This window comes from Dietzia lutea, from assembly GCF_003096075.1.
GTDB classification, from domain to species: Bacteria; Actinomycetota; Actinomycetes; order Mycobacteriales; family Mycobacteriaceae; genus Dietzia; species Dietzia lutea.
The window spans coordinates 113,809-344,494 of sequence record NZ_CP015449.1 but is presented as its reverse complement, the minus strand read 5'-3'; the positions used below and the strand labels follow the sequence as shown (position 1 = coordinate 344,494).

The 230,686-nt window shown below is 67.8% G+C and carries 200 protein-coding genes, 1 tRNA gene, 10 pseudogenes and 1 other annotated feature (1 of these 212 cut by a window edge); of the genes and pseudogenes, 111 read left to right on the top strand and 100 right to left on the bottom strand.

All coding sequences use genetic code 11. The features are described from left to right. Positions 1-670: the final stretch of a DUF4921 family protein gene (locus A6035_RS01550; RefSeq protein WP_108846335.1), read on the top strand. 671 nt of this gene lie to the left of the window's left edge; the window shows 670 of its 1,341 coding nt (coding positions 672-1,341); the start codon falls outside the window, past its left edge; its stop codon occupies positions 668-670. Positions 671-778: 108 nt separating this feature from the next. On the opposite strand, the gene A6035_RS01545 is transcribed toward A6035_RS01550, so the two are convergent. Next, positions 779-1,375, bottom strand: coding sequence for a thioredoxin domain-containing protein (locus tag A6035_RS01545; RefSeq protein WP_244192497.1), 597 nt, complete (start codon positions 1,373-1,375; stop codon positions 779-781). A 77-nt stretch (positions 1,376-1,452) separates the two neighbouring features. Beyond that, on the bottom strand, positions 1,453-2,982 hold the full coding sequence (locus tag A6035_RS01540; protein WP_108846333.1) for a bifunctional aminoglycoside phosphotransferase/ATP-binding protein: 1,530 nt from the start codon (positions 2,980-2,982) through the stop codon (positions 1,453-1,455). A 222-nt stretch (positions 2,983-3,204) separates the two neighbouring features. On the opposite strand from A6035_RS01540, the gene A6035_RS01535 reads away from it, so the two are divergent. Next, positions 3,205-3,927: a hypothetical protein gene (locus A6035_RS01535; RefSeq protein ID WP_108846332.1), complete on the top strand. Its 723-nt coding sequence runs from the start codon at positions 3,205-3,207 to the stop codon at positions 3,925-3,927. 120 nt (positions 3,928-4,047) lie between these two features. Then, on the top strand, positions 4,048-5,169 hold the full coding sequence (locus A6035_RS01530) for a glycerate kinase (RefSeq protein ID WP_108846331.1): 1,122 nt from the start codon (positions 4,048-4,050) through the stop codon (positions 5,167-5,169). On the opposite strand, the gene A6035_RS01525 is transcribed toward A6035_RS01530, so the two are convergent. Next, positions 5,147-5,806, bottom strand: coding sequence for a maleylpyruvate isomerase family mycothiol-dependent enzyme (locus A6035_RS01525; RefSeq protein WP_108846330.1), 660 nt, complete (start codon positions 5,804-5,806; stop codon positions 5,147-5,149). The two genes, A6035_RS01530 and A6035_RS01525, sit on opposite strands and share 23 nt — an antisense overlap. Positions 5,807-6,050: 244 nt before the next feature. On the opposite strand from A6035_RS01525, the gene A6035_RS01520 reads away from it, so the two are divergent. Next, positions 6,051-7,646 (top strand): FMN-binding glutamate synthase family protein, encoded by a 1,596-nt coding sequence (locus A6035_RS01520; protein ID WP_108846329.1) that lies wholly within the window; start codon positions 6,051-6,053, stop codon positions 7,644-7,646. Here the strand turns inward: A6035_RS01520 and A6035_RS01515 are convergent. The 4 genes from A6035_RS01515 to A6035_RS01500 form a co-directional block, all read right to left on the bottom strand. Beyond that, the gene (locus tag A6035_RS01515; RefSeq protein WP_108846328.1) at positions 7,597-8,232 is read right to left on the bottom strand and encodes an HD domain-containing protein; all 636 of its coding nucleotides are present in this window, start codon (positions 8,230-8,232) and stop codon (positions 7,597-7,599) included. The genes A6035_RS01520 and A6035_RS01515 overlap by 50 nt on opposite strands. A 178-nt stretch (positions 8,233-8,410) precedes the next feature. After that, on the bottom strand, positions 8,411-8,932 hold the full coding sequence (locus tag A6035_RS01510) for a DUF779 domain-containing protein (RefSeq protein ID WP_108846327.1): 522 nt from the start codon (positions 8,930-8,932) through the stop codon (positions 8,411-8,413). Between the two features lie 16 nt (positions 8,933-8,948). Further along, positions 8,949-10,472: an acetaldehyde dehydrogenase ExaC gene (exaC, locus tag A6035_RS01505; RefSeq protein WP_108846326.1), complete on the bottom strand. Its 1,524-nt coding sequence runs from the start codon at positions 10,470-10,472 to the stop codon at positions 8,949-8,951. Positions 10,473-10,607: 135 nt separating this feature from the next. Continuing rightward, positions 10,608-11,807 (bottom strand): GAF domain-containing protein, encoded by a 1,200-nt coding sequence (locus A6035_RS01500; protein WP_162533973.1) that lies wholly within the window; start codon positions 11,805-11,807, stop codon positions 10,608-10,610. Positions 11,808-11,944: 137 nt separating this feature from the next. Here A6035_RS01500 and A6035_RS01495 point away from each other — a divergent pair, with 137 nt between their 5' ends. From A6035_RS01495 to fdhD, 5 genes are all read left to right on the top strand, one after another. Beyond that, complete coding sequence (locus tag A6035_RS01495) at positions 11,945-13,735, top strand: AMP-dependent synthetase/ligase (protein ID WP_108846324.1); 1,791 nt, start codon at positions 11,945-11,947, stop codon at positions 13,733-13,735. Between the two features lie 174 nt (positions 13,736-13,909). Further along, positions 13,910-14,845, top strand: coding sequence for a cysteine synthase A (cysK, locus tag A6035_RS01490; protein ID WP_108846323.1), 936 nt, complete (start codon positions 13,910-13,912; stop codon positions 14,843-14,845). Beyond that, positions 14,845-15,453, top strand: coding sequence for a serine O-acetyltransferase EpsC (epsC, locus tag A6035_RS01485; RefSeq protein ID WP_108846322.1), 609 nt, complete (start codon positions 14,845-14,847; stop codon positions 15,451-15,453). Before cysK ends, epsC begins: the two co-directional genes overlap by 1 nt. Positions 15,454-15,671: 218 nt before the next feature. Then, a complete protein-coding gene (locus A6035_RS01480) occupies positions 15,672-17,015 on the top strand; it encodes a glycosyltransferase 87 family protein (protein WP_108846321.1) in 1,344 nt (447 codons plus the stop codon). Continuing rightward, the gene (gene fdhD / locus A6035_RS01475) at positions 16,963-17,784 is read left to right on the top strand and encodes a formate dehydrogenase accessory sulfurtransferase FdhD (protein WP_108846320.1); all 822 of its coding nucleotides are present in this window, start codon (positions 16,963-16,965) and stop codon (positions 17,782-17,784) included. The genes A6035_RS01480 and fdhD overlap by 53 nt, the downstream gene beginning before the upstream one ends. 18 nt (positions 17,785-17,802) lie before the next feature. Here fdhD and A6035_RS01470 read toward each other — a convergent pair whose 3' ends face one another. Then, entirely contained in the window at positions 17,803-18,315 is a 513-nt protein-coding gene (locus tag A6035_RS01470; protein ID WP_235026520.1) for a TetR/AcrR family transcriptional regulator, read from the bottom strand. Positions 18,316-18,374: 59 nt separating this feature from the next. On the opposite strand from A6035_RS01470, the pseudogene A6035_RS01465 reads away from it, so the two are divergent. Further along, positions 18,375-19,550 (top strand): annotated as a pseudogene (locus tag A6035_RS01465) (oxygenase MpaB family protein). Positions 19,551-19,634: 84 nt separating this feature from the next. Here the strand turns inward: A6035_RS01465 and A6035_RS01460 are convergent. Further along, positions 19,635-21,167, bottom strand: coding sequence for an MFS transporter (locus tag A6035_RS01460; protein WP_108846318.1), 1,533 nt, complete (start codon positions 21,165-21,167; stop codon positions 19,635-19,637). Between the two features lie 104 nt (positions 21,168-21,271). On the opposite strand from A6035_RS01460, the gene A6035_RS01455 reads away from it, so the two are divergent. Next, positions 21,272-21,859, top strand: a complete 588-nt coding sequence (locus tag A6035_RS01455) for a TetR/AcrR family transcriptional regulator (protein ID WP_108846317.1) — start codon at positions 21,272-21,274, stop codon at positions 21,857-21,859. Between the two features lie 17 nt (positions 21,860-21,876). Next, complete coding sequence (locus A6035_RS01450) at positions 21,877-23,787, top strand: NTP transferase domain-containing protein (RefSeq protein ID WP_244192496.1); 1,911 nt, start codon at positions 21,877-21,879, stop codon at positions 23,785-23,787. A 49-nt stretch (positions 23,788-23,836) separates the two neighbouring features. On the opposite strand, the gene A6035_RS18405 is transcribed toward A6035_RS01450, so the two are convergent. From A6035_RS18405 to A6035_RS01425, 6 genes are all read right to left on the bottom strand, one after another. Next, complete coding sequence (locus tag A6035_RS18405) at positions 23,837-23,974, bottom strand: hypothetical protein (protein ID WP_167400691.1); 138 nt, start codon at positions 23,972-23,974, stop codon at positions 23,837-23,839. A 291-nt stretch (positions 23,975-24,265) separates the two neighbouring features. Then, on the bottom strand, positions 24,266-25,183 hold the full coding sequence (locus A6035_RS01445) for a VOC family protein (protein ID WP_108846316.1): 918 nt from the start codon (positions 25,181-25,183) through the stop codon (positions 24,266-24,268). Positions 25,184-25,381: 198 nt separating this feature from the next. Beyond that, positions 25,382-26,164, bottom strand: a complete 783-nt coding sequence (locus tag A6035_RS01440; RefSeq protein WP_235026616.1) for a molybdate ABC transporter substrate-binding protein — start codon at positions 26,162-26,164, stop codon at positions 25,382-25,384. 27 nt (positions 26,165-26,191) lie between these two features. Beyond that, entirely contained in the window at positions 26,192-26,473 is a 282-nt protein-coding gene (locus tag A6035_RS01435) for a ubiquitin family protein (protein ID WP_235026617.1), read from the bottom strand. 31 nt (positions 26,474-26,504) lie between these two features. After that, positions 26,505-27,575, bottom strand: coding sequence for a GTP 3',8-cyclase MoaA (gene moaA, locus A6035_RS01430; RefSeq protein WP_108846313.1), 1,071 nt, complete (start codon positions 27,573-27,575; stop codon positions 26,505-26,507). Between the two features lie 54 nt (positions 27,576-27,629). After that, on the bottom strand, positions 27,630-29,066 hold the full coding sequence (locus A6035_RS01425; protein WP_108846312.1) for a uracil-xanthine permease family protein: 1,437 nt from the start codon (positions 29,064-29,066) through the stop codon (positions 27,630-27,632). Positions 29,067-29,142: 76 nt separating this feature from the next. Here A6035_RS01425 and A6035_RS01420 point away from each other — a divergent pair, with 76 nt between their 5' ends. Continuing rightward, positions 29,143-30,399: a molybdopterin molybdotransferase MoeA gene (locus tag A6035_RS01420; RefSeq protein WP_162533972.1), complete on the top strand. Its 1,257-nt coding sequence runs from the start codon at positions 29,143-29,145 to the stop codon at positions 30,397-30,399. A 42-nt stretch (positions 30,400-30,441) separates the two neighbouring features. Here A6035_RS01420 and A6035_RS01415 read toward each other — a convergent pair whose 3' ends face one another. Then, the gene (locus A6035_RS01415) at positions 30,442-31,761 is read right to left on the bottom strand and encodes an MFS transporter (protein ID WP_108846311.1); all 1,320 of its coding nucleotides are present in this window, start codon (positions 31,759-31,761) and stop codon (positions 30,442-30,444) included. A 102-nt stretch (positions 31,762-31,863) separates the two neighbouring features. Between A6035_RS01415 and A6035_RS18480 the strand changes: the two genes are divergently transcribed. Together A6035_RS18480 and A6035_RS01405 are read left to right on the top strand one after the other, a co-directional pair. Next, on the top strand, positions 31,864-32,487 hold the full coding sequence (locus tag A6035_RS18480; protein ID WP_235026645.1) for a TetR/AcrR family transcriptional regulator: 624 nt from the start codon (positions 31,864-31,866) through the stop codon (positions 32,485-32,487). A gap of 50 nt (positions 32,488-32,537) precedes the next feature. Next, positions 32,538-34,298: an MDR family MFS transporter gene (locus tag A6035_RS01405; protein ID WP_108846309.1), complete on the top strand. Its 1,761-nt coding sequence runs from the start codon at positions 32,538-32,540 to the stop codon at positions 34,296-34,298. Positions 34,299-34,409: 111 nt separating this feature from the next. On the opposite strand, the gene A6035_RS18395 is transcribed toward A6035_RS01405, so the two are convergent. From A6035_RS18395 to A6035_RS01390, 4 genes are all read right to left on the bottom strand, one after another. Then, entirely contained in the window at positions 34,410-34,565 is a 156-nt protein-coding gene (locus tag A6035_RS18395) for a DUF6131 family protein (RefSeq protein WP_167400690.1), read from the bottom strand. 111 nt (positions 34,566-34,676) lie between these two features. Then, the gene (locus A6035_RS01400; RefSeq protein ID WP_108846308.1) at positions 34,677-35,345 is read right to left on the bottom strand and encodes a TenA family protein; all 669 of its coding nucleotides are present in this window, start codon (positions 35,343-35,345) and stop codon (positions 34,677-34,679) included. Next, the gene (locus tag A6035_RS01395; protein ID WP_108846307.1) at positions 35,342-35,962 is read right to left on the bottom strand and encodes a class I SAM-dependent methyltransferase; all 621 of its coding nucleotides are present in this window, start codon (positions 35,960-35,962) and stop codon (positions 35,342-35,344) included. The genes A6035_RS01400 and A6035_RS01395 overlap by 4 nt, the downstream gene beginning before the upstream one ends. Then, complete coding sequence (locus A6035_RS01390; RefSeq protein WP_108846306.1) at positions 35,959-36,942, bottom strand: helix-turn-helix transcriptional regulator; 984 nt, start codon at positions 36,940-36,942, stop codon at positions 35,959-35,961. The genes A6035_RS01395 and A6035_RS01390 overlap by 4 nt, the downstream gene beginning before the upstream one ends. Positions 36,943-37,130: 188 nt before the next feature. Between A6035_RS01390 and A6035_RS01385 the strand changes: the two genes are divergently transcribed. Further along, positions 37,131-39,413, top strand: coding sequence for a fatty acid desaturase (locus A6035_RS01385; RefSeq protein WP_108846305.1), 2,283 nt, complete (start codon positions 37,131-37,133; stop codon positions 39,411-39,413). A gap of 19 nt (positions 39,414-39,432) precedes the next feature. On the opposite strand, the gene A6035_RS01380 is transcribed toward A6035_RS01385, so the two are convergent. Together A6035_RS01380 and A6035_RS01375 are read right to left on the bottom strand one after the other, a co-directional pair. Beyond that, positions 39,433-40,521 carry an NADH:flavin oxidoreductase/NADH oxidase gene (locus A6035_RS01380; RefSeq protein ID WP_108846304.1) on the bottom strand — a complete coding sequence of 363 codons (1,089 nt, stop codon included), beginning with the start codon at positions 40,519-40,521 and terminating at the stop codon, positions 39,433-39,435. A 70-nt stretch (positions 40,522-40,591) separates the two neighbouring features. Further along, positions 40,592-41,815 (bottom strand): NAD(P)/FAD-dependent oxidoreductase, encoded by a 1,224-nt coding sequence (locus tag A6035_RS01375; RefSeq protein ID WP_108846303.1) that lies wholly within the window; start codon positions 41,813-41,815, stop codon positions 40,592-40,594. Between the two features lie 108 nt (positions 41,816-41,923). Here A6035_RS01375 and moaCB point away from each other — a divergent pair, with 108 nt between their 5' ends. Then, positions 41,924-42,973: a bifunctional molybdenum cofactor biosynthesis protein MoaC/MoaB gene (moaCB, locus tag A6035_RS01370; protein ID WP_108849010.1), complete on the top strand. Its 1,050-nt coding sequence runs from the start codon at positions 41,924-41,926 to the stop codon at positions 42,971-42,973. Beyond that, positions 42,973-43,485 carry a molybdenum cofactor biosynthesis protein MoaE gene (locus tag A6035_RS01365; protein ID WP_108846302.1) on the top strand — a complete coding sequence of 171 codons (513 nt, stop codon included), beginning with the start codon at positions 42,973-42,975 and terminating at the stop codon, positions 43,483-43,485. Before moaCB ends, A6035_RS01365 begins: the two co-directional genes overlap by 1 nt. Before the next feature lie 27 nt (positions 43,486-43,512). On the opposite strand, the gene A6035_RS01360 is transcribed toward A6035_RS01365, so the two are convergent. Together A6035_RS01360 and A6035_RS01355 are read right to left on the bottom strand one after the other, a co-directional pair. Next, positions 43,513-45,066 (bottom strand): HNH endonuclease signature motif containing protein, encoded by a 1,554-nt coding sequence (locus A6035_RS01360; RefSeq protein ID WP_244192495.1) that lies wholly within the window; start codon positions 45,064-45,066, stop codon positions 43,513-43,515. 143 nt (positions 45,067-45,209) lie between these two features. After that, positions 45,210-45,836, bottom strand: coding sequence for a nucleosidase (locus A6035_RS01355; RefSeq protein WP_108846301.1), 627 nt, complete (start codon positions 45,834-45,836; stop codon positions 45,210-45,212). 123 nt (positions 45,837-45,959) lie between these two features. Between A6035_RS01355 and A6035_RS01350 the strand changes: the two genes are divergently transcribed. Beyond that, positions 45,960-46,634, top strand: a complete 675-nt coding sequence (locus A6035_RS01350) for a hypothetical protein (protein ID WP_244192494.1) — start codon at positions 45,960-45,962, stop codon at positions 46,632-46,634. Between the two features lie 39 nt (positions 46,635-46,673). On the opposite strand, the gene thpR is transcribed toward A6035_RS01350, so the two are convergent. Genes thpR through A6035_RS01320 form a run of 6 tightly spaced genes read right to left on the bottom strand, consistent with a single transcriptional unit; the run spans position 46,674 to position 50,525 of the window. Beyond that, a complete protein-coding gene (thpR, locus tag A6035_RS01345; RefSeq protein ID WP_108846300.1) occupies positions 46,674-47,264 on the bottom strand; it encodes an RNA 2',3'-cyclic phosphodiesterase in 591 nt (196 codons plus the stop codon). Further along, positions 47,264-47,674, bottom strand: coding sequence for a fluoride efflux transporter CrcB (gene crcB / locus A6035_RS01340; protein WP_208635552.1), 411 nt, complete (start codon positions 47,672-47,674; stop codon positions 47,264-47,266). Before crcB ends, thpR begins: the two co-directional genes overlap by 1 nt. Continuing rightward, the gene (locus tag A6035_RS01335; protein WP_108846299.1) at positions 47,671-48,090 is read right to left on the bottom strand and encodes a fluoride efflux transporter FluC; all 420 of its coding nucleotides are present in this window, start codon (positions 48,088-48,090) and stop codon (positions 47,671-47,673) included. The genes crcB and A6035_RS01335 overlap by 4 nt, the downstream gene beginning before the upstream one ends. A gap of 13 nt (positions 48,091-48,103) precedes the next feature. After that, complete coding sequence (locus tag A6035_RS01330) at positions 48,104-48,985, bottom strand: maleylpyruvate isomerase family mycothiol-dependent enzyme (RefSeq protein WP_108846298.1); 882 nt, start codon at positions 48,983-48,985, stop codon at positions 48,104-48,106. Next, entirely contained in the window at positions 48,982-49,854 is an 873-nt protein-coding gene (locus A6035_RS01325) for an acyl-CoA thioesterase domain-containing protein (protein WP_108849006.1), read from the bottom strand. The genes A6035_RS01330 and A6035_RS01325 overlap by 4 nt, the downstream gene beginning before the upstream one ends. Beyond that, complete coding sequence (locus A6035_RS01320) at positions 49,851-50,525, bottom strand: TetR/AcrR family transcriptional regulator (protein ID WP_244192493.1); 675 nt, start codon at positions 50,523-50,525, stop codon at positions 49,851-49,853. Before A6035_RS01320 ends, A6035_RS01325 begins: the two co-directional genes overlap by 4 nt. 161 nt (positions 50,526-50,686) lie before the next feature. Between A6035_RS01320 and A6035_RS01315 the strand changes: the two genes are divergently transcribed. After that, positions 50,687-51,391, top strand: coding sequence for an enoyl-CoA hydratase/isomerase family protein (locus tag A6035_RS01315; protein ID WP_108846296.1), 705 nt, complete (start codon positions 50,687-50,689; stop codon positions 51,389-51,391). A gap of 257 nt (positions 51,392-51,648) precedes the next feature. Here the strand turns inward: A6035_RS01315 and A6035_RS01310 are convergent, their stop codons facing one another. Together A6035_RS01310 and A6035_RS01305 are read right to left on the bottom strand one after the other, a co-directional pair. Then, on the bottom strand, positions 51,649-51,990 hold the full coding sequence (locus tag A6035_RS01310) for a histone-like nucleoid-structuring protein Lsr2 (RefSeq protein WP_108846295.1): 342 nt from the start codon (positions 51,988-51,990) through the stop codon (positions 51,649-51,651). 162 nt (positions 51,991-52,152) lie between these two features. Next, positions 52,153-52,866 (bottom strand): sirohydrochlorin chelatase, encoded by a 714-nt coding sequence (locus A6035_RS01305; RefSeq protein ID WP_244192492.1) that lies wholly within the window; start codon positions 52,864-52,866, stop codon positions 52,153-52,155. 93 nt (positions 52,867-52,959) lie between these two features. Between A6035_RS01305 and A6035_RS01300 the strand changes: the two genes are divergently transcribed. Continuing rightward, positions 52,960-53,733, top strand: coding sequence for a lysophospholipid acyltransferase family protein (locus tag A6035_RS01300; RefSeq protein WP_244192491.1), 774 nt, complete (start codon positions 52,960-52,962; stop codon positions 53,731-53,733). Between the two features lie 10 nt (positions 53,734-53,743). Here the strand turns inward: A6035_RS01300 and A6035_RS01295 are convergent, their stop codons facing one another. The 4 genes from A6035_RS01295 to A6035_RS01280 form a co-directional block, all read right to left on the bottom strand. Further along, positions 53,744-54,610, bottom strand: a complete 867-nt coding sequence (locus tag A6035_RS01295) for an NAD(P)-dependent oxidoreductase (RefSeq protein WP_167400689.1) — start codon at positions 54,608-54,610, stop codon at positions 53,744-53,746. Beyond that, positions 54,607-55,389: a phosphoadenylyl-sulfate reductase gene (locus A6035_RS01290; RefSeq protein WP_108846293.1), complete on the bottom strand. Its 783-nt coding sequence runs from the start codon at positions 55,387-55,389 to the stop codon at positions 54,607-54,609. Before A6035_RS01290 ends, A6035_RS01295 begins: the two co-directional genes overlap by 4 nt. Beyond that, complete coding sequence (locus tag A6035_RS01285; protein WP_108846292.1) at positions 55,386-57,080, bottom strand: nitrite/sulfite reductase; 1,695 nt, start codon at positions 57,078-57,080, stop codon at positions 55,386-55,388. Before A6035_RS01285 ends, A6035_RS01290 begins: the two co-directional genes overlap by 4 nt. Positions 57,081-57,210: 130 nt before the next feature. Then, positions 57,211-59,133, bottom strand: coding sequence for an HNH endonuclease (locus A6035_RS01280; protein ID WP_244192490.1), 1,923 nt, complete (start codon positions 59,131-59,133; stop codon positions 57,211-57,213). Between the two features lie 379 nt (positions 59,134-59,512). Here A6035_RS01280 and A6035_RS18390 point away from each other — a divergent pair, with 379 nt between their 5' ends. Next, on the top strand, positions 59,513-59,674 hold the full coding sequence (locus A6035_RS18390; protein WP_167400688.1) for a hypothetical protein: 162 nt from the start codon (positions 59,513-59,515) through the stop codon (positions 59,672-59,674). 96 nt (positions 59,675-59,770) lie between these two features. Here the strand turns inward: A6035_RS18390 and A6035_RS01275 are convergent, their stop codons facing one another. Next, complete coding sequence (locus tag A6035_RS01275) at positions 59,771-60,697, bottom strand: patatin-like phospholipase family protein (RefSeq protein ID WP_235026765.1); 927 nt, start codon at positions 60,695-60,697, stop codon at positions 59,771-59,773. A 53-nt stretch (positions 60,698-60,750) separates the two neighbouring features. Between A6035_RS01275 and A6035_RS01270 the strand changes: the two genes are divergently transcribed. Both A6035_RS01270 and add read left to right on the top strand, forming a co-directional pair. Continuing rightward, on the top strand, positions 60,751-62,220 hold the full coding sequence (locus tag A6035_RS01270; RefSeq protein ID WP_108846291.1) for an alanine/glycine:cation symporter family protein: 1,470 nt from the start codon (positions 60,751-60,753) through the stop codon (positions 62,218-62,220). Continuing rightward, positions 62,217-63,227, top strand: coding sequence for an adenosine deaminase (gene add, locus A6035_RS01265; RefSeq protein WP_108846290.1), 1,011 nt, complete (start codon positions 62,217-62,219; stop codon positions 63,225-63,227). The genes A6035_RS01270 and add overlap by 4 nt, the downstream gene beginning before the upstream one ends. 20 nt (positions 63,228-63,247) lie before the next feature. On the opposite strand, the gene A6035_RS01260 is transcribed toward add, so the two are convergent. Genes A6035_RS01260 through A6035_RS01250 form a run of 3 tightly spaced genes read right to left on the bottom strand, consistent with a single transcriptional unit; the run spans position 63,248 to position 66,326 of the window. Beyond that, the gene (locus tag A6035_RS01260; RefSeq protein WP_425267513.1) at positions 63,248-63,664 is read right to left on the bottom strand and encodes a DoxX family protein; all 417 of its coding nucleotides are present in this window, start codon (positions 63,662-63,664) and stop codon (positions 63,248-63,250) included. Positions 63,665-63,693: 29 nt separating this feature from the next. Beyond that, a complete protein-coding gene (locus tag A6035_RS01255) occupies positions 63,694-64,716 on the bottom strand; it encodes an LLM class flavin-dependent oxidoreductase (RefSeq protein ID WP_108846289.1) in 1,023 nt (340 codons plus the stop codon). Between the two features lie 5 nt (positions 64,717-64,721). Next, complete coding sequence (locus A6035_RS01250) at positions 64,722-66,326, bottom strand: AMP-binding protein (RefSeq protein ID WP_108846288.1); 1,605 nt, start codon at positions 66,324-66,326, stop codon at positions 64,722-64,724. A 375-nt stretch (positions 66,327-66,701) separates the two neighbouring features. On the opposite strand from A6035_RS01250, the gene A6035_RS01245 reads away from it, so the two are divergent. The 4 genes from A6035_RS01245 to A6035_RS01230 all read left to right on the top strand — a co-directional run bounded on the left by A6035_RS01245 (position 66,702) and on the right by A6035_RS01230 (position 70,470). After that, complete coding sequence (locus A6035_RS01245; protein WP_108846287.1) at positions 66,702-67,760, top strand: NAD(P)-dependent alcohol dehydrogenase; 1,059 nt, start codon at positions 66,702-66,704, stop codon at positions 67,758-67,760. 83 nt (positions 67,761-67,843) lie between these two features. Continuing rightward, positions 67,844-68,521 (top strand): HD domain-containing protein, encoded by a 678-nt coding sequence (locus A6035_RS01240; RefSeq protein ID WP_244192489.1) that lies wholly within the window; start codon positions 67,844-67,846, stop codon positions 68,519-68,521. Between the two features lie 4 nt (positions 68,522-68,525). After that, the gene (locus A6035_RS01235) at positions 68,526-69,392 is read left to right on the top strand and encodes a T3SS (YopN, CesT) and YbjN peptide-binding chaperone 1 (protein ID WP_108846285.1); all 867 of its coding nucleotides are present in this window, start codon (positions 68,526-68,528) and stop codon (positions 69,390-69,392) included. 196 nt (positions 69,393-69,588) lie between these two features. After that, complete coding sequence (locus A6035_RS01230) at positions 69,589-70,470, top strand: manganese catalase (protein ID WP_061916963.1); 882 nt, start codon at positions 69,589-69,591, stop codon at positions 70,468-70,470. Positions 70,471-70,563: 93 nt separating this feature from the next. Here the strand turns inward: A6035_RS01230 and A6035_RS01225 are convergent. From A6035_RS01225 to A6035_RS01200, 6 genes are all read right to left on the bottom strand, one after another. Then, positions 70,564-70,637: transfer RNA gene (locus tag A6035_RS01225), tRNA-Asp, on the bottom strand. Between the two features lie 235 nt (positions 70,638-70,872). Next, positions 70,873-72,642: an allophanate hydrolase gene (atzF, locus tag A6035_RS01220; protein ID WP_108846284.1), complete on the bottom strand. Its 1,770-nt coding sequence runs from the start codon at positions 72,640-72,642 to the stop codon at positions 70,873-70,875. After that, entirely contained in the window at positions 72,639-74,621 is a 1,983-nt protein-coding gene (locus A6035_RS01215) for a 5-oxoprolinase/urea amidolyase family protein (protein WP_108846283.1), read from the bottom strand. The genes atzF and A6035_RS01215 overlap by 4 nt, the downstream gene beginning before the upstream one ends. Before the next feature lie 80 nt (positions 74,622-74,701). Further along, entirely contained in the window at positions 74,702-75,310 is a 609-nt protein-coding gene (locus tag A6035_RS01210; protein ID WP_108846282.1) for an urea amidolyase associated protein UAAP2, read from the bottom strand. Between the two features lie 11 nt (positions 75,311-75,321). Beyond that, positions 75,322-76,230, bottom strand: a complete 909-nt coding sequence (locus A6035_RS01205; protein ID WP_108846281.1) for an urea amidolyase associated protein UAAP1 — start codon at positions 76,228-76,230, stop codon at positions 75,322-75,324. A gap of 7 nt (positions 76,231-76,237) precedes the next feature. Further along, complete coding sequence (locus tag A6035_RS01200; RefSeq protein ID WP_108846280.1) at positions 76,238-77,776, bottom strand: amino acid permease; 1,539 nt, start codon at positions 77,774-77,776, stop codon at positions 76,238-76,240. Between the two features lie 164 nt (positions 77,777-77,940). On the opposite strand from A6035_RS01200, the gene A6035_RS01195 reads away from it, so the two are divergent. Genes A6035_RS01195 through A6035_RS01175 form a run of 5 tightly spaced genes read left to right on the top strand, consistent with a single transcriptional unit; the run spans position 77,941 to position 86,660 of the window. Next, positions 77,941-78,843, top strand: a complete 903-nt coding sequence (locus A6035_RS01195; RefSeq protein ID WP_162533971.1) for a putative nucleotidyltransferase substrate binding domain-containing protein — start codon at positions 77,941-77,943, stop codon at positions 78,841-78,843. Further along, entirely contained in the window at positions 78,840-79,670 is an 831-nt protein-coding gene (locus A6035_RS01190; RefSeq protein WP_108846278.1) for a Fic/DOC family protein, read from the top strand. The genes A6035_RS01195 and A6035_RS01190 overlap by 4 nt, the downstream gene beginning before the upstream one ends. Then, positions 79,670-80,263 carry a TetR/AcrR family transcriptional regulator gene (locus A6035_RS01185; RefSeq protein WP_108846277.1) on the top strand — a complete coding sequence of 198 codons (594 nt, stop codon included), beginning with the start codon at positions 79,670-79,672 and terminating at the stop codon, positions 80,261-80,263. Before A6035_RS01190 ends, A6035_RS01185 begins: the two co-directional genes overlap by 1 nt. Before the next feature lie 35 nt (positions 80,264-80,298). Continuing rightward, the gene (locus tag A6035_RS01180) at positions 80,299-83,241 is read left to right on the top strand and encodes a PD-(D/E)XK nuclease family protein (protein WP_244192488.1); all 2,943 of its coding nucleotides are present in this window, start codon (positions 80,299-80,301) and stop codon (positions 83,239-83,241) included. Next, entirely contained in the window at positions 83,238-86,660 is a 3,423-nt protein-coding gene (locus A6035_RS01175; RefSeq protein WP_108846275.1) for a UvrD-helicase domain-containing protein, read from the top strand. The genes A6035_RS01180 and A6035_RS01175 overlap by 4 nt, the downstream gene beginning before the upstream one ends. Before the next feature lie 41 nt (positions 86,661-86,701). Here A6035_RS01175 and A6035_RS01170 read toward each other — a convergent pair whose 3' ends face one another. Further along, positions 86,702-87,931 carry a DNA gyrase subunit A gene (locus tag A6035_RS01170; protein ID WP_108846274.1) on the bottom strand — a complete coding sequence of 410 codons (1,230 nt, stop codon included), beginning with the start codon at positions 87,929-87,931 and terminating at the stop codon, positions 86,702-86,704. A gap of 255 nt (positions 87,932-88,186) precedes the next feature. Here A6035_RS01170 and A6035_RS01165 point away from each other — a divergent pair, with 255 nt between their 5' ends. Then, the gene (locus A6035_RS01165) at positions 88,187-88,612 is read left to right on the top strand and encodes a hypothetical protein (protein ID WP_244192487.1); all 426 of its coding nucleotides are present in this window, start codon (positions 88,187-88,189) and stop codon (positions 88,610-88,612) included. Between the two features lie 3 nt (positions 88,613-88,615). Here A6035_RS01165 and A6035_RS01160 read toward each other — a convergent pair whose 3' ends face one another. Next, positions 88,616-89,470, bottom strand: a complete 855-nt coding sequence (locus A6035_RS01160; RefSeq protein ID WP_108846273.1) for a tyrosine-protein phosphatase — start codon at positions 89,468-89,470, stop codon at positions 88,616-88,618. 185 nt (positions 89,471-89,655) lie between these two features. Here A6035_RS01160 and A6035_RS01155 point away from each other — a divergent pair, with 185 nt between their 5' ends. From A6035_RS01155 to A6035_RS01145, 4 genes are all read left to right on the top strand, one after another. Further along, on the top strand, positions 89,656-91,383 hold the full coding sequence (locus tag A6035_RS01155; RefSeq protein ID WP_235026591.1) for an AMP-binding protein: 1,728 nt from the start codon (positions 89,656-89,658) through the stop codon (positions 91,381-91,383). A 2-nt stretch (positions 91,384-91,385) separates the two neighbouring features. Next, the gene (locus tag A6035_RS01150) at positions 91,386-92,537 is read left to right on the top strand and encodes an SMP-30/gluconolactonase/LRE family protein (RefSeq protein WP_244192486.1); all 1,152 of its coding nucleotides are present in this window, start codon (positions 91,386-91,388) and stop codon (positions 92,535-92,537) included. A gap of 339 nt (positions 92,538-92,876) precedes the next feature. Next, a complete protein-coding gene (locus tag A6035_RS19390; RefSeq protein ID WP_425267512.1) occupies positions 92,877-93,368 on the top strand; it encodes a hypothetical protein in 492 nt (163 codons plus the stop codon). A gap of 84 nt (positions 93,369-93,452) precedes the next feature. Next, positions 93,453-94,511, top strand: coding sequence for an oxygenase MpaB family protein (locus A6035_RS01145; RefSeq protein WP_108846271.1), 1,059 nt, complete (start codon positions 93,453-93,455; stop codon positions 94,509-94,511). 315 nt (positions 94,512-94,826) lie between these two features. Here A6035_RS01145 and A6035_RS19380 read toward each other — a convergent pair. The 9 genes and pseudogenes from A6035_RS19380 to A6035_RS01105 all read right to left on the bottom strand — a co-directional run. Continuing rightward, a pseudogene (locus A6035_RS19380) lies at positions 94,827-95,111 on the bottom strand (DDE-type integrase/transposase/recombinase); the annotation flags it as partial. Between the two features lie 176 nt (positions 95,112-95,287). Then, the gene (locus A6035_RS01135; RefSeq protein ID WP_162533970.1) at positions 95,288-95,710 is read right to left on the bottom strand and encodes a transposase; all 423 of its coding nucleotides are present in this window, start codon (positions 95,708-95,710) and stop codon (positions 95,288-95,290) included. A 426-nt stretch (positions 95,711-96,136) separates the two neighbouring features. Then, positions 96,137-96,283: a hypothetical protein gene (locus tag A6035_RS19305; protein WP_327511786.1), complete on the bottom strand. Its 147-nt coding sequence runs from the start codon at positions 96,281-96,283 to the stop codon at positions 96,137-96,139. A gap of 75 nt (positions 96,284-96,358) precedes the next feature. Beyond that, entirely contained in the window at positions 96,359-96,568 is a 210-nt protein-coding gene (locus tag A6035_RS19300) for an SRPBCC family protein (protein WP_327511788.1), read from the bottom strand. 94 nt (positions 96,569-96,662) lie between these two features. Next, the gene (locus A6035_RS01125) at positions 96,663-97,400 is read right to left on the bottom strand and encodes a mycothiol-dependent nitroreductase Rv2466c family protein (protein WP_108846268.1); all 738 of its coding nucleotides are present in this window, start codon (positions 97,398-97,400) and stop codon (positions 96,663-96,665) included. 629 nt (positions 97,401-98,029) lie between these two features. Further along, complete coding sequence (locus A6035_RS01120; RefSeq protein ID WP_200836320.1) at positions 98,030-98,581, bottom strand: sigma factor-like helix-turn-helix DNA-binding protein; 552 nt, start codon at positions 98,579-98,581, stop codon at positions 98,030-98,032. Positions 98,582-98,854: 273 nt separating this feature from the next. Further along, on the bottom strand, positions 98,855-99,598 hold the full coding sequence (locus tag A6035_RS01115) for an ATP-binding protein (RefSeq protein ID WP_108846267.1): 744 nt from the start codon (positions 99,596-99,598) through the stop codon (positions 98,855-98,857). Beyond that, a pseudogene (istA, locus tag A6035_RS01110) lies at positions 99,595-101,155 on the bottom strand (IS21 family transposase). The gene A6035_RS01115 and the pseudogene istA (A6035_RS01110) overlap by 4 nt, the downstream one beginning before the upstream one ends. 327 nt (positions 101,156-101,482) lie before the next feature. Beyond that, positions 101,483-102,726 (bottom strand): IS3 family transposase gene (locus tag A6035_RS01105; RefSeq protein WP_108846266.1). Its coding sequence is split into 2 segments (ribosomal slippage): positions 101,483-102,444 and positions 102,444-102,726, totalling 1,245 coding nucleotides; the frame shifts between segments, so codons are not numbered across the junction. Next, positions 102,323-102,454, bottom strand: a sequence feature (AL1L pseudoknot). It overlaps the preceding gene by 132 nt. A 422-nt stretch (positions 102,727-103,148) precedes the next feature. Between A6035_RS01105 and A6035_RS19485 the strand changes: the two are divergent. Then, positions 103,149-103,338 (top strand): annotated as a pseudogene (locus A6035_RS19485) (transposase); the annotation flags it as partial. Between the two features lie 49 nt (positions 103,339-103,387). Here the strand turns inward: A6035_RS19485 and A6035_RS01095 are convergent. Then, a pseudogene (locus A6035_RS01095) lies at positions 103,388-103,813 on the bottom strand (FAD-binding protein); the annotation flags it as partial. Between the two features lie 47 nt (positions 103,814-103,860). Continuing rightward, positions 103,861-104,271, bottom strand: a complete 411-nt coding sequence (locus A6035_RS01090; RefSeq protein WP_108846264.1) for an FAD-binding protein — start codon at positions 104,269-104,271, stop codon at positions 103,861-103,863. A gap of 358 nt (positions 104,272-104,629) precedes the next feature. Between A6035_RS01090 and A6035_RS01080 the strand changes: the two genes are divergently transcribed. The 3 genes from A6035_RS01080 (at position 104,630) to A6035_RS18540 (ending at position 106,822) form a co-directional block, all read left to right on the top strand. Then, positions 104,630-104,908, top strand: a complete 279-nt coding sequence (locus A6035_RS01080) for a type II toxin-antitoxin system RelE family toxin (protein ID WP_108846263.1) — start codon at positions 104,630-104,632, stop codon at positions 104,906-104,908. Continuing rightward, positions 104,905-105,636: a sulfite exporter TauE/SafE family protein gene (locus A6035_RS01075; RefSeq protein WP_159149323.1), complete on the top strand. Its 732-nt coding sequence runs from the start codon at positions 104,905-104,907 to the stop codon at positions 105,634-105,636. The genes A6035_RS01080 and A6035_RS01075 overlap by 4 nt, the downstream gene beginning before the upstream one ends. A 949-nt stretch (positions 105,637-106,585) precedes the next feature. Next, on the top strand, positions 106,586-106,822 hold the full coding sequence (locus tag A6035_RS18540; RefSeq protein WP_108846261.1) for an SDR family oxidoreductase: 237 nt from the start codon (positions 106,586-106,588) through the stop codon (positions 106,820-106,822). Here A6035_RS18540 and A6035_RS01065 read toward each other — a convergent pair. Then, the gene (locus tag A6035_RS01065) at positions 106,819-107,865 is read right to left on the bottom strand and encodes a zinc-dependent alcohol dehydrogenase (protein ID WP_108846260.1); all 1,047 of its coding nucleotides are present in this window, start codon (positions 107,863-107,865) and stop codon (positions 106,819-106,821) included. The genes A6035_RS18540 and A6035_RS01065 overlap by 4 nt on opposite strands. Positions 107,866-108,460: 595 nt before the next feature. On the opposite strand from A6035_RS01065, the pseudogene A6035_RS01055 reads away from it, so the two are divergent. After that, positions 108,461-108,721, top strand: a pseudogene (locus tag A6035_RS01055) (biotin/lipoyl-containing protein); the annotation flags it as partial. Positions 108,722-109,073: 352 nt separating this feature from the next. Here the strand turns inward: A6035_RS01055 and A6035_RS18475 are convergent. Beyond that, the gene (locus tag A6035_RS18475) at positions 109,074-109,391 is read right to left on the bottom strand and encodes a GTP pyrophosphokinase (protein WP_200836332.1); all 318 of its coding nucleotides are present in this window, start codon (positions 109,389-109,391) and stop codon (positions 109,074-109,076) included. A gap of 227 nt (positions 109,392-109,618) precedes the next feature. Here A6035_RS18475 and A6035_RS01045 point away from each other — a divergent pair, with 227 nt between their 5' ends. From A6035_RS01045 to A6035_RS01035, 3 genes are all read left to right on the top strand, one after another. After that, a complete protein-coding gene (locus A6035_RS01045; RefSeq protein WP_159149376.1) occupies positions 109,619-110,635 on the top strand; it encodes an ABC transporter substrate-binding protein in 1,017 nt (338 codons plus the stop codon). A 5-nt stretch (positions 110,636-110,640) separates the two neighbouring features. Continuing rightward, a complete protein-coding gene (locus A6035_RS01040; protein WP_108848998.1) occupies positions 110,641-112,977 on the top strand; it encodes an arylsulfatase in 2,337 nt (778 codons plus the stop codon). Positions 112,978-113,431: 454 nt separating this feature from the next. Continuing rightward, positions 113,432-114,208, top strand: coding sequence for an SDR family NAD(P)-dependent oxidoreductase (locus A6035_RS01035; protein WP_108846257.1), 777 nt, complete (start codon positions 113,432-113,434; stop codon positions 114,206-114,208). Positions 114,209-114,632: 424 nt separating this feature from the next. On the opposite strand, the gene A6035_RS01030 is transcribed toward A6035_RS01035, so the two are convergent. The 4 genes from A6035_RS01030 to A6035_RS01015 form a co-directional block, all read right to left on the bottom strand. After that, positions 114,633-115,154 carry a DUF4365 domain-containing protein gene (locus A6035_RS01030; RefSeq protein ID WP_159149681.1) on the bottom strand — a complete coding sequence of 174 codons (522 nt, stop codon included), beginning with the start codon at positions 115,152-115,154 and terminating at the stop codon, positions 114,633-114,635. Positions 115,155-115,212: 58 nt separating this feature from the next. After that, positions 115,213-116,151: an IS3 family transposase gene (locus tag A6035_RS01025; RefSeq protein ID WP_108846255.1), complete on the bottom strand. Its 939-nt coding sequence runs from the start codon at positions 116,149-116,151 to the stop codon at positions 115,213-115,215. A 35-nt stretch (positions 116,152-116,186) separates the two neighbouring features. Further along, positions 116,187-117,287 carry an IS110 family RNA-guided transposase gene (locus tag A6035_RS01020; protein WP_235026836.1) on the bottom strand — a complete coding sequence of 367 codons (1,101 nt, stop codon included), beginning with the start codon at positions 117,285-117,287 and terminating at the stop codon, positions 116,187-116,189. Between the two features lie 196 nt (positions 117,288-117,483). Beyond that, positions 117,484-117,789 (bottom strand): transposase, encoded by a 306-nt coding sequence (locus tag A6035_RS01015; protein WP_165928558.1) that lies wholly within the window; start codon positions 117,787-117,789, stop codon positions 117,484-117,486. 173 nt (positions 117,790-117,962) lie between these two features. Between A6035_RS01015 and A6035_RS01010 the strand changes: the two genes are divergently transcribed. Next, positions 117,963-119,276 (top strand): ISL3 family transposase, encoded by a 1,314-nt coding sequence (locus A6035_RS01010; protein WP_108846253.1) that lies wholly within the window; start codon positions 117,963-117,965, stop codon positions 119,274-119,276. Between the two features lie 33 nt (positions 119,277-119,309). On the opposite strand, the pseudogene A6035_RS01005 reads toward A6035_RS01010, so the two are convergent. Then, positions 119,310-119,501, bottom strand: a pseudogene (locus A6035_RS01005) (ISL3 family transposase); the annotation flags it as partial. Positions 119,502-119,969: 468 nt separating this feature from the next. After that, positions 119,970-121,484: an IS1634 family transposase gene (locus A6035_RS01000; protein ID WP_244192484.1), complete on the bottom strand. Its 1,515-nt coding sequence runs from the start codon at positions 121,482-121,484 to the stop codon at positions 119,970-119,972. A 74-nt stretch (positions 121,485-121,558) separates the two neighbouring features. Here A6035_RS01000 and A6035_RS00995 point away from each other — a divergent pair, with 74 nt between their 5' ends. From A6035_RS00995 to A6035_RS00970, 6 genes are all read left to right on the top strand, one after another. Beyond that, on the top strand, positions 121,559-122,455 hold the full coding sequence (locus A6035_RS00995) for an SDR family NAD(P)-dependent oxidoreductase (RefSeq protein WP_108846251.1): 897 nt from the start codon (positions 121,559-121,561) through the stop codon (positions 122,453-122,455). Between the two features lie 2 nt (positions 122,456-122,457). Further along, positions 122,458-123,411 (top strand): alpha/beta hydrolase, encoded by a 954-nt coding sequence (locus tag A6035_RS00990; RefSeq protein ID WP_108846250.1) that lies wholly within the window; start codon positions 122,458-122,460, stop codon positions 123,409-123,411. Between the two features lie 149 nt (positions 123,412-123,560). Then, a complete protein-coding gene (locus tag A6035_RS00985; RefSeq protein ID WP_108846249.1) occupies positions 123,561-124,532 on the top strand; it encodes an alpha/beta hydrolase in 972 nt (323 codons plus the stop codon). A 40-nt stretch (positions 124,533-124,572) separates the two neighbouring features. Then, complete coding sequence (locus tag A6035_RS00980; protein WP_108846248.1) at positions 124,573-125,541, top strand: alpha/beta hydrolase; 969 nt, start codon at positions 124,573-124,575, stop codon at positions 125,539-125,541. A 59-nt stretch (positions 125,542-125,600) separates the two neighbouring features. Next, entirely contained in the window at positions 125,601-126,581 is a 981-nt protein-coding gene (locus A6035_RS00975; protein WP_108846247.1) for a hypothetical protein, read from the top strand. A gap of 665 nt (positions 126,582-127,246) precedes the next feature. Next, the gene (locus A6035_RS00970; RefSeq protein ID WP_108846246.1) at positions 127,247-127,777 is read left to right on the top strand and encodes a GIY-YIG nuclease family protein; all 531 of its coding nucleotides are present in this window, start codon (positions 127,247-127,249) and stop codon (positions 127,775-127,777) included. Between the two features lie 141 nt (positions 127,778-127,918). Here the strand turns inward: A6035_RS00970 and A6035_RS00965 are convergent, their stop codons facing one another. Next, the gene (locus A6035_RS00965) at positions 127,919-128,146 is read right to left on the bottom strand and encodes a DUF2188 domain-containing protein (RefSeq protein ID WP_108846245.1); all 228 of its coding nucleotides are present in this window, start codon (positions 128,144-128,146) and stop codon (positions 127,919-127,921) included. Positions 128,147-128,442: 296 nt separating this feature from the next. Here A6035_RS00965 and A6035_RS00960 point away from each other — a divergent pair, with 296 nt between their 5' ends. The 3 genes from A6035_RS00960 to A6035_RS00945 all read left to right on the top strand — a co-directional run bounded on the left by A6035_RS00960 (position 128,443) and on the right by A6035_RS00945 (position 130,751). Further along, entirely contained in the window at positions 128,443-128,721 is a 279-nt protein-coding gene (locus A6035_RS00960) for a WhiB family transcriptional regulator (RefSeq protein WP_108846244.1), read from the top strand. Positions 128,722-128,980: 259 nt separating this feature from the next. After that, positions 128,981-129,712: an enoyl-CoA hydratase/isomerase family protein gene (locus tag A6035_RS00955; RefSeq protein ID WP_108846243.1), complete on the top strand. Its 732-nt coding sequence runs from the start codon at positions 128,981-128,983 to the stop codon at positions 129,710-129,712. A 787-nt stretch (positions 129,713-130,499) separates the two neighbouring features. After that, a complete protein-coding gene (locus A6035_RS00945) occupies positions 130,500-130,751 on the top strand; it encodes an acyl carrier protein (protein ID WP_108848997.1) in 252 nt (83 codons plus the stop codon). A gap of 541 nt (positions 130,752-131,292) precedes the next feature. Here A6035_RS00945 and A6035_RS00940 read toward each other — a convergent pair. Then, positions 131,293-131,745, bottom strand: coding sequence for a DUF6098 family protein (locus A6035_RS00940; protein WP_200836287.1), 453 nt, complete (start codon positions 131,743-131,745; stop codon positions 131,293-131,295). 342 nt (positions 131,746-132,087) lie between these two features. On the opposite strand from A6035_RS00940, the gene A6035_RS00935 reads away from it, so the two are divergent. Further along, entirely contained in the window at positions 132,088-132,573 is a 486-nt protein-coding gene (locus tag A6035_RS00935; RefSeq protein WP_108846241.1) for a DUF4383 domain-containing protein, read from the top strand. Positions 132,574-132,890: 317 nt separating this feature from the next. On the opposite strand, the gene A6035_RS00930 is transcribed toward A6035_RS00935, so the two are convergent. Both A6035_RS00930 and A6035_RS00925 read right to left on the bottom strand, forming a co-directional pair. Further along, on the bottom strand, positions 132,891-134,912 hold the full coding sequence (locus A6035_RS00930) for a CocE/NonD family hydrolase (RefSeq protein ID WP_108846240.1): 2,022 nt from the start codon (positions 134,910-134,912) through the stop codon (positions 132,891-132,893). Next, on the bottom strand, positions 134,912-136,201 hold the full coding sequence (locus tag A6035_RS00925; RefSeq protein ID WP_108846239.1) for an ATP-grasp domain-containing protein: 1,290 nt from the start codon (positions 136,199-136,201) through the stop codon (positions 134,912-134,914). The genes A6035_RS00930 and A6035_RS00925 overlap by 1 nt, the downstream gene beginning before the upstream one ends. Before the next feature lie 305 nt (positions 136,202-136,506). On the opposite strand from A6035_RS00925, the gene A6035_RS00920 reads away from it, so the two are divergent. The 8 genes from A6035_RS00920 to A6035_RS00885 all read left to right on the top strand — a co-directional run bounded on the left by A6035_RS00920 (position 136,507) and on the right by A6035_RS00885 (position 143,600). After that, on the top strand, positions 136,507-137,424 hold the full coding sequence (locus A6035_RS00920; protein WP_108846238.1) for an alpha/beta hydrolase fold domain-containing protein: 918 nt from the start codon (positions 136,507-136,509) through the stop codon (positions 137,422-137,424). A 330-nt stretch (positions 137,425-137,754) separates the two neighbouring features. Further along, entirely contained in the window at positions 137,755-138,159 is a 405-nt protein-coding gene (locus tag A6035_RS00915) for a four-helix bundle copper-binding protein (RefSeq protein ID WP_108846237.1), read from the top strand. A 138-nt stretch (positions 138,160-138,297) separates the two neighbouring features. Next, positions 138,298-138,624, top strand: coding sequence for a YrhK family protein (locus A6035_RS00910; protein ID WP_108846236.1), 327 nt, complete (start codon positions 138,298-138,300; stop codon positions 138,622-138,624). 155 nt (positions 138,625-138,779) lie between these two features. Next, a complete protein-coding gene (locus tag A6035_RS00905; RefSeq protein ID WP_108846235.1) occupies positions 138,780-141,194 on the top strand; it encodes a molybdopterin oxidoreductase family protein in 2,415 nt (804 codons plus the stop codon). Next, positions 141,191-141,673 carry a hypothetical protein gene (locus tag A6035_RS00900; protein WP_108846234.1) on the top strand — a complete coding sequence of 161 codons (483 nt, stop codon included), beginning with the start codon at positions 141,191-141,193 and terminating at the stop codon, positions 141,671-141,673. Before A6035_RS00905 ends, A6035_RS00900 begins: the two co-directional genes overlap by 4 nt. Positions 141,674-141,691: 18 nt before the next feature. Further along, positions 141,692-142,123, top strand: coding sequence for a ChaB family protein (locus tag A6035_RS00895; RefSeq protein ID WP_108846233.1), 432 nt, complete (start codon positions 141,692-141,694; stop codon positions 142,121-142,123). Continuing rightward, positions 142,123-142,608, top strand: a complete 486-nt coding sequence (locus A6035_RS00890; RefSeq protein ID WP_108846232.1) for a transporter substrate-binding domain-containing protein — start codon at positions 142,123-142,125, stop codon at positions 142,606-142,608. Before A6035_RS00895 ends, A6035_RS00890 begins: the two co-directional genes overlap by 1 nt. After that, positions 142,608-143,600, top strand: a complete 993-nt coding sequence (locus A6035_RS00885; RefSeq protein WP_108846231.1) for a cation efflux transmembrane domain-containing protein — start codon at positions 142,608-142,610, stop codon at positions 143,598-143,600. Before A6035_RS00890 ends, A6035_RS00885 begins: the two co-directional genes overlap by 1 nt. A 24-nt stretch (positions 143,601-143,624) precedes the next feature. On the opposite strand, the gene A6035_RS00880 is transcribed toward A6035_RS00885, so the two are convergent. Next, on the bottom strand, positions 143,625-144,653 hold the full coding sequence (locus tag A6035_RS00880; RefSeq protein WP_244192483.1) for a tellurite resistance/C4-dicarboxylate transporter family protein: 1,029 nt from the start codon (positions 144,651-144,653) through the stop codon (positions 143,625-143,627). A gap of 792 nt (positions 144,654-145,445) precedes the next feature. Here A6035_RS00880 and A6035_RS00875 point away from each other — a divergent pair. Further along, on the top strand, positions 145,446-145,802 hold the full coding sequence (locus A6035_RS00875) for a hypothetical protein (protein WP_108846230.1): 357 nt from the start codon (positions 145,446-145,448) through the stop codon (positions 145,800-145,802). Positions 145,803-145,854: 52 nt separating this feature from the next. Beyond that, a pseudogene (locus tag A6035_RS19375) lies at positions 145,855-145,980 on the top strand (phage holin family protein); the annotation flags it as partial. Between the two features lie 499 nt (positions 145,981-146,479). Here the strand turns inward: A6035_RS19375 and cls are convergent. Then, positions 146,480-147,973: a cardiolipin synthase gene (gene cls, locus A6035_RS00865; RefSeq protein ID WP_200836288.1), complete on the bottom strand. Its 1,494-nt coding sequence runs from the start codon at positions 147,971-147,973 to the stop codon at positions 146,480-146,482. Positions 147,974-148,570: 597 nt separating this feature from the next. Here cls and A6035_RS00860 point away from each other — a divergent pair. The 4 genes from A6035_RS00860 (at position 148,571) to A6035_RS18535 (ending at position 150,603) form a co-directional block, all read left to right on the top strand. Further along, positions 148,571-148,897: an STAS domain-containing protein gene (locus tag A6035_RS00860; protein WP_108846228.1), complete on the top strand. Its 327-nt coding sequence runs from the start codon at positions 148,571-148,573 to the stop codon at positions 148,895-148,897. Beyond that, complete coding sequence (locus A6035_RS00855; protein ID WP_235026838.1) at positions 148,894-149,205, top strand: WhiB family transcriptional regulator; 312 nt, start codon at positions 148,894-148,896, stop codon at positions 149,203-149,205. The genes A6035_RS00860 and A6035_RS00855 overlap by 4 nt, the downstream gene beginning before the upstream one ends. Positions 149,206-149,355: 150 nt before the next feature. Then, complete coding sequence (locus A6035_RS00850) at positions 149,356-150,084, top strand: GAF and ANTAR domain-containing protein (RefSeq protein WP_108846227.1); 729 nt, start codon at positions 149,356-149,358, stop codon at positions 150,082-150,084. Between the two features lie 285 nt (positions 150,085-150,369). Beyond that, a complete protein-coding gene (locus A6035_RS18535) occupies positions 150,370-150,603 on the top strand; it encodes a hypothetical protein (protein ID WP_108846226.1) in 234 nt (77 codons plus the stop codon). Positions 150,604-150,903: 300 nt separating this feature from the next. Here A6035_RS18535 and A6035_RS00840 read toward each other — a convergent pair whose 3' ends face one another. After that, the gene (locus A6035_RS00840; RefSeq protein ID WP_108846225.1) at positions 150,904-151,695 is read right to left on the bottom strand and encodes an NAD(P)-dependent oxidoreductase; all 792 of its coding nucleotides are present in this window, start codon (positions 151,693-151,695) and stop codon (positions 150,904-150,906) included. After that, positions 151,692-152,045, bottom strand: a complete 354-nt coding sequence (locus A6035_RS00835) for an STAS domain-containing protein (RefSeq protein ID WP_108846224.1) — start codon at positions 152,043-152,045, stop codon at positions 151,692-151,694. The genes A6035_RS00840 and A6035_RS00835 overlap by 4 nt, the downstream gene beginning before the upstream one ends. A gap of 311 nt (positions 152,046-152,356) precedes the next feature. Here A6035_RS00835 and A6035_RS00830 point away from each other — a divergent pair, with 311 nt between their 5' ends. From A6035_RS00830 to A6035_RS00790, 9 genes and pseudogenes are all read left to right on the top strand, one after another. Further along, positions 152,357-152,608, top strand: coding sequence for an acyl carrier protein (locus tag A6035_RS00830; protein ID WP_108848992.1), 252 nt, complete (start codon positions 152,357-152,359; stop codon positions 152,606-152,608). Between the two features lie 355 nt (positions 152,609-152,963). After that, positions 152,964-153,382: pseudogene (locus tag A6035_RS00825) on the top strand (ChaB family protein). Positions 153,383-153,573: 191 nt separating this feature from the next. Then, positions 153,574-154,056 carry a substrate-binding periplasmic protein gene (locus A6035_RS00820; protein WP_108848991.1) on the top strand — a complete coding sequence of 161 codons (483 nt, stop codon included), beginning with the start codon at positions 153,574-153,576 and terminating at the stop codon, positions 154,054-154,056. 132 nt (positions 154,057-154,188) lie between these two features. Then, positions 154,189-155,169, top strand: a complete 981-nt coding sequence (locus A6035_RS00815; RefSeq protein WP_108846223.1) for a cation efflux transmembrane domain-containing protein — start codon at positions 154,189-154,191, stop codon at positions 155,167-155,169. Between the two features lie 172 nt (positions 155,170-155,341). Continuing rightward, the gene (relB, locus tag A6035_RS00810) at positions 155,342-155,569 is read left to right on the top strand and encodes a type II toxin-antitoxin system RelB family antitoxin (protein WP_108848990.1); all 228 of its coding nucleotides are present in this window, start codon (positions 155,342-155,344) and stop codon (positions 155,567-155,569) included. Further along, positions 155,553-155,816, top strand: a complete 264-nt coding sequence (locus A6035_RS00805; RefSeq protein WP_108846222.1) for a type II toxin-antitoxin system RelE family toxin — start codon at positions 155,553-155,555, stop codon at positions 155,814-155,816. Before relB ends, A6035_RS00805 begins: the two co-directional genes overlap by 17 nt. Positions 155,817-156,103: 287 nt before the next feature. Next, positions 156,104-157,258, top strand: coding sequence for a hypothetical protein (locus A6035_RS00800; RefSeq protein WP_108846221.1), 1,155 nt, complete (start codon positions 156,104-156,106; stop codon positions 157,256-157,258). 585 nt (positions 157,259-157,843) lie between these two features. After that, on the top strand, positions 157,844-158,122 hold the full coding sequence (locus tag A6035_RS00795; RefSeq protein WP_108846220.1) for a WhiB family transcriptional regulator: 279 nt from the start codon (positions 157,844-157,846) through the stop codon (positions 158,120-158,122). A 637-nt stretch (positions 158,123-158,759) separates the two neighbouring features. Further along, on the top strand, positions 158,760-159,791 hold the full coding sequence (locus tag A6035_RS00790) for a phosphotriesterase family protein (RefSeq protein WP_159149555.1): 1,032 nt from the start codon (positions 158,760-158,762) through the stop codon (positions 159,789-159,791). A gap of 547 nt (positions 159,792-160,338) precedes the next feature. On the opposite strand, the gene A6035_RS00780 is transcribed toward A6035_RS00790, so the two are convergent. Continuing rightward, complete coding sequence (locus A6035_RS00780; RefSeq protein ID WP_108846218.1) at positions 160,339-161,508, bottom strand: acyl-CoA dehydrogenase family protein; 1,170 nt, start codon at positions 161,506-161,508, stop codon at positions 160,339-160,341. Positions 161,509-161,720: 212 nt separating this feature from the next. Between A6035_RS00780 and A6035_RS00775 the strand changes: the two genes are divergently transcribed. Together A6035_RS00775 and A6035_RS00770 are read left to right on the top strand one after the other, a co-directional pair. Further along, positions 161,721-163,331 carry an AMP-binding protein gene (locus tag A6035_RS00775; RefSeq protein WP_108848989.1) on the top strand — a complete coding sequence of 537 codons (1,611 nt, stop codon included), beginning with the start codon at positions 161,721-161,723 and terminating at the stop codon, positions 163,329-163,331. 375 nt (positions 163,332-163,706) lie between these two features. Continuing rightward, positions 163,707-165,332 (top strand): potassium channel family protein, encoded by a 1,626-nt coding sequence (locus A6035_RS00770; RefSeq protein ID WP_200836450.1) that lies wholly within the window; start codon positions 163,707-163,709, stop codon positions 165,330-165,332. Positions 165,333-165,393: 61 nt separating this feature from the next. Here A6035_RS00770 and A6035_RS00765 read toward each other — a convergent pair whose 3' ends face one another. From A6035_RS00765 to A6035_RS00755, 3 genes are all read right to left on the bottom strand, one after another. Next, the gene (locus A6035_RS00765) at positions 165,394-165,762 is read right to left on the bottom strand and encodes a hypothetical protein (protein WP_162533968.1); all 369 of its coding nucleotides are present in this window, start codon (positions 165,760-165,762) and stop codon (positions 165,394-165,396) included. Between the two features lie 174 nt (positions 165,763-165,936). Next, positions 165,937-167,661, bottom strand: a complete 1,725-nt coding sequence (locus A6035_RS00760; protein WP_200836449.1) for an ABC transporter ATP-binding protein — start codon at positions 167,659-167,661, stop codon at positions 165,937-165,939. Further along, a complete protein-coding gene (locus A6035_RS00755; protein WP_108846214.1) occupies positions 167,658-169,250 on the bottom strand; it encodes an MFS transporter in 1,593 nt (530 codons plus the stop codon). Before A6035_RS00755 ends, A6035_RS00760 begins: the two co-directional genes overlap by 4 nt. Before the next feature lie 159 nt (positions 169,251-169,409). Here A6035_RS00755 and A6035_RS00750 point away from each other — a divergent pair, with 159 nt between their 5' ends. The 5 genes from A6035_RS00750 (at position 169,410) to A6035_RS19295 (ending at position 175,870) form a co-directional block, all read left to right on the top strand. Next, entirely contained in the window at positions 169,410-169,988 is a 579-nt protein-coding gene (locus A6035_RS00750; RefSeq protein ID WP_108846213.1) for a TetR/AcrR family transcriptional regulator, read from the top strand. Between the two features lie 474 nt (positions 169,989-170,462). Beyond that, positions 170,463-171,413, top strand: a complete 951-nt coding sequence (locus A6035_RS00745; RefSeq protein WP_162533967.1) for a phosphotriesterase family protein — start codon at positions 170,463-170,465, stop codon at positions 171,411-171,413. A gap of 114 nt (positions 171,414-171,527) precedes the next feature. Next, positions 171,528-172,571 (top strand): phosphotriesterase family protein, encoded by a 1,044-nt coding sequence (locus tag A6035_RS00740; protein ID WP_108846211.1) that lies wholly within the window; start codon positions 171,528-171,530, stop codon positions 172,569-172,571. Positions 172,572-172,586: 15 nt separating this feature from the next. Beyond that, positions 172,587-174,395, top strand: a complete 1,809-nt coding sequence (locus tag A6035_RS00735; protein WP_108846210.1) for a CocE/NonD family hydrolase — start codon at positions 172,587-172,589, stop codon at positions 174,393-174,395. Positions 174,396-174,841: 446 nt separating this feature from the next. Beyond that, positions 174,842-175,870, top strand: a complete 1,029-nt coding sequence (locus A6035_RS19295) for a LuxR C-terminal-related transcriptional regulator (protein WP_341867164.1) — start codon at positions 174,842-174,844, stop codon at positions 175,868-175,870. Positions 175,871-176,216: 346 nt separating this feature from the next. Here the strand turns inward: A6035_RS19295 and A6035_RS00725 are convergent, their stop codons facing one another. Genes A6035_RS00725 through acuR form a run of 3 tightly spaced genes read right to left on the bottom strand, consistent with a single transcriptional unit; the run spans position 176,217 to position 178,465 of the window. Further along, the gene (locus A6035_RS00725) at positions 176,217-176,792 is read right to left on the bottom strand and encodes a peroxidase-related enzyme (protein ID WP_108846209.1); all 576 of its coding nucleotides are present in this window, start codon (positions 176,790-176,792) and stop codon (positions 176,217-176,219) included. An 18-nt stretch (positions 176,793-176,810) separates the two neighbouring features. Further along, positions 176,811-177,806, bottom strand: coding sequence for an acrylyl-CoA reductase (NADPH) (gene acuI, locus A6035_RS00720; protein ID WP_108846208.1), 996 nt, complete (start codon positions 177,804-177,806; stop codon positions 176,811-176,813). Next, positions 177,803-178,465 (bottom strand): acrylate utilization transcriptional regulator AcuR, encoded by a 663-nt coding sequence (gene acuR, locus A6035_RS00715; protein WP_108846207.1) that lies wholly within the window; start codon positions 178,463-178,465, stop codon positions 177,803-177,805. The genes acuI and acuR overlap by 4 nt, the downstream gene beginning before the upstream one ends. A gap of 195 nt (positions 178,466-178,660) precedes the next feature. Here acuR and A6035_RS19370 point away from each other — a divergent pair. The 4 genes and pseudogenes from A6035_RS19370 to istB (A6035_RS00695) form a co-directional block, all read left to right on the top strand. Then, positions 178,661-179,164: pseudogene (locus A6035_RS19370) on the top strand (polyprenyl synthetase family protein); the annotation flags it as partial. Positions 179,165-179,229: 65 nt separating this feature from the next. After that, on the top strand, positions 179,230-179,643 hold the full coding sequence (locus tag A6035_RS19085; protein WP_108846206.1) for a polyprenyl synthetase family protein: 414 nt from the start codon (positions 179,230-179,232) through the stop codon (positions 179,641-179,643). Positions 179,644-179,768: 125 nt separating this feature from the next. Further along, positions 179,769-181,106, top strand: a complete 1,338-nt coding sequence (gene istA, locus A6035_RS00700) for an IS21 family transposase (protein ID WP_108846178.1) — start codon at positions 179,769-179,771, stop codon at positions 181,104-181,106. Beyond that, a complete protein-coding gene (gene istB / locus A6035_RS00695; protein WP_162533965.1) occupies positions 181,103-181,876 on the top strand; it encodes an IS21-like element helper ATPase IstB in 774 nt (257 codons plus the stop codon). Before istA (A6035_RS00700) ends, istB (A6035_RS00695) begins: the two co-directional genes overlap by 4 nt. A 243-nt stretch (positions 181,877-182,119) precedes the next feature. Here istB (A6035_RS00695) and A6035_RS00690 read toward each other — a convergent pair whose 3' ends face one another. The 6 genes from A6035_RS00690 to A6035_RS00670 all read right to left on the bottom strand — a co-directional run bounded on the left by A6035_RS00690 (position 182,120) and on the right by A6035_RS00670 (position 188,182). Next, complete coding sequence (locus tag A6035_RS00690; protein WP_244192482.1) at positions 182,120-183,634, bottom strand: IS1634 family transposase; 1,515 nt, start codon at positions 183,632-183,634, stop codon at positions 182,120-182,122. A gap of 264 nt (positions 183,635-183,898) precedes the next feature. Next, complete coding sequence (locus tag A6035_RS18150) at positions 183,899-184,069, bottom strand: hypothetical protein (RefSeq protein WP_159149437.1); 171 nt, start codon at positions 184,067-184,069, stop codon at positions 183,899-183,901. Between the two features lie 98 nt (positions 184,070-184,167). Further along, positions 184,168-185,040 (bottom strand): NAD(P)-dependent oxidoreductase, encoded by an 873-nt coding sequence (locus A6035_RS00685; RefSeq protein WP_108846204.1) that lies wholly within the window; start codon positions 185,038-185,040, stop codon positions 184,168-184,170. A gap of 339 nt (positions 185,041-185,379) precedes the next feature. After that, entirely contained in the window at positions 185,380-186,240 is an 861-nt protein-coding gene (locus A6035_RS00680; RefSeq protein WP_108846203.1) for a phytanoyl-CoA dioxygenase family protein, read from the bottom strand. 38 nt (positions 186,241-186,278) lie between these two features. Next, positions 186,279-187,172 (bottom strand): phytanoyl-CoA dioxygenase family protein, encoded by an 894-nt coding sequence (locus A6035_RS00675; protein WP_108846202.1) that lies wholly within the window; start codon positions 187,170-187,172, stop codon positions 186,279-186,281. A gap of 401 nt (positions 187,173-187,573) precedes the next feature. Next, a complete protein-coding gene (locus A6035_RS00670) occupies positions 187,574-188,182 on the bottom strand; it encodes a TetR/AcrR family transcriptional regulator (protein WP_108846201.1) in 609 nt (202 codons plus the stop codon). Between the two features lie 1,850 nt (positions 188,183-190,032). Between A6035_RS00670 and A6035_RS00660 the strand changes: the two genes are divergently transcribed. The 8 genes from A6035_RS00660 (at position 190,033) to A6035_RS00630 (ending at position 198,873) form a co-directional block, all read left to right on the top strand. Beyond that, positions 190,033-190,680, top strand: a complete 648-nt coding sequence (locus tag A6035_RS00660) for a hypothetical protein (RefSeq protein WP_108846200.1) — start codon at positions 190,033-190,035, stop codon at positions 190,678-190,680. Beyond that, entirely contained in the window at positions 190,673-192,049 is a 1,377-nt protein-coding gene (locus A6035_RS00655) for a glutamine synthetase family protein (RefSeq protein ID WP_108846199.1), read from the top strand. Before A6035_RS00660 ends, A6035_RS00655 begins: the two co-directional genes overlap by 8 nt. Before the next feature lies 1 nt (position 192,050). Beyond that, complete coding sequence (locus tag A6035_RS00650; protein WP_108846198.1) at positions 192,051-193,160, top strand: Zn-dependent alcohol dehydrogenase; 1,110 nt, start codon at positions 192,051-192,053, stop codon at positions 193,158-193,160. Beyond that, positions 193,157-193,969: a gamma-glutamyl-gamma-aminobutyrate hydrolase family protein gene (locus tag A6035_RS00645; protein WP_108846197.1), complete on the top strand. Its 813-nt coding sequence runs from the start codon at positions 193,157-193,159 to the stop codon at positions 193,967-193,969. Before A6035_RS00650 ends, A6035_RS00645 begins: the two co-directional genes overlap by 4 nt. Further along, positions 193,966-195,468: an aldehyde dehydrogenase family protein gene (locus A6035_RS00640; protein WP_108846196.1), complete on the top strand. Its 1,503-nt coding sequence runs from the start codon at positions 193,966-193,968 to the stop codon at positions 195,466-195,468. The genes A6035_RS00645 and A6035_RS00640 overlap by 4 nt, the downstream gene beginning before the upstream one ends. Then, positions 195,465-195,587: a hypothetical protein gene (locus A6035_RS19080; protein WP_268817654.1), complete on the top strand. Its 123-nt coding sequence runs from the start codon at positions 195,465-195,467 to the stop codon at positions 195,585-195,587. The genes A6035_RS00640 and A6035_RS19080 overlap by 4 nt, the downstream gene beginning before the upstream one ends. A gap of 173 nt (positions 195,588-195,760) precedes the next feature. Further along, the gene (locus tag A6035_RS00635; protein WP_108846195.1) at positions 195,761-197,224 is read left to right on the top strand and encodes a flavin-containing monooxygenase; all 1,464 of its coding nucleotides are present in this window, start codon (positions 195,761-195,763) and stop codon (positions 197,222-197,224) included. A gap of 179 nt (positions 197,225-197,403) precedes the next feature. After that, on the top strand, positions 197,404-198,873 hold the full coding sequence (locus tag A6035_RS00630) for a class I adenylate-forming enzyme family protein (RefSeq protein WP_108846194.1): 1,470 nt from the start codon (positions 197,404-197,406) through the stop codon (positions 198,871-198,873). A 958-nt stretch (positions 198,874-199,831) separates the two neighbouring features. Here the strand turns inward: A6035_RS00630 and A6035_RS00625 are convergent. Then, positions 199,832-201,325, bottom strand: a complete 1,494-nt coding sequence (locus A6035_RS00625) for a PucR family transcriptional regulator (protein WP_108846193.1) — start codon at positions 201,323-201,325, stop codon at positions 199,832-199,834. A 164-nt stretch (positions 201,326-201,489) separates the two neighbouring features. On the opposite strand from A6035_RS00625, the gene gabT reads away from it, so the two are divergent. The 4 genes from gabT to A6035_RS00605 all read left to right on the top strand — a co-directional run bounded on the left by gabT (position 201,490) and on the right by A6035_RS00605 (position 206,032). Then, complete coding sequence (gene gabT / locus A6035_RS00620; protein ID WP_108846192.1) at positions 201,490-202,875, top strand: 4-aminobutyrate--2-oxoglutarate transaminase; 1,386 nt, start codon at positions 201,490-201,492, stop codon at positions 202,873-202,875. Then, on the top strand, positions 202,872-204,317 hold the full coding sequence (locus tag A6035_RS00615) for an NAD-dependent succinate-semialdehyde dehydrogenase (RefSeq protein ID WP_108846191.1): 1,446 nt from the start codon (positions 202,872-202,874) through the stop codon (positions 204,315-204,317). Before gabT ends, A6035_RS00615 begins: the two co-directional genes overlap by 4 nt. A 325-nt stretch (positions 204,318-204,642) precedes the next feature. Beyond that, positions 204,643-205,560: an alpha/beta hydrolase gene (locus A6035_RS00610; protein ID WP_159149439.1), complete on the top strand. Its 918-nt coding sequence runs from the start codon at positions 204,643-204,645 to the stop codon at positions 205,558-205,560. A 16-nt stretch (positions 205,561-205,576) separates the two neighbouring features. Next, complete coding sequence (locus A6035_RS00605; protein WP_108846189.1) at positions 205,577-206,032, top strand: polyprenyl synthetase family protein; 456 nt, start codon at positions 205,577-205,579, stop codon at positions 206,030-206,032. 721 nt (positions 206,033-206,753) lie between these two features. On the opposite strand, the gene A6035_RS00600 is transcribed toward A6035_RS00605, so the two are convergent. Together A6035_RS00600 and A6035_RS00595 are read right to left on the bottom strand one after the other, a co-directional pair. Then, a complete protein-coding gene (locus A6035_RS00600; RefSeq protein WP_159149762.1) occupies positions 206,754-207,182 on the bottom strand; it encodes a hypothetical protein in 429 nt (142 codons plus the stop codon). Positions 207,183-207,314: 132 nt separating this feature from the next. Then, the gene (locus A6035_RS00595) at positions 207,315-207,896 is read right to left on the bottom strand and encodes a TetR/AcrR family transcriptional regulator (protein ID WP_108846187.1); all 582 of its coding nucleotides are present in this window, start codon (positions 207,894-207,896) and stop codon (positions 207,315-207,317) included. Positions 207,897-208,288: 392 nt separating this feature from the next. Here A6035_RS00595 and mgtE point away from each other — a divergent pair, with 392 nt between their 5' ends. After that, complete coding sequence (gene mgtE / locus A6035_RS00590; RefSeq protein ID WP_108846186.1) at positions 208,289-209,650, top strand: magnesium transporter; 1,362 nt, start codon at positions 208,289-208,291, stop codon at positions 209,648-209,650. 305 nt (positions 209,651-209,955) lie between these two features. Then, positions 209,956-210,246, top strand: a complete 291-nt coding sequence (locus tag A6035_RS00585) for a hypothetical protein (protein WP_108846185.1) — start codon at positions 209,956-209,958, stop codon at positions 210,244-210,246. A 313-nt stretch (positions 210,247-210,559) separates the two neighbouring features. Here the strand turns inward: A6035_RS00585 and A6035_RS00580 are convergent, their stop codons facing one another. The 3 genes from A6035_RS00580 to A6035_RS00570 all read right to left on the bottom strand — a co-directional run bounded on the left by A6035_RS00580 (position 210,560) and on the right by A6035_RS00570 (position 217,757). After that, the gene (locus A6035_RS00580) at positions 210,560-213,952 is read right to left on the bottom strand and encodes an arabinosyltransferase domain-containing protein (RefSeq protein WP_244192481.1); all 3,393 of its coding nucleotides are present in this window, start codon (positions 213,950-213,952) and stop codon (positions 210,560-210,562) included. 46 nt (positions 213,953-213,998) lie between these two features. Continuing rightward, positions 213,999-217,262, bottom strand: a complete 3,264-nt coding sequence (locus A6035_RS00575; RefSeq protein ID WP_108846184.1) for an arabinosyltransferase domain-containing protein — start codon at positions 217,260-217,262, stop codon at positions 213,999-214,001. A gap of 267 nt (positions 217,263-217,529) precedes the next feature. Beyond that, entirely contained in the window at positions 217,530-217,757 is a 228-nt protein-coding gene (locus A6035_RS00570; RefSeq protein WP_244192609.1) for a helix-turn-helix domain-containing protein, read from the bottom strand. Positions 217,758-218,600: 843 nt separating this feature from the next. Here A6035_RS00570 and A6035_RS00565 point away from each other — a divergent pair. Further along, positions 218,601-219,437: a sulfite exporter TauE/SafE family protein gene (locus A6035_RS00565; RefSeq protein WP_108846183.1), complete on the top strand. Its 837-nt coding sequence runs from the start codon at positions 218,601-218,603 to the stop codon at positions 219,435-219,437. A 97-nt stretch (positions 219,438-219,534) separates the two neighbouring features. After that, on the top strand, positions 219,535-220,173 hold the full coding sequence (locus tag A6035_RS00560) for an MBL fold metallo-hydrolase (RefSeq protein ID WP_108846182.1): 639 nt from the start codon (positions 219,535-219,537) through the stop codon (positions 220,171-220,173). Positions 220,174-220,383: 210 nt separating this feature from the next. On the opposite strand, the gene A6035_RS00555 is transcribed toward A6035_RS00560, so the two are convergent. Both A6035_RS00555 and A6035_RS00550 read right to left on the bottom strand, forming a co-directional pair. After that, the gene (locus A6035_RS00555; RefSeq protein ID WP_108846181.1) at positions 220,384-220,704 is read right to left on the bottom strand and encodes a putative quinol monooxygenase; all 321 of its coding nucleotides are present in this window, start codon (positions 220,702-220,704) and stop codon (positions 220,384-220,386) included. 47 nt (positions 220,705-220,751) lie between these two features. After that, positions 220,752-221,327 carry a TetR/AcrR family transcriptional regulator gene (locus A6035_RS00550; protein WP_159149402.1) on the bottom strand — a complete coding sequence of 192 codons (576 nt, stop codon included), beginning with the start codon at positions 221,325-221,327 and terminating at the stop codon, positions 220,752-220,754. Between the two features lie 330 nt (positions 221,328-221,657). Between A6035_RS00550 and A6035_RS00545 the strand changes: the two genes are divergently transcribed. Further along, positions 221,658-222,407: an SDR family NAD(P)-dependent oxidoreductase gene (locus tag A6035_RS00545; protein WP_108846179.1), complete on the top strand. Its 750-nt coding sequence runs from the start codon at positions 221,658-221,660 to the stop codon at positions 222,405-222,407. Positions 222,408-223,048: 641 nt separating this feature from the next. Here the strand turns inward: A6035_RS00545 and A6035_RS18145 are convergent. Both A6035_RS18145 and A6035_RS00540 read right to left on the bottom strand, forming a co-directional pair. Continuing rightward, a complete protein-coding gene (locus A6035_RS18145) occupies positions 223,049-224,479 on the bottom strand; it encodes a hypothetical protein (RefSeq protein WP_159149404.1) in 1,431 nt (476 codons plus the stop codon). Positions 224,480-224,826: 347 nt separating this feature from the next. After that, positions 224,827-225,267 (bottom strand): hypothetical protein, encoded by a 441-nt coding sequence (locus A6035_RS00540; protein ID WP_200836340.1) that lies wholly within the window; start codon positions 225,265-225,267, stop codon positions 224,827-224,829. A gap of 290 nt (positions 225,268-225,557) precedes the next feature. Between A6035_RS00540 and istA (A6035_RS00535) the strand changes: the two genes are divergently transcribed. Both istA (A6035_RS00535) and istB (A6035_RS00530) read left to right on the top strand, forming a co-directional pair. Next, positions 225,558-226,895, top strand: a complete 1,338-nt coding sequence (gene istA / locus A6035_RS00535; protein ID WP_108846178.1) for an IS21 family transposase — start codon at positions 225,558-225,560, stop codon at positions 226,893-226,895. Then, positions 226,892-227,665, top strand: a complete 774-nt coding sequence (gene istB / locus A6035_RS00530) for an IS21-like element helper ATPase IstB (RefSeq protein WP_162533965.1) — start codon at positions 226,892-226,894, stop codon at positions 227,663-227,665. The genes istA (A6035_RS00535) and istB (A6035_RS00530) overlap by 4 nt, the downstream gene beginning before the upstream one ends. Before the next feature lie 46 nt (positions 227,666-227,711). Here istB (A6035_RS00530) and A6035_RS18140 read toward each other — a convergent pair whose 3' ends face one another. Next, positions 227,712-228,305, bottom strand: a complete 594-nt coding sequence (locus A6035_RS18140; protein ID WP_159149655.1) for a hypothetical protein — start codon at positions 228,303-228,305, stop codon at positions 227,712-227,714. A gap of 254 nt (positions 228,306-228,559) precedes the next feature. Beyond that, the gene (erm, locus tag A6035_RS00525; protein ID WP_108846177.1) at positions 228,560-229,321 is read right to left on the bottom strand and encodes a 23S ribosomal RNA methyltransferase Erm; all 762 of its coding nucleotides are present in this window, start codon (positions 229,319-229,321) and stop codon (positions 228,560-228,562) included. 714 nt (positions 229,322-230,035) lie between these two features. Here erm and A6035_RS18135 point away from each other — a divergent pair. Beyond that, positions 230,036-230,671 carry a hypothetical protein gene (locus A6035_RS18135; protein ID WP_159149654.1) on the top strand — a complete coding sequence of 212 codons (636 nt, stop codon included), beginning with the start codon at positions 230,036-230,038 and terminating at the stop codon, positions 230,669-230,671. Positions 230,672-230,686 lie beyond the last annotated feature (15 nt).

The following is a 230,686-nucleotide window of genomic DNA, read 5'->3' as shown; positions in this document are numbered from 1 at the left end:
GGTCCGTGCCATGCGGGGCCTGTACCGCGACAACCCGCACGCGACGTACGTGTCGGTGTTCCAGAACTGGCTCGCGCCGGCCGGCGCGTCGTTCGCGCACCTGCACAAGCAGCTCGTGGCGATCGACGAGGTCCCCGCCAAGACCTCCCGGGAGATGGCCGCGCTCGCCCGCGACCCGGATCTCTACAACACGGCCGGCATCGATCACGCCGCGGCCGAGGGGCTGGTGGTGGCGGCCAACGAGCACGCCGTCGCGGTGGTCGGCGTCGGTCACCGCCACCCGGCGCTGGTGGTCTACTCGCGGTCGACGGCCGGCCGGCCGTGGGAGCACTCGGCGGCCGAACTGCGTGGAGTCTCCGATCTACTGCACGCCTGCCACGCCGCGACGGGGCCGCTGGTGCCGTCCAACGAGGAGTGGCACACCCTGCCGCCGGGATCGGCGGGGGACGGCGCGGCGATGCCGTGGCGGATCGTGCTCAAGTGGCGCATCTCGACGCCGGCCGGGTTCGAGGGTGCGACCGGGATCCACGTCAACACGATCGACCCGTGGAGCCTGCGCGACCGGGTGGCCCCGCGCCTGGCGCGGCTGCGGGCGACCGGCCGCATCGCCGACATGGCGTTGGGGACCGAGTGGGGGGACGTGCGCGGGGCACTGCGCTACGCGCGGTGACGACGGCGCGACCAGGGGCGCCGACGGTGAGGCGGTAGGTGACGACGGAGCCGCGAGAGGTGACGACGACGACGAGACGCGCGCGGCACGGCCGGCGGGCGTGGCCGGTTAGTGGCCGCGGGAGCCGATCCTGCGGGGCGACCCGATCGCGGGGGTGGTGGCGGGCGCGGGGACGGCGCAGATCTTCGTGATCGGGGTGATCGTCTGCGTGGAGGTGATCGGCGCGGCGGTCGCCTCACGGATCCCCGGCACGGAGGCGGGGATCACCACGGGCGTCGTCAGCGACGGATCGAGCACCACGGCGGTGGGCGTCTCCTCCGAGCCGCCGTTGATCGTGCAGCAGAGCTCGTAGGCGTCCTCATCGCGCCAGATGTTGACCCAGTGGACCTCGAGGCCCTCCCGGCTGGCCCGGCGGCGCAGCGCCGCCGAGTAGGGACAACCGGGCCGCCACAGCACCACCACCGCGTGCCCGGCGGAGGCCAGCGCGCGTACGGCCTGCAACGGCTCGTGACCCGCGGCGCGAAGCGGCGAGTTCCACAGCGCCACGAACAGCGTCCCGACAAGGACCACGGCCGCCAGCAGCGCACCGTGCCCGAAGCCGACGAGCATCCACGCGATCGCACAGCCCAGCGCCATGACGGCGGCGGGGCCGAACCAGTGGCCGGGGACGAGCTCCCGCCCGGCCCGTGCGAAGGGGTGGGTCACGCGCACGACCATACGCCCCTCGTTTCCGGGCGTGGGGCCCCCTTCGCCAGAATTGTGATCTGGCAACGACTTTGCGCTCAGGCCCAGGGCAGCGGTCCCAGTTCGCGTTCCGCCCATCGGCGGACGGCCTCACGGTCGCGAACGTCGAGTTCGGCGGTGTCGACGTGGATCGCCTCCGGCCACGCCGCGGGGCGCGCCAGCTGGCCGTCGAGCACCTCGATCGTGGCCTCTGACGGGTCCGTCCCCCCGCGCGCCCGCTCGGTGATCCTTCGCACCAACTCGTCGCGGGGCGCGGTGCACGAGATCTCCACCAGTTCGGCGTGCGTGTCGGCGGCCACGGTCTCGGCCTCGGCTCGCCGGCGCGGCTCGAGCCACGTGGCGTCCAGCACCACGCTGCGGCCGAGGGCGAGCGACGCGGCCGCACGGGCGAGCATCTCGGTGTAGACCGCCCCGACCGCCGCCTCCGAATACCTGTCGCTCCTCGGGGCCGCCTGCGCCCGCACCACGTCCGAGCGCACCACGTCCGAGCGCAGCAGCTCCGCGCCCAGTGCCTCCGCCAGCGGCGCCGCGAGGGTGGACTTCCCCGATCCCGAGACGCCGCCCACCAGCACCAGTCGCACCCTCGCGCGCAGCAGCGAGTCGACGGCCAGGTCCGCCAGCTCGAGCGCACGACGCGCGTCGCCGCGGCCCCCGTCGCCGTCGGCCGCCTGCTCGGCGCGGATCGCGGTGACCTTCGACCGGACGAGGGCCCGGTACCCGATGTAGTGGTGGACGAGCGACGGCGGCGCGTCGTCGCCGGAGGCCTCCCGGTAGGCCCCGAGGAGGACGACGGCGAGGTCCCGCGCCGCCGACGCGTCGAGGTCCATGGCCAGGAACCCGATGTCCAGCACCGCGTCCCCGTAGCGGAGTCGGTCGTCGAACTCGAGGCAGTCGATCACCCTCGGCCCGTCGTCGAGCAGGTAGACGTCGGCGGCCAGGAGGTCCCCGTGCCCGTCGACGATCCGGCCGTCCGCCACGCGGGACTCCAGCAGTGGACCGCGCCCGCGCAGGTAGTCGGTGGCCAGCGCCTCGATGTCGTCGACGATCTCCGGCGCGTCGCGGCCCACGTCGAGGCGGCGCAGATGCGCGAGGGACCGGGTCCACAACCCGGCCACCGCCGCCGGGGTGCCCGCCGCGTCGATCTCCTCCGAGCGCGGGCCGGCGGCGTGGAGGCGCGCGATCTGCCGGGCCACCTCGGTCAGGCCCACCACGATGTCCGTATCGCCGCCCCCGGGCCCGCCCTCGGCCCGGAGGCGGACCAGTGAGGCGAGGCTCCTGCGCGCCGGCAGCCGGCGCATCCGCACGACGTGATCGATCACCTCGCCGTCGGGACCCCTCACCTCCAACACGCCCCTGTACACGTCCGGGGCGAGCCGACTGTTGAGCTCGACCTCGCGCCGGCTCTGCTCCCCGCGGGCCCCGACGGTGGTGTTGTCGAGGAAGCCGAGGTCGACCGATTTGCGGACTTTGTGAGCCTCGTCACCCCAGAGGAAGATGAGCGCGCTGTGCGTCTCCACCACGACGGGCGGGCCGGGGGGCGGCGGATCGGCGGCTGCGGAAGCGTCCATGCACCCAGCGTAGGCAGGCATGACGCACGACATACCGGCCGTGCGAGCACCTTGTGAGAATCGTGAAATACCCTGGTGACCGGGTTGTTACCTCAAGGGACGCTGAGGTTCTCGACCCCTTGCGCATCATTCGTGCGCTTGTAGGGTCGCCGACGCACCCCGCTCCGACCGGGGTGTCCGCGATGAGATTCATCGGGGTCGAAGCAGATCGGAGAGTTCTCTATGACGAACACCCACCGCAAGACCACCAACCGCACCACCGCGAAGATCGCCGCCGTCGGCGCGTTCGGCATCGGTGCCGCCATCGCGTTCCCGGGCCTCGCCGCTGCGCAGACCGACGCCCCCACCGCCAGCCTGGCCGAGGCCACCGGCGAGGACGGCAGCCTCGAGGGTGCCCTCGGCACGGACCTCGGCGTCGACCTCGGCAGCCTCGCCTTCAACCTCAACCTCGACGCCGAGGCGCCCAACCCGGGCTCGGCCGAGTTCGGCAGCCTCGGTGTCTCCCCGAACACCGGTAGCGAGGCCATCGACGGAGGCGGCCCGGCCGCGGACTCCGGCTCCCTCGGCTCCGCTGAGGGCGACACGCAGACCGGCGCCGAGACCGGCGAGGCCGGCTCCGGCTCCCTCGGCTCGGCCGGCGAGGCCGATGACGACGCCACCGATGAGGCCGGCGGGTCGCTGGACCTCGGCTCGCTCGGCAGCACCGAGGAGCCGACCGATGACATCGACACCGGTGCCGCCACCGGTGAGGCCGCCGGTTCGCTCGGCTCGGGTGGCGAGGCCACCGATGACGACGTCGCGGCCGACGACGCCGAGACCGGCTCGCTGAGCGGCTCGCTCGCCGGCCTGAGCTCCGGTGCCGACGATGACGTCATCGACGACGGCACCACCGCCGGTGCCGACGTGAACGCCGATGTCGGCATCGCCGCCGGCTCGCTGGGCTGATAACCCCCGGCTGACACGCGGCGCAGCGGATGCGCCTTCCTGGCCCGGGATCGTGACCCTCCCCCGTCGCGATCCCGGGCCGTCGTGTGTCGCCGGACACTCATAGGGGATGATGCAGGCGTGACGATCGTCGTGGCCTGCGGGGCCTTCAAGGGCTCACTCACCGCTATCGAGGCGTGCCGTCACGCGGCCGAGGGCGCCCGGCGGGCACACCCCGACGCCGACGTGGTCGAGCGCCCGGTCGCCGACGGCGGGGGCGGCAGCCTCGAGGTGATGGTCGCCGGCGGCGCCCGCCCCGTGCCCGTCACCGCCTCCGGGCCCACGGGCGAGACGGTGGAGACGTCCTTCGCCGCCATCGATCCGGACACCGCGTTCGTCGAGATGGCCGACGCCTGCGGCCTGCTCCGCCTACCCGGCGGTGAGCCGCGCCCTCTCGAGGCGTCGAGCCGCGGCGTCGGCGAGGTCATGCTGGCCGCGCTCCGATCCGGCCGCGGCAACATCCACCTGGGCATCGGCGGCAGCGCCTCCACCGACGGCGGCACCGGGATGCTCTCCGCCCTGGGCGCGCGGTTCCTCGACGCCTCCGGGGCCGAGCTCCCCGACGGCGGCGGCGCGTTGATCAACCTGGACCGCGTGGACCTCGACGGTGTCGACCCGGCCGTCCGGGCCGCCCGGATCCTCGTGGCCTGCGACGTGGACAACCCACTGCTCGGCCCGCTGGGCGCGGCCCGCGTATACGGCCCGCAGAAGGGCGCCACCGAGGCGCAGCTGGACGAGCTCGAGGCCGGCCTCGCCCGGCTCGTCGAGGTCCTGCGCGCCCAGGGGCTCGACGTGGACCCCGACGCCCCCGGCTCCGGCGCCGCCGGCGGGGTGGGCTTCGCCGCCCGCGAGCTGCTCGGCGCCTCGCTGGACCCCGGCTTCGAGGTGCTCGGCACGCTCACCGGCCTGGAGGACATGCTCTCCGCCGCCGACCTCGTGGTGACCGGCGAGGGGCGGCTCGACGACCAGACCATGCACGGCAAGACCCCGATGGGCGTGGCCGCCCTCTGCCGGTCGCACGCAGTGCCGGTGGTCGCGGTCTGCGGCCGCCTGGATCTCGAGGCCGACCGGGTCGCCGAGGCCGGGTTCGTCGCCGCCGCCGCGTTGACCGAGCGCGAGCCGGACCTCGAGCGCTCGATCGCCAACGCGGGACCACTGCTCGAGGACGTCGCCGCCGACGTCATCTCGCGCATCCTGCCCTGACGCGACGCCCGAGCTCCTCCACTCCCCCGCCCGTCAGATCGGCCAGGGCCGTCGGGCGACCGGCCATGGCCATCACCAACGCCAGGGTCGGCCCCGACACCTCAGGGCCGGTCCCGGCGGCGAACGGCCCGTCCACCGCGCGTAGGCTCAGCCCCTTGACGAGCGTCGCGCTGTTCACCGCGAAGTCTTTCGACGTGTAGAACGAGGCCACCGCGGTGAGCGCGTCGATCGGATATTCACGCGTCCGACCGAGGGGTCGGCGGATGTCCTCGGCGTGCACGATCGTCTCGCCGAGCCACGCCGCCGTGTCACCGAAGGGCGCCACCCGCAGCGTCGACGAGTCGACGAAGTTCGCCAGCGTCTCCCGCGGGGTGGCGCCGAGCTGCTCCTCCAGCCGCCGGCGGTTGTGCCGGTCGGTGTTGAAACCCGCGCCGACGAAGCTGCGGATCCAGCGCACCCGGCCGGTCCGCGCGACCGCGGTGAGGTGCGCGACCACCTCCTCGACCCGCCACCGCGTACACAGCGAGATCACGTGCCAGTCCGTGTCGTCGAGCCGACCGAGTTCGTCTGCGAGCGCGTCGCGCTCCAGGTGGATGGCGGACCAGAGCCGGTCGCTGTCTGCGGATTGGCGGCTCATGGTTTCTCCCCGGAAGCGGCGACTCGACTGAGGTCATCGAACCACGCGGAGGCGCCCGGCGGCGGCGAGTCGCTGCCTCCGGGTCCGCGCTACTCCCGGTCGACATGTCGCCTTGCGGCCCTCGCTGCCTCCGGGCGACGTGCTGCCTTCCGACCCTCACCGTCCCCCGGTCGGCATGATGGGGAGGCAGCCCCCGGCCACGGCCCACAGCCCCCGCCACAGCCCCGCCCCATTGGAGGTCGACATGCGCAAATGGCTCCTCGGCGCGCCACTGGCCGCGATCGCCGCGGTCGCGGCCACCGACCTGCGACAGACGCGCCACCCGATCCTGCGGACCTTCCCCGTCCTCGGCCACGCCCGCATGGCACTGACCGCCATCGGCCCCGAGCTGCGGCAGTACATCGTCGCGGGCAACGACGAGGAACGCCCGTTCACCCGCGACCAGCGCGACTGGGTGTACGAGTCCTCCGAGACCCGGGCGACCACGTTCGGCTTCGGCACGGACAACGACGTCGAGTTCCTCGAGGGCTACCCGATCGTCAAGCAGCGCACCTTCAGTGACGTCACGCTGTCCGCCCGACCGCACGCCGGGCAGCAGCTCCCGCTCCCGCCCGCCAAGGTGCTCGGAGCCGCCCGGGGTCGCGCCCGCGCGTACCGGCCGGAGTCGCTGGTGAGCATCTCGGCGATGAGCTACGGCTCGCTCTCCGCCCCGGCGGTGGAAGCGCTCAACCGCGGCGCCGCCCTCGCGGGGGTCCTGCACAACACCGGCGAGGGCGGACTGAGCCCGTACCACCAGAACGGCGCCGAGCTGGTCTTCCAGATCGGCACCGCGTACTTCGGCGTCCGCGACGACGACGGCCGCCTCGACATCGACAAGCTGGTGGCCCTCACCGAGAAGCACCCGATCCGGGCCATCGAGATCAAGCTCAGCCAGGGCGCCAAGCCGGGCCTCGGCGGGCTCCTCCCGGCGGCCAAGATCACCGAGGAGATCGCCGCGATCCGCGGGATCCCGATGGATGAGGACTGCGCGAGCCCCTCCCGCCACACCGCGTTCCACGACGTCGACTCGATGCTGGACCTGGTCGAGGAGATCGCGGACCGCACCGGACTGCCCGTCGGCATCAAGTCGGCGGTCGGCGACATGACCTTCTGGGAGGATCTCGCCACCGCGATGGTCCCGCGCGACCGGGGCGTCGACTTCATCACGATCGACGGGGGAGAGGGCGGCACCGGAGCGGGTCCGCTCGTGTTCACAGACGCCGTGTCCCTGCCCTTCCGCCTGGGCTTCCCGCGCGTCTACTCGGTCTTCGCCGAGGCCGGGCTGACCGACGACGTCATGTTCATCGGGTCCGGCAAACTCGGGATCCCGGAGAACGCGGTGGTCGCGCTGGCGCTGGGCGTCGACATGATCAACGTGGCGCGCGAGCCGATGCTGTCGGTGGGCTGCATCCAGGCGCAGAAGTGTCACACCGGCGGCTGCCCCACGGGAGTCGCCACCCAGAACCCCTGGCTCGTCCGCGGTGTCGATCCCACGGCGATGGCGGTGCGGTGCTCGAACTACATCCGGTCACTGCGCCGCGAGCTCGTCAAGGTCGCCGGCGCGGTCGGGGTCCCACATCCCGGCCTCATCGGTCCGACCGACGTCGAGCTCGCCCGTGGCACGCGGGACGCACACACCCTGGCCGACATCTACGGGTACCGCGACGGCTGGGGACTGCCGGGCGAGGACGACGCCCGCGCCATCACCGAGTTCATGGTCGCCTCCGGCGTCGCGGAGTACACGGCCGCGGTCACGCCGCCGGGAATCCGCCCGCGCGCAGGAGCCCCAGCTCGCGATTGAGGTTGGCGTGGGCCTGCTTCTCCCACATGTCGCGTCCCGCCCGCGTGAGGAACACCGAACGCCGTTCGAGCAGCCCCTCCAACGCGCCGATCCGCCCGGCCACGAACCGCTCGCCCGGCACGTGGGCGTACTCGTGGCGGACGTCGCGAGCGTAGGTGTCATACGTGTCGGGGTCGGCGCCCAGCACGGCGAGGTCGGCGTCCGAGAGGACCGCGCCGTTGAGGTCGCCGGGCTCGACGCGGTGCCCGCCCATGAGCCGGACCAGCCGCGCGACCTCGGCGACCGGCGCAGCGGGGTCGAGCACGCGCTCGGCCAGCGCCGCGGACTTGTCGGTGTTCTCCGAGCCGGCGGGATCGAACACCGCCGCGTGCAGCCAGGCGGCCAGCCGGACCTCGGTCCCGTCGAACGACTCCCCGTCGGCCTCGAGCGCGTCGATCGCCCGCAGCACGGCCCGCAGGTGCGTCTCGTTGTGGTACCGGCGCTGCGGCTCGTTCCACCGGTCGAGCAGGTCAGCACGCAGCTCGGCGGTGAGGAACTCGACGGTGGCGCCGAGGGGGTCAGCGGAGGCCGTACGGTCCGTGTCCATGGCCGGACTCTACCGCCGGACCGCCGCTCATCAGGGCGAATCGCGTTTCTCACCAGACCCGCCAGACCCGGGCTCCAGTCCCGGAGCCGGTCCCCCGGCGCCCGGCGCCAGCCGAGAACCCGGGCGCCGGCCGCAGCCCCCGGGGTGTGGCCCCGCCCCCGGGGGCTGCGGCCCCGCCCTACACGTCCATGTCCGCCCCCGCCGGCGGCGGGAACTCCCCGAGGGCGGCGAGCTCGCGCTCGTCGAACGTGCGGGCCCGCGACAGGAACCGCTTCCCTGTCGGGTTCTCGAGACTGAACCCCGAGCCCCTGCCCGGGACGGCGTCCAACACCAGTTGCGTGTGCTTCCAGGTCTCGAACTGTGAGCCCGAGATCCACACGCGTACCCGTGACGACGACGGCGAGGACGTGCGCGCCTCGTCGTCGTCGTCACCCAGGTCCAGCTCCCCCACCAACACGTCGCGCTGCCCCACGCGGAACTCACCGTCCGGGTAGCACATGGGGGCGGACCCGTCGCAGCACCCGCCGGACTGGTGGAACATCACCGGCCCGTGCCGGGCGACGAGCTCGCGGATGAGCTCGACGGCCGGCTCGGTCGCCACCACGCGCGGCGGCAGGTCGTCGGGCGCACCCCCGGGCGCCGCGGCGCGCGCGGCGATCCGCACGCTCCCACCCGAGGGCAGCCCACACACGTCGTCCATGCTGCTCACACCCGGCTCAGAAGAAGCCCTGCGGCTTGCCCGAGTAGCTCACGAGCAGGCACTTGGTCTGCTGGTAGTAGTCGAGCATCATGAGGTGGTTCTCGCGGCCGATCCCGGACTGCTTGTAGCCGCCGAACGCCGCGTGCGCCGGGTACTGGTGGTAGGTGTTGGTCCACACGCGGCCGGCCTGGATGGTGCGGCCGGCGCGGTAGGCGGTGGTGCCGTTGCGCGACCACACGCCGGCGCCGAGGCCGTAGAGGGTGTCGTTGGCGATCATCATGGCGTCGTCGAAGTCGGTGAACGAGCTCAGGCTGAGCACGGGCCCGAAGATCTCCTCCTGGAACAGCCGCATCTTGTTGTGGCCGCGGAAGACGGTGGGCTGCACGTAGAAGCCGCCGGCCAGGTCGCCGTCGAGCTCGGCGCGCCCGCCCCCGGTGAGGACGTCCGCGCCCTCCTGCTTGCCGATGTCGATGTAGGACAGGATCTTCTCCAGCTGATCGGTGGAGGCCTGCGCGCCGATCATCGTGTCGGTGTCCAGCGGGTTGCCGGTCGTGATGCGGTTGGTGCGCTCGATCGCCAGCTCGGTGAACTCGTCGAAGATCGACTTCTGCACGAGCGCGCGCGAGGGGCACGTGCACACCTCGCCCTGGTTGAGGCCGAACATCGCGAAGCCCTCGAGGGCGGCCTGGCGGAAGTCGTCGTCGGCGTCCATGACGTCTTCGAAGAAGATGTTGGGGCTCTTGCCGCCCAGCTCGAGGGTGACGGGGATGAGGTTCTCGGAGGCGTACTGCATGATCAGCCGGCCCGTGGTGGTCTCGCCGGTGAACGCGACCTTGCGGATGCGCGGGTTGGAGGCGAGCGGCTTGCCGGCCTCGGTGCCGAAGCCGTTGACCACGTTGACCACGCCCGCCGGCAGCAGGTCGCCGATGACGGACATGAGGTAGAGGATCGAGGCGGGGGTCTGCTCGGCCGGCTTGAGGACCACGCAGTTGCCGGCGGCCAGCGCGGGCGCGAGCTTCCACACCGCCATGAGGACGGGGAAGTTCCACGGGATGATCTGCCCGACCACGCCGAGCGGCTCGTGGAAGTGGTAGGCCACGGTGTCGTCGTCGATCTGGGAGATCCCACCCTCCTGGGCGCGGATGGCGCCGGCGAAGTAGCGGAAGTGGTCGATCGCCAGCGGGATGTCGGCGTTGAGGGTCTCGCGGATCGCCTTGCCGTTGTCCCAGCTCTCGGCGAGCGCGAGCTTCTCGAGGTTCTCCTCCATCCGGTCGGCGATGCGCAGCAGCACCAGCGAGCGCTCGGCGGCGGACGTGGCGTTCCACGCGGGGGCGGCGGCCCACGCGGCGTCGAGCGCGGCCTCGATGTCCTCGGCCGTCCCGCGGCCCACCTCGCAGAACACCTGGCCGGTGATGGGCGTGACGTTCTCGAAGTACTCGCCCTTGGCCGGGGCCTTCCACTCGCCGCCGATGTAGTGCTCGTAACGGCTCTCGTAGGACATCACCGCGTCGGCGGAACCGGGCTGGGAGTAGACGGTCATGTCTGGCACCTCTCGTCTGCGCGCGCCGGCCCCCACGGCCGGCGACTGTGATGCGGGACACTATCGGCGGGAGGGTTGCACGAACGTTGCACGCCGCGCGGGGCGGCGTGGGACCGGGCGACGACGACGAGGCGCTCAGGCCCCCAGGCGGTCGTCCAACACCCGGTGCACGGAGCGGGCCGAGGACCTCGCCGCCGGAAAGAGGTCGGGCAGCGATCCCAGGGCGCGCCACGCGTCGGGGTCCTCGCGTCCGGAACCGGCGGTCCAGGCCTGCAGGGCGCGCGCCGATCCCGCGCCCAACGCGGCGGCGCGGACCCGGACGTGCAGCTCCTCTCGCAGGTCGGCGACGCCCGGCGCGTCGGAGGCCGGCAGGAGCGGGCCCGGGTAGGCCGCCACCGCGGCGTCCACGTCGGCGTCGAGCAGTGCGACCACCCGGTCGGCGTCGGTCTCCACGGCCCCGGGCGCCAGGCGGTACGGCCGGGAGCCGATGACGTCGGGCCCCAGGACGCGGCGCAGTCTCGACATCTCGGCGCGAACGCTGACGTCGTCGAGCCGGCCGTCGGCGAGGAGCCCGGCGAGCGCCCCTCCGGACAGGCCACCGGGGTGGGCGGCGAGCAGGACGAGGATCTCGGCGTGCCGGCCGGTGAGCGGGCCGTGGCCGGACAGCCCCGGGCGGCCGGTTCCGAGGACCTCGAGGAGGCGCGGCGCGGTCGCCGTCGGCATGGCCGCCGCCCCCGCCGTGCCGGGCACGAGCACGCCGGCCGGGGTCGACCGCAGCTCGGCCTCGGCGAGCAACGCGGTGGCCCTGACCAGGGCGAGCATCTCGTCGGAGGCCGCGGCGTCGTGACCGGTCACGTCGATACCGCCGACCACCCGCCCCGTCACGGGATCGTGGACCGGCGCGGCCGAACAGCTCCACGAGTGGGCGGGGGCGAGGAAGTGCTCCGCGCCGCGCACCCGCACGGGGACGTCGTGTCGCAGCGCGAGACCCGGGGCGTTCGCGCCCACCGCGTCGTCGCTCCACAGCGCCCCCGGCACGAATGCCATCCGCTCCGCCCGGGACCTCACCCCGCGGTCCCCGTACAGCCACAGGAGCCGGCCGTCGGCGTCGGCCACCGCCACGAGGTGGCCGCTGGTCACGACCCCGGACACCAGGACCTTCTCGACCATGGGCAGCACCGCCGCCATCCGGTGCGCGGCCAGGTGCTCGGACAGGTCGGGGCCCTGCAGGTCGACCGGCGGATCCGCCCGATCCGGGTCGATCCCCCGTCGCCTGCTGCGCTCCCACGACTGCGCGACGATCGCGCTGGCCACGGCTGGCCTCCCCGCCGACATGACGACAGTGTAACGGTGATCACAGAACATGACGCCACCCTCATAAGCGAATCCAAATAACCGGTGCTCGCCACGGGACGCCGCCGGCCCCTCTACACTCGTCGGTGATGCAGGCCACACATGACCTAAGGACCGAGATGACGACCGAGTTCGCCACCCCGCCAGCCGCCAAGCCCTTCCCCGTCGAGAACCTGTCGAGACTCGTGTTCACGAACGCACAGGAGGCGCCGAACGACGTCGCCGTGCTGCGCCTCGTCGGCGGCGACTGGAAAGAGGTCACCTGCGCCCAGTACCTGGAGGAGGTCAAGGGCGTGGCCAAGGGCCTCATCGCCCGGGGCGTGAAGCCGGGCGACCGTCTGGCGATCATGAGCCACACCCGCTACGAGTGGTCGCTCATCGCCTGGGCGGCCTGGGCCGCCGGCGCGGTCACCGTGCCGATCTACGAGACGTCCTCGTCCGCGCAGTGCGACTGGATCCTCACCGACTCCGGGGCGACCGTCGCGGTCGTCGAAGACCTGGAGCTGCGCGAGGTGCTCACCGGCGGCACCGACTGGGCCGGCGACATCCTCGTGATCGAGGGTGACCTCGTCGCCCAGCTCACCGAGGCCGGCGCCGGCGTCTCGGACGAAGACCTCGAGAAGGCCTCGCTCGCCGCGGGGCATGACGACCCCTGCGCGATCGTCTACACCTCCGGCACGACCGGTAACCCCAAGGGCTGCGAGATCGTGCACGGCGGGTTCGGAGGCGTCGTCGTGTCGGTCGAGGAGCAGCTCCAGGACGCGTTCGTGCCCAACAGCCGGACCCTCATCTTCCTGCCCCTTGCCCACGTCCTCGCCCGGATCCTGGAGGTGGCCTGCTTCTACAAGCGCGTGGCCGTGGCCCACGAGCCCGACACCACCAAGGTCATCGAGCGTCTGGGCGAGATCCACCCCACGTTCCTGGTGTCGGTGCCGCGCGTGCTGGAGAAGGTCTACAACTCCGCGGCGGCGAAGGCCGAGAACGCCGGTGGCGCCAAGGCCAAGATCTTCAAGGCCGCCGTCCAGACCGCCATCGACTACTCCAAGGCCCTCGAGAACGGTGGCCGGCCGTCGGCCGCGCTCAAGGTCAAGCAGAAGCTCTACTCCAAGCTCGTGTACTCGAAGCTGCACGACGCCCTGGGCGGCGAGTGCGACCGCGTCATCTCGGGCGGCGGGCCGCTGGGCGCCCGCCTGGGCCACTTCTTCCGCGGCGCCGGGTTCGACCTGCTCGAGGGGTACGGACTGACCGAGTCGTCGGGCGTGCTCACCGTCAACCCGACCAACCGGGCCAAGATCGGCACCGTCGGCAAGCCGATCCCCGGCGTCACCATCCGCATCGCCGAGGACGGTGAGGTCCTGGCCAAGGCCAAGACCCTGTTCAAGGGCTACTGGCGGAACCCGGAGGCGAACGAGGCCGCGTGGACCGGCGAGTGGTACCACACCGGCGACATCGGCGAACTCGACTCCGACGGCTACCTGTCCATCACTGGGCGCAAGAAGGACCTCATCGTCACCGCGGGCGGCAAGAACGTCTCGCCCTCGCAGCTCGAGGACCTGCTCACCTCCGATCCGCTGATCAGCCAGGCCGTCGTGGTGGGCGACAACCGTAGCTACATCGCCGCGCTCGTCACGATCGACCCGGAGACGTTCCCCGCGTGGCGGGACAGGCACGGCAAAACCGGCGAGGTCGCGGACCTGCTGCAGGACGGCGACCTGGTCGGCGCGGTCCAGGACGCGGTGGACCGGGCCAACAAGTCGGTCTCCCGCGCGGAGTCCATCCGCAAGTTCAAGATTCTCGCGGCCGAGTTCTCGGTCGAGAGCGGCGAGCTGACCCCGACGCTCAAGCTCAAGCGCAACGTCGTACACGACCGCTTCGGTAGCGAGATCGAGTCGCTCTACGCCGACGCCTGACCGTCCGGCCGGGGCGCCCGGGCCCTGCGGGGTCCGGGCGCTCGTGCCATTTTCCGCCTCCGGCGAGGCGGTCGCGAGGGCCGGGAATTTCCCGCCGGGCCGATCCGGCGGCTTCGCCGATCACGTACACTCAGCTATAGACAGACCTGTTCATTCTTCAGAACGGAACACACCATGGCGCAGATCTACTCCGACATCTCCGAGACCATCGGCAAGACCCCGCTGGTCCGTCTCAACTCCCTGACCGAGGGACTGCAGGCCACCGTCCTGGCCAAGCTCGAGTCCGCCAACCCGGCCGCGAGCGTCAAGGACCGCATCGGTGCGGCGATCATCGACGACGCGGTGGCGTCGGGCGGCCTCAAGCCCGGCGGCACGATCGTCGAGGGCACGTCCGGTAACACCGGTATCGCGCTGGCCATGGTCGCCGCGGCCCGCGGCTTCAAGGCCGTCATCGTCATGCCCGACACCATGTCGGTCGAGCGCCGCGCCGTCATGCGCGCCTACGGTGCCGAGCTCATCCTCACCCCGGGCTCGGAGGGCATGAAGGGCGCGGTCGCCAAGGCCGAGGAGATCGCCGCCACGCGTGAGAACGCCGTCCTGGCCCGCCAGTTCGCCAACCCCGCCAACGTGGACGTCCACCGCCGCACCACCGGTCCCGAGATCTGGGAGGACACGGAGGGCGACATCGACGTGTTCGTGGCCGGCATCGGCACCGGCGGCACCATCACCGGTGGCGGCGGCTACCTGCGCGGGCAGAAGTCGGACCTGCACATCGTCGCCGTCGAGCCCAAGGACTCGCCGCTGCTGACCGAGGGCAAGGCCGGGCCGCACAAGATCCAGGGCCTGGGCGCCAACTTCGTGCCCGAGATCCTCGACCGCGAGATCTACGACGAGGTCATCGACGTCACCCTCGAGGACTCGCTGGAGATCGCCAAGCGACTCGGCAAGGAAGAGGGCATCCTCGCCGGCATCTCCTCCGGCGCCAACGTGTGGGCCGCCCTCGAGATCGCCAAGCGTCCCGAGAACGCCGGCAAGACCATCGTCGTCATCGTGTGCGACTACGGCGAGCGCTACGTCTCCACGATGCTGTTCGAGGACTACCGCGACTGATGACGCAGACGTCCGATCGCCCGGCGGGGTTCTGGCGCACGCTGCGCGAGGACCTCGCCGCGGCGCGCGCCCATGACCCGGCCGCCCGGGGCGACGTCGAGAACGCCGTCGTCTACTCCGGCCTGCACGCCATCTGGTTCCACCGGCTCTCGCACCGGCTGTGGAACGCCGGCGGCGTCGGCCGGACCGCCGGGCGCGTCCTGTCCCAGTTCTCCCGGTTCCTCACGGGGATCGAGATCCACCCCGGCGCCACCATCGGTCGGCGCTTCTTCATCGACCACGGGATGGGCGTCGTCATCGGCGAGACCGCCGAGATCGGCGACGACTGCATGATCTACCACGGCGTCACCCTCGGCGGCGTCTCGCTCAAGCAGGTCAAGCGGCACCCGACGCTCGGGGATCGCGTGACCGTGGGTGCCGGGGCCAAGATCCTGGGGCCCGTGGAGATCGGGGACGACTCATCGGTGGGCGCCAACGCCGTCGTCGTCAAGAGCGCCCCCGCGAACTCGATCGTCGTGGGCGTCCCCGGCGAGGCCCGCCCGTCCAAGTCGACCAAGGAAGAGCTGCGCGACGCGCAGTTCTACATCGACCCGGCCATCTACATCTAGCCGCGTCCGCCCGGCGGCGCCCACGCCCTGCCGACCCCGCCGTGCCGACCCCGCCGCGCCTTCGAGAAGACGGTTCCGCACACATCGCCCGAGTGGAGGCGTGCGGAACTGTCTTCTCGTCGAGCTCGGGCCGACCGACGCGTCGGTCGCACGCATCCCGGGGCGGTGGCGGAGTGACGGACTCCCCGCCGCGCCGACGAGGGCTAGGCTCTGCCACTGTGCGAGTGCTTCCGACCACCTACTGGCTGCGCGGACCGCTGGCCCTGCTGGCGCTGGCGTCGGTGATCATGGTCCTGCGCGCACCCGACGAGCGGACCCCGTGGTGGGGGATCACCCAGAGCTTCCTGGACGTCCACGTCTACCGCTGGGGCGCCGAGGCCGTCCGAGCGGGCGCGCCTCTCTACGAGGGCCTGCTCTGGGGGCCCAACGCCCGCTTCTTCGCGGAGATGCCGTTCACCTACCCGCCGTTCTCCGCGTTGCTCTTCCAGCCGCTGCCGCTGCTCTCCGAAGCGCTGATGATGGCCAGCTGGACGGCGCTCACCCTGGGGCTGTCGTACCTGGTCATCCGGATGTCGTTCCGTGCGCTCGACTACGCCCCCGACACCGTCACCCGGCAGGTGTCCCTGTGCCTGGCCCTGATCAGCCTGTCGCTCGAGCCGGTCCGCACCACCGTCTGGCTGGGCCAGATCAACATCATCCTGCTGGCGCTCGTCCTCGCCGACCACCTCCTGTCCCGGATCGGCCCGGACCACCGTTTCTCCCGGTGGCGCCACATCGCCGGCATCGGCAGCGGACTCGCGGCGGGCATCAAGCTGACGCCCGCGTTCTTCTGGGCCCACTGGGTCGTCACCGGGCGATGGCGCCTCGCCCTGATCTCCGTGGCCACCTTCCTCGCGACGGTGGCGGTCGGCTTCCTCGCCATCCCCTCGGACGCCGCCCGGTACTGGTCGGGCACGGTCTTCGAGTCGGGCCGCATCGCCCAGGACTCGGTGGTGTCCAACCAGTCGCTACGCGGGGTCGTCGCCCGGGTCCTCGGCGTCGACTCCGCTCCCACCGTCGCCTGGCTGGCCCTGGCGGCGCTCGCCGCGGTGGTCGGGTTGGCGATGGCCGCCCTACTGCACCGGGCCGGCCACCAGCTCCTGGCGTTGACGCTGTCCGGGATGACGATGTCGGTGGTGTCGCCGTTCTCGTGGGGCCACCACTGGGTCTGGTTCGTGCCCCTACTGGCCCTCGCGGTGCACCACGCGATCGTCGGTCGCCGCCGGTACCTCTGGCTCCTGCCGCCGCTGCTCTGGGCCGCCACCGCCGCCTGGGTACAGAGCTTTCCCAACCCGGACTTCCCCGATGACCGGTGGGTGGCGATCGGGTTGTTCATGCTCGGGGGTGACATCCCCCCGGTGGTCTTCGGGCTGATCACGAACATCTACCCGCTGGTCTGGCTGGTCACGATAGCGCTGGCGGCGCTGCTGCTCCGACGCTCCCGGCCGGACGGCGCTAGGCTGCGCGGATATGGGACGACGGACGACTCGTCACCGGGCGCAGCGGGTTCTGGCCGGGGGTGACGCACGACGGGAGGTGACGACCCTCGCCGTCGAGGAGCCGCTCGAGATCCGGGTCGGCGGCCAACCGTTCGTCGTCACGATGCGCACCCCGGGCGACGACATGGATCTCGCCGCCGGGCATCTGGTATCCGAGGGGGCGGTCTGGCACCGCGATCACCTCCCCGAGATCTGCTACTGCACCACCGTCAGCGGTCGGTCCGAACAGGACTACAACACCCTCACGGTGACCCTCTCGCCGGACATCCCGGCGCCTCGTTCCGCCCGGGCCACCACGATGAGCAGCGCCTGCGGGGTATGCGGCGTGGACTCGATCGACGAGGTGCGGCGCTCGACCCACTTCCCGGCCGAGCCGGTCGAACCGCTCGTCGACGCCGAGGTGCTGCTGGCGCTGCCCGAGCGACTCCTCGACCACCAGCGGCTGTTCGGCAAGACCGGTGGTGTCCACGCGGCGGGGCTGTTCTCCGCCGCCGGCGAGTTGCTGTGCCTGCGCGAGGACGTGGGCAGGCACAACGCCGTGGACAAGGTCGTGGGCTGGGCGCTGCGCGAGGGCCGGCTGCCGCTGCGGGGGACCGTCCTGCAGGTGTCGGGGCGGGCGTCGTTCGAGCTCGTACAGAAGACGTCGATGGCCGGGATACCCGTGATGTCGGCGGTGAGCGCCCCGTCGTCGCTCGCGGTGGACCTGGCGGAGGAGGCCGGGGTGACCCTCGTCGGATTCAGCCGGGGCGACCGGGCGACGGTGTACGCCCATCCCGGGCGTATCCGGGACTGAGAGCGCCGTCCGCGGGCCTCAGGCGTCGGCCGGCCGGTAGTCGAGCATCGGCACCGGGAACCGTCGCGCGATCCGCTCGAGCGCGGCGTCGTCGTCCAGGTCCACCAGGTCGGTCGGGATCGTCAGGTACGAGGCGCAGATGCGGACGAACATCTCGGCGAGCAGGTCGACGTCCACCTCGGGGTGGATCCCGCCGGACCGCTGCTCTGCGGCCAACCGCCCGGCCAAGAACCGCCGCACGGTGGCGACCATCTGCCCGTCCTGGCCGATGAGCGAGCCGATCACGGAATCGCGCTCGTTGGCGAGCAGGTGGCTCAACAGCGGGCTGACGCCGAAGGCGCGCAGCGAGCTCACGAACGCCACCACCACCCGCTCAGCGGCTGTCTCGCAGGCCCGCACCTCGGCGGAGAACCGTGCGAAGTACCGCTGGAACTCGCGGAGCACGACCTCGTCGACCAGCGCGTCCTTGGTCTCGAACTTGCGGTAGACGGTGATCCGGGCGGCGCCCGCGCGGCGGGCCACCTCGTCCATGGAGGAGTGGCGGATACCGCGCGTGCAGAAGGCGATCGTTGCTGCGAGCCGGCGGAACGATGGGCGCCGCCGGTGCCCTGGCGGCCGCGACCCAGGCGGTGCCGTGGACGTGGGCGCCCGCGTGGCCCCTCCCGGGCGAGGGCAGCGGTGCCGGCGCACCGTCTACGACCCCGAGGCGGACGAAGTGGTCTCGGGCCTGCTCGACCGGGGCGAGGTGCCGCGGGTCAACGAGATCCTGCGCGGGTGGACCCGCAACGCCCAGCCGGTCCCGGACGGCCTGCACGGCGACCTGCGCGACTCCCTCCAGCGCGCGGTCCGGCTGCCCGAGTGGACCGACCACCGCAACCTCGCCGACAACGGTGCGGTTCCACGAGAAGCGCGGCACCTACCTGGGCGTCCTCTACGGCTTCGCCAGCGGCATGATGAGCACGGTGATCCCCCGCGAGGCCCGGGCGGTGTACTACTCCAAGGGCGGCTCGGACATGAAGCCGCGCATCAGCAAAACGGCCAAGCTCGGCTACGACGTGGGCTCGCGCAACGCCTACCAGCCCGACGGCGAGATGGCCGTGACCGCGGTGAAGACGCGGATGTCCCACGCGGCGGTCCGGTACCTGCTCCCGCAGTCCCCGCACTGGGAACGGGCTGCGGACGAGGCGAAGCCCATCAGCCAGGCCGACATCATGGTCACGTGGCACAGCCTGCCCACCACCGTCATGCGCAAACTGCGGGCGTGGGGAGTGCCGCTGGATCCGGCCGAGTCGGAGGGCTTCCTGCACTCGTGGCAGGTGACCGCCTACATGCTGGGTGTGGAGGACCAGTATATCCCGAGCAGCTGGGAGACCGCAGACCTGCAGGCCCAGCAGGTGCCGGACCCGGTCCTCGCGCCGACGCCGGAGGGCATCAAGCTCGCCGACATGCTGCTCGACCTGGGCTACAACATCGACCTGACCCTGCTCACCCGCCCGGTGCTGGGTGCGCTGACGCGGTTCATGCTGGGCGATCAGGTGGCGGAGTGGCTGCGGATCCCGCGCGAGCCCCTGTGGAGCCCGCTGCTCGAGGGGGCGTGGGGCCCGTTCATCGCGATCCGCGAGGGCCTGCTCACCGCGGGCGTGCCGCGCGAGACGTACTGGATGATCGACGAGCTGCTGCGCCAGTTCGTCCTGTACCACATGGCCGAGCTGAAGACGCCCATCACGATCGAGATCCCGACGTTCAACAACCCGAACTACAACTGACCGCGCCGGACACAGCGGACTCCGGCGGACGCAGTGGACTCCGCCGGGCACCGCGAACCCCGACTGCCGAAGCGGCCCAGCGGCTCAGTGGTCGGCGGCGGCCTCGGCGCGCTCGCCGTACGGCACGTAGCCACGGCCGGGTGCGACGACCAGTAGGACCAGCGCGGCGCCCGCGGCGACGAGCCCCAACGCGAGCAGGGCGTCGGCGATGCCGGAGGCGAAGATCGCGGCCGCGGCGTCGACGATCGGCTGCGCCACGGGACCGGCGACCTCGCCGAACTCCACCGCGCCGGCGAACGATCCGGCCACCGCCTCACGGGCGGGCTCGGGAACGCCCGGCAGGACGGCACCGATGTCGGCGGCGTACCGGCCGGCGAGGAGGCTGCCGGAGATCGCGATGCCGATCGCGGCCCCCACCTCGCGCATGGCGTCGTTGACCGCGGCGGCCACGCCCTGCTCGTCGACGGGGATGTCCGAGACGATCGCGGACGTCGCGGGCGCCGTGGACAGGCCGAGCCCGGTGCTGGCGATGACCATCGGCCACAGGATGTCCCAGTAGCTCGAGTCGACGCCCAGCCGGGACAGGAAGACCATCCCGGCGGCGATCGCGCCCACGCCCACCACGGACACCGCCCGCAGTCCGACCACCGCGGTGAGCCGGGGCGAGAGCAGGGAGAACACCATGACGGGTACGACCATCGGCGCCAGCGACAGTGACGCCCCGATCGCGTCGTAACCCTTGACCAGCTGCAGGTACTGCACGATGAGCAGGAAGAACCCGAAGATCGTGAGGAACTGCATCCCCACGGACACCGAGCCGGCCGAGAAGCCGCGGCGCCGGAAGTAGCGCACGTCGAGAATCGGGTCGTCGGCGCGGAGTTCGACCAGCACGAAGGCGGCCAGGCTCACGGCGGAGGTGACGAGTGCGACGACGACGAGGACCTCGCCGAAACTGCTGTGCGCACCCTCGATGAGCCCGAACACCACCCCTCCCACCGCCAGGGCGGAGAACACGGCGCCGGCGACGTCCGGCCGACCACGACGGGACGCGACGGATTCGCCGATCGTGAAGGCCGCGACCAACACGATCAGGCCGATCACCGAGTAGACGAGGAAGATCGACTTCCAGGACCACGCCTGCAGCATGAGCCCGGAGCCGATCAGGCCGACGATCCCGCCGATGCCCGCGAAGCCCGCCCAGATGCCGACGGCGGTCCCGCGGCGCTCGGGCGGGAAGCTCGCGGTGAGCAGCGACAGCGTCGACGGCATGACGAACGCCGCGCCCACGCCGGCGACCGCGCGCAGGACGATGAGCCAGAGCGGCGAGTCGAGCCACAGCGGCAGCGCGGAGGACAGGGTGAACAGGGCCAGCCCCACGATGAGGGTGGCGCGGCGGCCGAAGCGGTCGCCCAGCGCGCCCGCGGTGAGCACGAGCGCGGCCAGCGCGAGCGTGTAGGCGTCGACGATCCAGGTGAGCTCGGCCTGGGTGGCGCCGATCGCCACGGCGATGTCGGGCAGCGACGTGTACAGCGCGGACATGGTGGCCACGACCAGCGAGACCGCGACGATGTTGACGAACAGCAGCCAGCGGCGTCGTCCGGTGGACAGTTCCAGCACGGAGCCTCCCGGGGAGCGGTACGGGAAACGATACCGGCGGTATCGCTTCGGCCCCGCCACCGTAACGCACGACCCTCTCGGCGCGGCGGGCCACAATGGGGGCCATGTCCACGCCGACCGACCCCCGCCGTGCCCGATCCCGGGGCAAGCTCCTGGACGCCGCGGCGGACCTCCTCGTCTCGGGCGGCGCGGCGGCGGTGACGGTGGAGGCGGTGACCCGGCTGTCGGGGGTCGCGCGGACCACGCTGTACCGCAACTTCCCGTCGACGGACTCCCTCATCGCGGCCGCGTTCCGCCGACTGCTGCCCGCCCCGGAGCCGCCGCCGGCGGACCTCCCGCTGCGCGAGCAGCTGCTGCACCTGTGCGCGTCGATGACCCGCCTCATCCAGGACGCGCCCCTGCAGCAGTCGATGCTGGGGTGGCTGGCGATGGGCCGCGGCGCCTCGGAGGACGACGAGGTCGGCCAGCTCCGCCGCGGGGTCGTGGACTCCTACACGGCGCCGCTGCACGCGGTGCTCTCCGCCGCGGAGGCCGACGGCACCCTCGTCCCCGGCGACCGAGACCTCGCGGTGGCGCAGCTCGCCGGGCCGGTGGTGCTGGCGCGGATGATCGGCCTGCGCGCGTTCACCCCGGCCGACGTCGAGAGGCTGGTCGACGACTTCCTCCGCGGCCGTCTGGCGGACGAGTCGTGACGGCGGTCGGACCGGACGTGACTGCCGTCGGAGCGATCGTGCTGGCCGGCGGGCGCGCGAGCCGCCTCGGCGGCGTGGACAAGGCCCGGGTCACGGTGGCGGGGCGACCGATGATCGAGAGCGTCGTCGGCGCCGCCCGGGCGGTGGCAGGACCCGTCGTCACCGTGGGCCCGGGTGGTGACGCCCGCGAGGACCCGCCCCACTCGGGGCCGGTCGCCGCGATCGCCGCGGGGCTGGCGGGACTGCCGGGGGCGGTGGAGCTCGTCGTCGTCGTCGCCTGTGACCTGCCCGACCTCGACGCCGCCACCCTCCGCTCCCTCGTCGCCGCGCTGCGCCGCCCCGCCGCGCCGACCACCGCCCCGGGCGAGGTCACCGCCCCGCGCGTCGCGCTCGCCGTGGACGCCGCGGGGCGCGACCAGTACCTCCTGGCCGCGTGGGACCGCCGCGCCCTCGCCGCGCGCCTGGCCGCCCTGGAGGCCTCCGGCGGCGTGGGCGGGCGCGCCGTCCGGGCCCTGTTCGACGACCACGAGGAGGTGGTCCGCGTCCCCATCGGCGACCCCGCGCGGGACGTCGACACATGGACTGACCTGGCCGGACGCGGACCGGTGAGCCTCGCGCACGTGGGCGACGTCCTGCGGGCGGGGCTGGAACCGCTACCGGCGGTCGGGCGCCCGCCCCTCGACGCGGTGGGGGCGGTTCTCGCGGCGCCGCTGATCGCGGCGGACCCGATGCCGAGAGGGCCCGTCTCCGCGATGGACGGCTACGCGCTGGCCGGGCCCGGGCCGTGGCGGCTGACCGGGGCCGCCCGCCGCGCCGGGGACGACTCCCCCGCTTCCCTGGCCGCGGGGACGGCGGCGCGGATCGCGACGGGCGCGCTCGCCCCGCACGGCACCGACCGCGTGCTGCGGCACGAGCTGGTCGAGGTGGGCGGCCCGGGCGCCGCGGCGGTTACCGGCGACACGGCGGCGCCCGGCGAGACGGCGGTGCCCGGCGACACCGTCATCACCGCGTCGACCGGCGCCGACGGGGTCGACGACCTGCGTCCGGCCGGCGAGGACTGGCCCGCCGGGCACGCGCTGGCCGCGGCCGGCACGGTGCTCGACGCGGCGCTGGCCTCGGCGGCCCTGTCGGCAGGGGTCGAGCGGGTGTCCGTGCGCGGCCCCGTGCGGGCGACGCTGGTGACCACGGGCGACGAGGTCCTGCCCGCGGACACGCCCTCTCCCCTGCCGCCGGGACGGATCCGCGACACCGTGGGCCCGCTATTGGGCGGGCCCACCGGGGTTCTGACGCGGGCGGGTTTCGGCGCCGTGGACCCGCCGCGCCACTGCCCGGACACCGCCGAGGCGGTCGACGATCTGCTCGGCGGTTCTGTTGCCGGACCTGCTGTCGGACCTGCTGTCGGGCCTGCTGCCGGTCCGGACGTGCTCGTGCTGGTGGGCGCGACCGGCCGGGGCGTCGCCGATCACCTACGGCCGGCGCTCGAGCGGCTGGGTGCGCGCGTGGTGATCGACGGGGTCCGTGTCCGGCCCGGTGGCTCGCAGCTGGTCGCGGCGCTGCCCGACGGGCGCGTCCTGCTGGCGCTGCCCGGCAATCCGCTGGCGGCGGTGTGCGCGGCCGCCACCACGGGTCGTGCCCTGGTCGACGCGCTCACCGGCCGGCAGCGCACGCCCGTGGCCGCCGAGCTGCCGGGGCTGGCGGGCGTGGCGAATCCGGGCCGCGCGCGGATCCTGCCCGCTTGGCCCGACGGCACCGGGGGCTGGCGGCTCGCCGACCGCGTCCGCACCGCCCATCTCGCCGACCTCGCGGGCGCTCCCGCCCTCGCCCTGGTGCCCGAGGGCGAGGACGCGGGGGCGGGTGCAGGCGCGGGCTCGGGCGCCGGCTCGGGCGCGGGCGCGGGCGGCCGCGTGGAGCTCGTCGACTGGATCTGACGCCGAGCGGGGCCGGTCGGGCGCCGACCGGCCCCGCGGCCTCACGGGGTCAGCGCCGCCGGTTGCGCATCTTCCCGACGAACTCGCGGGCCTTGCGCTGGTTCTCCGGCTTCGAGACTTCGCGCTTGACCACCTGGGCGGCCTTCAGCGCGAGTCCGCTCCGCAGTGCATTGCGTAGGAATGCCATCGTGCACCTCCATTGATCGGTGGCGCAAGCCTACCGCCGAGCAGTCGTCCCGGCCTCCGGTCGCGGACTTCGCAGATCCCCACGCAGCCGCTCGTCGGCATGGCGTCTCGCGCGGACCGCGGGGCGGGCCAGACGCCATGCCGAGGAGCGGCTGCAGATCTGGCGGGCAGGCGCAGGGGCGAGACGCTAAGTGCGGGGGCGAGCCGCCAGGCGCGGGGGCGAGACGCCAGGGCTAGGAGCGGCTGCCCGGCGTGCGCGATGCAGGCGCAGGCACACTCGGCGGCTACCGCGTCAGCTGCCCGAGGCCGTGTCCTCCGCCCCGACCTGGATGAGCGTGCCCCACGGGTCGTCGACCCGCAGGACGGCGCCGTCGTGGCGGGCCCGCAACCCGTGGTCGGTCAGGCGCTGCTCGAGCGCGTCGACGTCGTCGGCGGTCGGCAGGTCGATGTTCACCTGCCCCAGGCCGAGTGCGGCCGCGCGCGGGCCCGCCCCGGCGGTCCCCCACGTGTTGACGGCGATGTGGTGGTGGTACCCACCGGCGGCGATGAACAGGGCGGAGCCCGCGTCGCTCATCACCTCGAATCCGAGGGCGTCCACGTAGAAGTCGCGGGCCACACCGATGTCGCCGACCTGCAGGTGGACGTGGCCGAGGGTCGCGCCCGGCGGGGTCGCGGACGCCTCGGGCAGGTACGTGCGCAGGAACGCGTTGGGATCCAGCGGATTGGTGGCCACCTCGAGCAGACCGTGCGGCTCGGTGGCCCAGGTCTCGCGGGGCCGGTCCGCGTACAGCTCGACGCCGTCGCCCTCCGGGTCGTCGAAGTAGAACGCCTGGCTGTACAGGTGGTCCGAGCTCCCGGTGAACGACCGGGGCGCGTACCGGGCGACCGAGGCGACGGCGGCGGCCAGCGACGGCTCGTCGTCGAACAGCGCGGCGGTGTGGAACAGACCCGCTTCGCCGGACTTCCGCGGCGGCCGGTCGGGCATCCGGCGCATCCGCACGAGCGCGGAACCCGCGCGGCCGAGCACCGCGGTCTCGCCCGAATGCTCGAGCACCTCCAGGGTCACGCCCTCGGAGTAGAAGCCGATCATCGCGTCCAGGTCGCGGACCAGCAGCTCCACGGCACCCATGCGGGTGTCCGGCGCGAGGAGGTCGTCGGCGGGCCGCTCGACGAGGCTGCGGGGGCCGGGGTTCTGGACGTAGACGGGCACGGCGCTCCCCTGGTTCGTCGGGTCAATCAGTCGGTCGGTGCTATTTGATGTGTCATCTATAGCACCGGGGCGGGCAGCCGTCTATTCCGTGACGTATCAATCGCCCCCGCTCGAGCGCGAACCGGAGAGGCGGCGCATCCGGGCCAGGGTGCGTCGCCTCTCCGCCCGGGGACGCCGGGGAGCGGGGGACTCAGCCGGTCACTGCGGCAGCGGGGCCAGTCCGGAGTCCTCGAGGGCGCGCCGGCCGCGGTCAGAGATGACCAGCTCCAGGAAGTCGTCCGTCGCCGCGCGTTCCCTCTCGGCGTCGGACCCCTCCTCGCCGCGCACGACCCTGGCCACGGAGTACCGCGTCGTCCCCGCCGCCTGGGCGAGCTCGCGGTCCCGCTGGTCGACCTCAGCCTGAGCGACCCAGCCGTGCGAGGCGGCGACGTCGGTCCGGTAGACGATGCCCACGTCGATGTCGTTGTCGGCCAGACGCGCGGCGAGGGCGCGCGAGCCCGAATCCCGTTCGACCCCCGGCGGCTCGACGCCCGCGGCGGATAGCAGCGTCTCCGCGGCCTCCCCGCACGGCACGTCCATCGCGCACAGCCCGACCCGCAAGTCCGGGCGCTCGAGGTCGCGCAGCCCCGTGATCCGGCGCGGGTTCCCGGACGGCACGGCCACCACGACGTGGTTGCGGGCGAAGACGCGGGGATCGACCGCCACGCCGGCGTTCACGACCTCCTGCATGGCGTTCTCGCTCGCGGAGGCGAAGATGTTGATGTCGTCCCGCCCGGGCAACCCGGCGGCGAGGACGTCCGACCGGCCCAGTTCGAGGCTGACGGTGACCCCGGGATGTTCCTCCTCGAAGAGGTCGATCATCTCCGTGAACGCCGCGGACAACGACGGGGCGGCCGCGATCCCGATGGTCATGGTCGCGCCCTCCGGCTCCTCCGCCGCGCACGCGCCGACCACCGTGCACGCCAGGGCGATCGTCAGCACGCTGCCCCCCCGGCTCCGGTTCATCGCTCAGCCGCCGGCGAACGGGGGCAGTACATCGACGGCGGAGACGCCGTCGATCGAGGTCTTCGGATCCCGGGTTGTCTCGTCGCCCACCAGGAAGGAGGACACCGTGACGATGCTGGCCAGCGGCTCACCGTGCCGCTCGCACACCTCGCGCGCCAGCTCCCCGACGGTGGTGGCGTGGGTGTGCAGTCGTTCGCGGGCGGTACCGGCGGCGTCCTCCGCCGCGGCGTAGTAGCCCACGGTGATCACCCGCGGCGCTCGTCCCACATCCGGTGTGCTGCTCACATCATCAACTCTATCGCCCGACACTGACACGTCAACCACCAATGGCTCCCATCGAGCGCCGCGGCCTGTGGAAGGCCGTACCGCCGATCCCGTGACCGGCCTGCTTGCCCCACATCGCGCCCCGCCAGACCTCGGCGACCTCGGAGTCCGGGGCGCCCGAGCGCAGCACGCCGAGCACGTCGGTCTCGTCGTCGCTGAACAGGCACGACCGCACCGTGCCCTCGGCGGTGAGGCGGGTGCGGTCGCAGGCCGCGCAGAAGTTGCGGGTCACGGTCGCGATCACCCCGACCGTCGCGGGCGCGCCACCGACCGTGTGGCCGGCGACGCGCCACAGCTCGGCCGGCGCGGACGGATCCTCCCGGCCCGCGGGGACCAGCTCGAACCGGGTCCGCAGCGAGTCCAGCACGTCGGCGGCGGTGACCATCTCCGCGCGCGACCAGGTGGCCTCGGCGTCGAGGGGCATCTCCTCGATGAACCGCAGCTGCACGCCCTCGGCGAGCGCCCATTCCAGAAGGTCGGGCGCGCCGTGCAGGGTCGCGCGCAGGGGCACCGCGTTGACCTTGACCGGAGCCAACCCGGCCTCGACGGCGGCCCGCACGCCGCGCAGGACCGAGGGCAGCCGGTCGCGGCGGGTCAGCTCGGCGAACTCGGCGCGGTTGACCGTGTCCAGCGAGATGTTGATGCGGTTCAGCCCGGCCTCGACGAGCCGCCCGATGCGGTGCTCGAGGCCGACCCCGTTGGAGGTCATGGCGATGGGCAGGTCCGGGCAGGCCTCACGGGTGCCGGCGATGATGCGCTCGAGGTCGGACCGCATGAGCGGCTCGCCGCCGGTGAAGCGGACCTCGTGCACCCCCAGCTCGCGGTGCGCCAGCGCCACCAACCGGATCACTTCGTCGGCCGTCATCCGCGCGGCGTCGGGGATCGGCGGCAGCCCCTCCTCGGGCATGCAGTACGTGCAGCGCAGCGAGCATTTCTCGGTCAACGAGACCCGCAGGTCCCGGGCGACGCGGCCGAAGGAGTCGACGAGCAGCGGCGTCGCGGGGCGTGTGTGCGGGCCTGCGCCCGGTGTGCGGCGGGTGTCCTGGACGGTCACGGCGTCCACCTCCCCTCTACGGTGTGGGTGGCCCCGAGTGTAGGGGTCCGCGCCGCGCCCCGCTCACTCGTCGTCCGGCCGCCGCTCCGGCACCGTGACGTCCGGATTGGGCCCGAGCAACGTGAGTTCGTGGACCTCGTCGCGCTCGGCCTGCGCGCGCAGGTGCGGCGCGATCGCCCGGCCGAGGTGATAGCCCAGCACCACCACGAGCGTGCCCAGGGCGATGCCGCCGAGCTGGAAGGCGTCGGTGATCTGCAGGGTCGTGTCGCCGATCGCGATCACCACACCCGCCGCGACCGGCACCAGGTTCAACGGATTGCCGAAGTCGACCCGGTTCTCCTTCCAGATCTTGGCGCCGAGCAGGCCGATCATCCCGTAGAGCACGACCGTGATGCCGCCCAGCACACCGCCCGGGGTCGCGGAGATCACCGCACCCAGCTTGGGGGAACACCCCAGCACGATCGCGGTCAGCGCGGCCACCACGTACGCGGCCGTCGAGTACACCTTGGTCGCGGCCATCACACCGATGTTCTCGGCGTACGTCGTCGTCGCCGACCCGCCGAACGACGTGGCCAGCACGGTCCCCGCACCGTCCGCGGCCAGGGCGCGGCCCATCAGGCCGTCGGTCTCGGTCCGCGTGATCTCCCCGATCGCCTTGACGTGCCCGGCGTTCTCGGCGATGAGCGCGATCACGCCCGGCACCACCAGCAGCACGAACGCCAGCGAGAAGCTCGGCGCGTGGATGCCCACCACGCCGGCGGCCTCGTCGGTCATCGGCGGCAGCCCGATCCACGGCGCGTCCCACACGCCCGACCAGTCGACGCGCAGGTGCTCGGTCACCTCACCGGAACCGGCGTCGAGGGAGGTGATGGGGCCGGTGACCAGGTCGAGCACCCAGGACAGGAGGTAGCCGAAGATGAGGGCGAGAAAGATCGCGATCCGCCCCGCGAAGCCCTTGAGCCCGACGGTCATGAGGACCAGCACCACCATCACCGCCAGCGCCACCCACTGGTCCTGGGGCCAGTACGTCTCGGCGACGACCGGCGCGAGGTTGAAGCCGAGCAGCATCACGACCGCGCCGGTGACCACGGGCGGCAGCACCGCCGTGACCACGCGCCCGCCGACGAGATGCACGAGCACGCCCACGACCAGCAGCGTCGCGCCGGCCACGAGCATCGCGCCGGTGACCTCGGCGCTCGTGCCGCCCTGCGCGCGGATCGCCGCGACCGCGCCGACGAAGGCCACGGAGGTGCCGAGGTAGCTGGGCACGCGGCCCTTGACCACGGCGAGGAACAGCAGGGTGCACACGCCGGAGAAGAGGATCGCCAGCTGCGGGTTGAGGCCCATGATGATCGGGAAGACGAACGTCGCGCCGAACATCGACACCACGTGCTGCGCGCCGATGCCGATGGTGCGCGGCCAGCTCAGCCGCTCCGTAGGGGCGACCACCTCACCGGGTCGGATGTTCCTGCCGTCGCCGTGTACCGACCAGAGACCCACGTCTTCCCCACTCTCGCTGCGTCCGGCCGCACCCGCGCGGACCGTAGGCACAGTACAACGCGGTTACCGTGGGGACATGAGTTCCCTGCCCGACCGGCCCGACCGTCCGTCTCCCGCCGAGTACCGCGACCTTCTTCGCGCGCACCTGGCGCCGGTGTTGGAGCGGGCGGCGCGGAGCACGCACCTGCCGCTGGCGGCGTGCGCGGACTCGGTCCTGGCGGTGCCGCTGCGGGCGTCGGTGGATCTGCCGTTGTTCGTCAACTCGCAGATGGACGGGTACGCGGTGCGGTCGGCGGACATCGCCGGGGCGGGGCCAGACTCGCCAGCGCGGCTCCGGGTGGTCGGGGCGGTGCACGCCGGTGACGGTCGAGGTCCCGGGGTCGACGACGACGAGGCCTGCAAGGTGATGACCGGCGCGCCCGTGCCCGAGGGCGCGGATTGCGTGGTGCCGGTCGAGGACACGAGGGTGAGCGACGCCGGCCCCACTGCGGTGCTGGTGGCGGCGCCGCGGTCGCCGGGAGAGTTCATCCGCCGCCCGGGCGACGACGTCCGCGTCGGCGACGTGGTGATCGACGCCGGGGTGCGGCTGGCGGCGCGGCATCTCGCGGCGGCCGCCTCGCTCGGGGAGTCGGGTCTCGATGTGCGGCCACGGCCGCGGGTCGGGGTGGTGGCCACGGGCTCGGAGCTGGTCGCGCCGGGGCGGCCGCTGGGGCCGGGGCAGATCTGGGAGTCCAACTCGATCACGCTGGCCGCCGCCCTCAAGGCCTGCGGGTGCGAGGTCACCACCACGACGATCTCGGGCGACGACCGCGGCGAATTCACCGCGGCCCTGGACGCGGCCACCGGCGACGCCGACCTCGTGGTGACCGCCGGTGCCGTCTCGATGGGCGACGCCGAGGTGGTGCGCCAGGTGCTCGCCGACCGCGAGGGCGCCCGCTTCGCGCCGATCGCCATGCAGCCCGGCGGCCCGCAGGGCCTGTCGACGTGGCGCGGCACCCCGGTCGTGTGCCTGCCGGGCAATCCCGTCAGCGCGCTGGTGTCGTTCGTGGTGCTGCTGCGGCCGGTGATCCTCGAGGCGGTCGGCCGGGCGCCGATCCACCCGGTCCGCGCCCGCCTGGCGCGGGACGTCACCTCCCCCGCCGGGCGGGTGCAGTACCTCCGCGCCGCGATGGTCCCCGACTCCCCCGGCGCCGACCTGCCCGCCGCCGACCCCGTCTCGGGCCCGGGCTCGCACCTCGTCGCCTCGATGGCGCGCGCCGACGTGCTGGTCGAGATCCCGGCGGACGTCACCTCGCTGGCCGCGGGCGCGGAGGTCGACGCGCTGCCGCTGTAGGCGCGTGCCCCGACCGCGGCGCGGCGGCGACGAACCCCGGGCTCACCGGCCGGCGCGGGGAGCGAGCGCCAGGGCCGGAATGATGATCAGTGCGACGATTCCGCCGGCGATCGCCAGGACGCTGAACCCGGCGGCGTGCATGAGCACACCGGACACCGCGCCGGCGCCGGCACCGAAAACGTTGACCCACACGTCGATGGATCCCTGGGTCGAGGCGCGGGTCGCGGGCCGGGTGCCCTTGACCACCATGGTGGTCCCGGCGACCAGGCCGAAGTTCCATCCCAGGCCGAGGAGCACCAGGGCGATGATCAGCGCGGTCAGGCTGTCGTCGGGGGCCAGCGCCGCGGTCACGCCGGCGGCGAGCAGGATCGATCCCGAGGAGATCGCGGTCGGTCGGGGGCCTGTCGCGTCGACGAGGAGGCCGGTGACCAGCGAGGGGAGCCACATCGCGCCGATGTGCAGACCGATCACCAGGCCGACCGCGCCCATGCTGTGATCGTGGGCGCGCATGTGCACCGGCGTCATGGTCATGACGGCGACCATGACGAACTGCGAGATGACCATCACCAGCGCGCCGACCAGGACCAGGCGGGGCAGGCCGTCCGACCCACTGTCCGACGACCCCTGCTCGTCCGCGGCGTGCGCGGCGTCGGCGTCGAGCGCGGCGGGCGCCTGGTTCTCCAACTGGCGGGCGAGCAGGAACGGGTCCGGTCGCAGCATGGTGAACAGCACGGCGCCGGCCAGAAGGTATGCCACCGCGGCGAGGAGGAATGGTCCGGTTAACGCCGGCAGGCCCAGGTTCGTCGCCAGGCCGCCGAGGGGCCCGATGAGATTCGGGCCGGCGATCGCGCCGATGGCCGTGGCCACCATCGCGACACTGACCGCGGTGCCCTTACGTTCAGGGGACGCGAGGTCGGTTCCCGCGTAGCGTGCCTGCAGATTGGTGGCAGTGCCGGCACCGTAGACGAACAGTGCGGTGAACAGCAGTGCTGGGCTGCCCAGTTGGGTGGCGATGACCACGCCGACTGCGCCGAGGCCGCCGGCTGTGAACCCCAGGCCCAGTCCGATCCGCCGACCGACGTGTTGGGTGACGCGCCCCACCAGGAACGCGGCCAGAGCAGCACCGAGGGTGAACAGAGCGGTCGGCAAGCCCGACAGGGATTCGGTCCCCATCATGTCCTGGGCGATCAGCGCGCCCACGGAGATGCCGGCCGCGAGGCCGGCGCCGCCGAAGGCCTGGCTGATGACGACGACGGCCAGCGTGCGGCGGTGGATCCGCTCACGCCTGTCGGCGGTCATCACGCCGGCGACGCGGTCGACCACCTCCCGCTTGTCGGCTGAGCCCGCATTCCGTGAATCCATGGATCGAGAATGCCCGGCGGCCGCCCGCCGCCGGTGGCCGAGCCCGGTACGTGCAGTGCGCGCAAACTTGCACTCTCTGCAAAACGGGCGCATCATCGTCCGGTGACCACGACCGAACCGCCCGAGGCGGCCCCCACCGGCCTCCGCGAGACCAAGAAGGCCCGCACCCGGGCGTCGATCGCCCGCGCCGCCCTGCAGCTGGTCGCGGAGGACGGCCTCCAGGCCACCACCGTCGAGGCGATCGCCGCGCGCGCCGACGTCTCCCCCCGCACGTTCTTCAACTACTTCGACTCCAAGGACGAGGCGGTGGTCCACCTGAGCACGGACAGGTTCCACCGCCTGATGGGCCGGCTGTTCGACGGCGCCGGCGACACCGCCGACGAGAACCCGGTCATCCGGGTGCGCGACCACATGCTGCGTTTCCTGGCCGACGCCGACGCGGAGCAGGCCTCCGACGACGAGCTCATGCGCTCGGCACTCGAGCGGGACCCGTCACTGTTCGGGACCCTCCACGCGTCGATGACCGCCATCGGCGAGCAGTTCGAGGCCACCATCACCGGCGCCTACTCCGACGACCTCGCCCGCGACCGGGCGCGCGTCGGTCTGAGCGTCGCGCTGGGCCTCACCCAGACCGCCGTGCTCGACGACTGCCACGGCCGCACCGAGTCCCCCGTCGCCGAGCGCGTCGCCCACTACTTCACGGTGCTCGAGTCCGCGTTCCGCTGACCCACTCCGCCACCACCACCGCCGCCGCCACCCACGAAAGGCACCACCGCATGACCAGCACCTCGTCGACGCCACCCGCGTCGTCCGAGAGCGATCCGATCACGCTGACCCCGCGTACGGTCTGGATCATCTTCGGAGCGCTGATGGCGAGCATGTTCCTCGCCTCGCTCGACCAGTCCATCCTCGGGCCCGCGCTGCCGACCATCGTCGGTGAGCTCAACGGCGTCGAGTCGCAGGCGTGGATCATCACGATCTACATCCTCGCCGTGGCCGTGACCATGCCGCTCTACGGCAAGTTCGGCGACCTCGTGGGCCGCCGCAACCTCTTCCTGCTGGCGATCGCCATCTTCACGCTGGGCTCGGTGGGCTCCGGCTCGGCCGGCCTCTTCACCGATCCCGCCACCGAGGCCGGCTTCTGGGAGCTCGTCGCGTGGCGCGGCGTCCAGGGCCTGGGCGGCGGCGGGCTGATGATCCTGTCGCAGGCGATCATCGCCGACATCGTGCCGGCCTCGGAGCGCGGCAAGTACATGGGCCCGATGGGCGCGGTCTTCGGCATCTCCGCGGTCGCCGGCCCGCTGCTCGGCGGCTTCTTCACCGACTCCGCCCACTGGCGCTGGTGCTTCTGGATCAACGTGCCGGTCGGCATCATCGCGTTCTTCCTGGCCTGGAAGTACATGACGCTGCCGACCCGCACGAGCACGGCCAAGGTCGACTGGGCGGGCATCCTGTTCATGGTTCTGGGCACCTCGGGCCTGGTCCTGGTCACGGACCTCGGCGGCGACCAGCTGGCGTGGGACTCGCCCGGCATGATCGCCATGATCGCCGGCACGGCGCTGAGCATCATCGCGCTGATCGTGGTCGAGAGCCGCGCCGAGGAGCCGATCCTGCCACTGCACCTGTTCACCGGCCGCGTCTTTGTGATCGCCACGCTCATCGCATTCGTCCTGGGCGTCGCGATGTTCGCCGCGATCGGCTTCATCCCCACGTTCCTGCAGATGGCCACCGGCACCTCCGCGGCCGGCTCGGGCCTGCTCATGATCCCGATGATGGTGGGCATGATGGCCACCTCGATCGGCTCGGGCCTGGCCATCGCCAAGACCGGCCGCTACCGCGCCTACCCGATCGTCGGCATGGCTCTCACGGTGCTCACGGTCATGGTGATGACGCAGATGACCGGCTCGACGCCGATCTGGCAGATCATGGGCATGCTGCTGTTCTTCGGCGCCGGCCTGGGCCTGGTCATGCAGGTCATCGTCCTGGCCGTGCAGAACGCCGTGGACCCGCGCGAGGTCGGCGTGGCCACGAGCTCGAACAACTACTTCCGCGAGATCGGCGCCGCCATCGGCACGGCGTGGTTCGGCTCGCTGTTCACCGACCGGCTGATCCGCAACCTCACCGACACCGTCGCCGCCAACCCCGAGCAGGCCATGGCGTCGGGCCTCAACCCGAGCGCCGTCACGCCCGCCTTCGTGGCGAACCTGCCCGAGCCGCTGCACCAGGGGATCGTGGACTCCTACGCGAACGCCCTCGCACCCGCGCTCTGGTACGTGGTGCCGGTCCTCGCCGTCGCCCTTCTCTTCGCGTTCTTCCTCCCCCAGGTCACCCTCAGTGACCAGGCCGGCATGGTGGCGCGTGGCGAGGCGGTGTGGGAGGACGGCAAGGCCGTGCCCCTCACCGACGGCGCCGACGCCTCCCGCGCCGATGCCTCCCGCGACGCCGCCACGACCGACGCCGGCGGGAGCGGGGACGGGGGCGACGACGACGACGAGGTCAGCCTCGCCTCCGGCGGACCCGCACCCGGCCGGGTCTGACCGGACCGCCGTTCTGACGTCGAAAAGACTGTTCCGCGCACCCGCCACTGGCGGAACGTGCGCGGAACAGTCTCCGCGATGACGTGGTCCCGGTGGACTACACCGGGTGCGTCAGAACCAGTGTTTGCGTCCACCGACCGCCCGGCCCGCCGCGCCGAGGATGACGAGGATGACGCCGATCGCCAGCAGGACCAGGCCGATCGTCCAGAGGATGGGGATGTCCAGGAGGAATCCCAGGATCAGCAGGATCGCACCGAGGATGATCATTTATTCGTCCTTTCGATTGGTCGGATCAGGATGCGCAGAGCGTAACCAGACCCACGCAGAACCACGACCGGTCGCGACCGATGCCGACCGTTGCCGACCGATCGCAGATGCTCAGCGCCCGCTGTCCAGCGCCTGCTGCCAGAAATCGATCTCCAGTAGGGTGGCCGTGCGGAACACCTCGGTGAGCTCGTCGAGCCTGCGGTCGGTGAGCCCGCCGCCGGCCAGGACGTCGAGCTGCTCGATCGCGGCCCGCGAGGCGGCGGTGAACTCGACGCCCGAGTACTCGGCGATCCACTCGCCGTACGGGTGTGCGTCCTGCCCGCCCTGTTCGGCGAGCCGCGGCATCAGTTGGGCGCCGATCTCGGCGTAGCCGATCGTGCACGGGGCGAGGGCGACGTGCAGGTCGAGCGCGTCACCGGCCATCCCGCAGTCGAGGACGTACCGGGTGTAGGCGACGGTGGCCTGCTTCTCGGCGGCGGCCTCGAGCTCGGCGCGCGGGATGCCCCACCGCTCGGTGAGGCGCAGGTGCAGCTCGGTCTCGGCGAGGATCGCGCCGGTCGACCGGTGGGCCGCGGCGATGTCGGCGAGGGTGCGGCTCTTATAGGCGGCCAGTGCGTTGGCGCGGGCGAACTGCACGAGAAAGTGGAAGTCCTGCACGAGGTAGTCCCGGAACACCGCCTGCGGCAGCGTCCCCGCGCCGAGCTCGGTGACGAACTCGTGGTGGGTGTACGCCTCCCACTCGGTGCGGCAGCGGTCTCTGAGGGTCTCGAACAGGGTCACTCGGCTCTCCCGGCGTGCGCGGACATCAGGCGGGCAACGATCGCCCCGTGGGGTCGGGCGCCCGGCCCGGTCCTGGTGTAGGTCTCGATCACGTCGAAGTCTGCCATCCTCAGCTCCTCGGCCAGGGCCTCGACCGGCCACCGGTAGGCCGCCGTCACGGCGTGGTCGAACCGCTCGACCTGCGGTCCGTGGAAGAACCCGAGCAGTAGCTCGCCACCGGGGCGCAGGACGCGCGCCATCCGTTCGAGCGCCGGCCGGACGGCGCGCGGCTCGTGGTGGATGAGGGAATACCAGGCGAGGATGCCGGCGACCTCGCCGGGCGACGCGGGCAGCGCGTCGAGGCCGCCCACATCGAATCGGCACCCGGGATAAGCGCAGCGGGCGTGGCTCACGAACTCCGGCACCTGGTCGACCCCGCGGACGTCGATGCCCCGGGCCGCGAGATGCCCGGTCCAGTGCCCGGGTCCGCATCCGGCATCGATCAGCGGCCCGCCGAGCCGAGCCGCCCAGCGGGTCACCAGCTCGAGGTCCGCAGGGTGCACCGCTGCGATGGAGCCGAGTCGGTCGATGTACTCCGGTGCTCGGAGCGCGTACGCATCCTTCACGTCACCTGTCACGACGACCTGCCCCGTACGCGGCTGGGCGGAGCACCCTCCCACCGCCGGAAACCGCGGGTGAACGTGGAGGTCTCGGAGTAGCCCAGCTCGTCGGCGACCTGCGCCACGGGCACGCCCTGCGCCAACAGTTCCGTGGCCCGCTCGTGGCGCACCTCGTCCACGAGCCGCCGATAGGACGTCCCCTCGGCCGCGAGGCGTCGGCGGAGGGTGCGTACGTCGACGTGCAGCTCCGCCGCGACGTCCGTCATCGACGGCCAGGTCTGGTGCTCGTGCCGCAGCCGGCTGCGGACCTGCCCCGCCACGCCCACGCGCGCCAGTCGCTCGGCGAGCAGTTCGCGGCACTGCCGCTCGAACAGTCGCGCCGTGTTCTCGTCGCCCTGCGGCAGGTGCGCGTCCAGTGCCTCGTGCGACACGGTCAGCCGGTTGTCGGCGGCACCCGGCGTGACGGCCTCCGGCGCCAGGCCCCACGCCTCCCCCAGCAGTCGCGCGCTCTCGGGGCCGAGGGTCGTCTCGAGGGCGACGGGGGCGAGCTCGATCTGCGCGCCGCGGAACGCCACCGCCAGCCCGGACAGGTCACGCTCGACCACGAAGGTGCGGACGTCGGCGGGGATCTCGTCGTCGGCCGCGACCAGGAACGCCCCACCGCCGGCCCCCTCCACCACGCCCACCTCGAGCGAGAACCGCAGGTGCGTCGGCGACAGCGCGAGGTAGGGGACCGCCCGCTCGAGCGCCGCCCGCACGGTGGGCCCGGCGAGCATCATGAACCCGATCGCCCCGGTGCGCCCGATGGTCGAGTGAGCCCCGATCTCCACCCCCAGCCCGGGCCGGTCCCCGAGTCGGCCGAGCAGATTACGGATCACCGCGAATTCCTGGTGCGCCCAGATCTGCGCGGTCTCATCCGTCAGGTCACGCGGATCGATCCCGGTCCCGGCCAGGCACTCACTCACCGTCGTCCAGTGCGCCGCGGCGCCCTCCACCATGATCCGCACGCCCTCCGTGCCGCGCGGCACGGCCCAGACGGGCGACGGTGGTGACGACGGCGACGAGGACGACGACGGCGAGGTCATCGCCTGAACGTACCAACCACCCACCCGGATGTCCGGAAATGCCAACTTTGCGACCGCTTGCGCCATTTCGCCCCGGCAGAAGCGTGTCTACGGTCACAGGTATGACTCTCGCCGACGATCTCCAGTCGCTCTACTCACGGGCCAAGGCCGCCGTGGGCGAGGAGGACCTGGAGCACATCCGCACCGTCACCGCCTACGGGCGGGCGATCGACGCGCGGCGCCGCGAACTGCTCCGGGAGGGCGGGCCGCGCGCGATCCGCCGTGCCACCGCGCTGGAGATGATGTACCGGCTCATGCAGTTCTCCGAGCTGGGCCACAACATCGTGCACGGGAGTTACGACCACCTGCCGGACAACGGCGAGTACCACTCCGACCGGTACGACTGGGACTTCAACGTGGACGTCGACCACTGGAAGACGATGCACCACGCGGGCCACCACCCCAACACCAACATCGTCGGCAAGGACCACGACCTCGGCTACAGCATCTTCCGCGGCAGCGCCGGTCAGGACTGGTACGGCCATCACCTGGGGCAGGTCGCGCTCATCTCCGCGCTCGCGGCCGTCGCCCCGGCCGCGGCTCCGTTCTTCTTGGCCAACATCGCGCGCAAGGTCTCCGGCGAGCGCTTCCTCAGCTCGTACACCCTGCGCTCGCCCGCCCGCATCGCCGGCCGGGACCTGCGCCGCCGCTTCGTGGACGAGCCGTTCCGTTCCGGCCACAAGCCGCTGCCCACGCTGGCCGCCAACTACCTCGGCGGCGTCACCGGCTACATGGCGGTGCTGTTTCTCGTGTTCATCGAGCACCACGCGGGCGAACTCGAGCTGTTCACCGACCCGGGCCCCGACGAGACCGCCGACCAGTACTACGAGCGCCAGATCCGCGCCACGCGCAACTTCCTACCGAGCACGCAGATGGACGACGCCCTGGCGCGGATCCTCGAGGAGGAGGTGCCGTTCGCCAACCGTCCCGACCTGCGCATCTTCTACGGCGGGCTGGACACGCACGTCGAGCACCACCTGTTCCCCGACCTGCCTCCGTCGATGCAGCGGAAGATCGCGCCGGAGGTCCGGGCGATCGCCGCCGAGTACGGCCTGCCGTACCACGAGACGCCGCTGTTAGAGACCGTGCCGCTCATCGCCAAGACGCTCACCGGGCTGTCCGCCCCGTTCGGCGAGCGGGAGTTCGGGCGGCCGGGCCGGCTCCTGCGCGATCCCGCCGACCTCGTCCGGCGGCTGCGCGCGGGGTTCGCCTATGAGCCACTGCCGGAGTCGCCGTATCTGGACAAGCCCCGCTTCCACAACGCCGCCGCGAAGGTCGTGTCCGCCACGCCCGTCGCCGACGGTCAGGCCCTGTCCGTGCGCCTGGCGCGGCCGCGCGGCTGGGACGACGTCGAGTGGGACGCGGGCGCATACGTCTCGGTCCGCGTCGGCGGCGGCCGCGACGCCGGCGCCGACCTCGTGCGCCAGTACAGCCTGGTCCGTGACAGCTCGGACGCGAAGGCGGTCGGCGGCGGTGGCGGCGACATGGAGATCTGCGTTAAACGCGTCGAGGGCGGCCGGGTGTCCAACCGCCTCAACGACGAGCTCCGCGCCGGGTCCTACGTGACGCTGGTCGGCGTGCCGCAGTCGTCCGGTGACTTCCCGCTCCCCGACCCGGGCGCCAAGTCCCTGCTCATCGCCGGCGGGGTCGGCATCACCCCCATCATCAGCCTGCTGCGCCGTCTCGCCCGCGATGCGCGTCGGGCCGGCGTCCACCCCGACGCGACGCTGATCTATCTCAACCGCGACGACCGCTCGATCATCTTCGAGTCCGAACTCCGCGAGCTCGCCCGCTCCTCCGGCGTCACGCTGCGCCTGTTCACGGACGCCCCGTCCCCGCGGGCCGGCCTCGAGACCGGCCGGCTCAGCCCGGAGCTGCTGCGGCGTGTGGTCCCGGACGCCGCCGAGCGCGAGACCTACGTCTGCGCCCCGCCCGCGCTCATCGACCTGACCCGCGGCTGGCTGGGCGACCTGGACCAACCGGCCGGGCGGTTCCACGCCGAGTCGTTCACCGCGCCCGAGCTGGACCGACCCGAGGACGACGGCAGCCGCTACACGGTCCGCTTCGCCCGCTCCGGCACCGCGGTGGAGATCGACGGCGCCACCACGCTTCTCGAGGCCGCGGGCCGCGCGGGGATCGCCGTCCCCACGGGCTGCGAGCGCGGGCTGTGCAAGGCGTGCGTGACGCCCAAGCTCAGCGGGACGACCCGCGCGGAGGTCGACGGGCCCGGTAGCGGTCCCGCGCCCGGGCCCGGCAGCGCGGCCGTGCAGGACCGTGTCACAGTGCAGGACCGTGTCACCGTCTGCACGGCGCTGGCCTGCTCGGACATCGAGCTGGACCTGTAGCGGGTCGGCCCGCCCGGGCTCAGTCCCACTTCCCCCGCGTGTACTGCGGCGGGTACGGCGCATCGCGCCAGTCGAGGCCCAGCTCGGCGGCCGCGCGCTGCGGCCAGGCGGGCTCGCGGAGTCCGGCGCGGCCGAGGAACACGACGTCGGCGCGCTCCTCGACGAGCAGCCGCTCGGCGAACTTCGGGTCGCTGATCAGGCCGACCGCGCCCGCGAGCACCGCACCCGACGCGCGGACCTCCTCGGTGAGCGGCACCTGGTAGCCCTGCTCGAGCGCCACCGGCGGGCGGTCGGGCGTGTTCGCGGCGGATGAGACGTCCACCAGGTCCACGCCGTGCTCGGCGAGCCGGTCCGCCAGCCAGCGCGAGTCCTCGGGCGTCCAGCCGCCGGGCACCCAGTCCGTGGCCGAGATGCGCACGAACAGCGGCTTGCCCTGGGGCCAGACCTCGCGCACGGCGTCGCAGACCTCCAGCAGCAGCCGCGCGCGGTTGTCGCGCGAGCCGCCGTAGGAGTCGGTGCGCTCGTTGGACAGCGGCGAGAGGAACTCGTGGAGCAGGTAGCCGTGGGCGGCGTGGATCTCCACCACGTCGAACCCTGCCTGGTCGGCGCGGCGGGCGGCGTCGGCGAAGGCGCGCACCACGCCCCGGACGCCGTCGGCGTCGAGCGCCTCGGGCGTGGCCATGTCGCCGAACGGGATCGCCGACGGCGCGACCGTCGTCCAGCCGCCCTCGGAGACCGGCATGGAGCCGCCGGGGTAGCCGGGCCACGCCCGGTACGTCGACGCCTTGCGCCCGGCGTGCGCCAGCTGGATGCCGATCGCCGCTCCCTGGGAGTGCACGAAGTCCACAACGGGCGCCCACGCGTCGCGCTGGGCGTCGTTCCACAGGCCGGCGTCCTCCGGACTGATGCGCCCCTCCGGCACGACGGCCGAGGCCTCGGCGAGGATCAGCCCGAACCCACCCTGCGCCCGCGCGCCGAGGTGGACCAGGTGCCACGGCGTCGGCACGCCGTCGCGGTCCTCGCACGAGTACTGACACATCGGGGACAGCCACGCCCGGTTACGGATCTCGAGGTCGCGGATGCGGATCGGTTCGAAGAGCAATGCCATTCCCGCGATTAAACCCCCACCCGTACTGCCACGTCGCCGGGCCCCGCTCGGCGATGACCGGGCCGGGCGCTCATCGCAGCGGGTCGAACGGCGTGAGCACCGGGTCGACCTGCCCGGTGACGATCTGCTTCGCGAGCAGTCTCCCGGTGGCGGGACCGAGCACGATCCCCCACATCCCGTGGCCACCGGCGACGTACACCCCACGGCCCGCGGTGGCGCCCACCAGCGGCAGCCCGTCGGGCGTCACGGGCCGGGAGCCGACCCACTCGTCCCGCCTATCGTCGAGGTCCACGCCTCGGAACACCCCGTCGACCTGATCGAGCATCGCCCGGACCCGCCTGTCCCGGGGCGGCTCGTCGGGTCCGAGGAACTCCATCGTTCCGGCGATCCGGAGCCGCCCCTGATACGGGGTGCACGCGATGCGCTGCGCCGGCAGGTAGACGGGGTGCGGGATCGGCTCCTCGACGCCCACCGAGAACGAGTAACCCCGGCCCGCCTGGACTCGCGCTCTCACCCCGAGCGGGCGGGCGAGCTGTGGCATCCAGGCACCGGTGGCGATGACGACCGAGTCGGCGCTGAGCCGCTCCCCGGTCGCGAGGACGACCCCGGGGGCGCGTCCGGGCCTCACCTCGGTGACGGCGTCCCCGGTGCGCAGCCGAGCGCCGCGCGCGCGGACCGCGTCGCCGAGCGCGTTCACGAAAGGTCCCGGTTCGATAAAGCGCTGGCCGTCCATCCGGTAGGCCGCCGTGACCTCCTCCGAGAGGATCGGCGCCAGTGTTCGGGCGACGTCGAGCCGCTCCACCTCGACCTCCATCCCGTGGCCGCGAACCCACTGGAGTTCGTCGAGGAACGCCGTGGCCGACGCGTGGTCGGTGAACCCGACCACGAAGGGGCCCTCTCGCGTCCGGGCCTCGACCCCACCGTCCGTCAGCTGGTCGAACGCCTCCAGAGCGAGGGCATTGATCGGGGCCAGGCCGGCCATGGCCCGATGCCACGCCCGCATCGTCCCGTGTGCGAGGAATCGCGCCAGGAACCCCCACAGTCCGGGGTCGACCCGGAGTGGCACGTGCAGCGCGGCATCCGGGTCGAGCAACGCCTTCAGCCCGTACGTCCACACACTCGGATCCGCCAGCGGCAGGGTCAGGGCCGGGGCGAGGTAGCCGGCGTTCCCCCACGAGGAACCGGCGGCCACCCCCTCTCGATCGACCACCGTGACCTCGACACCGTGTTCCTGCAGATGCCAGGCCGTCGACAGCCCCACCATCCCCGCTCCGATGACGATCGCCGTCTCCATCTGCCCGCCTCCTCCACTGGTCACACTGCGATACCTCCAGCATGCCCGCCGGAGGTCCTCCCCCGATCCGATCGGCCACACCCGGCGCCGAGGACTAGCGTGGAGGCCATGGCAGACCCGCATCACACCCCCTCCGGCCTCACCCACCTCGACCCGGAGGGCCGCGTGCGGATGGTCGACGTCGGCGACAAGGCCGTGACCACGCGCACCGCCACCGCGGAGGGCGTCTTCCGCACGCGCCCGGACGTGGTGACGATGGTCGCCGGCGACGCGCTCGGCAAGGCGGATGTCCTGGCCACCGCGCGACTGGCCGGCATCGGGGCCGCCAAGAAGACGTCGGAGCTCATCCCGCTGTGCCACCAGATCCCGTTGAACTCGGTGAAGGTGCACTTCGACCTCGACGACGAGTCGGGCGAGATCCTCGTCCGTGCCACCGCAAAGACCACCGGCCGGACGGGCGTGGAGATGGAGGCGCTCACCGCCGTGTCGGTCGCGGGGCTCACGCTGCACGACATGGTCAAGGCGGTCGACCCGCTCGCCACCATGGACGGTGTCCGACTCGCCGCCAAGTCGGGCGGCAAACGCGGAGACTGGAGACGGGAGGAACACGGCACTGAGCCGAGCGGTGGGATCGTCGACGACGACGAGGGCGCTCGCTCGAACTCCGGGCCCGCGGCCCTCGAGGTCGGCCGGACCGGCGTCGTCGTCGTCTCCTCCACGGCCGCCGCCCGCGGCGACCGCACCGATACCACCGGGCCCGCCATCGAGGCCTGGCTGCGTGAGCGCGGCTTCTCGCCGGTGGAGGTGCACGTCGTGGCCGATGCAGATGTGGCCACCGCGGTCACCGAGCAGGTGCGCCGCTCGCCGGCGGTCCTGCTCACCACGGGCGGCACGGGGGTCGCGCCCGACGACCGCACGCCCGAGGCCACCGCGCCGCACCTGACGCTCGAACTGCCGGGTGTCGCGGAGGCGATGCGGGCCCGCGGTCTGGCCGCGACGCCGACGGCGGCGATGAGTCGTGGTCTCGCCGGGTTCGCCGAGCGCACGCTGGTGGCGAACCTGCCCGGGTCGTCGGGCGGGGTCCGTGACGGGCTGGCGGTGCTCGACGAGTTGCTCGAGCACCTGCTGGACGTCCACGTCCACGGGGGTGGGCACTGATGTCGACCACGACCCCGGCCCCGGGGCAGTCCTCCGGGCCGCACTCCGCGCCGCTGGCGCGGATCACCGACGAGCGGATCGAGCCCCGCGACGTCGAGCAGGCCGTGTGGAGCACGGCGGACGGCGCGATGGTGACGTTCTCCGGGATCGTGCGTGATCACGACGCCGGTCGCGCCGATGTCGAGCACATCGAGTACTCCGCTCACCCTGTCGCGCAGAATGTGCTGGCCCGGCTCTGCGAGGAGGTGGCCCGCGAACACAGCGGCCCCGCCGACGCCGACGGTCGGCCCGTCGATCCGCAGCGCGTGACGCGCGTGGGCGCGGTGCACCGGGTGGGCGTGTTGACGGTGGGTGAGGTCGCCGTGGTCGCGGTGGCGGTGGCGCCGCACCGGGCGGAGGCGTTCGCGGCGTGTTCGGACCTCATCGAGCGCCTCAAGCACGAGGTGCCGATCTGGAAACGTCAGCGCTTCTCCGACGGCTTGTCGGAGTGGGTGGGTGTCGGCGACTGCTGAGAAGCCCCGGCGGCGCGCCGTGGCCTCTCAGGCGGGTCGGGTGTGGGGTCCGTGTCTGGTGTGGCCTGGTGGGTTGATCAGGGTGCCGTCGGGTCCGATGATGCGGTCGGCGAAGGCCTCCCACTCGCGTTCTCGGATGGCGTCGCGGGCCCGCGCCAGGGGGCCTTTAGGTCTGGTGCGGTGCTCGTGCCCGGTGTCGGTGCAGATGATCAACTCACCCAGCGGGCCGGTGCGGTAGGTGTTGGTGCCGAACGTCTTCTCCCGGTGATGCTTGCGACACAGGCACACCAGGTTCCACTCGGTGGTCGGCCCACCCAGTTCCGGATCACGCGTGTTGAACGCGATCACATGATCCACGTCGCAGTCCTTCGCCGGCACCGAACACCCCGGATGCCGACAGGTGCCGTCGCGTAGCCGGATCCGCTCGGCCATCGCCGGGGTGATCACATACCGCAACGCGCGCTCCGGGTTGTCCAGCACTCCGGGGGCGGGGTCGATGAGCTCGAACCGCACACTGGCCTCATCGCCCTCGAGCAACTCCGTGCACAACCACTCGAAGCTGCTGTAGGTGCCGTGGACGAACTCCACCCGATTCGGCAGACCCCGCACCGCCGAGGCGATCACACTGATCCGAATCGGCACCCCCGCCCGCGCCGCGTTGCCCAGCGACGGACGCGGCAGATCCGCCCCCACCCGCACCTGGCCGAGCTCGATACCGCACTCCTCGGCCGGCGCCGCCGCAGCGTCGGCGGTGCCGGTGGCGGGATCGCCCGCGGATGCGCCGGTGGTGGCGGTATCGCAGGCGGCTGCGTCGGGCGGGTACACCGCCAGCGCGGCCAGGGCGTCCGCGCGCGACTGAGCCATCGGCCGGTCCAGCCCGTCCGCGGCCGCCACCGCGGCGTCGGTGTCGATACGACGGCGCAGCAACTCCGCATCGGCCGCGGTGAGCTTGGCCCACATCGTGGCCATCCCGTTGCGGCCGCCGCGGAACCGCACCTCGCGGGTCTCGGCCGCCGCCTCAGCCGCCTCCTGCGCCCCGGCCGGATCGCACCGCTCCACCGCGTCCTCGATCGCCGACTCCACCGCCGACCGGCTCGGCCGGTCCCCGCCCTCGAGATCGCCGGTGAAGCGGGCCAGCACCTCGTCCTCCACGTCCCCCACGATCGCATCCGGCACCTCGGCCAGACGACACGCGATATCGACCGCCAGATCCTCGGGCATCACCCCCCGCCCCACCACCGAACACAGCCGGGACAGACGGGTATGGATCTGCACCCCCGCGGTGACCAACCGCTCGGCATGCCAACACGTCAACTGACACGCCGCCACCAGATGATCACGCGCCCGCGCCGCCGGCGCCAACCGCGCATACCCCGGCCGACGCGACCCCGCAGGCCCCTGCTCGTCCTCGGTCTGCGCCGCGCGGGCGAACTGCTCGACCAGCACGTACGCGGCCTCCAACCGCGTCGCCCCGGCCCGGTTCTGCGCCAGCGTCGCCGCGCGAGCCGCCTCACTGACCGCCGCCATGTCCAACGCGCCCAGACCCTCAGGGACCGCGAACAACGTCCTCGCCGTCGTCACCAACCCCACCCCCTCCGCCGAGCGCCACACCGAACGATGATCACCTATCTCGAACTACAGTTCGATCATACCTCCGCGCCCGCAAGCGCACAAGGGTTCGAACAGATCGAGACAGGCAACGCGACCGGGCCGCGGCCGCCGCGTCAGGCCAGGCGGGTGCCGACCCACTCCGCCAGCACGCGGGCGCAGGCGTCGACGCCCTCGACCCACGTGGTCCCGGCGGATTCGTCGGCGGAGTCCGAGACGTGCTTGACCAACCGGGTGGGCACGCCGAGCATCGCCCCGGCCGCGGCGACCGCGTACCCCTCCATGTCCACCAGGTCGGCGACACCCGCCAGACGGTCACGGACCGGCCCGCCGGCGACGAAGCGATCGCCTGTCGCGAGCACCGGCGCGGCCGTACCACCCGGCGTCGAGGGCGCGGGCGCCTGCTCCGGTGTCACGGCACGGGTTGCCGACAGGGCGAGCGGCGGACCGTCGTGACGACCGGTGACCGCGTGCAGCGCGGGGTCGTCGAAGTCGTGCTGGAACACCGTCGCGACCTCGTGCGTGCCCTCCATCCCCGGGTGCAGACCGCCGGCCGTGCCGACGTTGACCAACTCGCGCGGCCGGGCGCCGCCACCGAGGGCGTGCGCGACGGCCACCGCCGCGCGGACCTTCCCCACCCCGGTGACGAGGACGGGGAAGTCGGTGACGAAGTGCCGGGCCTCCTGCTCCAGGGCCACGACGACGAGAGGATGGGCAGGGTCCACGGTCCCGATGAGTTCCACGCGCTCACGGTAGCCGCGGCACCGGTGGCGGGTGGCCCGGCGGCGCCTACGGTGGGAAACGTCACCACCGCGGCCGAAGACCGCCAGCGTGCCCCGGCCGCCCGAGCGAAGAGGTCGTCCACGATGTCCGTCCACGCCGCCCGCGCCACTCACACCGCCCACACCGCCCCCGCGTGCCCTCGCGCCCGCGCCGGTCGCGCCCTGCTCGCGCTCCCGGCCGCCGCGCTGCTCGCCGCGGCCGGGTGCACCTCCGGGTCCGACGACCAGGCCGCCGAGCAGACCCCCGCCGAGCAGACCGTCACCGTCACCGAGCAGTCCTCCTCGCCGACCGTCCCCGAGCAGGACCGGGCCGCCGGCGGTGGTGCCGCACCCGAGCTCGTCGACTGCTCCGGCGAACGCACCGGGGAGGACATCTCCGGCGACATCCGGGTCCTCGACGGCCAGACGTGCATCCTGCGGGACCTGGCGGTCAACGGGGACATCGACGTGCTCGGCGGCGGCCGCCTCGAGGCGTTCAACGTCCGCGTCACCGAGGACATCGACGCCGAGGGCCACACGGCCGTGCTCGTCTCCGGCGGCGAGGTGACCGGCTCCGTCGAGCTCGAATACGGGGGCGAGGCCACCCTCGATAACGTCCGGATCGGCGGCGACGTCGAATCGGAGGAGAACTCCGGGACGCAGCGCTTCGAGGGCAACACGATCGGCGGGGATCTCGAGTGCGAGGCGAACGACCCGGCCCCGACCGGTGGCGGCAACCAGGTCGCCGGCGAGCGCCAGGGTCAGTGCGCGGGCCTGTGACCGGTTGCGGGGCGTGACCGGCCGCAGAGCGTGACCGTGTCAGCCGCCGGGCGGGTCCCACCACCGGCGCTCCCGTGAGCCCAGCGGCAGCCGGGCCACCACCTCGTGGCGGGCCCGGCCGCGGGGGCCCTCGCCGAGGAACGAGTCGACGAGGGCGATCTCGGAGACCTCCCAGTCGCTGCTGGTGAAGGTGTCGAGCACGCGGAGCCACGCGGTCGCGTCGTCGCGGCCCCCGAGCCTGGCCAGCGTGAGGTGCGGCCGGAACCGGGCCCCGTCCGGAACGCACCCGGCGGCGTTGGCGGCCGACCGGGCGCCCGCGGCGAGCGCGTTGAGCGGCCGCGCCTCCGGCTGATCCACGCCCGCCCACAGGACCTTGGCCCGCTCGACCGACGGAAACGCCCCGGCACCCGCCAGGCGCACCCGGAACGGCTCGTGCTTGCGGGCGACCGCCTCCAGCCGCTCGGTGAGCTCGTCGAGGCGCCAGTCGTCGACATCGGGACAGAACGTCAGCGTGAGGTGCCACTGCGAGGGGCTTGTCCACGCCAACCCGGGCCGCGGCTCGAGGAACGTCTCGAGCTGGTCGCGAACCTCCTCCGGCGGTACGACCGCCACGAACATCCGATGACCCATCACCCCACAGTGGACCAGCCGCCTGCCGGCCACAACCCCGCCAGCCACAACCCCAGCGCCGCGGCGGCCACCGTGACGAACATCGTGCCGAGCCCGTAGACCAGCGCGGTACCGAAGTGTCGCTCCCGGGCAAGGCGGACGGTGTCATAACTGGCGGTGGAGAACGTCGTGTAACCGCCGAGCGCCCCGACACCGAGAAGGCTCAGCGGGAGGGAGCCGTCAACGAGCAGGCCGGTGAACAACCCCAGCGCGAGCGACCCCGACACGTTGACCAGGAAGGTCCCGAGCGGGAACCGACCCCGCCAGCGAGCGGATACCGCCCGGTCGAGCGCGTACCTCGCCGCGGCGCCCACACCGCCGCCGAGCGCGACCCACAACGCCGTCACGACATCGTCTACCAGCGCGCTCACGCGGCACCAGGCGCCCGGTCACGCGCCCGATTCCGCGCCCACGCGGCCAGCACCACGCCGAGCGCGGTGGCGACAGCGCCCAGCACGAGCGTCACCACGCAATAGGCCAGTGCCGCCGACCCGTCACCCGAGCGGGCCAGCGTAGCGGCCTGCAGCGCTATGAGGGAGTACGTGGTGAAACCCCCGCAGAAACCGGTCCCGAGGAGCAACCGCGCGCGTTGTCGTCGTCGTCCCCCATCACGGTTCCCACCGCCCTCGAACCCGGTCACCAGCGCGCCCAACAGGAACGCCCCCAGGACGTTGACGGCGAGGGTCACCGCGAGCGCCGGCGCGAACGCCTCGGTCACGGCGACGCGCGCGTACGTCCCGATCGCGCCGCCGAGCGCGACCCACGCCACCGCGGCGGGGAACCTCACGCCGACGGCCCACTCACCCGGACAGCCCGGCCTCCAGGGCGGCGTCGAGGCCGTCGCGGTCGCCGGTGACCTCCGGGTCCGCGGCGTCCGCGCGCACGCGCCCCCACAGCAGCAGGGCGAGAGTCTCCGGCGGGCCGGCCACCTCGACCTCCCCACCGTCCGGAGGCCCCGGCAGTTCCCACTCGAGCGCGCCCAGCGCGCCCGCACCGACCGGCTCGGCGCCCGCCGCGAGGCCGCCCGGGGCGAGGCCCCCGTCCGCGTCACTCCCGGCCGCGTGGGGCACCGCGCGCAGGCGGATCGTCAGCGGCAACGCGGGCACGCGTCCGGAGAAATGCGGGCGCATCACCGTGCAGAACTCGTCGATGCCGTCGACGGCCACGTCCTCCGACACGGGCGTCGTCGCGGCCGCGCCGTGCAGCGCGGTCTCGACGTCCCAGCGGTGGATCGTGGTCTCGTGCAGCTGCCGCCGGAGCCAGAAGTCGGCGCGGCCGGCGCCGGAGAAGGTCCAGGCGGGCGCGTCCGGGGCGGTGTCAGTGAGGGTCCGGAGCATCTCGTCGGCGATCCGCGCGTACCAGTCGGCGAGGCCAGGCGCGCCGTCCGAGGCCGGCGGCGCCGAGCGCTGCACCGCGCTCATGCCGCGGGCCCGGGCGTCGGGCGTCGCCTCACGGACGGTCTGACCCGCCCACCAGTTGATGGTGCCCAGGTGCGCGACGAGGTCGTGGACGGTCCAGTCCGGGCACGACGGCACGGCGGCGGTGATGTCCGCGCCAGCCGACCCGTCCCCCGCCAGCGCGAACCGCACCAGCCCGATCTGCGCCTCGAGCGCGTCGAGCATCCGGGCGTGGCTCAGGCGGGACGCGGGGCCGGAGTCGGAACCGTCGGGGCCGTCGGTCATACCCGCCTCGCCCTCTCCGAGCCGCCGAGCGAGCCGCGGCCCCCGGAGTCGCCGCCCGGCCCGCGCCGCGTGAAGTCGATCTGCCGACCCGCGTTGGACACGGCCACCACGGTGCCGGTGGCGAACACGCCGTCGCGGTCGAAGAGCGAGGCCGTGCCCACCGCGACGCCCTCGGCGCTGATGTGCTCGTCGGCCTCGATCCCCAGGTCACGCGAGCGCGGCAGGCGCGCCAGCGCCACGGTGAGGTCGGCGTTGATGAAGCCGATCCCTTCGTCGCCCCAGTGCGTCATGAGGCTCGTCGACTCGGCCAGCGTCACCGCGCGCTGGAACGGCGTGGAGTCCTCGCCGGTGATGGTGTCGAGGGGCTGCTGCCAGAAGCGTTTACGCTGGTCGTTCTGGTGCAGGCCCATGTCGCGGTCCCACGTGACGGGGTTCTCGCCGCTGCCGAAGAAGACGTTGGAGCCGGGCTTGTCGGGCTCGTCCGCGGCCCCCGTCGGGGGCTCGACGACCCGGCCCGACCGCCAGATCCGGCCCGGCGGCTGCTCGCCGCGGCGCAGCTGGACGAGCGTGGCCCGGGCGACGGCCTTGTCGCCCTGCGTGAGCTCGACGTCGGCCACGCGGATGCGGTTCCCGGCCCGGATCTCCTCGGTGCGCGCGACGAGCGGCTCGTTGCGGACCGGGGCGAACAGGTCCACGGTCAGGCGCGCCGGCTGGAAGCCGTCGGCGCCGTGCTCGAGCTCCAGGGCGCGGGCGGCGGCCGCCACGACGGCCGGGCCGTTGACCATGCTGTCCGACCAGGCACTGCGCGCGAAGATCGTGGGGATGTAGGCGCCCGAGTCGTCGAGGGTGAAGAACGCGCGGTCGCTCATCGGGCCGCGCCGTCCGTGCCGGTGGCGCCGAGCGTGCGCGCGGTCCCCGCCGAGCCGCCCGCCCACGACCGCAGGATCGCCGCGAGCTGCGTCTCGAAGTACTGCTCGGCGCTGACCGACCCGCGCCACACGCTGAGCTCCAGCGAAACCACGCCGTGCAGCGACGCCCAGATGGCGGTCGCGGCCTCGTGCACGTCGGCGGCCCGGAAGACGCCCTCGTCGACCGCCGCGTCCACCACCTCGAGCAGCGGCTCGCGCCACAGGGGCTCGTCGGGGTCCCCGGCGCCGCGCTCGGTCCCGGCGCGCGGTGACCGCACCGGCTCGCCCACGACGAGGCCGTAGAGACCCTCGTTGTCGAGCGCCCACAGGCGGTAGGCGCGGCACAGCGACCGGACGTCGCCCTCGACGCTGTCGTGCCGCAGGGCGTCGCGCAGGGCGGCGGCGAGCTGGCGGTCGGCCTCGTGCGCGACCGCCGCGAGCAGTCCCGCCTTACCGCCGAACATCGTGTAGATCGCCGTGGTGGAGGTGCCCTGGGAGGCGGCCAGTGGCCGCAGTCCGAGCGTCTCCGGGGGCGCGTCGCGGAGCCGCCGGGTGGCCTCGTCGAGGATCCCCAGGCGCAGCGAGTCGTCGTACTGGGCGTGGGTGGAGGCACGCGTCGAGGTAGGGGTCACCCCGGCAGGGTACGACGACGACGACGAGTTCACCGTCATAGCGGCGTGGCGTGTCGGCGGGACACCGTGATACGGGCGTCGCGACAGTGCCGTCACGCAGGGTCCGCACCCGCTGAGACAGTGTTACCCGGGCGTCCGCCGGGGCGGCCTAGGCTGGGTCCATGACCACCCTGAGCCGTCATGACAGCGACTTCGTCCTGCGATTCTCGGAGCGTGTGAACCCCGAGCCGACGGACGAGCCCGGCAATCCCGAGAACGTCTTCTCGCCGGACCTCCTCGACTCGCTCGGCGCCGCGCTCGACGAGGTCGAGGCCTCCGAGGGCCCGGCCGCGCTCGTCACCACGGGCGCCGGGCGGTTCTACTCCAACGGGCTCGATCTGGGGGTCGTCGCCTCGGACCCCGCGGGGCTGCCCGCGTACGTGACGCGGGTGCAGCGGCTGTTCGCCCGGATGCTGCGGCTGGAACTGCCGACGGTCGCGGCGGTCAACGGCCACGCGTTCGGCGCCGGGGCGATGCTCGCGCTGAGCCACGATCACCGGGTGATGCGGTCGGACCGCGGCTACTTGAACCTCCCCGAGGCGAGGTTGGGGATGCCGTTCCCGGCGGGCATGAACGCGCTCGTGACGACCCGCCTCGGCCATCCGGTGGCGGCCACCGCGATGCTCACCGCCCACCGCTACCCCGCCGCCGAGGCCGTCTCGGCCGGGATCGTGCACGAGGCCGCCGACGCCGAGGCGGTCCTCGACCGGGCCGTCGCCGCGGCCGCGGAGCTGGCCCCGCTGCGCGGGGCGAACTACGCGGGCATCCGCGCCGGGCTCGTCGCGGGGATACTGCCCCACCTGGACGCGCCGGTCGAGCGGCTTTGAGGCGCTGAGGTGGTTGAGAGGCCGGGCGGCTGAGACGCCGAGGGAATACGCCGCGAATTGACCGGCCGCGGGTGAGGCACGCAATAGAAAAGGGACCCACAGCCCGTGTGGGCTGTAGGTCCTTCTCTCGCCGGAGAGAAGACAGTTCTTACGAAAAGCGTCCACCCCGGCAGTGTGATTCAGTTCTCGTAAACGGAGCCCATGGCCCCGCCCGCCCTCTCGGCCGTGCTCTGTCCACGGCGATCAGTTGACGGCGATCAGTTGGCCGCGGCGTACGCGTCCATGATGTCGGCGGGAATTCGACCGCGGTCCGAGACCTCGTATCCGTTGTTCCGCGCCCATTCGCGAATGGCCTTGGTCTCACCGGAAGAGGACGACTTACTCGCCGTCCGGCGTGCCGGCTTGGCCCTGTTCGTGGTCACCCGGTGGCCGTTCTCGACGTACGGCGCCATGACCTCGCGGAACTTCTCGGCGTTCTCATCGCTGAGGTCGATCGTGTATTCCTTGCCGTCAAACGCGAACGAAATGGAATTGGCTTCTGTGCCGAGATCCGTTCCGTCGAGGTCGTCGATGTACTGCACCTGAAACTGCTGTGCCATGCGTGTCTTCTCCCTGTTCCGACTGGCCCTCTTTCGAAGACATTATGCACAAACAATTCACAATCCGCACACACTACGTTGGGGAACCGATCGGTGGAAATGTGTGCGACGCTGACCCTTTAAGTCGATTCACAGCGTTCGGCGTGCACTTCCACGGTGTACTCAGCGAGCGATTGACGCGTAATTCTCGCGATATCTCCGCACGATCAGATCGATGATCTCCGGGTGCGCGCCCAATGGCGGAGAGGTGATATTCCCGCCCGCGGCGGCCAGTCGATCGGCGAAGAATCCCGGCGCGAGCAGGTGCGTCGCCACGGCGATCCGACGGTGCCCGTCGGCGCGCAGCCTGGAGACCGCCTCGGTGACCGTCGGGCTGGCCGCGGACGCGAACGCCGCGGTCACGGGCGTGCGGAGCAGCTCGGCGAGGTGCTCGGCCAGCGCGCGGGTCTCCGCGATCGACGACGCATCGCTGCTGCCCGCCGCGCCCAGAACGACCGCGTCGGCGCCGAACGCGCCCGTCGCCCCGGCCTCGGCGAGCCGCTGCACGAGCGCCCGCACGAGCTCGGGCTCGGCGCCCAGGTGCGGTGTCTGGACGACGGGGCCGGGCGCCTCGCGGCACGCCTGCCCGACATCGTGGACGACGTGGAACCCGCGCGCGAGGAAGGCGGGGACCACGACCGTTGGCACGCCGTCCGCGAGGATCTTCCCGGGCCCCGGCTGCTGGACGTCCACCCAGGCGAGGCGGCAGTCCACCCCGACGAGCTGCTTGCGCGCCTCGAGAAGGACCCTGCCCAGCACCCGGCGGCCGGCGGCCGACCGGGTCCCGTGCGCGACCAGCAGCAGGCGGGGGCCGGCCGGACCGGGCGTGGCAGTCATGTCACCGAGCATGCCGCAATCGGTGTGCGCCGCCGCATCGGCTCCGCGAAACTGGGGGGATGAACAGGCTGGGTCCATGAACAGGCGGCGGGCATGAACAAGCGGAGGCGGCGGCCCGAGGTGACGGTGGCCAACTGGGAGGCCGTGTACGACTTCTACGGGCCCGGTCGGCGGCGGGACGGCTTCACCTATCCGCTCCTGGCCCTGGTGGACGCCCTCTACCGGCCGCGGCTGCGGATCGCCGACGCGACGGTCGCGCGGCTGCACCGCCTGCACTCCGACGGCGTGGGGATCGTCGTGGCCGTCAACCACCCGTCCGCGCACGACCCCACCGTGCTCGCGGCGGCCCTGTTCGACCGGCGGATCCGCTTCCTCGCGAGCGGGACCGGGTTGACCAAGGACCCGTTGTTCCGCGGGCCACTGCGGCCGGTCTTCGAGTACACCGGCACGGTGCCCGTGTTCCCGGCCAAGAATTACGAGGGGACGGCGTCCGACATCCACGAGGCCGCCGCCACGCGCCTCATCGAGCTCTGCGTGGGCCGGCTCGTCGACGGGGGCGTCGTGCTCACCTTCGTCGAGGGCACCAATTCCTCCGCCGACGACCTGCGCACGCTGCGGCTCGAGTCGGTGAAGAAGGGCGTCGGCATGATGGTCGCCGGCGCCCGCGAGGCCGGCGCCCCGGTGGCCGTGCTGCCGCTGGGGCTCGCCTACCACGGTCGCGAGCACGCCAAGCTGCCCCCGCGACGCGCCGTCGCCGCGGCGGGGCCGATCGTGGTGTGGGACTCCGGGCCGCCGCCGACCGTCGACGAGGTGCGCGCAGCCGTGCGGGACGGGATCGACGAGGCGCTCACGGCCGCCTGGAGCTAGGCCGGCCCTGTCACACCACGCCCGGCACGACCTCGAACTCCACTCCGCCGGCCTCGAGCTCGCGGGCCCGATCGGCCAGAGTGGCCGACGCGGCGATCCGCACGACCCCGTGCCCCGCCGCGTACCGTGTCGCCACCATTTCCGCCACGCGGGCGGCGGGCAGGTCGGCGGCGGCTTCGAGTACCTCGACGTCGTCGTCGAGCTCCGCCACCAGCGCGGCGTCGGCCGCTCCGTCCACGACCAGCACGTCCGCGGTGTGGATGAGGCGCCGCGCACGGACGGTGAGCAGGTCGCCGTCGCCGCTGCCGCCGACCAGCGCGACCCACCCGGTGGCCGGGCGGCGGCGCGCACGCAGGCCGGCGGGCGCGGTGGCCAGGGAGCGCGCGACATGGCGCCCGACCCGCACCGACCGGCGCGGGTCACCCGAATCGACGGCGATGCGCACCGTGCCGGCGGGCGTCGCGACGGCCGTGCGGGCGGGCACCCGCGCCGAGCCGAGTGCGGAGTCACCGGCGGTGACGCACCAGATCCGCCGCTGCTCGCACAGGGCGGCGACCTCCGCGTCGACCCGTGGGTCGCCGGTGGCGACGTGCACCATCCAGGGACTGTCCAGGTCGGCGGGGGTGAAGGGCCTGGCGACGACGACGAGGTCGCCACCCGCCCGCTCCGCGAGGTCGGCCATCGCCGGGTCGACGCGCGGGGCCACCACCCGGACGAGAGCGCCGGCCTCGAGGAACGTCGCCGCCCGGCGGGCCGAGACGGGTCCCGCCCCGACGAGCAGCACCTCGCGCCCGGCCAGGCCCACCGTGAGCGGGAGCCCGTCCAGCACGGGAGCCTGGGTGGGCGCCGGGGCGTTCACGGCGACGGCGATGGTCACAGGTGGATGCCGCACTCGGTCTTGGACGAGCCCGCCCAGCGGCCGGACCGCGGGTCGGCGCCGGCCTCGACGCGGCGGGTGCAGGGCTCGCAGCCGATCGACGGGTAGCCGTCGTCGAGCAGCGGGTTGAGCAGGCAGCCGTGCTCGGCGGCGTAATCGTGGACGCGCTCCATGGTCCACGCGACCAGCGGGTTGATCTTGATCATGGAGTGCTTCTCGTCCCACTCGACCATGGCCGCGCCGGCCCGGTGGTCGGTGTCCACGCGGCGCAGGCCGGTGATCCACGCCTCGTACCCGGACAGGGCGGCGTCGAGCGGCTCGACCTTGCGCAGGCGGCAGCACATCTCGGGGTCGGTCTCGTAGGGGCGCGGGCCGAGGGCGGCCTCGTGCTCCTCGCGGGTCGCGGGGCTGCGCACGTCCACCACGTTGAGGCCGGGCGTGGCGGCGAGCGCGTCGCGGACGCCGACCGTCTCGGGGAAGTGGTAGCTGGTGTCGAGGAACAACACGTCCACGCCGGGGGCGTACTGCGCGGTCATCTCGGGCACGACCGTGTTGGCCATGGAGCACGCCACCGCGAGCGCGTCACCGAAGGTCTCCCCCGCCCAGGCCAGGACCTCGGCCGGGTCGATCTCGCCGTGGTTGCCGTAGAGGCCGCGGTCGTCGAAGCGGCGGCCGGCCTCCTCGGCGATGGCCTTGAGCTCCTCGGTCGTGCGCTTGCGGCCGGGGCCGGGGGTGAGGACGGTGCTGCGGGGCAGCAGTTCCAGGCTCACAGCGGTCATACGAGGACCTCCTCGTCCACCCGGTGAGCCCACTCGGCGAAGGTCTCGCCGTTCTCACCGGTCTCCATGTAGTTGCGGATCACGCGTTCGACGTAGTTGGGCAGTTCCGCGGACGGCACGCGCAGCCCGCGGACGGTGCGACCGAGGCCGCCGGACTCCTGGTCCTCCGACGCCAACCCGCCGCCCAGGTGGACCTGGAAACCGGGGGTGTCGCCGTCGAGGAGCTGGCCCTTGAGGCCGATGTCGGCGGTCTGGATGCGGGCGCAGCTGTTGGGGCAGCCGTTGAGGTGGATCGACAGCGGCGTGCGCAGCGGCGCGTCGTCGGCGAAGCGGCGCTCGAGCTCGTCCACCAGCGAGGTGGCGGTGTCCTTGGTGTCGACGAAGGCGAGCTTGCAGAACTCGATGCCGGTGCACGCCATGGTGGCGCGGCGGAACGAGCTCGGGCGGGCGTGCAACCCGATCTCGGCAAGGCCCTCGACCAGCTGGTCGACCTTGTCCGGCTCGACGTCCAGCACGAGCAGCTTCTGGTGCGGGGTGAAGCGCACGCGGTGCGACCCGGCGGCCTCGGCGAGGTCGGCGACCTGCGCGAGCTTCTCGCCGCCGACGCGGCCGACGGTCGGGGCGGCGCCCACGTAGAAGCGGCCGTCCTTCTGCTCGTAGACGCCCACGTGGTCGCCGGAGCCGACGCCACGCTCGGGCGCCGGGCCGTCGGGGAGCTCGCGGCCGAGGTACTCATCCTGCAGGACCTGGCGGAACTTCTCGGCTCCCCAGTCCTTGATGAGGAACTTCAGGCGGGCGCGGGTGCGCATGCGGCGGTAGCCGTAGTCGCGGAAGATGCCCACCACGCCGGCCCACACTTCCGCCGCCTCCTCCTGGCGGACGAACACGCCGATGCGCGTCGCCAGCTGGGGGTTGGTCGACAGGCCGCCGCCGACCCAGAGGTCGTAACCGGGGCCGAGCTCGGGGTGCTCGACGCCGACCAGCGAGATGTCGTTGATCTCGTGGACCACGTCGAGGCTCGGGTGGCCGGTGATGGCGGACTTGAACTTGCGCGGCAGGTTCGAGAACTCGGGCGTCCCGATGTACTTGGCCTTGATCTCCTCGATCACCGGGGTGGGGTCGAGGATCTCGTCCTCCGCGACGCCGGCGACGGGGCTGCCGAGGATGACGCGGGGGCAGTCGCCGCACGCCTCGACGGTGTCGATGCCCACGTCCTCCAGCCGCTGCCAGATGGTGGGGACGTCCTCGATGGCGATCCAGTGGTACTGGATGTTCTGCCGGTCGGAGATGTCGGCCGTGCCGCGGGCGAAGTCGGTGGAGATGCTGGCCAGGACGCGCAGCTGGTCGGTGGTGACCGCGCCGCCGTCGGTGCGGACCCGCATCATGAAGTACTCGTCCTGCAGCTCGTCGGCCTCGAGCTTCGAGGTGCGGGAGCCGTCGAGGCCCTGCTTACGCTGCGTGTACAAGCCCCACCAGCGCATACGCCCGGACAGGTCGTCGCCCGAAATCGAGCCGAAGCCCTCCTTGGAGTACGTGTCCAGGATGCGCTGACGCACGTTGAGGGCGTCGTCCTCGAGCTTGAACTGCTCGTTGTGGTTGAGCGTGAGCTTGCCGTCGATCTTCCACTGCCCCTGTGGCTTGGCCGCGCGCGCGGGACGAGCGGTGCGGGGGGCGGCTGCAGTATCGGTCATGGCGGCGAGGATAGTCAGAACAGACTGGTCTGTCTAACAAGGGTGTCCTAACCGGATCGAGCGCTCTCGCCACCCCGAAGTCTCCTCGCCCGCGCCGCGCCCGGGCCCGCGCCGCCCGAGAAGAGCGCTCTCAGAAGGGTGGCGGCGGTTGGAGGAGTTCGTCGAGGTGCTCATGCAGGGCGTGGAGGATGGCTTTTTCCAGGGCGCTGTCGGGGGGTTTGTTGCGTTCCCACCAGCGGCTGGCCGCGGCGGGGGTCAGCCGTTCGCGCGGGGCCGAGGCCGAGTCCGGGCCTGGGGTGGTGTCGGCGGGCGTGTCCCCGGTGTCGGGTGGCGGCGAGGTCGCGGCGCGGGCCTCGGCTGCGTTGCGGGCGGCGGCCCGGGCGCGTTCGCGGGCCAGGCGTTGGGCGCGGCGGGCGAAGTAGGTCGCCTCGTCGAGGATCCCGACGCCGAAGACGGGGGCGGGGTTGCGGCGTTGTTGACGTGCCCAGGCGTCGGCTTCGTCGCGTTGGTGCTCGCGCCGGTATTGGGCCAGGGGGCCGTCGGGTCGGGTGAGCATGGTGGTGCCGTCGGGGGTGGTCACGATCAGGGTGCCGTCGGGTTGGAGTTGGTAGGTCCAGTCGGAGAAGGTTTTGAACCGGTGGTGGCGCCGGCACTGGCTCACCAGGTTGGCCTCGACTGTGTGGCCGCCGCTGGCGGGGTCGGCGTGGTTGAACGGCACGACATGATCCAGGTCGCAGTCGTCGGCGGGGACCGCGCATCCGGGGTGGCGGCAGGTGCCGTCGCGGAGCCGGACCCGGCGCGCCAACTCGGCGCCGGGCCGGTATTTCAGGGCGGCGCTGGTGTCGTCGGCGGCGCCGATGCGGGGGTCGACCTGCTCGAAAGAGGCGCCATCTGAGGTGGCGAGCATCTCCAGCAGGGTCTGTAGGGCGGCCTCGCCGGTGCGGGTGAACTCCACTCGCGCGCCGTGTTCGTCGCGGCCGTTGTCGCCGGTGGCGATGACGGTGACCTTCGGCCGCAACACCGGAGCCTGACCGCCGCCATTGCCGCTGCCGCCGGTGGGGGCGCTCGGGCCGCCCGGGCCGGCGTCACCGTCGGTGTCGGTGTTGCCGGGAGTGGTGTTGGGCTGGGTGGGGGTGTCGCCGCAGATCAGGGACATCAGGGCGTCGGCGCGGCGTTCGCCCTTGGAGTAGTGCGGCTCGGGTTCGGTCGGGGCGTCCGGGTCGGTGTCGGGGTCGGCGTCCCGCGCCGCGGCCTGGGCGGCGGCCTGGGCGGCGGCTGCGCCTGCGTCGGCGGCGTCGTGTTCGGCGACCCGCTGATCCAGGGCCTCGGCCAGCACGGCGGCCTCCTCGGTCGCCAACAACGCGGAGACGCTGGACATGCCGTCGACGCCTTTGCCGATGCGCACGCCGCGAGTGCGGCTGGCGTCTTCTTTGCGTAGGCGGATGGCGTCGGGGTCGTGGCGGCCGATGACGGCATCGATCTCATCGCGCAGGGCCTTGTCGCCCAGACGGACACCGGCGGCGACACCGCCCAGGTAGTCCTCGACGACCTGGCGCTGGATCTGCTCAAGAACATCGCCGCGGACGGTGGACATCTGCCGGGCCAGCAGTTCGGCGACGCGTTGTTCCATCAGGCCGGCGGCCATCGCCTCCAGGATCGCCGGGTAACGGGTGTGCAGCTCCCACGAGAAGGACAGCATCTTCTCCGCGCGCCTAGCGGAGATGGACATCGCCGCCACCACATACCCGGCCGCGGCGACAAGGCCATCGACAACAGCGTGGCCGGGGCGGGCCTCGTGGCTGCCGTCGATACCGTGCCCGTACTCGCGCCAACATTCCTGCACCAGCGCGTAGCAGGCGACCAGACGCTGCGCGGCCGCGCGGTTCTCCGCCGCCCACCCCTCCCGCGCCGCCGCCGTCAAGCCCGTCAACGCCGCCGCAGCGCCGTCAGCGGACGGGCCGGCAGGGCCGGACGAGTCGGCAGAGCCGAACGAGTCAGCAGAGCCGGAAGGGGACGCGGGGCCGCCGGTCGTGCGCCCGGTGTCGCCGTCCATGCCCCACCCCCCGTGGTCGACTGTGCGGCGATGCCGCGACTCGTCTCGAATACGTGTTCTATTCTACGTGCACGTGATCGACACCACAAGAGGCATCTGCGAGGCGAATTGCGGGGATCGCTTCCTGTAGCCCGATCCGCATGAGAAGCCACCTGTCGCTGATCCGGCGTGTACCCGCTTGCCCGAATTGAGCGAAGTTAGCTAGCGTGTCCGATTTTTCACGAACTCGTCATTCAGCAGGTTGACAGTTCGCAATTTCCTTAGCCGGCACACGCGCAGGGGAATCCGTGAGGTCCGCGGTGGCAGAGCACTCAGGCCGGTCTTAGCTTCTGGTGGTGTAGCCCCACAGACCGTGGGCGTCTCGTCGAAAGGACACGATATGGACACGGGCTCCTTCTCTGACTTCTGGTACGGCGTCGCCGACGGGTCGGCCGAACTCGTCCCGGCGGAGTTCGGCTCCGCCGCGATCGACGGGTTGTTGCGTCTGCCCGCGTACGTGCTGGCCACCCTGGGCGGCGGCGCTGAGCTCTTCGGCTCCTGAGCCACACCCCTTCCCGCTTCGCCGCGGTCGTGCCCTGAACACGACCGCGGCGTCGCGCATTTCGGGGTACGTCCGGATCGGCGGGGGCCTGCCTGCTCAGAGTCCGCAGAACTCCCGCCAGGCGTCGACCTCGCGGCGGGCCTGTTCGCGTCCCGAGACGTACGCCTCGGCGAGCCGGTCGACCCGGCGCTCGTAGCTCCTGATCATCACCCGCTCCGGGCGGAAGATCAGCGCGTCGCCGGACTCCTCCAACGCCTCGATCTCGTCGAGCGTCTCGTTGTACAGCGCCCAGCGGTGCAGGAGCGCCTCCCCCACCGCCGGGAAGCGGCGGAAGTACGAGCGATAGAACGGCGTCAGTCGGCGGGGCGGGATCTTCCGGTACCCCTTCGGCTGGGTGAGCACGACCAGTAACTTCTCGAACCCCGCCTCGCGCGCCGCCGACAACGGGATCCCGCCGTCGTGGCCCAGGGCGCCGTCGACGTAGTACTCGCCGTCGATGAGCACGGGCGGCATCCACACCGGCATGGTCGACGACGACCGCACCATCCGCATCAGGTCGGCCATCGTCTCGACGTCGTCCTCGGTCCAGAAGACCGTCTCGCCATCCGAGCAGCGGAACGTCCCGATGCGCGCAGCGGTTCCGCTGGCTTCGAACGTCTCGAAGTCATACGGCAGCACCTGGTCCGGCAACCCGGCCTGCTCGTAGATGTACTCGGCGTTGAACAGCCCCTTGCCGCGCGCGAAACTGCGCCAGTCCCCGAAGTTCGGGTCCGCGGCCATCTCCACGAAACTCTTCCGGGCACGCACCGCGTCGCGGGAGATGTAGTTGGCGAGGTGGGACGCCCCGGCCGAGATCCCGGCGACCAGACCGGCGTGGATCCCCGCCTCGATCAGCGTCTCGACGACGCCCGCGGTGTGGACCGCCCGCATGCCACCGCCCTCGAAGATCAGGGCGACGTCGGGGGCAGTGGGCTCCAGCGTCGCCGCGCCGACGCTCGTATGTCTCGGTCCCGCATCAGTCACTCCCACAGCCTAGGAGGTCAGGTGACCGGGGCCCCATCCGTTAGTGTCTACCCGTGACCCAACTCACCGAGCTCGTCGCGAGCGTCAACGACGTCTACTGGTACGGCGTCATCGCCCTCCTGGTGATCGCCGGCCTGTACTTCTCCGTCACCACGCTGATCGTCCAGATCCGGCTGTTCCCGGAGATGCTGCGGACCATCACCGAGAAACCCTCCGACATCGACGAGGGCAAGAAGGGCATCTCCGCCTTCCGTGCCTTCACCATCTCAGCGGCGTCCCGGGTCGGCACCGGCAACGTCGCGGGCGTGGCCATCGCCATCACCGTCGGCGGGCCCGGCGCGGTGTTCTGGATGTGGCTGATCGCCATCATCGGTGGCGCGACCGCGTTCATCGAGTCGACGCTCGCCCAGCTGTACAAGGTGAAGGGCAAGGACTCCTACGTCGGCGGCCCCGCCTACTACATCCGCGACGGGCTGGGCTGGAAGCCGGTGGCCGTGGTGTTCGCGGTGATCATCACCGTGACCTACGGCTTCGTGTTCAACGCCGTCCAGGCCAACTCGATCTCCGAGTCCGTCCGCAACCAGTTCGACCTCCAGGGCACCGGGGCCGGCGTCGTCATCGGCCTGGGGCTGGCGGTCGTGACGGGCCTCGTCATCTTCGGTGGCGTCCGCCGCCTGTCCGCGGTCACCGAGATCCTGGTCCCGGTCATGGCCGCGGCCTACGTCGTCGTCGCCCTCATCGTCGTCGCCATCAACATCACCGAGGTCCCCGACATGATCGGCCTCATCGTGGGCCACGCGCTCGGGTTCCGCGAGATCGCCGGCGCCGCCATCGGCGCGGCGCTCATGCAGGGCATGCGCCGCGGTCTCTTCTCCAACGAGGCCGGCATGGGCTCGGTCCCCAACGCTGCGGCGACCGCCTCGGTCTCCCACCCCGTCAAGCAGGGCCTGGTCCAGTCGCTCGGCGTGTACTTCGACACCCTCGTCGTGTGCTCGGCGACCGCGTTCATCATCCTGCTGGCCGACCCCGAGTTCGGTGGTGACCGCGAGGGCATCACGCTCACGCAGGACTCGCTCGCGTCGCAGGTCGGCGAGTGGGGCGTGCCGTTCCTCATGGTGGTCATCTTCTTCCTGGCCTTCTCGTCGATCCTCGGCAACTCGTACTACGGCGAGGCCAACATCAACTTCCTGCGCGACAGCCCGCGATCGATCAACGTCTTCCGCGCGCTCGTCCTGCTGGCGGTGTTCGGCGGCGCCCTCGGTTCGGTCGACCTCGTGTGGGGCCTGGCCGATCTGTTCATGGGCTTCATGGCCACCATCAACCTCATCGCGATCCTCCCGCTGAGCGGGCTCGCCGTGGCGCTGCTGCGTCACTACCTGCAGCAGAAGGCCAAGGGCCACAACCCGGTGTTCCATCGCGACGACCTGCCGCGGGCCCGCAACGTCACAGCCTGGGACGGCTCCGACCCGATGACGCACCAGGCCGTGGCCGACGAGGCCCGCGAGGTCAAGGCCGACGAATGACCGACGCCGCCCGCCGGAGCCTGACCGCGCTGCCGAAGGCGCACCTGCACGTCCACCTCGAGGCGGCGATGCGCGAGGCGACGCTGCGGCAGTGGTGCGCGGAAGACGGCCTCGAGGTACCGCCGCTGGTCGAGTACCCGGACTTCACGCGGTTCCTCGACGCGTACGGGTTGCTCATCGACCTCCCGCACACGCCGGAGCGGGTCGAGCGGCTCCTGGACGAGGTCATCGCCGACGCCGCCGCGCAAGGGGTCGTGGCGCTCGAGTTCGCGTCGATCCCCGAGAAGGCGGTGGCGTTCGGCTCGGCCGAGGAGGCGCTCGAGTTCCAGCTGCCGGTCATGGCCGAGGCGGGGCGGCGGCACGGTGTGTGGGCCGGCGCGATCGTGAGCATCGACCGCGGCGCGGGGCCCGAGCACGCGCTCGAGGCGGCACGGCTGGCCGCGCGGTTCGCCGACCGGGGCGTCGTGGCGGTGGGCCTGGTCGCCGACGAGCGGGACAGTCCGGTGGCCGCGGCGGCGGAGGCGTTCGCGATCGCCCGCGACGCCGGCCTCGGCGTGGTGCCCCACGCCGGCGAACTGGGCGGGCCGGAGGAGGTCCGCTCCGCCGTCGAGCTGGGGGTGGACCGCATCCAGCACGGGGTGCGCGCGGCGGAGGATCCGGGCGTGCTCGAGCTGCTCGCCGAGCGCGGGACGTGCCTCGACGTGTGCCCCACCTCGAACGTCGTGCTGGACGTGAGCCCCTCCCTCGAGGAGCATCCTCTGCCCGCGCTTCTGGCCGCCGGCGTGCGGTGCTCGATCGGCGCCGACGACCCGCTGCTGTTCGGCGCGGACGTGGTCGACGAGTACGTGTCCGCGCACGAGCGGATGGGCGTGCCCGAGGCGCGGCTCGTGGAGGTGGCGCGCACGTCGATCGAGTCGTCGTTCGCGCCGTCGGACGTCAAGCGGAACGCCCTCGGGCGCCTGGGTGCGTGGCAGGACGGGGCCGCCTGGCAGGACGGCGGCGCGTAGGGCGCGTCAGGCGCCCCGAGTCAGGAACCCCGGCGGATGCGGTCGGCGGCGAGGATCATCGGCACCTGCAGCGGCAGCCGCGCCCACGCGATGACCTGGTACGGCCAGACCGGCTTGCGGCGCCACGCGCGGACCATCTGCAGGTTGCCGGGGAACACGCCGAGGAACAGCGCGGTCGCGGCCGCACCGCCCAGCTTGCGGGTGCGGGGCGCGGCGAGCAGTCCGGCGACCGCCAGCTCCGCGACGCCGGACCCGTAGGTCCAGGCGCGGCGGCTGCCGGGCAGCTCAGGCGGGACGAGGCCGTCGAACGGGCGCGGCTTGGCGAAGTGCAGCACGCCCATCGCCCCGAGGGCCGCGGGCATGGCCCAGTAGCGGGCGGGCCGGGAACGGGCGGTGCGGGGGCGAACGGTGCGGGGGCGGGCGGTCTCGGTGCTCATCAGCCGAGACTACGGGCGCGGCGGCCCGCTCACCGGATCTCCGGCAGGACGCGCTCTCCGATGAGCCGCAGCGACTCCCACCCCGCCTCGAGGGGGATGCCGCCGCACAGTGGGTGGTTGGTGATGAGCCGGAGGTCGCCGTCGCGCACGAGCCGGACGAGCTGGCCCGGGGTGGCCACGACGTAGACGCCCTCCTCGCGCAGCTCGTCGACTGTGCGTGCGTCGGAGTGCACGAACGAACTGCGCGCCCCCGACCGGGCGCCGTCCGGCCGCGCGCCGCCGGGTTGCCACGCGCGGTAGCCCTCGGCGTCGGCGAGCAGGTGGTGGCCGTGGCGCGCCCAGAACTCGTCGGGGTCTTCAGTGCAGAACACCGTGGCGGGACCGGGTACGGGGGCGACGACGAGACCCGGCCGGTGCCCGTGTGCGAGGCATTCCGCCCGGTAGAGCGCGGTGAGCGCGGGATCATCGAGCTGTGGCTGGTAGTGCATGCCCAGTCTCCCGGCCCGCCGGGCGGCCGCGCCCCCGCCGCCGAGGAAGACCAGCGGGTGGGGCTGCGAGAACGGCCTCGGGGTGGGCGAGGTCCGCGGGGAGCCGTCCACCGGGTCCTCGCCGACGGCGTCGCCCCGCCACGCGGCGAGCATGGTCTGCAGCTGGGCGTCGAGTCGGGCGCCGCGGTTCCGCCACTCGCGCGAGTGCAGGGCGTACTCGACGGGCCGGTAGCCGAGGCCGAACGTGAAGCTCACTCGGCCGGACGCGAGGTGGTCGAGCACCGAGATGTCCTCGGCCAAGCGGACCGGGTCGTACAGCGGGGCGATGAGCGCCCACACGGTGATGGGGATCCTGCTCGTCACCGCCGCGACCGCCGACGCGGCGATGAGCGGGGACGGCAGGTAGTCGTCCTCCGAGGCGTGGTGCTCGGAGAGGTTGACGGCGTCGTGGCCGCTCTCCTCCGCGTAGCGCGCCATGTCGAGCGCCGCACGGTACCGGTCCCGGCGCTCCTCGGGGCCGGCGCCGGGCGCGCGGAAGTCGAACCGCGTGACGACGTGGACCATGCGGCCTACACGCCCGCCCCGGCCAGCTCCGAGTACGCGGTGCCCCGCTCGGCGCGCTCCCACCAGGTGTCCCCGCCCTCGGAGGCGGCCCCCACCCCCTGCCGGATGAGCTCGCGCTTGAGGATCTTGTTGGTGGCGGTGGTCGGCAGCTCCGAGGCGATCCGCACCCACCGCGGCCATGCCTTGGGCGACAGGTCTGGCTGCGCGGCGAGGAACTCCTCCAGGCCCGCCGGGTCGAGTGTCGAATCGTGGCGCGGGACGATCGCCGCGGCGAGCTGGTCGCCCACCCCGCGCGGGTCCGGCAGCCCGTAGACCGCCACCCGGGACACCGCCGGGTGCCGCAGCAGGATCTCCTCGATGATGCCGGTGGCCATGTTCTCGCCGTCGACGCGCAGCCAGTCCCCGCTGCGGCCGGCCATGTAGATGAAGCCGTCCGCGTCGCGGTACGCCAGGTCGCCCGACCAGTACATCCCGTCTCTCATCCGGTCCGAGGTCGACTTGTCGTCGTTGTAGTAGCCGGCGAAGAACCCCGCCCCCTCCGTGTTCACGAGTTCGCCCACACACTCGTCGAGGTTGGCGACCTTGCCGTCGTCGTCGTATATCGCGCGCGGACACTCCTGGCCGGTGACGGGGTCGTACACGGCGACCCCCGGGAACGGCACCCCGATGGACTCGAGCGGCGACTCCTCGGTGCGGGTGATGATGATCGCCAGCTCGGTCGAGCCGTAGGCGTCCCACACCCGGCAGCCGAAGCGCTCGGCGAACGCCGGGATGTCCTTGGCGGCGGCCTCGTTGCCGAAGGCCGCGCGCAGGGTGGTCTCGGCGTCGTCCGGGCGGGCCGGGGTGTCGAGGATGTAGGCCAGCGGCTTGCCGACGTAGTTCATGTAGGTCACGCCGTAGCGGCGGATGTCGTCGCCGAACCGGGACGCGCTGAAGCGGCGGGCCAGCGCCATGGTCGCGCCCGCCGCGATGGCCGGGGAGAAGCCACCCATGATGGCGTTGGAGTGGAACAGCGGCATGGACAGGTAGGCGACGTCGTCGGGGGTCAGGCCGAAGTTCTGCGCGAGGTTCTCGCCGGACATCGTCACGGTGAAGTTGCCGACCTGTACCGCCTTCGGGTCGCCCGAGGTGCCGGAGGTGAAGATGAGCATGAAGGGGTCCATCGCCTCGACCGGGGGCGGATCCTGCGGCGCCGAGGAGGCCGCTACCAGGGCCGCCCACTCGTCGGAGTCGGTGTCGATCACGCTGACCTGCCCCAGATCGAGCCCGTCGAGCAGGTGCTTGAGCTCGGAGTCGGTGAGGATGACCTGGCACTCGGACTTGCGGATGTCGCGGGCGAGGCCCTCGCCGCGGCGGGTCGCGTTGAGGCCGACGGTGACGTAACCGCCCGCCGCCCCGGCCGCCAGGGCGTAGAGCATCTCCGGCGTGTTTTCCAGCAGCGTCGCGACGTGGCGGGGGCGGTCGGAGTCCAGCATCGCGGTGACCGCGCCCGCCCGGGCGTCGGCGCCGGCGAGGTAGTCACGCCAGGTGATTGAGGTGTCCTCGTAGCGGATCGCGGTGGAGTCCGAGTCGGCGTGGCGGCGGAGTTGTTCGCGGACGGTGTCGGCCATGTGGATTTTCCTTCACGGACGTGAGTGTGATCTGGATCATAGACACATGGGCTGACGGCCGTCAGTGGTTATCGACGGACGGGAGTTCGCCTCAGCGCCAGCCGAGGAACGTCATCCCGAACAGCAGCACCACCCACACGACAGCGCAGAGGATGACCGTCTCCTTGACGTACCCGTTGTTCCAGGAGTCGTCATACCCACGCCGTCACGTCCCAGCCCGTATAGCGGCCGTCACCCAGTACGACGCGCCGGGCGCGCCGAACGGTTCCCCGGAGTTCGGTCGCGGTGCACCCCCTCACTATCTGGGCAGACGACCTGTTCGCCGACGGATCGCAACTGTGGCGACCTCACCACCCTCGATCTACGGGAGACCACATGGACGTCGCCGCCGTGACCGCCGTCGCACCGGACGCGCCGCTGGAGAAGACCACGATCCGACGCCGGGAGACCGGTGCCGAGGACGTGCTCATCGAGATCGACTACGCCGGCATCTGCCACTCCGACATCCATCTCGCTCGCGGGGAGTGGGGGCGGACCGTCTACCCGGTGACCCCGGGACACGAGATCATCGGCATCGTCCGCGAGGTCGGGTCCGACGTGACGCGCCACAAGGTCGGCGACCGCGTGGGCGTCGGCTGCCTGGTCGGGGCCTGCCACGAGTGCCCCTCGTGCGAGGCCGGCCAGGAACAGGAGTGTGAGCGCGGCTCCGTCGCCACCTACGGTTCCCCGCTGCCCGAAGGGCATCCGGAGGGCCACGTCACGCAGGGCGGTTACTCCACGCACATCGTGGTGGAGGAGCGCATGGTCGTGTCCGTGCCCGAGGGGCTCGACCCGGCCGCCGCCGCGCCGCTGCTGTGCGCGGGCATCACCATGTACTCGCCGCTCCGCCAGTGGAACGTCGGGCCCGGCTCCAAGGTCGCCGTGATCGGCATGGGCGGGCTCGGACACGTGGGCGTGCAGCTCGCCGTGGCCATGGGCGCCGAGGTCACCGTCCTGTCCCAGACCACATCCAAGCGTGACGACTCGCTGAAGTTCGGCGCCGTGGAGCACTACGCGACCGCCGGCGACGAGGGCAAGGAGAACCTCCGGGCGCTCCGCGGCAGCTTTGACGTCATCCTCAACACCGTCTCCGCCAACCTGCCCCTGGACCGGTACCTCGCCACGCTCAAGCCCCGCGGAGCCATGGTGGAGATCGGCATCCCGAGTGAGCCGATGTCGCTGCGCGCGGGGTCGGTGACCGGCGGCCGCAAGATCCTCACCGGCTCGATGATCGGCGGTATCCCCGAGACGCAGGAGATGCTGGACTTCTGCGCCGAGCACGGGATCACCGCACAGATCGAGCTCATCTCGGCGGACAAGATCAACGAGGCCTACGACCGCGTGGTGGACTCCGACGTCCGGTACCGGTTCGTGATCGACGCCAAGACCTTCTAGGAGGGCGCCGGCGCGGGCCGTCACGACGGATCGGACCCGCCGAACGGTTCCCTCGTGCCGTGGCCGTGGTGTCTACTCAGGGTGTGGAAGGGACGCCGGCCACGTCCGGTGCACCCCACCACCCGGCGGCGTCGCCCGACGCCGGGACCCCTCCCCTCGAGGAGTGCACCGTGCCGCTCACCTGGACCCCCACCCTGGACCGCGCGCTCGCGGTGGCCGCCCGCTGCCACGCAGGTCAGACCCGCAAGGACGATCCCACGCCCTACATCACCCACCCGGTCGCGGTGGCGCTGATCGTCTCGGATTTCACCGACGACGAGGACGTGGCGGTGGCCGCGCTCCTGCACGACGTGCTGGAGGACGTGCCGCCGTCGGTGTACTCGGCCGCGGACATGATCGCCGATTTCGGCGACCGGGTCACGGAGCTGGTGCGCGGCGTGTCGGAGGAAAAGACCGCGGGCGAGGAGACCCCGCCCTGGCGCGAGCGCAAGGAGGGTTACCTCGCCCGCCTGGCCGAGGACTCGCGGGAGTGCCTGCTCATCTCCGCGGCCGACAAGATCCACAACCTCCGGTCGATGGTCTCCGCGCACGGCCGCCTGGGCGACGACATGTGGGGCGTGTTCAACGCCGGCCCGCAGGAGAAACTGTGGTTCTACGGCGCGATCGCAGACGCGGTGGCCGAACGGCTCGGCGACTGCGCGGCCACCCGAGAGCTGCGGCGGGCCGTGGACGACGTGGTCGCCCTCGCGCCGGTGAGATGACGCCATGCGGAACCAACGCCTCGGCCCGGGCAGCGCCTCCCTGCGATCCGCGGAGGATCCCTGGCACGACTTCGAACACACCCTCACCGGACATCTCCGCAGGCCCGGCGCGGTGGGCGCGATGGAGTTCCGGGCGCCCACCCCGCGCTCCGGGGAGCAGGGGCGATGCGTCGTCCAGCTCGCGCCGGGCGGCGCGGTCGCCTGGGTCACCGTCCGGACGGGCGATCACCCCCTCATCGAGGAGATGCTCGCGCACACCGCACCCAGCGCGCCCGAGCCCGTCGCCCGGGCCGTGGTCGACGCCTGCCGCGACCGGCTACACGTGCCGCATCCCCAGCTGCTCACCCTCCGGTGCGAGGGGACCGTCGGCCGCTACACCGGCGCCCTGCGACTCATCCGGTCGGACTCGGTGCCCGTCGGCCGCGACCCCGCCGACCACCCGAACCCGATCGACGTCGCCGTCGAGGTCACCGGCCACCTGGAGGCGCGCGAGCGGTACGAGGCGATCGTCGAGCAGGTGACGGGTGGCCCCTGCGTGGTCGACGACCGCGGTCAACTGGTTCTCAGCCACGTCGGCCACCCAGTGCACATCGCGTTCGCCGGGGGCGAGCCGTACGCCCGCATCTGGGCGTGGGTCGTGCGGGGCGTGCGCTCGCGCTCCGAGGCCGCGCTCGAGGTGGCGCGCCTCAACCTGGAGGACGACCTCACCTGCTGGGTGCTCGTCGGTCGCCACGTCATGCAGCGCACCACCGTGCCCGTCGCGCCGTTCCTGCCCCGCCACGCGCAGGTCGCGCTGGAGCACTTCCTGCTCACCTACGCCACCACGCGAGACCGGGTCGCAGCGCGTCTCGGCCCGCGGACGCGGAGTTAACGCAAGTTTCTTCGCCCCACCGTCCGCGGCACTCCGCCCGCCACGGCCAGCACTCCTCAAAAATGGACGGTTGTCCAAAAAAGTGTCACCCTCACGGGAGCGGTTGAACCCCGCGTAGGTCGTCCTAACCTCGACCACACGCCGGAGCGGTCGTACGCGACGCCGCCCGGACACCGCGCACGACCGAAGGAGACGCATGTTCATCCACAAACAGAAGCTCCAATTCCAGTCGAAGCCCGAGAAGCCCGACGCCGTGTACGCCCGCAAGCTGCAGGAGGTGATCGGCGGCCAGTACGGCGAGATCACCGTCGCCATGCAGTACAGCTTCCAGGCGTGGAACGCCCACATCCCGGGCAAGTACCGTGACCTGCTCTTCAGCACCGCGGCCGAGGAGTTCGGCCACGTCGAGATGCTCGCGACGATGGTCGCCCAGCTGCTCGAGGACGCCCCGCTCGGCATCACCGAGGCCGCCGTCCAGAACGACCCGGCGGTCGCCGCGGTCATCGGCGGCACCGACGTCCAGCACGGCATCGTCGCCGGCGCCGGTGCGCGCCCCGTCGACTCCATGGGCAACCCGTGGTCCGGCTCGTACGTGACCGCCAGCGGCAACCTCCTCGCCGACATGTGGTCCAACGTCAACGCCGAGTCCCAGGGCCGCGTCCAGGTCGCCCGGCTCTACCACATGACCGACGACCCGGGCATCCGTGAGCTCCTGTCGTTCCTGCTGGCCCGCGACACCATGCATCAGAACCAGTGGCTCGCCGCCGTCAACGAGCTGCAGGCCGAGGGCCTGGAGGAACTGCCCGTGCCGTCGAACTTCCCCAAGTCGAAGGAGGCCGCGGAGCACGCGTACACGATGTACAACTTCTCCGACGGCGCCGCCGCGGCCGAGGGCTCGTGGGCCTCGGGCCCGACCCCGGACGGGCACGGCGAGTTCTCGTACTCGCCCGAGCCGCTCGAGGGCCCGCCGATGCCGCCGCCGACCCATCCGGACGCGCGGTTCTACGGCACCACCGAGCTGCCGAACACGGTCGAGAAGGCCGCCGGCACCGTTCAGGACAAGCTGAACAAGGAGTAGTCGCCGCGCCACCGCGCCGCCGCGCCCTCGGGCGCCCCGGCCAGACGAGAGCGGGCGCATCCGGTGTGTACCGGATGCGCCCGCTTTCTCATGCGACCCTGACGGGACTCGAACCCGCGACCTCCGCCGTGACAGGGCGGCGCGCTAACCAACTGCGCCACAGGGCCGTGCTTTTCGCACGAGAGGGAACATTAGCGGAACCGGGGCCCGAGGGGAAAACGGGGCCCCTGGGAGGTGGTACCCGGGTCGACGGTGAGGACGACGACGAGGACCGCGCCGCCGCGACGTCCTGTCTACCGCCGGGGATCCCGCCCGGGCGGAGGGCGAAGTAGGCGATCACTCCGAGGAGGCCGACCGCGAGGACCGTCAGCACGGCGACGAGGGCGATCACCGCGCCGGGAGTCACCCGATCGGCCACTCCCCGATCGCGGTGAGGTCCTCCGCGGCCGCGGTCACCGCGGTGGGCTCGCAGGCGAAGCCGACGGCCTCCGAGCCGTCCGCGAGGGTCACCCGGCCGAGCTGCATGGGTCTGGGCAGCTCGTCGAGGAACCCGCCGAGCGCCGCCGGGGACATCGTCCACCTCTCGCCGAGCAGTTCCGCGCCCTCGGCGTGCCGAAGGACGCCGGGCTTGGGCGGGTCCGTGTCGAGCCGGTACATCCGGTAGTCGGCGCTGGACCGCACGACGCCACGCCAGACCGCGCCGCGTCCGGTGAGCTGGTGCTCGAGCGGGCCGCCCCGGCGGTGGGCGCCGAACACCACCAGGTCCACGGTCGATGCGCCCGCGCGCAGGGGCCACGCCTCGAGCTGCTCCGTGGCGGCCTCGTTCTCCCCGGCGAAGGCTGCCGTGAGGGCCGCCGCGATGTCGGCCACCACACCGTCGTGGAACGGCCTGCCCACGACCGTGACGCCGAACGTCGCCGTGCCGCGGTCCGCCTCGTCCACTTCTCCCGCCGGGACGGCCACCGCGCAGAGGTCGAAGAGGTTGCAGAAGTTCGTGTAGGTCCCCATCCGGCTGTTGAGGGCGACCGGGTCGGCCTGCACCTCCGCGATCGTCGGATGGAACGGCGCCGTCGGCACCAGCAGCGCCGACGCGCCGAGGCGGTCGAGCTCGGCCAGGGCCTGATGACGCAGCGCCTCGACGGTCCGGCGGTCCCGTAGCAGGTCCACCGCCCGCACGTCGCGGGCGGGCGCGATGATGCTACGGACGGTCGGATCGATGCCGGCATCGGCGGCCACGCCGTCGGCCCCGGCAGCCCCGCCGTCGGCCCCGTCGAGGAAGGCGCCGACCGCCTCGTACCGCTCGGCGACGAGCGCGCCGTCGTAGAGCAGCCGTGCGGCGGCGAGGAACGGCGCGAGATCGATCTCCACCACGTGGAACCCGCGGTCGCGGGCCGCGTCGACGGCGGCGGCGAACGCCTCGGCCCAGCCGGGGGCCATGGCGGTCAGCTCGCGCGGGACCGCGATCGTCGTCCCCGGCGCGGCGGCGAGCGGGGCGTCCGCGGGCCAGCTCCGGGTGCCGTCGCCGCCCGCCATCGCGGCGGTCGCACGGGTGGCCGTGCGCACGTCGCGGGCGAAGATCGTGACGCAGTCGTAGCTCGCGCAGGCCGGGACGACGCCGTCGGTGGAGACCACGCCGAGGCTGGGCTTGATCCCGACGATGCCGTTGAGCGCGGCGGGGATCCGCCCCGACCCGGCGGTGTCGGTGCCGATCGCCAGATCGCAGATGCCCAGTGCGACCGCCACCGCGGATCCCGAGCTGGACCCGCCCGAGACGTGGTCCGGCCGGTGCGCGGCCCGCACGGCGCCGTAGGGGCTGCGGGTGCCGACCAGCCCGGTCGCGAACTGGTCGAGGTTGGTCACCCCCACCACCACCGCACCGGCCGCGCGCAGGCGGGCGACGGCCACCGCGTCCTGCTCGGGGACGTAGGCGAACCCCGGGCAGGCGGCGGTCGTGGGGATCCCGGCGACGTCGACGTTGTTCTTGACCGCCAGCGTCATCCCGGCGAGCGGCCCGCCGGCGGCGAGGGAGGCCGCCATGTCGGCGATGATCGCCTCTCGGTCGCGCACCCGCAGGAACACCTCCGGCCGGTCGGCATCCTCCAGCCGGGCCAGCACGGCGTCGACCCGCTCCGCGGCCGTCTCCCGGAGTCCGGCTCCCGTCGCGGCGCTCATGCGCTGAGCTCCCCGCTGGCGGCCCAGCGCGCGAACTCCTCGGCGCGGGCGTGCTCCATTCGGCGCCGGGCGGAGGCGATGGAGTCGGCCTCGCGCTCGCAGAAGGCGTTGTGCTCGGCCAGGGAGAACGTGCCGTCGGTGATGTCGACGCGCCCGCGCCCGGCGGCGGTATCGGCCCGCATGTCGGCCAGCTCCTCGGAGGTCACGGGGTACCAGGAGATGCGGTCGAAATGCCGCAGTAGCCACGGGTGCTCGGCGTCGAAGCCCGGTGCCGGCTCCGGGTGCCGGTGGTTCCACACCTGGGTGGTGCGGCCCACGAACTGGTAGCCGCCGGGTCCCTCCATGCCGTAGATGCACAGGTACGCGCCGCCGATGCCCACGGAGTTCTCGGCGGTCCACGTCCGGGCGGGGTTGTACTTGGTCGTCACCAGGCGGTGACGCGGGTCCAGCGGCGTGGCGACGGGCGCGCCCAGGTAGACGTCCCCCAGTCCCAGGACCATGTACTCGGCGTCGAAGACGGTGCGGTAGACGTCGTCGGCGGTCTCCAGCCCGTTCATCCGGCGGATGAACTCGATGTTCCACGGGCACCACGGGGCGTCGTCGCGGACTCCGTACATGTAGCGCTCGATGGCCTCCCGGGTGGCGGGGTCGTCCCAGCTCAGGGGAAGTCGGACCCGGCGGCTCGGCACGACCAGCGACTCGGCGGCGGGCAGGGCGGCCTCGGCCTCGCGGAGGGCGGCCAGGGTCGACGACACGGTGCTGCGCCCGGGGGTGATCTTGACCTGCAGCGACCGGATGCCCGGGGTGAGGTCCTGCTGGCCGGGGACGGGGTTCGCCAGCAGGTGCAGGTAGAGGGCGTGGGCGCGGGCCCGCAGCTCCAGGTCGAGTTCCATCCGCCCGTACTCGACCAGGACGTTGTCGTCCCCGCCTCGGCGGTAGGTGACCTCGGTGAGCCCGTCCGCGGTGTGCCCGCGGCCCAGCACGCCGTCGTCGCGGTCCCCGCCGTCACCGAGGACGTACGGACGACCCGCGCTCCGCGAGCCCCCGGCGCCCACCCGGTCGGGCACGGCGTCCACCCGGACCCGCACGAACCGCACGGTGTCGCCCGGCGCCAGTTGCCCGAGCTTCCACCGGTCGCTGCTCACCACCGTGACCGGGCAGACGAAGCCGCCGAGACTCGGCCCGTCCGGGCCGAGCAGGATCGGGGTGTCGCCGGTGAAGTCCAGCGCGCCCACCGAGTAGGCGTTGTCGTGCAGGTTCGACGGATGCAGCCCGGCCTCGCCGCCGTCGGGGCGGGCCCACTTCGGGCGCGGGCCCTCGAGCCGGACGCCGGTGCGGTCCGAGTTGAAGTGCACGGCGTAGGTGGCCGCGTACAGCTCGTCCATCCCGGACCGGGTGAGGAACTCGGGTGCGCCGTGGGGCCCCTCGGCGACCGCGATGTGCCAGTGGTGACCGATGGCGGGGATCTCCTCAGCGCAGATCCGGCGGGGCGTCGCGGGCCCGGGCTCGCCGAGGGCGAGCGTGTCCCCCGCGGTGAGGGCGCGGCCCTCGTGCCCGCCGAACCGCCCCAGGGTGAAGGTCGACGACGACCCGAGGTACTGCTCGACGTCGATCCCGCCGCGCACGGCCACGTAGACGCGCATCCCCGGTCCGCTGATCACCGGGATGTCGAGCTCGTCGCCGGCCGCCAGGGGGACCGGCTTCCACTGGGCCACCGGCCGCCCTGCGACGGTGGGCCGCACGTGCGCGCCGCCCACGCACACGGTGACCGGGCCGTCCGCCCGGATCCGCAGTCCGCCGCGCGTGCACTCCAGGCCGGCGGCGCCCTCGGGATTGCCCACGGCGATGTTCGCCAGCCGCAGCGACTGGTCGTCCATCGCGCCGGAGGGCGGGACGCCCACTCCCCAGTACCCGACGCGGCCGGGCCAGTCCTGGACGGTGGTGATGAGGCCGGGGGCGAGGATCTCGAGGCTGGTCATGGGGTGCTCCTGTGGTGACGGGTGGCGTGGGCGGCGGCTCAGGCCGGCGCGATCAGGCCGTGGGGATCAGGCGGCGGGGATCAGGCGGTGACGATCATTCGGACGGGCGTCGGGTCGAAGCCGTTGCACGGGTTGTTGATCTGCGGGCAGTTGGACACCAGCACGATCACGTTGCGGTCGGCGCGCAGCGCCAGGTTCTTGCCGGGCGCTGACCGGCCGTCGACGATCCCGAGGGTGCCGTCGGCGTCGACGGGCACATTCATGAAGAAGTTGACGTTGGGGACCAGGTCCCGCTTGCCGAGACCGTGCCGGGCGCCCTCGCGCAGGAAGTTCTCCACGCAGGCGTGCTGGTGGCGGGTGTGGTGGCCGTAGCGCAGGGTGTTGGACTCCTGCGAGCAGGCGCCGCCGAGGGTGTCGTGGTTGCCCACCTCGTCGGCCGTGATCGTCACCAGCGGCTCGCCGGCGTCGTCGCGCAGGACGCTGCCGGTGGTGAGGAAGATCGAGCCCTGGGCCGCGACGGTCGCCGGGGCGCTGTATCGGCGGGTGGTGTCGTGCGCGTCGTAGAAGAGGGTGTCGACGGCCTGGTTGCCCTCGAGGTCGACGATGGTCAGTGTCTGGCCCGCGCGCAGGACGCGGGACCAGGCCGCCCGGGCGGGCACGGTCTCGTCGGCGATCACTGTCTGTGTCATGGCGGTTCTCCTCAGGAGGTCGGGGCGAGGGCGCCGGTCGGGGCGGCCGCGCTGGTCGGGTTGGCGGCGCGGTGGGCGGCCTCGGAGTTGGCCAGGGCGCGCCGGTACTCCTGGTCCTGATCGACGCCGGGGAAGGTGTCGGCGACCAGGGCGTCGAGGTCTTCCGGGGCGCTCCAGGCCAGGAGCTCCACCGTTCCGGCGTGGTAGTCCGGGGACGGATCGAGCGGGTGGTCGGCCACCGCCACGGCCAGCACGACCGGCAGGTGGACGACGAGGTCGACCGCCGCGCCCGGGCCGGCGTTCCCGGTGGAGACGAGCGTGCCGTCGCCGGCGACCCGGACGCCGTGGAAGAACGACACCGGATGGGGCAGGTCGCGCTCGGCGAGACCGTGCTTGAGCCCGGCCAGCAGCAGGAGTTCGCGCCCGGCCGGCGAGTCGGACTCCGGTGAGCCGGCCCCGTAGCGGGCGGTGTTCCCGGCGAGGGTCGAGGCCCCGCACAGCGCATCGTGGTGGCCGGAGCCGTCCGCGACGATCGTCGCGAGCACCCGGCCCTGGTCCGACAGGAGAGGGTGGCCGGTCCCGAGGTAGGCCTGCCACGGCACCTTGACGGTGTCGGCGGTGTTGAGCCGCTCCCAGGGCGCGTCCGCCCGCCACATCATGAGCGGGGCGCACGCCGTGCCGTCCCTGTCGGTGAGGCGGATCCGGGTCCCGCGGGCGAGGACGACCGCGGTGTAGCGGCCTCCCGGGATCGACTCCGCCCAGGTGAGGCGGTCCGCCGGCACGTCCGCCGGGGGGTGCGGCCAGTCGGTCGCGGGGACGACGGGCATCGAGTCGGTGATCTCGCCGGCCTGGGCGCGGGCGTGCTCGCGCGCGGCGGTGGTGGTGGCGGTGGTAGTGGCGGTGGTGTCAGTACTGGTCATGAAAAGGTCACTCTCCGATCCGGACGGGGTTGGGGTGGGTCTTGCCGCGGGGGAAGCACAGGACGCCGACGGCCACGACGGCCACGACGGTCGCCACTCCGGCCCAGCGCAGCCAGGGCGTCTCGCCGGAGGGGTCGAAGATCTCGGCGCGCGGCCACGCGAGGTTGACGGTCATGAGCAGCCCGTAGGCCACGGCCAGCACGTTCACGGGGATCCCCCAGCGGCCGAGCGAGAACACGGGCCGGCCCTCGGCGTCGGTGGGCTGCGGCCCCGCGGGCCAGCCCTGCAGGCGGCGCAGCAGCAGCGGTGCCGTCACGCAGAGGTATGCGAGGTAGATGAGGATGATGCAGACCGAGGACAGGGTGGCGAAGATCGCGGAGTTGCCCACGTTGACCAGCAGGATGGCCATGCAGGCCAGGCCGATCAGCACGGACGGCACGACCGGGGCCCCGGTGCGCGGATGGACGCGCGAGAGGGTCGGCGAGAACGGCAGCCTGCCGTCGCGGGCCATGGAGAACATGAGCCGGGACGACGCGGTCTGGATGGCGAGGGTGCAGATGAGGATCGCCACCACGACGTCGGCCAGCAGGACCTTGCCCCAGAAGTTCCCGAGGACCGAGTTGAGCACGTACGGCAGTCCCTCGGTGGCCAGACGCCCGTCGGTGAGGCTGGGCGCGGCCATCAGGGCGCCGAGGATCATGAGCCCGCCGCCGATCGCCGAGGCGGTGAGCGCCATGCGGATGGTCCGGGGCGCGATGCGGCGCGGGTTGACGGTTTCCTCCGCGAGCTCGCCGGCCGAGCCGAAGCCCACCATGACGTAGGCCGCCATCAGCCCGGAGATGATCCACGACCAGATGTATCCGGGCTGCCCCGCCAGCCCCGCGGTGTCGAAGACGACCTGCGGTCCGCGGACGGCGTGGGTGAGAAGGGCCAGGACGACGGCGGCGACGCCGACGATCTCGCACGTCACGCCGATGCTGTTGACGTAGGACATCCACCTGACGCCGACGAGGTTGATCACCGTGGTGATCACCAGCAGCGCCGACCCCAGCAGCACGGCGTTGGCGGCCCCCGAGGGCGAGGTGAGGGCGGGGTCGTCTCCGATGATCTGGAAGCCGGACCAGATGCTCGGCAGCACGACCTGCAGGGCGATCGCCGCGGCGGAGGCGGTGACGATCTGGGCGAGGATCATGAACCAGCCGCCGAACCAGCCCACGATCTCCCCGCCCATCCGGCGCGACCACTGGTAGATCGCGCCCGAGATCGGGTAGCGGGCGGCGAGCTCGGCAAAGCACAGGGCCACCAGGAACTGGCCGGCGAACACGATCGGCCACGTCCAGAAGAACGCCGGGCCGCCGAAGCCGAACCCCAGGCCGAACAGCTGGAAGATGGTGGTGAGGATGGAGACGAACGAGAACCCGGCCGCGAACGAGGCGAACGTTCCGAGACTGCGGTGGAGCTGCTGTTCGTAACCGAAGTCCGCGAGGTCGTCATGGTCACCCCGGCGCTGCGGAGCCGGGGCGGCGAGTCCGGTCGGATCGCTCATGTGGCGGATCTCCTCTCGGGGCGGGGGTCGGCGCTGATTCCTGTCAATCGATAGTTTTCCCGCAACGCATGACACCCGGGTTGCGCGATGTTTCGTCCCCATTAACAGGCCCTCACGCCGCCCCCGCCCCGCCCGCGGGGCCGCTGACGTGGTCGAATGTGCTCATGACAGCCGCCCGCCCACCGAAGGCCGACCGCCCACGCGTGTGGTCCGACGGGCTGCGGCGCGAGCTGGCCGCCCGTGTCGATCCGGCCGTGGCGACCGCGGTGTGGGTGACCGGATCGGTGGGTCGCTCGGAGGCCGTTCCCGGGAGCGATCTGGAATCCCTCGCCGTCGTCGTCGGCCCCGACACCCGCGCCGTACGCCGCGCGGTGGCCGCCACCGACCTGTCGGGCGCGCCGTGGTTCGCCGAGACCTCCGCGGCGTCGGCCGCCGACCCCCGCCTGGTCCGCACGGCCGCCGGGTGGTCCGGCGCCGCCGACGGCTGGGCCGCCGACCCCGCCCGGGACCTCGGGGTGGTCCACCTGGGCCTGCTCACCGACGCCCGCCCCCTGACCGCCGGCCACGACGACCCGGAGCTCCTCCCCCGGCTGGCCGTCGGCGCCGTGCGCGCGCACCCCACGGTGCTCGCCGACGTCCTCGCGGACGCCCTGGCGACCCGGGCCTCGGTACCGTCCCGGCTCCGGGTGCCGACCCGCGCCGACCCCGTGGTGGACCTCAAGGCGACCGTCCTCACCCCGGTCGTCAAGCTCGCGCGGTGGGCCGCGCTGCGTGCGGGGGTCACCGCCACCGCCACCGACGCGCGTCTCGACCTGGCCGCCGATCCCGACGTCCTCCCCGCGGACCGGTGGGAGTCCCTGCGCGAGGCCGCCCGCGTCGCCGCCGGACTCCGGTGGGAGGTCCGGCTCCGCGCCGACGCCGACGGCCCCGGGACCGACCGGGTGCCGCTGTCCGGCCTCACCTCCGCCGAGCGCGCCGGGCTCCGGGCCGCCGCGCGCGAAATCGCCGGCGCACAGCGCACCCTCGACTACCTGCGGTCGACCGGCCAGTTCCGGCAGCCGGGATGACGCGCCACCCGGCCACCGCGGCGATGCTCGCGGTATCCGCGCTCGAGGGATGGGGCCCCGGGGACGACGACGACGAGGTGCTCGGACTCGTCGACCGGGGCGTCTCCGGTCGCCTGATCCGCCTCCGCGTCCTGGAGGCGATACCCGCGGAGGCCCGCCGGCGACCCGGGCCGCGGGTCCTGGCCCGTCGCGCCCCCTACCTCTACCGGGGGACGCGGGTGTTGGAGAACTCCCTCGGGATCACCTCGGCCGGGGCTCTCGCGCGGGCGGAGGCCCTGCTCGTCGTCGCCGCCGGGGCCCGACTCCTGCGCGCCCCCGGGCCCGCCCCGGAGACGGTGTCCGACGTCCACGCCGCGCTGTTCGGGGACGTCTACGCCTGGGCCGGACGGCCACGCATCGTCGACCTCAGCAGGCAGGGATCCGTGTTCGCGCCCGCGTCCCGCGTCCCGGCCCTCGTCGCGCCCCTCGAGCGGCCCTCGCGGATCGTCGCCGACGCGCTGGCCTCCGCGCCGGCGGCCGCGTCCCGCCGGACGGTCGTCGCCCTGGCGCTGGCCGACTGGTACGCGCGGTTCAACCACGTGCACCCGTTCCGCGAGGGCAACGGCCGCGCGGCCGCAGTGGCCGCGACGCTCGCCGCGCGCGCTCACGGCCTCGACCTGGACTTCGCCCGGACCACGCGCGAGATGTGGGTGCAGGCCGCCGTGTCCTCCATGCCCACCCCGCCCCGCCGCTCCGTCGATCCCACGGCGCACCGGTTCGAGTTCCTCCGTGTGACGATCGACGGCAGTGTCACGATGGACCGGACCCCGACCCGGAGGACTCCCTGATGTACTCGCCCGGCCGACCGCGCCTCGTGGACCGGCGGCGCCCAGGGGCCACCCCGGCCGACGAGATCCTCGACGCCGCGGCGGAGCTGTTCACCACCCGCGGGTACACGGCCACCTCCACCCGGGCCATCGCGGACGCCGTCGGACTCCGTCAGGCGTCCCTCTACACACACTTCCCCACCAAGGCCGCGATCCTCTGTGCGCTGCTCGACGCGACGGTGGCCCCGGCGCTCGAGCACGCCCGCCGGCTCCGCGCCGGGGGCGGGGATCCGCGCGAGACCCTGCTGACGCTGGCGACCCTCGACGTCGAGGGCCTCCTCGCCTCGCGGTGGAACGTCGGGATGCTCTACGTGCTGCCCGAGGTCGCGGGCGACGAGTTCGCGGAGTTCCGGGACGCGCGCTCGGCACTCCGGGAGATCTACCGCGAGCTCGTCGCCCTGTGCCGCCCCGACCTCGACGCCGACGATCCGGCCCTGGACCTGCCGTTCCGCGTGGTCGAGGCGGTGATCGCGCACCGCCAGGACCACCCGTCGGTCCCCGTCGACGCGGCACGGTGGGGTCGGGCCGCGGCCCGGGCGGTCGAACTCGGGTGAGCGGCGGTGTCGGACCCGTGGTGCACCATGGCGGTGTGACCGGATCCCAGGCTCATCCCTCCGCCCTCGTCGCCGAGGTCCGCCGCCTCCGGGCGGCCGATCCGCTCGGCCGGATCACCGTGATCGTGCCGTCGTTCGGGGCCGCCCGGGACCTGGTCCGCGCATTGGCCCTGTCCGGCGGCGCCGTCAACGTGGCGGTCCGGACCGCCGCCCAGGTCGTCGACGAGCTGTCCGCCCCGGTGCTCGCCCCGCGGGCCGCGGTGCCGTTCCCGCTCCTGGCCGCCGCGGTGGACAAGGCGCTCGACGCGGATCCGGGCCGCCTGGCCGCCGTGGCCGCCGAGCCCGTCACCGGGCAGGCGGTGGCCCGAGCGTGCCTGCGCCTGGGGACCGTCGAGCCCGGGTCGGTCACCGCCGACACGCCGCTGCACTCCGAGGTGCTCCGCCTCGCCGGCGAGGCGCACGAGATGACGGGCGGCGCCTACTACACGCAGTACGAGGCGGTGACCACCGCGCTGGCGCGGTTGGACGACCTGGGCCGGGTCGTGCTCGCCGCGCCGCTGCGGGGCACGCACGCCGAGCGGAGGCTGCGGGTCGCGCTCGCCGAACGCGGCGTGACGCCCGTCGCCGGCACCGGGTCGGACCATCTGGCCTCCGCGGCGGAGCCCGCGTCCGCGGAGGCGGTCACCGGGACCCACGTCCTGCACGCGTCGGACTCGGACGACGAGGTGCGGGCGGTGGTCCGCTTCGTCCGCTCCCGCCTGGCCGAGGGGGTCCCCGGCCACCGGATCGGCGTCTACTACCCGTCCCCGGACCCCTACCTGCGCCTGCTCCACCGGGCGTTCGCCGAGGCGGGGATCGCCGTGTACGGGCCCTCCGACTCGACGTTGGGTCGCTCCCCCGCCGGCCGGTCGCTGGTGCGCCTGCTGCGCCTGGACACGTCGGTGATGCCGCGGGCGGAGCTGCTGTCGATCATCGCCGAGGGCTCGGTCACCCCCCTCGACGACGCGGGGGCCGCCGTCTCGTCCCGGCGCCTCGAGACCCTCACCCGCACCCGTTTCCCGGTGATCGGCGGCGGCGACTGGGACCGGCTGGACGAGCACCTGCGCACCGAGCCGGAGGCGTCGGGCGAGTCGGGGGTGCTGGGCGAGTCGGACCGCGCGGCCGCGGCGGCCCTGCTGCGGTTGATCCGCCTCATCCGGTCCGGGCTGGCCGCGGTCGACGCCGCCCGGACCTGGACGGAGGCCGCCGACGCGGTGCGCGGCCTGGTCACGGCGGCCTTCCGGCAGGGCCCGGACCGCGCTGCGGTCCTCGCGGTGGTCGGCGCCCTGGCCGACCTCGACGCCATCGCGCCCGCCATCACCCGGGACCGCGTGGCGGGCGCCGTCACCGCCCGTCTCGATCCGGTGGGCGACCGGGTCGGCGAGGAGGGCGCGGGCGTGGCCCTCGGGCCGATCGACGACGCCGTGGGCCGCGACCTGGACACGGTCTGCGTGGTGGGGATGGCCGAGGGGCTGCTGCCCGTCCTCCACGCGCCCGACCCGCTGCTGCCGGAGGGATCCGTCGAACCCCCGTCGGCGGAGGTGCTCGACGAGCGTTACCGCGTCCTCCAGCTCGCGCTGGCCGCCGGCTCCGAGCGCCGGCTGTGCTCGTTCCCCCGCGGTTCGATGCGCGGCGGTGGGGACCGGATCCCGTCCCGCTGGCTGCTCCCCACGCTCTCCCGGCTCGTCGGCTCGCCCGTCCACGCCACCCGCTGGCAGGAGGACGTGGCCGGGTGTCCCGCCGTGATCGGCGTGTCCTCGTTCGTCGACGGGGTCCTGGCTCCGCCCGCGGCCCTGGGGACCGATCCGGCCACCCGGACGGAACTGCGGATCCGGGACCTCGCCGCCGGCGGGTGGCGCACGCGCCCCGACGCCCCCGCGCTGCTCGCGGCCGCCCACGAGATGCGCCGCGACCGCCGACAGGGCCGGTTCACCCGGTTCACGGGCGACGTGTCGTCGGCCGCCGACCTGCTCACCGTCCTCGAACAGCCCCTCTCCCCCACCCGGCTCGAGGACTGGGCCCAGAGCCCCTACCTGTTCTTCCTCTCCACCGTCCTGCGGGTGCGCACGCTCGACGATCCGGCGGCGGACATCGAGATGGACCTGCGCGACTACGGTGACCTGGTCCACGCGATCCTCCAGCGGTACGTCTCCGCCCGGATCGAGAGCGGTTCCGGGCCGGACCGGGACCTGCTCATGGCGGCCCTGCGGCGGGAGTGCGAGGCCGCGATCGCCGCCTCCCCCGGCCTGGTCGCCTCGCTGTGGCGCCGACGCGAGATGATGCTCGCCGCCGAGCTCGACCGGTGGTTCGCCGAGGACAACGCCGACTTCGAGTCCGGCTGGCGGCCGGCCGCGACGGAACTCGGGTTCGGGCGGTCGGACGGCGACGGCTCGGTCGTCGAGATCCCGTTCGAGGTGTCCACATCCACCGGCACGGCGACCGTGCTCCTGGCCGGGTCGATCGACCGACTCGACATACGCGCTGGGACGCAGCGCGTCACCGACTACAAGACGGGTAAGCCTCCCGAGGCGGAGGCCCGCCCGACCGCGGACGATCCCACCCTCCGCGGCACCCGCTTCCAGCTGCCGCTCTACGCCGCGGCCGCACAGTCCGCCGGGCGGGCACCGGTGAGCGGGGCCCGGTACTGGTACTGCACCGAGCGGGGGGAGTTCGAGCAGATCTCGCTCGACATCACCGAGGACGTCATGGACCGCGTCCGCGCGGACGTCGGTCACCTCATCGACGCCCTCCAGCGCGGGTGGTTCCCGCTCAAGGGCGGCCGGGGCTCCTCGCGCGATCTGGCGAACCTGCTCGGCGGCGACGAGCTGGACCGCGCATGGGAGAAGCTGTCACTCACCGAACCGGTGTCGTCCCATCGCGCATTCGCGGGCCTGATCGCCGCGGTGACCACCGAATCCGAATCGGAGACGTCCTCATGAGCCAGCTCCCCGACCAGGCCGCCCGCGACCGCGTCGAGACCGACACTGCCGCCACCCTGTTCGTCGAGGCGGGAGCCGGGACCGGCAAGACGTACGCCCTCGTCCGCCGTCTCAGCACCCTCCTGCTGGACGACGCGGTGCCGATCGACCGGATCGCCGCCATCACGTTCACCGAAAAGGCGGCCGCCGAGCTGCGCGACCGGCTGCGCGTGCACCTGGTGGAGCGGCGCGCGGAGGGTGACGCCCGCGCGGACGAGGCCCTGGCCGGGCTCGACACGGCCGCGATCGGGACACTGCACTCCTTCGCGCTGCGCCTGCTGTCCGAGAACCCGCTCGAGGCCGGGATCCCGCCGCGGGTGACCGCCCAACAGGACACCGCCGAGGCCGCGGCCGTGGAGGCGCTGTGGCAGGAGTGCGCCACCGTCCTGTTCGGCAACGGTCCGACGGCGGAGCGGTCGGGCAACCTGGCGCGGGCCGTCGACGACATGCTCGACGCCGGCGTCGGCCCCCTGGCCTTCCGCGAGGTCGTCGTGGCCCTGCACCGCGACTGGGACCGCCTCCCCACGGAACCGCTCTATGCGGGCCCCTCCGAGCTGTCCGCGTCACCGGACCTGTCGGAGGTCGTCGCCGCCATCGGCTCGATCGTGGGGTGGCGGGACTCGTGCCGGGACGAGACGGACCTGTTCTACGAGACCCTCGGCAAGCACCAGGCGTGGCTGGAGAGTCTCGAGGCCGCGACCACCGATCCGGCCGCGTCCCCCACCTGGGTCGAGCTCCTCGCGAAGCCGGTGGGAGTCGGGCGCGGCGGCAAGGGCGCCAGCTGGGGCGGGAAGGACGTGCTCGACTCCATCAAGGAGGAGATCAAGAAGCTACCGGAGCTGTGCGGTGAGGTCCTCGCCGCGCACTGGCGTCCACGTATCGCCCTCGTCCTGGACGCGCTGATCCCCGTCGTCCGCCGGCATGCCGACGAGCGGCGCCGCCACGGGACGCTCCAGTTCCACGATCAGCTGGTACTGGCCCGCGACCTGCTCCGGAACGACGCCGTCCGCGAGCGGGTGCGGGAGCGCTACCAGCGGATCCTCATCGACGAGTTCCAGGACACCGACCCCATCCAGTTGGACCTGGCCGAGCTGCTCACCTCCGGGCCGGGAGGATCGGGGACGGAGCCCGGGCGCCTGTTCACCGTCGGCGATCCCAAGCAGTCCATCTACCGCTTCCGACGAGCGGACATCGCGACGTACCTGCGCGCCCGGGGAGGGGACGGCGGTGCCACGAGCGGGGTCGAGGTGGAGAGGCTGAGCACCAACTTCCGCTGCTCGCGCGCCGTGCTCGACTGGGTCAACGACGTGTTCTCCGAGGTCCTCACCGCGACAGACGGCGTCCAACCCGAGTACCGCCCTCTGGAGCCCGCGCCCGGCCGCCCCGAGTACGACCCGGCCCACGGGCCGCGTCCGTTCGTCTTCCGCACCGAGGACGTCCCCCCGCACTGCCCGCCGGAGGCGAGTGACGACCACACCCGTCACTGGATCGAGGCCGCGGACGTGGCCCGCGTGATCGTCACCGCCATCCGCGAAGGATGGACCCATGAGTCGAAGAACGGTGAGCAGACCCCCCTTCGCCTCGGTGACATCGCGATCCTCCTGCCCTCGCGCGGATCGCTGCCCATGCTCGAGACCTGCCTCGATCACGCCGGGATCGACTTCCGGACCGAGGCGTCCTCGATCGTCTACGGGACGCCGGAGATCCGCGACCTCCTGCTGGCCGTCCGCGCCGTGGCGAACTCCGCCGACGAGGCGTCACTCGTGGGCGCGCTGCGCTCACCCCTGTTCGGATGCGGTGACGACGACCTGTTGCGCTGGCGCGCCGGTGGCGGCGGCTGGACACTCACCGCGCCCGCCCCTGATGACCTCGCGGCCTCGCCGGTCGCCGAGGGCATGCGGTACCTCTCGGCCCTCGGCCGGTCCACCAGGCGGCCGGGCGAACTCCTCGAGAGGCTCGTCCACGACCGGATGGTCTTCGAGTCCGTCGCCGAGTCCCCCAGGCGGCGCGACCTGTGGCGGCGGATCCGGTTCGTGATCGAGCACGCGTGGCAGTGGGAGGAGTCCGCAGCCGATCCCGCCCGCGCCGACCTGCGGGAGTACGCCGACTGGGCGATGGCCCTGACCGCCGAGGACGCCCGCGTGCCCGAGGCCGCGATCCCCGAGATCGGCGTCGACGCGGTGCGCATCACCACCATCCACGCGTCCAAGGGTCTCGAGTACCCGATGGTCGTGCTCGCCGGCATGAGCCGTAAGTGGCCCGATGACCGGTCCCGCCTCCTCTGGACACAGGACGAGCCGCCGCGACCCGCGGCGTCGTTCTCGACGATCGTCCGCGATCCGGCCTTCCGCCGCGCCGCCGCGCGCGAGGCCGAGCACTCGCTGGCCGAGCGGATCCGTCTGCTCTACGTGGCCACCACCCGCGCCGAGAGCCGGCTGGCGGTCTCGGGGCACGGGTACGTGCTGACCCAGAAGAAGACCCCCAAGAAGCTGTGGGGATCGCTGCTCGGGTCGATCGTCGAGGTGCCCGACGCGCCCGCGCTGGTGGAGTACGGCGAGAACCTGCTCGAGGCGGCGGCCGCGCCGGAGGTCGACGTGCCCGACGAGGCCGGGTGGACCGAGCGCACCCGCGAGATCGCGGCCCGGTCCGCCGAGCGTGCGGGCTGGTCGGCGACGCGGATCGTGCACCCCGACGCGGTGGACGCCGCACCAGGAGACGAGGACGTCGAGCGCCAGCCGTCCCTCCCCCAGCAGCTGGCCGCCGCGCTGCGGGAGAGGTTCGCACCGGCCCCGGCCCGGCCGGAGGAGCTGCCGCCCAGGCCGAGGTACACACCGGTCGCCTCCGGGCCCGACGTCGGCACCGCCGTGCACCACCTGGCGGAGCACACCGATCTCAGTCGCCTGCTCGGACCGGCTGCCGACCCGGACTCCGCGATGGCGGACTGGGATCGGTGGGCGGCCGACCAGCTGGTCGCCCTCGGACTGGGCGGTGGCCTGCAGGGCAGCCGCAATCCCGAGGCGGTCGCCGAGATGGTCTCGGTCGCGCGCACCGCGCTGACCTCCGAGCCCGTCAGGCGAGCGGCGAGCAGGACGCACTGGGCCGAGTTGCCCGCCGCCGGAACCCTGACCACGGCGGACGGGACGCAGGCGGCGGTGGACGGTGTCGTCGACCTCGTGGTGCAGGAGGACGACGGATCGCTGTCGATCATCGACTACAAGACCGACGTCGCCGTCACCACCGACACCGTCGACGAGTACCTGCTGCAGTTGTGCGCGTACGCCGACCTCCTCGGTGGCCCCACCAGCAGGATCGTCTCGCGGATCGAGCTGGTCTTCTGCCGAGGAGCCCGTCCGACGGTCGTGGCGCGCGACCTCGGCTGAGTCGTGCGGCGCCCCGCCTGAGGCGGCCGTGCGGCAGGGCCTCAGCCGAGGTTGCTCCACACCACCCTTCCGCCGGCGACCGCCGCCAGCGCGGAGTCGCACGGCGCTCCCGCCGTGAACGCCTGGTACAGCTCCACCAGCAGGTCCACGACGGAATCCCACAGCCGGTGCAGCGGCTCCCCGCCGCCGTACGCCCACACCGAGCCGGCGTCGGGGCCGCCCCGGTACGACACCGCGTAGCCGAACCCGCTCCGCTCGGCGATCGGCCACAACCGCCCGGCCCAGGTCGCGTCGCCTCCCGGCTCGAACCCGAGGACGCCCGCACCCATCGCGTCCTCGTACCGCGCCGCCTGCGCGTCGAAGCCGCGCTCGGTGGTCAGCGGCTCCGCGAACGGCAGTAGGCCCTCCACCGAATCCAGCCCCGTGCGCCGCAGATGCCACAGCAGGGTGCGGATGCCGGTCTCGTCATCCACGCCGGACCCGTCCAGTAAGACCCCACTCGGACTTTCCGAGCTGCGCGGGTCGTCCACCGCCACCACCGTCGGCGCCGGAGCGGGCACCCGGAGGAGCTCCGCGAGCGCGTCGCACAGCTCGCCGATCTGCTCGTCCAGGACCGCCGACGCCTCCTGCTCGACGGCCGCCGACCGCCGCCCTGGTCGGGAGGGCCCCGCCGGGGCGGTAGCGGTGGGCGCCGGTTCGCGGGGCGCGGCGGGATCGTCCGCGGGAGCCGGATCCGGGGCGGCGTCGCCCCACGACGCGGCCATCGCACCACTGATCCGGGCGAGCGCGCCGTCGAACTCGGCGTTCCACTCGTCGCCGGGCCCTGCGGGGGCAGCAGCAGCGGGGTCCCATTCTGCGGGAGGCGGTGCTGCATGAGCGGATTCCGCGTGGGCGAGCTCCGCGGCGGCGGGTTCCGAGGCGGCGGGCGCCGACTCCGGGACACCGCCGTCCGCGGAGACCGCGGGCAGCACGCCGGTGACGTCCGCCAGGAGCTCCAACCGGGCGCGGCGACCGCCGGCCAGCCGCTCACGTTCCGAGCGGGTGAACGACAGCACCGGCAGCGTGAGCAACAGCACGGCCTGGCGTCCCGTGAAGCCGAAGTCGCGCTTGAGGGCACGGCGTGCCTCGACCGGAGAGTCGGCGTCGTGGATGGCGGCCATCACCGCATTCAGGTCATCGCAGGCGCGAAGGATCGCCTCGGCCTCGTCCCACGCCCGTCCGACCTCGTCGGACGGTTCGAACCACCCACCGATGACACCGGCAGCGCCCACGTCAACCCCCCCAGGCAGTCACACACGATCCGGACCCGAGCCCCATCGGATCCCCGGGCATCCTACGCCCAGCCTCACGCCGGTGGTGGGTCGGAGACAGGCGGCGCCCAGCGGGGCCAGAGAGGCGGGAGTGACACCGATGTGACAGACCTCTCCGCGCGCGGAAACGCCCCGTACCAGCAGCGATGGGGTCGCCTGGCGGTCACACGCGAGGACGGCAGCTCGCTGCGGTCGCCGGTGCGTACGGTCGAGGACATGAGCGAACGTCTGATGATCCGGGACCGCGAGGCATCACCGGACGAGCGCCGGGCGGAGCTCGCGCGCCCGGACGACGAGCTCGCCGGCGCCAGTTCCAGCGTAGCCGGCGCCGGCGACGAGAGCGGCAGTGCCGGCGACAGCGCTAACGGGAGCGGCCATGCCACGGTGTTCCCCGCGCCGCTGACGACCATCGCCGCCGCGCTCGTCGGCGGGTTCCTGGGCCTCGCGGCCGTCTACGGGGTGGCCGAGCGGCTGGCGGACACGCTGGCCGGCGTCGCCGCCGTGGTGATGATCTTCGCCGTCACCCTGGCCGGGCCGCGTGTCCACGCCGGCGCCCGTACGGAGGTGGGACGCACCGTCGCCGTGGTGCTGCAGTCCGTCGGCTTCGGCGGCGTCCTCGGCGCACTGCTCATCCTGACCTGAGCCTCAGCGGGACCGGAGCCGGGCCGTCAGCTCGTCGACGACCTCGACGTCCACGCCCGCGCCCTCCACCAGATAGCGCCTGGCGTCACCGAACTCGCGGTCCAGGGCGTCCAGCGAGCGGCGCAGGTTGGCCTCCTCCACGCCGATGAGGACCTCGACCGCCTCGAGCTGCTCCGGCATCTCGGACTGCACGTAGGCCCGGATCGCCGAGACGAAGTCGGCGGACATCTCGCGGGTGAGCAGGTAGTCGGCGACGACATCCTCCTCACGCACCCCCACCAGTAGCTGCAGCAGGGCCGACACCCAGCCGGTGCGGTCCTTGCCGGCCGTGCAGTGCACGATCGCCGGCCCCGAGGACACCGCCAGCGCGTGGACGGCGCGACCGAACGCCCCGCGCTCGTGGTCGCCCAGGACGAACCGCTCATAGGTCTCGGCCATCTCGCGGCGGGCCTCCTCGACCCCGACCAGGCCGGTCGTGGTGAGGATCGCCGCGGACGTGTGCCCGCCCAACACGTCGATCGGCACGTACTCCGCACCGGCGGGGATCACGTCGGGCTGCCTGTCGATCTCCGCCCCGGTGCGCAGATCGACCACCGCGGTCACGCCGAGTCGCTCGAGGACCCCGAGGTCCTCATCGCCCACGGACAGCGCGGTGGACCGGTAGACGACACCGCGGGTCATCGAGCCGGAGGGCCGGAGCGCGTACCCGGGGCCGGCCACGTCCCGGAAGTTGTGCACGCTGCCCAGCCGGATCTCCCCGACCACGAACCCGCCCCGGTCGAGGCCGACCTCGTCGTCGTCGACATCCACCCCGACACCCGGTGCCGCGCTGCGGTTGCCGCCCGGTTCCGCGACCATCCCACGCCCCCCACAATCCCGGCGCGCCCGCGCGGCGCGCCACGCCTCGTTCCTACCCGATCGGGCTCCGCGACAGCGACCAGACGGCGGCAGGCCGGTAGGCCGGAATAGTGCTGCTGACACGTGTCAACGTTGCCGCCCGTTTCCGGGGTGGAACGGGTTTCCATCGCCTATTGTGCGATCTCATGAGTAGAACAGATTTCAATCCCGGCCACGCCATGCAGCACGAGACGTTCGGCGACATCCTGCTGGAGCGGTCGACCGACGATCACCCGGGACTGCTGTTCGACGACTCGTCGTGGACGTGGCGGGAGTTCGTGGCCGAGGCCGCCGTCCGCGCGAAGATCCTGCGCGGCTGGTCCGACGAGTACTCGTCCTCCTACGCCGAGCGTCCGGACCCCTACAAGCGCCTGCACGTGGGCATCCTCCTGGAGAACGTGCCGGAGTATCTGTTCACTCTGTGCGGTGCGGCGCTCGCGGGCGTCACGATCATCGGCATCAACCCGACCCGTCGCGGCGCCGAGCTCGCCTCCGACATCCGCGGCGTGGACTGCGACGTGATCCTCACCGACGCCGACGGCAGCGCGCTGCTCGACGGCCTCGACACGGGCGCCGTCGCCTCGTTCGACATCGACTCCGAGCAGTGGCGCGGCCTGCTCGCCGACCACGCCGGCGCCGAGCCCCGCCTGCACCCGGAGGACGCGCGCGACCCCCACACCCTGCTAGCGCTGCTGTTCACCTCGGGCTCCACGGGCGCGCCCAAGGCCGTCATGTGCTCGACAGGCCGCATGGCGATGCTCGGCACGATCAACTACCGCGGCCTCGTCCGCGACGACGTGGCCTACAGCGCGATGCCCCTGTTCCACGGCAACGCCCTGTTCGCCGCCTTCGCGCCCGCCGCGTACGTGGGCTGCACGTTCGCGATGCGCCGAAAGTTCTCGGCCTCCGGCTTCCTGCCCGACGTGCTGAAGTACGACGCGACGTACTTCAACTACGTCGGCCGGTCCCTGTCCTACATCCTCGCCCAGCCCGAGGTCCCCGAGGAGAAGCAGACGCGCCTGCGGGTCGTCTTCGGTACCGAGGCCTCCGTCCACGACCGCGTGGAGTTCGAGCGCCGCTTCGGCGTGACCCCGCTCGAGTCGTACGGCTCGAGCGAGGGCGGCGTGGTCATCAGCCACACCGAGGACACCCCGCCCGGCGCGCTCGGCGTGGCCGGCGCCTACATGGACGTCGCGATCCTCGACGAGGAGGGCAACGAGTGCCCGATCGCCGAGTTCGACGAGGAGGGCGGCCTGACCAACGCGGGCGAGGCGATCGGCGAGATCTGCAACCTCACCGGCGCCAAGCTGTTCGAGGGCTACTACCGCAACCCGGAGGCCACCGCCGAGCGCAACATCGGCGAGGTCTACCACTCCGGCGACCTGGGCTATCGTGACGCCGACGGCTACTTCTACTTCGCCGGCCGCTCCGGCGACAAGATTCGCGTGGACAGCGAGAACTTCTCCGCGGGCCCCGTCGAGCGGATTCTCGACCGCTTCCCCGGCGTGCTCGTCGTGGCGGTCTACCCCGTCCCCGACCCGCGCACCGGCGACCAGGTCATGGCCGCCATCCAGCTGGAGCCCGGCGTGGAGTTCGACGCCGACGCGTTCACCGAGTTCTGCCGCACCCAGCCCGACATGGGCACCAAGTGGGCGCCGCGGTTCGTTCGTATCATGCAGGAGATGCCCGTCACCGCCACTCGCAAGATCTCCAAGCCCAGCCTGCGACGCGAGTCGTGGATCGAGCCGGGCGAGGTCTACCTGCGCGGCGGCGCCGACAAGTCGGACGACGTGTACCGGCCCCTCACCGACGCCGACCGCGAGGCGCTGCTGGCCGAGTACACGCTCCACGGGCGCCGGCCGGCCGGGGTCTGACGATGAGAGCCCGGCGGATCCTGCGCGCGGCGTCCGTGCGCGCGGTGTCCGTGCGCGCGGTGTCCGTGCGCGCGGTGTCCGTCGGGCTCGCCGCGGTGCTTGCGCCGGCCGCGCTCGCCCCCGCCGCGCTCGCCCCGGTCGCCGTGGCGGTGCCGCTGGGCTCGGTCGGGCCCGGTTCGGTCGAGGGCGCGGCCGGGTCGGTCGGCTCGGCGGCGGTGCCGATCGAGGGCGCGCTGGGGTCGGTCGGTCCCCATGGGGGCTCGGCCGCCGCGCTCGACGCCGGTTCCGGTCTGGTCAGCGCGCCGGGCTCGGTCGGCGCGCCGATCGCGCCCTGTCCGGGTCCCGCGCCGCGGGTGTCGACGTTCGGCGACGCTCCCGTGCCGGTGGTGGGCTGGACCGAGAACCTCGCCTTTGACGGCGACGGCCGCCTGTGGGTGTCCAAGACGTTCCTGAACCGCGTCGACGCCTACGATCCCGACGGCCGCGTGGTGGCGTCGGTGGCCGTCCGGGCGCCCGGTGGCCTCGCGCTCGGCCCCGACGGGCGCATGCACGTCGCCGCCGGCACCGGGTACCTGGCCGACCGGTCCGACGTGGTGACGTTCGACCCGGCCGCCGAGCGCCCCGAGGCGCGGATCGAGGCGCGTCTGGACGCCCGGATGAACGGTCTGGCGGTGGACGCCGCCGGGAACCGGTACCTGACCAGTCTGGACGTGCCCGCTCTGACTCGCGTCACCGCGGCCGGCGAGGTCGACGACGAGTGGTCGCGCCGCGCCGCGGTCGGCGTGTCCAACGGCATCGCGATCGACGGTGACACCGCGTACGTCACCCAGTCGACCACGCGCACCGTGGTGCACGAGGTGCCGTTGGACCGTCCGGAGGCGACGACGACGAGGGAGCTGACCGCCCCACCCGAGATCGCCCGCGGGCTCGACGATCTGGCCGTGACCCCGGAGGCCCTCTATGTCACATCGTGGACCACCGGCGAGGTATTCCGGCTCGACCGCGGCACCGGTGACTCGTGCGTGCTGGTCGGCGGGATCCCCCGCGCCACGGCCGTGGTCGTGGCCGACGGGTTCGGGGAGTTCGACGACGGCGATCTGCTGGTCACCTCGCTGCACGGGCCGATCCAGCACGTGGAGCTGCCGGACGCCTGAGAGCTGTTCATGTCTGCGACCGCCTCTGCCAGAAGTGCACGGCCCTGCCACTGTCGATGCTCGCACCTTCTCGACTTAGGCCCCGGCCAAGGTCGCCCAAGGCATCGAAAAGATTGCGATACCGATGACCACCACCCGCCGGGCACGGTTACGAGCCGCGACCGCAATTCTCGCCTACGCCGCGCTGCTCACGGCCAGTTGCCCGTCCGCGCCCGCAGATAACGAGGCATCGCCCCCATCTCGTCGTTGACTTCCGGTAGCCGACCGAGCTGATCGTGAGTAGCAGCGCCCGAAGCCTTGGACTGCCGATGCCGCGCGACAGGTTTTCCCTGTCTGTCGGTGGCGCCGTTCATCACCGTCACCCACCCCTGCCATTTCCACGGCCCACCACCTGCCGAGGCGAACTGGTCAACGCTCGAGCGCACGTCAAGGTCACCGGCCCCGCCGAGAATAAGCTGCTCAACGGGGCCACGCACCACCTACGACAACGGCTTCCTCGGACTCTGGCTACCACGAGGTGTCTCCGCCCACCTCGCTACCGACTATGGCGGGATATCGGGCACCGCTGCGATCACCGCCAGCGGCCGGGGACCTCACCTGCCTCACCACCATGGGGCTCACCCGACGTGTCTGTCGGCGTACCGCCCAGGACACCCCGCTGGCTGCATCTGCCGGACGACAATCGCTCGCCAGGTCGAGGCCAACATCCGTCAGATGGGTGCGGCGATCTGCAAGTCTGCTCCACGCAGACCTCCGCTCGTTGCAGAACACCAGGGCGTGGAGCTGGTCGGCAGCGAAGCAGCCCTATCGCCAGAACCTACTGATCAGTAACTTTACAAACTAGGCGACTCTGTCTAATAATCTGCGTACGTTGCGTGAGCTGACTCACGCCGAGCACTTCCAGAAGGGGGAGACGTGGGAACCACCGAGAAGAACCGCATCGACGAGGGACTCTTCGGCCCGGGCTCGGTGGCGTGGAAAGTCTGGACGTTCCCGGCTTCCGCGCTGCAGGGTTTCGCTCGAGCCGTGACGATCGAGCATCTGGACCCGGACCTCACGGCTGCGGTCGACGAGACCGGTCAGGTGATCCAGCGGACGCCGCTGCGTTACGACCGCACGATGGAGTACTTCTCCGCCGTGCTCTTCGCGGACACTCCAACCGTTATCAAGATGTCGGACATCCTCATGAAAGTGCATTCGCGCGCGTACGGGATCAACAAGGTGACGGGCAACGAATACGACTCGAACAACCCGGACTCGCAGCTGTGGATCCACATGACGGCCTGGCATTCGATCTTGTACGTCTACGAGCTGTTCGGGCCGGGCAGACTTAGCCGCGACGAGGAGCTGGAGTACTGGGCGCAGTGCGCGATCGCCGCCGAGGTCCAGCCGATCCGACAGGAGGACGTGCCGCGCTCGCGGGGCGAGGTGCAGAAGTACTTCGACGACTGGCGGGACAAGCTGGCGGCCTCGGAGGCGGCCATCTCCAACGTCGACCACATTCTCGACGGCTTCGAGACCATCGAGCCGCGCTTGCCGGCGTTCGTCAAGAAGGCGGGCCGGCCGTTCCTGCGGGCGTCCATCATCGCCACCTACCCGCGGTGGATGCGTCCCCTCCTGGGCGTCACGCAGTCGCGGGCCGTGGACTTCGGGTCGATCGCCCTGTGGCGGATGTTCTACAAGGCCGCGCACAACAACCCGCGGCTGATGATGGCGATGGTCGAGCGGATCAGCCCCCGTTCGGTGCGGTACATCGAGCCCGCAATCCGCGGCATCAAGGCGGACAGCCCGCGTACGCACTCACCGTCGTGGGCCCGAGAGCGATACGGCGACCCGCGCACCCCGCTGGAGCAGTACGCGGACATCAAGGCCGCCCGGGCCGAAGGGACCGCAGACGTGCCCTACGAACACAACCACCGCGATCCGGTGATCGAGTTCAAGGAAGCCGACACGTCCACCGCCGCGGAACGCTGACCCTGACGATCCGGTCGCGGGTGGCTCCGGACTCTTCGAGCCAGGCAGTCGCGTCGGCCAGGACCGTACCCGCGACCGGCGGTCTCGTCGCCACGAAATACACGAGGTGTCAAGCCCCGGGTTGTGTAGAGGGTGGTTACCTGGCGTCGACGAGCTCGGGTGACGGTTCGACCACCGCGTGTTGTGCTTCGTATTCGGTGGGTGGGACGTAGCCGATCTCGCCGTGGATGCGGAGGTAGATGAACCAGTCGATGTACTCGGCGACGGCGATCTCGAGATCGTCGATGTCCCGCCATGGCCGCCGGCGTGGGAGCGCTGCCAGATCGCCATGTTCAACGCGTCCAGCGCCAGGTCGGTGTACAGATTCTTGGACAGCTGCCACCCCACGACCATCCGCGAGTAGACGTCGATGATGAACGCCGCGTACACCCACCCGCTGTAGGTGCGGACGTAGGTGATGTCTCCCGACCCACAGCTGGTTCGGGCGCTCGGCGACGAATTTGCGTTCCACAGGTCAGCGGGCCGCTCGGTCTCGGCCTTCGGGGGTGTGGTCCGCGGTGACTTGGCTCGCTGGACCCCTTTGAGGCCTTCGTCTCTCATGAGGCGTTCGACGGTGCAGCGGGCGACCTGGTGGCCGGCGAGGCCCTGCGGTCAGGGCTTGGCGGCGTAGTAGGACGAAGGCGCGATCGCGGCGCTGGTCTCGGACAGTGCGTCGCGGATCGGCTGGACACCGTGCTCGTCCTTGCGGCGGTCGATGAACTCGACCCTCATCGCTGTTAACGGTCCAGCTCCGCAGCGAAGAACGCCGACGCCTGCTTCAAGCTCGTGTTCGCCCGCCGCAGCTCGCGGTTCTCCTTCTCCAACTGCGCCAGGCGCGCGTCGCGATCGGCTGATGCCGACGAGGCGCCCTGGCCCTCGGACTGCGCTTTGCGCGCCCAGGTCCGTAGCCCTTCGCGGTGCACGCCGAGCGCGACGAGGCTATGGAGCAGGCCGCGGACCAAACGGTCGTTGAGGTAACCGCAGCGAACCGGCAGGTCTACTACCACGGGTAGGCCATGCGCCTTCCGACCACGTTCGGCGGACGCGAGTTCTACCGCACCATCACCGACGACGAGTTCCTGCTGTCCGACATCACCACCGGCGAGGTCGTCGTCTCCTTTCCATTGCCTATGGTGGCGCTGCGGATCCGCAGACGACACGTCGCCTCCTACGCCATCCGAGGCATTCACGTGGCCAACCCGACCAAACAGTGGGCGCGGAAGACTGCCGAACATGTAGCCGAGTTCGCTCGGCGTAGGGAGGCTGTCCCCGAAGTCTTTGGGGACGGTCGGTGACACCGTCCAACAACTCCGACGGGGCATCGCGCGATGCCTGGTAGGCGTGCACGAAGTCATGAGATTGGATGCCATCGAAGAGACGAGATCCGGTGTCCACGATGTTGCGGGATAACACACCGGATCGCCGGACTACCGGTACCCACTGACCCTATCTGCCAACGTGCGGTTGCCGGAGGCCTGAGAGCTGTTCGGCCAAGAGGGGGTAACCGATCACCTCACAATCGCCAGCGCGATGATGGATGACGGTCAACCCGCCCGAGGAGGTCCCTCTCGGGGTGGAGTGGCCAGTCAGGGCCGGGCCGACCCCTCTGCGCCGGTGGACGACTCGGCGATCTCCTTGATCGCGGCGAGCGTCTTCGGGATGTCGTCGAGGGCCTGCTGCGTGCGCTCGGCGATCTGAGCGGGCGCCTGGTCGCCGAACTTCTCCTCGAACATGGCGATCCCGCCGGGCAGGAACTCCCAGGACTCGGTGAGCGTCGTCCCTGTCCGTGCGGGGGCAAGAGTGAACCCTCAGCGGACGAAGCTGCCACCCACCACCCAGGCGAACTCGCGCCCGTACTCGGCGGTCACGACCACCGACCGGGTCTCCCACGTCCGGTGCGGGAGCTCGTTGCGCCCGGTGAACCAGGCACCGACCTGACCGGCCTCGGCCTCGTCGTCCCACCAGCACGAGGTGCAAACCGGACTCCACTCGCCGGTCCGGGTGATGTCGGAGACCAAGTCGAAGAGCCGTCTCGGCCGACGCCTCGACGGTGACGGACTCACGGTGACTGCGGATGCTGTTCTCGCTCATGTCCCCGCCCTTACCAACGGGTCATTTCTTCTGTCGCCGGCTGCCGCCGTGCCAGTCCTCTTGTTTGCCGACCGTGTCGGCGTCGACTCCGAATGCGGCCAGCTGTGGCTGCTCGCGCAGGCTGCGCTTGAGCTCGGCGAAACCTGGGAAGCGGGCGAGCCCGACCACGTAGTCCCAGAGCTCGGCCGCCGTGTCCTCGTCTGGCAGCCGGCTGATCACGGGCCCGAAGAAGGCGACGCCGGTCGGTGGCTCGAAGTGGATGATGGGCGTGCCAACGTCTCTGCCCGTCAGCGAGAGCGCCTCGTCTGTCTCCCGGCGGATCTCGGCGTCCCACGACTCATCGTCGAGGGCGTCCGCCAGCTCGATCGGCAGTCCAGCGTCGGCGAGGACCATCTCGGCGAACTCGCGTGTCCCGCGCCGCTCGCGCACGTCGCCTTCACTGCGATCATCGCCGGCCTCCGGAGCGGTGTCGAAGATGTGCGCCCCGAAGGCGGCATACAACGGCGCAATCGCCGCCCGGCCATGCTCGGCTCGCGCACGGGCCGCCACTCTCAGAAGCCGCAGCCCGGCGGTATGGCCGGCCTCGTACTCAGGCGGGAAGTGCGCATCGTAGTCGACCTCGGCGTTGAGCAGGCGCAACGAGATGAACCTCCAGTCGACGGTGTAGTCGCGCTGCGCCTGCACCTGACGCACCCATTTGCTGGTCATCCAGGCGAAGGGACAGACCGGGTCGAAGTAGAAGTTGATGTCGGCGTCCATACCCACACCCTAGCCAGGTGGCTGCGGACGACGTACCCACATGGCCAGGGCCGCCGGAGCCAGACTTCATGGAGCGGGAGTACCCGTCGGGCCTTTGCGGAATATTCACCGGCTCGGAAGCGGAAGGCGCATACGAGGCAGTGGTCAAGCACCCGGGCTGCCCTGCTAGGAAAAGGGCGAGTGAATATCGGCGAGGGCCTGAACGACACCTCCGAAGCAGCACTGTGGGCGGTAGAAGGCGTCGTAAGGTGGCTCGTCGTCGAACCGCAGTGGTGACCCGGGTGTCGATGCCACGAACGGGTGAGCGTCGCACACGCGAATAGGGACGGCGCGGATCTCCTCAGCTGGCGAATTTCTGCTGTTCCGGCAGCACCTGGTCCTCCCCAATCCCGGCCGACGCTACGGTCATGGGCTTTTCCAGGGACGAGCCTGTCCTCAGAAGTCATCTCGAGTACCGCGATCGGTTCGCCGGAGCTGCCGTCATCTGGCATATCTCCGATTCCGGGCATGCTGGACTCGATCCAGGTAGCGCTCGACGAAAGCGGTAGCGGACGTCGCCTCCGTACAGCGAACGACCTATGTCCGACGAAGTGTTGGTTGGTGTCGGCACCGCTTGGATGCGGCTGCCTTCAGGCGCTGCTGGGGTGCCTCGCGCTCACCTTGTCAGTTGGTTTCAGGCGAGTGATCCCGATTCGGGCGATCGTGTTGTCCTCGAACGTGAAGGTGATAGCCGCGAGCGGGTGCCCGCCGGGGGCTATGACCGCGGCGGCGGCGCCATTGACGAGCAGCGGGATACTCGCGTCAATCCGGTCTGGGAAGTACCAGGTCTCTTCGGCCACTGCGCGATTCCCGACAACTTCGCCGGGTCCCCCCTCGGGAAGCATCGCCGGATCGGCGACCCGGACGACGTCGGGTGCCATAAGGGCGATGAGAGTGTCGATGCGTCCGCCGCGAGCTGCCGCGAGGAACGCGTCAACAATTCGCCAGTGGCCCGATGTTCGTGCGTGTTGTTCGGCGGAGGCATCGGCTCCTTCGAGGCGTTGTCGTGCACGGCTGGCCAGCTTCTTCGCGTTCGTCGGCGTGGTCTCCAGCACGAGGGCGACCTCGTCGAACGGTACGCGGAACAGGTCGTGCAGGACATAGGCCACGCGCTGGGTGTCGGTGAGTTGGTCGAGGAGCACGACCAGTGCGCGTGAGATGTCTTCACGCCGGAGGAACTCCTCGTCGGCGGCGAGCTGATCACCGGGGATCGCGTCAGCGAGAAGTGGACGTTCTCCGCGTCATGTCCGTGTCCGCACCTGGTCGAGACACACGCGGGCGGTCACAGTGGTGAACTGAGTATTTGAGGGTGTGAAAGCCACCGGGTATTGAGGTTGGGAGCCACCGTTATTGGCTTTGAGAGCCGGTGGCCGATGGGGGGGGAGCCACCGGCTCTCTGGCGCCGCCTCTTCCGGTTAGTTCACGGCGGTGTGTTCTCGCATGTTGAAGGTGCCGGTCTCGATCCAGAGGGTGTTGTGGACGATGCGGTCCATGATGGCGTCGGCGTGGACTCCGGAGCCGAGCCGCTGGTGCCAGTCCTTCTGGGCGTACTGGGTGCAGACCACGGTGGAGGCGTGTCCGTAGCGGCGCTCGAGGAGCTCGAGCAGCATGCTGCGCATCCCTTCATCGGGCGGGTCGAGCAGCCATTCATCGAGTACGAGCAGCGTGAAGGCTGCGTACTTCTTCAGGAACGTCGAGGTGCCGTTGGGCTTGTCTCGGGCCAGGGCCCACGCCTCAGCCAGGTCCGGCATCCGGATGTAGTGAGCCCGGATGCGGTGGGTGCAGGCTTGCTTGGCCAGGGCGCACCCGAGGTAGGACTTGCCGGAGCCGGTGAAGCCCTGGAAGACGACGTTCTGGTGCCGGTCGATGAACGAGCACGTGCCCAGTTGGGCGATCACGCCCTGGTCCAGGCCCCGCTCGTGGAGCATGTCCAGCCGCCTGAGGTCGGCGTTCGGGTAGCGCAGGCCGGCTCGCCGGATCAGTCCCTCGACCTTGGCGTGGGTGAACGCCGAGTGGGCCTCGTCCACGACGATCTTGACCTGGTCGGCGAACCCCAGGCCGAGCATGAGGGTCTCATCGCGGGCCTCGAACGACTCCAGCAGGGCGGTGGCGCCCATCTCGCGCAGCTTGCGCCGAGTCTCAGGGTCGAGCCTGCTCATCGGGCACCTCCGGTGGCGTAGTAGTCGGCGCCCCGCACGTACCCGCCGGCCTCCGCGGGCGGATCGCCGGCCGGTGGGGTGGGTTTGTCCTGCCCGGTTTCCAGGATCGGGCGCAGGTGGGCGTACCGCGGAGAGCGGATCGGCCCGGCCAACGCGATCCGGCACGCGGCCTCGACCCGCTCCGCGGAGTAGCAGCGGGTCAACCGCAGGACCGCCAGCGCCGGGTTGATGGCCTGCTCGGCGACGGGCACCGACTCGAAGATCCTGTCCACGACCACCAGCGCCGAGGGGCCGACTCGTTCGGCCCATTCGCGGACCCTGCTCTGGTCCCACTGCCGATACTTCGGCCCGGCCGGCAAGTCCGCATCGTGGGTGCGGTAGGCGTTGACCACCGTCTCGGGTAGGAGCACGTGGCTCGAAAGCCGCTGGTGACCGCGATGCACCTCTAGCATCGACTCGGTGATGCGCAGGTCGACCTTGGCGCCCACGTTCGGGTACGGCACCGAGTAGTAGTTTCGGGCGAACGACACGTGGCCGTAGCGTCCGACCTTTCGGCCGTAGACCCAGCGACTGATCTCGTACCCGGTGGCCGGCAGTGGTCGCAGCAGTTCCTTCTCCTCCGAGGCGAACACGCTGGCCCGCGAGCCGGCCCGCTTCTCCGAACGGCTCGTCGTTGTACGCCTCGAGCTGGCCGGAGATCGCGGACTTCACCTCCGCCAGCATGGCGAACGTCTGGGTCCGTAGGGCGGCGATGATCCAGGTGGCCACGTGCGCGACGGTGTTCTCCACGCTGGGCTTGTCCTTGGGCTTGCGCACCCGGCCGGGCAGGACCGCGGCCGAGTAGTGCGCGGCCATCTCCCGGTAGGCGTCATTGAGGATGATCTCGCCCTCGCGGGGATGGGTGATCACGCCGGTCTTGAGGTTGTCCGGCACGATCCGCGGGACCGAGCCGCCGAAGAACTCGAACATCGCCACATGGGCGCGCAGCCAGGTGTCCTGCTTCATGTCCAGGGTGGGTTCGACGAAGGCGTAGCGGGAGAACGGCAGGCACGACACGAACAGGTACACCCGCCTCGCTTCGCCGGTGACGGGGTCGGTCAGCTGCATCGTCGGACCGGACCAGTCCACTTCGACGGTCTGCCCGGCCTTGTGCCCGACCCGGGAGGCCAGCCCGGCGACCTGCACGTGCTGTTGGTACTGCTTGCAGAACCGGTCGTAGCCCATCGCCGGTGAGCCCGAGCTGGCGCAGCGGTCGGTGTACTCGCCGTGCAGAAGCTTCATGGTCACTCCGACTCGGGCCATCTCCCGATGCACCTCGGCCCAGTCGGGCTCGGCGAACACGCTCTCGTGCTCGCCCCGGCCGGGGAACAACAGCGAGTAGACCTCGCCGTCCGGTAAGTCTGCGACGTCGTCCCAGCTGAGCTCGGCGGCATCAGCCGCCTCCAGTACTGCCGCGACGCTATTGCGCGAGATCTGCTGCGAGGCGGCGATCGCCCGTCCCGACAGGCCTTCGGCCCGCAACTGCAAGACGAGTTTCGCCTTGATCTTCCTTACCATTGGGAACTGCTCCTTCCGCCAGGTGCCCGTTACACCCGGCGGAAGGAGCCTAAGAAGGTGGCTCTGAACGCGAATAACGGTGGCTCCGACGGCGTCCTCCGCATCAAGCCGCCGCCGGCTCCCAGAGCCCATACGACTGGCGCTCAGAACAGCGAATACTCAGAACTACCCGGCTGGGTTGTCGACCTGTGCACGGTCGGCGGCGTTTGCGCGCAGCCAGACAGTCTGCACGGCGTGAGGCTGTCAAGATTTCTGTGTATGCGGGTGGTTAGAGGTAGGGGTTGATGCGGTTGAACCGCACTGGCTCCGTCGGAGGGTCTTGCTGAATCAAGCGGCCTGAGGTTCGGTCGCCTGTTTGGAACGGTACATCTCTTCGTATTCGACGGGTGGCCGGTAGTCGATCGCCGAGTGCAGTCGCTCGTCGTTGAACCACTTCACCCAGTCCGCGGTCTCGCGTTCGACCTCGTTGCGGCCGGTCCACCTGCGGGTGGTTTCTAAGTCGATCAGCTCGGTCTTGTACAGCCCGATCGTGGACTCCATGAGGGCGTTGTCGAGAGCGTCGCCGACGCTGCCTATCGACCCCTGCATCCCGGCGTCGCGGAGCGCATCGGTCAGGGCCAGGGAGACGTACTGGGTGCCGGCGTCGCTGTGGTGGACGAGTCCGGTCGAGGTGAACTCGAACGAGCCCCGTCGGCGGGTGTGAATCGCCTGCTCGAGTGCCGACAGGACCAGATCGAAGCGCCTGGTCATCGAGGCGCGCCAGCCGAGTATTCGGCGGGAGTAGACGTCCACGACGAACGAGACGTAGCAGAAGCCGGCGAGTGTCCATACATATGTAAAGTCGGCTACCCACCACTGGTCGGGCCGCGTCGGGGCGTTCCACTGACGGTCGATCAGATCGGGGTGCCGAGCTGCCGTCGGATCGGATTCGGTGGTGACTGTTCGCCGCTTACCTCGCACAATGCCGGCGATGCCGCAAATGCCCATCAGGCGGGCGACCTGGTCGCGGCCGACGTCGCGACCCCGGCGGCGCAGGCTGTGCCACAGCTTGAGCACCCCGTACAGGCCCCGCTGGTCGTGGAACAAGCAGAACACCTCGTGGGCGGCGTACGCGTCATCCAGTTCGGCGGCCGTGGACGGCGCGGCCGAGCGGGCGTAGTAGGTGCTCGGGGAGATCGCGATGCCGTGCTCGGTGAGCACGCGGCAGATCTGCTCGACCCCGAATCGCACCTTGTGGACGTCGATGTAGTCGACGATCAGGTAAGTCGGCGGTCGAGCTCCGCCGCTGCGAAAAACGCCGAGGCGGTCTTGAGGATCTCATTCGCCCGGCGCAGCTCGGCGTTCTCGCGCTTGAGGCGCCTGACCTCCGCGGATTCGGCGGTCGATTCAGGTGACGAGGGGCTCGATTCCACTTCGATCCAGTTCCGCAGAGTCGCCGGGTTCACTCCCAGCAGTGACCCGACGTGGGTGCGAGCGGCGACCTTGGAGCACTGCGCATCCGCCAGGTGCTCGTGATACATCCGGACCGCCCGCTCCCGGGTCTCAGCGTCGAACTTCCGTGGTGCTGCCATGGGTTCCAGTCTCCCTTGCTAGATCGGAACCCTCCGACAGAACCATGGAGGTTCACTTACACAGAAAATTAAACACGCCCGACGACACCCGCACGCAGGTGCCATTCGAGACGGGGATCAAACGACGCCCTGCCACACAGAGTCAGCCAAACCGCAAGAACCTACTGCTCTCACCGCCCAACCCGGTAACCAGGCCTTATGTAAAGTCGGCTGATTCTCCTGTGGGTTTCAACGTGGCCGTTCTTCGACAGGAAAGCTCAAGGTTGAAGAGCGCTTCCAATCCCTCCGTGCGACGCCCGCGGTAGAAGAAGCGGGACAGGCCGTCGTGCTCCCGCACTGTGCCGACGACGTTGCCCTCGCCGCGGAGGACGCGGACGCGAGACTGAAGCGGAACGTGATGGCGTTCAGCTGTCGGTGCCGCTGGCCGCTTAGCGAAGGTCCTCACCAACTGGCTTTATACCGGTGACCAGGCGTTCCGGGACCACATTAAGGTGGTCACGATTGATGGGTTCGCCGGTTATCTCTCGGCCGCTGCCCAGGCTGTTCCTGCGGCACGGACGATAATGGATCCGTTCCACATAGCGCATCTGGCCGCCGACAAGCTCACCATGCGACCGCCAGCGCGTCCGGCGGGCGAGTTGACGCCGTCCGGGAGGTCCGCGGCCGGGATCCACCAGGCTTCGCGCATGTTGGCGAGCATGGCGCCGGCTTTCATCGACATGTACAGAGCGTCGCCGGAATTGGTCGGGACACTCACGGGGTGTGAGAGGGGGCCACGAACGAACGCCCGTCGGTACTCTTCGTTCCATTCAAACCCGCCCGACACCATAATGACGCCCTTGCGGACCGGCTGGCGAACGCGCCCCTCGGTGGTGTCTAGGACCATCGCCGTGACCCGGCCGCCCTCCACGATGAGCTCCCGTCCGCGGACGCTGGTGCGGATGGCAACCCCGGCTTGCAGACACGCGCGGAGTAGCCGTCCAGTCAGCGCCTGCCCGCTGCCGCGGATGTCGATAGCTTCGCGACGCTCCACCTCCTCGGCGTCCGGCGGCTGGGGGGTGACGGAGCCGAGCGGGGTCTCACTCATGGTGAGGTGCGGGTTGGAAAGTACGGGCTGCGGGTGACCCGATCCTTTCAGGGGCCGAGTTCGAGGAACGAGAAAGGCGAACATTCGATGGTGCGCCCGCCTCCGGGAAGACCGCCCGGATGCCCGGGGTGGTAGTCGGCAAAGTCGCGGACCGCGTAGAACACCGTCCCCGCTTGTTCGTCGAGATATGAGACGGCCTCGGACCCGTTGGCGATGTAGGAGCGGATGAGGTTCTCGTCAATGAGGCCGCGTGACAGCGACATGATGTAGCGGAGCCCCTGCTCGGGTGGGTCGACCACGCCGATCGCCTTTTGATGGGGGTTGCACGGGATCCAGACGTGACCCCCGGACCACGCGGTGGTACCGCCTACCATGTCGGACTCCTCGACCAGCAGAACCTCGGCGCCATTAGCGGCCGCGGTGAACGCGGCGGTCATACCGGCCGCCCCTGAGCCCATGACAACTACTGTTAATCAACTCGCCTTCTAGAAAGTGATTGACTCCAGAAAGCAAAACCGCTACCGTCACCGAGATCGTGCTCGACATCACACACTCGGGCAAGAAGTTTGCCACTTGCAGGTTGCCGCCCCCACGGCGACCCTCGAAAGAGGACGCCCATGACATCGACCCCCCAGCCGAGGCGGCCGCCGTCGCGCCGTCGTCGTCTCGACCGAGCTGATCGACCGCGCACTGGAAGCCGTGGAAGATCAGGCGGACACCCGCGATGCAACCGCCACCCGGCGCGAGCACGGCAGTATCTCTCACGACGAGCTCATGGCAGAACTAAAACTCTGAGCCCGCGCACCCGGCTCATCGATGCCCTACTCGATCATCTATAAGTTGTCCGCTGCGAAAGCCCTCCGAGAAGTTCATCCCGCGGACCGGAAACGAATCGCACGCGCCATCGAAGCCCTTGCCGTGACTCCGCGGTCACCCGGCGCTATTCAACTCGCCGGAGGCGAGGGCGAACTCCGCATCCGCGTCGGCGACTACCGCATTGTCTCCCACATCGACGATGGCACCGTCCTCGTGCTCGTCCTGCGCATCGAGCACCGCGTGGAGGCGGCTCCCACGTCGGGCGCGCGGGAATCGTGAGTATTCTCCTGCTCTTGTTTGGCATACTTGCAGGTGCCGTCACTCTTCGGGTGACCGGTATCGGTTTCGCACTGATCGCAGCGCCGTTCTTCGTCATCGCGCTCGGCCCTTGGAACGCTTTGGGCCTCATTCACCTCACCGGCGTGGCAGCGTGTCTCGTACTCGCGTGGCGACTGCGCAAAGAGGTGGACCGACGGTTGGCGCTGGAACTGGGCGCCTGGGCCGCTCTCATGGCCATCCCGGGTACCTGGCTGTCCTTCGTCGTGCCGGAACGAGTGCTTCAGCTCGCGATCGGGATCGGATTACTAATCTCCCTCGCCATAATGGTCTCCTTCCGGGACCTTCCGAAGGTAGACGGACCGATTGTTCGTGCGATCACCGGGATGATCTGCGGCGCATTCACTTACACGGCCGGTATGGGCGGTCCTGCGATGACCATCTACTCCCGACTCTCGCACTGGCCCCACCAGCGGTTCGTCGCCACGCTCCAGCCGATGTTCGCTGTGCTCGGCACGGGTGGACTCCTGGTCCGTTATTCCGTCTCCGGAGAGTTGCTCCCGCCCGTGCCTTCTTGGATCTGGGTGGGCGCGGCAGCTATGCTTCTCGGCGGCCTGAGGGTCGGCGACCTTCTGACCCGATTCATTTCCGTCTCCGGAGCTAGGCAAGCAGCCCTACTGGTCGCCTTCGGCGGGTGCCTCGTGACGATCGGACAGGCCGTCATAGGCTGAGGCCGCAACGCGACCAGCACGCGGCTGGGGTCTGGGCCACCAGGCGTCGACTTCGACCGGAAGTCGCTCGTAGTAGCGGCGGGTTTCCTCGTCCTCGTCTCCGCGGAGTGCAATCTGACGAGTCGGCGGAGCCTCCGCGAGCCCCTTCACGGGCTCCACCCACTCAAGGCTGGCGTCGTCGACGAGATTCATGATCTGCGCCCTCAGCCTCACGTGATGTTCTGACCTCGTGAGCGATGAACGCCCGAGCGTCGCGAAAGCTACCGAAGGTGTAGTAAGTGCGGGGCTGCGCACCACGCCAGTACTCGTGGCGGAGAAGGTCAGTGCGTGCAACTCGTCGGCCGCCTTCTCGAACGCGCTCTCGGACGGCGATCCGGGCAATGAATGTAGCCATCTCTACTCCTCTCCAGGTGATCGGTGACAGGTGGGGAGACTGGGACGAAGCCGGGCAGCAGAAGCGTTCGATCCGACCCTGTCGGCGTGGACGCTGGTTGTGGGCGTTGATTGATTTCGGCGCCGGGGTCCGGTATGAAGCGCTCAAGTCTTCAGCAGACATAGCACTTTGTGCCCGCTGGTGGGCGGCGATCTGGGTTCTTCCGCTGAAGTTAGCCATAGCCGGAGAACAATGAGATGCATCTCTTCTTGAATGTGATCTTTGACTGCTAGTCGAGCTCATGAGTTACTGGCCACAGCGGCGGAGCAGAGCTTTGCCCGCCCCCGAAAATACAGGTTGGAGACCTAAGGGGACTGAGCCTTCCCAGGTTCCCCGCGGCTGGCAAATCGCGTATATCTGCGCGGCCAGGTCGTCGCGGTCGAGCTGGCCGTCGGCGTTGTGGTGCGGGGTGATGAGCCGCCGCTGGGGCCGATGGAGACCTGGCGGGTACGGTAGTCGCCCGCCAGCGCGGCGGTGAGGGCGGCGCGGGTGACCTGGTCGTAGCTGGTTCCGGCGATGGGAGCTGGGGCGGTCCTAGCCCATAGCGTCGCGCGTGGTGGTGGCTACCAGGAACTGCGTCGGATGGCGCCTTTGCAGCGCTGGGGCACGTCCCGCGAGGTTGCCGAGGTCGTCACCTTCCTGCTTTCCGACGCGGCGTCGTTCGTGACCGGCGCCGCGATCCCGGCTGACGGAGGTGCGACCTGCGCTAGTGGGCAGGCCGTTCCTCTGGTCGTCGATTGCGGGACCCGCTAGCGGCGGGGGTCGACGAGCACCTTGGTGTGCGTGCTCTGTCCGGAGCCGAGTTCGGCGAACATGGACTCCAATTCGTCGAGGCCGATGGTGCCGGTGTGCAGGGACGCGACGTCGATCCGGCCCTGGGCCACCAGGGTCATGGTGCCGAGGAAGTCGGAGTGGGTGTAGGCGAGTGAGCCGATCACGGTGAGTTCGCGGCTCTGCCAGTCGCCGTAGTTCACCGAGGAATCCGTTCCCGGGTAGCCGAGCAGCGCCAGAGTGCCGCCCCGCCGCACCAGTTCGGCCGACGGCTGGAGTAACGACGCCACCCCGGAGCACTCGAAGAGGACGTCGGCGCCAAGTCCTCCGGACGCCTCGGCGAGTGCAGAGTGCAACTCGTCTGGGCGCACGACGTCGGTGAAGCCGAGACGCCTCGCTGCCAGGCGCCGTGTCTCTGATGGCTCGGAGACCACTATGCGCCCCGCCCCACCGGCCCGCGCGTGCTGCGCGGTCAACAGTCCGATCGGCCCCGCGCCCTGGACCACGACGGTGGCGCCCAGGGAGATCCGCGCTCGTCTAACCGCGTGGAAGGTCACGGTCGCCGGTTCCAACAGGCCAGCCTCGACGTCTGACAGCGCATCGGGAACCGGGATGGCGCGCCGCGCCGAGACCCGGATGCGAGTCCCGTATCCGCCGTGCTCCGGAGCATCGTCGGTCACCCCGTTCGCCTCGGCAAAAGCGAGATCACAGTGGTCGGCATGACCGGCGCGACACTGCGCGCAGTCGCCGCACGCCGGTCCCACACCGGCCACTACGCGCTGTCCGACTTCGAGCTGCGACACCCGTGGACCGACCGCGGCGACCACGCCCATCCACTCGTGTCCGAAGACCGCCGGGGAGAGCGCTGCTGAGTCGTACCCGTGCGTGTCGGTCCCGCAGATGCCGCAGTACCCGATGTCGACGACCACCTGGCCGTCGCCGGGCGTCAGGTCGCCCTCGGCGACGATCTCGGCGGTCCGCGGGGCCACCATTCGAACGAAGCGGTCCGTTCCATCGTGTGTCATGCTCGTGCTCACTTCCCTGTCATCCCATCGCGGGCATGGCGTCTCGCTGAAAACCTGGTTCGAGGAACGGCGCGTCATTCGGCCGCTTGTACCTCGGCGTTAGACGACGCCGTCGACCGTTGCAGAACCGTTCGATATAGCGATCACGTCGCGCCTGGCCTGCGCTTTCGTGGCGTAGTCGGTCCGATGGACGCGTTCGTCCTTCAGCGCTGAGAAGAATGACTCGACCATCACGTTATCCCAGCACACTCCTTGTTCTGCCCGTCGAGTAACCCATCCCCCTTGAGTCAGTTGGTGATGGTGCCCTCCGTGACGGACTCGCCGAGTTCAGGCATCGTGATCTCGGTGCCGCAGTGGTGATGACGGGGCCACCGTCGGATCGGGTGTCCGCTCGTGACCGGATCGGAGCCTCCGCCGACGCCGACGGGCGACAGAAAGCATAATGGCGAGCGACCATCTGGACGGGGCGCCACCGCGACCCGCCCCCGGATCGCCACGAAGACCAGATAGCCCACAACCTCGACGCCTCTGCCCGCTGGCGCGGATCGCGCCGCCGGGCAGAGGCCCGAACTCAATATTGAGGAGTCACAACAACATGGCCTTTTCCGTAAAGTTGCCGGCTCTCGGTGAATCCGTCACCGAGGGCACAGTCGCCCGCTGGCTCAAGAAGGAGGGCGACACGGTAGAGATCGACGAACCGTTGCTCGAGGTCTCCACCGACAAGGTCGACACCGAGATCCCCTCCCCCGCCGCGGGCACACTCTCCAAGATCGTCGCCCACGAGGACGAGACGGTCGAGGTCGGTGGTGAACTCGCAACGATCGACGAGTCCCCCGCAGAGAAGCCGGCACCCAAGTAGTCCTGCGGGAGCTCCGCCGCGGCGGGCTCGGCGAGCTTCGGCATGTCGCCGGACGCATCGCCACCGGGGGGCTTCTCCGACTCTCGGGACTCCCCTCCCGCACTGTCGTCGCTGGTCAATGAGTGCAGCAGGCCGCTCCGAACCCCCGCTCTCCCTCCCTACTCGCGCCCTGTTCGTATTTGTCGCAGCAGCTCCAGCACCGAGTCCGGTGGCACGAAGGGGTCGTCTCGCCGCGGCTCCGCGCGGTTCTCCCCGTGGACCTGCGTTGGAGACGCTCCGAGTCGAGTTCGCTGGCTATGCGGGCGGAAGTGAGTAGTTCCTCGCGAACCTTGGGCGGCAGGTCATGGTCCTACTTGTAGAGAATCTTGTGCTCCAGACTCGCCCAGAAGTCCCTCGCCACTGTGCGAAGCTGGAGATCCACCGTCACCGGCGCGACCTTGTCAGAAAGGAATACTGGGATCTGCACGAGCACGTGGAGGCTACGGTACCCGTTCAGTTTCGGCTGGGCGATGTAGTCCTTGACCTCCAGTATCGATACGTCATCCTGTTCGGTGAGCATCCTGGCGACGCGGTAGACATCTGAGACGCAGCTGCAGGTGATCCGCAATCCTGCGATATCGGTGATGGAGTCACGCATCGCCTCGAACGACGGGGCTGCTTTCTTCACGATTTCCGCACGCCACCGTGTTCCGCCTCGTCTCGTTCGCGGATTCTCGAACGCGCCCTGAGCGGCCGTCGCAACCGTTACCCCGCGCTGTCCCGCAGAACCGTCCCCAGAAACTAGACCTTGTCTCTATGATGTGAATCACTATAGTTAGTCGCACGCGTGGAGTTACGGCTCTCAAGTCGAGGGGCGATTGTGCCGAACCACGCTTTCTTAGACGAGGAGAAATCATGAAGGGGCCCTTCACGTTGTTCGGAGCTGGCGCTGGCGCCGTTGCCGTCGCCGTCACTCTGGCTGGTTGTGGCGGAAGTCCAGATGCCGGTTCTGATGGCGCGGAACTGGAGACGGTGGTCGCAGCAACCGCATCCGTGCCGAGCTTCGTTCCGATGTACCTCGCCCAGCAGCTCGGCTACACCCAGGACGCCGGGATCGAGCTGGACACAGTGGCTATGGAACGAGGCGCAGGACCCATCATCGCTGCGCTGTCCAACGGATCGGTGGATGTCGCCGTACAGTCGCCGGCCGTACTGGCGGCCGCAAACGAGTCGGGGGCCGACCTGCGGTTCTTCTGCGGGAGCGCGCAACTCATAACTAGCGTGATACTGACTAAGCCGGACAGCGGCATCCAGGAAGCCACCGCCGACGACTGGCAGTCAGCAGTCAGATCATGGAAGGGAAAGACGCTGGGAATCCCCACCCTGGAAGGTGCGGTCACGTACACGGTGCGGAGTCTCATCGAGGAGGCTGGCTTGGCGCCGGACGATGTGGAACTGGTCGCCGTCGGTGTCGGCGAAGGAGCCTTCCAGACCTTGCAGTCCGACGAGATAGATCTGCTCTTTTCCTTCCCGTTCTTCACCGAGCAGTGGACCGAGAGGTCCACTGTGGTCTTCGATTGGGCGGAGGACGCTCCCGAAGAGATGAGTGAGGTGATGCAGACAGGGTGGATGTCGACGAAGGGCTGGTTGGACTCTAACCCCGAAACCGCCTCCAACTTCTGCGACGCCATGACCCGGGGGGTGGAGGGGGTCCTTACGGAATCGGACGCCACGCGGGAGATCCTCTCTGACCGGTACTCACTATCCGGAGCCCCTATAGAGGCAGCCATGTCCGAGGATGGCCCGATGGCCTCACAGTCGACTGAACTGGACTGTGCCACGACAAATAGAGCGCTCACGGCCGCGAAGGAAGCAGGTTTGCTGCAGCGGGAGCACACCTGCGAGGACGTGGTTTGGGACCAGAAGTTGTGACCGACATGCGTGAAAGCTATGCAGGCTTCCGTGGCATGGTTAACAGGACGTTCGCTGCTTCCACGCCAGCGTGGACAGACCGGCCCGAGGCTCCAGCGGGGGCGCCGAACGTCGTCATCATGCTGGCCGACGACGTGGGCTACTCGGACATCGGTTGCTTTGGTTCGGAGATTCCGACGCCCCACCTCGACCAGGTGGGCCGGGAGGGGGTCCAATACACCGACTTCCATGTCACGCCACTGTGCTCCCCGACCCGAGCGGCCCTGTTGACCGGAAAGAACTCGCATGCTGCGGGGGTCGGGATGGTCACCAACATCGATCCAGGATTTCCCGGATATGCATCGGAGTTGCCCGAGAATCAGAGCACCATCGCTGAAATCCTGCGGGGCAACGGGTACGCGACGATGTCGGTAGGCAAGTGGCACCTCTGCAAGGACACTGATCTGTCCGAAGCGGGAGACCGACGGTCGTGGCCACTTCAGCGGGGATTCGATCAGTACTACGGATTCCTCGAGGCCCTGACCAACTTCCACCACCCCCACCGTTTGATGGAGGGCAACAGTGTGGTCGACGTGGATGAGTACCCGGAGGGGTACTACTTGACCGACGACCTCACCGATCGCGCGATCCGTATGATCCGTGAGTCGAAGGCTGCGCGGCCGGACAAGCCGTTTTTCATGTACTACGCCCACGGGGCCGTCCACGCGCCGCTGCACGCGAAGCGGGAGGACCTGCTCCGGTACCGCGGGAAGTACGAGGCGGGCTGGGATCGAATTCGTGAAGAGAGACTCGCACGCCAGGAGGAGCTCGGGGTGATGCCCCCCGGAACGCAGCTTCCTCCCCGCAACTACGAGGACGACCTGGATGTTTGTGCGTGGGACGAGCTGAGCGAGCGCGAGCAACTGCTCTTCGCCCGGTACATGGAGGTCTACGCGGCCATGGTCGACTCGATCGACCAGAGCACGGGCCGCATTCGCCAGGCACTCGAGGAGATGGGTGAGTGGGACAACACGATCTTCCTGTTCCTCAGTGACAACGGGGCGTCGCGTGAGGGTCAGGACCTGGGCACGACAGCGTACTTCAGGCATACCCAGGACAGCGGAGCTGGGCAGGACGAGGACTGGCTGGCCTACGAGAGGGACCTCATCGGCGGCCCCCGAACGTGGCCGCACTACCCTCGCGGCTGGGGGATGGCCTGCAATACGCCATTCCGCCTCTACAAGGCCTCTACATATCGCGCGGGACACCAGGTCCCGATGGTGATGTCGTGGCCGAGAGGGCTCGGCCAGCCGTCGGGAACCCCGTTGCGGCGTCAATACACGCACGTCACCGACGTTGTTCCGACCATTCTGGAGCTGGTTGGTGTCGATGCACCGGCAGAGCGTCATGGGCGACAATCCGAGCCCTTGGACGGCAGCAGCTTTGTTCCTACGATCAGGGACGGGACGGCAGCAGCCACGCATGGTGACCAGTACCAGGAGTGCAACGGAAACCGGGGTTTCCGTCGCGGCAAGTGGGAGGCGGTCACAAATCGCGAACCCGAAGGCCCCTTCAGGAGCGGACCCGAGCGCACGGGCCTCACGCCGTTGAGCCAGGACAAATGGGAACTTTTCGACTCCGAGAAGGACCCGACCCAGTGCGTTGATGTCGCGGAACAGTACCCCGAGGTGGTCGAGGAGCTGAAGCAGGCATGGGATGACGCAGCGTGGCGCAATCGGGTGTTCCCGATAAACGAAGGTGTGGGACTAGCCCATCTCAGGCGCCCCTCCGAGGATGAGTCGCTGTCGCGTCCAGTGACGATTCTGCCCGGCACCCCGACATTGGAACGGTACCGATCGAGTCGGCTCATCGACCAACGCAGCTTCACCGTCGAGCTCACTTGCACGGTGACGGGAGGCGACCAGGGCGTGCTCTTCGCTCACGGAGGTCAAGAGGGGGGGTACGTGCTCTACGTTGAGGGTGGGCGGCTCCATTTCGAGCAGAACGCCTTCGGTCGCATGATCGGTCTACCCGCTGTAGAGATCCCTCAGGGAGAGCATGAGATCGCCGTGGAGGTACTTAACTCCGGAAACGGAGTGTGGGATGTCACCCTCCGGCTGGACGGCGTAGCTGCGGCCAACGGAGACGGATTTCTAGCAATCTCCGGTTGGCTTCCATTCCAAGGCTTAGACGTGGGACGCAACCGTCGATCGCCGGTGTCTTGGGATGTCTACGAGCGTCATGGCGCCTTCCCATTCACTGGGACACTGGGCTGGGTCCGATGGGTGCCCGGGGAAGAGGTGCCGAATGCGCGAGAGAAGCGGATAGCAAAGGCGATCGAGATGGGCATGGCCCTCGAGTGACACGGGTGTGGGCCCGAGGCGGTGGAAGGCCCCGTCGACCCATGTGGGGAAGGGGCCTTCACCACCGAGGAGCGTCCCGCCGGCGACCGCCCAGGTCCTCCACGTGAGGTGGGGGGCGCCGTTTCGGAGACAACCTGGCGCACCGCCAGGCCTCCGGCGGCCGAACCGCTGTGAGCCCCTTGAGGCTTGAGGCCTTGAGACGGGAGTTGCGCCGAAGGCGGGGGTGCCCGGGTAGTCGCACACGCGGTGCCGCGCTTCGAATGCAAAGCAGGCGGCCCCTCGCGTGTCGATGTGGTCGGGCATGAAGTGCTCCGGCGCCAACGAAGGGGCTCACTTCTTCCCTGCTGGCGACGTACTGTAACTATTCAACGCCTGAAGTTACGAGAGGGTTTGACTTCGGGCACCATTTCCGGTCTCGCATCGCCAAGACCGCCAACGCACTAGAAAGGCCGCCATGCAGTTGAAAGACCAGCGAATTGTCGTCACCGGAGCCGCCCGAGGAATCGGAGCCACGCTCATGACCGGTTTTGCCCGCGCCGGAGCAAAGACGGTTGGGCTCGACCGCGACGGGGCGGGAGCCGAGGAAGTCATCGCACACGCCGACGTCGACGGATCCGGCAGCTTGAGCGCCATCACGTGCGACTTGACTAGCCGCTCCGAGGTCGAGTCCGCCTTCGAAGAGGTGGCCAACAGACTCGGCGGCCTCGACGTCCTGGTGCACGCGGCCGGCGTGGAACGCAGATGCCCGGCCGAGTCGATCACCGACGAGGCCTGGGACGAGGTGCTCGAAGCCAATCTGCGCTCGACCATGCTGACGAACCAGGCTGCCTTCCCTCTGCTACGCGATAGTGGCGGCGGGAGAATTCTCAACTTCGGTTCCGACTCGGGCTTGAAGCCGTATCGGGAAGGGGCTCACTACTCGGCGTCGAAGGCCGCCGTCATGGCGTGGACACGCACCGTCGCTCACGAGTGGGGCCAGTACGGGATCACGGCCAACTCGGTGCTCCCGGCGATTCGCACGCCGATGTACGAAGAGTTTCGGGGGCGGCGCTCGCCGGACGAACTGGCCACACACGATGCGAGAATGAGTATGGAGATTCCGATGGGCGGCAAGCTCGGCGATCTTGAGAAGGATCTGCTGCCCGTCATGATCTTCTTCGCCAGCCCCGACGCGCACTTCGTCACCGGCCAGCTGATTCCCATCGACGGGGGCAAGTGCCAGGTGCGGTAGAAGTCGACTGCGATCTTCAGTGCATCTCTGTCTATCGGCTGCGCCGTGGGTCGGGTTCGCTTGACCCGGACCGCGCGGACTGGAGCGCGTCGCCGTCGGCTCGACTGACGTCGCTATCGACTGGGCAGCCGGCGGGAGTGGTAAGCCAAACGCTCCCGCCGGCGGCCCCTCCAATGCTTCGAACCGGCCCGGCTTGATCGCCCGGAACCTGAGGAACTCGTGCTGGCTTGGGGCCCGTCCCGGTTCTGCTCTACGTCCTGGCGCTCACTTGTGTCGGATGGCGCGGCCAGTCGCGTCGTGTAGCGAGAGAAGTTGCGCCGAGGCCGCGCGAGCCCGCCAACGGATTGAATCGCGCACTCCCCCACCGCCGATAATGTTGGATTCTGTGGTCCCCAGATCGTCTACAACCCCCGGCCCGTACTGGTCAGGCGAGCTCGGGGTGAGCGTGCTGCATCAGCCGATGAATGTGATCGGAGTCTGCAGACCACTCCGCAAGCTCACCCCGCCAGGCTTTACGAACGTTGAGTCCGTACTCGGGTGCACTCTTGCCCCCAGGGTAGTCATAGTTGGTTAGCGGTGGACGAGGAGACCTCCACTCGGTGGCGGGGACGAAGTACACCTGCGGCTGATCATCGAGTGAGTTGCCGTAGACGACAAGAGCCAGAACCGTCCACGGCTCCAACCCGAACGTCCACTTGCGCATAAACACATAGCTACTGGTGGTGTGCCGGACAGCCTTCACCTGGACCGCGACGTGGTGGCCATGCCCAACGTCGACGAGGAGATCAACGCCCCTGTCATCGGCAAGCGGCCGGTAGACCTGATATCCGAGCAGTGCGATACGACTCGCAATTAGTAACTCAGCAGCGGCCCCAAGCGCCAGTTTCTGCGGAGTCGCTGCAAACTTTGGGATCTGCGCCTCAGCAAGCGGCTCTTCGTTCACCATGCCAACCATTGGCGGTCGTCAGCATCAGGTGTCAAGCCCCGGGTTTTGTAGAGGGTGGTTATCTGGCGTCGACGAGGTCGTCGACGGTTTCGGGTGACGGTTCGACCGCGGCGTGTTGGGCTTCGTATTCGGCGGGTGGGACGTAGCCGATCTCGCCGTGGATCCGGCGGTGGTTGAACCAGTCGATGTATTCGGCGACGGCGATTTCGAGGTCGTCGATGTCTCGCCATGGCCCCTTGTGGCGGTTGCGGATGAGCTCGGCCTTGAACAGGGAGTTGAACGCCTCCGCGAGCGCGTTGTCGTAGGAGTCGCGGCGTGAGCCGACGGAGGCCACCAGGTCCTGTTCTTCGAGGCGTTCGGTGTAGCGCAGCGCCCGGTATTGAACGCCGCGGTCCGAATGATGGATCAGGCCGCTCAGGTCGTCGCCGGCGTGGGTGCGCTGCCAGATCGCCATGTTCAGCGCGTCCAGCGCTAAGTCGGTGTAGAGGTTCTTGGACAGCTGCCAGCCGACGACCATCCGTGAGTAGACGTCGATGATGAACGCCGCGCACACCCACCCGGCGTACGTGCGGACGTAGGTGATGTCGGCAACCCACAGTTGGTTCGGGCGCTCGGCGACGAACTTGCGTTCCACCAGGTCAGCGGGCCGCTCGGTCTCAGCCTTCGGGCGGGTGGTCCGCGGGGACTTGGCCCGTTGGACCCCCTTGAGACCTTCAGCGCGCATGAGGCGTTCGACGGTGCAGCGGGCGACCTGGTGGCCAGCGCGGACCATCTCCTTCCACATCTTCCGGGCGCCGTACACGTGGTAGTTCTCCTCATACATCGTGGTGATCGCGGCCGTCAGTTCGGCGTCGCGAACCGACCGCGCTGACGGCGGCCGGGTCTTGGCGGCGTAGTAGGACGACGGCGCGATCGCGGCGCTGGTCTCGGCCAGTGCGTCGCAGATCGGCTGGACACCGTGTTCGTCCTTGTGGCGGTCGATGAACTCGACCTTCAGCGCTGTGGACGGTCCAGCTCCGCGATGCTCCTATGTCAAGCCTGCTGTAACGCGGCCGCCTGCAGAGCAGGGATCGTAGTGCGTGGCGCCGCAGGCGGAGGCGGTGACATGGCGTCAAGCGGGGCGCGTTTTGCGTCGGCGCGCATCGCGGCGAACACCCGGTCGGATATTCGGCGGCGGAGCAGTCGCAAGGCCTCGGTGCGGGTCTTGCCGGCCGCGATGAGCTTGTCGTAGTAGGCGGTGCCTTCGCCGCCGAGCCGCAGCTGGGTCACCGCGGCCATGTGCAGCGCGGTGTTGATGCGCCTATTACCGCCCCGAGACAGCCGGACGCGGACCTTGTTGCCAGACCACACGGGGATCGGGGCGGTGCCGTTGAACCGGGCGAAAGCGTCTTTGGACTTGAACCGCCTGACCCCGGCAGTCTCGCCGATGATCATGGCCGCCCCCAGGACCCCAAGCCCCGGGACCTCAAGCAGGAACGGATGATCGGCGCGCACCAGCTTGCTCAATCGGCTCTCGATCTCGTTGATTCGTCGAGTGAGTGACCGGATGTCTTCCAAGATGTCGCGCGCGATCTCCGGCACCACCCCGGTGTGGTCGTCCAGGTGGGCGATCAGCTCATCGAGAAGATGGTAGCGACGCAGCGCCCGGGAGGGAATCTCCAGGTCAGGGTCGATCTCGTGCAGGAACCAGCGGACCTTGGACTGCAGTGCGGTACGGCGGGAGACCAGGCTGCGACGGTGATCGGACAGCAGCTTGATCTCCCGCGCCGGCCCCGGCAACTCGGCCGTGGGCAGGTCACGTTCCCGCAGAGCAACACGCGCCACGGCCTCCGCGTCGATCGGGTCGGACTTGCCGGGTTCGCGACCCGATCGGCGCATACCCGCCATCAGCCGGGAGTGGACTCGCACGACCTTGTGCCCGGCGTCGAGCAGGTCGGCTTCCAGGCGCCGGGTCAGGTGCCGGCAGTCCTCGACCGCGATGATCACCTCCTCGAACTGCTCGAGCCAGGTCATGGTCTTCTGATGCCCAGCCGCCCGAGCCTCGGCCGTGAGGACATCGATCCTCCTGCCGACCTTGTCGACAGCGACGAGCGTGTGCCAGTTCTTGTGGGCATCAATTCCGATGACAGTCACCGCGGACCTCCTCCTGCTGCGTACCGTGCAGTGCGGCATCGCCGACCGAGGTCGGGCACGCCTCAGTCGGGCAGGATGAGCGAGCAAGCTCCTATCAGGCCACGGCCTTGATCAGCGATGCACACCCGGTGGAGCGGCACATCGCGGACAAGCCACCTACGGCAGCAAAGAAATGAGCCAGCACCACCGGGCACCATCATTTTGGTACTGAAGCGAAGAAAGCCGACGCCTGCTTCAAGATCGTGTTTGCCCGCCGCAGCTCGCGGTTCTCCTTCTCCAGCTGGGCCAGGCGGGCGTCGCGATCGGCGGACACCGACGAGGCGTCTTGGCCCTCGGCCTGGGCTTTGCGCACCCAGGTCCGTAGCGCTTCGCGGTGCACGCCGAGCTGCTCGGCGACCCGCACGATCGCACCGTGTGAGCGATCGGGGTCAGCCAAGGCTTCCAACGCCATTCGTGTGGCTCGTTCACGAAGCTCGTCTGGGTACTTGCGAGGTGCTCCCATGGTTCTGATGATCCCTTCCCGGGTATTCGATGTCTCCATCAAACCGGCCCTTCCGGATCCGGAGTGCATAGCTGGGGTTCGCCGGTGATGCGGTGAGGCACAAGATGTAGGGGTCCTGGGGCGTGTGAAGATGCAGGTTCTCACGCCTCGCATCGAACACCCCAGGACCCGCTTTGAACGCTACCGCCAGCCTGCTTGCCGACACCATCTGCCGCACCGTCGAGCTCGGGGTGACGATCACCGACGCCGCTGTGGCCGGCGAGTTCACGCACCTGTTCTGCTCCCCGGTGATGCTCGACCCGATCTGCGGCGAGTGCGGGATGGCGGGGCGGCTGCGAGACCACGTCCAGCGGAAGGTCACGGATCTTCCGATCGTCGGGCATCCCACCAGACTGCACGTGCGGGTACCGCGCTTCACCTGCGACAACACTGACTGCAGCACCAGAATTTTCCAGCAGCGGATGCCGGCGTTGGCTGAGCCGCGGGCCAAGACCACCCGCCGCTGCAGCCGCTGGATCCTGCAGCGCCTGGCGATCGACCGCACCAGCGTGTCCGCCGTGGCCAAGGCCCTCGGGCTGGGGTGGGATTTGGTCAACGACCTCGCGGTCTCCGAGACCCGCGCCATGGTCTACGACCAGCCCGGACACTTCGACGGCGTCCGCATTCTCGGGGTCGATGAGCACAAATGGAAGCACGTGCGCGGCGACGGCAGCAGTTCGTTCGTCACCGTGCTGGTCGACCTCACCCCGGTCGGGGACGGCACCGGCCCCTCTCGTCTGCTGGACATGGTCCCGGGCCGTTCGGCGAGGGTCCTCACCGAGTGGCTCGACGCCCGTGACCAGACATTCCGGGACCGAGTCAAGGTGGTGACGATGGACGGGTTCGCCGGCTACCACACCGCCGCAGCCAAGGCCGTCCCTGAAGCGCGGACGGTGATGGATCCGTTCCACGTCGTGCATCTTGCCGCCGACAAGCTCACCGTGTGCCGCCAGCGCATCCAGCAGGACACCACCGGGCACCGGGGACGCACGGGCGATCCGCTGTACGCCACCCGCCGGACGATGAACACCCGGGCTGAGCTGCTGACCGACAAGCAGAAGGTCCGCCTGGTCAAAGCGTTCACCGCCCATGATGCGCACGCCGCAGTGGAGGTCACCTACGGCGTCTACCAGCGGCTCATCGCCGCCTACGAAGCCTCAGGCAAGCGGGAGGGCAAGATTGCGATGTACAAGCTCCTGCGCTCGGTCCGGGCCGGGGTGCCCAAGGAGTTGCCCGAGCTCGCGCAGCTCGGCCGGTCGCTGTGGAGGCGGCGCCGCGAGATCCTCGCCTACTTCGACGTGGGCGCCTCCAACGGCCCCGTCGAGGCCATCAACGGACGCCTCGAACACCTCCGCGGAATAGCCCTGGGCTTCCGGAACCTCAAGCACTACATCTTGCGGTCACTGATCCACTCCGGCCAGCTCCAGGACCGGATCAACGCACTCTAAAACCGGAAGAGCCATCAAACCCGGGGCGATTCAATCCGTGACCTTCCGCTGGACGTGGTCTCGCAGCCGCCCCGCCATCCCGCACTCGCCGCAGATCGGGTCGAGCATCACCGGGGAGCAGAACAGGTGCGTGAACTCGCCGGCCACAGCGGCGTCGGTGATCGTCACCCCGAGCTCGACGGTGCGGCAGATGGTGTCGGCAAGCAGGCTGGCGGTAGCGTTCAAAGCGGGTCCTGGGGTGTTCGATGCGAGGCGTGAGAACCTGCATCTTCACACGCCCCAGGACCCCTACATCTTGTGCCTCACCGCATCACCGGCGAACCCCAGCTATGCACTCCGGATCCGGAAGGGCCATTAATTGTCGTTATGTAAAGTCGATGGAACTTTACAGGCGCTCCCGTATATAGAGAAGTTCCGGGCGAGTTGTAGGTGCCGCGGTCTCGACCCTTCCCCGAACCGCTTGCGCACTCGTGCCCGGCACTCGTTCTCGAACAAATTCGTCGCGAGTTGTCAGCCGTCAGCGGATCTCCCTGCGCGAACGGCGGGTTGCGAGCGGGAAATCCGCCGTACACGGCGGTGTTCTACCTCACACCCCTTCGCGACACTTGAACACAGCGCCGCGGTAGTCGCCACGGCGGATGTTTAGGGAGTGTCACCATGGTCTGGCCAGCATCAGACCTGAGTTGGACCTCCTTAGTGCCCCGCTGAAATGGCGCTGGTGATGGCTTGGGCCTCGTCGTCCAGCGGAGTTCGGGCGGTGAGTTCGTGGCCGTCGACGTCGATGATGACGGTGTGGATCCGACGCAGGATCCGCACGATTTTCTTGATCGACATGCCGGTGCGGTTCTGCAGGTGGCGGGCGATCGCGAGGGCCGCGAAGACGATGGTCAGGTGTGCTTCTATCGAGTCGCGGGTGCGGTGAAAGATCGGCCGTGCTTTCAGATCCGATTTGGCCATTCGGAACGACTGCTCGACCTTCCACAAGTCGTGATAGGCGGCTACGACGGCGTGGCCATCCATGGTCTTCGGGTCGATGTTGGTGACGTAGCCCTTGTAGCCAGCGGACTGTCGGGCTCGTTCGATGAGCGCCTCGTCCAGGGCGACGGTTTGGCCGGTGACCTTCACGAATCGCTGCTTCTTCAGCGGTTCCGCCCGGTCAGCGACCCTTTGGGCGCGGTCGATCTGCGCGTTGAGCGTGCGGCGATCCCGCTGAGCGCGTTGCCACTTGTAGTGCCACACCGCCCTGCGGTCGCGCCGATCCCGACCTTGGCCCATCGGGCGGGTCAGCTCCACGACCTCGCCGTCATCGATGGCGTTGCCACGGCGGCCGAAGTGGTCCTCGAGCTCTTTCGGGGCCTTCGAGGTGCGGGAGGCGACGATGAACGACAGACCGGCATCCTCTAGGGCGTTGAGGTTCGCCGCCGACAGCATGCCCGCATCGGCGACGACAACCATGTCGGCTATGTCATGGCGCTGCTGAAAGGCCGTGATGACCGGGATCAACGTCTTCGTCTCGGCCTTGTTGCCCTCGAAGACGTGAATATCCAGCGGAAACCCGTCCCGGGCCACCAGCAGACCGACGGTGATCTGCGGGTCGACGCGGCGTTCCTTGCTCATGCCGACCTTGCGCAGGCCGTCTTCCTTCTCGGCCTCGAAGTACAGCGTGGTCAGGTCGTACAGCACCAGGGCGACGCCCGGGCCGCCGGCGGCGGTGACATGCTCCCAGCACGCGGTTGCCAGCACAGTACGGTAATCGCGTTCGACGCAACGAGCCAGTGCCCTCTTGATGCTCGACAGATGCGGAGCATCAACGCCGATGTCGTCCAGGACGCGAGGTGTATCGAGCTTGCTGGTCGGCTCGACCAGCCGGACGCACACCAGCGTCTTGAACGTCTCGTCGGCAACGGCATCGAACCCGAGTGCGTCGAAGGTGCTGGTCAACGTCTGCCACAGCAGTTCGCTGGAGTGTCGGCGCACTACCGCATCCCCGCCGGAACGAACTTGCGCCTCCGGTCCCAAGCCCAGGTCCAGGGACTGTTGACCGGCGTGGATTTTGCCCCTGGCCACCGCGATCAACGCCGCCAGCTCGCCCTCGGTGTGCGCGGATCCGATGTGCTCCAAGATCCTGCGCTGACCGCGGACCTTCTCCACGATCTGCACAGCCGTCGCTCCCGACGACGTCTTCACCTTCCGCACGAACGGGCTCACACCCCCAAACTACAGCCCGGCTAGTGCCCCGAACCTCCGACCTGAATTCCGCTGACCAGCAACGATGAACACCGGTGGCCCCGAAACCCCATCAAGAGGTCCAACTCAGGTCAGAAGCAGCGTTTATCACCGGTGGGGCGTCCGGGATCGGCCTCGGGATCGCCAGGGCGCTGGTTAGTGCCGGTGCGAAGGTTGCCATCGCCGACGTCGACGCCGACCGACTCGATCAGGTCGCGAGGGAGTTGACCGAGTCGGGTGGCACCGTGATCGCCGTGCAGCTCGACGTAAGCGACGCCGAGGCATGGGAGGCCGCTGCCGATGAAGCCGAGGCGGCTATCGGACCGATCTCGATTCTGTGCAACATCGCCGGTGTCAACGGAGGCGGCACGATCGAGGACACGCCATACAAGGTTTGGCGCTGGGTGCTCGGGGTCAATCTCGACGCGCAGTACCTCGCTGTCTCGACCTTCCTGCCTCGTTTCAGGTCGCGCGGCACACGCGCCCACATTCTTAACACTGCGTCGATTTCCGGCCTCATCGCAATGCCCCACGTCGGCGCTTACACCGCGTCGAAGTTCGCCACCGTGGGCTTCACTAAGGTCCTCCGCCACGAACTCGCGGATAGCCCTGTTGACGTCTCGCTACTGATTCCCGGCTCCGTCGCCACCCGCATCAATTACACCGCGGGCGAAGCCGAAGCGCGCCTTCTCGGGCGGGAGGCGAAACGCGAGGTTATCGAGGCCAATCACGCTCTACTCGCGAAAGGAGCTGACCCCGACTCTGTCGGAGAGCAGGTCGTAGAGGCGCTGCAGAACCGCCAGTTCGTGATCGTCACCCACCGCGAGTGGGGCGAGCTCTACCGCAAGGACAGCGCGGACATCGACGAGGCCTACGACAAGTTCGACGGCCGCCATGGCCCCGACACGACGGCCCAGTTGCTACTCGCGGGCACCAACCCGGTCACGGCCTGAACATGCGCAGACCACCGTTCGACCCCGAGCTCGAGGCCGTGCTCGCCCTAGTCAACGACCAAATCAAGACGATCACGCCCGAGATGATCCCTGTGCTTCGTGCCGCTGGCAATCAGGCGGAAGCTGTAAACGACATGCTCCAAGCGGCCGGCGTCGCACGACGCGACATCACCATCCCCGGCCACGAAGGCGCACCACTCAAGGCCACCCTCTACGCCCGGGCTGACCGTGCTGGCACCGGGCCGGGTATCTACCAGCTCCACGGCGGGGGCATGGTCATGGGCGATGCCACCACCGGGGTCAGCCACTTTCTGCCCTGGATCGTGGAGCACAACGCCGTCGTCGTCGCTCCCGAATACCGCCTTGCGCCGGAGTTCCCCGACCCTTACCCGATCGAAGACTGCTATGCCGGCCTCGTCTGGACCGCCGAGAACGCAGTCGGCCTGGGCATCGACCCTGACCGATTGCTAATCACCGGGGCGAGCGCCGGCGGCGGACTGGCGGCCGGCACAGCGCTGCTGGCCCGCGATCGCGACGGTCCACGCCTGATCGGGCAGCTGCTGATCTACCCCATGCTCGACGACCGCGATGCAACGGTGTCGACGCAACAGTACGACGGCGTCGGCCTGTGGACTCGCGAAAGCAACCTGACTGGCTGGAACGCTCTGCTGGGCAAGCGGCGCGGCACCGATGCCGTCTCGCCCTACGCAGCCCCAGCACGCGCCACGGACTTCTCCGCGCTCCCGCCAGCCTACATCGACTGCGGGTCGGCCGAGGTCTTCCGTGACGAGGACGTCGCCTACGCGACCGCGCTATGGCACTCCGGGGTTCAAGCGGAGCTGCACATATGGCCCGGCGGGTTCCACGGGTTCGACATCCTCGCCCCACACACTGCGATCGCCCGCGCCATGACAACCGCGCGCAACGCCTGGGTCGCGCGCGTCTTCAGCGACTGATCGCTCAAGCGAATCCAGTACGTGCCCACCGCCTAAACCGTTATTGCCAGCAGGGATGGGTTCTCCGTGAAACAGACCCCACAACACGACGCGGTCCTTAACCAGTTCATGCCCAACGTCACCCTGTCCTGCATCTAGGAGGAACACCCATGATCACGTTCAACGACACGCCCCCGTGCCCGCCCGTCGACCCGGACCTCGCACCGGTTTTTGAAGGGATGGCCGCGGTAGTACCGCCGCTGACCGCTGCGACCCTCGGCGACCTTCGCCAATGGGGCGAGCAGCTACCTCGGCCCGACCTGACTGCCAATGGCAGAGTTACGGTCACGGAGCGCGAGATCCCCGGTCCGGAAGGCGCGCCCGACCTTGCGGTGACGATCCTGTCGCCAGCAGACGGCTCCACGGGTCTGCCGCTCGTCTACAACCTGCACGGCGGCGGCCTGGTCATGGGCGACCGCTACCTCTACCTCGACCAGTTGGTCCCCTATGTCGCCCAGGGGACCGCCGTGGTGATCTCGGTCAGCTACCGATTCGCTCCCGAGCACCGCGCACCTGCGCAGGTCGAGGACGCCTACGCCGGGTTGGTTTGGGCGGCTAAGAACGCCACCGAACTCGGGGTCGACCCCCAGCGCATCATCGTCACGGGAATCAGCGCCGGCGGCGGCCTGGCCCTCGGCATCTCACTGATGGCGCGAGATCGCGGCTTCCCCACGATCACGCATCAGGTGCTGATTGCCCCGATGACCGACGATCGCTTCGACCTGCCGAGCACGCGCATGGTCGATGGAGGCCCAAGCGACCGTAACGACATGGCCTTCATGTGGGACGCGGTCCTCGGTCCCGATCGCGAGGCCGCGGACATCCCGCCGTACACCGTCCCGGCCCGGGTCGCGGACCTCTCCGGCCTCCCCCGGACCTACCTCGACGTCGGCAGCGCCGAGCCCTTCCGCGACCCAGTGCTGGAGATGGCGATGCGCCTCTCGCAGGCTGGCGTCGTCGTCGACCTGCACCTGTGGGGCGGCGGCTACCACGGCTTCGACCTCAACGCCCCGGACGCCCCCATCTCCCGTGCGGCCCACGCAGCACGCCACGAGTTCTTTGCCCGAGCACTCGGAGCTTGATCCCCTTCCCCAGACGACCAACCTCGGACAGGAGTCCCCCATGACCAGCGCAGCCCTCCCCCGCCCGCCGTTCGACCCGCAGCTCGAGGCCGTCCTCGGCGAGATTGCCGCCGTCGCGCCGCTGACAATGACCCGCGAGCTGATCCCGTTGGTGCGGCAAAACCCGGCGTTCCATCTCACCGAGGACGACTACGAGCGGATGGGCCTGATCGTCCGCGACGTGTCGATCCCCGGGTACCAGGGCGACGAGATCCTGGTCAGCGTGATCACTCGCAAAGACCATTCGCCAGGAGGCCCGGGGATCTACCACACCCACGGCGGCGGGATGATCAGCGGCGATCGCTTCGCTGGCCTGCAAGCGGTGCTGCCCTGGGTGCTCGACAACGACGCGGTACTCGTCACCGTGGAATACCGTCTCGCCCCGGAGTTTCCTGACCCCTACCCGGTCGAAGACTGCTACGCCGGCCTGGTGTGGGCCGCCGAGAACGCCGACGAGATCGGGTTCCATCCCAAGCGACTGTTCATCGCCGGGGCGAGCGCCGGCGGCGGACTGGCAGCCGGCACCGCACTGATCGCCCGTGACCGGAAGGGCCCGACCCTGATCGGCCAGATGCTCGCCTACCCAATGCTCGACGACCGCAACCAAACGGTCTCGTCCTACCAGTACGACGGCGCGGGACTATGGGACCGCGAGAGCAACCTACTCGGCTGGAGCTGCCTGCTCGGTGACCGCCGCGGCACCGACGACGTGTCGATCTACGCCGCTCCTGCCCGTGCCACAGACCTATCCGGACTACCTCCGGCCTTCATCGACTGCGGGTCCGCCGAGGTTTTCCGTGACGAGGACGTCGCCTATGCCTCCGCACTATGGGCAGCCGGCGTTCAAGCCGAGCTGCACGTGTGGCCAGGCGGCTGGCACGGCTTCGATCTCGGCGCGCCGGACAGCGACATGAGCAAGGCGATGTCGACCGCGCGGCGCGCATGGGTCGCCCGCCTGCTCAATCCCTAGACCGGCGCTCCGCGGTGCGACGTACCCTGGACTGAAGGTCCCATGCAACGGAGCCCACCATGCAAGAACTCGTCGGACGTCTCATTGCCCTCGATCAAGAGGCCAGCGAGACCCTCAAGGTCGTAACGTACTTCGACGCCTTGGTGACGGCCGGTGTCGGGCTCGACGGTCTGCTAAGGGGCGCCGCCGCGTTATCCGGAGCGGTGGCTGGCGCGGAAAGGAGCGGAAAGATCACCCGCTGGGACTCCAGCGGCGCACGCCTGGACGCTAGCGCCACGTCCGTCCGTTCCCCCCAGCGCGTCACCCCGACCGCCAGCGTCTGGCTCGAACGAGCTGGCCGACTCCACGCCAACGACGCCATGGTCGTCGAGCGGCTCGGCTTGGCGGTCGACATTCTCGACAGCCGCAGAGTTCCCGAGAATTCGCTCGACATCGTTCTCGATGCAGGACGCGCGCTCGAGGAGCGGTCGACCGCCCTCGCGAGACTGCATCTCGACCCGAGCACGCGAATTCGGATTATCGGAACGAGCATGGCCCGGCAGGCGCCAGGGGCCGCCTCGACAGTCGTTCCCACCCGCTACGGGATGCTGCGCGCCTCAATCGACCGCAAGGGCGCCGTGCCTGACGGTCGGGCAGGACTAGGTATCTGGGTGCGCGCCGACCATGCACCCGAATCGTGGGAAAGCGCCGTCATCGCCCACCGCCTCACCGGACCGGACCACCCGCGCGTCGATGCGACTGACCTGGGCCTGATGCTACGGCTCGCCCAGTCGTTCGACCCCGAGGAACCGCACGACGATATCCTTGCGCTCCGGCGACTCGACGACCGCGCAGCGGCCGTCCTACTCACCCTCGTCCAGGCAGATAGCATCCGCTCCGCTGCGACTGAGCTCGGCATGCACCATTCCACCGTCCAGGCACGGCACGAGGCGCTCACCCGAGAGCTCAAATACGACCCCAGAACCCCGGTTGGACGCATGCGGTACGTCGCGGCCGGCCTCTTGCTACGGCTTATGGACCCGCCACCATTCGACGAGTGAAGTCAGCCCGCGCCACTGGGTCGAAGCAGCGTTCCTGGCCGCTCGACAGGGCCCACGCCGACAACTTATATTATGACAAGTACAGGTCCAAGACCACTTGCCCGGCCGACGATCGCGAGCAGACTATGCAGACCGGTTTCAGCGGACCAGCCAGATCTCGCCTTCGCGCATCCGGAGTGTGACCCTCTCACCATTGTCGGTGAGGCCGGTGACCTCCACTAGACCGGAGGGCCTAGCGACGTGCCTGCTGGCCCTAACCCAGGACTGCAGCTCCTCGGAATACACCTCGGAGTGGGTCCCCACACCGTTCACCGTCCATTGCCGCTGCGCCAAGCCTGGCCCCCTGTCGATGCAGGCCCCAGGCCGCGTACCCGAGGCGGTGCCGCTGGAAAACTAACGACCGCCTCGATGTTAACCCGCAAGACACGACCTCTTGGCGGTGGCCGATGCAGGGCTCGGATCGCCTGCGATTGGGTAGCCAGGCGTCAGGCCAGTTCTGCGAAGCGCCCGGTGTCGCGCGCCTTTCCCGAGACGATGATGGCGTCCCGGGGGTTCAAGATCGAGCCAGCGGCAGCGCAGGTGAAGCCCCCCGGGCGTTTAACGCCACCACGGCTGATTTGGCAATCCGCGGCGTACCGCATCACTCGAGAGAAAGGACATAGCGGATGACTGCCCCACACTCCCCCGGCCCGGCAGCCACGATCGCCGGCCTGAGCTTCACCACCCACCCACTCGGCGGCCTGACCACGCTGCCGGCGGCGCCAGGGCTGTACGCGTGGTGGGCCGCCCCGGACATCATCCCGAACCTCCCTGGTCCCGCTCATCCGAACAATGAGGGTCTTCGCTTGCTCTACCTCGGTATCGCCTCGAACCTGCGGCGCCGGATCATCAGCAACCACCTGCGACGCAGCGGGAGCTCAACCCTGCGCCGCACCCTCGCTGGCCTCCTACTCACCCAGCACAGCTACCGCACCGAGCGCACTGACCGCGTCGTGTTAGTTCCCGAGGACGAGGACCGACTCACAGACTGGATGCACACCCATCTCCGCTTGTCTTGGTACGAGCATCCGGACCCAGCTTCCGTCGAACCCGTCGTCATCGCGCGATGGGCGCCGCCGCTGAACCTCGACCACACCACCGGCGCCACTCGCGACATCGTCAAAGCCGCCCGTACTGCCTACAACACGAGCGCCTGAACACCTCACCCGCCTGTATCAGGACTTATGCAAAGTACACGGGGTTCTCCGTTGTCGAGCTGGACCCCACGAAAGCCCGCAGGCACCAGATGCCGGACCGCATCGAGGTGCACACCAGCTACTGCTCTCGGGTCTAGCAATTCAGCCTTGTGGTGGATGAGGGTCGTTACCGTAGGAGTTGCGTTCACGGATCTGTCCGCTGCGCCCGTGGATGAGATGCTCGACTCCCCGTTCCCGAGCCGTCTGACGTCCGGCCTCTGCTGCGGCGGCCTGGGTGTCGTACTTCTTCGACACGCGGGATGCGCCTTCACTTCGATTGGCCCAGCCGTCGCCGTGGCGGACAGTGTGCACGTTGGCCTTCTTCGCCATAACCACCTCGCGGGTTGAGTTTGCGGGCACGGGGCTCTCCGACACAGTTCACGTACGAATCACGAACGGGGAGATGCCGCGCTCCGCGAATATACGTTCGTACGAACATTGCAATTCTACAGCCGGGCTGCGGCACCGTTTGACGTTCTCGACGAGTGTCTCGGTCAATGAGGCGCTCCCTTCAGTCGGCGGACAACGAACTGGTCCACGGCTGCGGTAGGGGCTGGCTAGTGTTAGCCCTGAACTGGACATCAGGGCTCACGTTGGGGCACTCCAGACACGGGACAGGAGCGCGTGTGCCGAGATATCGAAACCTCGAGCCAACTTCGGAATTCTGGTCCTGGCGTGACCAGGCAGCGTGCATCGGTCACGACGACCTGTTCTACAGCGCAGAGGACGAACCCAAGGGCCAGCGACGGCGCAAAGAAGAAGAAGCCCAGTCCATCTGCGACACCTGCCCCGTGCTCAAAACCTGCCGACGGTTCGCAATCGAATCCGAGGAACTGTACGGAGTGTGGGGCGGGCTGACCGAAGCCGACCGGCACAAGATGGCCGGACGTCACCGAACGGGTTGACCCGCGGCCGCGGCTGGGCCCAATATGCCTTCGACCGCGCCAAGGCACCGCAGAAATGTCCAAGCTAACCGGTATCTCCAATGCGAATACCCGGCAGGAAGCCGCTCAGCCAATTCGGAACGGCGAAGTAGTCGGCCGTCGCTCCATTCCACTGCAAGCAGCGGAACCGGCCACTGCCAGGCGATGACGTTGGGCAGACTCTCCGAGTCGCCGCGCGGATTCAGATTCTCCGGGGCACTGTCGCTGCACGCGATTCGACATGGCGCTTCCCGTCTGCGCCGCAGTGATTCGGAGTACTCTTCATGCCCATCTCGACGACGACGGTGATGTCTCGATCCTCTACCTGGGCGAGGCGGACTCGTCCGATCCAGAGAACCGGTTCAATCCGGACTGGCTCGACAGCGTCCACACACTGCTGGACGAGGTCCAGACCCGACCGGGCCCACACGCGCTGGTGACGACAGGCCACGGGAGGTTCTACTCGACCGGGGCGGACCTGGATTGGCGCCTGAACAATCCGGGGCGGGCCGACTGGCTGCTCACCCAGATCCAGCTGCTGATCGCCCGGCTTCTGGTGTTCCCGATGCCGACCGTCGCCGCGCTCCAGGGGCACACTTTCGGCGCCGGGGCATTTCTGGCCATCGCACACGACCACTCGGTGATGCGCAGCGACCGCGGCTACCTCTGCTTTCCGGGTGTCACCCTGGGGGCCGCCTATGCCCCCGGAGTGTTAGAACTGACCGCGGCGCGCCTGCCGGCCCGCGCCGGGCGCGACGCCCTGATGACGGGCCAGCGCTACGGCGGGTCCGAGGCCCACCGGCTCGGCCTGGTCGACGAGGTCGCAGAAGAGTCCGAGGTGCTCTCCACCGCTGTACGGTGGGCTCGCTCGGTTGCCCACACGCGGTCAGACGCCCTCGGGGACATCAAGCGGGGGCTGCACCGGCGGGCGTTCGAGTCGCTACACGAGCCGGTTGCCGGTTACAACGAATAGCTCACAGGGAGCAACATTCTCCTAGCCGAGTACGACCCTTTATGGACGCACTCCGGCCTAATCTGCCGGCGCGCGATTGCCCTCCAGACTGCCGACTCCTACAAGCGAGACGCCACGACGCGGCGCCTGGCGGGGGCGCCTGCACTGGTCATCGACGGCAATTTACGCGCAGCGCTTCTCGGCCGCTCCGCTCAGTGGACGCGACGAACCGGAGACTGAATCGGCGAAGAGCGGTGAGCAGCAATGCCGGGGCACCGAAGGCGCGTAGACACTGATCTGCGGACCGCTAGTCTCTGCCTCACGCTGGCGTGCGTAGTGCTTCAGTTTCCTGATGGCCGCCGGGTCGAGGTGGTCGGCACTGAACAGGTCGATCCACATACGATTACAACCCTGGAGCGCTTCCCCGAGTGTGAGAACGTTGATCAGGCCCTCGCAACTGGTCTCGGTCAGACACCCCTCGAGCTCCAGCCTCAACGGCCCAGGCTCCGTACCGGCGTGGACGATGACATTCAGTGAATGCCTCATGACTCTCCTTTCAAAGCGAAATGAAGAGCTCACTGCCGAGCTCTCTGCTCGCTCTACAAGCCCGCGAACGGGATAACTCAAGCATCGGCAAATTCGCACGTCTGTCCACCGCTCCCCGCCCAGCAGTGAGCGATCCGGAGCCTGGCTGTCCGCCGCAGTCATTCCGGACAGATGCTGACCTCTTGTCGTTGAGCGGATGCATCGGCAGGGCTTGCGCCATATGGTGGCCGACACCGACAGCGTCAACGAAGGAGGATTGGCCATGGCAACAGGGGAGACAGGGTTCGACGACGTCACGTTCGATTTGGTCTCGGTGCAGTACCACTCGCTCAAGGCCGGACATGACTACGGTCAGTATGTGCGCGATGCGCGCAACGCGGGCAAGGACGACATCGCGGAATTCTTCGAACAGGTGATGGCAGAAGATTCCGCACGAGCCAAAAAGTGCCACGAGTTCCTCGTGGCACTCGGCGGCGGGATCGACCAGACAAGCCCACAGGATGGTTCCGTCTAGTTCGGTTACCCACGACGGCCTGGCCGGCCACACCATCACATGGTGACAACGGCGCAGCGACGATCCGGCCCAGTGCTCAAGGCCCTTTTTAGTCGTTGCAAAGTGGTATCGCCTGTGGGTACGGGTGGTCGAGCGTGCACTCCACCATCGCCGAACTCGAGGAGTTCTACCCACGCGAGCCGGGCGTGGTCGTCGACGTCCTCAGGCCGACGTGGGCACGCGGCTGGTCCGAGGTGATCGCCCAGGACAGCTAGCTACAGCTACGAACTGGCCTACGCCTTCGTCGGTGCCAACAGCGAAGAGAAGCTGGTCAGCAAGCACCAGGAGATGGTCGACAGCCTTCGGTTCAAGATCTCCTAACCGCCGGAAGTCGGGGCCGGATTGGACATGGCGTATCGCAACCGCGCCGGCGCAGCACTCGCGCTATCACGAGCGGTTCGCCGACCGTGCAGTGGAAGTGTCCGAAGCGGGTCATCTCCATGGTCAGCGGGCAGCTGTTCCTACATCTCGCACCTAGCGAAATGACGGCCCCGTCGCCTCATCATCGGTCAGCTGGGCCGACGCCAGCAGCAAAGTTGCTGTGATAGATCAGGGTGGCTTCAGAGATGAGGGCAGGTGACAGAACGGCGACCGGTTCAACATCGACCAATAAGGGCTCACAGTCGGGACCGCGGCCAACGCATGTTCCGCGCAACACCCACGGGAAGCGACTGGGATCCTTTTCCATCAAATGTTTGTATTGGCAAAGCTGGCGCGCCAGCCAATCACTCAGCGGCCGTGTCCACCAGGGTTCAGGGTTCAGCGGATTGACGGAGAGGCCAGGAAGTTCCAGCCCGCTTTCCGTATCGATGCTGCCAGACTCTCGATCACGCTCCCAACCGTGTGAATACCGCACGAAGAGCCGCACACCATCAGCCACCAACATCTCCAGCTCGTCCAAGCAGTCAAATCGCTTCACATCTACTGCTCCCCTCTTGGTGCCCGCCAGCGTCATCCTCAGCTACGCGAAACCTCACAATTTACGACTCCTTCCGCGCGAGCGAAAGGGTAGCGGGCTACCCATGCTGTGGATAACTCTGTGAACAAGAGTCCGATCGATCTCCGCCTGAGCGTCTCGCTCCTCGCGTGACCAGTAGTGTCGCCGATACCGCGAGGGTACAGATCCTCGATCTGTGACCCTCCCAGCCCGGCCCGACCGACGAGAAGAGACGACACGTGTTGAACAGTCCGCGGCGCCAGATAGCGATCTTCGCGTCTTTTCCACAGCGCTCGGGTTATAGTGATGTAGCTCACTTATGTGCGGCCCCGGCGTCGACAAAGAAAGAGAGGGCTGGTCATGACCACTGCTCGATCTTCGGGTCTGAGGCCTACTCGCAGCCCCGTCCAGATCGCGGCCCTCGTCTACGGAATCGTTTTCCTGCTCGTGGGCATCGCCGGATTCATCCCCGGACTCACCACGGGCTACGACACCATGCAGTTCGCCGGCCACCATTCGGAGGCCATGTTGTTCGGAGTGTTCCAGGTGTCGATTCTGCACAACATCGTCCACCTGCTCTACGGCGTTGCTGGCCTGATCCTTTTCCGCACGGCCGCACTCGCCCGTCTCTACCTGCTGGTGGGCGGCATCCTCTACCTTGCGCTGTGGGTGTACGGGCTCGCCGTCGGCCACGACTCGGCGGCGAACTTCGTCCCGCTCAATGACGCTGACAACTGGCTACACCTCGGCCTCGGCTTGACCATGGTGAGTCTGTCTTACCTGCCGCGTGCACCCCTGAGCGCCCGCCATACCGCGGCCGACAACCCGCCCGCCAGCGCTACCTGAACTTCTCACATTAGCGAGCCACCGCTGCCCTCGCGCACTGCCTAGAGCCGAGGGTGGGGCGCCATGTGAAAGCAGGCAAGGCAGTCGACACTGGAACGACTACGCCGGCGGCACGCCTGACTCACGATGGGCTCGGTAACGAACTGACGGGACGAAGCCATCCCGGAACCACCCCAGGGCCCCGCCTGAACGGCGAGGCTCTGGAGTCTGTACCCGAGTCAGTACGTCACCCTGTACGCGGACAAGAATCGCCCCGTCGCCTTGAAGGCTGGTGTCCGTGTCCGTTCGGAGAACCATCAGTCTCGGCGCAGGTATCCCTAGACATGGTCGCGGGGAATGGTGTGTGTCCAGTTGCGAGAGGTGATCCGTTCGTCGCCGTGGTAGGCGTCCAGCCGTGCGTGAAGGTGGAGCGCGGTCTCGCTGCAGGACAGGTGCGTCTCGGTGACCGTGGTGGCCTGCCACTCGCCGCGTTCGAAGGTGATGGACCACCGAGTGTGACCGTAGACGGAGGTGAAGTCGTCGGCGACCCACCCGTACTCCTCGGTGACCCGCTTGACCATCTCTAGGTCGATGTCGTCGAAGCGGACCCGTCCGTTGTCTTTGACGATCTCCAGCGCCGACCGGTAGTCGGCGAGATCGCGGCGCACGATCCAGTGGTGCTCGCCCGGGGTCACCTGCGTCATCGGTATCGGCTCGCACCCCTCGGCCTCTCCGAGGTCACGCGCGGGGAGTCGCGCATCGGTCTCGGGCGACCGCGTCGGCAGCACCAGCGCGCTGCCCGGCAGGCACACTGACAGCATCACCGGCCTCGGGGGTGGCCAGGCGAGCGGCCAGTATGAGGTCGACAGCGACAGCCTGATCCGGTGTCCCGCGGGGAAGTGCTGCGCGACACCGTTGAGCTGAACGGTGACTCGGTAGCGCCGGCCGGGTACAAGCGGCTCAGGATGCTCATGTCCGTCGCGGTGCGTCAGGTTGAGCAGTCCGTAGCTCACGCGTGTGGCCCGGCCGTCCGGGGCCACGTCGCTCAGTCGTGCCGCGATCATGGCGACGGGCTGGTCGGCGGAGATTTCCAGCTCCACGCTGGGTGCGCCGAGGATTTCCACCGGCTCGATCAGCGGGTCGGTGTCGAAGACCAGTGAGCCGCCGTCTTCTTCTCGTTGGTCATACGGCAGGTCCGGCGGGGCGTTGTAGGACGCCCATTTCCCGGCGTACTGACCGACCGACAACGGCGACGACACGGTCAGCGTCTCTTCGCGCACGGCCTCTCCTGGGTCGGCGATGCGGTGCGGAGCCAACGGGAACGTCTCCTCCTGCACGTTGGGTGAAGGCCACTGGTCCTCCCCCACCCAGCGGCCGGGCCGCTCCTCATACGACGTCGACGGGGGGACGCTGTCCTGCATCCACATCTGCAGCATCGGCCCGTCGAGGGCGTCGTTGTCGATGTCCTTGAGCCAGTGATCCCACCAGGAGACGAGTTGTTGGAGGTAGCCGATCGCCGGGCCCGGCTGCCCGAGGTGGGGCAGCTTGTGCGACCACGGCCCGATCAGTCCGCGGCGTGGCACGTCGAGATTGGCCAGCAGGCGAGTCACGGTGTTGGAGTAGCCGTCTGCCCAGCCGCTCGAGGCCAGAACCGGCACCCGGATATCGCTGTAGTCCTCCCGCACCGACGCGTGCCGCCAATAGGCGTCGCGACGCTGGTGGGACAGCCAGTTGTCCGCCCACGGGCCGGCGGACTCCAACCGCTCGGTCCACATCTCCAGCCAGCGGTCCCCGACCATCTCCGGATCCGGCGGCAAGGTCGCGTGCGCGAACATCGTTCCGGCCTCGGCGAGATTGTCCGACAGCAGCGCGCCACCCATGTAGTGCATGTCATCGCCGTAGCGGTCATCGGTAAATGAGGAGATCGCGATGGCCTGCAAGCCTTCGGGCCTGCGGGCGGCGATCTGCAAGGCGTTGAAGCCACCCCAGGAGATGCCCATCATCCCCAGGCGGCCGTTGCACCAGGGCTGGTCGGCGAGCCAGGCCAACGCCTCCTCGCCGTCGCGCTGTTCGATCTCGAGGTACTCGTCGAGCAACACCCCGTCCGAATCCCCGGTTCCGCGCAGGTCCACGCGCAGGCAGGCGTAACCGTGCCCGGCGAGATAGGGATGGTGGATGGAATCCCGCCACGCCGTCAGATCACGTTGGCGGTACGGCAAATACTCCATGACCCCCGGGACGGGCCGGTCATCCGAGGAGTGCGGGCGCCAGAGGCGCCCCGCCAAGCGGACGCCATCGGACATCGGGATCCACACTCGCTCCTCGTGGACGGATTCGGGCAACGACGTGACTTCGCGCATCAGGCAACTCCTTCCTGCCGTCCTGAGATCTCGAACGGCAAGCTCTCAACAACCCGCTGGTATTTCTCGACGAGCTCGTCCTCGCTGTCGGCGCCGACATAGACGTAGGCCAGTTCGTAGCTGTAGCTGTCTTGCGCGTCCATGTCGGACAGGCGTGTCCCCGCGTGGGCCTGGACGTCCACGACGACACCGGGCTCGCGAGCATAGAGCTCCTCAAGCTCGTCCGCGGTCGGGGCCCGCTTGACGACCCCGTCCTCATACGCGCGGTGGTACCACTTCGCGGCGATCGCATACGGTCCCTGCCGCATCGGCAGCGTGGGGTCCTCGCCCACACCGATGCTCACCATGCAGTGGTGGTTCGGCAGACCGTCGACGTACTCGAACAGCTCGGCGTGCGACTGGGAGTGCCGCGCGTTAATCTCCAGGAGATGGACGGCGCCGGTGTCCGGGTCGCAGAAGAACTCGATGCTGAACGTGCAGTTGTCGAGCCTGACCTGCCGGACCACCCGCTCGGAGACCTCACGCATGCGATCGACAACCGACTGCGGGAGCTGCGAGGGGTACTGGTGACGCTGGAACGAGGAGGTGCCCGGGTAGTTGAGCGAGTCCAGCGCGCCGTTGAGGACGACCTCGCCCTGGTAGACGTAGCCCTCCGTGGCCGCCTGCTGACCGGTCAGCGCCTCTTCCACGAGGATCGCGGTACCGCCGATCTCCTCGATCTCCCGGGGCAGCTCGGCCTGGCCCATCACGTACTCGAACGGCTCGCCGACCCGGCTGATCCCGGCGGTGATCTCGCGGACGGCGGCCGCGAACGACTCGCCGTCGTCGGCCTTGAACGCCAGTTCCGACGAGAACGACTTGACCGGCTTGAGCCACACCGGGTAGCTCAGCCCCTCCGGCAGCCGCGGGTCCTCGTCGCTCACCAGACCGAAGCCGGGGATCGCGTCCGGGATCACCTTCTGCTGCTCCAGGCGACTCCAGTATTTGTGCTCGCACGCAAGGACGGCCTCCAGCGGCGCGCCCGGCAATCCGTACTCGCGGCACAGGATCGGCACGATGCTGCTCACGGGGAAGTCCCAGTAGCCGACGATGGCGTCGATGCTGCCGTCGAACGACTCCAGTTGGCCGCGCGCACGGTCCAGGAGCTCGGCCATCGGGAAATCGCCCTCGAGGACGTCCTCGGCCTCCAACAGACCGTGGAAACGGTAGTTCACCGCCCCGCCGATATCTTGGAGCGTGCGCCGATTGGCGTCATCGAGTCCCACGACGAAAACGTTCTTCTGACTCATGCCCTCTCCCAACTACTCGCCGCACCGTGTGCCGCCGGGCGGGCCATCGAGCGCCGTGCCCGGAGGGACCGCCCGATGGTCGGGGTGGGTGCCGTGTTCGATTGCCTTACTCCGGCGACGGTACCGATGTCTGACACGCGCGCAATCGGACAGAACCCACGCCCGACAAAGGCAGTTCGACTCTCAAACACTGCAGAGGCCTTGGCATCTCGCCCCGCGGCGGCCCCTGACGTCGCCGCGGAGCTGCTGCTGCGCCGGGTACGGCGCAGGACGCGTCTCCACCGACTGGTCAGTAGCGTGGCCCCATGGTCTCTCTGCGCGCCCGCTTGGTTATGACGTCGCTTCGCGCACGTCGTAGCAAAAAGTTCTATGCGAATCCGGAAACGATGCGCGAGTCACTGCCGCAAGTACAGGATCCACACAAGACCGTGCCGATTCGGTCGGCTTGCCGCGGATTGGATGTGCGCACTGAGATGGTCGCCGGCGTCGGCTGCCACGTGTTTGCTCCCGCTGATGCCGACCAGCGCACCGACACCCGGATCCTTCATCTACACGGGGGCGCGTTTGTGTCCGAGCCGGACAACCACCACTGGAGGTTCGTTCGCGAAGTGGTTTTAAGTACCGGCGCCACGGTAATCTTTCCGATCTACCCGTTGGCACCGGGCGCGGAGCACGAAAAGATCCGAGACTGCGCCATGGCCGTGTACGAACACTTCCTCGCCGATCACCGTGGGCACCGGTTCGTCTTCGGCGATTCCGCAGGCGGAGCACTGGCCGTGTACCTGACCGAGACGCTGCGCGAGCGAGGTGATGGCATGCCGACCGCGCTCGGTCTGTTGTCGCCGTGGCTCGACATGGCGATGTCCGACCCGCGGTCCGAGCAGATCGACCCGAAGGACCCCGAACTCGACATCGACGGACTGCGCCAAGCCGGGCGGTGGTACGCCGGGAACGACGATCTTTCCGCGCCGGAGATCAGTCCCGTGCACGCCGACTACACCGGTTTTCCCCCGATGGCCGTGTTCACCGGCACCCGGGACATCCTCAACCCGGACGCCCGACGAGTCCGCGACGCCGGAGCGCGGTGCCACGTCCACGTCGACTTCCACGAGTATCCCGGAATGTTCCACAACTGGACGATGCAACCGATCCCCGAGGGTCGCCGCGCCCGTCGACAGCTGCACGAGTTCGTGCGACAGATGGAGGACACGACGGTGTCCTGAAACGCGGTCGGTCAGGAGCCGTCGGTTCGTCGAGGTTGTGCACGGGATTGCCCGGACGCGATCGAGGCCTCTGGGGCGATCGTCAGCGCTGCTGGTGGCATGTCGTCCTGGACCGACACTGCGGGAGTCGAAATTCTCGACAACGTCTCCTTCTCAAGATCGGCTTCGGTGGTGATGACCACGCGGCCGACGTAGCGTCGTGGGTGCCCACGAGCCCGGGGCAAGGCTGGCAGCGGTTTCGCTGACGCCGATCGCCGTCCCGGTCGTCCGATTCGACAAGCCGTGCTCCTGCCAGTCGGCGGCGAGACGACGAAACGGAGGAACAAACAAATGAGCATCACCTCGATGATCAAGACGCATCCCAATCCGACCACGGATCTGAACGTGGAGCACCTCGCCGAGGCCATCGACGCCGCTGCGGCCTGCGCGACCATCTGCGCCGCCTGTGCCGACGCTTGTCTTGCTGAGGACTCGGTCGCCGAACTGCGGGACTGCATCCGCACCGATCTGGATTGCGCTGACGTCTGCGCGACCACCGCCTCGGTGTTGAGTCGCCGGACCGGCAGCAACCTGGGCGTCGTCAAGGAACTGCTCACCGCGTGCCGTACCGCGTGCGCGAGCTGCGCCGATGAGTGTGAGAGTCACGCGAGCATGCACGAACACTGCAAGATTTGCGCCGAGGCGTGCCGCCGCTGCGAGAAGGCCTGCGCCGACCTTCTCGGCGCCATCGGCTGATCCTTCCGCCGCCCTCGTCTTCGTCGCCGGCGCGGCGCCGGCGCGTGCGGCGACGAGGAAGGCCGTGTCGCTGTCTGTCCGCCGCCGGTGGTTTAGCGGCCGACGGCCACGCCGACTCCCTACATAGGTTGCGATTCCATGAGCACCGCTTCCCACTCGAGCACCCCATCGACCTCCGGCTCCGACTCGTCGCTGCGGCTTCCTCTCGGGGGAGACGAGGTGGTCATCAACGACCGTTACGAGACGCTGTCCATCGCCAATGACGTACTCATAGCGCTGTTCTTCCTCGTCGGAAGCGTCCTGTTCTTCTTCGACTCCACCCAGACCATCGGCAGCTGGCTTTTCCTGCTCGGTTCGCTGGAGTTCCTCGCACGGCCCGCCATCCGTCTCGCCCGTCGGATCCACCTCAGGCGGATCGGCGCGAGCACGGGACGCCGCGGCACCGACTACGACTACGACTACTGAGCCGGAGCGCTACCGCATATCGCCGCGAATCGACGCCCGAAAACCGCTCCGTGACCTCTCCGGCGCGCATTCTTTCCAGCCGTTCCGATGGACCGGTCGCCGAGCCGGGCGTACGGTCGGCGACTAACCCACAGACCTCGTCCTCAGGAAACTCCATGTCGCACAGGAACCAGTCGGCCCCAGATCGGGTGGCACACCCGTGGGGCGAGCGAACCCCCTACGGCCCCGGCCAGCAGTGGCCCGTCCGGGTGGACACCCACCTAGCCGAAGGAATGGCAGAAGCCGATGTCGATCGTTGGGTGCAGACCGCCTCGATCCTGCACTCCAACGGCGACGGGCTTGACATCGCGGTCGCCGGCGACCGGATCTGCGGGGTGCGCGGGCGCGCCGACGACCGGGTCAACCACGGCCGGCTCGGAGTCAAAGACCTCTACGGCTGGCAAGCCAACTCCTCCCCGGACCGCTTGACCAGGCCTCTGGTCCGCGAGAACGGGGTTCTGGTGGAGACCGACTGGGACACCGCCATGGACCGGATCGTCGGCCGCACGAACGAGTTGCTCGAGGAGCAAGGGCCGAGTGCGATCGGTTTCTACACCACCGGTCAGTTCTTCGCCGAGGAGTACTACACGCTCGGCGTGATCGCCCACGGCGGGATCGGCACTAACCACGTCGACGGCAATACCCGCCTGTGCACCGCGACGGCCGCGGCTGCGCTCAAGGCCTCCTTCGGATGTGACGGCCAGCCCGGCTCGTATGCCGACATCGACCACGCCGATGTCATCTGCCTGTATGGCCACAACATGGCCGAGACGCAGAGCGTGACGTGGATGCGGATCCTCGACCGGCTCGCCGGGGACGAGCCGCCGAAGATCCTGTGCGTCGATCCCCGACCCACGCCGGTCGCCGAGCACGCCACCCTGCATCTGGCTCCGCGCCCGGGCACCAACCTGGCACTGATGAACGGCCTGATCCACGAACTGCTCGAGGCCGGCCACATCGATCGCGACTATGTGGACCGGCGCACCGTCGGATACGACTCGTTGGTGAAGCAGGTCGCCGATTACCCGGCCGAGCGGGTGGCCGAGATCTGCGACGTCCCGGCCGAGCAGATCCGCGCCGCCGCCCGGCTGATCGGGGGCGCCGAGCGCCTGATGTCCACCGTGCTGCAGGGTTTCTACCAGTCCAACCAGGCCACGGCGGCGGCCGTGCAGGTCAACAACATCCACCTACTGCGCGGCATGCTCGGCCGCCCCGGGTGCGGCGTGCTGCAGATGAACGGCCAACCCACCGCGGAAAACACCCGCGAATGTGGCGCCGACGGCGACCTGGCCGGCTTCCGCAACTGGTCCAACACCTCCCATGTCGAGGATCTGGCCCGGATCTGGAACGTCGACCCGATGGACATCCCCCACTATTCGGCGCCCACCCACGCCATGCAGATGATGCGCTACGTGGAGAACGGGTCGATCCGGCTGTTGTGGGTCAGCGGAACGAATCCGGCCGTCTCGCTACCGGAGCTTCGCCGCATCCGGTCGATCTTCTCCCAAGAGCGGCTGACGCTGGTCGTGCAGGACATCTTCCTCACCGAGACCGCACAGCTCGCCGACGTCGTGCTGCCAGCGGCGACCTGGGGTGAGAAGACCGGGACCTTCACCAACACCGACCGCACCGCGCACCTGTCGGAGAAGGCAGTCGACCCGCCGGGGCAGGCCAAGTCGGACCTGGACATCTTCATCGACTACGCCCACCGCCTGGGACTCAAGGACAAGGACGGCGAGCCGCTGATCAAGTGGCACGATCCCGAGTCCGCCTTCAACGCGTGGAAGGAGTGCAGCCGCGGGCGACCTTGCGACTACACCGGCCTGACCTACGACAAACTTCGCGGCGGTTCCGGCATCCAGTGGCCGTGCAATGACGAGAACCCTGGGGGAACAGAGCGGCTCTACTCGGACGGGACGTTCTGGGCGGACCCGGATTACTGCGAGAACTACGGTCGTGACCTGGTCACCGGCGCTCCGAAGGATGCCACCGAGTACAAGGCGATGAATCCGGAAGGAAAGGCGATGCTCAAGGGCGCGGAGTACTTCCCCGCCCACGAACTCCCCGACGACGAGTACCCGCTACAGCTGATCACCGGCCGCACGATCTACCACTTCCACACCCGCACCAAGACGGGACGCGCTCCCGAACTGCAGGCCGCCGCCCCGCAGGTGTGGGTCGAGATCTGCGCCACCGACGCCGCCGTCGCCGGGCTCACCGAAGGAGATCTCGCGCAGATCACCACACCCCGCGGGCAGGTTCGCGCCACGGCCCGGATCACCGGAATCCGGCCGGGCGTGATCTTCCTGCCGTTTCACTACGGGTACTGGGACTCCAGTGCCGGCCCCGGCCCCGGCCCCGATGAGGACGCCTCCGCCACGGCGGCCAACGAGTTGACCCCCACGGACTGGGACCCCGCGTCCAAACAGCCGATCTTCAAAACCGCTGCTGCGCGCATCACCCGGATCGCGGATAACCACGACGCCGCCCGAGGCGAGGCGGCGACAGCGGCCACGGGAGGCCTGACATGAAGCTCGGACCTGTTCTCCGGGAACTGCACCGCTCCGAGGTCAAACTGGGGCACAAACTGCTGCAGACCTCCGAGCGCCACAAGGTCGATCACGAGATCTATCACGTCGGCCGTGACCTCGTCACCTGGTCCCGCAGCCACATCGCCGAGATCGCCCGGATCGGCGGCGACTACGGCCAGGACCTCGACCCCGACCCCCGGCTCGAGCTTGGACTGGCCGAGAAAGCGCGGGAGAAGGGAAGCGAGCTCATTGGCAGGATTGGGGATGCGGATCTGCTCGTGCTCGAGGACCTGCGCACCGTCTACATGGAGGCCTCCGGAGTAGCCATGGACTGGCTCCTCATCGCCCAGGCCGCGCAGGGCCTGCGGCACCGCGACCTTCTCGCGGTCGCGGAGAAATGCCAACCCCAGACCAAGCGCCAGGCCAAATGGGCTAAGGCCAAGCTCAAAGAGACCGCCACCCAGATCCTGGTGAGCTGACGACCGAGAGGAATCGCCATGCCGAAGACAGACAGCGACGGAAACGCGAAGGACAGCGAGCTGCCCTCGACGCTGCAGCGAAGCGACCAGAAGGCCAAGGACACCTTTGCCAAGGCCTACGACTCGGCAGAGGAAGAGTACAGCGACGAGTCCCGCGTCGCGCGGACCGCCTGGAGCGCCGTCAAACACACCCACGAGAAGGTGGGCGACCACTGGGAGCCCAAGGACGGCAAGGGGCCCTCGGATTCACGCTCGGAGAGCGGCGGCCCGAACCCCTCCGGCAAGTCGAAGGGCGGCGTGGACGCCAACGCCAGCAAGGACCACCTCTACGAGCAGGCGCAGAAGCTCGACATCGAGGGCCGCTCCGACATGACCAAGGACGAGCTCGTAGAGGCGCTGCGCAAAGCCAACGACCGCAAGACGAAGAAGAGCCGCGACGGTGACCACTGATGACTGTCAGGGCTGCACTGCGCTTGGGTGGGGTCGTGGGAGCAGCAGTGGTCGTCTTGGCCGGGTGTGGGTCGATTCCCGCAGACACCGAGGACACGTTGGATCGAGCGCGAGGGGGGACGCTCGTCGTAGGCGTGTCTGAACACCCCCCGTGGACCTCGGCCAGCCCGTCAGGGGCTGTGACGGGAACCGAAGCGGAGTTGGTGGAGGGCTTCGCGCAAGGCATCGGCGCAGATGTCGAGTGGCACGTGGGTCCCGAGAGCGTGCTCGCCCGGACCATCGAGGAAGGTGGAGTCGACATCGTGATCGGCGGTCTCACCTCCTCTTCTCCGTGGACCACACACATGGCGCTGACCCGCCCGTACACACAGGCCCAAACCGAGGACGGCAAGACCCGAGACATGGTGATGGGTGTTCCGAAGGGCGAGAACGCGTTGATGGTCGCGTTGGAACGTCACCTCGCCGAGCAGCACGGGGAGATCTGATGTCCACGCACGCGGAACCTCCCGCACCGGACGCTGTCGAGCACATGCCCCCGGAGCAGCGGGACGCGTTCCGAACGGCGATCCGATTGGAATGGATCAGTCTCGGGGTACTCGCGGTGATCGCGGCGGCCGTGGGACTGGTCGCCGGCCAGTCCCAGGCGATGAAAGCCGCCTGGGTCGAGGACCTGCTTTCCCTGCTGCCCCCGATCGCCTTTCTCATTGCCGCCCGGGTGATCCGCCTCCGTGCCACGCGAGAGCACCCGTACGGGCACCACCGCTCGATCGGCGTCGCTCATCTCGTCGCCGCTGTGGCACTGTTCGCGATGGGCTCATTCCTGCTCTACGACTCGGCGATGGGCCTGATCAAGGGCGACAAGCCACCGATCGGTCTGACCGTTCTATTCGGGGTCGATATCTGGGCGGGCTGGCTCATGGTCGTGGTGATGACAGCCTCCGGCATTCCCCCGGTGATTCTCGGGCGAAAGAAGATGCGACTGGCCGAGACGCTGCACGACAAGGTCCTGTTCGCCGACGCCGATATGAACAAGGCCGACTGGATGACCGCCCTCGCCACCGTGGTGGGCGTTCTGGGCATCGGCATCGGCATCTGGTGGGCGGACGCGGCGGCAGCAATCGTCGTCTCGGCGTCGATCCTGTCCGATGGAACGAAGAACATCCGAGCCGCCATCCGCGGGCTCACCGATGTCCGCGCGAGAACATTCGACGAGAAGAAGCCGCATCCACTCACCGACGAGGCCGAACGGCAGACCCGGCTAATCCCCTGGGTCGCCGACGCGGTGGGAAGGGTCCGCGACGAAGGGCATGTCTTCCACGCCGAGATGTTCGTCGTGCCCGAAGACGGCCACATCCCGACTCCCGAGGACCTGGACGCGATCCGCCGCTCGATCACCGACCTGGACTGGAAACTGCGCGATGTAGTGGTCATTCCCACACGCACCATCCCAACCGGCCAGGTCCCGCCTAGCGCGTGACCGGACAGCTCGCACCACGGTGGATCAGTCGGCCCTGTTTCCCCGGCCGATCCAAGACCGCACCATCATCGCCGCAGCGAAACACCAGGCAAGCACCGCGACCCACAGCCATCCCGCACCGATCCGCTCGACGATCGGCAGTGAACTCGCCAACCCCAGGTACATTCCGGCGACGGCATACATGCTCAGTGGGAAAACGACGCTCCACCAGGTGGTCTCATAACGCACCGGGATGTGATGCACCACGTGTCTCCACACTTCGACCGCGATGAGGACGGGGATCAGCCAGGTGGCCCAGGCCCAGAACACCACAGCGAGCCCTGAGACGAGTCCAGCCGTCGCATCCACCATCGGTGTGGACGCCATCTCGACGATCTTGGCTCCGGCGACCACCGTAATCGCCGCCGCACCCATCGCGACCCAATATGGCGGGTCCAGGTCCCGTGGCCGCAACGGATAGAGCAAGAGTCGCAGAGACACGAACATCACGCACGCCAGATAGAGCATGACTCCCACCGACCACGCGGCCACCGCGACGACCGACAGTCCGTTCCGCCCAGTTTCCACCAGAGGTTCGAGCCCGGCCGCCGCGGCGGCCACGGACTGGATGGCGACCACCCAGATGAACCAGGTCCCGTTAGCCTCGGTCAGCACGGGACGCTCGGTTCGCGAGAGCACTGCCGTCCAAGGCACCGTGTACGCGAGCACGAGCCCCGCAACGACGCCGAAACCGAGCAGTAGCATCGCCGCGAAGCGACTGTCGCTGGCGAGCCGGACGGCGAGCACATTCGTTCCAGCCACGAGCGTGAAGAACCCGAAAGCACGGCGAGGGTCACGGAGATCAGCCACGGCCCGGTCGCGATACCGGAGCAGCCGACCTGCCGTGAGCACAACAAGGATCAACCAGGCAGCAACGGCCAGGGCGAGAAAGACCTGCGAGACCGCACCCAACCCCTGCTGAGAGAGACCAACCGAGAGGATCCCCGTCGCCATCACGAACGCGAACGCCCCCGGCGGCAGCCCGGCGACCACCTCTCCTACGCGGCTCTTCACAATCGACCTCCTAGCACCATCGCGCTAGCCCCGGGCGCTGTTCCTCGGTCCCGTATCCAGCTCGGAATTACCATCGACGGACGTCCTCGACCACTCGTTGGCCGCTCAACTCGCCCCACCGTCAACCGACCAGCATCTGGTTGCTAGCTGCTTCGAGCTTGAGCTGAGGTGCCCGATCGACTGATTCCTAGACGACATGGCGTTTCCTGATGACGACGTCGGTGACTCGTCGCTGACCGTAACTCCTGCCCCAGCGACTCGACCACCGCAGCCAGCCAGAAATTCGCCGACGCCCATAACAGACGTACGTAAAGCTACGGGAATCAAATGGCAGGTCGTGTGAGGTCGATCCCGCTGAGCGGATCGCACCGGCCCGTTACTTCTCCGCTTGTCGGATGGTGACAGCCTGCGTGTGCGGCTGCAGCTTTTGCGCGCGGCTGCGGGCGTTCCCGTGTCCGAGTTGGGTGACGTCGATTTCCGGTCGCGAGCGCCCGAGCTCCGTCTTAGCATGGCGATGTTCGATCCGACGGCGTCAAGGAGTCCGAGATGATCGACGACGATCCCCCCACTCGTTTCCCTTGCGCCACCGTCGCCGAGCCGGAGCCCCCTCCCCGCTGCGACTCAGCGCCACCTCGCGGGAGCGAGATGGGCGACTGGCTGAGCGCAGAAGTGGCGGCTCCTGTCGAAGCCCGAACCAGGGCTCCCGGGGAAAGAAGATGACCGCCCCATAGGGACGCGGCCCCGGCCACGACAGCGTGGCGGTGGACGGCCCCGACGAGAGAGGAAATCACCATGAGCAAAGTTCTTTTGGTCGCAGCTGCTGCCGCTGGCTATGTGATGGGCAGCCGCGCCGGCCGCGAGCACTACGAGATCATCAGGGACAAGGCACTCGAGCTGTGGCAGAAGCCGGAGGTCCAGGAGGCCGCTAACCAGGCCACGGAGGTCGCCAAGGACAAGGCCGGACAGGTGAAGGACCAGGTCGCCGAGTCACTCGACCAGAGCAGGAACGGCGGCGGGGACGGGGACGGGCCGAGCGACGGGGTAAAGCACTCCACTGTTCGAGCTCAGCCCTCCACCGATCGAGCTGAGCCCTCCACCGCGCAGAATCTGTACCCGGGTAGTGCTGACGGTACGGCGACCCCGTCGTGAGCCGTCCGGTCGATCCCGCATGAGCCGGGTCTGACCCATCGGCGGGCAACTCATGACGCAGTTGTCCGAACAGACCTCACGGCTGGTGCGTAATGAGTTGTTGCTGGCGCAAATGGAGTTGAAGAACTCGGCCAAACACGCCGGCGTGGGAGCCGGGTTGTTCGGCGGCGGCGGGGTTGCAGATGGCTCCGACATCTTCGGTGACGCCTATGGACGGCTGTTACAGCAACCTGAGTTTGCGACTCACGGTCCTTCCTGAGCTGGCGACGCTTGACAGCCGTAGGTGTCGAGCCTGAGGCCAGTGAAAATGTGTCTGTCTCGTCAGCGGTACACAGCGTACTGAGGTATTCTCAGCGCCCCGCTTGGCTTCGGATCCTGGGTCCATCAAATGTTACTGCCGCCCGCACCAGCGTTAACGTCCCCATGCTCGGTGAGTGACCAAGTCGGCACCGGTAACGTTGACTATGACAAGCTGATGGTGCCGACTTGCCGATCACGCGAACTCGGCCCTCCTCCTTACGAATGTCAGGACCAGTGATCCACAACTGTTTCTGGACCGGAGTTGAGATCCAGGGCCCGTCAAAGCCTGGTCGTGCACAGTTCGGATCACCCCACCTAATTCGGGGCACACATACTGCGGTGCTCACGTCGAGATCTCAGGGGTCGAGATCTCAGGGTCAGAGCAAGCCAGCGGCGAGGCGGAAAACGTTGTCGAGGTACTTCACGTGAAGTGGGCGTTGTTTCCAGTCCTCGAGCTCCAGCTCTGAGGAGACCGACCGGTAGCCGTCGAGGATCTGTTCCGCGGAGACAACCAGCTCGGGGTCTATGGCCATGAGTGTCACCTCGGCGTTGAGGCTGAAAGAGCGCATGTCCATGTTGGAGGAACCGATCACCATGACGTCGTCGTCGACGAGGATGAACTTGGCGTGCAGTACATCCGGGTCCGGATACCGCAGGATCCGGACCCCAGCCTCGAGTAGTACGTCGTAGAAGGACTGCTGGGCATGGTGAATCATGAACTTGTCCGCCTTGCGCGCGACCAGCAGTGTCACCTCGACGCCTCGATGGGCAGCCCCCGTGATCGCATAGAGCAGCGAATCGTCGGGCACGAGGTACGGGGAACAGATGACCACACGGTCGACGGCTTTGTAGAGCAGGTCGTTGAACAGCCGGAGGTTATTCTCCGCGGGAAAACCCGGGCCGGAGGGCAAGGCCTGAACGAGGGCACCGCCGCGCGCGGCCTCGTCCTGCGCCATGTCGACGACCACGACGTCCGAAAGGTCTTCGTCGGTCTCGGCGTACCAGTCCGAAGCGAAGACGATGTCCAGGCTCGTGACCACCGGCCCACTGGCGACCACATTGAGTTCCACCCAATGACGGCCCATTTTCTCAGCCGAAGCGCTCCGGTAATGCGGCTCGATGAGATTGGTGCTCCCGGTCAGCGCGCGCTCACCATCGACCACGAGGATCTTACGGTGGTTCCGCAGGTCAGGTCGCGCGAGTCGGCCTTTCAACGGGCGCAGGGGAAGTACCGGGTGGAACTCGATGCCTGATTTCCGCAGCCTGCGCAGCACACCGCGATACCCCTTCACCGTCATGGTCCCCACGTGGTCGTAGAGCAGACGGACATCGACACCGCGAGCGGCGGCGCGCTCCAACGCATCCAATACCGGACCCGCGTAGACGGAATCATCGGCGATTATGTAGAACAGCACGTGGACGTACTTCTCAGCGGAGTCGATGGCCTCGACCATCCACTCGAAGGATTCCTCGTAGTCCGAGATCAACCGCAGACGATTGCCCGCGTGAATGGGGAACGCGCCCAGTCTCCGGTTCAAATCGACCGTCGTCCGCATCCGCGGGTCACCGGAAAGCGAACTGTCCGAGAGATCTGAGTGGCGAGTGGCCTTCAGCAGCCCCTCGTTGATGTCCTGTTGCCGCTTCTCTCTACCTCGCGACAACCGGTTATTACCGATCACCAGGAACAGTGGAAAAGCGATCACCGGGACGAAAAAGATTGCCAGCAACCAGGCCATGGCGGTGCTCGGTCGGCGATTACCAGGGATGATGCCAATCAAGATCACCCGCAGACCAATTTCCAACGCCAAAATCAGCACCGTGACCCAGCCCGGTAGCAGGCCCATACTGAACCCGCTCAGCGGCCAGAACACAACCTCTCACGCCTCACTTCCGACGGCCCGACGGGCGATGTCTCGGCTGCGTGCGCACGCCGACGGTAAAGACGTCAAGGATTGTGCACAGATCTTCGACGAGACCCTCGGTCTCAGACCCCGCTGAAACCGTACCCAGCCTGCGGGCACAGCCCAAACTCGGGCGCAGGCGGGCGCGGTGAACAACGCGCAAACGAATCTCCACGCTGCAGGACCTCTCCTGCCAACCCTTGCCGGACGATGACGCCCTCCGGCACGCGGCGCCGACGGGCTTTCGAGTCGGCACCGGTAGCGTGCGCTGTGACGTGACGTGACGTGCGGACGTACCGGGATCATTACCGATGATTACGAAGTCGGCCTGCACTCACCCAGCTTGGAAGCCGGGGCGTTCGCCGGTGATGGCAGGGGTCGCCTGGCTCGCAGCGACCAGTCCTAACCCCTTATCGCGAGGTAGCTGGGAGCCCTGCGGCTGAGTCCCGCCCACGTCTGCGAAGGACGACGGCCGCGGTGAGAATCGATTGTCGACGGTCACCGGTTTCGGTACGGTCGGAATCGAGTTCAGCAGCGGGCTCTCGATGTTCTCCGTGGAGATTAATCGTGAAGCATTCGTTGCATGTCCTGATCCGGGTGGGGTCTCATCCGGGGCCCGTGCGCGTCGAGGCGGAGGGCTGCCTGACGGCCGCCAGCGCCACTGACCTCATCCGCATCATCGATCATGGTGCCCGCCTCGACGGCTGCAGCCGGGTATGGGTGGACCTGTTCAGTCTCGACCACATGGACCTGTCCGGGGTCGCGGCGCTCAAAGATCACGCCCGGCGCCATCAGGCTGTGGCCCCGCATTTGCCGCGGCTCGAGATCTTCGCCCCCACGATGCCGCGTCCGTGCGACGCGCGAGTGGGCGAGACGGCGGGCGCTCCGCGATGACGGCCACGAAGCCGGCGCGGGACGGCATGAAGGAAAGAGCTGGCGCCCTGACCGCTCAGGAGGACCGGTGGGCGTGGGCGGATCAGGGAAAGTGCATTGGTAGGGCGGATTTGTTCTACAACAGCGACGACGAGTCGAAGGTGCGTCGCCGCCGCAAGGAGAAGCAGGCCAAACGCTTGTGTGAGACCTGCCCGGTTAAGAGCCGGTGCCAGCAACACGCGATGGAGAACCGGGAGCTGTATGGAGTGTGGGGCGGGCTGTCGGAAAACGACCGCCATCGCCTCGCCGGGCGCAGCCGGTCCGGGTGACCGGTGCACCATGATCGCGCGCGACAGGGCCCAGCTCGTTAACGGCGTAGGGTGGATGGTGATAGCTAATCCCCCACGTCGAGGACGCCGCCCGCACTGCCCGTGATTTCGTGACCGGGAGGGGAGTTTTCTCAGAGAAGGAAACTCCCCATGCCCAATGGCGATGCCGCCCCGCTGCCCGCAACGTTATATGACCTCCTGCTTGAAGACCGTGAGATCCCGGACTTGCTCAACGATCTCGCGCGACTGGCGGCTGAGCATTTCGACGCCGAGCGATCCGTGGAATGCGGGCTCATCCTGCGCCGGGAGAAAAAGAACATCGTCGTGGCTTCAAGCTCCGACGAGGCCGCCAGGATGGACGAAATCCAAGCCGGGTTCGACGAGGGTCCGTGCTTGTCAGCGTTGGGAAGTGGGTCGGTGATCCATGTCCCGGACGTGCGCACGGAGCAGCGCTGGCCGGATTACATGGCGGTGGTGCGCGAGCACGGACTTGCGAGTGTCCTCGCGGTGCCACTGGATGTGGAGGGTTTCGGTGAGGCGGCGATGAACTTCTACACCCGACGCTCGGGGCACTTCGCCGAGTCGGACGTCACTGACGCGCGGCGTTATGTCGATGTCATCGGTAAAACCCTGCGCATTGCCTTGAGAACGGCCCAGCACGCCGATACGGCTCGCCACCGTCAGGCTGCGATGGAAAATCGGACGGCGATCGATGTGGCCGTGGGCATCATCATGGCGCAGAATCGTTGCTCGCAGGACGAGGCTTTCTCGATCCTGCGTGGGGCGTCGAGCCACCGCAACATCAAACTTCGGCGCCTTGCCGAAGAGATCGTCGCCGCGCTCGGCCAAAACGCGCCTTTGACCGCGTTCGACGATTAGAAGCGTTGCTGTGAGTGGGCGTCCGGGCAGGCGCTTGGCGGTTTCTCATCTGGCCCGGTAGGCCCCCGCGGGATCCGTGGAGTAAGTCGGTCCGGGATGGCCATCGATAGCCGGCTCGGAGGGTGCTCCTGCCCGCGGGCGTGTTCTATCCGGCGCCCATGCCGGCGGGATGCAGCTCGTCTCGGGTGGTGGCGGGACGGGCCCCGGCGTCGGTGCGGTTGTGAGGGGTGCCATACCGGTCTACGGTGGCGACTTGTCCGCCTTGAGGTAAGCGAGGAGATTGTCATGGCCATTTGCGACACCTGCGGAAATGACTACGACAAGGCCTTTACCGTCACTCAGGGTGACCGGTCCGGCACGTTTGACAGTTTCGAGTGCGCTTCGCACGCTATGGCTCCAACCTGTTCCCACTGTGGTTGTCGGATCCTCGGGCACGGGATCGAGGCGGGCGGGGTCATCTTCTGCTGCGCCCACTGTGCGCAGCATGACGGCGTGAGCGGAGTCGCCGACCGCGTGTGACGCCTTGCGCTGGCCCTTTGCGGTAGCAGCCTGCGTCCGCTGGTCTCGCTGCCCTGACCTCGTTCACGTCAGAAGGTTCGAGCACCCCCGGATGGTGCTCGAACCTTCCTGATGGCGATCGGGTGTCAGGTTGTCGGCGCGGTGTTCGGGGCGAGGGCGATGCGTAGGCGATGGAGGAACGAAGCGGCCTTTTCCGGTGCTCGATATCGCGCCCCTCAGTGTGGGCCGGCGCTGGAGCCCCAACGTGGTTAATCTGTCTTGCTCGAGCCCCGGGTCGCCGCCGCCCCGCCGTTGGGTGAATCATTCGGTGGGGTCGCTCTTCACTGGAGCCGGGCCGGGCGCTAATCGGGGCGTGATACCGCGGTGCGCTGCCCCTGTGGGGGTGTTCGTCCTCGGGTGGGCGGCGACGGTGAATCGGGCCCGTGGGTGGGCTGGTAGTTCGATCTCGTCGACAAGAGCGACCGCGAGGTCGGCGATGCTGACACTCAATCCAGCTGGGGTGTGTGTCCCGGTGAGGTATTGCCCGGTCCGCGGGTGGGCGGTGAGAACCGGCGGCGGGGTCAGGCATGTCCAGTTCACATACGCCGGAGCGAGGTGCAGATCCTGAAGGACCTCTGCATGATCCCGGGTGTGGCGGTGACCGTTGATGGCTCGTCCGTCTGGCCGCAGTAGCGTGCCCGCGCACCCGATGACGATCAGCCGAGTCCCGACGAGGTGGTCGATCACGGTCTCCATGACCCGGCGAAAGGGCCGGGCGCCGCCGCCGGAGGTGTCCGGGCCGACCGCGCAGACCACGACGTCAGCCTGGCGGGCCAGATGTTCGACGACAATGGGTTCGGCCATATCGCCCTGGATCCGGGCACACGCTCGGTGCGGGAGCGGCCCTGACGAGCGCGTGACCACGGTGACGTGATGCCCGCGGGTAGCCGCCTCGATGCTGAGGCGATGACCTATCGCGCCGGCGCCTCCGAAGACGACCACTCGCTGCAGCCCGTGGCCGGCGGAGACGGGCATGCGCGGGGCCCGCGGAATTATCAGTGGCGGGGTGTCCGTGCCGGGCGCATCGACCGGCGGGTGGGTCGGTGTGCTCATCGGGTCACTGCCGCAACTGAAAAATCAGTGCCGGCAAACGGGTGGACGCAGACGGCGGCGTCGCACGGGCGCGGCATCGTGGGGGCGAAGATCTCGAGCCGCGGCAAATGCGGGGCCACAGCCTGATGGCGCCGGGCGTGATCTTTGAGCGCCGCGACCCCGGACAGGTCCATGTGGTCGAGACTGAACAGGTCCACCCATACCCGGCTGCAGCCGTCGAGGCGGGCACCATGATCGATGATGCGGATGAGGTCAGTGGCGCTGGCGGCCGTCAGGCAGCCCTCCGCCTCGACGCGCACGGGCCCCGGATGAGACCCCACCCGGATCAGGACATGCAACGAATGCTTCACGATTAATCTCCACGGAGAACATCGAGAGCCCGCTGCTGAACTCGAAGCTGATGTTAACGCCAGCAAGCACCATCGCGCAAGATCGCGACGATCCTCACCCGGACAGCCACCTGCACGGCCTCCGCAAAGCGGTGCCGCTGCGCGCTGTTTGTTATAAGTGGTGGGTGCTGCGAATCGCCAATCTCTGGCAAGCGGCAACGGACTACCGCAAACCCCACTAGGCCGTCGACGACATCTCTGAGCGGATGCATCGGCCTGGCTTGCGTCCTAGGGTGGCCGACATCGACAGCATCAACGAAGGAGGACTGACCATGGCAACAGGAGAAACAGGATTCGACGATGTCACGTTCGATCTGGTCTCGGTGCAGTACCACTCGCTCAAGGCAGGACATGACTACGGCCAGTACGTGCGTGACGCGCGCAACGCCGGCAAGGACGACATCGCTGAGTTCTTCGAGCAGGTGATGGCAGAAGACTCTGCGCGCGCCAAGAAGTGCCACGAGTTTCTCAAAGCCCTCGGCGGTGGAACCGACCAGACCAGCCCGCAGCAGGGAGCCAACTAGTTCGCTCCCCCGCTGGCTGGCTCGCATCTGCTCCACGGCAAGGACGGCCGCGAGGGGGGCCTTCACCCAGTTCACCATCGCCCACCGCGAACTACGTGGCGCGACCGGCGTTCGTCACGCAACGGTCATTATCGCGGGGCAGTCAGCGGACCGATTCGTAGTTCTCCAACACCTAACTACTGATCAGCTCCGCACTCCAAGATCGATGCGCTCATGAGCACGTAGGACACAGGACCCTCAGGTCTACGACGGGCGAGAACCGCGGCGAGGCCGAGCATGAAGAAATGAAGAACCGATCACCCCAGAGACCAACCGCTACGCGCCTGGCCCGTCCGAGTCGGTAAGTCGGTCGTACCTGCCTAGCCGTAATTGGGAAGGAGTCGTTACGGCGAAGACCGATAGCGACGGAAACGCCAAAGATAGAGAGCTACCTTCGACGCTGCAACGAAGCGACCAGAAGGCGAAGGACTCCTTCTCCAAGGCTTACGACTCCGCCGAGAATGAGTACAACGACGAGTCCCGTGCAGCTCGCACCGCGAGGGGGCGGTCAAGCACACTCACGAAAAGGTCGGCGACCACTGGGAACCCAAGAAGTCGTCGGGACAGTCCGACGCACGGTCAAGGAGTGGAGGGCCGCGGCCCTCAGGCGAATCGAAGGGCGGCGTCGATGCCAACGCAAGCAAGGACCACCTCTACGAGCAGGCGCAAAAGCTCGACATCAAGGGCCGCTCGGATATGAGTAAGGACGAACTCGTCGAGGCGCTACGAATCTAGGAGGCATCTGCATGCCCCGCATTCGCACCCTCACGCCGACACCAGGGTGCCGGTCTTGGCGAGATCAGGGCGCCGATCTCCGTCTGAGTGTGTCCCTCCACGTGTGACCAGAAGTGCCGCCGATACCGTGCAGGACAGATCCTCGATCTGTGGCCTCCCAGCCCGATCCGACTGACGAGAAGAGACAACACATCTTGAATGGCTCCTGGCGTCAGAAAGCTATCGTCGGTCTGCCCGCGATCTTGTTGGCTGGATGCAGTTCAATCCCCGCTGACGCCGATGGTGCCCTTGACCGGGCGCAGAATGGCACCCTCGCCGTCGGGGTATCGGAGCACCCTCCGTGGACTTTCGTCGGGCCTGACGGCGGAGTCACCGGCAGGGAGGCGGACCTGATCGAGGGGTTCGCGGAGAAAATCGGTGCCGAGATCGAATGGCATATCGGCCCCGAGAGCGTGCTCGCCGACGCGATCAAGGAGGGCGAACTCGACGTGGTCATCGGCGGCCTCACCTCCTCCGCTCCCTGGTCCGACAAGATGGCGTTGACCCGCTCGTATGCCGCCGTTGCCACCAAAGACGGACAGACCGACGACATGGTCATGGGAGTCCCGCTGGGAGAAAACGCTCTAATGATCGCGCTCGAGCGCCACCTCGCCCACGAGCACGGTGAAATATGACGCAACAACCACATAAGTATCCGCGATGGCCGTCGTGGTGCCGGCAGCCAGGACCCCCGAACATCAAAGATCCGGTCGAGACAGTCCCGGCATAGGGATCAAAGCAGTCCGGCAGAAGAAGGTGCAGAGCACATGGTCGACAACGACCGCAGGCATCGGCGGGAGGACATGCCCGCCGAACAGCGCGACGCCCTCCGCAGAGCCATCCGGATCGAGTGGATCGCGATCGGCATCCTCGTCGTGGACGTCATCATTATCGGCCTCGTAGCCGGGCAGTCCCAGGCGATGAGAGTCTCGTGGGCGGAGGATGCACTCGCCCTGCTCCCGCCAATCGCGTTCCTCGTCTCCATCCGGGCCATCCGCGCCATCCGCTCCAGGGACTATCCCTACGGCCGACACCGGTCAATCGGAGTCGGCCAGTTGGTGGCGAGCGTCGCTCTACTCGGGATGGGACTTTTTCTTCTGGTCCACTCGGCAATGGGGCTGATCGCAGGGGAACGCCCGCCGATCGGACTGACCGTGTTGTTCGGCGTCGAGTTTTGGTCCGGCTGGTTGATGATCATCGTGATCGGCATCTTCGGCATACCGTCGTTCATCCTGGCGCCCATCAAAATGAAGTACGCGCGAATCCTGCACAATAAGGTGCTTTACGCCGACGCGGACATGAACAAGGCCGACTGGATGACGTCGGTCGCCACGATGATCGGCGTCCTTGGCGTCGGGTACGGATTGTGGTGGGCGGACGCCGCAGCTGCGATCGCCGTGTCGACGTCCATCATCTCCGACGGCGTCAAGAACCTACGAGCGACGCTCGGTGGCCTCATGGACAAGCGCGCCCGCACATTCGATGAGGAGAAGCCGCACCCCCTGATCGAAGAGGTCGAGCGGCACGTGGCTGACGTTGACTGGGTCGCGCAGGCGGCCAGCCGCGTCCGCGACCAGGGGCAGGTTTTCCATGTGGAAGTCTTCGTGGTGCCCCACTCCCGTGCCGAACCGACGGCGCAGGACCTGGCCGACCTCCGCGAGAGGCTCCTCGAAATCGACTGGAAGGTCTACGACGTGGTGGTGGCACTGCTGCCCGAGATCCCGCAGAGGCAGGTCCCCACCGCCTGACGACGGCCGAATACCTTTTTGGGCCTCGGCTTCCTGATTTCCAGCGCCTCAGTCCATCGTGGGCGAGGTGTACCACCGGTGGGCGGCGGCGAGCTGCCGCTCGGCCCCGCTGCTGCGGAGAACTGCACTAGTGCACCGTCTGTATTACACTGAACCACAGGAGGTGCAGGATATGACCACAACAGTTCGCTTACCGAAGGACCTGGAAGAACGACTGGCCCGCGTGGCGAAGGGAACCGGGCGCCCGAAGAGTCACTATCTACGCTCGCTACTGGAAGAGAACATCGAGCGGCTGGAATGGGAGGCCAAGCTGGAGGAGAAGGTCGCCGACATTCGGGCCGGTCGCCGCCGGACCTACTCTCTGGACGAAGTAGAGGCAGAGCTTGACCTGGCAGATTGAGCTAGACGATGACGCCCGCAAGGCGTTACGCAAGCTCGACAAACCCACCGCCCAGCGGATCGTCAAAAAGCTCAGAGAAGTAGAGGCCCTCGCCGACCCGACCGACATGGGCAAGCCGCTGACGGCGAACCGAGCCGGGTTCTGGGTCTACCGCGTGGGCGACTACCGCCTGGTCTGCGACATTCAGTTCGGCCGACTAGTCGTACTTGTTATCGAGGTCCAACATCGCAGCGAAAACTACCGCTGACCTGAGCTGCATCACCCGGACTGGTGGGCGCGGTGGCTGAACAGCCCTCGGATGTGTCTGGGCCACCCGGCAAGCGCACCCGAAGCAAGACGTAAATCCGCTTGTCACGGCGGGCGGGGTCTTGGCGCTGGCGTGCGGGGGCTCGTGCTGGTGATCCTCTCGCGGAGGCCGCAACTCCGGGCGGGGAAGCCCTTCTACGGGGGCCGACGTGCCGTATCGCCCCTCGAGACCGCGTCGCCGGAAACCGATTTCCCCGCACGGCGACGACGAGACCGCATGATGGTGGGGTGGACGAGCAGACATTGTCCGACTCCGAGTCCTGCGCGATCGTCGGCCTCATGGCCGACCCCGGCGTACCCCGCAGGGTCGCGGAGGCGATCGCGGACGACCTCTCCGACGACCTGACGAGCGAACTCGGGGGTCGGTGGCGGGTGGAGGTCGACCAGGAGACCCTCCCGCTCGGACCAGACGGCGAGATCCGGCTCACCGAGCACGCGCCCCGGTTGTTGCAGCAGCACGGGTGGGACTTCGTGCTCTACCTGACCGATCTGCCCACCCGACCCGACGGTGCCCCCATGCTGTACGACGTCAGCGTCTCGACCGCCGCGGCTCTGCTGAGCCTGCCCGTTCTCGGCGTCGTCCGGGTGCGCTCGAAGGTCCGGGCGCTGGCCCTGCACCTGGTGCGTTCGGGCGCCCACCAGGACGGACTGGGTGCGCCCGGCACCGACGGGCTTCCCCGCGCGGACAGATCCGGTTTCGTCAGCGAGATGCGGTTGCTCGCGGGCATGGTGCTCAACAACAGACCCACCCGCATGGTGACGGCGTTGTCCGGTGTCGTGGCCGCCGGAGCGGGCAGCGGCGCCTTCGGCATCTTCTACGGCAGCGTCGCCTCCCTCGCGGTGGCGCTGCACCCGCTCCGCCTGCTTCTGATCAGCGCGATGGGCGTCCTCACGCTCGTGGCCTGGCTCATCCTGCGCAACGGACTGTGGACCCGCTCCGACGACGAGCTCACCCCGGGAAATCGGCGGATGGACAACGCGGCCACCGTGCTGACCGTCGGGACCGGCGTGGGCATCATGTATTTCGGCCTGCTGGTCGCCATGTTCCTGCTCGCGGTCGCCGTAATGGACGCCGGCTATCTCGAGACCCAACTCGGCCGACCCGTCAACGTGCTCGACTACGTTCACCTGGCCTGGCTGGCCAGTAGTCTCGGCGCGTTCGCCGGCGCGCTCGGCTCGAACTTCGACGACGAGGACACCGTCCGCGGAGCCACCTACAGCCTACGGTGGCACGAGAGACGCACGATGTTCCAGAATTATGAATCCGACGGCTCCGAGCAGGAAGAGCGCAAACGGATCGAGCGAGAGCACGACGATCACGACGACGGCGACGGCACAGAACGCGGCGACGGAGACAGCGGTAACGACGAGGTGAGGGACTGACGGGACCGCCATCGGGCTCGGCGTCCCGGAGCGTGCCGCGCGAGACCGAAGATGCCCGGCCCAAAGGCCAGAAAAAGCGCCCTGCCAGTACTTACTTCACCGCCGAAAAGCTACCCCGGCGCTTGCCGGGCGAACATCGCGCCGAGCCTAACCGTGAGAACGCGATCTCTCAGGAGAGAACAGCGCTTCCAGGCATCGCAGCCCGCGGACCTTAGTTGATTCCTGCGCTCCGCTGCCAGGAGCCGTAGCGACCATCCCAGTTCTTTGAAGCATGCGAGGCGCAGGGCCAACCGCCCCAGGCCGCCTCTCCTCGGGAACAACTCCTCTCATGCGGGTGCGCGCTCCCGATAACGATCGATTGTGGGACACGCGGCACCGACGCGTTTCCCCAGGTCACCGGTGTCCGAACTCGTGTCTACTCCACTGTCCCGCGAAGGCTCGATACCGGTACGCCAAGACCATGAGAAGGGCTACGGGCGAGTGTCGACACGGGACCAACACCGCGGGTGAGAGAATGGGGTTGACCACGTGACTGGACTATCAGGGCTCATTGCAGAGCACTTCAGCGCCGCGGATGGAGATTGAGTGCCCCGGTATAGAAACCTTGAACCGACGTCGGACTTCTGGTCATGGCGCGATAGCGCGGCCTGCATCGGTCAGGAGGACCTCTTCTATGGCGCGGAGGACGAGTCCAAGGGGGAGCGTCGCCGCAAGGAAGAGAAGGCGAAGACCGTGTGCGCGGTCTGTCCCGTCTTCGAGACCTGCCGGCAGTTCGCCATGGAATCCAAGGAGCTCTACGGCGTCTGGGGCGGGACCACTGAATCCGAGCGAAACGCGATGGCGGGCCGTCACCGGACCGGTTGAGCGCCCAAGATTCACGACTCGCAGTTCTCGTCGCCCACGGAGCCTCATGCCCCGGGCCACCGTGGTCGGGTTACCAACGTCCTGGCTATGCCAGAACGTTGTTGACAGTGGCAGGGGCGGCTGACTGCTCACCCCTCACCCAACAATCTCTTGTGCGTGCAAGGTGCCGGTCCAGATCCCCCAGAAGCTCTCCATCGGGCACGCTGCGTCTTGGCATGACGCAATTGGCCAGGCCAATATCCAGACCTTATGACAAGTAAGTGCCGCCTACTCTCTCCGCGTGGTGCGACCAGGTGGGCTGGCGTCCGGGCCGTCACGGCGAATGCTGGAGTCCCCGCAACACCGGGTTTCATCGATGCGGATCAGATATCACATGATCGTGCAGCAGACCCTCTGAGCTGCGTCGGATACCTATAGTCGCTCTTGGTCGACTGCGGTTTCACCCAGGTCACCGCACGTCACCGTTCCTTCAGTTCACAGCTGCTGCCTGCTGGGTTCCTGGTCTGGAGGGGCGTGCGAGTGGAGACAGCCTTCGCCGGAACACCTACTTCAGTGGATCGTATGACATGCGTCACTCTGTTTGACTGCGATCACGCAAACTGATCACTGCCAGGAAGAGAGAGATGACATGGCTCTAGTGCCAACTGCCCGCGGCGACGAGATCGACACGTCGGATATGGGGTTTACCTGCTCCGAAGAAGTGATCGGCCCGATCGCCGTTGAGGTCAATCAAAACTGGCCGCAAGTCAGCCTGTTCGGCTCCGCCGATCCGCAGGAGCAGGCCCAGATCAAGTCCGCTCGCATTCAGAAGGCAGCCGATGCGCTGAATGCAGCCAAGAAGGTGGGCGTAGACACGGTGATCGATCGCATCATCCCAGGGATCGGCAGGAACGTCCCTTGGGTCAATGAGATCGCCCTTAAGACCGACATGAACATCATCGTGTGCACAGGGTGGTACACGTGGCGTGACCTGCCACCGATCTTCGAGCTTGGACATACTTTCGCAGACGCCTTCACCAAGAAGCCTCCGAGGATGGCCGACTTGTTTGTCCAGGACATCGAGGAGGGCGTCCCGGGCACGGGGGTGAAAGCCGGCATGATCAAGTTCGCAACTGACGCCCATGGCATCAACGACGGTGTGCGCGCGGTGATCGCTGCCTCAGCTGAGGCCCATCGCCGCACCGGGGCACCCATCACAACGCATTCAGCGTCATACGGTGAGCGTGCAGGGATCCTGTGCATCCAGGACCAGCAGAGGGCGTTGGAAGAGGAAGGCGTCGACGTCAGCCGTGTCGAGTTCGGGCATGCGGATTACACGCCTCCCGAGGTGAAGATCGACGAGTTCGTGAAGGTGCTCGACAAAGGCTCGTTCATCGGATTCGACACGGTGGCCGTGGGCTACATGTTCCCGTTCGCCTGGGAAGCGCGGATCGATCGCATCCTCAAGCTGTGCGAGATGGGGTACTCGGGCCAGATCGTGCTCGGAGATGACGACCTCACGTTCACTGACTGCATCCCGGAGTGGCCGGAGAAGCCACTGTTCACGGATGTGAAGCTCAAGCTGCTGCCGGCTCTGAAAGAACGCGGGTTGTCAGATGAGCACGCCCGTCAGCTCACGATCGACAACCCCCGCAGGCTTTTCGAGATGCGCGATCTCGGCGCTTACTAGATGTACGCGGCCAGGACGTTGGTAGCGGCGAGCCTGGTTGAGCGAACGGGCACCTCCGGTTGGGATATGGCTCGTCTAAGGCCTACTCCAACCGGAGGTTCTCGTGTCCCACCGTAATGTCCGGTTGACCATTCCCGGCCGCCGCCTGATCGTTGACCGGCACAAGTCCGGCTGGCCCAGGCCCACTTCGCCGCAGCGATGGGGATCGATCGACTGTCGAATCGACACTCGGCTGCGCCGTGCTCTACAAGACGTTGCTCATCGAGAAGCTCAATCGCCCCGCTGATCGGCCGCCCAGCACTTCACTACCACGGCCGTGGCAAGTAGGTGTCGAGTACCCTTTTCGCTGTTGTGACCAGGGGGGCGCGGCCTGGGCTGGCTAAGGAGACAGTGCGTAGGTGGCGGTGCAGCGATCGCAATGTTGCTTACTCCTCTGCCGTAGGCATACAACTGATCGGCCCGGAGCCGGACGGCGAGAGCTGCCACCTCCGGACGGAGGCGGCGGCTCTCGGCCGGCGGTCAGCTGTCGGGGGTCTGGCAGATCAGCTCAGGCCAGGACCTGGCGGGCCATGACCATGCGGTTGATCTGGTTGGTGCCCTCGTAGATCTGGGTGATCTTGGCGTCCCGCATCATGCGCTCGACCGGGAAGTCGCGGGTGTACCCGGCCCCGCCGAAGAGCTGCACCGCGTCCGTGGTGACCTGCATCGCGACATCCGAGGCGAAGGTCTTGGAGGCGGCGGCCATGAAGCCCAGCTTCTGGCCACCCGGTGCGCTCCCCCGCTCGGCGTTGGCGGCGGCGGTGTACACCATCAGCCGGGCGGCCTCGACCTTCATCGCCATGTCGGCGAGCATGAACTGGGTGTTCTGGAAGTCCGAGATCGCGCGACCGAACTGCCTGCGCTCCTTGGTGTAGGCGACCGCCGCGTCGAGCGCACCCTGGGCGAGCCCCACGGCCTGCGCACCGATGGTCGGACGGGTGTGGTCCAGGGTCTGCAGGGCGGTCTTGAACCCCGTCCCCGGCTCGCCGATGATCCGGTCGCCCGGGATGCGGCAGTTCTCGAAGTACAGCTCGGCGGTGGGTGAGCCCTTGATGCCGAGCTTCTTCTCGGTCTTGGATACGCCGAAGCCCTCGTCGGCGGCGTTGACCATGAAGGCCGAGATGCCACTGGCACCCCTCTCCGGGTCGGTGACCGCCATGACGGTGTACCAGGTGGACTTGCCGCCGTTGGTGATCCACGCCTTGCCGCCGCCCAGGATCCAGTCGTCCCCGTCCTGCCGGGCGCGGGTACGCATGGCCGCCGCGTCCGAACCGGCCTCCCGCTCGGAGAGCGCGTAGGAGGCCATCTTGCCCTCGGCGATCTCGGACAGCACCGTGGTCTTGAGCTCCTCGCTCCCGGCCAGGATCAAGCCCATGGTGCCGAGCTTGTTGACGGCCGGGATCAACGAGGACGAGCCACAGACCCGGGCGACCTCCTCGATCACGATGCACGCGGCCACCGAGTCCGCGCCCTGCCCGCCGTACTCCTCCGGGACGTGGACCGCGTTGAAACCCGAGGCGTTGAGCGCGTCGAGGGCCTCCTGGGGGAACCGCTCGTTCTCGTCGACGTCCGCAGCGTGCGGCGCGATCTCCTTCTCGGAGAGGGCGCGGATCGCGGCACGGAGCTCCTCGTGCTCCTCGGCCGGGCGGTACAGGTCGAAATCGGGTTTGCCGGACATAAGCGGTCCTCCATGAGGGAATCGTCGGTGCAGGTCGCGCGGCGGAGATCGCCCCGGGGCGCCTCGCGGCCACGCCGACTCCAGGATGTCCTGCCCAGGGGGTGCGTGTAGAAATGGTGGGCACCGGATCATCCACTTCGGTGGATCGTATGTCGTGCTTCACTCTGGTGGACTATTCCCCTCTGCACTCCGAATGATCCCGAAGGGTGAACATGTCAGGCCTCAACGTCCCCCTAACACCGCTACGTTTCCTCGAGCGCGCCGCTGAAGTGCATCCGGGCAAACCTGCAGTGATCGATGGGGATCGCACGTGGACCTATGCGCAGTTCGCCGACCACGTCCAAGAGATGACCCGGGCGCTGCACGCCAGCGGTGTCCGGGCTGGCGACGCGGTCGTGTTCCTCGGGACCAACTCGGCTGAGCTGCTCACCGCCCACTACGCGGTTCCCCTGCTCGGAGCGGCCCTGGTCGCGGTCAATACCCGACTGTCACCGGAAGAGGTCAGCTACATCTGCGAGCACTCCTCTGCAGTGCTGATCCTAGGCGATGGTCATCTGCTCGAACCGCTGTCTGGAACAGATCTGGCCGGCGTGCGGGAGAGGATAGAGGTCCAGGCGCAGGATGGCTCTTCACTCCAAGTGGGTAGCACGGTCCCGTTCACCGATTTCCTAGCGAGGGCTGCCGACGACGATACCCAGTATCCGTGGGAGGTTGACGATGAAGACCGGGTCATCGCGATCAACTACACCTCGGGCACCACTGGTCGACCCAAGGGGGTGATGTACACCCACCGTGGTGCCTACCTCAACTCTCTCGGCGAGGTATACCACCAAGGATTCGCCGCCGACTCGCGTTACCTATGGACGTTGCCGATGTTCCATTGCAACGGCTGGTGCACCACGTGGGCAGTCACCGCCGCGAGCGCCCTGCACGTGTGCCTGCGAGCCGTGCGAGGAGAGACAATGTGGAGCATCCTCGACAGCGAGGAGATCACTCACATGTGTGGCGCACCCACCGTGCTGACCACGCTCGCCTCCTCGCCTCTGGCGCGTCCCCTGAAGCATCCGTTGACGATCGTCACCGCCGGCGCCCCGCCCACACCCACGGTGATCGCCCAGATCCGCGAATTGGGCGCAGATATACTCCACGTCTACGGGCTTACGGAGACATACGGCCCTTACTCCGTGTGCGAACCGCAACCTTCATGGTCGACCGATCTCGACTCGGACCAGCAGGCCTCACTCCTGGCTCGGCAAGGAGTAGGGATGCTCTCTTCCGAGCGTTTAAGGGTGGTCCGTCGCGAACCAGGTCCCGACGGGACACTGATAGATGTGTCCCCGAACGGGTCCGAAATGGGCGAGTTGGTAATGCGGGGCAACAGCGTGATGAAGGGCTATCTGGGCGACCCGGACGGGACCGCCGAGGCCTTCCGCGGCGGATGGTTCCATTCCGGCGACCTAGGAGTAATGCACCCGGACGGGTATGTCCAAATTCTTGACCGAGCCAAGGATGTGATCATCTCCGGCGGCGAGAACATCTCAACGATCGAGGTGGAGCAGGCGCTGGCCAGCCATCCCGCCGTCTCAGGGGTCGCGGTGGTGGGAACGCCCGATCCCAAATGGGGTGAACGGCCACTGGCCTTCATCGTGACCGACGGTACCGAGATCAGCGAAGCCGAGCTCATCGCCCATGCCCGGTCCAAGATCGCCGCGTACAAGGTCCCCGACCGGATCCAGTTCACGCCGCAACTACCCACGACCTCGACCGGCAAGATCCGAAAGAACGTCCTCCGCGAGAGCGCAAGTGACCCAGTCAGCCCATAGGAAGCTGTCGAGTTTCGCCTAATTGCGAATCCGCCGACGCTTCCAACTCGAGAAGGGTCTGGCGGAGCCAGGAAGCTGTCCCCGCCTGCGATCATGACAACAGCTCACTATCAGGTAGAGAGACGACATGGCTTTAGTGCCAACCTCCAGAGGCGACGATATCGACACCCAGATGTGGCGAGTCACGCACATCTGCCAGCTGGCGGGGCGCTGTCAGTAGATGCAATTGGGGGCCGCCGACTGGCTGAGGCGACCCCGCAGCCAGTTATCGTGCAGTAGTCCCAGCACCTACGCATGTGGAGAAAGATTTCCGTGAAATCCTCTAGGTTTGGTCCGGCGAGGTTCGTCGAACCGCTGCGGCGGCGGAACGTGCGGATGGCCGCCGTGATGATGATGGTAGTCATCGTCATGGTCGTAGGGTGCAGCGCTCTGTTCCACCACATGATGGCGCTGGAGGGACGCGAGTACTCCTGGGCGACAGCCGTCTACTGGACGCTGGTGACGATGTCGACGCTGGGGTACGGCGATGTCGTGTTCGAGTCCGATGCGGGTCGGGTGTTCTCGTCGGTCGTGCTCGTAACTGGGGCCGCGTTCATCCTCGTGTTGCTGCCATTCGTGTTCATCCAGTTCGTGTTCAGGCCGTGGCTGAACAGTCGCGAGGCGGCGCGAGCGCCACGGCGGGTAGGTGACTGGGCCGAAGAACACATCGTGCTGACGGGACTCGACGCGGTGACCGACTCGATCATCGAGCTGGCCGAGTATGAGGGGGCTCCGTACGTCCTGATCGTGCCCGACCTCGCAGAGGCGTTGCGGCTGCGCGAGGATGGCTACCAGGTGATGCTCGGCGACCTCGACGACCCCCAGACCTATCGTCGCGCGCGCGCTGAGAAAGCCTCGCTCGTTGTCACGACCCAACCGGACACCACCAACGCCAACGTCGCATTCACGGTTCGCGAAATCGCCCCCGAGGTCCCGATGGTCGCCACCGCCAACGCTTCCGCGTCGGTCCCCGTTCTCCAGCTGGCGGGCTGCACCGAGGTGGTACAACTCGGCGACGCGCTGGGGCGCGCACTTGCCCGCCGTGTGGTCGGGGTCGACAGCCGCGCCCACGTGATCGGAGAATTCGGCGACCTACGAATCGCTGAGGCCAACGTGAGCGGGACCATTATGGCCGGCAGGACGCTCGCCGAGACCGATCTCGACGCCCGCGCCGGCGTCAACGTCATCGGGGTGCGGGAGAAGGGCACCTTCGCCGTTGCTACACCCCACGTTCGCCTCACTTCTCGCATGGTTCTGCTCCTAGTCGGCACTGATGAGCAGATCGCCGGATACGACGGGGGCTCTGCCGACGGGGCGGTTCTGGACCGCCCTGTTCTGGTGATCGGCGGCGGGCGCGTCGGGCGCGCTGCGGCGGCGGCACTAGAGGAGGCCGGACTTCGTCCGGTCATCGTGGAAAAGCGCGCGGAACGAATCCTGTCCGGTCGGGCCTATGTCGAGGGGGATGCAGCAGTACTGGAAGTACTCGAGCGGGCCGGTCTAGACAAAGCCGCGGCGGCGCTCGTGACGACCCACGAGGATGACGTCAACGTCTACCTCACGCTGTACCTGCGTCGACTGCGCCCCGACCTACAGGTCGTGGCACGAGCAACGCGCGAGCGCAACGTGTCCACACTGCACCGCGCGGGCGCGGACGCCGTTCTGTCCTACGCCTCGATCGGCGCGGCGGCGATCTGGAACACGCTCGGATGGCGACCACGCCTGGTCATCGCCGAGGGCGTAGACGTCTTCCGCACCCCGATGCCACGGGCGCTACGCGGGCGATCGCTCCGCGAGGTACAAATCGCCAAGCGAACCGGTTGTCAGGTCGTTGCACTCAACCGCAACGGTCAATTCGAGCTGCCGGATCACGATGCCGCGCTCCCAAGCGACGCAGAACTACTCGTCATCGGCGACGAGGCCGCCGAACAGCGGTTCGTCGAGCGATACGCCGGTCGACGATAAAGCTAAGCCGTGCGCGCCTGTCTGTCGCGGGCGAGTTACGGCGGATTCAGAGGCTCGTGTTCTATCCCTCGCTCTGCGGAGGGGCCCCGTCAGAACCGGGGAGCCGTTCGACCAGGGCGGCTAGGTCGACCACCGCGGACCAGTAGGCGAAGCGGTCGTGGAAGTCGCCACGCCAGGCCATCTCCTCAAGCAACTCCCGCTCCTCCTCGGACCGGACGATGACGACGATGGCCGACACCTCGTGCGAGTACAGCATGTTGGATGCGTACCGGAGATCGTCGATGAGACGCCTCCCGGCCTGCCGAGCCCGGCCCATGTCGCCACGATCCGTCCCGTCGAACCCGATGACCACCGCGGCGGGGGCGAACTTGGCGATGTTGCGCATCGCGTGGTCCTGGGCCGACTGTCTGAGTTCCAGGTAGTCCCACATGCTCTCGCGCCTGGCGAGTCGGAACACCGCGAACCACACCGCCGGGCCGTGAGCAGGACGACTCCGCAAACCGGCCGCATCACCACCATCGCTGAAAAGTATCGCCTCTGTCTCGGGCAACATCCTCAGAACCTCCGAGAGTTCGACTTGTCGGTATGCAGAGCTGGTCCGGGATCAAACCCCCAGGGACAGGGCTGCGACCATCTCGCGGTACAGCGGTGAGGCGTCCAGGAGCTGACCGTGGGTTCCACGGGCGGAGATTCGTCCGTGCTCCATGACGACGATCTGGTCGGCGTCGACGACCGTGGACAGGCGGTGGGCGATGGTCAGTACTGCCCCTCGCCGGGCCTGGAACTTGATCGCGCGGTGCACCGCAGCTTCGGTGATCCCGTCGACCTGGGCAGTGGCCTCATCGAGCAGGAGTAGATCCGGTTCGGCCAGCAGCGCTCGGGCAAGTGCGATGCGTTGGCGTTGACCGCCCGAGACCGAGGTGTTGGACAGCGTGGTGTCCAGGCCCTTGGGTAGGTCGGTGATCAAAGGTGCGAGATCGAGCTCGTCCAGGATCGCAGCGAGCAGTCGTTGATCCGCGTGTGGGTTGGCGAACATGAGGTTGTCGCGGATCGTTCCTGGCACGACCGGGGCATCTTGCTCGACGTAGGCCAACCGCGCGCGCACCTGTTGGGGCGAGAGGTCGTGGTAGTGCTGGTCGCCGACCGTGAGGGTTCCTTGCTCGGCGTCCAGGAAGCCCAGGATAGCGGACATCACCGAGGTTTTTCCCGCTCCCGACGGGCCCACTACGGCTACGTGGCCGCGGGCGGGAATATCTAGGGAGACGCCGTCGATGGCCCAGGGGTCGTCGGGTGAGTACCGGGCGCGTACCGAGGACAGCGCACGTCCGCGTCCGGCGGGCGTCGGTCCGAGTCGGCGGTGGTCCTCTATCTCTATCGACTCCGTTTCTCGGATGCGCCCGGCAGCGGCGATCCCGGCCTGAAGGGTGGTCATGTTCTCCGACAGTTCGGTGATCGGCCCCATCAGTGCGAAGGCGTAGAGCAGGAAGGCGACGAGCGTGGAGACCTCCATGTCCCCGCCGGCCACACGCACGGCCCCGATCGCGAGGATGACGATGATGGCGCCCTGAACTCCCGTCCACGCGATGGTCCAAGCCACAGCCTCCCGGCGTACAGCGTCGACTCCGTGGTCGCGGGCCGACCTGGCGTCGACGTCGAGCTTCTCGCTCTGCTGGTCCTCGGCGCCGACAACCTTGACGGTCTTGATCGCGCGAAGCGTTTCCTCCAGCTCGGAACCGAGGTCGCCCAGTGCTTTCTGGGCCCGCTGCTGGGCGGTCGCGATGCCCGGGAGCAACAGGGCGAACAGCACCGACACGACCAGAACCGACGCGATCGTCACCCCGAACAACAGGAGGTCAAGAACGGCCATGAGCACCAGGGTCCCCGCGAGCATCACCACTCCATTGACCAGTCCGACCAGACTGGAGGACGCGGCCTCGCGGAGGAGGACGGAGTCGCTGGTGACACGGGTCACGAGCTCACCGGACGGGCGTCGCAGCAGCGGGATGACCTTGGCACGTAGAAACCGGGTGATCAGCAGACGACGAGCACCCAGCACGATGTCCTCTGCCAGCGTGCCGAGGATGATGGCCTGCCAGATTCGGATCACGGCGCCGACCACCAGCAGGCCGGCCAGGACCAGAACCGGTGCAAGTAGGCCGCCGTCACCGGAGACGGTGTCGAGCACCCACTTGGTGACCATCGGTGTCGCCAATTCGCTGGACGAGGCGAACAAACCCAGTATCACCGCGCCCAGCAGAGTTCTCCGGTGCGGGCGGGCGAACGACCACAACACCTCGACACGAGTGGGGCCGCGATCAACGGTGGTCACGTCGCCCGCCTGGTTGGTGCCTTCTTAGCCGACCGGACGGGAGTCGAGTGGTGGGTGAGGTCAGCCGTGGCCGAGGTGCCTCGCAAAGTCACGGCAGCCCACACGGCTGCGACCACCATGATGATCGCCCCGAGGATCCCGACGACGGTCAGTGCATCGGTGAACGCCGCCTGCGCCGCACTGATCAGTACCTGCGCAGCCGAGGTGGGAGACTCGGCCGCGACGGAGAACGCCTCAGCGATCGTTGCGCTCGCCCGCTCCAGATCCTCCGACGGGACCACGACCGAGGCACCGGAGTCACCCACCAGGTTGTTCCTGTACACCGCGGCCAGTACCGACCCCAGGATGGCGGTACCCAGGGCGGTGCCGAGCTCGTAGGCCGTCTCCGAGATCGCGGCCGCCCTACCAGCGCGGGCGGGAGGGGCCGAGCTCATGATGATGTCGTTGGTCAACGTCATCCCCACCCCACCACCAAGGGTGACCAGGCTGAGCGCAACACTCACCGGGATCGGACCGGAGTCGGGAGTCAGTCCCAGCATGAGTGCGAACCCGACCCCCGCCACGAGCAACCCGGCGGTGACCAGGATCGCCGCGCTGATGCGCTTGACCAGAGCGGCGGCCAAGAACGCCGCCGCCGCGGAGATGATCATCGGCGGAAGGAGCCACAGGCCCGCCTGCATCGGGGAGAGCCCCACGACCAACTGCAGGTACTGGGTGAGCGCCCACATCGCCCCGATGAGGGCGAAAATGGACAGCAGATCTGCCACCACCGCGCCACGGAACGCACGCGCGCGGAACAGACCGACGTCCAGCAACGGATTCGGCAGCGACAATTGGCGGCGGACGAACACTGTTCCCACCACCAAGCCCACGGCGATGCACAGCAGACCGGTGGCGGTGCCGTCGCCGGCGACAAGGGTCTTGAGTCCGTAGACAGCACTGAGCATGGCCACCAATGACAGCACCGCGCTGAGCAGGTCCAGGGCCTCAGGATTCGGGTCCTTGCTCTCGGTGAGCAGAATCGGACCAAGGACCAATAGCAACACCATCACGGGGATGTTGATCAGGAACGCCGAACCCCACCAGAAGTGCTCGAGCAGCCACCCACCCACGATCGGACCGCCCGCCATGCCGAGGGTGCCCGCCATCGACCACACGGCGATAGCGAAGCGTCGCTGCGCGCGATCGATGAACATGGCGCGGATCAGCGACAATGTCGACGGCATGATGGTCGCCCCGGCCAGACCGAGAAACGCCCGGGCCACGATGAGCTGCTCGGAGCTGGTGGCGAAGGCGCCCACCACGGAGGCGGCAGTGAACAGCACCGCGCCGACGAGCAGCAGCTTCTTCTTTCCGACCCGGTCACCAACCGCGCCCATGGTCACCAGCAGACCGGCGATCATGAAGGCATAGATATCCATGATCCACAACTGCTCGTTCGCCGACGGGGACAGATCGGCGGCGATCCCCGGCATCGCGAAGATTAACACTGTGGCGTCGATGGCCAACAGCAGCATCGGCAGAGCGAGCACACCCAGTGCCGCCCACGTCCGGGCGGAAGCGCGCGGGGGGGCCTGAACGGAAGACATGAGGACCTCTCAGAAGAAAGCGGGCGATCAGCGGAATGGCAAAAGGCTGACGCGGGCCTGCCAGAACCCACATGAGTGCTGCAAGCTTCACTATTGAAACATCGGTGTTCCATTACAGTCAAATTGTGTACCGTAGTGGTCGCGCGTAAGGTCACTCACATGAGCGCAGAACCGAACACGGAAACCGGGGCACGGGCCCGCACCCGTAGCGCGATCCTCGACGCCGCGGTCGAAGTGTTGGCCGAAGACAGACAGGCATCGATGGCCGACATCGCCACCGCGGCCCAGGTCGGACGCACCACAGTGCACCGCTACTTCCCCGAACGCGCCGACCTCATCCACGCCGTCGTCCACCACGTGACCGAACGCAGCCGACACGCCATCCAACGGGCCGAGCCGCACTCGGGCACCGTGCGCGACGCACTGAGACGGGTCGTCGAAGAGCACATGGACCTCGGATCGATCCTGATGTACATCTACAGCGAACCTCTCACCGAAACCGAGCCCGCACTGGCCGAAGCGCTACAGGCGATGGAACGAGCGATCGAGGACGTACTGGCCCGCCCCGACGCCGATCTCAATCCCGACCTGCCCCACGCCTGGGTGCGCCGAACCTTCTGGGGCCTGTTGTACGCCGGATGGGAGACCGCCCAAGCTGGAGAAATGCCCCGCCACCAGATCATCGACACCATCATCACGACCCTCACCCACGGCGTGTACGACCTCGACACCCACTGAAATCTCGGCGCCTGATCATTCCTTAAGCACCCCCCCGTCCACGGTGACGCGGACCCGCAGGTGTTCATGGCGGTCGAGTGCCGGGGTCCGCGCAACACCGCGCTTCTATCGACGCGGGCCCTATATCACGTGATCGCGCAGTAGACCTCTGAACTGCGTCGGATGCCTATAAATTCTCTTCGTTGACGGCGATTTCATCCCAGGCCACCGCGCATCATCGACCCTTCAGTTCACAGCTGCTGCCTGCGGATTCATGGCCAGGAGGGGCGTGCGAGTGGGGATGGCCTTCGCCGGGACACCTACTTCGGTGGATCGTATGGCGTGCGTCACTCTGCTTGACTGCGATCACGCAAACAGACACTGCCAGAAAAGAGAGATGACATGGCTCTAGTGCCAACTGCCCGAGGCGACGAGATCGACGCCGCTGAAATGGGTTTCACGAGCGGGGCAGAGGCAATCATTGGTCCTAACCAGATGGAGGTCGACTTCAACTGGCCACATCTGAGCCTGACCGGTTCGGCCGACCCCGCGGAGCAGGGGCAGATCAAGTCGGCTCGCATCAAGAAAGCCGTCGACGCGCTCAACGAGGCAAAAGCAGTCGGCGTCGACACGATCGTCGACCGAGTCATCCCGGGCATCGGCAGGAATGTTCCTTGGGTCAAGGAGATCGCCGCGCAGACCGAGGTCAACATCATCGTGACCACCGGGTGGTACACGTGGAGGGATCTGCCGCCCATCTTCGAGCTGGGACTGATGTTCCCGGACGCGTTCGAGACCAAGCCGCCGAGGCTGGCGGACGTCCTGGTACAGGACATCGAAGAGGGCGTTCCCGGCACAGGTGTGAAGGCCGGGATCATCAAGTTCGCTTCCGATCACCTCGGAATCAACGAGGGCGTGCAGGCGATCATCGCGGCATCCGCCGAAGCGCACCGTCGCACCGGGGCACCTATCACGACTCATTCTGCGTCATCGGGCGACCGGCCGGGCATCCTCAGCATTCAGGACCAGCAGGCCGCGCTCGAGAAGGAAGGCGTCGACCTCCGCCGGGTCGAGTTCGGTCACGCCGATTACACGCCGCCGGAGGTTCCGATCGAGGAGTTCGTCAAGGTGCTCGACAAGGGCTCCTTCATCGGCTTCGACACCGTCGGCCTGGGGCACATCTTCCCTTGGGCCTGGGAGCAGCGGATCAGCCGCATCACTCAGCTCTGCGAGATGGGCTACTCAGCCCAGATTCTCCTCGGGAACGATGACACGGTCTTCACCGACGTCATACCCGAGTTCCCGGTGAAGCCGCTCTACACCGATGCAAAGCTCAAGGTCGTGCCGGCATTGTTGGAGCGCGGGCTCTCCGAGGAGCTCGTAACCGAGATCACGGTCGACAACCCCCGCAGGCTCTTCGAGATGCGCGATCTCGGCGCCTACTAGACAACGCTCAGTCGAGTCCATCGACACTTCCGACTCGAGAAGTGTCTGGCGGAGCCACACAGTTGCCCCGCTTACGTTCAGAAGACCTAATCACTGCCAGGAAAGAGAGATGACATGGCTCTAGTACCAACTGCCCGAGGCGACGAGATTGACGCCGCTGACATGGGCTTCACGAGTGCCTCAGAGGAGGTTGTCGGCGTCTACCAGATGGAGGTCGACTTCAACTGGCCGCATCTGAGCCTGAGGGGTTCGGCCGACCCCGCGGTGCAAGAGCAGATCAAGGCGGCCCGCATCAAGAAAGCCGTCGACGCGCTCAACGAGGCAAAAGCAGTCGGCGTCGACACGATCGTCGACCGAGTCATCCCGGGCATCGGCAGGAATGTTCCGTGGGTCAAGGAGATCGCCGCGCAGACCGAGGTCAACATCATCGTGGCCACCGGGTGGTACACGTGGAGGGATCTGCCGCCCATCTTCGAGCTGGGACTGATGTTCCCGGACGCGTTCGAGACCAAGCCGCCGAGGCTGGCGGACGTGCTTGTCCAGGACATCGAAGAGGGTGTTCCCGGCACAGGTGTCAAGGCCGGGATCATCAAGTTCGCGTCCGATCACCTCGGAATCAACGAGGGCGTGCAGGCGATCATCGCGGCATCCGCCGAAGCGCACCGTCGCACCGGGGCACCTATCACGACACATTCTGCGTCAGCCGGCGACCGGCCGGGCATCCTCAGCATCCAGGACCAGCAGGCCGCGCTCGAGAAGGAAGGCGTCGACCTCCGCCGGATCCAGTTCGGTCACGCTGACTACACGCCGCCGGAGGTTCCGATCGAGGAGTTCGTCAAGGTGCTCGACAAGGGCTCCTTCATCGGCTTCGACACCGTCGCCCTAGGGCACATCTTCCCCTTCGCGTGGGAGCAGCGGATCAGCCGCATCATCCAGCTCTGCGAGATGGGCTATTCAGCCCAGATTCTCCTCGGGAACGACGACTACCCCTACACCGACTGCGTACCTGAGATCCCGGAAAGGCCGCTCTACACGGATGTAAAGCTCAAGGTCGTGCCGGCACTCTTGGAACGTGGACTCTCTGAAGAGCACGCAACCGAGATCACGGTTGACAACCCCCGCAGACTCTTCGAGATGCGCGATCTCGGCGCCTACTAGAACCCAGGAGCAGTCATGAACATCATTGTTGAAACCGATGTGACGATGACGACCCGGGACGGCGTCATACTCAGCAGCGACGTGTACCGGCCAGAAGAGGGGCGCCACCCCGTCCTGCTCTACCGCACGCCGTATGACAAGTCCACCACGCTCGTGTCGGCACCTGTCGCAGATCCGACGTGGTTGGCGCGGCAGGGCTACGTGGTGGTCGTTCAGGACTCCCGCGGAACGGGCGCCTCCGAAGGCATGCTCGAGCTCTTCCTCCAGGAGCACGACGACGGCTACGACGCCGTCGAGTGGGCTGCGGTCCAAGACTGGTCCACCGGAAATGTGGGAATCTTCGGTCCGTCCGCGTTCGGCTTCGCGACCTTGGGTGCGGTCGCGGCCAGGCCCCCGAGCCTCAAGGCGGCAATGGCCTTTGTCGCTGGACCAGACATCTCGCGGTCGCTCTTCACCGGCGGCGCGGGGAGTTTGTTCTGGATCTCATTCCTTTACGGGTCGGTAATGCCGCAGATCATCCCCCGCCTGGATTTGCCTGAGGACGAACGTTCCAAGCTGATGGAAACGTGGCTCGAGGGCATTTCCAACCTGCCTGAGACCCTCGCCCAACTGCCGCTCAGCGGCGACGAGCTCTTGGCCGACGAGCGAATCGGCGGAACCATCGGGGCAGCGCTCCTCCGAACGTCCGGAAAGGACCGCCTCCGCGAGTTGGAGAATCAGCGGTGTCTCGCCCCGAACCCGGAGTGGGTGGAGGCTCCGCTGGCAATGGTCACCGGCTGGTACGACATGTTCTGCCAGGGGATGGTTGAGCTCTATCGCGACATCCAGAGTCGACCCGGTCACGAACTCATGGTCGGTCCCTGGACCCACTACGGCGCCTACACCAGTTACACCGGCGGGCAGGGCGGGGCACGCGCGTACGTCAAGGCGCCGGGGGGCCCTCCGATCTTCGGTCCGAAGATCATCGAGTGGTTCGATCGCTGGCTCAAAGCCGATACAGCAGGACAGCAGCCGGCAGATAGCCGTGTTGACTTCTACGTCATCGGCGAGGACCAGTGGGCGACGTCAGCAACGTGGCCACCGGCCGGAGACACGGTGAAATTCGCCCTTGCGAGCTCGGGAAGCGCAGGAACTCTCGCCGACGATGGTCGCCTCACCCTCGCTGAGCCGTCCGGTACCGCTGACTCTTACACCTACGATCCGCTCAACCCGGTCGAGACTCGAGGTGGAGTCAACATGGTTGCGGAGGTCGGGTTCTCCCTACATCACTCACCCGACGGGATTCAGGACCAGCGGCCGGTCGAGGCGCGCGACGACGTTCTCGTGTACACATCTGACGTTCTCGAGGAGCCGCTTCGGGTTGTCGGTCCGGTGCGACTTACAGTCTGGGCGTCGAGCTCGGCAGACGACACCGACTTCGTCGCCCGCCTGGTCGATGTTGAACCGGATGGTTTTTCGGCCAACGTCACCGAGGGCGTCGTTCGTGCCCGCTACCGCGACGGCCGGGATGACGCATGGCTGACTCCCGGGGAGCCGACTGAGTTCGAGATCTCGCTCGGAGACGTGGCCCACTGCTTCGGGCCAGGACACCGCGTCCGCTTGGACATCACCAGCAGCTCGTTCCCGATGTACTCGCGAAACCTCAACACGCGCACTATCCCCGAGCAAGCCTCCGCGGACGAAGCGGTGATCGCCGAGCAGTCAGTACTTCACGACAGCGATCACCCGTCGCGTCTCGAGCTTCACGTCGTGTCAGACATCCAGCCTCTCGGCGTTGGCTTTGTTGACCCGGCCAACCAGGGCTACGAGGAACTCTCGAGCTGACCACTCGGTCCGCTGGGAACGAGACGAGAACGTCACCGCCGCCGCAGACGGAGACCGCTGCTTCGCTTGCGCCGGCGAGTTCGCACTCGACTGACTAAACCACCGGCCCGTCACACGGCGGGCCGGTGGGCCGGTCACTGAACACCCCGGGAGGGCATGGCGCCCCCGGCCACCCCGGGTGGACACCAGGAAGACGACCGACGCAGCCATTATTTCCCACGGAACCCTCAACGACGCCACCCGCCAGGTTCTCCGCCTCGCAGAACACGGCGACCGTCGGGCACGACCCGCACAGATCGACGGCAACCGGAGATGGGCCGTCTCACACGATCCCTGGTCGAACTCAGGCAGATCGTTGGTGAGCTCACCGCTGAGGGCGCGAGCGTGGAGTTCGTTATGAACGGCCCACTCATGCCGCCGGCGCCCGGGATCCTCGAGCTGATCTCATGCTCCGGCTAAGTGCGGAACAGCTAACGCAACCCGAGCCGAACATCGTCACACGCTGGATTCTCACGTCCCTAACCAGCATCATAGGAATTACTCGATCCGCGCCGGGTGGGCATAGACTCCGCTTGAGTCGGCGAGTCGCAGTGTCGCCGGTGCGGCGAAGGAGTGTGCAGATGGCGACTAATAGCGCTCTCCCTCTTGAGTTGCGGAGTAAGGTCCGGGCGACATTGGGCACCTTGCAGAAGGAACGGGCTTTCGATGTTCTCTTCAGTGGTGGAGTGAGCGACACTGGAGTACTTCTGTCGGAATTCGCTGGGACCCGCAGCGCCGTCCTTCAGGGGTTGACCATCGAGCCGGGCTTGGGTGCGGGAGGCTTGGCTGTCGTGACCAATCGACCGGTCCGAGTCAATCGGTACCGCACTAATCGGGGCATCACCCACCATTACCTGAGTGCGATTGTCCGGGAGGGTATCCAGTCTCTGGCGGTGTCCCCGATCATCGTTCACGGGCGGGCGAGAGGGGTGATCTACGGAGCGTTGCGCACGTCGACGCATCTCGGAGACCGCTCCTTGACGCTGCTGGAGAGCTTTACGAGCCGGCTCAGCCGCGAGCTGGAAGTCCACGAGGGGGCGGACTTCAGGCTTCGCGCACTCGGCAGCGAGATCGATAGACTGCCCGGCCAGCGGAGCCTGCGGGAGTCGGAGGCTCTCGCCGAGACTTACCTGCAACTCCGCGATATCGCTGCGGAGATCTCCGATCCTGGCCTTCGGCAGCGGATTCACGACGTTGAACACCTACTGAAGAGTGTCGAGGGGCCGGCGGACGGGCTCGCTGTGCAGCTGACGTCCCGGGAGGTCGACGTCCTGTTGTGCGCCAGCGTCGGATACAGCAATGCCGAGGCCGCTCGCCGTCTTGGTCTCAGCCCGGACACGGTCAAGACCTATATGCGCAACCTCATGGCCAAGCTATCGGTCAAGACCAGACACGCCGCCGTCGTTCAGGCCCGCCGCCACGGGTTGATCCCATAGAAAGAGCCTGTGGTTGCAGTACGCGCCGACGGTCTCCGGAATCACCAAGACGGACGAGGGTTCAGCTAGGCATACTTCACACGCCCCAGGACTGCGCCTCACCACGCCACCGGCGACTGACAACTGCCCCCTCGCCGCCGGCCGCCACCGCGCGGACGAGGCCGCGTGCCACCGCGCCCGGCCCGTACTCCGCGCCCGGCCCTGTGTACTCGATGGCGACCTATGAGCGCAGACTCTCTTACGGCAGGGTCGGCGCTTGCGAGCTCATTGGACCGGTCTCGCGCGGGACGGGGGGGCGCGGCGACTTGTGCCCCGGGTCCGGACAGGGCACGTGGTGTGGCGACGGTTAGCCGCGGCCCATTGTGTAGAACTCGACGTTCGGGCGCAGGTTGGTGACGTTGGCGATCCGATTGGACAGGCCGAAGAATGCCGAGATGGAAGCGATGTCCCAGGCGTCCTCCTCGGTCAGTCCATGGGTGGCCAGCGTTGCGAAATCGGCTTCGGTGACCGCGTAGGCCTCGTTGGAGACCTTGAGGGCGAAGTCGAGCATGGCCTTCTGCCGGTCGGTGATGTCGGCCTTGCGGTAGTTCGTCGCGACCTGATCGGAGATGAGCGGGTCCTTTGCACGGATCCGCAGGATCGCACCGTGAGCGATCACGCAGTACTGGCATTGGTTGGGGCCCGAGGTGGCCACCACGATCATCTCTCGCTCGGCCTTGGTCAGATTGCCCGGCTTGTCCATGAGCGCATCGTGGTAGGCGAAGAACGCGCGGAACTCATCCGGGCGGTGGGCCAGCATGAGGAAGACGTTGGGGATGAAGCCGGACTTCTCCTGCACGGTGAGGATCTTGGCCCGGATATCGTCGGGCAGGTCGTGGAGTTCGGGGATGGGAAAGCGGCTCGGGGCAGCGGTATCGGTCATGATCGTCGAGTCCTTCGGTCAGTTATCGGGGATGGGGACAATGACGCGGCCGCGCACTGCCCCGTCGAGCATCCTGTCGGCAACGGGGATGCAGTCGTTGAGGGTGACCTTCTGTGTCATCGAGTCGAGAAGGGAGTGGTCGAGGTCGGTAGCGAGCCGACGCCAGGCCTCCCGTCGGTCGTCCACGGGGCACAACACACTGTCGATGCCGGCCAGTGTGACCGCGCGGAGGATGAACGGGGCGACGGTGGCGGGGAAGCCCATCCCGGCGGCGAGCCCGCATGCGGCGACCACCGACCGGTACTTCATGCCCGCGCAGACGTTGGCGAGCACCTGGCCGCCGGCCACATCGACCGCGCCGGCCCACTGTTCCTTGACCAGCGGCTTTCCGGGCTCGGTGAAGTCCGATCTGGGCAGGATCCGGGTCGCGCCGAGGCTGGTGAGGTAGTCGGATTCGGTGGACCGGCCCGTGACGGCGGCAACCTGGTAGCCGAGCTTGGCCAGCAAGGCGGTGGCGACGCTTCCCACGCCGCCGGCGGCGCCGGTGACCAACACCTCGCCCGAGTCGGCACTGACCCCGTGCCGCTCTAGCGCCATCACGCACAGCATCGCGGTGTAGCCGGCCGTTCCGATAATCATGGCCTGCTCGAAGGTGAAGGCCTCCTCGAGCGGGATCAACCACTCACCCTTGACCCGGGCGTACTCGGCAAGCCCACCCCAGTGGCGCTCCCCCACTCCCCATCCGTTCGGCACGACGCGATCGCCGGGCGCAAAACCTGGATTCGTGGACTCCACGACCGTGCCGGCGAAGTCGATACCGGGCACCATCGGAAAGGATCGGACAACCGGGCCTGTCCCGGTGATGGCGAGCGCATCCTTGTAGTTGAGGGTCGAACACGCCACCCGGACTGTCACGTCTCCCTCCGGCAGTTGCTCCGGAGAAACCTCGGCGACCTCTACAGTGCGTCCGCTGGCGCCACTGTCGATCAGTACCGCCCTGAACGTCGCAGTCATCGTTGTCTCTGGTGGTTGTCGTGCTCGATCATCGCCAGGAATTGCCCGGCGAACGTGTCCAACGCGGCAGGATCGTGTTCGAGCTTGGCGCGCAACACGGCGCCCTCCCATCCGATCCAGAAGAACTCGGCCAACCGCGCACAGTCCGCGTCTGCCGAGATCTCCCCGGCCTCTTGCGCTGCCCTCAGGCAGCGTGTGGTCCGCTCCTCCCAATCCCGGAGCACGGCGGTGAGGCGGTCGCGGAACGATGACGGCAGGACGCCCATCTCCTGTCCCAGGTTGCCCACAAGGCAACCCCGCCGGAAGTCATGACGAGCCATCCCCTCCCGCGCATCGGCGATGAACGCCCGCACGCGATCGAGCGGAGTCCGTGACTGGTCCTCGAACCAGCGATCGAGCTTGGCGGCGAAGTAGTCGGCGTACGCCTCGATCAGCGCGAAACCGAACGCCTCTTTACTGTCGAAGTAGTAGTAGAACGACCCCTTGGGAACCTCAGCCGCCGCGAGGACCTCCTCGATCCCCAGAGCACTGAACCCCTTCTCCGTCAACAGCGCCACACCCTGACGAAGCAACCGGGCACGGGGAGCGTCCGGAAGGGTCTGGTCCTTCCGCGGCCGACCACGCCGCCGCGGCGCAGTCACCGCCGACTCCCTGTCCATGAATTAACTAATAGACCGGTCGGCTAGTAAAGTCAACGATCACTCAGGACAGGCTGCTCAGGACCGAGTACCGACGGTCAGGTCACAAAGCGTCGCAATGCTTCGCCAGTCGATGTCTGTTCCGCCCCGGCACACATGCGACGCGGCGCTCAACCTGGGGGCCGCCCCGGACATGCGCCCCGATAGGCTGATCAGGTGACTACTCCTATCGATCTGGTCGATCGAGTTGACGATCGAATCAGTGAATTCGTCACCGACCGCAACCCGATCTTCCTCGCGATCGGCGACGAGGTCCGGCTCGTCGAGCGCATCTCAAAGGACTTTCTCACCGGCGGAAAGCGCCTTCGGGCCCGCTTTTGTTTCGCCGGCCTCCACGCGATCCCCGCAGGACTCGGAGCCGACCGTGTAGCCGCCGAGGACACCGTGTCCGGCGTGGCCGCCGCGCTCGAGATCTATCACGCAGCGACGCTCATCCACGACGACTTGATCGACAACTCCGATACCCGCCGAGGCGGCCCAGCCGCTCACATCCGTTTCGCCACCGACCACCGCCACTGCGGGTTCTCCGGCGACGCGGACGCCCACGGCAGATCATCGGCGCTCCTCGCCGGTGATCTCCTGTTCAGCTGGAGCGACGCGCTCCTCGACGAATCGATTGACCTGCTGCCCTCCCGAGCCGACGCCCGACGCGCACGACGCGAGTTCAAACAGATGCGCACCGAAGTCACCCTGGGCCAGTATCTGGACATCCTCGAGGGAAGCGCGTGGTCGACGCGCGCCCCGAGTCGGAACACGTCGACCGCGCGTATCGGTTCATCATCTACAAGAGCGCGAAATACTCGATTGAAGCCCCTCTCGCGATCGGCGCGGCGCTCGGCGGAGCGAGTGACGAGCAGCTCGACGTCCTGCGCGCCTTCGGGCTGCCACTCGGCGTCGCCTTCCAGCTACGTGATGACCTGCTCGGCGTCTTCGGCGACCCCGCCGTCACTGGCGAACCAAGCGGTGACGACCTTCGCGAGGGCAAGCGCACCACCCTGGTTGCCCTCGCGACACGCGTGCTCGACGCACGCGGGCGCGAATCGCTCGACGCGGTGCTCGGGGACCAGGCCGCCACGGACGCGGCGATTGCTGTCCGCGTACACCTTGATACGTCGGTTTGGGGACAGGTTCATATGTAGGTCGGTGTTCGGTGTTCCGTAGTTGTTCGCCGAGGTGGGTGGGCCACCCTTGGAGTCGTCTTCCGGCAAGTTGACGATTTCCGAAGGGTGGCCCACCCCCATGATCGGCGGATCAGGAGTCCTGGATGAATATCCGACGTTTCAAACAGCTGCATGCCACCGGCATGACGTACGCCGAGATCGGTCGCGAGTGCGGCTGTGACTGGCGCACGGTACGCAAGTACCTGGCCGAGGATTCCCCGACGGCGCCCCCGTCGGCGCCCTCGCGCAAGGGCACGCAGAAGGTGGCCATCACCGAGGTAATCGCAGCGCTGATCGATGCGATGCTGCGAGCCTGCATCGACCTCAAGGCCACCGTGATCTGCGAGCGTCTCGCCGACGAGCACGACGTGCATGTGCACTATCAGCGGGTCAAAACCTACTGCCGCTCCCGCCGCCCTCAGATCCGCGCCGAGCTCGGCCTCGACGAACCCGGAGCGGGGAGTCTGCACCGGCGCATTGCCACCCTGCCCGGGGCTCAGGCCCAGGTCGACTGGGGCGATGAGGGGGACCTGCTGGGCACCGGCGTGCGCGTCTACTCGTTCCACATGACGCTGTCGTACTCGCGAGATCCGTTCTGCTGCTTCGTGACCTCGATGGATGCCGCGACGTTCTTCGACTGCCACCGGCGGGCCTTCGACCACTTCAGCGGAGTCCCGGCAGCGATCGTCTACGACCGCCTCAAGACCGTGGTGCGCCGCCACGTGGCCCCGGGCAAGGCAGTCCCGGTCACCGCCGCAGCCACCGCGTTCGCCGGCCACTACGGGTACGACATCGATGTGTTGGCCGCCTACCGGCCCACCGGCAAGGGCCGGGTGGAGCGGCAGGTCGATATCGTGCGTGACCACGTCGTGGCCGGTCGCCGGTTCCGCTCGGTCGGCGATGCCGATGCCGCGTTCGCCCGGTGGGTGAAGATCCGCCGCGGCCAAGTCCATCGCACGCACGGGCAAGTCATCGCCGAGGCCGCCGCAACCGATCACGCCGCACTGGGCCCGCTTCCGGCTACGGAGTACGAGATCTTCGATGAGCACGTGCGCACGGTGGGCAAGGACTGTCTGATCTCGTTCGAGTCCGACCACTACTCGGTTCCTGCCTCCCAGGTGACGGCGAGGCAGAAGGTCCTGGTCCGCGCCACAGCCAACCGCATCACAGTCTGCCGCCTGGAGGACCCCGCCCAGGAGCTGGCGGTCCATCGGCGTGGCGGCCGGTCCCACGAGTGGATCATCGACCCCACCCACTGGGACGGCCTGCCCGACGGGGCCGGCCGCGCCGTCTGTCACACCGAGCCCGACCGGGCCGGGGCATCTGCCAGGCCGGAGGAATCGTCCTCGGTGCTGGCGCACTATCTGGCCTCGATGGACCCGGTTCCCGATATCCGGCGGCCGTTGGCGTCCTACGAGCTGATGGCGAGTGAGGCGTCGTGAGCGAGTTCGTCATCAGTCGGATCACTGCCGCCGCGCAGCGGCTCAAGCTGCCGCACATGGCCGCCAGCGCCGCTGACGCCGCGACCCGAGCCGAGCAGTCGCAACTGGGCTACCTGGACTTTCTCGACCAGCTGCTCGAGGAGGAGGTCACCCACCGGGAGTCGGGCCGGTTCCGCAACGCGCTCAAGCTCTCCGGGCTGCCTCACCACAAGACCTTGGAAGACTTCGACTTCGCGTTCCAACCTGGCGTCGATGCCAGGCGCTTGAAGGATCTCGCGGCGATGGAGTTCGTCGAACGCAAAGCCAACATCGCTCTGCTCGGCCCGCCCGGCGTGGGCAAGACCCACATCGCCGTGGCACTGGCAGTGACTGCATGCCGGGCCGGTCACTCGATCTACTACACCACCCTCGACGACCTGGTCCGCAAGCTGCGCAAGGCCGACAGCCTCGGCACCCTGCCCAAGCAACTCTCCAGCCTGGCCCGACCGTCACTGCTGGTCATTGACGAAGTCGGCTATCTCCCACTCAACCGCGCAGAGGCCAACATGTTCTTCCAGCTGGTCTCACGCCGCTACGAGAAGGGCTCGACGATCATCACCAGCAACAAAACCTTCGCCGAATGGGGCACTGTCCTGGGAGACGAGGTCCTGGCCACCGCCATCCTGGACCGGTTCCTGCACCACTGCGAGGTCATCGCCATCAACGGTCCGTCCTACCGGCTCAAAGACCGGGCAGACCTTGTCAGCACCGCCGAAGAACCGGCACCATAAACCCCAGCCGGACACCGACACGTGAGCTTGTACGCCGCACGACACGTCACCCTGTACGCGGACAATTGCCGTCGCGCAGGACACGATCGCCGCGAGCGGTGCGGTCGAACAGGTCGAACGCCTCATCTCTGCGGCCACAACCAAGGCTCTCGAGGCCCTCGGATCACCACTCCTGGCCCCCGCGGGAGTCACCGAACTCCGGGAACTCGCGGCGGCCGTCACCCAGCCCTGAGTTGGACCTCCTTAGTGCCCCGCTGAAATGGCGCTGGTGATGGCTTGGGCCTCGTCGTCCAGCGGAGTTCGGACGGTGAGTTCGTGGCCGTCGACGTCGATGATGACGGTGTGGATCCGACGCAGGATCCGCACGATTTTCTTGATCGACATGCCGGTGCGGTTCTGCAGGTGGCGGGCGATCGCGAGGGCCGCGAAGACGATGGTCAGGTGTGCTTCTATCGAGTCGCGGGTGCGGTGAAAGATCGGCCGTGCTTTCAGATCCGATTTGGCCATTCGGAACGACTGCTCGACCTTCCACAAGTCGTGATAGGCGGCTACGACGGCGTGGCCATCCATGGTCTTCGGGTCGATGTTGGTGACGTAGCCCTTGTAGCCAGCGGACTGTCGGGCTCGTTCGATGAGCGCCTCGTCCAGGGCGACGGTTTGGCCGGTGACCTTCACGAATCGCTGCTTCTTCAGCGGTTCCGCCCGGTCAGCGACCCTTTGGGCGCGGTCGATCTGCGCGTTGAGCGTGCGGCGATCCCGCTGAGCGCGTTGCCACTTGTAGTGCCACACCGCCCTGCGGTCGCGCCGATCCCGACCTTGGCCCATCGGGCGGGTCAGCTCCACGACCTCGCCGTCATCGATGGCGTTGCCACGGCGGCCGAAGTGGTCCTCGAGCTCTTTCGGGGCCTTCGAGGTGCGGGAGGCGACGATGAACGACAGACCGGCATCCTCTAGGGCGTTGAGGTTCGCCGCCGACAGCATGCCCGCATCGGCGACGACAACCATGTCGGCTATGTCATGGCGCTGCTGAAAGGCCGTGATGACCGGGATCAACGTCTTCGTCTCGGCCTTGTTGCCCTCGAAGACGTGAATATCCAGCGGAAACCCGTCCCGGGCCACCAGCAGACCGACGGTGATCTGCGGGTCGACGCGGCGTTCCTTGCTCATGCCGACCTTGCGCAGGCCGTCTTCCTTCTCGGCCTCGAAGTACAGCGTGGTCAGGTCGTACAGCACCAGGGCGACGCCCGGGCCGCCGGCGGCGGTGACATGCTCCCAGCACGCGGTTGCCAGCACAGTACGGTAATCGCGTTCGACGCAACGAGCCAGTGCCCTCTTGATGCTCGACAGATGCGGAGCATCAACGCCGATGTCGTCCAGGACGCGAGGTGTATCGAGCTTGCTGGTCGGCTCGACCAGCCGGACGCACACCAGCGTCTTGAACGTCTCGTCGGCAACGGCATCGAACCCGAGTGCGTCGAAGGTGCTGGTCAACGTCTGCCACAGCAGTTCGCTGGAGTGTCGGCGCACTACCGCATCCCCGCCGGAACGAACTTGCGCCTCCGGTCCCAAGCCCAGGTCCAGGGACTGTTGACCGGCGTGGATTTTGCCCCTGGCCACCGCGATCAACGCCGCCAGCTCGCCCTCGGTGTGCGCGGATCCGATGTGCTCCAAGATCCTGCGCTGACCGCGGACCTTCTCCACGATCTGCACAGCCGTCGCTCCCGACGACGTCTTCACCTTCCGCACGAACGGGCTCACACCCCCAAACTACAGCCCGGCTAGTGCCCCGAACCTCCGACCTGAATTCCGCTGACCAGCAACGATGAACACCGGTGGCCCCGAAACCCCATCAAGAGGTCCAACTCAGGCCAGCGCGTCGCCTGACGGCCCTCGCTCAGAGTGAGCGCACTCACTACACGAGGGGAGCAAGTACTCCGAAGCATCCTCGCCGAAGGAAAAGGTCTCGCCAGCCCGGGTAAATCATCTCGACCGCCGCCCGGTAGTCGTCGCCGACGCACCCGGTCATTGTCCCGCCCCACCTTCCGCGTCGCCGGGCGTGGCCACTTCCGCGCCCGCTTGCCGGTAGAGCTGTACGAAGTAGTAAGCGGCCATGTGCGATGCGGCGACGAGGAGTGCGTCGATCGTCTCCCTGGAGTGCTCCGCGAAGTACGGTCGCTTCACGAGCGCGGTCACGTTGAGCTACTCGTGCAGGAGGAAGTCAACCATTGGGCAGAGCTTGCGTTGCAAGACCGTGCTGGACATGGTGTCTCGATTCCTTCGCGAGCTGGGCATTATGCTCGGCTGGTTAGGTACTCTGCGTAAATGGCGCTGGCGCCGTATCCGGCAGACTCGGCGATCTCCAGGTTGTGGAGGTTGGCTGTCATCAGTCCGGCTCGCTGACCCGCGGCGATCATCTCCTCACGCCAAATCCGTACCGCTCGTAAATACACAGCGACGGTGGCCTGATCGGTCGAGAAGTCGCCGGAATCGATCGCCGGAATCGCATGGTTGAGCAGGTGATCTTCGAGCAGCGCGAGTGCCACGCGAACGAAGGGACGAAGGTCTTCGAGGGACAACCCGACCCGCGTTGCGAATGACGCGGCCTCCAAGAAGCCCCCCATCGCAACGTTGAAGAATCCGCCGGCGAGCGCCGCGTCCGCATACGCGGGGAGTGCGGGATCCGTGCCTAAGAAGACCGAAGTGCCGGCGAGAGGATCAAGCAGTGCTCGCCACTCATCCCAGGCATCAAGGTCACCTCCGAAGTTGATCAATCCCTCACGAGTGCCGATGTTGACCGGGTACATCTCCAGCGCCGCATCAAGATAGCGGCCGCCGCGGCCATGAACGTACTCCGCAAGGGCGATCGCATCATGAGAGCTCCCCGTCATCGCGCCAACGATGGTCCGGCCGGCGAGATCCTCGCCCGTAACTCGGTCGAGAACCTCGCGCGCGGTGCCATAGTCGAGCACGAGAAGCACGATCAGGTCACTCGCCGTGATTGCGTCGACCGCGTCGGCCTCGGCGATCACACCATGTGCCACCAACGGCTCGACCTTCGCTGGCGACCGGTTCCAGGCCCGTACTGTCGCCCCCGTGCCCGCCAGGAACCGCGCGACCGCACTGCCCATCTTCCCGGTCCCGACGACAGCGATTTTTGTTGACATGTTGATTCCTCTCCTTCGGGGCGCCACAAACACGCGTAGCAAGTGAGCGAACACCCGTGTTCTTTTGCGCCAAGTCGATGACGCACACAGTTTGCGACCGCGAGCCGATCGGGGAGGGTCATCGTCAGAGCCCAACGCTCTGGAGTAGAGACGCGCCCCTCACAGATCCAGATTGACTCCGGCTCGTAGTTCTTGGGGCGGCGCACTGGGTGCGTATCGTGCTTCCGGTCACCCGTTTGGCCGCGACCGAGCTCCCTCGGCTGCGGCGATCAGGGCGACACATTAGGGAAGTCCATCAGCTCCCATGACGACGTGCGGGTCGCCAAGGCGCACTCGTCTTCAGAGCTGGAGATAGTCGGCAAGTTCTGAGTAGTCGACCTGCCAAAGTCCGGGGGATCCGGTCGGGTAGTGTGAGCGGAAGTCGATGAGGCGCTGCACTCGGGCAGGAAGTTGCCGCGCGACGTCCATGTCGACGATGAATGGATAGGCTTCTTCGCCGACAAGGAATCCCGGACAGAGTGAGAGCGCGAGACCACGTCGGTACGCATCTGAGGTCGCATTCGCTCCTCCGCCGTGGGCGGTCTTGCCGCTGAAAAAGAGAGCGTCGCCCGCGCGCATGACGGCGGGAACCGTCTGCTCGGGGGTGCCGCGATCACTGAAGTCACTCCAGTGGTTGCTCCCGGGGATAACTCGCGTGGCACCCATTTCTTCTGTGAAGTCGGTAAGCGCAACGAGGAAGTTGACGACCACTTCCGGTCCTGCTGGTCCCATTCCAACGAACGGCCACCAGTTTTCGAGATCCCTGTGCAGCAGCTGAGCGTCGCTGTTCGGGCCGATCTCGATTAGCTGCTGGCTGTTGATGTGAAAGGACCCGGAATCGGCGAAGGCCACCTCGCACAGGTTGTGCAGCAGGTCGTCATCGAGCAGTTGACGAAATGCCGCGGAGTGCGTGACCAGGTTCGTAAGGCGCTTGGTGTTTGCACCATGGAAGGCGGCAGCGAACTCGTCGTCGTGAGTGGAGCCGGCAGCCAGTGCGGCCATCTGTGGCTCAACCTCTTGGTTTACGGCCTCGATCTGGTCGCCGGTGACGAATTGCTTGATCACCACGCCACCGTCGCGTTGGAAGATCTCCATGATGTCGGCGACAGGAGTATCTCGGGAAACGTGGGCGATACCGGGGTGTGCAGTGATACCAGTCATGGGGTTTCTTATCCTTCTTTGGGTGCTGTCCATCCTGATCAGGAGGCCGACTTGCTGCCAAGAACTACCTGTGACGAAGGGGCTTCCTCCTCGAGCAGGACGTGAGGATCGCGCATCACCCCGTCCGTTTCGACCCATCCCATGGTGGGAGGGCATCCCTGGTAGCCGATGATCTTCTGGATGTCCGTCGGCAGCTCACGTGCCTGCTCGACAGGAATGGTCAGATACTGGTTCTCTTCCTGGCGCAGATATCCCAAATCCAGGCTCATGGTCAGCCCGATCCTGGGGTCGTCAGTGTGATTGTTACCGCCGCCGTGATAGGTGCCGCCGATGAAGATGAGTGCCGAGCCGGCGGGCATCACCGTCGACACGGCTTCGTCGCGCCCGGGGGCGCGTTCGTCGTCCCATCGGTGGCTGCCGGGGATGACAAGGGTTCCCCCGTTATCGGCCGTGAAGTCGCTGACCGCGACCATGATCTGCACGCGGGCCTGGCGGCCTCCCTCCACATGCCGCCACTGCCACACAGAGTCGTCGCGGTGCAGCGGCTGGGCGCCTTCGCCGGGGTGGATGGAGATCAGCTGGGTAACCCCCACCTGGATCGTCGGGGCAACCTCGAGCCGATCGTCGCCTACCCAGATCAACTCGGGAATGCAGAGGAACCGCTCGGCTGTTTCACGGTAGAGAGGATTACGGATGATCGGATCGGCGTGCCGGGTGTGCTTGAAGATCCCACCGAGACGACGGGTCTTAGTTCCAGAAAACTCTGGGTCGATCCCGAACGGCAATGACTCGAGTATCGGTCCGAGATCGGCCTTGATTCCGGCCAGCGTCGCGGCATCGCAGAAGTCGCGGATGATGACGCCACCGTCACGTTCGATGACAGAGACGACCTCTTCGACTGAGGACGTGGGTTCAAGGGTGGTCAGGCCCATGGTGAGTCTCCAATGCCATGTGAGCACGATTAGGCGGTACCGTCCGCCGCGCGAAGTTATTAGTCGGACGACTAACAGTGAAGCGCATCACTTTGTGATTGTCAACACTTTTCTCGCGATCCTGCTCACGTACGGAGGCCGACGGCGGCGCCGACTCGCGGCCTACGGTGGGGGATTAGGCGCAGGTTTCGTGCCCTTGTGGGTGTGAGATCTAGGTGCGATGCCGCAGGAAGCTGACGGCAGCGAGGGTCGTGAACGAAGTGGCCAGATGGGCGATGACCAGGTCGTGGGCCTTGAAATCCGCGGTCTGCCGCCTACGCTCTATCGGCGATGCGGCTGTTCAAATGACCAAGTCTTCCTGCGGGCCGGCCTGCGCCAAGCCGAGACGCCAGTCGCCCCACTCAGAGGATCGCGGCCGCTGGCACGATCCGGTGCGCGTCTGCCAATCGCTCGAGAGCTTCGGCCATCGAATCCAGACACAGTTCGTATGATGCCTTGTCCGCATAGGTGAGATTCTGCAGCACGGAGCCGTCACCATAGGACGCGATAATTCGCGCGATGACGTCGACCAGATGCTTGTCGTCATCTGGGCGAAGCCCCACTCGCAGCTTCGCGGCGAACACCTCGAGAGTCATGTTGTAGATCATGCGGGCCTTTTCCGTGTCCTGACGGACCATCCATGACATGAGTTCGACCTCTGTCTGGGCGAGTGGGCCGACCTCAGAAGCCCACTTACCGATTTGACGCACGACCGTCGCGGCCGCCCGCCCCAGACCCACCGCGGGGCGCACGTGAATCCTCTCACCGAAGTGCTTAACCGCCATGTGCTCGAAGATCGCGTAGAACAGGTCTTCCTTGGTGCCGAAGCAGTAGTGGATCATCGTCAGCGGTGAGTTTGCCCGCTCCGCGATCCGCCGTGTCGTGGCACCAGCGACGCCTTTCTCGGCGATGACCTCGATAGCGGCATTGATCAGGTCCAGTCGACGTTGCTCTTCGGTTATACGAGCCATTCGTGCCTCCGCCCGTTGCGGCAGGGTTCCTTTCAGTGCAGTTCGGGAAATTAGTTGGTCGGCAGACTAACGTGGGGATGCTTTATGCCATGGTACCTCGAATCCGCATGTAGAACGGAGAACGGCAGCGGGAAGGGACGTGTTCAGTATGTCCGCCAAAGGAGTCCTTCACCCCGAAGACTCGTACCGACCACCCTATCGACACCACCGTTCGCCCTCGCTGGCGGCTGGCAGGTGCTGACCGACACAGACTGCCACTTCTCATCGCGTTGACGGCCAGCCTCAATCCTCGCGCGGCGTTTGGATGCCGACCGGCTGATGGCCGGGGGCGAACCTTGTCCGGCTGAGGGTTCTCGGGACTGCTGCACAGACAGGTTCCAGTGGCGGTTCGGCCCGCCTGGGTAGCGATTGTGGTCATGATCAGCTCGTATTCGACCGGTCTTGACCCGCTCAGGCTGACTGCCTGCGACGGCGGTGGTAGGTCCTCTCGTCCAGGTGACGATCGCGCCCCGTAACTCCTCACGGGTGGCCCAGCGCGGCGGTCGGGGACGTTCTTCAGCGGCACGGCGAACCAGGACTTCATTGTGGCGTTGTCTCCAGCCTCGCCCGGGCGACCCATCGACCCGACCATGTGGTGCCGGTCGATCGCGTGGACGAACTCCCGGCTGCGCCAGCTGGGACCCGCGGTCGGTGCGGGAAGGCACAGCCGGCAACACCTCCGCCGGCTTGCTGACGGCGAGAGGCCGCGTTGTTCAGCGCTTCGACAGCCAGCCGGGACTTCATCCGTGAGTAGATCGAATAGCCGCCTATCCGGTTCGAGTAGACGTCCTTGATCGCAGAGGTACAGCCTGCCCTCGCCGGTCCATTGCTCGGAGGGGCTACCTCCCGCGTGCGGGGAAACGTTCGCGAGCCACAATCGGCTCGGTGCCTGGGCGCGGAACTCGTGGCGGATCGCGCCGTGCCGATCGGTCACCGCGCAGAGGTCGTCGTGCACCGGCGGACCGGGCTTACTGCCGTTCTTGCTGCGTTCGTCGGCGAACGCCGACCACCAGCCCTGCTGTGAGCAGATCTTCCAGGTGGTACGTTCGGCCATCGGCTCGCCGGTTTCGCGGGCTTTGTCGACCAGGAACCGGTAGCCGAACTCTCCGGTCGTCGCGGTGCGCGTCGAACAGGGCGTTGGCGCGGTAAGCCCGGGTGAGGCCAGCACCCGGCAGGCCACCTCGGGCGGGGGTGCCGTCGGCGCGCGATCAACGCCCGCTTGTGCTTCTCCCCCTTTGCACGTCGGCGGTCGTACAGCGTGCGTGAGTCCCGGCCGCTACTCAGACTCGGAAGCGCAGCAGGACAGCAGGCGCGCAACGATCGCCGGTTGAAGAGCCTGGACCGGTGGTGATCGCTTCAATCCTGCCCGAGTCGCGGAAAGCCGGAGGTCGCTTGACGGGACCAACGGTGCCCTTCCGGAGAAATCGGAGGCTGCTCCGAGAGCGCCAGCGGCGGTGCCTGAGTTGGTTAATCATCCGGACCGCGTGTGGATCAACCCCCGCCGGGCGTGGCGTGCGCTCCTCAGATCGCCGCAGCAAAGCGAGGTCGACGAATGTTAGTCCGCTAGTCAAAACGGGTCAACCCGATAGTGCTATTGACATCGAGAACGTGATGGTCTTCACTGTTAGTCAGTCGACTAACACGGCAACTGAGAACTGAGCGGCCGTAGCTGTACGCACGACACTGGAGACTCCTCATGGGGCCACCGACTCGGAGCTGGCCTGCGGCCCACCCGTGCCTCGGAGTGATCGTGCTCCATTCCTCTGATCGCCCAAGGTCAAGTCGGCCGAAGCAGAACGGACTCTGACAACATGACAACACTCAGCAGTACGGCGGTGTTCGAGGTCGATGTCGAACACGATCCCACTCCATTCGTCCTTTCCCTGGGGCATATCCTCCGTATCGGTCGCAATGACCAACTGAGCTTGTCGCGGTTGCGCAACCTCGGACGCGAGAACGTGGTCGCCGCCGTCACCGTCGCCGATACGCCGCGCAAGGCCACCATCACGTTCAGCCCTGGCGGAGCCACGGTCGCCCATGGGATCGCCGACGAATACACGACCCACCTCGTCCTTGCACCAGACGACCTCTACCGAATCCGCTTGAGTGAGCCCGAGGGGACCGACGTCGACGAGCTGGTCTACGACCTCTCTGCAATTCTCAACCCGCCGTTGAAAGAGTGGCCTGAATGCGCCGAAGAGTTCTGGGATTCCGTCTCAGACGACGCGGGCTTACCGGAGCAACTCGTCGTCGTGTCCTCCGACGGACAGGAACTGGTGCTCGGTCACGGTGCATCCACGTACGAGATCCACGCTCATCCCGCCGACCTGCAGCGGCTGTTCGCCGGTATGGACTCGTTCTTTGATCTCCTCTTTGCCGGCAAACTGCGGGTCCGCGGAACGCTCCCGCAGCTTTCCGCGATGGCCGGCGCTTCATGGAAGGTGCAGTATCATGGCTGATCACATTTCGCAGACCGACCTTTCGCAGTGGTTGAACAGCCACAACATCCGACGAGTCCGAACCGAGGGGACAAGCCTGGACTCCGGATTAATCGGCAAAGCCCTCTCGCCGGCAAAGGCCGTGGGCACCCTGGACTCAGGCGTCGGGTTCGTCGATCTGGTGTTCGGCTCGGATCTGCACAACAACCCGGAGTTCGGATTCGCCTGGCCATCCTGGCGCGGCGACATGGTCGACGTCTTCCTCAAGCCCGACCTGTCGACACTGGTACAGTGGTCACCAAACGAGGCATCGGTTCTCGGGAATTTCCACGACCGGCTCGGAAATCCTCTGTCCGTGTGCCCTCGAGGAATGCTGCAGCGCGCGTACGAGCGCATCAAGGATGCCGGCTACACCGCCAAAGTGGCAATCGAGATCGAGGCCACGGTGTTCGAGGAGGACATTTACACTGCGCGCGCCAAGGGCTTTCGCGACCTAACCCCATTGGGCGGCAGTGCTGGCTTCTGCTACAACATGACTAAGGACGACCGCTGGCATGAATACATGGCCGCGGTATCAGACCGACTCGACGAGCTCGGGATCGCATGGGACGCCTGTAACGACGAAGCGGCCGTCGGACAGGTCGAGGTGAACATTTCCATCACTGACCCTGTCAACGCGTGTGACTCCTGGACTCGAGTACGGCAGGTCATGCGCGAGGTGGCCTTCGAACTGGGCCGAACGGTCACATTTATCGCGAAGTGGTGTGACGCATACGGACAGGCCTCCCACATCAACCTGTCACTGGCTAAGTCCGATGGCAGCAACGCATTCTATGCATCGGAGGGTATCTCCGACGACCTCAGGCATTTCCTCGGCGGAGTCATGGAGACCGTCGCGCCCACGACTGCCCTGGCTTTTCCATGGATCACGTCCTACCGACGAGTCGCAGATTTTGAGGGACCACCCTCTACGGTCACCTGGGGGGTCGCCAACAAGACCACCGCTATCCGCGCCGTCGTGGACCATCCGAAGCAATCGCGCATCGAATACCGGGTACCCGGAGCAGACACCAATGTGTACGTGGTTCTCGCCGCAATCCTCGCTTCCGGGCTCAACGGTTTGCAGAACGCCATCGAGCCGCCGGAACCGTTCGTCGGAGTGGCCTACGGACTTCCCGACGGCCTGGTGGAGCGACTGCCCGACACGATCGGCAAGGCACTGACCATTCTGGAGAATGACACGGTGCTGCGTTCAGTCCTGGGCGAAGAATTCGTGGACTACTGGATCGGCCGCAAGCGTTGGGAGTGGAGGCAGTACCACAATCACGGCGGAGAGCCGGAGTCTCCCATCACCGACTGGGAGCTAACCCGCTACTTCGAGTTGGTGTGAGATGACCGAGCTGATCCGGGCCGCGGTCCTCAACTCAGCCCCCGGCAAACTCGACATCGAACGACTGACACTGGCCGCACCGGCGGCCGATGAGGTACGTGTCCGGATCGCCTATGCCGGGTTGTGCCACTCAGACCTGCACGAGATGGACGGGACATTCCCCACCGAAGTGCCGATCCTACTGGGGCATGAGGCTTCCGGTGTGGTCGAAGAGGTCGGGGCACATGTCCTAGGCATCGAACCCGGCGACCACGTTGTGACCTGTCTGTCGGTGTTCTGCGGCCGCTGTCGCTACTGCACCGCCGGACGCCCTACCCTGTGCGAGAACCGTTCCGCGCTATCGCAGGGCCCCAACCCTCGACGGCTCGTCAATACCGCAGGAGTATCAGTACGTCCGACCGCCGGCATCGGTGCCTTCGCCGAGCAGTGTGTGGTGCATCAGAACGCGCTCGCGGTGATCCCCTCGTCGATGCCCTTAGCGCAAGCCAGCATCCTGGGTTGTGCGGTCACCACGGGATACGGCGCGGTCGTCCACCGTGCCCAAGTACCCCCCGGTGCCACAGTGGCGGTTATCGGCACAGGCGGCATCGGGATTGCCGCCATCCAGGCCGCACGCGTCTGTGGCGCAGCGAGCATCATCGCGGTCGACGTCGTCGACGGGAAATTGGCGCGTGCGGCGGCGTGCGGCGCCTCGGCCACAGTCAACGCTCGAGTCGACGACCCTGTCGAGGTCGTGCGTCAGCTGACCGGGGGCGGAGTCGACTTCGCGTTCGAAGCGGTCGGTAATGCCCGCACCGTCGCCCAGTCGGTGGCGATGCTGGCACCCGGTGGCACAGCCACAGTTGTCGGAATGGTCCCCGCTAACCCACCCATCGAAGTCGACGGAAGCGACCTCATCTTCACTGAGAAAACGCTGCAGGGTTGCTTCATGGGAAGCAACCGATTCCGTACGGACATCCATAGCTTTGTGTCGATGTACGAGCAGAACCGACTAGACCTCGACGGCATGATCAGCAGCACCGTGGCGTTCGAGGACATCAACGCCGGATTCGCGGAGATGGCTTCTGGTGACGGCACTCGCACACTCGTCGCGATTGGAGCAGACGCATGAAAGCCCGGCCATTAATCGGGATCACCGGCCGCAAACTGTCGGCATCGGTGATCCGCGACATGGATTTGCGCTACAGCAGTGTGGAAATCGATATCGTATTCAACGATTATGCTGAATGTGTGGCCGCAGCCGGGGGCATACCGATCTACCTCCCGTATCAGGCGGAGGCAGAGATGGTCGCCGATCGACTCGACGGTGTGCTGATCACCGGGGGCCAGGACGTTCATCCCTCATGCTGGGGACGCCCCGACTATGCCGAAGACCGCTTGGCCCCGAATACGGAAGCTGCGAACAGTTATGATCTCAACCGGGATCGGTCTGAAATAGCATTGGCTCGCACCGCCGTGGACCGGTCGATCCCGCTATTGGGAGTCTGTCGCGGGGCCCAGGTATTGAACGTGTCCCGCGGTGGAACGCTCATCTCTGACCTCCCTGCCGGGGAGATTGAGCACTATGCGGCCGCGGCGGCGCCCTCTGCCGGGGCTCCGAACCATGTGATCGATCTCTTCGAAAACACCCTCGCCCGTCGGCTTTTCGGCGAACAACTGGTCCGCAACTCATGGCATCACCAGAGTGTCGATACCCCGGGACGCGATCTCGTGGTCAGCGGACGCACCGCCGACGGTGTGGCGGAGACGATCGAGATCCCTGACCACCCGGTCCTGGGCGTCCAGTGGCATCCCGAGTGGCAAACCGACCCTGACCCCAGCATCGACTGGTTGGTCGCTGCCGCACGCGATCGGATGCACCGTCGCGACAATCACGCACTGTCCACCACCGGATCCACCACAGGGACGCACCGATCATGAGCACCTCATCCACCTTCAGCTCTGACCCCGACCACTGGGCGAAGTTGGCGGCCACACTGACGATCCCCACCCAGATGTGGGTCGACGGTGAAGGCGTTGATTCACGCGACGGAACCCGTCGGGCGGTGATCTCGCCCCGTGACGGTGAACCCCTCGTCGAGATCCCCGACGCCGGTGTCGACGACGCCGACCGTGCGGTGTCGGTGGCGCGCAAGGTCTTCCGCAGCGGCGTGTGGTCCCGGCTTTCACCACGCGAGCGTGGCGACATCCTGATCCGCTGGGCCGATCTGCTCGACCGGCACCGCGATGAGATGGCTCTACTGATCTCACTCGAGATGGGAAAGCCCATCTCCCACTCCTGGCAGATCGAGATGCGCACGAGTATCAACCTGATCCGCTGGTACGGCGAATACGCCGACAAGCTGATGGACGAGTCTCCGCGCGGACGCCCGGATTCCGTGGCGCTGGTCACCCGCGAACCCGTCGGTGTCGTGGCCGCGATCACACCGTGGAACTTCCCGATGACGCTGGCCTGCTTCAAGATTCCCGCAGTGCTGGTGGCCGGTAACTCGTTGATCCTCAAGCCCGCGAGTCAGACGCCGCTCTCGGCGCTGCGCTTGGCGGAGCTGGGAGCGCTGGCCGGGCTGCCGGCCGGTGTGTTCCAGGTCGTCACCGGCGGAGCGGTAGCGGGTCAGGCCCTGGCCCTGCACAACGAGGTGGACTGCCTGACGTTCACCGGTTCCACCGCCGTGGGCAAGCAGTTGCTCAAGAACGCGGGGGAATCCAATGCCAAGACCGTGTGGCTCGAACTGGGTGGGAAGTCCGCCAACATCATCTTCCCCGATGCCCCCGACCTGGAGAAGGCCATCACCACCGCCGCGTGGGCGATCTGGTTCAACTCCGGCCAGATGTGCACCGCGGGATCGCGGCTACTTGTGCACCGCAGCATTCATGACCAGGTCGTGGCCGGTGTCATCGCCAAGCTGGGAAATCTGAACATCGGTGACCCTCTTGATCCGGCGGTAGAGTTCGGCCCCTTGTCGAGTCGGCATCACCGCGACAGTGTGCTGACCGAGATTCGATGCGGTCTCGACAGCGGCGCGCACCTGGTGGCGGGCACGACCGAACCGATTGATCGCGACGGTTACTTCGTGGCCCCCGCGGTCTTCGACGAGGTCGACCCGGACAGCCGGCTGGCACAGCATGAGATCTTCGGACCGGTGCTGTCGGTGATCCCGTTCGACGACGACGCCCACGCCCTCCAGATCGCCAACAACTCGGACTACGGGCTTGGTTCGGCGGTGTGGACCTCGGACATCACGCGTGTTCACCGGATTTCCCGCGGTCTCGACGCCGGCCTGGTCTGGGTGAACTGCTTCGAGGAGGGCGACGCATCCGTGCCGTTCGGCGGTCGAAAGCTCTCCGGCAACGGTGCCGACAAGAGCGTGCACGGAATCGACAAATTCACCAACCTCAAGACGACGTGGGTGCAGCTGTGATCGCGCACGATCGGTGGGCCGCTCTCGAACTCGACCGCGATGTGCGAGACATGCTCACCGCGCTCGACGACATCCTGCCGGAGCCGGCGATGCATGTTGCCGTCGCCTGGCCGACCTGACCCGGCATCCGGTGGCGACCCCGCAGGCCGCCTCCGCTGCACGGTGACGAGTTGCCACAGTCGGATTGCGCCAGATGGATGCAGATGCAGGTCACGTCGTGCGCCCGGCAACCCACAGACCTAGACAAGACGCAGAAGCCATACGTTGAGGCACCGCGCCTGGAGGAGCACACATGAACACCTATAGCCCCATTGAACACATCGACGTCGCGATCGTCGGGGCCGGCATCTCCGGGATCGCAGCGGCTGTCCAGCTCAAGCAGTCCCGGCCGCATGACACGTTCGCTCTCCTCGAGATGCGCGACAACATCGGGGGAACGTGGGATCTGTTTCGCTACCCCGGGGTCCGATCAGACAGTGATATGTTCACCCTCGGGTACGGATTCAAGCCCTGGACCGCCGAAAAGTCCATCGCCGCCGGCTCGTCCATCCGTGAGTACCTCCACGAGACTGTGAAGGATCACGGACTCGAATCTCACCTCCGAACCGGGCACCGACTGCTGTCTGCCGAGTGGAACAGTGACCAGGCGCGGTGGACACTGCAGTTCGGAACTCCAAACGGCGAGCGTCTGTTCTCGTGCCGCTTCTTGTACATGGCCGCGGGGTACTACAGCTACGAAAGTGCCTTCAACCCGAAACTCGCCGGCGAGGATCGTTTTCAAGGTCGGCTGGTGCATGCTCAGTTCTGGCCCGAGGATCTGGACTACGCAGGTAAACGAGTTGCCATTATCGGCTCAGGTGCGACCGCAATCACCCTGCTGCCCACGATGGCACAAACCACCGCGATGACCACGATGATTCAACGCTCGCCCGGCTATGTACATATCGAGACGGACGCTGTCGACATCGAGGCGAAGGAGCTGCGCCAGCGGATCGGTGAGACGGAGGCCTTTACCGCAATCAGGATGCGGAACCTCGAGAACCAGCAGCTGACATACAAGCTGGCTCGTGAGAACCCGGAGGCGTACAAGAAGAGCCTCTTCGACGCGATCGAGTCCGTCGTGGGACGAGAAATTCGCGAGAAGCACTTCACTCCGAAGTACGAGCCGTGGGATCAGCGGGTGTGTCTGGTCCCCAACGCCGACCTCTTCGAAGCGATCCGTGACGGCCGGGGCGCGGTGGCTACGGGCACTATCGCATCGGTGACCGAAACCGGCGTACTCATGGACGACGGAGAGCATATCGACGCCGACATCATTGTGAAAGCCACGGGGCTCAACGTGGTTTTCGGCGGCGACGCGAAGCTCCGGGTCGACGGCGCCGACGTGTCGTACGGTGAACGCTGGACCTATAAAGGAATCGGACTCTCCGGTGTCCCGAATTTCGTCTTCGCGTGGGGGTTCCTGAATTCTTCCTGGACCTTGCGCATCGAACTGCTCAACGAGTTCTGGTGCCGGATGCTCGACCACCTCGAGGCCACCGGGACGCAGTCCGTCACACCGGTTTTGCGTCCCGCCGACACCGAGATGCAGGCATCGAACTTCGTCCACGACGTCACTTCCGGATACCTGCAGCGAGGCTTCGCGACGCTCCCCCGCCAGGGTGACCAGACTCCCTGGGTCAATCCCCAGAACTATGAGGAAACACGCAGACTTCTCACCGAGGACGTCGAGGACGGCGTCTTGCAGTTCCGATGACACCACTTCCCTGCACCATTGCGCTTGGTTGACTCCGCCGGATCGAGACGAAAAAGGGATTACCCGAGGGGGCAAGCGCCCTCCGTCTCCGGAACACAATCCAACCGCCCGTGATTGACCCGGATTCGCGGCGGGCGGACTGCCGCAGCAGCTCATAAGGCTATCGAAGAGGACACACGATGTTGGCAAGTTTTTTCGCCTGGGATTTGGCTATGGAGCGCGGTGACGCACCATGTGTTCGCGATGACAATCTCGATCTGACATATCGCGAGTTCTCCGACCACGTGGATGCATTCGCTGCGCAGCTGGCCGGACGTGGGGTCCGCGCAGGTGATGTCGTCGCGCTGATGCTGCCCAACCGGGTCGAGTTGCTCGTCGCTCTTATGGCCGCATGGCGGATCGGGGCGGTGGCGACCCCGATCAATCCGAAGTTCACCAGTCTGGAGGCGGAGTATCAGGTCACCGATTCCGGCGCCGTGCTGGTGGTGAACGAGGGACAGGATGCGCCTCCGGTGGGCCGGCCGGCGATCGCCGTCGACGAGATGCAAACCGTTGTTCCTCTCGGGTGGCAGCCGGAGACCGCTGCGGGTAGCGATGTCGCGCTGCTGATCTATACGTCGGGTTCGACCGGTCGTCCCAAGGGTGTCATGCTCACGTACGACAATCTGTATTACATGGGTTCAGCTTTGGCGGAACACCTGTCATTGACCGAGGACGATCACTGTCTGCTGATTTTGCCTCTATTCCACGTCAACGCGCTCTGCATCAGTTTCCTCGCGCCCATTCTGGCCGGTGGTCAACTCAGCATCACCGGTCGATTCTCGACGTCGCGGTTCTTCGAGGACGTTGCCCGGCTAAGGCCGACGTACTTCTCGGCGGTGCCCGCGATCTACGCGATGCTCGTCTCCCAGGCCGACGACGTCACCGTCGACACCTCGTCGCTCCGGTTCGCGATCAGTGGTGCTGCGCCGATTTCCAAGGAGCTTCTCCGTCACGCCGAACAGCGATTCGGTCTCACCATCCTCGAGGGCTACGGACTCACCGAGGGGACCTGCGTTTCCACGCTTTCGCCGCTGGACGGGCCACACAAGCTCGGTTCTGTCGGAAAGGCATTGGCCGGACAGGAGGTCGGTGTCGTGAGTGAGGGCGGTAGTTTGCTGCCGCCCGGTTCAGTCGGAGAAGTTGTGGTCCGCGGTCCGAACGTCATGCAAGGGTATCTCGGGCGCCGGGAGGAGACCGCGGAAACTGTGGTCGACGGCTGGCTCCACACCGGAGACGTCGGCCATCTCGACGAGGATGGCTACCTCACTCTCGTCGACCGGATCAAGGACGTGATCATCCGTGGCGGTGAGAACATCTACCCCAAGGAGATCGAGAACGCCCTGGCTTCCCATGAACGTGTGCTCGAGGCTGCAGTGGTTGGCGCACCCCACGATGTGTACGGCGAAGTTCCTGTGGCGTACGTCGTGACCTATCCCGACCGACCTGTCGCCGAAGGGGTTCTACTCGAGCATCTGCTGGAACGGGTGACCAAGGTGAAACTGCCCGTTGCCATTTATTTCGTCGATGCCCTGCCCCGTAACCCGGTCGGCAAGATAGACAAGCCCGGACTGCGCACACGCCATCAACCGCACCCCGCTTCCTCCTGATGACGGCCGTCATCTTCCTCTCCGGCGACGAAAGTGGCCTACTTCCCGATCGATGTCTATATTAGCGTCCTGGTCGTTGATCGGTTCTCGTGGTAGTCGGGCGGGACTGCTTCTTGCCCCTCTGTCAAGCAGCGAGGTCCATACCTGATGTTTGATCCGTGGCCATCGCAGGGAAGACGACGTCAGGCAGTCGGCGTTTGAGAACGAGGAGTGCTTTAATCCCGCCGTCTCCGCTCGCCTTCCGGCGAGCCAAGAGAGCGCGTGCGTCCTCGTGGCAGCGGACCTGAGGAAGTCGATTCGGTGTATCTGGGCATTGAGTTGTCGGATTCCCATGCGTGAGCGGCGATGTCGAGCATAATTCGACGACCACACCGGCAGCGGTGCACTCTCGTTGTCCCAGGCGAAGGAGTCCTTGGAACGGACGGACCCGGTCGACACCGGCGGTTTCACCGATGACCTTCGCCGCAATCAACGCGGCGTGACCGGGGTCGCCGGATGCGCGTGCGTTCGGCGACGAGGTCCTCCCGGTGGTCGACCAGCAACCGGATCTCGCGGTCTGCGCCGTCGAGGCGGACAATAGGTAGGTACGGTTCGCGTAGTACCGCACGGGCTACTGCGAGCGCATCGAAAGGACGGGACCTGCCGTAGGTGCGGGCGGCATCACGCGCGTTCGCCATCAGTTTCGGTAGTACCGGACCACTCGTTCACCGGCGGCGAACATATCTCGTTCAAGTCGGCGGCTCAGGTGCCAGCAGTCCTCGATCACCAGAGGCGGTCGTCTGATTGCCCGGTCGCCACTGCAACAGTTTCAGGTGGAATTCGCTGGTGTGCCAGTAGTTTCGTCGATAGCGTCGAGCCTGTCGTTCGTGACTTTCGCCGGCATGCGCTGCCGGAAGGTCTTCGTGCCACAGTCGCTGCGTGGGCCAACAGGTCAACTACCGTTGCCCCTTACAGGTCCTCAGTCGGGTAGCTCCGCGAGAATTCCGAGCAAAAGCTCTGCACGAACTCGGGCGTCCGACATGTCCACACCCATCAGTTCCCCCGCCTTTGCAACGCGAGCACGAAGGGTATGCCGGTGAACGTTGAGCGCGGAGGCCGCCCTTTCCCATTGACCGTTCGACTCCAGGAACGCATGTAGCGACTCGACAAGGCGGGAGTCATGGTCACGGTCGTACGCCGCCAGTACCGAAACAGTCGACCTCGCTACTGAGCGCAGCACGGCGACGGCCTCCGGACTGGTCAGCAGCGCCGTCCCGTGTCGAGGGTCGAACTCCCGCACTCTACGCGAGCCCGCGATTTTTGAGGTCGCGATCGTCGCCTGGGTCGCAGCATGCTCTACATGATCGAGATGATGGGGCGCGCTCAGTCCTGCAGAGGCTGCTCGTCCTGATCCGATCCGCCGAATCATTTCTTCAACTCCGGTGCTCGAGTCGTCTCCGCGAAGGAGCACTAGAAGGGAAGTTTTTCTATCGCACGCATAGAATGGACGTCGACGCGTTTCGAAGGCAGCGTCGAGTTCGCGAGCGATCTCCGCCGGCGCCTCACATTCGATATTCAGGATGCGGATTAGTCCGCCTTCACTACATGCGTCCCCCAGGTGTGCGACCGCTTCTTTCGCGGGCAGGAGGCCGTCGAGTGACAGGCTCAGAACCCTGCCGCCGAGGGCATTTCTCTCGCGTCGAAGTCGTTGCGGTTTGTCCAGGTCAAGAGTGATCAAGGAGACCGCGTGTCCCACGAGGACTATTTCCACCGCTTCGAGCGGATGAGTAACCTGCACAACTACATACCCGAGGGTGGCACCTGCTTGCATCACGGGCTGGACCGTCGTCGAAATCCCCGACTCGCTCACCGTCATCGAGCCCGGCCCGGCCCTGGGAATCGTGCGCGTCATGCTTGCCAACACAGTCGCGGACTTCGGATAGGCCGCGATCTCCCCGCTTTGTTCATCGACGAACGCTACCGAGGCTCTCACGGCAGCAGCCAATTCCCGCACGATTGCCGGAATCCCTCCGCGCAGCGCCGCCCTGGTGATTCGCACCTGCGCCGATGCGGCCCGCCGAACCAATTCGTACTGTTGTTCGGTCAATCGTTCGCTGACCGAGCGGGTGATCGCCGCAAAGGGAGTCGTGTACGGGACCTCGAGGACCGGAAGGCCCCATTGATTCGCCTCGTCGAGCATCTCCGGCGGAATGCGGTCGTGCGAGAGCCCGGTGCCGAAGCCGACTGCGGACGCACCCGCGTCGACCAGCCGTCGCACGTACTCGGCGCAATCCGCCGCGGTGAGGCCAAGCCCTGTAGTCAATACGAGCGCGTTCGCGGACAACCATGGGGTTGGATCAAGAAGCTCGGTCGGTTGTACAAAACTAATGCGCCTGTCGTCATCTACCCTCCCAGCGCGAACTTCCATGCGTAAGTGGGATTGCGACAGCAACCATCCGATGCCGATGCTCATGCCAATAGCCTACTCGACATTACGGCGCTCAGGTCGCCATCCAATTGTACAAATCGGCACGACTGCGCGGGTCGAGGGGAGCCGATACTCATCACACCCCCATCCGCAATTCCGCATCGGCAATCCTGGCGCCGCGGCGGTCGGACGACCACAAGGAGAATCAAATGGCGGACTTCGCATACCGTCTTCCTCAGGAACGGCGCCTGGTTACGGAGCTACCCGGCCCGCGGTCCGCCGCCCTGACTGAACGTCGCAAGCGAGCGGTCGGAGCAGGTGTCGCTTCGTCTGTGCCCGTCTACGCCGCAGATGTAGACGGCGGGGTCGTTGTGGATGTCGACGGCAATTCCTTCATCGATCTCGGCTCAGGTATCGCCGTAACGACTGTGGGCGGATCCGACTCCGCCGTCGTTTCCGCAGTCCAGGAACAGGTCGCGCACTTCACGCACACCTGTTTCATGGTGACGCCCTACGAAGGCTATGTCGCCGTAGCAGAGAAGCTCGCCGACATCACCCCCGGCGACCATGAGAAGCGCACCGTCTTGTTCAACAGTGGTGCCGAGGCTGTCGAGAACGCCATCAAGATCGCACGTAACGCGACCGGGCGAAGTGCTGTCGTCGTCTTCGACCACGCCTATCATGGACGAACGAATCTCACCATGGCGTTGACCGCGAAGAACCTCCCCTACAAGGACGGTTTCGGTCCATTCGCACCCGATGTCCACCGGGTTCCGATGTCGTACCCCTTCCGCGAAGGAATGAACCACGACGGGACCGCTGTGACCGGCACCCAAGCCGCGGAACGTGCCATTGCCCAGATCGACAAGCAGGTGGGCGCGCACAATGTCGCCGCGATCATCATCGAGCCTATCCAGGGCGAAGGTGGGTTCATCGTTCCTGCACCAGGTTTTCTCCCCGCGATCGCACAGTGGTCGCGAGACAACGGGATCGTCTTCGTAGCAGACGAAATCCAGACTGGGTTCGCGCGCACAGGTGACTGGTTCGCATGCGACGCCGAAGACGTCGTCCCAGACCTTATCACTCTCGCCAAGGGGATGGCCGGCGGAATGCCTCTCGCCGCAGTGACGGGACGTGCCGAATTGATCGATGCCGTTCACGGCGGCGGACTCGGCGGTACGTACGGCGGAAATCCGGTTGCGTGCGCCGGCGCGTTGGCGGCCATTGCTCGTATGGAGAAGCTCGATCTTTGCGGACGCGCACGCGAGATCGAGCAGATCGCCAAGAGCCGACTGAATGCAGCGGCAGCCGACATCGACGTTATCGGCGAGGTGCGAGGTCGTGGCGGCATGATCGCCGTGGAGCTCATCCAGCCCGGCACGCGGGACCCGCACCCCGAAGCAACCCGAGCAGTAGCGGCCAAAGCGCTGGAACAGGGGGTTATTGTGCTCACCTGCGGCACCTACGGAAACGTCGTCCGCTTGCTTCCGCCGCTCGTCGTCTCCGATGACCTGCTCATCGAGGGTCTCGATGTGCTTATCGGCGCCATCCGCGCCGTCGCCGACGCTTCGATTCTGACAGGAGCAGCACGATGACCTACGACCTGCCCGTGGGCACCCCTACACAGCTGTGGCTGGGGGGAAAACTGTCCGATTCTTCGACGGGCGCTACTTTTCCAGTGCTTGATCCCGCCTCTGGTGAGTTACTGACCCATGTCGCTGATGCAACCCCAGAAGACGGGGCACACGCGCTCGAGCTCGCGGTCGCAGCGCAGGCAGCTTGGGCAGCCACTCCCGCCAGAGTTCGAAGCGAGATCTTGCGTACCGCTTTTGATCTCGTCCGCACTCGCGCCGATGATTTCGCACGAACCATCACGCTCGAGATGGGCAAGACCCTCTCCGAAGCGTACGGTGAGGTCAACTACGGGGCCGAGTTTCTCCGTTGGTTCGCCGAAGAGTCGGTACGAATCAGTGGACGCACTGCGACGGCCCCTTCAGGATCGGGACGCATACTGGTCACCAAGGAGCCCGTCGGTCCCGTCCTGGCCATCACACCGTGGAACTTCCCCCTGGCCATGGCGACGCGGAAGATCGGCCCGGCACTGGCCGCGGGGTGCCCGATCATCGTCAAACCAGCCGCCGAGACTCCCCTGACAATGCTTCTACTCGGTCAAGTATTCGCCGACGCCGGCCTGCCGGACGGAGTCCTCTCGATCTTGCCGGCATCGCAGGCCTCCGCATTGACCGGCCCCCTCATCGCCGACGAGCGCCTGCGGAAGATTACCTTCACCGGATCCACAGGAATTGGTAAGTTACTTGTCCGCCAATCCGCCGACCGTCTGCTGCGTACTTCGATGGAACTCGGTGGCAACGCACCGTTCCTCGTGTTCGACGACGCCGATATCGACGCCGCTGTAGACGGAGCGATGGCAGCAAAGATGCGCAATGGTGGTGAGGCCTGTACTGCAGCGAACCGCTTTCATGTTGCGCGTGGGGTAGCTGACGAGTTCGCAGACAAACTCACCGCACGCATCGCGGCGCTGCGCACCGGGCACGGTCTCGACGAGAACACCGACTTGGGCCCGCTCATCACCGATAAGCAACGTGCATCGGTGCACGACCTGGTCGTTGACGCTGTCGAACGGGGAGCGCGGGTACGAGTCGGCGGCCAAGTCCCTTCCGGCCCTGGAAGTTTCTATCCCGCGACGGTTCTAGATCTCATCTCGGAGGACTCCCGCCTGCTCCGTGAAGAGATCTTCGGTCCCGTTGCGGCGATAACCGTCTTCGACACCGAAGATGGGGCGATTGCCGCTGCCAACGCCACCGAGTACGGCTTGGCTGCCTACTTCTACACCCGAGATCTCGATCGGGCCATGCGCGTGGCCGCAGCATTGAAGGTGGGGATGGTCGGCGTCAATCGAGGTATTATTTCCGATCCTGCTGCCCCCTTCGGGGGCGTCAAAGAATCCGGCTTCGGGCGCGAGGGCGCATTCGAGGGAATCGAAGAGTACCTCGATACTAAGTACATCGCGCTCTGACCCAAATCCTACCGGTTGGAAGTGCCCGATAAGCCACACTTTTCGGGCACTTCCGGTTATCGCGGGGCACAAATTCTTGATCAAATTGCCAACCTGACTTATTCTCATTCTGGACTGCCTCATATCACAATTCCGCACGCTTGGCGACCGCCTGTCTCGGATGGATTCTCCTTAAGAATCTAGTAGTACATATGAAATTTCACATTCCCTACCGGAATACTGCGCTTAAAAGCTGACTCGCGTGCCTGAATCGCACCTCGATATACCTCGGATGGAAGGACATCGTGACGTGACTGAATCTGGGAGATGGTCTCACCGGAACCTGATGCCCGACGCCTTGAAATTGGCCAATGACCTGGATACTGTATTGGCGAAGCCTTTTCACCAGCTCGGCGTACAAGGCGCACGACAAATAGTCGACCTGATGCGTCCACGCGATCACACACCCGTCCACTCCGTCGAGAATTTCTCGGTAACGGGTCGACACGGTGACATCCCCATCCGACTCTACCGTCCGACCTCACACTCCGATCTTCCGGCAATCATCTACTTCCACGGCGGCGGTTGGACACTGGGCACGTTGGACGGCGTGGACGAGTGCTGCCGCAAACTCGCGAACGATTCATCATGCGCGGTTGTCTCGGTCGACTACCGCCGGGCTCCCGAGAACAAGTTCCCGCTACCGCACGACGACTGTTACGAAGCCGTACTCTGGGTACGAGATCATGGGTCGGACAAAGGACTCGACGGCAACACAATCGCCGTCGCCGGCGACAGCGCTGGAGGAAATCTAGCGATCGGCGTGTGCCTTCGCGCTCGCGATGAAAATGGCCCGCAGATCCGGCTTCAGGCATTGGCCTACCCCGCCTTCGACGTTCCGTCCGAGTACCCTTCCTTCCGCGAGTACTCGGACGGTCCAGTCCTCACGGCCCAGGACTGCACCTGGTTCTTGGACAACTACCTCAGCGGTCCGGACGATTTGGACAATCCGTACGCCATTCCCGCTGCGGCAGAGACTCTGGCAGGACTTCCCTCTGCCCTAGTCATCACGGCTGAAGTCGATCCGCTCCGAGACAGCGCAGAGCAGTATGTCGATCGGCTGACAGCGGACGGTGTTGTGGCAGAACTTCATCGGTATCCGGGAGTGTTCCACAGCTTCTTCACCGAGGTGGGCACCCTCACCGCTGCCGACGAGGCCGTATCCGAGATGGCACACCTGATCGGGAAGACGTTGCTCCAGTAGGCATAGACGCGAACGTATGAGCCCGCTCGTACCTGTCCGGGCGGCGCTCGGCGGAGCGAGTGACGAGCAGCTCGACGTCCTGCGCGCCTTCGGGCTGCCACTCGGCGTCGCCTTCCAGCTACGTGATGACCTGCTCGGCGTCTTCGGCGACCCCGCCGTCACTGGCGAACCAAGCGGTGACGACCTTCGCGAGGGCAAGCGCACCACCCTGGTTGCCCTCGCGACACGCGTGCTCGACGCACGCGGGCGCGAATCGCTCGACGCGGTGCTCGGGGACCAGGCCGCCACGGACGCGGCGATTGCCGTCGCGCAGGACACGATCGCCGCGAGCGGTGCGGTCGAACAGGTCGAACGCCTCATCTCTGCGGCCACAACCAAGGCTCTCGAGGCCCTCGGATCACCACTCCTGGCCCCCGCGGGAGTCACCGAACTCCGGGAACTCGCGGCGGCCGTCACCCAGCGCGTCGCCTGACGGACCTCCCTCAGAGTGAGCGCACTCACTACACGAGGGGAGCAAGTACTCCGAAGCATCCTCGCCGAAGGCGTGCCCGACGTCATGCCCGGGACGTCGCGGTACGGAACTGGTGGAGCGTAGTGATGCAGCAGCGAAGCTGCAGGAGCGTCGCAGTCTACTGCTTTCTGTGCCCAGTCTCTTCGCCAGCGGTGGCACGTAAGGGAACGTGAATGGGCACCAGCTGTCGGCGACGATCAGTTCATGAGACCCAGCGTGGTCCATTCTTATCGGACGGAACTGCTGCGGACGAGGTCCGCAGTCGTGGCCCCGGCGGTGATCGCCCTGCGGCCGGGCGAGCCAACCTGCGTGCTCTCAGCGGCGAGCTGTGTTCGCTCGGAGACGAGTTCTAAAGATCGCCACGGAGAACGCCAAGACCGTCAGCAGGTCGCCGTCGATGCCAGGTCCCCGACCGGCCCCGAAACGACGGCGGTCACGGGCCCGCGCGGCGGGAGTCGCTAGCACCGAACACTTTCTTCCTCGCCTTCGGTGGGAAAGACATCCGATCGACCTCAGCGAGAAGAACTCCTCCAGCAGGCGGCGCTCGACGGTCTCTTAAGTCGGCACCGGCAAGGGACACGAGAACTTCCGTGGTGGGTACGGGCCTTAGACAAGCCACATCCCACCCGGAGGCTCTCGATCGATCAGACTCCCCCGCTGTCAATCTTCTGGACGGGTACAACTAGGCGGCGATGCGACTTTCCGCGATCCGGCCCAGGTCGCCGCCTACCAGATCCTCGATCAGTCGCTCCCGCTGCCTGCCGTTCCGGATGAGCACGACGACCACGGGGAGGTCGTGGGCGTAGAGCATGCCCGGGATCCGGCGCACGTCCTCGGCGAGCCGCGCGCCAGCCGACTCGGCGCGGTCGGTGCGCAAGCGGCCCCGCGCGTCCAACGCGATAACCATCACCTCTGGAGCGGTACGCGCGATATGCGTAACGGCCCAGCTGCGCACCTTCCGGCGCAGCCTCCAGTAGTTCCACCGGCGTTCGCCCGTCGGAACGCGAAACGCCCCGAACGACACGATCGCCCCACGGCCCTTACCGGCACGACCCCTGGAGCCCATCTCCGCCAACACATCCCAAGCATCGCCAAACGTCGCGATGTCCACCCGGCGCAACACCTTGCGTATCCTCATGATCCGAGCACGCCACGACCGGCTGCTAACGCCCCGCGGACTTTACCATCTAGAAAGTATAGTTTGCCAGCCCTGCCTAGTCGCCTCACCCGCGCCACTCGCGGGCTATCGCGCCGGGTCGGGCGCCGGGGCAGCGCCAGCCGTTGTCGATCCACTGCCAAGCATGCCGGCGAGCGCTTCGGCGACCTCGCGGCGCTCGGATTCGGTCAGGGGCTCGCCGGTGGAGGCCTCATAGAGCCACAATCCGTCCGAGGCGATACGGATGATGAACCGCAGCATCCCGGCGGGGCCATCGTGCAACTGAGCCGACGGAGGCACCCACCGGCCGTTGAGCTCAGACCAGACCGTCGATGCCTCAGGGTCGAGCGCACCGTCGAGCATGAACAACAACTCTGCGCGGGACGTCACCCCTGCGCACGCCCGCACATAGGCTAGCAACCTGTCGTCCGCCGAGGATTCCTCGAACGGCATCCCGAGCTCGCCGCGCAGCCGCTCCTCGAACAGTCCGGCGAGATAGCGATGTGTGGCAAGCACGAGCAGCTCGCGCCGGGGGAAGTGATACATCACCCCCGGACGAGTGAGGCCGGACTCGCGAGCCACCGCGTCGAACTTGAGACCCGTGACGCCGTTGTTCTGCACCACCCTGCGCGCCGCGTCCAGGATGACCTCTCGGTTGTCGGCTCGCATCCTGCCCCCATCATCGACGTGTTACCGGCCTGGCGGGTTAAGTTACCATACTTTCCAGAAAGCTAAGTTTGGAGCGAGCGTGATGTCGGAGGGTGTGAGTTGCGGGCTATTGGCGCCAGTGCGCTGGGCCCCTGTGCACTCTGGGCGCTCGCCGTTGTGGCGCCGGTCCTCGCAAGCGTTGCCGCCGCCCTGACCACGGTGGGCGTCCTGTGGGGACTACGAGTCGCACACACCGGCGTTCTCTCGGGATCACGATCTCCTCGTCGTCATGAACCCCGGCCGGCGACCGCGACGGATACATCCTGACCCCGCCATCCGCACCCTTTTAGTCCCCTTCACTCACCGGCCCGTAGCGGGTCGCCTGCGCTGGCCCGACCCGGGAAAGGTACGCGATGTCCACGGAATACCCCGTCACCGACCTCAACACCCTGAGCAGCCAGATCGCCGATGCGCTGACGACCGATGAGCTCACGAGCGCTGCGGACCTTCTGAAGCCCATTCCCGCATATGCAGTGGTCGCGCTCATGAAGCGGATGAACCAGCGGCACCGCGCCGTGGTGTTCCGGCTGCTGCCCAAAAACGATGCGCTCGAGGTGTTCGAGGCCCTCAACCCCGCACTTCAAAATGACCTGGTCTCCGGGCTACTCGACCAGGACGTCACCGAACTGTTCGCCTCGCTCGACCCCGACGACAGGGTGAGCCTGCTGGACGAGCTCCCCTCGAACGTCGCTCACCGGCTGCTGCGCGGGCTGACCCCGGCCGAGCGGAAAAAGACCGGGGTGGTCCTCGGCTACCCCCCAGGATCAGTCGGTCGACGGATGAGCCCCGAGTTCATCGCCACGCGATACCAGGACACCGCCGCGCAAGCGCTGGAACGCGTCCTAGCAGGCATCGGCGATGCCGAAACCGTATACGTGCTTCCAGTATTCGATGACCAGCGCCGCGTGGTCGGAGTCGTCGGCCTGAGGGAGCTGCTCGCGGCGGACGCCGACACTCCGGTCACTCAACTCGTAGACGACGCCCACGTGGCCGTAGCAACCGAACCCGCGGCCGCCATCGCCCGCATCTGTACCGACCGGAATCTGCTGGCCGTGCCGGTGGTCGACAGCGAATCGCGACTCCTGGGGATCCTCACCGTCGACGATGCCACCGAGATCCTCGAGAGCGAAGAGACCCAGCACGCAGCCCGCCAGGGCGGTGCTAACGCATTGGACCTGCCCTATCTAGCCACGAGTCTGCTTGTCCTGGTCCGATCGCGGGCTCTCTGGCTACTCGTGCTCGCCGTCGGCGCCGCGATGACCGTCCAGATCCTGTCCCACTTCGAGGACGCACTGACCGAGGCGACCGTCCTCAGTCTCTTCGTGCCACTTCTCATCGGGATTGGAGGCAACACCGGTAACCAGGCGGCCACCACAGTCACCCGGGCGATCGCCCTCGGCGACCTCACCTCCCGAGAGCTAGTCCCGGTCCTCACCCGCGAGCTCCGAGTCGGGTTCCTACTCGGCTCCCTGCTCGGGGTTCTAGGCCTCCTCCTCACCGGACTGCTGTACGGCCCTGAGATCGGAGCGGTGATCGCTCTGACGCTGCTCGCCCTCTGCACCATCGCGGCCACGCTCGGCGGAGCGATGCCACTGATCGCCAAGGCCGTCCGAGTGGACCCCGCCGTGTTCTCCAATCCCTTCATCAGCACGGTCACCGATGCCACCGGGCTCATCATCTACTTCCTCATCGCCCGCGCGGTCCTCGGATTGTGAGCAGCACCCTCAGGTGACACATTGGCTGACAGCACACGTTGTCTGCGGCAAGGCAATAGACGCAAGCAGCTGAGGCCGAGCGCCCCACTAGAGCAGATCTGGAAAGCAACCAGCGAGCCCGGCCTTCACGTACGCAAGCCACTGCCTGGGCATCAGTCACCGAGCGGCTGAAAGCTCAGCCCACGAGCAGCGCATGTCAGCACAGAGCCGACTGGGTTACCAACTTCGATAATGAAACACGAGTATACCGTTGTGGGTCTTCGTAGGTTAACCGCGCCACCGCGGCCCAGGTCGGGCGCACCACAGTGCACCGCTACTTCCCCGAACGCGCCGACCTCATCCACGCCGTCGTCCACCACGTGACCGAACTCAGCCGACACGCCATCCAGCGGGCCGAGCCGCACTCGGGCACCGTGCGCGACGCACTGAGACGGGTCGTCAAGGGGCACATGGACCTCGGATCAATCCTTACGTACATCTACAGCGAACCCCTCACCGAAACCGAGCCCGCACTGGCCGAAGCGCTCAAGACGATGGAACAAGCGATCGAAGACGTACTGGCCCGCCCCGCCACCAGATCATCGACACCATCATGACGACCCTCACTCCTGGCGTGTATGACATTGACACCCATTGAGACGCGAACTCGCAGAGGCCGTCACACAGCACTTTAACTGAAGGGCCTCGCTCAGGCTAAGCGGCCTATCTTTAACAAGGAATGTAAGAACTCCGAAGTAGCGTCGCCGCAGGTGTGCTCACTGTCAGATCCGGAGATTGCAGTACGGAACTGATGGTGAGCGTAGTGATGCAACGAAGCTAGAGAGCATCGCAGCGTGCTGCTCTCTGCACCCGGTTTCTTCGCCCGCGGCGGTACATATGAATTGAGCGGGCACCAGCTGTCGGCGAGAATCAGTTCATGGGACCCGGCGTGGTCCAGCCCCACCGGACGGAGTCGCTGCGGACGAGGTCCGCTGGGTCGGCCCCGGGATCGTGGGGTTCGAAGCGCTGGAGTGAACCCCAGTCCCTGGACCAGTCGTGGTCGAGGTAGGTGGGGACGGTGACGGCCTCCACGGTCTGGGTGGTCCACAGCAAGGGTCCGCCGCCGCCCGCGCTCTGCCACCAGTTCGCGGCGGCAGCGGACTCGCGGTCGGCGAGGATGCGGTAGCGGGGGATCTCGGCGACGCCACCGTTGTGCACGAACGGGCGCTGGCAGGGGAAGGCCAGTGCCACCACCCAGTCGACCAGCACGGGGTCGGTGTGGCCGACGACCTGGTCGAGGGTGCGCAGGCGTGGGTTCCGCGGCGGGGTCACGGCCAGCCACCAGTCGGGGTCCAGGTTGCCGTCGGTGGCCACCACGCGCACCACCTCGGCGTCGGTGGGGATCGAGGCCAGGGGGATCCGCAGGTTGCGCCAGGCTGGGGCCGGGCCGATGTCGATGGGCGTGGTGGACCCCATGACCTCGAAATCGGTGGGGCCGGAAGCCCCGACCCGGCCCGGCCGGCCGTACTCGATCGTCAGGTCGCCCGGGCCGATGCGGCCGGCGGCGGCCATGACCAGCAGCGGGCTGTTGGACCGGCGGGCGGGCAGCTGGTACCAGGCAGAGGTGAGTTCGGCGGCGACCTGGGGTCCGCGGCGGTAGGAGCCCAGGACCGGGGTGGTCTCGGGATCGAGGCCGAAGGGCAGTGCGACGGTGGAGCCGTTGACGGTGACCGCGCCCCGGCCGCCGGTGGTGCCGGCGTCCACGCCGTCGCCGGGTTGACGCTCGCCGGAGTCCGACAGGGCCAGTGAGCCGGACGCCTCCTCGCTGTCGACGGTGATCGTGTCGGGCAGACCGTTGGGCGCGAAGCCGTCGACCACGCCCGCACCCAGGGAGATCTCCGGTCCGGCGCCCACCGCCCGGAGCAGTCCGTCGTTGGAGTCCTCCTCCACCAGCACCGAGTCGGCGAGCGAACACGGTTGCCCGCTGAGCGCGCGTAGGTTGGCACGACCGACCGTGTAGGCCGGGGACTGGACGAACACGGCGGTCACGGCGGAGACGAGCTCGAAGATCACCACGGAGAACGCCACGATCGTCAGTGGTGCACCGTCGATCCCGGGGCCGCGGCCGGCCCCGGCCCGGCGGTCGCGGGCCAGGGCGGCGGGGGTCCCCGACGCCGACCGCACGAACGGCAGGGCTGGGGAGAACCGGCGGGCGATCGCACGGCCGGGCGCGTCGGGCAGGATCGCGGCGTGGATCAACCCGGCCACCACCAGGCACACCAGGCCGGCGACGAACGCGACGTACTGGATCTGGACCCCCAGGATGTCGGGGAAGGAGCCGGAGAACGGGATGCCGTAGTCGGAGACGTACCACCAGGTGTTGTTGGTCGCGGTGGACAGTCCGACGACCAGGCACAGCGCCGCGCCGACGAGCCAGCGACTGCGGCGCAGGGAGACTGTGGAGGACCGCAGGGCGATCACCGCGAGGACGGCCAGGGCCCCGGCGAGACCGGCGAAGACGCCGAAGTGGTGGGTCCACTTGGTGGGGGTGAACACCAGCAGTAGCAGGGACCCGGCGATCACGCCGATGAGCCGGCGGGAGGGTCCGGCCGCGGCGCCGGGGATCCGGCCGCGGCGCAGCATCACGGCGGTCACCAGCCCGAGGCACATCAGCATGAGCAGGACGGGGAACCGCCGGGCCACCCCGCCGTCGGCGGAGACGCCGAACAGTGCCTCCCAGCGGTCCTTCTCGCCGTACCAGGGCAAGCTGGGGCCCAGCTCGGTGCGGATGCGCGCTGCCTCCAGGACCGCGGCGGCGGTCTGGTCGGCGAACACGGTGTAGAGCAGGGCCAGCCCCACCGCCAGGACGGGACCGAGGATCGGCGTCCAGCCGATCACCCCGGCGCGCCGGCGGACCATGCGGACGAACTCGCGCGCGCCCGCGGCCAGCGCGGCCACGCACATGAGCCCGGTGGGACCGGCGCCGAGGGAGAACGCGGCCACGCCGATCGCGGCGACGCCCGGCACGAGCCTGCGCGTGGCGATGGACCGTTCCACCAGGGACCAGGTCAGCAGCGCACCGAGGGCGATCACGGGCTCGGGTCGCAGTCCGTTGTTGAACGCCATCCAGAACGCCAGGAACAACGCGGCACCCGTCCAGCGCGGCCGGTGCCAGGTGCGGGCGAGTCTGCCCAGGCGCGGGACCACCTCCCGGCTGATGATCAACCAGGCCAGGATGCCGCACACCAGGGTCGGCAGGCGCATCCACGGGCTGGCGGTGGACACCTCGGCGAACACCCGCAGGATCTCGTAGTACCACCCCACGGGCGACTCCGGGGACCCGAGCCAGCGGTAGTAGTTGGCCATGTATCCGCTGGGCCCGGCCGAGCGGGCCATGGTGAGCAGGTAGCCGTCGTCGGAGGTGTTGGCTCCCACGAGGTGCCAGAAGCCCAGGACGACCACCACCACGCCGTCGACCGCGGACAACCGGGTCCAGGAGCGCGGCACGAACCGCCGGCCGGAGCGCCCGTCGATCCCGTCGAGGCGGTGCAGGAACACCACCGCCGCGATGGTGGCCAGCACGCCCAGCACCATCAGCACCAGCTTGGCCAGGGTGGGGCTGGAGGAGTACCGGGAGTCGACGGTGATCTCCACCGTGGACTCCGCCAGGCCCTCCGGGGCGGTGGTCGGCGTGAGGTCGGTGAACACCCCGGTGACCTGCGGTCGCATGCTGCCCGGGACGGCCGCGCGGACGGGGTCGTCCGGGTCCTCGGGCAGGCCGGTGAACTCGGCCACCAGCACCCCGACCTCGGCCCGCACGAGGAGCGACCCGCACGCCGGGTCCCGCAACGTGGACAGTGGAACCGAGAGCAGGGTGATGTTGCGGACCGCCACGTCGATCGAGGGGTTCCCGGCGGCGTCGGTGGAGCGCTGCACCACCAGTCCGTCGGAGATCCGCCCCGGCGCCGCCTCGGGCAGGGTCGAGAAGACCACGGTGCCGGGGGGTACCTGGGCCAGCGGGGCGCAGGGAGCGGTGATGGTCAGGTCGAGCGGCCGCCCGGAGACCAGCGGGGCAGTGACGGAGGCGTAGTCGGGCCCGGCGGTCCAGCGCACCTCGGCGGCGTCCTGGTGAACCGGCAGGAAGCCGGCCAGGATCGCCAGGAACGCGCCGAGGAACCCGGTTAGCACGGCCAGGCGGCGGTCACGGTCCATGCCGGGATAGGGGTGCAGGCCAAGGGGGCGCCCGCCGCAGGGATCGCGGCCCCGGTCGTCGCCCCCTTTCGCCTCCGTGTCCTGGGCCAGGCCGTCGATTCCCCTTCTCATCGCCGCGACACCTCCAGGACGGGCGGGCCCACGTCCGTGGCGGGCCTCACGAGGATGTGTTTATCGGGCCGGGCGTCCACATCCCGAACCGCGTTGTAGTGGCCGTGTCGAGTTGCGCCGGCTCAGCCTCTCGGTCGATCTGCTCGAACTGTTCGACTGAGCCCCAGTCACGCGACCAGTCATTGGACAAGTAGGAGGGGATGGTGCGAGCACTGAGCAGCATCTCAGTCCAACCGAGTGGCCCCCCGCCGTGGCGGTCCTGCCACAAGCTGGTGATGAGGGCCCCGTCGTGATCCGGTGAAATTCGATACTCGGGGACCACTGCGACGCCATTGGCGTGGAGCATCTGATCTTGGCAAGGGAAGTTCAGGCCCACCGCCCAGTCCAACAACACGGGAGTGGAACTACCAAGAACGTCTTGCAAGACCTGTGTTTTGGGCACGCGAGGTGGCGTGAACGCCAGCCATTGGTCTTCGTGGATGTCGCTGTCAGCGGCAACAATACGAACCACGTTTGCCTCGAACGGGAGTTGATCGAGCGGGACTCGGAGATTTCGCCACGAGGGACTCGGACCGATGTCAATGGGAAGAGCTGCGCCGAGAGTTGTTACCGAACCATCGGGGGCCAGAGCGCCGTACTCAAGTTCAAGCTTCTGTCCGTACGTTTCCACGCCGTCGCTGTCTACGGAGCGGATGCGACCGGCTGCGGCGATGGAGACAATTTCCCCGCGCGACCCTGCTGCGTCCGGCTCGGGCAGGTGATACCACTCGGACGTCACTGCGGTTGGGCCGGAGCCTCCGACGCTTCCGAGGATTGGTGTGGTGGCGGGATTCAGGCCGAACGGCAGTGCGACGGTGCTGCCGTTGACGCCCTCACCGCCGAAACCGCCTTCGGTACCTGCTGTTCCGCTTGCCTTCTGTTCATCAGTATCGCTTATGTCAACGGTGTTCGCGGTGCCAGCAGGCAATTTGTCCTCATCGGGTGTGAGGTCCGCTACCACGCCGTTGGGGCCGAATCCTTCGCTACGTCCGGCGGAGAGGCCTGCGCCGACATCGCCTGAGATTGGTCGCAGCATCGACGCGTTGGGGTCCAATTCGAGCAAGACGTCATTGGCCAGGCCACACGGCGATCCGCTCAGCGCATCGATGTTCGATCGACCGATTGAATAAGCCGGAAACTGCGAGACTGCGGCCTTCGCGAGCGACAAGACCTCGAACAGGACCATCGCCGCCGCGGCGACACTGAGAATCGGGATGGACCACCACCGCGATGGCGGGTCTGTACGGGTCGAGGCGACCGGGTGAATGTGGAACCATGCGGCCACCGCCAGGAATATCGCTGCCACGGCAAGAAAGGTCACAGCGAACCCGTGGCCGGCGATTGATGGCGGCTTGTCGAACCACGGCACCCCCCAACTCGAGACGTACCACCAACCGTTTCTTCCTGCGAAGGAAACGGCCACAACGCCCGCGACAGCCGCGGCGAAGAATGCGCGGTTGCGGCGTGATCGCATCACCGCTGGGGAGACTGCTACAGCCGTGATGATCGCGACAGAGGCGGTCAAACCTGCGTAAATGCCAAAGTGATGAGTCCACTTGGTGGGAACGAACATCATGAGCACCATGGCACCCACGGTCGTACCCACGATCCGTCGCGCCGGGCCGGCAGCGATTCCCGGAATTCGACCAGAACGCCGGAGAAGCGCCAGCGTCACCGTGACCAGGCAGAGAACCATGGTCAAGACTGCGAAGCGGCGCGCAAGCGATCCGTCAACGCTGTCCTCTAGCAGCCACTGGTAGCGCCGGAACTCGTTGAACCAGGGCTCACTCGGCGGGATCGTATGTACGCGCTGCATCTCTAGGATCGCCGCCAGAGTCTGGTCTGCAAAAATCGCGGTGAGGATAACCAGGCCTGCAGAAGTTAGTGGCAGCACAAGTGGGAGGTAGCCCTGAGTCCGCACACGATCGAAAATGATGCGGGCGATCGGACCTGCGCCCGCAAGTAGCGCTGCGAAGCAAATGAGACCGGACGGTCCCGCAGTGACCGTCAGGGCACTAACCAAGATTGCTGCGGCAGCGGGAAAGAGCCGATGAGTAGCGATTGCTCGCTCCACCAAGTACCAGGCTGAAAGTACCCCCGCCGCGACAATTGGTTCTGGGCGCAGCCCATTGTTGAATGGCAACCAACACGCGAGAAAAACAATGGCGCCAGTCCACATTGGGAGGGAGGTTGATCGAGAGGCCGCCGCGCCAAGCCTTGGGGCCACCTTTCGGGTGAGCAGCCACCACGCCACAAGCCCCGCGACAAGTGCCGGCAACCGCATCCACACGCTCGCAGTGGAAATCTCAGTCATCCAGGCCAGCACGTCGTAGAACGGGGTCCCGAAAGGCGCTTCGGGAACAGCGAACCAACGGAAGTAATTCGCCATGTAGCCGGCCTCGCCAGCGGCGCGTGCCATACCAAGCTGGTAGCCGTCATCAGATGTGTTTGCGCCGATAACGTGCCACAAGCCCAGAGTCCCGACCACTACGGCATCGATGCGGGTGAATGACCACCGCAGCGAAGGAAGAACTCTGCGCGAGCGCCGGCCATCGACCATGTCGAGCCGGTGCAACGCCCATAAAGCAAACGCGGTGGCCAGTACAGCAACCGCCATTATCGTCAGCTTCACCGCAGTCGGCGACGTGGTGAAACGCGTATCGAGTGTCGCCTCGACCCGCAGCCCATCATGCGCTTCACCGTCGAGATCCGAGAAGACCCCCACCATCTGCGGACGCAGATCACGATTAAAGACCTGCTCAGTATCAGCTGGCCCGCCGCCAGTAACGCCAGCGACAGTCTCGGTCGGAGTCGATGAGATCGACACAGCGCAATCCGTCCCGGAGAGAGAGCCAGCAGGCGTCGAGAGCAAGATGGTGTGTCGCGAGATCACTTCCAGTCGTGCGTTGGTCCCGTCGCCGACGACCACTCGCGCAGTTAACGCCCGACCCGGTTCCGGCGCCCCAACCGGTGCAGTCGACACCAGCACCCCGCCATCCCCACCGGCCAGTTCGCTGACAGATGCGCATGGAATGAAGACGCGGAGGTCGGTCGGCGAGTACGAAACCAACGGCGCCGTCACGCCCGCCAACGAATTGTTCTGCGGCCACACGACCTTCGCCTCGGTCTGCTGCACCGGCAGGAACGGTATCGCGATCGACGCGAGAATTCCGACTACCGCTGAGACGACTGCAATCAATCGCGGCGTGCCCGAACCCTGCTGCGGTTGGAGCGAGTCGGCCTCGCCCGCATCGTTATCCGAAACGCGCATCGATCCACCCGCGACGGTGGTCGCACGTGGAACTTCCACGGTCGGCCTGCCGACGAGGCCGTCTTCGCTCGGGTGATCCACCATGTCTCCCATTCCTACAAATTCGCTACTAGACGAAACCAAGCCACGGCGCACGGCAAAGTCCACACAGAAGTCATGAGGACCTTCAGGTGAACAACCAGGTACCGAGAGGGCTGCTCGCGGAGGGCGCGCCAACCCGTTAGCGACGAAAAACGCGATGAAACAGCGCTGTTCCATACTTGTCATCTACCGACCAAAATGGAGCGTAGCCGGTACGCTGGTTGCAACAAAGTCGTCACAACCCCCCGAAACTGCTGCGTGAAGCGTTACGGTAAGATAACGGCACGGTTCCCCATGCCGCTTGGGCGCGAGTGGCCACTCGTATTCTCGGTGCACCGAGCGGATGAAGGACTTCACCGAATTGGCCGATAGGTAGCAGCGTTCGGCGATGTCCTGGCTGGACAGCCCCTGCACGATCAGCTTGATCACATCGGCTTCTCTGGGAATCAGTCCGGCCGCCTTGGCTGGCCACTGGTCCGATCACATCACCGGACCAGCATGGTGACCCGGTTGTGGGCCGACGCCGAATCCCGCTCTCCCCAGTATCGACCTGAGGCCACTTTCTCCCACCAGCTCGCGGACGGCGACCACTTCGCCAACTGCCAACGCCACGACAAAGCCGCACCGACCACGGCAATTGCGGCAGCTTCAGCAGCTACGGACCCCCACGCCGGCCACTGATCGCTGGCCTCGCCCATCAACACCACCCCATCCCGCCTTGCGCACCGGCCCCCACAAGCAGGCCCCTTGCTCTGCCGGCGCCCGGGCCTCGCAATCCGCCCCATCAGCGGCGGTGGTTCGTGGTCGGTGGCGGCGCCACACGCGGCAAGGCCCGCTCCCCCGCCCTCCCAGGGAGCGGATCTCGACAGCCAGCGGGTTAAGCCAGTCAGCCGCGTCAGTGCACTGTGCGCGGACCTCCTGACGCCGAGATGCCGCTATTGGAGCCTTTCACGCCTGACCCCAGCGTGTGTACCCCCTGTATACCCCCAGGATAGTACGACCGTACCAACTACTGGTTACAGTCCATTCCGGCGCCCGCAGGAACCGCGTGACACGCCCCGCCCCAGACGGCCAATTCTGCCTGTTCTCCGGAGTTCTTCATGACCACCACTATGGCACCCGTCAGCGCGGGTTCAGTAAAGCGCAGCGTGGTGATCGACCTCACGCTGCGCGCCGGACTCCTGGCGCTCGGAGTCAGTGCTGGCTCAGACATTCCCAGGCCCAGCGGCAACCTCTACGCAGATTCCGCGATCGTGAATGAGACCACCGCACGAGGCCACCAGGTCGTCTCCGTCTCTCGACGTATGCCAGCCGACGGTTGAGGGGTCTGCTTTGCTATTCCCCGCGGCCGAACTAGCCCTCGCGGTGTCCGTTGTAGCGGGCGCTGCTTTACAGCGAATCGCGGGGATGGGTTTCGCGATGGTTGTCGCACCCCTTGCGATCCTGCTCCTACCCGGACAGCAAGGCGTGGTCTTCGCCAACCTCTGTGGTGCCACTGCTGCCTTCCTTCTTCTCGGAACGGTGCGTCGGGATGTCGACTGGAGACGGCTCGCCCTTCTTTCGGTCACAAGTGTCGCCGGAGCAGTGCTCGGGGCACTTGTCGTGCGCTCACTCGATGTCGCAACGTTCAGGGTGGTAGTCGGCATTGTGCTGTTGCTCGGAATCGGACTCTCCCTGGTAGCAAGCAAAACAACGTATGAGGCGCCACCGGTTCCTGCTTCGCTTGCTGCGGGTACAGCTACCGGGATGTTGGTGACGATGTCAGGCATCGGCGGACCACCGATGTCCATTTACGCGATTGCCACGCGTTGGGACCACCAGGCGTTCGCAGCAACAATGCAGCCTTTCGTGGTCCTGACTTCTCTCATCGGCGCAGGCGCAGTTACGATCTCTACCCCCAATTCAGCACCCGTTCTAGAGCCGATGATGTGGGTGTTCACGGCCGTCGGTCTGCCGGCCGGCCTCATTGCTGGAAACCTGCTGCACCGCGTAGTGCCGGCCCGAATCGGTCGGCTGATCGTTATCCTTCTCGGCATCGTCGGCGCTCTGACCGCGATCGGCGCCGGCCTCACAGCGGCGCCAACTGGCCACTGAGAAGCTCGCACGAAGAGAGCGCTGTTCCCATCGACCCCGAGAACCCCGGCATGATCAGTTCACCATCTATCACCACTAACCACGAGGAGTGACCGCGATGTACAACCTGCCCGGACTCACTATCCGCACAATTTCGGTATCAGAGACGAACAACAATGTGTACATCCTCACCTCCAAGACCAGCGGCGCGCAAGTGCTCATCGATGCCGCCGACGACGCCCCGGCCATTCTTTCCCTCCTCGCTGATGCGCAGGAAGACACGGACGCTACGACTCACGTCTCCGCCATCATCACCACGCATTCACATTGGGACCATGTGCGCGCGTTGGGGGAAGTGAAAGAGGTAACCAAGGCCCCGACCGCAGCTGGCGAGGACGAGATCGAAGCCATTACTGTGCCGACAGACATAGCGTTGGGTCACGGAGAAGTGCGATCGTTCGAAGACATTGAGCTTGAAGTGATTCAGCTCCGCGGACATACGCTGGGGTCCATAGCGTTGCTTTACCGTGATCCCCGGGGCCCTGCGCATCTATTCTCGGGCGACTCGCTCTTCCCGGGCGGCGTCGGTAACACCGAAGATGATCCGGATCGGTTCCTGTCCCTTATCACCGATGTCACCGAAAGGATCTTCGACCAACTGCCAGACTCGACCGTTGTCCATCCAGGCCACGGCAATGGCACCACGCTCGGTGCTGAACGGCCCCACTTAGCCCAGTGGAAGGCTCGGGGCTGGTAGACGATTCTGTCTCACCCCAGCTGCCACATACACCCAGCTGGCGGAATTGAATCGTGCTGATGGAGACGGTGATGCCGGGGGTTTCTCACTACTTGTCAGAGCTAGGCCGAATGTCCTTGTGTGGCCGCTTCAAGCGGCCACACAAGGGGGCCAGTCTTACGTGGCCACATCTGACCGACCTACCACGGCTCGCGTGTGACCAGAGGCAGATTAATCGACCTGCAGTTCGCCCATCTCGTCCCAGCCCTCACCCTCGACCTGGCGGCTGATGATCTTCGGGGTAGCGGCCAGTGCCGGGCGCATTGCCTCCAACCCAGCGGCGAAGTGCGCGCTCGTGACGTGAGCCTCGGCCGCGCCGTCCCGGAAAGCCTCCATGAGCACGAACTCGTTGGGATCGTCCAGGCTGCGAGACCACTGGAAGAACAGATTCCCCTCCTCGGCGCGGGAGGCTTCGGTGAAGGCACGGACCATTTCAGGGAAACGGTCGACGTACTCGGGCTTGATCTGGTGTTTTGCGACGATGAAAATCATGACTCCATGCTAGCCCGGATCTCGTACAGAGCCGACCCGAGGAGAGGTCACTCGAGGAGTGCCGATAATTCGTTTATCGCAATGTCGGCGAGATTATTGTGACGCAGTGCACTGGCGTTGAGCAGGCTTCCGTCGACGACCGCGGCGGCCAATGACACTCGAAGGTGAGGCCGTCCGCATCTCCGCAGGAGTTCGGAGAGATCACGATCCATGATCACGCGCTGTTCTCGGAGAAGGTGTGACAGCTCGTGTGTCCCGCGGGCACAGTCAAGGGCCATGCCCACGATGCCCAGGAGCATCGTGTCACTGAGGTCCGGCCCGTAGAACGCCCGCAGGAACAACCGCGCCGCCTCGTCGGCCGTCGTCTCGGGACGTGCTTGCTCGAGCACGTGTTCGGCTTCTGTTGCGCGTTCAGTCAGGACTTGCTGCACACACGCTTGAAGAAGATGCTCGCGGGTCTTGAAGTAGTAACGGATGGAACTTAAAGGGACTTCGGCGGCCCGCGCGACCAGACGGTGGGTGACGGTAGACATACCGTCATGCATTAGAAGCTCCAGGGCAGCCCGGAGGATCGCGTCGCGGCGTTCGGTCGCGCGCTTCTGGCCGCTTGCAGCGTCGTGCATATGTGATTTCATCCTCAAAAGGTGCACAGGTGTACTACTTCGGGCGTATGGTTCATCTCGGGCACCGTCACCGGGTGACCTGTGTGCTCGCTCTCCCGCGATGTGGGACGCAACTGTCACGAAAGGCCCCCATGTCCACGTCTGCACGTTTGTCGTCCACGCTTTCCCTGGCTGCCATTGTAGGGCTGTTTCCTTGACGCTCTGCTTCAGTGGCTCGCTAACACACTCAATAGACCACGTTTGACTAGATCGGATCAGGAACTGCAGTCGCAGCCCAGTCACTGGCGTTGCCTAGCATTCAGCGATAATCGTAAGAGGAAAGGGGCAATCATGCTTATCGAGGGACTCAATGGACTTGTTACCGGAGCCGCGGGGGGCATCGGCCGCGCAGCGGCGGTTGCCTTCGCTCGCGAAGGTGGCAACGTGGTCATCGCTGACCTGCCTGCCCAGAGGGAGCGCTTGGAGGGAACGGCTGAAATTATTACGGACACCGGTGGAAAGGTGCGCATCGAGTACATCGACGTGACTTCACTGGATGACCAGCGCCGCACAGTTGCAGCAGTGGTCGAGGAGTTCGGGCGATTGGACTTCGCGTTCAACAATGCCGGTGTTGAACAGCAGACTCCTTTCCTGGACATCACTGAGGAAGCATTCGACTGGGTCATGGGAATCAACACCAAGGGCGTGTTCCTTGGCATGAAAGCTCAGCTCGAGGTCATGATCGCGCAGGGATCGGGAGCGATCGTCAATATGGCGAGCGCAGCGGGGATCCGGGGTTTACCCGGATACGCGGGATACGCGGCCTCGAAGCACGCTGTTGTGGGTCTTACCCGCTCGGCCGCCGTGGAGTACGGAGACAGCGGCGTCCGGATCAACGCCGTGGCGCCCGCGGCGATCGACTCGCCCCTGCTGGCGGAGCTCTCAGCCGAGTCCCGTGACGAGCTCGTGGCACGGCAGGCCATCAAACGACTGGGCGACCCCGCAGAGGCCGCGGAGGCGGCCGTGTGGCTTGCTTCTTCCCGAGCATCCTTCGTTACCGGCACCACACTTGCGGTCGACGCCGGCTCCTCAGCGTTTTGACCTCGACAACAGGGCGCTCACCACAGCGCCACACAGGGGACTGCTGCACCAACAAGTGACAATCGATCTGCGTCGACGATATGTCTCCGCTGGAAGGATGTGCACCGTGCCGGAGACGTTTCCCAAGCAGATTCCGCAAAGGTGAGCTGGGCCTTCCGCGACTATTACGCATCCGCGGCCCAGGTCGCGAAGAACTGCGGAATCTCGCCGTCGCGCCTCAGACGCTGGCTCACCATCGAGTCCACTAATGAGAGACCACGGCGCCAACCACGCTAATCGCTGCCGGTCTGTTGTCCTCGGAAACTTGCTCGATTTGTGCGGCATCCTTCCGCCACCCGACAGTGGTCGTCCCTGGAGAGCCCTCAGAACGGTATGCGCGAATCCACCGACGCCGAGACGCCACCATCGGAACCCCTTCACGCGTAACCCCAGCGGCATCAGAGTGGCTACGCCATCCCCGCCAACCGGATCAGTACACGTTCCGAAGACCGTGGATCCACGCCGCTAACCAGGCCTTATGTAAAGCTAACGTTGTCTAGAATCCAATGACGTCAACTCGACCGCTCTCGGATTTCGCGGCAACCCTCGGCCCGCTTCTCCGACCTAGCCGGAACTTGACATTCAGACGCGCGGAATGGATATCATCTCGCAGCGCTGACACCGCCGTGCCAACCGAACAATTTCCTATGGTATAGCTCTGTTTCGCTAGGTTCGGGTAGTGGGGTTCCGTCATCGGGAGCAAAGCCCAGCACCGGGTGCGGATGAGGAGCATTGATCGGCTTGTTGCACAGGATTATGCGCGAGAAGGCATCGAGATACTCGAGTGCAGTGACCATCAGCGTTGTGGCTATGGTCGCGAGATCGGCGACATAAACCGGCTGCCCGAAGGGGTCGGTTGAATCTGCCCACCACACCCCGAGCCGGTCGACCTGTGCCTGAGTCAGCGAAGTCGCGTCCGGGTCGAAATACTCGAGTCCTGTGAGGTCGAGCGCCATAGTCTTCGCGCTCCCATACGGACGCGATAGGTAGCGACCGGCCCGTAGAACCGACTCATGGATTTGGTGTCGTAGCTTGGCGCAGATGTGGGCAAACTGCTGGCCGGCTTCGACGTCTGCGGTATCCACGCGTGGATAAAGGGGGAGAAAGGTGTCCGAAAGAAAGGTTCGTGAGGTGAGGGTGTGTCGCGCAGGCTTGCCTCTTGTATTAATCAAGAAGGAATACAGCCGACCGTAACCATCGAACGCAGCGCAAAGGTACAGAAGTTCACGGTCGAATGCCTCCGCAGCAGCTTCGGTAACATCCGTGGCTGCCGCGCCCCCACCCACCGGGTTAGTGAGCACAGCAAGCAAGGCATCAAGTGCCCTGGCCGCTCGGGCGAGTCGTGTTCGAATCGAGTTCAGCCCGCCCACCAAAGACGCGTCGCCCTGGAGCGATGCAGCGATATTGAGACACTCGAAGTAAGTCATTCCACTGTCGATACCGGCAGCATAGAGCTCAGATATCGATCCGGCACTATGCGTACTCCTCCACGTCCCACCTCCAATTAGTCCGCCTGTGGTGGTCCTAATGTTGTGGTTGCCGCTACAACGTAGGTAGTGGCCAAAAATTGGGAATAGATCGTCGGGTGTGACGCTTGCAACGAGATCATTGTCGGCGACGTCTGCGCGGCCCACAGTAGGGGCGTTCGTTACGATCACATCGATACCGAGGTTCGCTGCTGAGCAGGCGAAAGCCGCTGCCCTGTAGCGGTCTTCCGGATCCAGATCGTCGCCGGTCCGCTGACCTGCGTCCACCCCGTCGAGTTGCGTGTAGACATCGAAGAACCCCGCCCGTCGCATTCGCCGCGTGCTGCCACTTTCGATGGTTTTCACGCTGACGTCAACCGAGTCGAACGTTCGAGTCGACTCATTGATCGAGCTGTATCCAACACGGTGAAATGTGGTGGTCTCAAGCGCGCGCATCCACTCGTCTGGGTCCGGGTCCTCGTGCTGAACTAGCAAGAACGGATCGACATCTTCGCGCCGCAAGATATCCAGTAAGTCGCCTTCAACTGGTAGGGCTAACGTCCGCATATCGAGCCCAACCCGCAACGGGCGAGTTGCTGGCCGCAGGGGAAATGGCGACGTACCGCTCTTACCAGGAGCCTCTCCGGGGGGACGGACGTATCGCATGAACCGCTGCCGGGGGGCGCCTTCAGGAATGTCGACTCTCACCTAAGGAACTATGCCACCAGCACCCGACATCGCCAGGTTCCGAGCATCTCAACTCCTCCGCAGCCCCCCGCCTCCGTTCGCCAACGCCCGCGGGGGGCTACGCACCACGAACGTTCCCGACGGAGGGTGCTTGTTCGAGAGAAACGCCGGCAGCAGAAGATGGCGCAGTGACCCCGGCCGAATTCTCAGAACCGCATAGGGTCTGTTCAACGAGTCGCGCGGCCAAGCTTCTTGTCGACATCCAGTAGATACACGAGGTCATGGTTCCGCACGGCGGAGCGGGCTTTGAATGCCTCTCCAGCACCTGCGGCGGCCACCCTCCCAGCAGCCGCGCCTATTGCGGCCGCAGAAGGGAGCATGACCGCCAGGTCGGGGACGTTGGCGATTGTCACCAGCAGGGTCGGCAGGCCGTACCCCTCCGTCAGAAGGCGCTTGCTCGTCTCCACTGCGACGCGGGTCCTAGACGCCGTTTCTCGCAGGCCTTCGAGGCTTGGACGCACCTCGTCATGCCATAGCTCGTCGATCTCACTCGGGAGCGTTGCGTCCAGCGCCGATGACTGGAGCTTATCGGCAAGGCTCTTAACCGACGTCCTGTACCGCGCGCGACCGTCGGAGAGCTCATCTCGCGCTTCGAGCACCTGTTCCATTGGAGCGTCAGGAAAAGTCGGCAACCGCTCCACGAGTGCTGCCCCCACAGTGGCCCGCCGAGAACGTACCCTGGCCGTGTCGGAAAACCCCCCAGAGAAACTCTCCGATCCGCGCATGTCCGCGTACACCTTGATACGTCGGTTTGGGGACAGGTTCATATGTAGGTCGATGTTCGGTGTTCCGTAGTTGTTCGCCGAGGTGGGTGGGCCACCCTTGGAGTCGTCTTCCGGCAAGTTGACGATTTCCGAAGGGTGGCCCACCCCCATGATCGGCGGATCAGGAGTCCTGGATGAATATCCGACGTTTCAAACAGCTGCATGCCACCGGCATGACGTACGCCGAGATCGGTCGCGAGTGCGGCTGTGACTGGCGCACGGTACGCAAGTACCTGGCCGAGGATTCCCCGACGGCGCCCCCGTCGGCGCCCTCGCGCAAGGGCACGCAGAAGGTGGCCATCACCGAGGTAATCGCAGCGCTGATCGATGCGATGCTGCGAGCCTGCATCGACCTCAAGGCCACCGTGATCTGCGAGCGTCTCGCCGACGAGCACGACGTGCATGTGCACTATCAGCGGGTCAAAACCTACTGCCGCTCCCGCCGCCCTCAGATCCGCGCCGAGCTCGGCCTCGACGAACCCGGAGCGGGGAGTCTGCACCGGCGCATTGCCACCCTGCCCGGGGCTCAGGCCCAGGTCGACTGGGGCGATGAGGGGGACCTGCTGGGCACCGGCGTGCGCGTCTACTCGTTCCACATGACGCTGTCGTACTCGCGAGATCCGTTCTGCTGCTTCGTGACCTCGATGGATGCCGCGACGTTCTTCGACTGCCACCGGCGGGCCTTCGACCACTTCAGCGGAGTCCCGGCAGCGATCGTCTACGACCGCCTCAAGACCGTGGTGCGCCGCCACGTGGCCCCGGGCAAGGCAGTCCCGGTCACCGCCGCAGCCACCGCGTTCGCCGGCCACTACGGGTACGACATCGATGTGTTGGCCGCCTACCGGCCCACCGGCAAGGGCCGGGTGGAGCGGCAGGTCGATATCGTGCGTGACCACGTCGTGGCCGGTCGCCGGTTCCGCTCGGTCGGCGATGCCGATGCCGCGTTCGCCCGGTGGGTGAAGATCCGCCGCGGCCAAGTCCATCGCACGCACGGGCAAGTCATCGCCGAGGCCGCCGCAACCGATCACGCCGCACTGGGCCCGCTTCCGGCTACGGAGTACGAGATCTTCGATGAGCACGTGCGCACGGTGGGCAAGGACTGTCTGATCTCGTTCGAGTCCGACCACTACTCGGTTCCTGCCTCCCAGGTGACGGCGAGGCAGAAGGTCCTGGTCCGCGCCACAGCCAACCGCATCACAGTCTGCCGCCTGGAGGACCCCGCCCAGGAGCTGGCGGTCCATCGGCGTGGCGGCCGGTCCCACGAGTGGATCATCGACCCCACCCACTGGGACGGCCTGCCCGACGGGGCCGGCCGCGCCGTCTGTCACACCGAGCCCGACCGGGCCGGGGCATCTGCCAGGCCGGAGGAATCGTCCTCGGTGCTGGCGCACTATCTGGCCTCGATGGACCCGGTTCCCGATATCCGGCGGCCGTTGGCGTCCTACGAGCTGATGGCGAGTGAGGCGTCGTGAGCGAGTTCGTCATCAGTCGGATCACTGCCGCCGCGCAGCGGCTCAAGCTGCCGCACATGGCCGCCAGCGCCGCTGACGCCGCGACCCGAGCCGAGCAGTCGCAACTGGGCTACCTGGACTTTCTCGACCAGCTGCTCGAGGAGGAGGTCACCCACCGGGAGTCGGGCCGGTTCCGCAACGCGCTCAAGCTCTCCGGGCTGCCTCACCACAAGACCTTGGAAGACTTCGACTTCGCGTTCCAACCTGGCGTCGATGCCAGGCGCTTGAAGGATCTCGCGGCGATGGAGTTCGTCGAACGCAAAGCCAACATCGCTCTGCTCGGCCCGCCCGGCGTGGGCAAGACCCACATCGCCGTGGCACTGGCAGTGACTGCATGCCGGGCCGGTCACTCGATCTACTACACCACCCTCGACGACCTGGTCCGCAAGCTGCGCAAGGCCGACAGCCTCGGCACCCTGCCCAAGCAACTCTCCAGCCTGGCCCGACCGTCACTGCTGGTCATTGACGAAGTCGGCTATCTCCCACTCAACCGCGCAGAGGCCAACATGTTCTTCCAGCTGGTCTCACGCCGCTACGAGAAGGGCTCGACGATCATCACCAGCAACAAAACCTTCGCCGAATGGGGCACTGTCCTGGGAGACGAGGTCCTGGCCACCGCCATCCTGGACCGGTTCCTGCACCACTGCGAGGTCATCGCCATCAACGGTCCGTCCTACCGGCTCAAAGACCGGGCAGACCTTGTCAGCACCGCCGAAGAACCGGCACCATAAACCCCAGCCGGACACCGACACGTGAGCTTGTACGCCGCACGACACGTCACCCTGTACGCGGACAGCGCATGAACTCAGTGGTGACGTCATCAAGTAGTAAGTGCGAACCGGGGTCTGCCAGCGCTTCAGAGAGGCGGTCGCGGAACCAGCCAATTTGACGCTCGAGGGGGTCCTCGAAGCGTGTTCCGTAGCTGACCATAGTGACGGAACCGGCTTCTAAGGCCATATCGAGTTCCACTGATTCGGCACTGTCGAAGACCTCGTCAGCCTGTCTCTTCAATGCCGGTATTGCGTCGTTCCATTGACGCTCGTTCTCCATCCGTTCTGGATCATCGACTGGCCGGGCCCCCAGTTTCCGCATCGCCCTGCGGAAGTCCCTGGGAGTCACGTCCTCCACGCCGAGCCGTCGCAACGTTTCGGCAGGTAACGCGGTGACGGTCGACCACGGGTCGTCCGCATCGACGCCCCGCAGTGGCCGGAAATCACCCATCCACGCCGCGCTCGGCGCCACAAGGCTTACGTGATCTGCATACAGCAACGAGCTTCGCAGCAGTCTTAGCTCGTTGGCGAGCGAAGGCTGGCCGTTGGCTTTCGCTTGAGGGGTAGCTCCGACGGTGACTGTCAGGCCGTCTCTGCCCACGACTGGCTCATGCTCGTTCCGCTTCCGCCCCAACTGCCTACGTGACTTCTTTCCCATCCACTAATCATCTGCCATCTTCGCGAACAAGTGTCAGGGCTCGGCGATCGATCTCTTAGCGTCGCATTTGACGATCCTCCATTACGACGCACCTAGAGGGGCATGATCGGAAGGCTCCGAGCCAGTCCGGTCGTCCCGTAGATATGTCGCGCCAGCGAGTTGCGTTGAGCAGGATCATTCGCGACAGAGGACTGAAGTCATCGGTACAGGTCGCCCCAAAGTGCTGCCCATTGCTCGGGGCGAAGATCACGTGGAAGGGCTCGCGAGTTGATTTCTGCTTTCCTCAGCGTGTCTCGGATGTGGTTGCGCGGCGCTTGTGTGGCCTGCTGCACGATGAGCTCAAGGCTTCCGCCGCGGCCGGTGAATATCGCGCGCACGAACCGCTCGTACGCTTGTCGTTCCACAACGGGAATCAATGGAGTGGGGCGGCGGATGATGTGGATAATGCCGCCGTCCACGCCTGGCCTCGGATGGAAGGCCGTGGATGGCACGCGTCCGTGCAGGGCGAAAGTGAACCAGGGTGCGGTCTGAGCAGTCAGCAATGTGGAGCCCCCGACGCCGGCACGTCTGCGGGCCACTTCCCATTGGGTGAGCAGCACAGCCTGCTGCCACGTCCCGGTGGTGAGCAGCCGGCGCAGGATCGGCGTCGTGATGGGGAACGGAACGTTTCCAACGATTACCGGGGTGGTGAGCGGGTAAGCGAGGACGTCGGCCTGTTTGACCGCCACACCGGGCATGCGCTGGCGCAGCTTAGCGACCCGGTGCTCGTCGATGTCGATCGCGGTAAGCGGCCTCTGAAGGCGTGCCAGGTGCCGAGTAAGTGCGCCACTGCCGGAACCGATTTCTAGAATCGACCCCTGCGTAGCTGCGACGATTGCGGCAATCTTTTCGAGGGTGGGGCCATGAACGAGAAAGTTCTGGCCAAGTTCGTGTCGGCCGCCATGGGTTGAACGGGGCATGATCGCGCTCCAAGAATTGAACGGGAGCGCCTCGAGAACAGGCAGGTCAAGACCGAGAAAGTGGGTACGCAGAGGTGCCGTTCCGAAACGCATGAGGTCTCTCGGACGGACGACGCGCTAAAGCGTTCAGCGAAGCGCGCCGTCAGGCGCGGCGGTCGCGAACAGCAAGCGAGTACGCCGCAGCGAACCCGCAAATCAAATTGCCCATGAACGAGAACATAGCAGCATCCGTCGGCGTGTCCACGGTCGGCGCCAAACGGACAACACGACCGGCCTTGCCGTCTCTTCTACCTACAGCTTTGCGAGACCTCAGTTGACCACCCGCGCGCATGTCCATTTCGCGCCTGCTCGCTGGACTTGCGTTGGCGGCCACTCACCAAGTCGTCTCGACACAAGGCTGCTGTGCGGATCGACTTAGCAGGGATTTGGTGTCGTACCCGGATGACACAGTGACCAGAACGGCCGGGACCCCCGCCTGGCCGCCGTGCAGTCACTCCCCACGGAGAAGGAGATGCAAGATGCCTGGAATGACGTTCAACGCAGAGCGGGTACTCCGGTGGTTAATCGACCAGCCAGGACAGCAAGCCAGCACGCTTCCTCACGAAGTGGTTCCCCCTTCACTCGCGGAGACTGTTTACAGCGAGCTTCAACTAGCCGATCTAGTCCACGCCACCCTGTCCCTAGACTACGCGTGGCCGTGTAGAAGCCAACCGGATGCGCGAGAGCTACCGCTCTTCACTTGCGCAAAGGCGGGTCCTGGAGTGGCTGGCGGCCCATCCCGAGACATCCCCAGAAGCGCTAATGAAAAGTGAGGGCGCTGCGGACTTCACCGGGTCGCTCTCCGCGCGAGAGGTCAGTCTGGCAGTCGAGGAACTCGAGTCAGGCGGCTACCTCGAGGGGAACAAAGCCTGGGGTGGATCAATGATCCGAGCGCGTCTGACCGCAGCGGGCCAGCGACTCCTCAGAAACCAGATGAGTCTCGACCAGGTTCAACTTTCCGGAGGAATGACGACTATGAACGTTTCGGCTGACAACTATGGAACCCAGCATATTGGGAATCAGGCGATTGGCGGACAGGGCCACTCGATGACAGTCCATATCGGCTCTAAGGTGTCGGTAGAGGACATCCTCGCGGCGCTGAGCCAGTTCCGGAATCACGTTGAAGACGCTGACCTGCCGGCGGACGAGAAGCAAGATCTGCTCGAGGAAATTGGGGCGATCGAGAGCCGCGGACCAAGGCGTGGCCTTGAGTGGGTCAGGGCTCAGCTCAATGCGTTGAGCACCGCTGTCTCAGGCGCGCTGGGGTCGGAGAGCGCAGAACTGCTTGTACGCATGATTTCGGAGTCGTAAAGCTCTCCGACACTT

Excerpts from the sequence above, each read along its gene's own strand:
- A6035_RS00555 (WP_108846181.1), bottom strand. The coding sequence starts at position 220,704 with ATGATTTTCATCGTCGCAAAACACCAGATCAAGCCCGAGTACGTCGAC.
- A6035_RS01255 (WP_108846289.1), bottom strand. The coding sequence starts at position 64,716 with ATGGTCCACGTCGTCACGCGGTTCGACTTCCGCGCGCCCGGCGCCGGC.
- A6035_RS00675 (WP_108846202.1), bottom strand. The coding sequence starts at position 187,172 with ATGGGCCTGACCACCCTTGAACCCACGTCCTCAGTCGAAGAGGTCGTC.
- A6035_RS01310 (WP_108846295.1), bottom strand. The coding sequence starts at position 51,990 with ATGGCACAGCAGTTTCAGGTGCAGTACATCGACGACCTCGACGGAACG.
- A6035_RS00560 (WP_108846182.1), top strand. The coding sequence starts at position 219,535 with ATGTACAACCTGCCCGGACTCACTATCCGCACAATTTCGGTATCAGAG.
- A6035_RS00725 (WP_108846209.1), bottom strand. The coding sequence starts at position 176,792 with ATGACCGATACCGCTGCCCCGAGCCGCTTTCCCATCCCCGAACTCCAC.
- A6035_RS01030 (WP_159149681.1), bottom strand. The coding sequence starts at position 115,154 with ATGGTGAACGAAGAGCCGCTTGCTGAGGCGCAGATCCCAAAGTTTGCA.
- A6035_RS00735 (WP_108846210.1), top strand. The coding sequence starts at position 172,587 with ATGAACATCATTGTTGAAACCGATGTGACGATGACGACCCGGGACGGC.
- A6035_RS00980 (WP_108846248.1), top strand. The coding sequence starts at position 124,573 with ATGACCAGCGCAGCCCTCCCCCGCCCGCCGTTCGACCCGCAGCTCGAG.
- A6035_RS00920 (WP_108846238.1), top strand. The coding sequence starts at position 136,507 with ATGGTCTCTCTGCGCGCCCGCTTGGTTATGACGTCGCTTCGCGCACGT.
- A6035_RS01250 (WP_108846288.1), bottom strand. The coding sequence starts at position 66,326 with ATGGCCGACACCGTCCGCGAACAACTCCGCCGCCACGCCGACTCGGAC.
- fdhD (WP_108846320.1), top strand. The coding sequence starts at position 16,963 with ATGGGACGACGGACGACTCGTCACCGGGCGCAGCGGGTTCTGGCCGGG.
- A6035_RS00740 (WP_108846211.1), top strand. The coding sequence starts at position 171,528 with ATGGCTCTAGTACCAACTGCCCGAGGCGACGAGATTGACGCCGCTGAC.
- A6035_RS01500 (WP_162533973.1), bottom strand. The coding sequence starts at position 11,807 with ATGTCGGCGGGGAGGCCAGCCGTGGCCAGCGCGATCGTCGCGCAGTCG.
- A6035_RS00855 (WP_235026838.1), top strand. The coding sequence starts at position 148,894 with ATGACGGCCACGAAGCCGGCGCGGGACGGCATGAAGGAAAGAGCTGGC.
- A6035_RS00610 (WP_159149439.1), top strand. The coding sequence starts at position 204,643 with ATGCCCGACGCCTTGAAATTGGCCAATGACCTGGATACTGTATTGGCG.
- A6035_RS01185 (WP_108846277.1), top strand. The coding sequence starts at position 79,670 with ATGTACTCGCCCGGCCGACCGCGCCTCGTGGACCGGCGGCGCCCAGGG.
- A6035_RS00840 (WP_108846225.1), bottom strand. The coding sequence starts at position 151,695 with ATGAGCACACCGACCCACCCGCCGGTCGATGCGCCCGGCACGGACACC.
- A6035_RS01365 (WP_108846302.1), top strand. The coding sequence starts at position 42,973 with ATGTCGACCACGACCCCGGCCCCGGGGCAGTCCTCCGGGCCGCACTCC.
- A6035_RS00955 (WP_108846243.1), top strand. The coding sequence starts at position 128,981 with ATGGCGCTTCCCGTCTGCGCCGCAGTGATTCGGAGTACTCTTCATGCC.
- A6035_RS01540 (WP_108846333.1), bottom strand. The coding sequence starts at position 2,982 with ATGGACGCTTCCGCAGCCGCCGATCCGCCGCCCCCCGGCCCGCCCGTC.
- A6035_RS01535 (WP_108846332.1), top strand. The coding sequence starts at position 3,205 with ATGACGAACACCCACCGCAAGACCACCAACCGCACCACCGCGAAGATC.
- A6035_RS00565 (WP_108846183.1), top strand. The coding sequence starts at position 218,601 with ATGAGACCACCGCACGAGGCCACCAGGTCGTCTCCGTCTCTCGACGTA.
- A6035_RS01290 (WP_108846293.1), bottom strand. The coding sequence starts at position 55,389 with ATGACCGCTGTGAGCCTGGAACTGCTGCCCCGCAGCACCGTCCTCACC.
- A6035_RS00900 (WP_108846234.1), top strand. The coding sequence starts at position 141,191 with ATGAAGCTCGGACCTGTTCTCCGGGAACTGCACCGCTCCGAGGTCAAA.
- A6035_RS01245 (WP_108846287.1), top strand. The coding sequence starts at position 66,702 with ATGGACGTCGCCGCCGTGACCGCCGTCGCACCGGACGCGCCGCTGGAG.
- A6035_RS01415 (WP_108846311.1), bottom strand. The coding sequence starts at position 31,761 with ATGGATTCACGGAATGCGGGCTCAGCCGACAAGCGGGAGGTGGTCGAC.
- A6035_RS00630 (WP_108846194.1), top strand. The coding sequence starts at position 197,404 with ATGTTGGCAAGTTTTTTCGCCTGGGATTTGGCTATGGAGCGCGGTGAC.
- mgtE (WP_108846186.1), top strand. The coding sequence starts at position 208,289 with ATGTCCACGGAATACCCCGTCACCGACCTCAACACCCTGAGCAGCCAG.
- A6035_RS01510 (WP_108846327.1), bottom strand. The coding sequence starts at position 8,932 with ATGGACGACGTGTGTGGGCTGCCCTCGGGTGGGAGCGTGCGGATCGCC.
- A6035_RS00660 (WP_108846200.1), top strand. The coding sequence starts at position 190,033 with ATGACAACACTCAGCAGTACGGCGGTGTTCGAGGTCGATGTCGAACAC.
- A6035_RS01495 (WP_108846324.1), top strand. The coding sequence starts at position 11,945 with ATGACGACCGAGTTCGCCACCCCGCCAGCCGCCAAGCCCTTCCCCGTC.
- A6035_RS00580 (WP_244192481.1), bottom strand. The coding sequence starts at position 213,952 with ATGAGAAGGGGAATCGACGGCCTGGCCCAGGACACGGAGGCGAAAGGG.
- A6035_RS01035 (WP_108846257.1), top strand. The coding sequence starts at position 113,432 with ATGCAGTTGAAAGACCAGCGAATTGTCGTCACCGGAGCCGCCCGAGGA.
- A6035_RS01125 (WP_108846268.1), bottom strand. The coding sequence starts at position 97,400 with ATGGACGCCGACATCAACTTCTACTTCGACCCGGTCTGTCCCTTCGCC.
- A6035_RS01155 (WP_235026591.1), top strand. The coding sequence starts at position 89,656 with ATGAGTAGAACAGATTTCAATCCCGGCCACGCCATGCAGCACGAGACG.
- A6035_RS00915 (WP_108846237.1), top strand. The coding sequence starts at position 137,755 with ATGAGCATCACCTCGATGATCAAGACGCATCCCAATCCGACCACGGAT.
- A6035_RS18540 (WP_108846261.1), top strand. The coding sequence starts at position 106,586 with ATGGGAGCTGGGGCGGTCCTAGCCCATAGCGTCGCGCGTGGTGGTGGC.
- A6035_RS00550 (WP_159149402.1), bottom strand. The coding sequence starts at position 221,327 with ATGCACGACGCTGCAAGCGGCCAGAAGCGCGCGACCGAACGCCGCGAC.
- A6035_RS01330 (WP_108846298.1), bottom strand. The coding sequence starts at position 48,985 with ATGACCGACGGCCCCGACGGTTCCGACTCCGGCCCCGCGTCCCGCCTG.
- A6035_RS01520 (WP_108846329.1), top strand. The coding sequence starts at position 6,051 with ATGCGCAAATGGCTCCTCGGCGCGCCACTGGCCGCGATCGCCGCGGTC.
- A6035_RS19295 (WP_341867164.1), top strand. The coding sequence starts at position 174,842 with ATGCTCCGGCTAAGTGCGGAACAGCTAACGCAACCCGAGCCGAACATC.
- A6035_RS01325 (WP_108849006.1), bottom strand. The coding sequence starts at position 49,854 with ATGAGCGACCGCGCGTTCTTCACCCTCGACGACTCGGGCGCCTACATC.
- A6035_RS01195 (WP_162533971.1), top strand. The coding sequence starts at position 77,941 with ATGACAGCCGCCCGCCCACCGAAGGCCGACCGCCCACGCGTGTGGTCC.
- A6035_RS01375 (WP_108846303.1), bottom strand. The coding sequence starts at position 41,815 with ATGGAGACGGCGATCGTCATCGGAGCGGGGATGGTGGGGCTGTCGACG.
- A6035_RS01040 (WP_108848998.1), top strand. The coding sequence starts at position 110,641 with ATGCGTGAAAGCTATGCAGGCTTCCGTGGCATGGTTAACAGGACGTTC.
- A6035_RS18135 (WP_159149654.1), top strand. The coding sequence starts at position 230,036 with ATGCGCGAGAGCTACCGCTCTTCACTTGCGCAAAGGCGGGTCCTGGAG.
- A6035_RS00905 (WP_108846235.1), top strand. The coding sequence starts at position 138,780 with ATGTCGCACAGGAACCAGTCGGCCCCAGATCGGGTGGCACACCCGTGG.
- A6035_RS01200 (WP_108846280.1), bottom strand. The coding sequence starts at position 77,776 with ATGAGCGATCCGACCGGACTCGCCGCCCCGGCTCCGCAGCGCCGGGGT.
- A6035_RS01190 (WP_108846278.1), top strand. The coding sequence starts at position 78,840 with ATGACGCGCCACCCGGCCACCGCGGCGATGCTCGCGGTATCCGCGCTC.
- A6035_RS01420 (WP_162533972.1), top strand. The coding sequence starts at position 29,143 with ATGAGTTCCCTGCCCGACCGGCCCGACCGTCCGTCTCCCGCCGAGTAC.
- A6035_RS00615 (WP_108846191.1), top strand. The coding sequence starts at position 202,872 with ATGACCTACGACCTGCCCGTGGGCACCCCTACACAGCTGTGGCTGGGG.
- A6035_RS00605 (WP_108846189.1), top strand. The coding sequence starts at position 205,577 with ATGAGCCCGCTCGTACCTGTCCGGGCGGCGCTCGGCGGAGCGAGTGAC.
- A6035_RS01300 (WP_244192491.1), top strand. The coding sequence starts at position 52,960 with ATGAACAAGCGGAGGCGGCGGCCCGAGGTGACGGTGGCCAACTGGGAG.
- istA (WP_108846178.1), top strand. The coding sequence starts at position 225,558 with ATGAATATCCGACGTTTCAAACAGCTGCATGCCACCGGCATGACGTAC.
- A6035_RS00625 (WP_108846193.1), bottom strand. The coding sequence starts at position 201,325 with ATGAGCATCGGCATCGGATGGTTGCTGTCGCAATCCCACTTACGCATG.
- A6035_RS18405 (WP_167400691.1), bottom strand. The coding sequence starts at position 23,974 with ATGGCATTCCTACGCAATGCACTGCGGAGCGGACTCGCGCTGAAGGCC.
- A6035_RS00830 (WP_108848992.1), top strand. The coding sequence starts at position 152,357 with ATGGCAACAGGAGAAACAGGATTCGACGATGTCACGTTCGATCTGGTC.
- atzF (WP_108846284.1), bottom strand. The coding sequence starts at position 72,642 with ATGAGCGCCGCGACGGGAGCCGGACTCCGGGAGACGGCCGCGGAGCGG.
- A6035_RS00595 (WP_108846187.1), bottom strand. The coding sequence starts at position 207,896 with ATGCGAGCCGACAACCGAGAGGTCATCCTGGACGCGGCGCGCAGGGTG.
- A6035_RS00975 (WP_108846247.1), top strand. The coding sequence starts at position 125,601 with ATGCAAGAACTCGTCGGACGTCTCATTGCCCTCGATCAAGAGGCCAGC.
- A6035_RS00745 (WP_162533967.1), top strand. The coding sequence starts at position 170,463 with ATGGAGGTCGACTTCAACTGGCCACATCTGAGCCTGACCGGTTCGGCC.
- A6035_RS00635 (WP_108846195.1), top strand. The coding sequence starts at position 195,761 with ATGAACACCTATAGCCCCATTGAACACATCGACGTCGCGATCGTCGGG.
- A6035_RS01280 (WP_244192490.1), bottom strand. The coding sequence starts at position 59,133 with ATGGACGGCGACACCGGGCGCACGACCGGCGGCCCCGCGTCCCCTTCC.
- add (WP_108846290.1), top strand. The coding sequence starts at position 62,217 with ATGACCGACGCCGCCCGCCGGAGCCTGACCGCGCTGCCGAAGGCGCAC.
- gabT (WP_108846192.1), top strand. The coding sequence starts at position 201,490 with ATGGCGGACTTCGCATACCGTCTTCCTCAGGAACGGCGCCTGGTTACG.
- A6035_RS00875 (WP_108846230.1), top strand. The coding sequence starts at position 145,446 with ATGAGCAAAGTTCTTTTGGTCGCAGCTGCTGCCGCTGGCTATGTGATG.
- acuI (WP_108846208.1), bottom strand. The coding sequence starts at position 177,806 with ATGACTGCGACGTTCAGGGCGGTACTGATCGACAGTGGCGCCAGCGGA.
- A6035_RS00540 (WP_200836340.1), bottom strand. The coding sequence starts at position 225,267 with ATGGAACAGGTGCTCGAAGCGCGAGATGAGCTCTCCGACGGTCGCGCG.
- A6035_RS01380 (WP_108846304.1), bottom strand. The coding sequence starts at position 40,521 with ATGGCATTGCTCTTCGAACCGATCCGCATCCGCGACCTCGAGATCCGT.
- A6035_RS00755 (WP_108846214.1), bottom strand. The coding sequence starts at position 169,250 with ATGTCTTCCGTTCAGGCCCCCCCGCGCGCTTCCGCCCGGACGTGGGCG.
- A6035_RS01065 (WP_108846260.1), bottom strand. The coding sequence starts at position 107,865 with ATGACACACGATGGAACGGACCGCTTCGTTCGAATGGTGGCCCCGCGG.
- A6035_RS00770 (WP_200836450.1), top strand. The coding sequence starts at position 163,707 with ATGGCCGCCGTGATGATGATGGTAGTCATCGTCATGGTCGTAGGGTGC.
- A6035_RS01470 (WP_235026520.1), bottom strand. The coding sequence starts at position 18,315 with ATGGACGAGGTGGCCCGCCGCGCGGGCGCCGCCCGGATCACCGTCTAC.
- A6035_RS00970 (WP_108846246.1), top strand. The coding sequence starts at position 127,247 with ATGACTGCCCCACACTCCCCCGGCCCGGCAGCCACGATCGCCGGCCTG.
- relB (WP_108848990.1), top strand. The coding sequence starts at position 155,342 with ATGACCACAACAGTTCGCTTACCGAAGGACCTGGAAGAACGACTGGCC.
- A6035_RS00640 (WP_108846196.1), top strand. The coding sequence starts at position 193,966 with ATGAGCACCTCATCCACCTTCAGCTCTGACCCCGACCACTGGGCGAAG.
- A6035_RS01165 (WP_244192487.1), top strand. The coding sequence starts at position 88,187 with ATGAGCGAACGTCTGATGATCCGGGACCGCGAGGCATCACCGGACGAG.
- A6035_RS00965 (WP_108846245.1), bottom strand. The coding sequence starts at position 128,146 with ATGGCGAAGAAGGCCAACGTGCACACTGTCCGCCACGGCGACGGCTGG.
- A6035_RS18390 (WP_167400688.1), top strand. The coding sequence starts at position 59,513 with ATGGACACGGGCTCCTTCTCTGACTTCTGGTACGGCGTCGCCGACGGG.
- A6035_RS00655 (WP_108846199.1), top strand. The coding sequence starts at position 190,673 with ATGGCTGATCACATTTCGCAGACCGACCTTTCGCAGTGGTTGAACAGC.
- A6035_RS00895 (WP_108846233.1), top strand. The coding sequence starts at position 141,692 with ATGCCGAAGACAGACAGCGACGGAAACGCGAAGGACAGCGAGCTGCCC.
- A6035_RS00815 (WP_108846223.1), top strand. The coding sequence starts at position 154,189 with ATGGTCGACAACGACCGCAGGCATCGGCGGGAGGACATGCCCGCCGAA.
- A6035_RS01150 (WP_244192486.1), top strand. The coding sequence starts at position 91,386 with ATGAGAGCCCGGCGGATCCTGCGCGCGGCGTCCGTGCGCGCGGTGTCC.
- A6035_RS01285 (WP_108846292.1), bottom strand. The coding sequence starts at position 57,080 with ATGACCGATACTGCAGCCGCCCCCCGCACCGCTCGTCCCGCGCGCGCG.
- A6035_RS00985 (WP_108846249.1), top strand. The coding sequence starts at position 123,561 with ATGATCACGTTCAACGACACGCCCCCGTGCCCGCCCGTCGACCCGGAC.
- A6035_RS01115 (WP_108846267.1), bottom strand. The coding sequence starts at position 99,598 with ATGAGCAGGCTCGACCCTGAGACTCGGCGCAAGCTGCGCGAGATGGGC.
- A6035_RS01160 (WP_108846273.1), bottom strand. The coding sequence starts at position 89,470 with ATGGTCGCGGAACCGGGCGGCAACCGCAGCGCGGCACCGGGTGTCGGG.
- thpR (WP_108846300.1), bottom strand. The coding sequence starts at position 47,264 with ATGGGTCATCGGATGTTCGTGGCGGTCGTACCGCCGGAGGAGGTTCGC.
- A6035_RS01515 (WP_108846328.1), bottom strand. The coding sequence starts at position 8,232 with ATGGACACGGACCGTACGGCCTCCGCTGACCCCCTCGGCGCCACCGTC.
- exaC (WP_108846326.1), bottom strand. The coding sequence starts at position 10,472 with ATGACCGTCTACTCCCAGCCCGGTTCCGCCGACGCGGTGATGTCCTAC.
- A6035_RS00650 (WP_108846198.1), top strand. The coding sequence starts at position 192,051 with ATGACCGAGCTGATCCGGGCCGCGGTCCTCAACTCAGCCCCCGGCAAA.
- A6035_RS00890 (WP_108846232.1), top strand. The coding sequence starts at position 142,123 with ATGACTGTCAGGGCTGCACTGCGCTTGGGTGGGGTCGTGGGAGCAGCA.
- A6035_RS01455 (WP_108846317.1), top strand. The coding sequence starts at position 21,272 with ATGTCCACGCCGACCGACCCCCGCCGTGCCCGATCCCGGGGCAAGCTC.
- A6035_RS01390 (WP_108846306.1), bottom strand. The coding sequence starts at position 36,942 with ATGGTGGAGGGCGCCGCGGCGCACTGGACGACGGTGAGTGAGTGCCTG.
- A6035_RS01405 (WP_108846309.1), top strand. The coding sequence starts at position 32,538 with ATGACCAGCACCTCGTCGACGCCACCCGCGTCGTCCGAGAGCGATCCG.
- A6035_RS00575 (WP_108846184.1), bottom strand. The coding sequence starts at position 217,262 with ATGCGCGTTTCGGATAACGATGCGGGCGAGGCCGACTCGCTCCAACCG.
- A6035_RS01215 (WP_108846283.1), bottom strand. The coding sequence starts at position 74,621 with ATGACCAGCCTCGAGATCCTCGCCCCCGGCCTCATCACCACCGTCCAG.
- acuR (WP_108846207.1), bottom strand. The coding sequence starts at position 178,465 with ATGGACAGGGAGTCGGCGGTGACTGCGCCGCGGCGGCGTGGTCGGCCG.
- A6035_RS00750 (WP_108846213.1), top strand. The coding sequence starts at position 169,410 with ATGAGCGCAGAACCGAACACGGAAACCGGGGCACGGGCCCGCACCCGT.
- A6035_RS01175 (WP_108846275.1), top strand. The coding sequence starts at position 83,238 with ATGAGCCAGCTCCCCGACCAGGCCGCCCGCGACCGCGTCGAGACCGAC.
- A6035_RS00685 (WP_108846204.1), bottom strand. The coding sequence starts at position 185,040 with ATGTCAACAAAAATCGCTGTCGTCGGGACCGGGAAGATGGGCAGTGCG.
- A6035_RS18535 (WP_108846226.1), top strand. The coding sequence starts at position 150,370 with ATGGCCATTTGCGACACCTGCGGAAATGACTACGACAAGGCCTTTACC.
- A6035_RS01350 (WP_244192494.1), top strand. The coding sequence starts at position 45,960 with ATGTCCGTCCACGCCGCCCGCGCCACTCACACCGCCCACACCGCCCCC.
- moaCB (WP_108849010.1), top strand. The coding sequence starts at position 41,924 with ATGGCAGACCCGCATCACACCCCCTCCGGCCTCACCCACCTCGACCCG.
- A6035_RS01305 (WP_244192492.1), bottom strand. The coding sequence starts at position 52,866 with ATGACTGCCACGCCCGGTCCGGCCGGCCCCCGCCTGCTGCTGGTCGCG.
- A6035_RS00775 (WP_108848989.1), top strand. The coding sequence starts at position 161,721 with ATGTCAGGCCTCAACGTCCCCCTAACACCGCTACGTTTCCTCGAGCGC.
- A6035_RS00885 (WP_108846231.1), top strand. The coding sequence starts at position 142,608 with ATGTCCACGCACGCGGAACCTCCCGCACCGGACGCTGTCGAGCACATG.
- A6035_RS01315 (WP_108846296.1), top strand. The coding sequence starts at position 50,687 with ATGACCACCCTGAGCCGTCATGACAGCGACTTCGTCCTGCGATTCTCG.
- A6035_RS01045 (WP_159149376.1), top strand. The coding sequence starts at position 109,619 with ATGAAGGGGCCCTTCACGTTGTTCGGAGCTGGCGCTGGCGCCGTTGCC.
- erm (WP_108846177.1), bottom strand. The coding sequence starts at position 229,321 with ATGCCCCGTTCAACCCATGGCGGCCGACACGAACTTGGCCAGAACTTT.
- A6035_RS01210 (WP_108846282.1), bottom strand. The coding sequence starts at position 75,310 with ATGACACAGACAGTGATCGCCGACGAGACCGTGCCCGCCCGGGCGGCC.
- A6035_RS00850 (WP_108846227.1), top strand. The coding sequence starts at position 149,356 with ATGCCCAATGGCGATGCCGCCCCGCTGCCCGCAACGTTATATGACCTC.
- A6035_RS00910 (WP_108846236.1), top strand. The coding sequence starts at position 138,298 with ATGAGCACCGCTTCCCACTCGAGCACCCCATCGACCTCCGGCTCCGAC.
- A6035_RS01080 (WP_108846263.1), top strand. The coding sequence starts at position 104,630 with ATGCCCTACTCGATCATCTATAAGTTGTCCGCTGCGAAAGCCCTCCGA.
- A6035_RS01385 (WP_108846305.1), top strand. The coding sequence starts at position 37,131 with ATGACTCTCGCCGACGATCTCCAGTCGCTCTACTCACGGGCCAAGGCC.
- A6035_RS00645 (WP_108846197.1), top strand. The coding sequence starts at position 193,157 with ATGAAAGCCCGGCCATTAATCGGGATCACCGGCCGCAAACTGTCGGCA.
- A6035_RS00545 (WP_108846179.1), top strand. The coding sequence starts at position 221,658 with ATGCTTATCGAGGGACTCAATGGACTTGTTACCGGAGCCGCGGGGGGC.
- A6035_RS00780 (WP_108846218.1), bottom strand. The coding sequence starts at position 161,508 with ATGTCCGGCAAACCCGATTTCGACCTGTACCGCCCGGCCGAGGAGCAC.
- istA (WP_108846178.1), top strand. The coding sequence starts at position 179,769 with ATGAATATCCGACGTTTCAAACAGCTGCATGCCACCGGCATGACGTAC.
- A6035_RS18145 (WP_159149404.1), bottom strand. The coding sequence starts at position 224,479 with ATGCGGACGTTAGCCCTACCAGTTGAAGGCGACTTACTGGATATCTTG.
- A6035_RS00925 (WP_108846239.1), bottom strand. The coding sequence starts at position 136,201 with ATGAGTCAGAAGAACGTTTTCGTCGTGGGACTCGATGACGCCAATCGG.
- A6035_RS19305 (WP_327511786.1), bottom strand. The coding sequence starts at position 96,283 with ATGTTCGAGGAGAAGTTCGGCGACCAGGCGCCCGCTCAGATCGCCGAG.
- A6035_RS01015 (WP_165928558.1), bottom strand. The coding sequence starts at position 117,789 with ATGGGAGCACCTCGCAAGTACCCAGACGAGCTTCGTGAACGAGCCACA.
- A6035_RS01090 (WP_108846264.1), bottom strand. The coding sequence starts at position 104,271 with ATGGGCTCAGGGGCGGCCGGTATGACCGCCGCGTTCACCGCGGCCGCT.
- A6035_RS00930 (WP_108846240.1), bottom strand. The coding sequence starts at position 134,912 with ATGCGCGAAGTCACGTCGTTGCCCGAATCCGTCCACGAGGAGCGAGTG.
- A6035_RS01205 (WP_108846281.1), bottom strand. The coding sequence starts at position 76,230 with ATGACCAGTACTGACACCACCGCCACTACCACCGCCACCACCACCGCC.
- A6035_RS00940 (WP_200836287.1), bottom strand. The coding sequence starts at position 131,745 with ATGACGCTGGCGGGCACCAAGAGGGGAGCAGTAGATGTGAAGCGATTT.
- cysK (WP_108846323.1), top strand. The coding sequence starts at position 13,910 with ATGGCGCAGATCTACTCCGACATCTCCGAGACCATCGGCAAGACCCCG.
- A6035_RS18395 (WP_167400690.1), bottom strand. The coding sequence starts at position 34,565 with ATGATCATCCTCGGTGCGATCCTGCTGATCCTGGGATTCCTCCTGGAC.
- A6035_RS01235 (WP_108846285.1), top strand. The coding sequence starts at position 68,526 with ATGCGGAACCAACGCCTCGGCCCGGGCAGCGCCTCCCTGCGATCCGCG.
- A6035_RS00765 (WP_162533968.1), bottom strand. The coding sequence starts at position 165,762 with ATGTGGGACTACCTGGAACTCAGACAGTCGGCCCAGGACCACGCGATG.
- A6035_RS00990 (WP_108846250.1), top strand. The coding sequence starts at position 122,458 with ATGCGCAGACCACCGTTCGACCCCGAGCTCGAGGCCGTGCTCGCCCTA.
- epsC (WP_108846322.1), top strand. The coding sequence starts at position 14,845 with ATGACGCAGACGTCCGATCGCCCGGCGGGGTTCTGGCGCACGCTGCGC.
- A6035_RS00945 (WP_108848997.1), top strand. The coding sequence starts at position 130,500 with ATGGCAACAGGGGAGACAGGGTTCGACGACGTCACGTTCGATTTGGTC.
- A6035_RS00935 (WP_108846241.1), top strand. The coding sequence starts at position 132,088 with ATGACCACTGCTCGATCTTCGGGTCTGAGGCCTACTCGCAGCCCCGTC.
- A6035_RS01230 (WP_061916963.1), top strand. The coding sequence starts at position 69,589 with ATGTTCATCCACAAACAGAAGCTCCAATTCCAGTCGAAGCCCGAGAAG.
- A6035_RS01260 (WP_425267513.1), bottom strand. The coding sequence starts at position 63,664 with ATGAGCACCGAGACCGCCCGCCCCCGCACCGTTCGCCCCCGCACCGCC.
- A6035_RS00680 (WP_108846203.1), bottom strand. The coding sequence starts at position 186,240 with ATGACTGGTATCACTGCACACCCCGGTATCGCCCACGTTTCCCGAGAT.
- A6035_RS01525 (WP_108846330.1), bottom strand. The coding sequence starts at position 5,806 with ATGAGCCGCCAATCCGCAGACAGCGACCGGCTCTGGTCCGCCATCCAC.
- A6035_RS00670 (WP_108846201.1), bottom strand. The coding sequence starts at position 188,182 with ATGGCTCGTATAACCGAAGAGCAACGTCGACTGGACCTGATCAATGCC.